The 230,686-nt window shown below is 47.2% G+C and carries 207 protein-coding genes, 1 pseudogene and 2 riboswitches (1 of these 210 cut by a window edge); of the genes and pseudogenes, 59 read left to right on the top strand and 149 right to left on the bottom strand.

Annotation, left to right across the window (positions count from 1 at the left end):
* The 4 genes from ABJ225_RS16090 to ABJ225_RS16075 all read left to right on the top strand — a co-directional run.
* Nucleotides 1-213, top strand: the end of a protein-coding gene (locus ABJ225_RS16090) for a sigma-54 interaction domain-containing protein (RefSeq protein ID WP_347321073.1). It extends 1,146 nt beyond the left edge of the window; the window shows 213 of its 1,359 coding nt (coding positions 1,147-1,359); the start codon falls outside the window, past its left edge; its stop codon occupies nucleotides 211-213.
* Between the two features lie 226 nt (nucleotides 214-439).
* Nucleotides 440-1,735: a CitMHS family transporter gene (locus ABJ225_RS16085; protein WP_347321072.1), complete on the top strand. Its 1,296-nt coding sequence runs from the start codon at nucleotides 440-442 to the stop codon at nucleotides 1,733-1,735.
* Nucleotides 1,736-1,752: 17 nt separating this feature from the next.
* Entirely contained in the window at nucleotides 1,753-3,084 is a 1,332-nt protein-coding gene (locus tag ABJ225_RS16080) for an acyclic terpene utilization AtuA family protein (RefSeq protein ID WP_347321071.1), read from the top strand.
* Nucleotides 3,066-3,383, top strand: a complete 318-nt coding sequence (locus ABJ225_RS16075; protein ID WP_079514440.1) for an AtuA-related protein — start codon at nucleotides 3,066-3,068, stop codon at nucleotides 3,381-3,383. Before ABJ225_RS16080 ends, ABJ225_RS16075 begins: the two co-directional genes overlap by 19 nt.
* A gap of 102 nt (nucleotides 3,384-3,485) precedes the next feature.
* Here ABJ225_RS16075 and ABJ225_RS16070 read toward each other — a convergent pair whose 3' ends face one another.
* Entirely contained in the window at nucleotides 3,486-3,893 is a 408-nt protein-coding gene (locus ABJ225_RS16070; RefSeq protein WP_079514438.1) for a hypothetical protein, read from the bottom strand.
* Nucleotides 3,894-4,330: 437 nt separating this feature from the next.
* Between ABJ225_RS16070 and ABJ225_RS16065 the strand changes: the two genes are divergently transcribed.
* From ABJ225_RS16065 to ABJ225_RS16055, 3 genes are all read left to right on the top strand, one after another.
* A complete protein-coding gene (locus ABJ225_RS16065) occupies nucleotides 4,331-5,200 on the top strand; it encodes an alpha/beta fold hydrolase (RefSeq protein WP_347321070.1) in 870 nt (289 codons plus the stop codon).
* A gap of 78 nt (nucleotides 5,201-5,278) precedes the next feature.
* Nucleotides 5,279-5,464 (top strand): hypothetical protein, encoded by a 186-nt coding sequence (locus ABJ225_RS16060; protein WP_347321069.1) that lies wholly within the window; start codon nucleotides 5,279-5,281, stop codon nucleotides 5,462-5,464.
* A gap of 201 nt (nucleotides 5,465-5,665) precedes the next feature.
* Nucleotides 5,666-5,911, top strand: a complete 246-nt coding sequence (locus ABJ225_RS16055; protein WP_056538853.1) for a hypothetical protein — start codon at nucleotides 5,666-5,668, stop codon at nucleotides 5,909-5,911.
* Between the two features lie 151 nt (nucleotides 5,912-6,062).
* Here the strand turns inward: ABJ225_RS16055 and ABJ225_RS16050 are convergent, their stop codons facing one another.
* Nucleotides 6,063-6,683 carry a hypothetical protein gene (locus tag ABJ225_RS16050; RefSeq protein WP_056538856.1) on the bottom strand — a complete coding sequence of 207 codons (621 nt, stop codon included), beginning with the start codon at nucleotides 6,681-6,683 and terminating at the stop codon, nucleotides 6,063-6,065.
* 220 nt (nucleotides 6,684-6,903) lie between these two features.
* Between ABJ225_RS16050 and ABJ225_RS16045 the strand changes: the two genes are divergently transcribed.
* Nucleotides 6,904-7,482 carry a hypothetical protein gene (locus tag ABJ225_RS16045; protein WP_148985784.1) on the top strand — a complete coding sequence of 193 codons (579 nt, stop codon included), beginning with the start codon at nucleotides 6,904-6,906 and terminating at the stop codon, nucleotides 7,480-7,482.
* Nucleotides 7,483-7,625: 143 nt separating this feature from the next.
* On the opposite strand, the gene ABJ225_RS16040 is transcribed toward ABJ225_RS16045, so the two are convergent.
* The 8 genes from ABJ225_RS16040 to ABJ225_RS16005 form a co-directional block, all read right to left on the bottom strand.
* Complete coding sequence (locus tag ABJ225_RS16040) at nucleotides 7,626-8,216, bottom strand: SMI1/KNR4 family protein (RefSeq protein WP_347321068.1); 591 nt, start codon at nucleotides 8,214-8,216, stop codon at nucleotides 7,626-7,628.
* Between the two features lie 347 nt (nucleotides 8,217-8,563).
* The gene (locus tag ABJ225_RS16035) at nucleotides 8,564-9,019 is read right to left on the bottom strand and encodes a DUF4274 domain-containing protein (protein WP_347321067.1); all 456 of its coding nucleotides are present in this window, start codon (nucleotides 9,017-9,019) and stop codon (nucleotides 8,564-8,566) included.
* Nucleotides 9,020-9,058: 39 nt separating this feature from the next.
* Nucleotides 9,059-9,394, bottom strand: coding sequence for a tRNA-Val4 (locus ABJ225_RS16030; RefSeq protein WP_347321093.1), 336 nt, complete (start codon nucleotides 9,392-9,394; stop codon nucleotides 9,059-9,061).
* 166 nt (nucleotides 9,395-9,560) lie between these two features.
* Entirely contained in the window at nucleotides 9,561-10,142 is a 582-nt protein-coding gene (locus ABJ225_RS16025; RefSeq protein WP_056538871.1) for a class D sortase, read from the bottom strand.
* Between the two features lie 23 nt (nucleotides 10,143-10,165).
* Complete coding sequence (locus ABJ225_RS16020) at nucleotides 10,166-16,396, bottom strand: SpaA isopeptide-forming pilin-related protein (RefSeq protein ID WP_347321066.1); 6,231 nt, start codon at nucleotides 16,394-16,396, stop codon at nucleotides 10,166-10,168.
* 656 nt (nucleotides 16,397-17,052) lie between these two features.
* Nucleotides 17,053-17,391 carry a hypothetical protein gene (locus ABJ225_RS16015; protein WP_347321065.1) on the bottom strand — a complete coding sequence of 113 codons (339 nt, stop codon included), beginning with the start codon at nucleotides 17,389-17,391 and terminating at the stop codon, nucleotides 17,053-17,055.
* Nucleotides 17,392-17,415: 24 nt separating this feature from the next.
* A complete protein-coding gene (locus ABJ225_RS16010; RefSeq protein ID WP_347321064.1) occupies nucleotides 17,416-18,615 on the bottom strand; it encodes a polymorphic toxin type 50 domain-containing protein in 1,200 nt (399 codons plus the stop codon).
* Complete coding sequence (locus tag ABJ225_RS16005; protein WP_347321063.1) at nucleotides 18,612-18,953, bottom strand: hypothetical protein; 342 nt, start codon at nucleotides 18,951-18,953, stop codon at nucleotides 18,612-18,614. The genes ABJ225_RS16010 and ABJ225_RS16005 overlap by 4 nt, the downstream gene beginning before the upstream one ends.
* Nucleotides 18,954-19,369: 416 nt before the next feature.
* Here ABJ225_RS16005 and ABJ225_RS16000 point away from each other — a divergent pair, with 416 nt between their 5' ends.
* Nucleotides 19,370-20,173, top strand: a complete 804-nt coding sequence (locus ABJ225_RS16000; RefSeq protein ID WP_347321062.1) for a polysaccharide deacetylase family protein — start codon at nucleotides 19,370-19,372, stop codon at nucleotides 20,171-20,173.
* Nucleotides 20,174-20,289: 116 nt separating this feature from the next.
* On the opposite strand, the gene ABJ225_RS15995 is transcribed toward ABJ225_RS16000, so the two are convergent.
* Nucleotides 20,290-20,691 (bottom strand): hypothetical protein, encoded by a 402-nt coding sequence (locus ABJ225_RS15995; protein ID WP_347321061.1) that lies wholly within the window; start codon nucleotides 20,689-20,691, stop codon nucleotides 20,290-20,292.
* A 357-nt stretch (nucleotides 20,692-21,048) separates the two neighbouring features.
* Here ABJ225_RS15995 and ABJ225_RS15990 point away from each other — a divergent pair, with 357 nt between their 5' ends.
* The 3 genes from ABJ225_RS15990 (at nucleotide 21,049) to ABJ225_RS15980 (ending at nucleotide 24,709) form a co-directional block, all read left to right on the top strand.
* Nucleotides 21,049-22,086: a LysM peptidoglycan-binding domain-containing protein gene (locus tag ABJ225_RS15990; RefSeq protein WP_347321060.1), complete on the top strand. Its 1,038-nt coding sequence runs from the start codon at nucleotides 21,049-21,051 to the stop codon at nucleotides 22,084-22,086.
* Between the two features lie 224 nt (nucleotides 22,087-22,310).
* A complete protein-coding gene (locus ABJ225_RS15985; protein ID WP_347321059.1) occupies nucleotides 22,311-23,864 on the top strand; it encodes a right-handed parallel beta-helix repeat-containing protein in 1,554 nt (517 codons plus the stop codon).
* A 173-nt stretch (nucleotides 23,865-24,037) separates the two neighbouring features.
* A complete protein-coding gene (locus ABJ225_RS15980) occupies nucleotides 24,038-24,709 on the top strand; it encodes a CDP-glycerol glycerophosphotransferase family protein (protein ID WP_347321092.1) in 672 nt (223 codons plus the stop codon).
* A 432-nt stretch (nucleotides 24,710-25,141) separates the two neighbouring features.
* On the opposite strand, the gene ABJ225_RS15975 is transcribed toward ABJ225_RS15980, so the two are convergent.
* From ABJ225_RS15975 to ABJ225_RS15915, 13 genes are all read right to left on the bottom strand, one after another.
* Complete coding sequence (locus ABJ225_RS15975) at nucleotides 25,142-26,176, bottom strand: acyltransferase (RefSeq protein ID WP_347321058.1); 1,035 nt, start codon at nucleotides 26,174-26,176, stop codon at nucleotides 25,142-25,144.
* 156 nt (nucleotides 26,177-26,332) lie between these two features.
* Nucleotides 26,333-27,421 carry a glycosyltransferase family 4 protein gene (locus ABJ225_RS15970; RefSeq protein ID WP_347321057.1) on the bottom strand — a complete coding sequence of 363 codons (1,089 nt, stop codon included), beginning with the start codon at nucleotides 27,419-27,421 and terminating at the stop codon, nucleotides 26,333-26,335.
* Nucleotides 27,414-28,940, bottom strand: coding sequence for a lipopolysaccharide biosynthesis protein (locus ABJ225_RS15965; protein WP_347321056.1), 1,527 nt, complete (start codon nucleotides 28,938-28,940; stop codon nucleotides 27,414-27,416). The genes ABJ225_RS15970 and ABJ225_RS15965 overlap by 8 nt, the downstream gene beginning before the upstream one ends.
* Nucleotides 28,927-30,243 carry a hypothetical protein gene (locus tag ABJ225_RS15960; RefSeq protein ID WP_347321055.1) on the bottom strand — a complete coding sequence of 439 codons (1,317 nt, stop codon included), beginning with the start codon at nucleotides 30,241-30,243 and terminating at the stop codon, nucleotides 28,927-28,929. Before ABJ225_RS15960 ends, ABJ225_RS15965 begins: the two co-directional genes overlap by 14 nt.
* A 9-nt stretch (nucleotides 30,244-30,252) precedes the next feature.
* Nucleotides 30,253-31,422, bottom strand: coding sequence for a CDP-glycerol glycerophosphotransferase family protein (locus ABJ225_RS15955; protein ID WP_347321054.1), 1,170 nt, complete (start codon nucleotides 31,420-31,422; stop codon nucleotides 30,253-30,255).
* Complete coding sequence (locus ABJ225_RS15950) at nucleotides 31,423-32,214, bottom strand: glycosyltransferase family 2 protein (protein ID WP_347321053.1); 792 nt, start codon at nucleotides 32,212-32,214, stop codon at nucleotides 31,423-31,425. It abuts the gene before it with no gap.
* Nucleotides 32,215-32,218: 4 nt separating this feature from the next.
* Nucleotides 32,219-33,130: a glycosyltransferase family 2 protein gene (locus ABJ225_RS15945; RefSeq protein ID WP_347321052.1), complete on the bottom strand. Its 912-nt coding sequence runs from the start codon at nucleotides 33,128-33,130 to the stop codon at nucleotides 32,219-32,221.
* A gap of 77 nt (nucleotides 33,131-33,207) precedes the next feature.
* Nucleotides 33,208-33,771 carry a sugar transferase gene (locus ABJ225_RS15940; protein ID WP_347321091.1) on the bottom strand — a complete coding sequence of 188 codons (564 nt, stop codon included), beginning with the start codon at nucleotides 33,769-33,771 and terminating at the stop codon, nucleotides 33,208-33,210.
* 63 nt (nucleotides 33,772-33,834) lie between these two features.
* The gene (gene galU / locus ABJ225_RS15935; RefSeq protein WP_347321051.1) at nucleotides 33,835-34,722 is read right to left on the bottom strand and encodes a UTP--glucose-1-phosphate uridylyltransferase GalU; all 888 of its coding nucleotides are present in this window, start codon (nucleotides 34,720-34,722) and stop codon (nucleotides 33,835-33,837) included.
* A gap of 15 nt (nucleotides 34,723-34,737) precedes the next feature.
* Nucleotides 34,738-36,558, bottom strand: a complete 1,821-nt coding sequence (locus tag ABJ225_RS15930; protein ID WP_347321050.1) for a polysaccharide biosynthesis protein — start codon at nucleotides 36,556-36,558, stop codon at nucleotides 34,738-34,740.
* 382 nt (nucleotides 36,559-36,940) lie between these two features.
* Entirely contained in the window at nucleotides 36,941-37,708 is a 768-nt protein-coding gene (locus ABJ225_RS15925) for a tyrosine-protein phosphatase (protein ID WP_347321049.1), read from the bottom strand.
* A gap of 92 nt (nucleotides 37,709-37,800) precedes the next feature.
* Nucleotides 37,801-38,511, bottom strand: a complete 711-nt coding sequence (locus ABJ225_RS15920) for a CpsD/CapB family tyrosine-protein kinase (protein ID WP_373921156.1) — start codon at nucleotides 38,509-38,511, stop codon at nucleotides 37,801-37,803.
* Entirely contained in the window at nucleotides 38,504-39,232 is a 729-nt protein-coding gene (locus ABJ225_RS15915) for a YveK family protein (protein ID WP_347321048.1), read from the bottom strand. Before ABJ225_RS15915 ends, ABJ225_RS15920 begins: the two co-directional genes overlap by 8 nt.
* A 204-nt stretch (nucleotides 39,233-39,436) precedes the next feature.
* Here ABJ225_RS15915 and ABJ225_RS15910 point away from each other — a divergent pair, with 204 nt between their 5' ends.
* Both ABJ225_RS15910 and ABJ225_RS15905 read left to right on the top strand, forming a co-directional pair.
* Nucleotides 39,437-40,219, top strand: a complete 783-nt coding sequence (locus ABJ225_RS15910; RefSeq protein ID WP_347321047.1) for an SGNH/GDSL hydrolase family protein — start codon at nucleotides 39,437-39,439, stop codon at nucleotides 40,217-40,219.
* Nucleotides 40,220-40,394: 175 nt separating this feature from the next.
* Nucleotides 40,395-41,357 (top strand): LCP family glycopolymer transferase, encoded by a 963-nt coding sequence (locus ABJ225_RS15905; RefSeq protein ID WP_347321046.1) that lies wholly within the window; start codon nucleotides 40,395-40,397, stop codon nucleotides 41,355-41,357.
* Between the two features lie 36 nt (nucleotides 41,358-41,393).
* Here ABJ225_RS15905 and ABJ225_RS15900 read toward each other — a convergent pair whose 3' ends face one another.
* The gene (locus tag ABJ225_RS15900) at nucleotides 41,394-42,749 is read right to left on the bottom strand and encodes a PTS transporter subunit EIIC (RefSeq protein WP_347321045.1); all 1,356 of its coding nucleotides are present in this window, start codon (nucleotides 42,747-42,749) and stop codon (nucleotides 41,394-41,396) included.
* A gap of 255 nt (nucleotides 42,750-43,004) precedes the next feature.
* Here ABJ225_RS15900 and ABJ225_RS15895 point away from each other — a divergent pair, with 255 nt between their 5' ends.
* Nucleotides 43,005-44,204, top strand: a complete 1,200-nt coding sequence (locus ABJ225_RS15895) for an enolase C-terminal domain-like protein (RefSeq protein WP_347321044.1) — start codon at nucleotides 43,005-43,007, stop codon at nucleotides 44,202-44,204.
* Nucleotides 44,205-44,221: 17 nt separating this feature from the next.
* Nucleotides 44,222-44,926 (top strand): GntR family transcriptional regulator, encoded by a 705-nt coding sequence (locus tag ABJ225_RS15890; protein ID WP_347321043.1) that lies wholly within the window; start codon nucleotides 44,222-44,224, stop codon nucleotides 44,924-44,926.
* 28 nt (nucleotides 44,927-44,954) lie between these two features.
* On the opposite strand, the gene ABJ225_RS15885 is transcribed toward ABJ225_RS15890, so the two are convergent.
* The 4 genes from ABJ225_RS15885 to ABJ225_RS15870 form a co-directional block, all read right to left on the bottom strand.
* On the bottom strand, nucleotides 44,955-45,137 hold the full coding sequence (locus tag ABJ225_RS15885) for a hypothetical protein (RefSeq protein WP_142129557.1): 183 nt from the start codon (nucleotides 45,135-45,137) through the stop codon (nucleotides 44,955-44,957).
* 19 nt (nucleotides 45,138-45,156) lie between these two features.
* Nucleotides 45,157-45,693 (bottom strand): DUF6241 domain-containing protein, encoded by a 537-nt coding sequence (locus ABJ225_RS15880; RefSeq protein ID WP_347321042.1) that lies wholly within the window; start codon nucleotides 45,691-45,693, stop codon nucleotides 45,157-45,159.
* A gap of 102 nt (nucleotides 45,694-45,795) precedes the next feature.
* On the bottom strand, nucleotides 45,796-47,340 hold the full coding sequence (locus tag ABJ225_RS15875; RefSeq protein ID WP_347321041.1) for a glycosyltransferase family 2 protein: 1,545 nt from the start codon (nucleotides 47,338-47,340) through the stop codon (nucleotides 45,796-45,798).
* 314 nt (nucleotides 47,341-47,654) lie between these two features.
* A complete protein-coding gene (locus ABJ225_RS15870; RefSeq protein ID WP_347321040.1) occupies nucleotides 47,655-48,638 on the bottom strand; it encodes a C40 family peptidase in 984 nt (327 codons plus the stop codon).
* Between the two features lie 338 nt (nucleotides 48,639-48,976).
* Between ABJ225_RS15870 and ABJ225_RS15865 the strand changes: the two genes are divergently transcribed.
* Nucleotides 48,977-49,438 carry a hypothetical protein gene (locus ABJ225_RS15865; protein WP_347321039.1) on the top strand — a complete coding sequence of 154 codons (462 nt, stop codon included), beginning with the start codon at nucleotides 48,977-48,979 and terminating at the stop codon, nucleotides 49,436-49,438.
* A 344-nt stretch (nucleotides 49,439-49,782) separates the two neighbouring features.
* Here ABJ225_RS15865 and ABJ225_RS15860 read toward each other — a convergent pair whose 3' ends face one another.
* The 3 genes from ABJ225_RS15860 to ABJ225_RS15850 form a co-directional block, all read right to left on the bottom strand.
* Nucleotides 49,783-51,219, bottom strand: a complete 1,437-nt coding sequence (locus ABJ225_RS15860) for a HAMP domain-containing sensor histidine kinase (RefSeq protein WP_347321038.1) — start codon at nucleotides 51,217-51,219, stop codon at nucleotides 49,783-49,785.
* Nucleotides 51,203-51,889 carry a response regulator transcription factor gene (locus tag ABJ225_RS15855; protein ID WP_252265280.1) on the bottom strand — a complete coding sequence of 229 codons (687 nt, stop codon included), beginning with the start codon at nucleotides 51,887-51,889 and terminating at the stop codon, nucleotides 51,203-51,205. The genes ABJ225_RS15860 and ABJ225_RS15855 overlap by 17 nt, the downstream gene beginning before the upstream one ends.
* 111 nt (nucleotides 51,890-52,000) lie before the next feature.
* On the bottom strand, nucleotides 52,001-52,768 hold the full coding sequence (locus ABJ225_RS15850) for a hypothetical protein (protein ID WP_347321037.1): 768 nt from the start codon (nucleotides 52,766-52,768) through the stop codon (nucleotides 52,001-52,003).
* A gap of 293 nt (nucleotides 52,769-53,061) precedes the next feature.
* On the opposite strand from ABJ225_RS15850, the gene treP reads away from it, so the two are divergent.
* Nucleotides 53,062-54,477 carry a PTS system trehalose-specific EIIBC component gene (gene treP, locus ABJ225_RS15845; RefSeq protein WP_218247543.1) on the top strand — a complete coding sequence of 472 codons (1,416 nt, stop codon included), beginning with the start codon at nucleotides 53,062-53,064 and terminating at the stop codon, nucleotides 54,475-54,477.
* 438 nt (nucleotides 54,478-54,915) lie between these two features.
* Entirely contained in the window at nucleotides 54,916-56,613 is a 1,698-nt protein-coding gene (treC, locus tag ABJ225_RS15840; protein ID WP_347321036.1) for an alpha,alpha-phosphotrehalase, read from the top strand.
* 51 nt (nucleotides 56,614-56,664) lie between these two features.
* On the opposite strand, the gene ABJ225_RS15835 is transcribed toward treC, so the two are convergent.
* Both ABJ225_RS15835 and ABJ225_RS15830 read right to left on the bottom strand, forming a co-directional pair.
* A complete protein-coding gene (locus ABJ225_RS15835) occupies nucleotides 56,665-57,096 on the bottom strand; it encodes an NUDIX hydrolase (RefSeq protein ID WP_481900633.1) in 432 nt (143 codons plus the stop codon).
* Between the two features lie 17 nt (nucleotides 57,097-57,113).
* Nucleotides 57,114-57,656, bottom strand: a complete 543-nt coding sequence (locus tag ABJ225_RS15830; protein WP_347321035.1) for a histidine phosphatase family protein — start codon at nucleotides 57,654-57,656, stop codon at nucleotides 57,114-57,116.
* Between the two features lie 253 nt (nucleotides 57,657-57,909).
* On the opposite strand from ABJ225_RS15830, the gene ABJ225_RS15825 reads away from it, so the two are divergent.
* The gene (locus ABJ225_RS15825; protein WP_197089375.1) at nucleotides 57,910-58,257 is read left to right on the top strand and encodes a YwqH-like family protein; all 348 of its coding nucleotides are present in this window, start codon (nucleotides 57,910-57,912) and stop codon (nucleotides 58,255-58,257) included.
* 27 nt (nucleotides 58,258-58,284) lie between these two features.
* On the top strand, nucleotides 58,285-58,875 hold the full coding sequence (locus ABJ225_RS15820; protein WP_218247441.1) for a hypothetical protein: 591 nt from the start codon (nucleotides 58,285-58,287) through the stop codon (nucleotides 58,873-58,875).
* Here the strand turns inward: ABJ225_RS15820 and ABJ225_RS15815 are convergent.
* Nucleotides 58,808-59,407 (bottom strand): YybH family protein, encoded by a 600-nt coding sequence (locus ABJ225_RS15815; protein ID WP_318341825.1) that lies wholly within the window; start codon nucleotides 59,405-59,407, stop codon nucleotides 58,808-58,810. The two genes, ABJ225_RS15820 and ABJ225_RS15815, sit on opposite strands and share 68 nt — an antisense overlap.
* Before the next feature lie 121 nt (nucleotides 59,408-59,528).
* Here ABJ225_RS15815 and treR point away from each other — a divergent pair, with 121 nt between their 5' ends.
* Complete coding sequence (gene treR / locus ABJ225_RS15810; RefSeq protein ID WP_347321034.1) at nucleotides 59,529-60,251, top strand: trehalose operon repressor; 723 nt, start codon at nucleotides 59,529-59,531, stop codon at nucleotides 60,249-60,251.
* Nucleotides 60,252-60,396: 145 nt separating this feature from the next.
* Complete coding sequence (locus ABJ225_RS15805; protein WP_079514350.1) at nucleotides 60,397-60,936, top strand: YcxB family protein; 540 nt, start codon at nucleotides 60,397-60,399, stop codon at nucleotides 60,934-60,936.
* A 44-nt stretch (nucleotides 60,937-60,980) separates the two neighbouring features.
* On the opposite strand, the gene ABJ225_RS15800 is transcribed toward ABJ225_RS15805, so the two are convergent.
* Nucleotides 60,981-61,661 (bottom strand): response regulator, encoded by a 681-nt coding sequence (locus tag ABJ225_RS15800; RefSeq protein WP_053429575.1) that lies wholly within the window; start codon nucleotides 61,659-61,661, stop codon nucleotides 60,981-60,983.
* Nucleotides 61,662-61,691: 30 nt separating this feature from the next.
* Nucleotides 61,692-62,834: a sensor histidine kinase gene (locus tag ABJ225_RS15795; protein ID WP_056539002.1), complete on the bottom strand. Its 1,143-nt coding sequence runs from the start codon at nucleotides 62,832-62,834 to the stop codon at nucleotides 61,692-61,694.
* Between the two features lie 458 nt (nucleotides 62,835-63,292).
* Here ABJ225_RS15795 and ABJ225_RS15790 point away from each other — a divergent pair, with 458 nt between their 5' ends.
* A complete protein-coding gene (locus ABJ225_RS15790; RefSeq protein WP_079514348.1) occupies nucleotides 63,293-63,925 on the top strand; it encodes a YigZ family protein in 633 nt (210 codons plus the stop codon).
* Between the two features lie 324 nt (nucleotides 63,926-64,249).
* Nucleotides 64,250-65,446 (top strand): LCP family protein, encoded by a 1,197-nt coding sequence (locus ABJ225_RS15785; protein ID WP_347321033.1) that lies wholly within the window; start codon nucleotides 64,250-64,252, stop codon nucleotides 65,444-65,446.
* Nucleotides 65,447-65,684: 238 nt separating this feature from the next.
* Here the strand turns inward: ABJ225_RS15785 and ABJ225_RS15780 are convergent, their stop codons facing one another.
* From ABJ225_RS15780 to ABJ225_RS15770, 3 genes are all read right to left on the bottom strand, one after another.
* Nucleotides 65,685-66,734, bottom strand: a complete 1,050-nt coding sequence (locus ABJ225_RS15780; protein ID WP_079514547.1) for a glycosyltransferase family 4 protein — start codon at nucleotides 66,732-66,734, stop codon at nucleotides 65,685-65,687.
* An 81-nt stretch (nucleotides 66,735-66,815) separates the two neighbouring features.
* Nucleotides 66,816-67,925, bottom strand: coding sequence for a glycosyltransferase family 4 protein (locus ABJ225_RS15775; protein WP_347321032.1), 1,110 nt, complete (start codon nucleotides 67,923-67,925; stop codon nucleotides 66,816-66,818).
* Between the two features lie 17 nt (nucleotides 67,926-67,942).
* Nucleotides 67,943-68,671, bottom strand: coding sequence for a WecB/TagA/CpsF family glycosyltransferase (locus tag ABJ225_RS15770; protein WP_347321031.1), 729 nt, complete (start codon nucleotides 68,669-68,671; stop codon nucleotides 67,943-67,945).
* Nucleotides 68,672-68,932: 261 nt separating this feature from the next.
* Between ABJ225_RS15770 and ABJ225_RS15765 the strand changes: the two genes are divergently transcribed.
* The 4 genes from ABJ225_RS15765 (at nucleotide 68,933) to ABJ225_RS15750 (ending at nucleotide 74,949) form a co-directional block, all read left to right on the top strand.
* Complete coding sequence (locus ABJ225_RS15765; protein ID WP_347321030.1) at nucleotides 68,933-70,393, top strand: O-antigen ligase family protein; 1,461 nt, start codon at nucleotides 68,933-68,935, stop codon at nucleotides 70,391-70,393.
* A 9-nt stretch (nucleotides 70,394-70,402) separates the two neighbouring features.
* Entirely contained in the window at nucleotides 70,403-71,923 is a 1,521-nt protein-coding gene (murJ, locus tag ABJ225_RS15760) for a murein biosynthesis integral membrane protein MurJ (RefSeq protein WP_347321029.1), read from the top strand.
* 2 nt (nucleotides 71,924-71,925) lie between these two features.
* A complete protein-coding gene (locus ABJ225_RS15755) occupies nucleotides 71,926-73,098 on the top strand; it encodes a glycosyltransferase family 4 protein (protein ID WP_347321028.1) in 1,173 nt (390 codons plus the stop codon).
* A gap of 87 nt (nucleotides 73,099-73,185) precedes the next feature.
* Nucleotides 73,186-74,949 (top strand): LTA synthase family protein, encoded by a 1,764-nt coding sequence (locus ABJ225_RS15750; RefSeq protein ID WP_347321027.1) that lies wholly within the window; start codon nucleotides 73,186-73,188, stop codon nucleotides 74,947-74,949.
* A gap of 72 nt (nucleotides 74,950-75,021) precedes the next feature.
* Here ABJ225_RS15750 and ABJ225_RS15745 read toward each other — a convergent pair whose 3' ends face one another.
* The 9 genes from ABJ225_RS15745 to tagD all read right to left on the bottom strand — a co-directional run bounded on the left by ABJ225_RS15745 (nucleotide 75,022) and on the right by tagD (nucleotide 89,882).
* Nucleotides 75,022-76,860, bottom strand: coding sequence for a glycosyltransferase family 2 protein (locus ABJ225_RS15745; RefSeq protein ID WP_347321026.1), 1,839 nt, complete (start codon nucleotides 76,858-76,860; stop codon nucleotides 75,022-75,024).
* Complete coding sequence (locus tag ABJ225_RS15740; RefSeq protein WP_347321025.1) at nucleotides 76,853-77,980, bottom strand: DegT/DnrJ/EryC1/StrS family aminotransferase; 1,128 nt, start codon at nucleotides 77,978-77,980, stop codon at nucleotides 76,853-76,855. Before ABJ225_RS15740 ends, ABJ225_RS15745 begins: the two co-directional genes overlap by 8 nt.
* Nucleotides 77,981-77,982: 2 nt before the next feature.
* Nucleotides 77,983-79,320, bottom strand: coding sequence for an ATP-grasp domain-containing protein (locus ABJ225_RS15735; RefSeq protein ID WP_347321024.1), 1,338 nt, complete (start codon nucleotides 79,318-79,320; stop codon nucleotides 77,983-77,985).
* Complete coding sequence (locus tag ABJ225_RS15730; protein ID WP_347321023.1) at nucleotides 79,301-81,298, bottom strand: CDP-glycerol glycerophosphotransferase family protein; 1,998 nt, start codon at nucleotides 81,296-81,298, stop codon at nucleotides 79,301-79,303. The genes ABJ225_RS15735 and ABJ225_RS15730 overlap by 20 nt, the downstream gene beginning before the upstream one ends.
* Nucleotides 81,299-81,385: 87 nt before the next feature.
* On the bottom strand, nucleotides 81,386-82,438 hold the full coding sequence (gene rfbB / locus ABJ225_RS15725; RefSeq protein WP_079514324.1) for a dTDP-glucose 4,6-dehydratase: 1,053 nt from the start codon (nucleotides 82,436-82,438) through the stop codon (nucleotides 81,386-81,388).
* 20 nt (nucleotides 82,439-82,458) lie between these two features.
* Nucleotides 82,459-83,328 (bottom strand): glucose-1-phosphate thymidylyltransferase RfbA, encoded by an 870-nt coding sequence (gene rfbA, locus ABJ225_RS15720; RefSeq protein ID WP_048004918.1) that lies wholly within the window; start codon nucleotides 83,326-83,328, stop codon nucleotides 82,459-82,461.
* A 181-nt stretch (nucleotides 83,329-83,509) separates the two neighbouring features.
* Nucleotides 83,510-88,030, bottom strand: coding sequence for a PA14 domain-containing protein (locus ABJ225_RS15715; RefSeq protein ID WP_347321022.1), 4,521 nt, complete (start codon nucleotides 88,028-88,030; stop codon nucleotides 83,510-83,512).
* 297 nt (nucleotides 88,031-88,327) lie between these two features.
* Complete coding sequence (locus ABJ225_RS15710) at nucleotides 88,328-89,491, bottom strand: CDP-glycerol glycerophosphotransferase family protein (protein WP_347321021.1); 1,164 nt, start codon at nucleotides 89,489-89,491, stop codon at nucleotides 88,328-88,330.
* Nucleotides 89,484-89,882, bottom strand: a complete 399-nt coding sequence (gene tagD, locus ABJ225_RS15705) for a glycerol-3-phosphate cytidylyltransferase (protein ID WP_048004916.1) — start codon at nucleotides 89,880-89,882, stop codon at nucleotides 89,484-89,486. Before tagD ends, ABJ225_RS15710 begins: the two co-directional genes overlap by 8 nt.
* A 505-nt stretch (nucleotides 89,883-90,387) precedes the next feature.
* Between tagD and ABJ225_RS15700 the strand changes: the two genes are divergently transcribed.
* The 5 genes from ABJ225_RS15700 to ABJ225_RS15680 all read left to right on the top strand — a co-directional run bounded on the left by ABJ225_RS15700 (nucleotide 90,388) and on the right by ABJ225_RS15680 (nucleotide 98,963).
* The gene (locus tag ABJ225_RS15700) at nucleotides 90,388-91,209 is read left to right on the top strand and encodes an ABC transporter permease (protein WP_347321020.1); all 822 of its coding nucleotides are present in this window, start codon (nucleotides 90,388-90,390) and stop codon (nucleotides 91,207-91,209) included.
* 18 nt (nucleotides 91,210-91,227) lie between these two features.
* Nucleotides 91,228-92,031: a teichoic acids export ABC transporter ATP-binding subunit TagH gene (tagH, locus tag ABJ225_RS15695; RefSeq protein ID WP_347321019.1), complete on the top strand. Its 804-nt coding sequence runs from the start codon at nucleotides 91,228-91,230 to the stop codon at nucleotides 92,029-92,031.
* 191 nt (nucleotides 92,032-92,222) lie between these two features.
* The gene (locus ABJ225_RS15690) at nucleotides 92,223-94,358 is read left to right on the top strand and encodes a CDP-glycerol glycerophosphotransferase family protein (RefSeq protein WP_347321018.1); all 2,136 of its coding nucleotides are present in this window, start codon (nucleotides 92,223-92,225) and stop codon (nucleotides 94,356-94,358) included.
* A 213-nt stretch (nucleotides 94,359-94,571) separates the two neighbouring features.
* Nucleotides 94,572-95,633 (top strand): C40 family peptidase, encoded by a 1,062-nt coding sequence (locus ABJ225_RS15685; RefSeq protein WP_347321017.1) that lies wholly within the window; start codon nucleotides 94,572-94,574, stop codon nucleotides 95,631-95,633.
* 210 nt (nucleotides 95,634-95,843) lie between these two features.
* Nucleotides 95,844-98,963, top strand: a complete 3,120-nt coding sequence (locus tag ABJ225_RS15680) for an Ig-like domain-containing protein (RefSeq protein WP_347321016.1) — start codon at nucleotides 95,844-95,846, stop codon at nucleotides 98,961-98,963.
* 80 nt (nucleotides 98,964-99,043) lie between these two features.
* On the opposite strand, the gene ABJ225_RS15675 is transcribed toward ABJ225_RS15680, so the two are convergent.
* Together ABJ225_RS15675 and ABJ225_RS15670 are read right to left on the bottom strand one after the other, a co-directional pair.
* Nucleotides 99,044-99,715, bottom strand: a complete 672-nt coding sequence (locus ABJ225_RS15675) for a hypothetical protein (protein WP_347321015.1) — start codon at nucleotides 99,713-99,715, stop codon at nucleotides 99,044-99,046.
* 31 nt (nucleotides 99,716-99,746) lie between these two features.
* Nucleotides 99,747-100,622, bottom strand: coding sequence for a helix-turn-helix domain-containing protein (locus tag ABJ225_RS15670; protein WP_347321014.1), 876 nt, complete (start codon nucleotides 100,620-100,622; stop codon nucleotides 99,747-99,749).
* A 537-nt stretch (nucleotides 100,623-101,159) separates the two neighbouring features.
* Between ABJ225_RS15670 and ABJ225_RS15665 the strand changes: the two genes are divergently transcribed.
* A complete protein-coding gene (locus ABJ225_RS15665; protein WP_347321013.1) occupies nucleotides 101,160-101,480 on the top strand; it encodes a hypothetical protein in 321 nt (106 codons plus the stop codon).
* A gap of 104 nt (nucleotides 101,481-101,584) precedes the next feature.
* Here the strand turns inward: ABJ225_RS15665 and ABJ225_RS15660 are convergent, their stop codons facing one another.
* The 8 genes from ABJ225_RS15660 to ABJ225_RS15625 all read right to left on the bottom strand — a co-directional run bounded on the left by ABJ225_RS15660 (nucleotide 101,585) and on the right by ABJ225_RS15625 (nucleotide 112,448).
* Nucleotides 101,585-102,838, bottom strand: a complete 1,254-nt coding sequence (locus ABJ225_RS15660; protein WP_347321012.1) for a CDP-glycerol glycerophosphotransferase family protein — start codon at nucleotides 102,836-102,838, stop codon at nucleotides 101,585-101,587.
* A 107-nt stretch (nucleotides 102,839-102,945) separates the two neighbouring features.
* On the bottom strand, nucleotides 102,946-103,875 hold the full coding sequence (gene hutG / locus ABJ225_RS15655) for a formimidoylglutamase (protein WP_347321011.1): 930 nt from the start codon (nucleotides 103,873-103,875) through the stop codon (nucleotides 102,946-102,948).
* Complete coding sequence (hutI, locus tag ABJ225_RS15650; RefSeq protein ID WP_347321010.1) at nucleotides 103,859-105,127, bottom strand: imidazolonepropionase; 1,269 nt, start codon at nucleotides 105,125-105,127, stop codon at nucleotides 103,859-103,861. The genes hutG and hutI overlap by 17 nt, the downstream gene beginning before the upstream one ends.
* Nucleotides 105,124-106,797 carry a urocanate hydratase gene (gene hutU / locus ABJ225_RS15645; protein ID WP_347321009.1) on the bottom strand — a complete coding sequence of 558 codons (1,674 nt, stop codon included), beginning with the start codon at nucleotides 106,795-106,797 and terminating at the stop codon, nucleotides 105,124-105,126. The genes hutI and hutU overlap by 4 nt, the downstream gene beginning before the upstream one ends.
* Nucleotides 106,790-108,319: a histidine ammonia-lyase gene (hutH, locus tag ABJ225_RS15640; RefSeq protein WP_347321008.1), complete on the bottom strand. Its 1,530-nt coding sequence runs from the start codon at nucleotides 108,317-108,319 to the stop codon at nucleotides 106,790-106,792. Before hutH ends, hutU begins: the two co-directional genes overlap by 8 nt.
* Before the next feature lie 109 nt (nucleotides 108,320-108,428).
* Nucleotides 108,429-108,875 carry a hut operon transcriptional regulator HutP gene (gene hutP / locus ABJ225_RS15635; protein ID WP_347321007.1) on the bottom strand — a complete coding sequence of 149 codons (447 nt, stop codon included), beginning with the start codon at nucleotides 108,873-108,875 and terminating at the stop codon, nucleotides 108,429-108,431.
* 135 nt (nucleotides 108,876-109,010) lie between these two features.
* Complete coding sequence (locus tag ABJ225_RS15630; protein WP_347321006.1) at nucleotides 109,011-109,484, bottom strand: hypothetical protein; 474 nt, start codon at nucleotides 109,482-109,484, stop codon at nucleotides 109,011-109,013.
* A gap of 474 nt (nucleotides 109,485-109,958) precedes the next feature.
* Nucleotides 109,959-112,448: a PIG-L family deacetylase gene (locus tag ABJ225_RS15625; RefSeq protein WP_347321005.1), complete on the bottom strand. Its 2,490-nt coding sequence runs from the start codon at nucleotides 112,446-112,448 to the stop codon at nucleotides 109,959-109,961.
* A gap of 415 nt (nucleotides 112,449-112,863) precedes the next feature.
* Here ABJ225_RS15625 and ABJ225_RS15620 point away from each other — a divergent pair, with 415 nt between their 5' ends.
* The 5 genes from ABJ225_RS15620 to argH are packed head-to-tail and all read left to right on the top strand — an operon-like array spanning nucleotide 112,864 to nucleotide 119,469.
* Entirely contained in the window at nucleotides 112,864-114,063 is a 1,200-nt protein-coding gene (locus tag ABJ225_RS15620) for an ROK family transcriptional regulator (protein ID WP_347321004.1), read from the top strand.
* Between the two features lie 16 nt (nucleotides 114,064-114,079).
* Nucleotides 114,080-115,162: an extracellular solute-binding protein gene (locus ABJ225_RS15615; protein WP_056539092.1), complete on the top strand. Its 1,083-nt coding sequence runs from the start codon at nucleotides 114,080-114,082 to the stop codon at nucleotides 115,160-115,162.
* A 15-nt stretch (nucleotides 115,163-115,177) separates the two neighbouring features.
* Nucleotides 115,178-116,287 carry an ABC transporter ATP-binding protein gene (locus ABJ225_RS15610; protein ID WP_347321003.1) on the top strand — a complete coding sequence of 370 codons (1,110 nt, stop codon included), beginning with the start codon at nucleotides 115,178-115,180 and terminating at the stop codon, nucleotides 116,285-116,287.
* Nucleotides 116,284-117,975, top strand: a complete 1,692-nt coding sequence (locus ABJ225_RS15605; protein ID WP_347321002.1) for an ABC transporter permease — start codon at nucleotides 116,284-116,286, stop codon at nucleotides 117,973-117,975. Before ABJ225_RS15610 ends, ABJ225_RS15605 begins: the two co-directional genes overlap by 4 nt.
* 12 nt (nucleotides 117,976-117,987) lie before the next feature.
* Nucleotides 117,988-119,469, top strand: coding sequence for an argininosuccinate lyase (argH, locus tag ABJ225_RS15600; RefSeq protein ID WP_347321001.1), 1,482 nt, complete (start codon nucleotides 117,988-117,990; stop codon nucleotides 119,467-119,469).
* A 156-nt stretch (nucleotides 119,470-119,625) separates the two neighbouring features.
* On the opposite strand, the gene ABJ225_RS15595 is transcribed toward argH, so the two are convergent.
* Complete coding sequence (locus ABJ225_RS15595) at nucleotides 119,626-119,775, bottom strand: YwzD family small protein (RefSeq protein WP_156450681.1); 150 nt, start codon at nucleotides 119,773-119,775, stop codon at nucleotides 119,626-119,628.
* A 263-nt stretch (nucleotides 119,776-120,038) separates the two neighbouring features.
* Nucleotides 120,039-120,113, top strand: a riboswitch (cyclic di-GMP riboswitch).
* 15 nt (nucleotides 120,114-120,128) lie between these two features.
* Between ABJ225_RS15595 and ABJ225_RS15590 the strand changes: the two genes are divergently transcribed.
* The 6 genes from ABJ225_RS15590 to ABJ225_RS15565 all read left to right on the top strand — a co-directional run bounded on the left by ABJ225_RS15590 (nucleotide 120,129) and on the right by ABJ225_RS15565 (nucleotide 128,809).
* Entirely contained in the window at nucleotides 120,129-120,257 is a 129-nt protein-coding gene (locus ABJ225_RS15590) for a hypothetical protein (RefSeq protein ID WP_347321000.1), read from the top strand.
* A gap of 165 nt (nucleotides 120,258-120,422) precedes the next feature.
* On the top strand, nucleotides 120,423-121,088 hold the full coding sequence (locus ABJ225_RS15585; protein ID WP_347320999.1) for a hypothetical protein: 666 nt from the start codon (nucleotides 120,423-120,425) through the stop codon (nucleotides 121,086-121,088).
* 12 nt (nucleotides 121,089-121,100) lie between these two features.
* Entirely contained in the window at nucleotides 121,101-122,324 is a 1,224-nt protein-coding gene (locus tag ABJ225_RS15580) for an efflux RND transporter periplasmic adaptor subunit (RefSeq protein WP_347320998.1), read from the top strand.
* Nucleotides 122,325-122,691: 367 nt separating this feature from the next.
* Entirely contained in the window at nucleotides 122,692-124,269 is a 1,578-nt protein-coding gene (locus ABJ225_RS15575) for an alkaline phosphatase (protein WP_347320997.1), read from the top strand.
* Between the two features lie 102 nt (nucleotides 124,270-124,371).
* Complete coding sequence (locus ABJ225_RS15570) at nucleotides 124,372-125,997, top strand: SWIM zinc finger family protein (RefSeq protein ID WP_347320996.1); 1,626 nt, start codon at nucleotides 124,372-124,374, stop codon at nucleotides 125,995-125,997.
* Nucleotides 125,990-128,809 (top strand): DEAD/DEAH box helicase, encoded by a 2,820-nt coding sequence (locus ABJ225_RS15565; protein WP_347320995.1) that lies wholly within the window; start codon nucleotides 125,990-125,992, stop codon nucleotides 128,807-128,809. Before ABJ225_RS15570 ends, ABJ225_RS15565 begins: the two co-directional genes overlap by 8 nt.
* A gap of 184 nt (nucleotides 128,810-128,993) precedes the next feature.
* Here the strand turns inward: ABJ225_RS15565 and ABJ225_RS15560 are convergent, their stop codons facing one another.
* Both ABJ225_RS15560 and ABJ225_RS15555 read right to left on the bottom strand, forming a co-directional pair.
* Nucleotides 128,994-129,158 carry a hypothetical protein gene (locus tag ABJ225_RS15560; RefSeq protein WP_156450683.1) on the bottom strand — a complete coding sequence of 55 codons (165 nt, stop codon included), beginning with the start codon at nucleotides 129,156-129,158 and terminating at the stop codon, nucleotides 128,994-128,996.
* Between the two features lie 18 nt (nucleotides 129,159-129,176).
* The gene (locus tag ABJ225_RS15555; RefSeq protein WP_048004891.1) at nucleotides 129,177-129,539 is read right to left on the bottom strand and encodes a single-stranded DNA-binding protein; all 363 of its coding nucleotides are present in this window, start codon (nucleotides 129,537-129,539) and stop codon (nucleotides 129,177-129,179) included.
* Nucleotides 129,540-129,800: 261 nt separating this feature from the next.
* Here ABJ225_RS15555 and ABJ225_RS15550 point away from each other — a divergent pair, with 261 nt between their 5' ends.
* Complete coding sequence (locus ABJ225_RS15550; protein ID WP_347320994.1) at nucleotides 129,801-130,241, top strand: YwpF-like family protein; 441 nt, start codon at nucleotides 129,801-129,803, stop codon at nucleotides 130,239-130,241.
* A gap of 97 nt (nucleotides 130,242-130,338) precedes the next feature.
* Entirely contained in the window at nucleotides 130,339-130,659 is a 321-nt protein-coding gene (locus ABJ225_RS15545; RefSeq protein ID WP_053429610.1) for a helix-turn-helix domain-containing protein, read from the top strand.
* A gap of 49 nt (nucleotides 130,660-130,708) precedes the next feature.
* On the opposite strand, the gene ABJ225_RS15540 is transcribed toward ABJ225_RS15545, so the two are convergent.
* Both ABJ225_RS15540 and ABJ225_RS15535 read right to left on the bottom strand, forming a co-directional pair.
* Nucleotides 130,709-130,861: an anti-repressor SinI family protein gene (locus ABJ225_RS15540; RefSeq protein ID WP_082347059.1), complete on the bottom strand. Its 153-nt coding sequence runs from the start codon at nucleotides 130,859-130,861 to the stop codon at nucleotides 130,709-130,711.
* Between the two features lie 31 nt (nucleotides 130,862-130,892).
* Nucleotides 130,893-131,015, bottom strand: a riboswitch (cyclic di-GMP riboswitch).
* Between the two features lie 315 nt (nucleotides 131,016-131,330).
* Nucleotides 131,331-131,990, bottom strand: a complete 660-nt coding sequence (locus ABJ225_RS15535; protein ID WP_056539117.1) for an LPXTG cell wall anchor domain-containing protein — start codon at nucleotides 131,988-131,990, stop codon at nucleotides 131,331-131,333.
* Between the two features lie 248 nt (nucleotides 131,991-132,238).
* On the opposite strand from ABJ225_RS15535, the gene ABJ225_RS15530 reads away from it, so the two are divergent.
* Both ABJ225_RS15530 and ABJ225_RS15525 read left to right on the top strand, forming a co-directional pair.
* Nucleotides 132,239-132,532, top strand: a complete 294-nt coding sequence (locus ABJ225_RS15530; RefSeq protein ID WP_347320993.1) for a helix-turn-helix domain-containing protein — start codon at nucleotides 132,239-132,241, stop codon at nucleotides 132,530-132,532.
* Nucleotides 132,523-133,092 (top strand): class D sortase, encoded by a 570-nt coding sequence (locus ABJ225_RS15525; RefSeq protein ID WP_347320992.1) that lies wholly within the window; start codon nucleotides 132,523-132,525, stop codon nucleotides 133,090-133,092. The genes ABJ225_RS15530 and ABJ225_RS15525 overlap by 10 nt, the downstream gene beginning before the upstream one ends.
* A 48-nt stretch (nucleotides 133,093-133,140) precedes the next feature.
* Here ABJ225_RS15525 and fabZ read toward each other — a convergent pair whose 3' ends face one another.
* The 9 genes from fabZ to spoIIQ form a co-directional block, all read right to left on the bottom strand.
* Nucleotides 133,141-133,575: a 3-hydroxyacyl-ACP dehydratase FabZ gene (gene fabZ / locus ABJ225_RS15520; RefSeq protein ID WP_053429614.1), complete on the bottom strand. Its 435-nt coding sequence runs from the start codon at nucleotides 133,573-133,575 to the stop codon at nucleotides 133,141-133,143.
* A 101-nt stretch (nucleotides 133,576-133,676) separates the two neighbouring features.
* The gene (locus ABJ225_RS15515; RefSeq protein WP_048004884.1) at nucleotides 133,677-133,934 is read right to left on the bottom strand and encodes a DNA-directed RNA polymerase subunit beta; all 258 of its coding nucleotides are present in this window, start codon (nucleotides 133,932-133,934) and stop codon (nucleotides 133,677-133,679) included.
* Between the two features lie 15 nt (nucleotides 133,935-133,949).
* Complete coding sequence (locus ABJ225_RS15510) at nucleotides 133,950-134,768, bottom strand: flagellar hook-basal body protein (RefSeq protein ID WP_347320991.1); 819 nt, start codon at nucleotides 134,766-134,768, stop codon at nucleotides 133,950-133,952.
* A 57-nt stretch (nucleotides 134,769-134,825) separates the two neighbouring features.
* Nucleotides 134,826-135,638: a flagellar hook-basal body protein gene (locus tag ABJ225_RS15505; RefSeq protein WP_238283143.1), complete on the bottom strand. Its 813-nt coding sequence runs from the start codon at nucleotides 135,636-135,638 to the stop codon at nucleotides 134,826-134,828.
* 66 nt (nucleotides 135,639-135,704) lie between these two features.
* Nucleotides 135,705-136,715 carry a rod shape-determining protein gene (mreB, locus tag ABJ225_RS15500; RefSeq protein ID WP_053429617.1) on the bottom strand — a complete coding sequence of 337 codons (1,011 nt, stop codon included), beginning with the start codon at nucleotides 136,713-136,715 and terminating at the stop codon, nucleotides 135,705-135,707.
* Between the two features lie 297 nt (nucleotides 136,716-137,012).
* Entirely contained in the window at nucleotides 137,013-137,273 is a 261-nt protein-coding gene (gene spoIIID, locus ABJ225_RS15495; protein ID WP_048004881.1) for a sporulation transcriptional regulator SpoIIID, read from the bottom strand.
* 347 nt (nucleotides 137,274-137,620) lie between these two features.
* A complete protein-coding gene (locus tag ABJ225_RS15490; protein WP_148985700.1) occupies nucleotides 137,621-139,288 on the bottom strand; it encodes a sodium:solute symporter family protein in 1,668 nt (555 codons plus the stop codon).
* A gap of 57 nt (nucleotides 139,289-139,345) precedes the next feature.
* Complete coding sequence (locus ABJ225_RS15485) at nucleotides 139,346-139,648, bottom strand: DUF4212 domain-containing protein (RefSeq protein ID WP_053429619.1); 303 nt, start codon at nucleotides 139,646-139,648, stop codon at nucleotides 139,346-139,348.
* A 485-nt stretch (nucleotides 139,649-140,133) separates the two neighbouring features.
* The gene (spoIIQ, locus tag ABJ225_RS15480; RefSeq protein WP_238283147.1) at nucleotides 140,134-140,967 is read right to left on the bottom strand and encodes a stage II sporulation protein SpoIIQ; all 834 of its coding nucleotides are present in this window, start codon (nucleotides 140,965-140,967) and stop codon (nucleotides 140,134-140,136) included.
* A gap of 240 nt (nucleotides 140,968-141,207) precedes the next feature.
* Here spoIIQ and ABJ225_RS15475 point away from each other — a divergent pair, with 240 nt between their 5' ends.
* Nucleotides 141,208-141,642 (top strand): VanZ family protein, encoded by a 435-nt coding sequence (locus tag ABJ225_RS15475; protein WP_056539133.1) that lies wholly within the window; start codon nucleotides 141,208-141,210, stop codon nucleotides 141,640-141,642.
* A gap of 41 nt (nucleotides 141,643-141,683) precedes the next feature.
* Here ABJ225_RS15475 and spoIID read toward each other — a convergent pair whose 3' ends face one another.
* The 24 genes from spoIID to ABJ225_RS15355 form a co-directional block, all read right to left on the bottom strand.
* A complete protein-coding gene (gene spoIID, locus ABJ225_RS15470) occupies nucleotides 141,684-142,697 on the bottom strand; it encodes a stage II sporulation protein D (protein WP_347320990.1) in 1,014 nt (337 codons plus the stop codon).
* Nucleotides 142,698-143,550: 853 nt separating this feature from the next.
* Nucleotides 143,551-144,855 carry a UDP-N-acetylglucosamine 1-carboxyvinyltransferase gene (murA, locus tag ABJ225_RS15465; protein WP_048004875.1) on the bottom strand — a complete coding sequence of 435 codons (1,305 nt, stop codon included), beginning with the start codon at nucleotides 144,853-144,855 and terminating at the stop codon, nucleotides 143,551-143,553.
* Between the two features lie 32 nt (nucleotides 144,856-144,887).
* Nucleotides 144,888-145,637 carry a YwmB family TATA-box binding protein gene (locus ABJ225_RS15460; protein ID WP_056539138.1) on the bottom strand — a complete coding sequence of 250 codons (750 nt, stop codon included), beginning with the start codon at nucleotides 145,635-145,637 and terminating at the stop codon, nucleotides 144,888-144,890.
* Between the two features lie 215 nt (nucleotides 145,638-145,852).
* A complete protein-coding gene (locus ABJ225_RS15455; protein WP_053429624.1) occupies nucleotides 145,853-146,089 on the bottom strand; it encodes a DUF1146 family protein in 237 nt (78 codons plus the stop codon).
* Nucleotides 146,090-146,362: 273 nt separating this feature from the next.
* A complete protein-coding gene (locus ABJ225_RS15450; RefSeq protein ID WP_056539144.1) occupies nucleotides 146,363-146,767 on the bottom strand; it encodes a F0F1 ATP synthase subunit epsilon in 405 nt (134 codons plus the stop codon).
* 22 nt (nucleotides 146,768-146,789) lie between these two features.
* Complete coding sequence (gene atpD / locus ABJ225_RS15445; RefSeq protein WP_053429625.1) at nucleotides 146,790-148,193, bottom strand: F0F1 ATP synthase subunit beta; 1,404 nt, start codon at nucleotides 148,191-148,193, stop codon at nucleotides 146,790-146,792.
* A 44-nt stretch (nucleotides 148,194-148,237) separates the two neighbouring features.
* On the bottom strand, nucleotides 148,238-149,098 hold the full coding sequence (locus ABJ225_RS15440; RefSeq protein ID WP_056539148.1) for a F0F1 ATP synthase subunit gamma: 861 nt from the start codon (nucleotides 149,096-149,098) through the stop codon (nucleotides 148,238-148,240).
* An 84-nt stretch (nucleotides 149,099-149,182) separates the two neighbouring features.
* A complete protein-coding gene (atpA, locus tag ABJ225_RS15435; RefSeq protein ID WP_056539151.1) occupies nucleotides 149,183-150,691 on the bottom strand; it encodes a F0F1 ATP synthase subunit alpha in 1,509 nt (502 codons plus the stop codon).
* A 27-nt stretch (nucleotides 150,692-150,718) separates the two neighbouring features.
* On the bottom strand, nucleotides 150,719-151,255 hold the full coding sequence (locus ABJ225_RS15430; RefSeq protein WP_053429628.1) for a F0F1 ATP synthase subunit delta: 537 nt from the start codon (nucleotides 151,253-151,255) through the stop codon (nucleotides 150,719-150,721).
* Nucleotides 151,252-151,770: a F0F1 ATP synthase subunit B gene (locus ABJ225_RS15425; RefSeq protein ID WP_053429629.1), complete on the bottom strand. Its 519-nt coding sequence runs from the start codon at nucleotides 151,768-151,770 to the stop codon at nucleotides 151,252-151,254. Before ABJ225_RS15425 ends, ABJ225_RS15430 begins: the two co-directional genes overlap by 4 nt.
* A gap of 183 nt (nucleotides 151,771-151,953) precedes the next feature.
* Entirely contained in the window at nucleotides 151,954-152,166 is a 213-nt protein-coding gene (gene atpE, locus ABJ225_RS15420; protein WP_048014184.1) for a F0F1 ATP synthase subunit C, read from the bottom strand.
* A gap of 71 nt (nucleotides 152,167-152,237) precedes the next feature.
* The gene (gene atpB, locus ABJ225_RS15415; protein WP_290031841.1) at nucleotides 152,238-152,951 is read right to left on the bottom strand and encodes a F0F1 ATP synthase subunit A; all 714 of its coding nucleotides are present in this window, start codon (nucleotides 152,949-152,951) and stop codon (nucleotides 152,238-152,240) included.
* A 22-nt stretch (nucleotides 152,952-152,973) separates the two neighbouring features.
* Nucleotides 152,974-153,348 (bottom strand): ATP synthase subunit I, encoded by a 375-nt coding sequence (locus tag ABJ225_RS15410; RefSeq protein ID WP_347320989.1) that lies wholly within the window; start codon nucleotides 153,346-153,348, stop codon nucleotides 152,974-152,976.
* A 5-nt stretch (nucleotides 153,349-153,353) separates the two neighbouring features.
* Nucleotides 153,354-153,575 (bottom strand): AtpZ/AtpI family protein, encoded by a 222-nt coding sequence (locus ABJ225_RS15405; RefSeq protein WP_347320988.1) that lies wholly within the window; start codon nucleotides 153,573-153,575, stop codon nucleotides 153,354-153,356.
* 445 nt (nucleotides 153,576-154,020) lie between these two features.
* Nucleotides 154,021-155,172, bottom strand: a complete 1,152-nt coding sequence (gene wecB / locus ABJ225_RS15400; protein WP_156450686.1) for a non-hydrolyzing UDP-N-acetylglucosamine 2-epimerase — start codon at nucleotides 155,170-155,172, stop codon at nucleotides 154,021-154,023.
* 17 nt (nucleotides 155,173-155,189) lie between these two features.
* Nucleotides 155,190-155,819, bottom strand: coding sequence for a uracil phosphoribosyltransferase (gene upp / locus ABJ225_RS15395; RefSeq protein WP_048004863.1), 630 nt, complete (start codon nucleotides 155,817-155,819; stop codon nucleotides 155,190-155,192).
* A 199-nt stretch (nucleotides 155,820-156,018) separates the two neighbouring features.
* Nucleotides 156,019-157,260 (bottom strand): serine hydroxymethyltransferase, encoded by a 1,242-nt coding sequence (locus ABJ225_RS15390; protein WP_056539158.1) that lies wholly within the window; start codon nucleotides 157,258-157,260, stop codon nucleotides 156,019-156,021.
* 186 nt (nucleotides 157,261-157,446) lie between these two features.
* A complete protein-coding gene (locus ABJ225_RS15385) occupies nucleotides 157,447-157,989 on the bottom strand; it encodes a TIGR01440 family protein (protein ID WP_056539161.1) in 543 nt (180 codons plus the stop codon).
* Nucleotides 157,990-158,001: 12 nt separating this feature from the next.
* Nucleotides 158,002-158,442, bottom strand: coding sequence for a ribose 5-phosphate isomerase B (gene rpiB, locus ABJ225_RS15380; RefSeq protein ID WP_056539164.1), 441 nt, complete (start codon nucleotides 158,440-158,442; stop codon nucleotides 158,002-158,004).
* A gap of 119 nt (nucleotides 158,443-158,561) precedes the next feature.
* Entirely contained in the window at nucleotides 158,562-159,851 is a 1,290-nt protein-coding gene (locus tag ABJ225_RS15375) for a methyl-accepting chemotaxis protein (protein ID WP_056539166.1), read from the bottom strand.
* 21 nt (nucleotides 159,852-159,872) lie between these two features.
* Nucleotides 159,873-160,316: a low molecular weight protein arginine phosphatase gene (locus tag ABJ225_RS15370; protein ID WP_148985691.1), complete on the bottom strand. Its 444-nt coding sequence runs from the start codon at nucleotides 160,314-160,316 to the stop codon at nucleotides 159,873-159,875.
* 1,070 nt (nucleotides 160,317-161,386) lie between these two features.
* A complete protein-coding gene (locus ABJ225_RS15365) occupies nucleotides 161,387-161,932 on the bottom strand; it encodes a manganese efflux pump MntP (protein ID WP_079514545.1) in 546 nt (181 codons plus the stop codon).
* A gap of 132 nt (nucleotides 161,933-162,064) precedes the next feature.
* A complete protein-coding gene (locus ABJ225_RS15360) occupies nucleotides 162,065-163,564 on the bottom strand; it encodes a tagaturonate reductase (RefSeq protein ID WP_347320987.1) in 1,500 nt (499 codons plus the stop codon).
* A 15-nt stretch (nucleotides 163,565-163,579) separates the two neighbouring features.
* Nucleotides 163,580-165,073: a UxaA family hydrolase gene (locus tag ABJ225_RS15355; protein ID WP_481900632.1), complete on the bottom strand. Its 1,494-nt coding sequence runs from the start codon at nucleotides 165,071-165,073 to the stop codon at nucleotides 163,580-163,582.
* Nucleotides 165,074-165,204: 131 nt separating this feature from the next.
* On the opposite strand from ABJ225_RS15355, the gene ABJ225_RS15350 reads away from it, so the two are divergent.
* Nucleotides 165,205-166,188, top strand: a complete 984-nt coding sequence (locus ABJ225_RS15350; RefSeq protein WP_347320985.1) for a LacI family DNA-binding transcriptional regulator — start codon at nucleotides 165,205-165,207, stop codon at nucleotides 166,186-166,188.
* Between the two features lie 11 nt (nucleotides 166,189-166,199).
* On the top strand, nucleotides 166,200-166,865 hold the full coding sequence (locus ABJ225_RS15345) for a rhamnogalacturonan acetylesterase (protein WP_347320984.1): 666 nt from the start codon (nucleotides 166,200-166,202) through the stop codon (nucleotides 166,863-166,865).
* Nucleotides 166,866-166,911: 46 nt separating this feature from the next.
* Here the strand turns inward: ABJ225_RS15345 and ABJ225_RS15340 are convergent, their stop codons facing one another.
* From ABJ225_RS15340 to ABJ225_RS15185, 32 genes are all read right to left on the bottom strand, one after another.
* Nucleotides 166,912-168,093 carry a GTP-binding protein gene (locus ABJ225_RS15340; RefSeq protein ID WP_079514271.1) on the bottom strand — a complete coding sequence of 394 codons (1,182 nt, stop codon included), beginning with the start codon at nucleotides 168,091-168,093 and terminating at the stop codon, nucleotides 166,912-166,914.
* Nucleotides 168,094-168,112: 19 nt separating this feature from the next.
* Entirely contained in the window at nucleotides 168,113-169,255 is a 1,143-nt protein-coding gene (locus tag ABJ225_RS15335) for a SidA/IucD/PvdA family monooxygenase (protein WP_347320983.1), read from the bottom strand.
* Between the two features lie 79 nt (nucleotides 169,256-169,334).
* The gene (locus ABJ225_RS15330; protein WP_347320982.1) at nucleotides 169,335-170,225 is read right to left on the bottom strand and encodes a TIGR03943 family putative permease subunit; all 891 of its coding nucleotides are present in this window, start codon (nucleotides 170,223-170,225) and stop codon (nucleotides 169,335-169,337) included.
* Between the two features lie 13 nt (nucleotides 170,226-170,238).
* A complete protein-coding gene (locus ABJ225_RS15325; RefSeq protein ID WP_063191970.1) occupies nucleotides 170,239-171,228 on the bottom strand; it encodes a permease in 990 nt (329 codons plus the stop codon).
* A gap of 227 nt (nucleotides 171,229-171,455) precedes the next feature.
* A complete protein-coding gene (locus tag ABJ225_RS15320) occupies nucleotides 171,456-172,091 on the bottom strand; it encodes a YesL family protein (RefSeq protein ID WP_347320981.1) in 636 nt (211 codons plus the stop codon).
* Between the two features lie 28 nt (nucleotides 172,092-172,119).
* The gene (locus ABJ225_RS15315; protein ID WP_063191971.1) at nucleotides 172,120-173,412 is read right to left on the bottom strand and encodes a Gfo/Idh/MocA family protein; all 1,293 of its coding nucleotides are present in this window, start codon (nucleotides 173,410-173,412) and stop codon (nucleotides 172,120-172,122) included.
* A gap of 33 nt (nucleotides 173,413-173,445) precedes the next feature.
* Nucleotides 173,446-174,561, bottom strand: coding sequence for a glycoside hydrolase family 88/105 protein (locus ABJ225_RS15310; RefSeq protein WP_347320980.1), 1,116 nt, complete (start codon nucleotides 174,559-174,561; stop codon nucleotides 173,446-173,448).
* A gap of 33 nt (nucleotides 174,562-174,594) precedes the next feature.
* Nucleotides 174,595-175,437 carry a carbohydrate ABC transporter permease gene (locus tag ABJ225_RS15305; protein WP_048004850.1) on the bottom strand — a complete coding sequence of 281 codons (843 nt, stop codon included), beginning with the start codon at nucleotides 175,435-175,437 and terminating at the stop codon, nucleotides 174,595-174,597.
* Between the two features lie 17 nt (nucleotides 175,438-175,454).
* The gene (locus ABJ225_RS15300) at nucleotides 175,455-176,375 is read right to left on the bottom strand and encodes a carbohydrate ABC transporter permease (RefSeq protein ID WP_142130386.1); all 921 of its coding nucleotides are present in this window, start codon (nucleotides 176,373-176,375) and stop codon (nucleotides 175,455-175,457) included.
* A 152-nt stretch (nucleotides 176,376-176,527) separates the two neighbouring features.
* Complete coding sequence (locus tag ABJ225_RS15295) at nucleotides 176,528-177,838, bottom strand: ABC transporter substrate-binding protein (protein ID WP_056539198.1); 1,311 nt, start codon at nucleotides 177,836-177,838, stop codon at nucleotides 176,528-176,530.
* A gap of 427 nt (nucleotides 177,839-178,265) precedes the next feature.
* A complete protein-coding gene (locus ABJ225_RS15290) occupies nucleotides 178,266-178,907 on the bottom strand; it encodes a hypothetical protein (protein ID WP_347320979.1) in 642 nt (213 codons plus the stop codon).
* Nucleotides 178,904-179,323 (bottom strand): permease prefix domain 1-containing protein, encoded by a 420-nt coding sequence (locus tag ABJ225_RS15285; protein ID WP_048004848.1) that lies wholly within the window; start codon nucleotides 179,321-179,323, stop codon nucleotides 178,904-178,906. The genes ABJ225_RS15290 and ABJ225_RS15285 overlap by 4 nt, the downstream gene beginning before the upstream one ends.
* Complete coding sequence (locus ABJ225_RS15280; protein ID WP_053429650.1) at nucleotides 179,320-179,649, bottom strand: PadR family transcriptional regulator; 330 nt, start codon at nucleotides 179,647-179,649, stop codon at nucleotides 179,320-179,322. The genes ABJ225_RS15285 and ABJ225_RS15280 overlap by 4 nt, the downstream gene beginning before the upstream one ends.
* 155 nt (nucleotides 179,650-179,804) lie before the next feature.
* Nucleotides 179,805-181,358: a response regulator gene (locus tag ABJ225_RS15275; RefSeq protein WP_148985680.1), complete on the bottom strand. Its 1,554-nt coding sequence runs from the start codon at nucleotides 181,356-181,358 to the stop codon at nucleotides 179,805-179,807.
* Complete coding sequence (locus ABJ225_RS15270; protein ID WP_079514257.1) at nucleotides 181,351-183,090, bottom strand: sensor histidine kinase; 1,740 nt, start codon at nucleotides 183,088-183,090, stop codon at nucleotides 181,351-181,353. The genes ABJ225_RS15275 and ABJ225_RS15270 overlap by 8 nt, the downstream gene beginning before the upstream one ends.
* Before the next feature lie 897 nt (nucleotides 183,091-183,987).
* Nucleotides 183,988-185,304, bottom strand: a complete 1,317-nt coding sequence (locus ABJ225_RS15265) for a hypothetical protein (protein WP_056539208.1) — start codon at nucleotides 185,302-185,304, stop codon at nucleotides 183,988-183,990.
* 14 nt (nucleotides 185,305-185,318) lie between these two features.
* Nucleotides 185,319-186,365, bottom strand: a complete 1,047-nt coding sequence (locus ABJ225_RS15260; protein WP_347320978.1) for a M24 family metallopeptidase — start codon at nucleotides 186,363-186,365, stop codon at nucleotides 185,319-185,321.
* 79 nt (nucleotides 186,366-186,444) lie between these two features.
* On the bottom strand, nucleotides 186,445-187,245 hold the full coding sequence (iolB, locus tag ABJ225_RS15255; RefSeq protein ID WP_218247374.1) for a 5-deoxy-glucuronate isomerase: 801 nt from the start codon (nucleotides 187,243-187,245) through the stop codon (nucleotides 186,445-186,447).
* Nucleotides 187,246-187,379: 134 nt separating this feature from the next.
* Nucleotides 187,380-188,429: an L-threonylcarbamoyladenylate synthase gene (locus tag ABJ225_RS15250; protein ID WP_347320977.1), complete on the bottom strand. Its 1,050-nt coding sequence runs from the start codon at nucleotides 188,427-188,429 to the stop codon at nucleotides 187,380-187,382.
* Between the two features lie 307 nt (nucleotides 188,430-188,736).
* Entirely contained in the window at nucleotides 188,737-189,171 is a 435-nt protein-coding gene (locus ABJ225_RS15245; RefSeq protein WP_056539220.1) for a GNAT family N-acetyltransferase, read from the bottom strand.
* A 98-nt stretch (nucleotides 189,172-189,269) separates the two neighbouring features.
* Entirely contained in the window at nucleotides 189,270-190,154 is an 885-nt protein-coding gene (gene spoIIR / locus ABJ225_RS15240; protein WP_347320976.1) for a stage II sporulation protein R, read from the bottom strand.
* 171 nt (nucleotides 190,155-190,325) lie between these two features.
* Nucleotides 190,326-191,186: a peptide chain release factor N(5)-glutamine methyltransferase gene (prmC, locus tag ABJ225_RS15235; protein WP_218247371.1), complete on the bottom strand. Its 861-nt coding sequence runs from the start codon at nucleotides 191,184-191,186 to the stop codon at nucleotides 190,326-190,328.
* Nucleotides 191,186-192,259: a peptide chain release factor 1 gene (prfA, locus tag ABJ225_RS15230; RefSeq protein ID WP_053429659.1), complete on the bottom strand. Its 1,074-nt coding sequence runs from the start codon at nucleotides 192,257-192,259 to the stop codon at nucleotides 191,186-191,188. Before prfA ends, prmC begins: the two co-directional genes overlap by 1 nt.
* 120 nt (nucleotides 192,260-192,379) lie before the next feature.
* Complete coding sequence (locus ABJ225_RS15225) at nucleotides 192,380-192,826, bottom strand: hypothetical protein (protein WP_053429660.1); 447 nt, start codon at nucleotides 192,824-192,826, stop codon at nucleotides 192,380-192,382.
* A 108-nt stretch (nucleotides 192,827-192,934) separates the two neighbouring features.
* Nucleotides 192,935-193,543, bottom strand: a complete 609-nt coding sequence (locus ABJ225_RS15220) for a thymidine kinase (protein ID WP_347320975.1) — start codon at nucleotides 193,541-193,543, stop codon at nucleotides 192,935-192,937.
* A gap of 223 nt (nucleotides 193,544-193,766) precedes the next feature.
* Nucleotides 193,767-193,976: a 50S ribosomal protein L31 gene (rpmE, locus tag ABJ225_RS15215; RefSeq protein ID WP_048004836.1), complete on the bottom strand. Its 210-nt coding sequence runs from the start codon at nucleotides 193,974-193,976 to the stop codon at nucleotides 193,767-193,769.
* A 168-nt stretch (nucleotides 193,977-194,144) separates the two neighbouring features.
* On the bottom strand, nucleotides 194,145-195,407 hold the full coding sequence (gene rho / locus ABJ225_RS15210) for a transcription termination factor Rho (RefSeq protein ID WP_048004835.1): 1,263 nt from the start codon (nucleotides 195,405-195,407) through the stop codon (nucleotides 194,145-194,147).
* A gap of 280 nt (nucleotides 195,408-195,687) precedes the next feature.
* Nucleotides 195,688-196,650, bottom strand: a complete 963-nt coding sequence (glpX, locus tag ABJ225_RS15205; protein ID WP_347320974.1) for a class II fructose-bisphosphatase — start codon at nucleotides 196,648-196,650, stop codon at nucleotides 195,688-195,690.
* Between the two features lie 137 nt (nucleotides 196,651-196,787).
* A complete protein-coding gene (locus tag ABJ225_RS15200; protein ID WP_347320973.1) occupies nucleotides 196,788-198,074 on the bottom strand; it encodes a UDP-N-acetylglucosamine 1-carboxyvinyltransferase in 1,287 nt (428 codons plus the stop codon).
* Nucleotides 198,075-198,239: 165 nt separating this feature from the next.
* Nucleotides 198,240-198,881: a fructose-6-phosphate aldolase gene (gene fsa / locus ABJ225_RS15195; RefSeq protein WP_053429663.1), complete on the bottom strand. Its 642-nt coding sequence runs from the start codon at nucleotides 198,879-198,881 to the stop codon at nucleotides 198,240-198,242.
* Between the two features lie 169 nt (nucleotides 198,882-199,050).
* Complete coding sequence (locus tag ABJ225_RS15190) at nucleotides 199,051-199,908, bottom strand: class II fructose-bisphosphate aldolase (protein ID WP_053429664.1); 858 nt, start codon at nucleotides 199,906-199,908, stop codon at nucleotides 199,051-199,053.
* A 178-nt stretch (nucleotides 199,909-200,086) separates the two neighbouring features.
* On the bottom strand, nucleotides 200,087-200,449 hold the full coding sequence (locus ABJ225_RS15185) for a response regulator (RefSeq protein ID WP_048004830.1): 363 nt from the start codon (nucleotides 200,447-200,449) through the stop codon (nucleotides 200,087-200,089).
* Nucleotides 200,450-200,637: 188 nt separating this feature from the next.
* Here ABJ225_RS15185 and ABJ225_RS15180 point away from each other — a divergent pair, with 188 nt between their 5' ends.
* Entirely contained in the window at nucleotides 200,638-201,162 is a 525-nt protein-coding gene (locus ABJ225_RS15180) for a DUF2529 domain-containing protein (RefSeq protein ID WP_218247369.1), read from the top strand.
* Nucleotides 201,163-201,304: 142 nt separating this feature from the next.
* Here the strand turns inward: ABJ225_RS15180 and ABJ225_RS15175 are convergent, their stop codons facing one another.
* The 10 genes from ABJ225_RS15175 to ABJ225_RS15130 form a co-directional block, all read right to left on the bottom strand.
* Nucleotides 201,305-201,541 (bottom strand): hypothetical protein, encoded by a 237-nt coding sequence (locus tag ABJ225_RS15175; RefSeq protein ID WP_218247368.1) that lies wholly within the window; start codon nucleotides 201,539-201,541, stop codon nucleotides 201,305-201,307.
* A 426-nt stretch (nucleotides 201,542-201,967) separates the two neighbouring features.
* A complete protein-coding gene (locus ABJ225_RS15170) occupies nucleotides 201,968-203,572 on the bottom strand; it encodes a CTP synthase (protein WP_053429666.1) in 1,605 nt (534 codons plus the stop codon).
* A gap of 370 nt (nucleotides 203,573-203,942) precedes the next feature.
* Complete coding sequence (gene rpoE, locus ABJ225_RS15165) at nucleotides 203,943-204,500, bottom strand: DNA-directed RNA polymerase subunit delta (RefSeq protein ID WP_056539238.1); 558 nt, start codon at nucleotides 204,498-204,500, stop codon at nucleotides 203,943-203,945.
* Between the two features lie 310 nt (nucleotides 204,501-204,810).
* Nucleotides 204,811-208,068 (bottom strand): fused isobutyryl-CoA mutase/GTPase IcmF, encoded by a 3,258-nt coding sequence (icmF, locus tag ABJ225_RS15160; protein WP_347320972.1) that lies wholly within the window; start codon nucleotides 208,066-208,068, stop codon nucleotides 204,811-204,813.
* Complete coding sequence (locus ABJ225_RS15155; protein ID WP_347320971.1) at nucleotides 208,065-208,718, bottom strand: TetR/AcrR family transcriptional regulator; 654 nt, start codon at nucleotides 208,716-208,718, stop codon at nucleotides 208,065-208,067. Before ABJ225_RS15155 ends, icmF begins: the two co-directional genes overlap by 4 nt.
* Nucleotides 208,719-208,771: 53 nt before the next feature.
* The gene (locus ABJ225_RS15150; RefSeq protein ID WP_053429670.1) at nucleotides 208,772-209,911 is read right to left on the bottom strand and encodes an acyl-CoA dehydrogenase; all 1,140 of its coding nucleotides are present in this window, start codon (nucleotides 209,909-209,911) and stop codon (nucleotides 208,772-208,774) included.
* Nucleotides 209,912-209,935: 24 nt separating this feature from the next.
* Complete coding sequence (locus ABJ225_RS15145) at nucleotides 209,936-211,072, bottom strand: acyl-CoA dehydrogenase (RefSeq protein WP_347320970.1); 1,137 nt, start codon at nucleotides 211,070-211,072, stop codon at nucleotides 209,936-209,938.
* A gap of 35 nt (nucleotides 211,073-211,107) precedes the next feature.
* Nucleotides 211,108-211,956: a 3-hydroxybutyryl-CoA dehydrogenase gene (locus tag ABJ225_RS15140; protein ID WP_056539250.1), complete on the bottom strand. Its 849-nt coding sequence runs from the start codon at nucleotides 211,954-211,956 to the stop codon at nucleotides 211,108-211,110.
* A 26-nt stretch (nucleotides 211,957-211,982) separates the two neighbouring features.
* Complete coding sequence (locus ABJ225_RS15135; RefSeq protein ID WP_347320969.1) at nucleotides 211,983-213,164, bottom strand: acetyl-CoA C-acetyltransferase; 1,182 nt, start codon at nucleotides 213,162-213,164, stop codon at nucleotides 211,983-211,985.
* A gap of 164 nt (nucleotides 213,165-213,328) precedes the next feature.
* Entirely contained in the window at nucleotides 213,329-215,443 is a 2,115-nt protein-coding gene (locus ABJ225_RS15130; RefSeq protein WP_238283194.1) for a (Fe-S)-binding protein, read from the bottom strand.
* Between the two features lie 269 nt (nucleotides 215,444-215,712).
* Here ABJ225_RS15130 and cls point away from each other — a divergent pair, with 269 nt between their 5' ends.
* The 3 genes and pseudogenes from cls to ABJ225_RS15115 all read left to right on the top strand — a co-directional run.
* Nucleotides 215,713-216,918: a cardiolipin synthase gene (cls, locus tag ABJ225_RS15125; protein WP_347320968.1), complete on the top strand. Its 1,206-nt coding sequence runs from the start codon at nucleotides 215,713-215,715 to the stop codon at nucleotides 216,916-216,918.
* Between the two features lie 13 nt (nucleotides 216,919-216,931).
* A complete protein-coding gene (gene uvsE, locus ABJ225_RS15120; protein ID WP_347320967.1) occupies nucleotides 216,932-217,885 on the top strand; it encodes a UV DNA damage repair endonuclease UvsE in 954 nt (317 codons plus the stop codon).
* A 25-nt stretch (nucleotides 217,886-217,910) separates the two neighbouring features.
* A pseudogene (locus ABJ225_RS15115) lies at nucleotides 217,911-218,492 on the top strand (Dph6-related ATP pyrophosphatase); the annotation flags it as partial.
* A gap of 148 nt (nucleotides 218,493-218,640) precedes the next feature.
* Here ABJ225_RS15115 and ABJ225_RS15110 read toward each other — a convergent pair.
* The 6 genes from ABJ225_RS15110 to speE form a co-directional block, all read right to left on the bottom strand.
* On the bottom strand, nucleotides 218,641-219,057 hold the full coding sequence (locus tag ABJ225_RS15110; RefSeq protein ID WP_347320965.1) for a hypothetical protein: 417 nt from the start codon (nucleotides 219,055-219,057) through the stop codon (nucleotides 218,641-218,643).
* Nucleotides 219,058-219,207: 150 nt separating this feature from the next.
* On the bottom strand, nucleotides 219,208-219,426 hold the full coding sequence (locus ABJ225_RS15105; protein ID WP_347320964.1) for a hypothetical protein: 219 nt from the start codon (nucleotides 219,424-219,426) through the stop codon (nucleotides 219,208-219,210).
* A 647-nt stretch (nucleotides 219,427-220,073) separates the two neighbouring features.
* Nucleotides 220,074-221,744: an arginine--tRNA ligase gene (argS, locus tag ABJ225_RS15100; RefSeq protein WP_347320963.1), complete on the bottom strand. Its 1,671-nt coding sequence runs from the start codon at nucleotides 221,742-221,744 to the stop codon at nucleotides 220,074-220,076.
* 4 nt (nucleotides 221,745-221,748) lie between these two features.
* Nucleotides 221,749-222,276: a YwiB family protein gene (locus ABJ225_RS15095; RefSeq protein ID WP_347320962.1), complete on the bottom strand. Its 528-nt coding sequence runs from the start codon at nucleotides 222,274-222,276 to the stop codon at nucleotides 221,749-221,751.
* Between the two features lie 150 nt (nucleotides 222,277-222,426).
* Nucleotides 222,427-223,296, bottom strand: a complete 870-nt coding sequence (gene speB, locus ABJ225_RS15090; protein ID WP_053429680.1) for an agmatinase — start codon at nucleotides 223,294-223,296, stop codon at nucleotides 222,427-222,429.
* A gap of 63 nt (nucleotides 223,297-223,359) precedes the next feature.
* The gene (gene speE, locus ABJ225_RS15085) at nucleotides 223,360-224,190 is read right to left on the bottom strand and encodes a spermidine synthase (protein ID WP_048014304.1); all 831 of its coding nucleotides are present in this window, start codon (nucleotides 224,188-224,190) and stop codon (nucleotides 223,360-223,362) included.
* A gap of 319 nt (nucleotides 224,191-224,509) precedes the next feature.
* On the opposite strand from speE, the gene ABJ225_RS15080 reads away from it, so the two are divergent.
* Nucleotides 224,510-226,579 carry a transglycosylase domain-containing protein gene (locus ABJ225_RS15080; protein WP_347320961.1) on the top strand — a complete coding sequence of 690 codons (2,070 nt, stop codon included), beginning with the start codon at nucleotides 224,510-224,512 and terminating at the stop codon, nucleotides 226,577-226,579.
* A gap of 156 nt (nucleotides 226,580-226,735) precedes the next feature.
* Here ABJ225_RS15080 and ABJ225_RS15075 read toward each other — a convergent pair whose 3' ends face one another.
* Together ABJ225_RS15075 and ABJ225_RS15070 are read right to left on the bottom strand one after the other, a co-directional pair.
* On the bottom strand, nucleotides 226,736-227,242 hold the full coding sequence (locus ABJ225_RS15075) for a YwhD family protein (RefSeq protein ID WP_079514228.1): 507 nt from the start codon (nucleotides 227,240-227,242) through the stop codon (nucleotides 226,736-226,738).
* 35 nt (nucleotides 227,243-227,277) lie between these two features.
* Entirely contained in the window at nucleotides 227,278-227,907 is a 630-nt protein-coding gene (locus tag ABJ225_RS15070; protein ID WP_056539972.1) for a site-2 protease family protein, read from the bottom strand.
* Nucleotides 227,908-228,136: 229 nt separating this feature from the next.
* Between ABJ225_RS15070 and ABJ225_RS15065 the strand changes: the two genes are divergently transcribed.
* Complete coding sequence (locus tag ABJ225_RS15065) at nucleotides 228,137-228,322, top strand: 2-hydroxymuconate tautomerase (RefSeq protein WP_056539285.1); 186 nt, start codon at nucleotides 228,137-228,139, stop codon at nucleotides 228,320-228,322.
* An 80-nt stretch (nucleotides 228,323-228,402) separates the two neighbouring features.
* Here ABJ225_RS15065 and ABJ225_RS15060 read toward each other — a convergent pair whose 3' ends face one another.
* Nucleotides 228,403-228,906 (bottom strand): YwgA family protein, encoded by a 504-nt coding sequence (locus ABJ225_RS15060; protein ID WP_056539288.1) that lies wholly within the window; start codon nucleotides 228,904-228,906, stop codon nucleotides 228,403-228,405.
* Nucleotides 228,907-228,954: 48 nt separating this feature from the next.
* Nucleotides 228,955-230,256, bottom strand: a complete 1,302-nt coding sequence (locus ABJ225_RS15055; protein WP_053429685.1) for an HD domain-containing protein — start codon at nucleotides 230,254-230,256, stop codon at nucleotides 228,955-228,957.
* Between the last annotated feature and the right edge of the window lie 430 nt (nucleotides 230,257-230,686).

Below are 230,686 nucleotides of genomic sequence, written 5' to 3'. Positions count from 1 at the left end.
CTTCCAGATACCATTCGCCCAACAGCAGGTCACCGTCAAATCGACAGCCACCGACTACTGGAAGACATTTTAAGAGACACAGAGAGAGAAGCGATTGTAAGCGCTTTAAACAAAACCGGTACCTCTGTCATCGGAAAGAAAGCCGCCGCCAAACAGCTTGGTATTTCCCTTGCTTCCCTTTATAACAAATTATCAAAACTGAATATTACTTGACTGTTCGCGCATAAACAGACAGTTTATGCGCTTTCCAGTTTCATAGAAACGCATTTCCAAGATGTTAGAATTCACTCCCCCCAATAGGTTTCTCCCCTTTTGCCTCGTTGTAATTCCAACCTTTTAGAAATCCACTTATCCGAATCCCTTATTCTCATGCGCTTTTTGTCTTGGCACGATTGTTGCGTGTATATTTGTAAGCGCTTTAAAAAGGAGGAATATACGTATGTTGGCTTTACTCGGTTTTTTAACCATAGCGGTCTTTCTTTACTTGATTCTTTCTAAAAGGGTATCGGTCATCGTCGCTCTCATCCTGGTTCCCATTGTGTTCGGCCTGTTCACGTCGTCCATTTCGGAACTTGGAGAAATGATTCTCGCAGGAATCTCTGGTGTGGCTCCAACCGGCATCATGCTGGCGTTCGCCATCCTGTTCTTCGGAATCATGAACCGGGCTGGACTGTTTGACCCGTTCATCTCAAACGTCCTGAAACTGGTCAAGGGCGATCCACTCAAGATTGTCATGGGGACAGCCCTCATTGCCATGGCCACCCATCTGGATGGTTCAGGGGCCTCAACCTTCCTCATTACAATCCCAGCTCTATTGCCGATCTATGATCGACTTGGCATGAGCCGACTCGTCCTTACAGGGGTCACCGCACTTAGCTGTGGCGTCATGAACATGGTTCCTTGGGGAGGACCGACAGCACGGGCTGCAAGTTCCCTAGGGGTCGATGTGTCGTTGATCTTCAACCCCCTTCTTCCTGCCATGGGAATTGGACTGATTTGGGTCTTGTTCGTCAGCTATATCATCGGGAAGAGAGAACGCAAGCGGGTTGGTATCAAGGAATTCAACTACGACTTCCACGCTGAACTGAGTGAAGAGGAGCGAACAACACGTCGGCCGAAGCTTATCGGGCTCAACCTATTGATTACGGTCATCACAATTGTTGCCCTGATCAAGATTTGGCTACCACTTCCAGTCATATTCATGGTGGCCTTTGCTGTCGCCCTCCTGATCAATTATCCAAAACCGAAAGATCAGCAGGACCGCATCACCGAGCAAGCTAACGGAATGGTCTCTGTCGTTTCCATCATCTTCGCTGCCGGTATCTTCACCGGCGTCCTGTCAGGATCGGGCATGATCGAAGCGATGGCGACCGCCATGGTAGGTGTCATACCAGAAAGCACCGGGTCCTTTATGGCGCTTTTCGTTGCCATTACCAGTATGCCACTGAGCCTGGTCTTCACCCCTGATGCGTATTATTTCGGGGTGTTGCCTGTCTTAAGTGAGACGGCAGCCGCTTACGGGATTGCTCCTGAAGTCATCGGCAGGGCCGCTATTTTGGGACAGATGACCACAGGATTTCCATTGAGCCCCCTTACGGCGGCGACATTCCTTCTCATCGGATTGGCCCGCGTCGAGCTCGGGGACCATCAGCGTTTCATCTTCCTGTGGGCATTCGGATCCACCATCGTGATGACGATTGCCGCATTCATTACCGGAGCCCTTTCATTCTCGTAAATTAAGGAGTGTTCATTATGCTAAAAATCGGAGCTGGAACTGGCTTTGCAGGTGATCGGATCGAACCTGCCCTTGCCCTTGTAGAGAACGGAAACATCGACTATCTGATCCTTGAAGGCTTGGCGGAACGGACCATCGCCCTTTCACAACGACAAAAACGGATGAATCCTGATCTTGGATTCAATGAGTATCTGGAAGAAAGAATTCGCCTTCTACTCCCTTCACTCCTCTCTCATAACGTTCGTCTGATTACCAATATGGGCGCGGCGAATCCTATGGCAGCGGCCAGAAAGATTCAAGAGGTAGCAAAGGAAATGGATCTGGATTGTAAGGTAGCGGCAGTCATTGGCGACGACGTTCTGTCCAAACTAAATCCTCATGCCATTGTGCATGAAACTCAAAAGCCTGTTGAAGAATACACACCTCTGATAAGCGCGAACGCTTATCTTGGTGCAGAGGCCATCCTTCCAGCCCTGGAATCAGGAGCAGACATCATTGTGACAGGCAGGGTCGCGGATCCTTCCCTGTTCCTTGCCCCTATGATCCATCATTACCAATGGGAGCAAAGCAATTATCAACTCCTCGGCCAGGGGACCCTGATCGGACACTTGTTGGAGTGTGCCGGACAGGTGACAGGAGGATATTTTGCGGATCCAATATATAAACCCGTCGATCGCCTCGATGATCTCGGCTTCCCTATCGCTTCCATCATGGAAGATGGGACGGCCATCCTGACCAAATTGCCGGGTACAGGGGGAGTGGTGAACGCCATGACTGTGAAGGAGCAACTTCTATATGAAGTGCATGACCCGACAAGCTACCTCACGCCTGATTGTGTGGCGGACTTCAGTACGGCAACCCTTGAAGAAATCGGACCCGATACCGTTAAAGTCCAAGGAGCGACGGGGCGAAAACGCCCGGATACATTAAAGGTTTCCCTCGGCTACCATGCGGGCTATCTGGGGGAAGCGGAAATCTCCTATGCAGGGTCCACTGCAACTGAGCGGGGTCAACTGGCCGCTGACATCCTCGAGAAACGGCTCGGTGGGATGGATGACCAATTCAAAATCGACTTGATTGGTTCGACTTCTCTCCATCATGGTGAACAGAAAGGATTTCGTCCATATGAGGTCCGACTACGCGTGGCTTCCCTATGCCCATTACGAAAAGAGGCCGTCAGGATAGGTCATGAAGTCGAAGCGCTTTATACAAACGGTCCAGCTGGTGGCGGCGGTGTACGCAAGCGGGTCGAAGAAGTAATCGGGGTGGTCTCCACCTTCATGGACCGCTCCCTGATCACGTCTCATTCTGAGCTATTGGAGGAATCCTCATGGCAACAATCAAACTGATCGAAGTGGCCCACAGCCGCACAGGAGATAAAGGAAATACGCTGAACTTCTCCCTCATTCCCTATAGGGAAGAAGATTACGATTTACTTAAAGCTGAGGCAACGGTTGAACGTTTTATTGAACATCTGCGGCACATCGTGAAAGGATCGATTACACGGTACGAACTACCCACTATCAAAGCATTGAACTTTGTATGCGAACAGGCCCTGCTCGGTGGTGTGACAACATCCATCGCTCTCGATACGCATGGAAAGAGCATCAGCAGCGCCGTCTTGGAAATGGAGATTGAGCGCCATTGAAACAACAAGGACCTCACCCGTCACAGGTGAGGTCCTTTTACATGCATGACGATTTCCACAGAAGGTTTCGCCTCGTCGTGGAGCTTTCGCATAAGGCGGCCTTTACATCATTTCATTCTCCTTATCAAAAGCCACTCTCTTTTCGTTTTCAAACGGGATCGTGGTCTCATCTTCCTTCGGCTTGATTTCACGGAATGCGACGGCACCCGCGGCGATATACAGTCCTGCCGGAATCAACATGGTGAAGATCGATGCCGGAAAGGTGAGAACACCGATACCGATCATGATTCCACCGAATACTTTATTGTTCATGCGATTGGCAAGGCATCCGACTACGAGCCCAGCTATTTGCACCAATAGGAAACCAATGGTCAAGAAAGTGAAGACCATTCCTGTTTCCGATTCACCTTCACTAAACATCGCCCATGACATGAAAAATCCGAAGAAGGACATACAGATCCCGATAAGCCCTCCAATCAATCCCAACAGAAACTCTGGTAGTCTCTTCATTTCCCTTCACCTCTCCGTCTTGTTAATCCATTCCACTTCATCTCTAATTTTCCCATTCTTCTACTCCTTCTAGTTGTTTTACGAGACATGATGCCATACAGTTCCTGGTCATTAATCCCTAATTATGTAAGTTTCTCATATCTTTACCCAGGTCGGTAGCTACTTAATCCCTAGGAGGAAATTCTTAGAACATTTTTTTGTCGTACTATTCTCTGTTGACTTCTTACGGGTCCTCGTTGAAAATCTGGAACTCCTCCAACTTAACGTCAGTTCCTAATACAGTATGTTTCCGTATTTATCTCCATTCTCCTCCCAACTCTTTCAAGTTCCACAGGACTTCCCTACCGATTCGGTAAACTGTAATGCGAGTTGGTTGATATCCGCATGGAAGAAGCGTAACCTTTCTCTCTGCTAAAACGTTTGAGAGGATGATCGAAATGTTGAAAGAAGGATTTGTAAACGTAAATGATGTCAATCTGCACTATGTAACAGAAGGCGAAGGAGAGCTCATGCTGTTCCTCCACGGATTCCCCTACTTCTGGTACAACTGGCATCATCAGCTTGAGGAGTTCTCGAAGGACTACCGCGTCGTGGCGGTGGATATGCGCGGATACAATCTGTCAGATAAACCCGAGGACATCGATTCGTATACCATGTCCACCCTCGTCGAAGATGTGAAACAGCTGATCGAGGCGTTCGGAGAGAAAGCCTGTACCCTTGTCGCCCATGACTGGGGCGGTGCCATTGCCTGGACATTCGCCTACACGCATCCTGAGTACGTGAAGAACCTGATCATGTTCGATGCGCCCCATCCGTACACGTTCCGCAGAGAGCTTGCCAATAATCCGGCACAGCGTGAAGCAAGCAGCTACATGGGCTTCTTCCAACAGGATGATTCCCATGAGATCCTGCTAGCCAATGACGCCGAGCGCCTCCGGAAGATGATGACGGAGCCTGGGAAGAAAAAAGGCTATCTAAGTAAAGCCGATGAGAACAAATACGTGGACGCCTGGACACAGCCGGATGCCATGAAATCCATGCTTCACTACTACCGTGCCATCTCCTTCTTCCCATTCGAAGACCATGTGCAAAAGCCCCTTGAGCTGAAGCATGACATGTTCAATGCACCGACGCTCATCCTTTGGGGAGACGCCGATCCCGCCTTTGAAAACAGCAATCTCGATGGCATCGGAGACTATGTGAGCGATCTGACCATCCACCGCTTCGAAGGCGTCGGACATGCGCCGCAGCACGAGAAGCCTGAAGAAGTGAATGCGTATATGAGGGCGTTCTTGAAGAAGGACTGAATTCAAAGGGCTGTTGCCACCAATTTGGAAATACGTTACAATTGACGTACAATTCAAACGACTGGAAGGAGTCACCTATTGGATAAACAAAGACTGAACCAAGTCCTGCTCTACGTAGCTGTCATGGTCATCGGTATGACCATCGGCCTTGTTGTATTTGCCCCCATATTCGATGATATGGTCCTACGGATTGTCATGGGCATCGCCCTCGGCGTCACGACTGGATGTTCCCTTCAGCCCCTTGCTCCCAAGATCAAGCTATAAACATGAAACGGCGGTGCCTGCACCGCCGTTTTATTTCATCTGCTTCAATAAACATAGCAATCTATCACCTCCGACTGAACCTTTATTGTTATCCCTCTTGAAAAAATACCCAGAATACGGTTAGATAATAGATAGGTATTTTATCATGCCATTATACATATCTATAAAAATCTGTCTGTACCAAGAAAGGAGCCATCTCATATGAGTGAACGCACAGTCGTTGCCGTCCCGCGTAAAAGCGTCGGCCTATCCCTCGTCCTCACCTTCTTCTTCGGATCCTTGGGAATGCTCTACTCCACCGTAGCAGGTGCCCTCATCATGATTGCCATCGAATTCGTGGTCGGATTCCTGACCTTCGGAATCGGCCTCTTCTTCACACATATCGTGTGCATGATCTGGGGAGCCGTTGCAGCGAGTAATTACAACACACGGGTGTTTGGGCATTAGGAATACGAAACGGTCACCGCGCTCTGTGCGGTGGCTTTTTTTCTGGATTTTCTCCTGCTTTGAAAACGTCGGGATCGCTATCAAACAAAAATACCCTGTAGGGAGACTTTTCAAGTCCTTTCTACAGGGTAGTGTTTAGGTACTACTATGATTATTCCTCCGTACCCGCTTCAGCTTCTTCTTTTAAATCATCCATCGCATCCGGATAAATGATTTCATCGAACTGCTTGCCTGTCGATTTATCCTCGACGGCCACTTTGATCTTGATTTTGTCACGGTCCTTCCCGTCGAATACCTGATACATCATCCCAGTCATTCCTACTGTGATGGAGGCAAATGCATCCATGCTGTTTTTGTAGGATTCCTCATCCGTTACGACCATGGTGAATTCAGTGAAGTCCTTATTGTACGTGATATCCTCGATCGACTCGAAACCGTTCTTAGCTTCATCAATCGACTCTTCCATACCCTTTGCCATTTCTTTCATCATCTTTTTATGATCGGCTTTGGACATGACGTACGTCAGGGAGCCATCATCGTTCTTTTTGACTTCCTTCACGCCTTCTTCCTTCGCCTGCTTAATCATATCATCAACATCTTGACCTTCTGTGAACTCAGCCGGTAATGTAATCTCCACGTTCAAAAGACCCTTTTTCACTACTTTTTCTTCCTTTTCATCTTTCTTTGTATCTGCTTTCCCGCTGCTGTCAGATGACGAGCACCCTGCCAACAATAGAGCGAGAACAAGCATGCCCACCGCTAATTTCTTCATATTCCTTCACTCCCTATTTTTGGTTGCATTTTACACACATTGACCATTCTAGAGATTCTGGATAGGTTTGTAAATAGGGACTTTGGGATGATTTCAGCGTTTCACTTCATCCTATATATCCCAAAATACCCTTCAAAAAGACGGAAGGGAAGGTTTCATCTATATAAGGACCGGGGAAAGGATACTAATTACTCTGTTCGTTTTTAAAGGAGGGGATTTTGTGAACAGGGAAGAAGCACTGGAAAGGCTGGAGGAAGTCGAGTACCTCCTGAAAGAAGTCGAGCACTGCGAGGCGATCATTGTAAAGAGGCGGCGCATGACCGGGATTCTGTTCTTGTTACTGTGGACAATCGGCATTCTGTCACTGTTTTATTTCGTTTTATTGCCTATGCTGGATATGCTCTGGACCTCCCTTCATGCGAGATTCTTCCATACAATGGACATCGCCCTCAGCTCGTATCCGTTCATCACCTTCACCATCGTCATCATCCCGACGATCTATAACGGACTGAAGATCTCAAGGGCCAATGAATCAGCCGTCCTGTCAGCGCAGGAAACCATCAACACCCATTTCTCACATGCTGCTGACCTGGTCCCCCTTCCGCCAGAGCTGCAGTACTCGGACGAAATCACCGTCCTAAAGGACTTTTTGTATCTTGAGCAGGCCGACACCATCGAGGAAGCCATCAACATGCGGATCAGTGCCCTTCCCCCTCCCTCAGAGGAGGAAAAAGAAATCACCGTACCCACCCTGATCGGGCAGTCCGCCCCACTGCCTGTCAGACAAAAGAATGAATGAAGGCCTCCCAATCTAGCGGAGGTCTTTTTTTGTTCCAGAGATAACGGGGGCTTCTATAAGGAGTCTTAAGATTAAGTCACGGAGATATAAAAAGCGTACCGATAGGTTTCATACCCATCGGATTTCTTTTTCACACTTTTACCCTAGTCATCAAGATCTCCCCCTCTCTTCTTCAAACCATTTTGTGGACTGAAGCGTCGAAGGAAAGCGTCCAATCCATTCTCAAGGGTGATTTCCACTATTTCAGCATTGGAAGTCTGCTCTTCCACTTTTGTAAAACCTAAAATGAATTCTCTGAACGAATCAAACACCTTAATCATTTTATTTCCTTCTCGGTCATGAAACCAAAAATAGACAGATCCTGTTTTCTTGTCCATACAAACTAAATCCCCACCTGGAAAATCTGCGATTGGGAAGACATGTTCCGGTATGATGCCTTGATGAGATTCGATCTGTTCAATTAGACTATTCTCATCAGGATATAAGCCAAAGATGGAATCAAGTTCAAATTCAAATTTATTAAAATCAGGCGGTGTTTCCTCCGGAATACATTTGTAACTCGGATCTAAATAGTCATTCCCATATTCTTTAAGATAAGAAATATAGTCCTCGGGAAAGTCGATCTGATATTTTCCCCCTAATGATAAGATTTCGTCTTTATGCAAAGCTGCTTTTTTTGCGGCCGTTGTATCAAAATCAATAATTTCATTCAATTTCACTTTTAATGGATCCACACATATTCCTCCCCTTTGGACAAATGAGTAGCAAGGAATGCTACTTGCATTCCCTTTATACCTACTGATTACCTCAGAATACTATGAAGTGGGCATATGTTTGTTTATAATCCACCAATTAAGCCAGTAGTTAAGCCAGTAGTTATTCTGTCAACCCTTGCCCAATCAAATAAACAAGAAATAGACCTTCCATTTGTTTTTAATTCTTTTTTGAATTTATGAAAATCCCTAGCTCGTATATTTCTTTATTATAGAAAAAGATTTGTTTTCATCTTATTCTACTAGTAAAAGGAGTTTAGACATTGATATACCCTCTTTGTATAGTCCAGAATTGAAGTCCGTTCAACTCAGAATTTATGCATTTTAATCTCACTTCCGGGAGACTTATTGATTAGAACGTCAGGAAGGTCTGGGTCATTCTTTTTCATCTTATATTTTTGGATTTTTGTTAATCCGGGGTCAAAGGAAATGCTTTGAGATTTAAAGTCAAGGCTTAGTAGTTTATTATAAATCTTCGCCATAAATTCTTGCCATTCCCCTAGTGAAGAATCGGAATTTTTTTCTGACTTTTCTAATAAACGATAGCCATCAGCATAATGAAACAGTAGTAAACCCGTCCCTAAATCACAAGCCTCATTATGTAAGATAACCGTTGGTACTTCAAACCCGCTATCCCAATGATAATTACCTGCAAAATGATGAAGGAATAAAGAGTCATCTACATTCTTTAATTGGCTTACTATATATTCTTTATCTGTATGATAAAGTAACTGTTCAAGGAAAATAAATTCTGTTTCATCCACAATACCCATCTCCTCGTTTTATTATCTTCTTATAAAAACTCAACTTTTGAATTTTTCCGCAACCTTCTCTTTCCATATTAGCAGTAACTCTATAAATTCTTCCGTTTCAATCTCATTTTCATAAGGTTCAGCCGTTCGATAATGATGCTCGGCCATGGTTACGTCTTTCCTGATCATCACACTTGTTGCGTTTAGTGTAATTTCAACGTTTTCATGCACCCCTTCAAGAACATTCTTGATGTAGCCTATATACTCATCGACTTCTTGTTCTGTAGAAATATCTTGAATGAAATCCGAAAAAACACTCAATTCTTCCGGTAACACAATCATCAGATCACCAAATGGATCCTCCCTGAATTCATATGAGTACTTCATACACATCCCCTTTTCAATAGTTGTAACGTGGAATAAATATACTCGCGCAATCCTTTGCCATTCCCATATATAAAGAGTATCTAAATTCCACTCCCTATTGTCCAATTTTTTCAGTAAAAAAAGCCCCCCTTCTACCAGGGAGCCATGATGAATTACCTTTCCCTCATCACCCAACCAAAGTACCCGTCAAAATAATCCGTTGGGTGCCGTCGAGGGTGCAGGTGACGAGGGTGATTTGGTTTTTGTTTGGTTGATCGTCCAGGACGTGGGTGTCGGTGGGATCGATGATGGTGGTGCTGTCGATGATGTATTCGTATGTGGTGCTGCCCTGGTGGAGGAGGACCTTTTCGCCGGCTTCGACTTCAGGTAGCTGGCGGAAGTGGCGGTCTCCCCTGTACCCCCTGTGCCCGGCGATGGTGAAGTTGCCTTTGCCGGGGGTTTGGTCCGATTTGATCTGGGTCAAGGCGATGCTGAGGTTTTCCTGGGTCGGTTCGGGCAGGACCTTTTCCTTCAGGTCGATGGCCGGGATCTCGAGTTCCAGGACATCCTTCAGCTGATCCTCTGACACCTTTAAGTTCCGGACGCTTGAGAGGTCGACCGGTTCTCCTTCTGCCCGTTCGATAAGGGAAAGGGCCTCTTCCAGGGCGGCTGCTTCTTTGTCCTTCTGCCATTCATACACGAATGGGATGGAGAGCAGGATGAGTCCGATCAGTACAAGGGACAGTCCTGCCTTTGTTTTTTTCTTCATGGGCTCATCCTCCACTAGTCAGATCACTCTTCGATTCCGCGTTTCCTTCTGGCCGTGATGACGATCGTTCCTGCCGAGATGAACAAGAGACCTGCGTACATGAGGTAGCGCATCCACTCTTCACCGGTGTACGGCAGGGTGTTGTTCGGTGTGCCGGATGGGGTTGAGTCCATCGGCGTTCCGCTTGCAGGATCGGATGGTCCGGATGGCTTAGTCGGTGTTGTCGGTTCGGATGGAGTAGTCGGTTTTTCCGGTTCTTCTGGCGGTTTTTCTTTGGCATCGTTTTTGACCACGATGGTGATCACGCCTTCTTGCCCTACTTCCACTGTGAATGGAATCGGCTCATTTGATGCGACATAGCCGTCCGGTGCTTTGGTTTCCACGAGGCTGTAGGTGCCTGGCACCAGTCCTTCGATATAGGCTTCACCCTCTTCATCCGTGGCGACGGACAGGAGGATTTCTCCGTTTTCATCGAGTATGTCGAACTCCGCTCCTTGCAGCTTGCGATCGGTTTGACTGTCGACTTTCAAGATTTTCAGGTTTCCAAGGATCAAGAGATTTTCGAAGACGATCTCAAGGGTTTCTTGCTGACCCTTCACGATTTCGAATGGAATCGGTTCGTCATCGAGCTCATATCCGTACGGTGCCTGTGTCTCGATCAGCTGGTAGTTGCCCGGCTTCAGCCCGTCGATGAAGAGTTCACCGGCTTCATCTGTCTCAAGATCCGTTGCCAAAACGTTCCCTTCCCCATCTGTCAGGTCGAACAGGGCGCCCTCAAGGAGGTAGCCTTCCTCATCGATTTTCGTCAAGAGGACCGAGCCTGTTGTCAGGTCATTGATGACCTCCACGTTCAGTGCGGTCTCTTGGCCAAGCTCGATCTCAAATGGGATCGGCTCAGATGGGAGGTCATAGCCCGCGAGCGTTTCCGTTTCCACGAACTGATAGCTGCCCGGCTTCAGGTCATCGACTTTGAGTACGCCATTCTCATCGGTGGTCAGGTTCTCTGCAATCAAAGTCCCATCGGTTCTCCACAGATCGAACTTCACGCCTTCAAGGGTGTTGCCCTCTTCCCCTTTTTTCGTCAGGATGACGGATCCCGTGGCACGTTCGTTTTCCATGGTGACCGTGACAGGGAGTTCTTGATCCGGGTCGAAGACCACTTCCACGTCCACCGGTTTGCCATCAAGTACGTGGCCGAACGGAGCCTTGGTTTCGATGAATTGGTAGTGACCAGGCTTCAAATTGTCGACGGTGATAGTGCCGTCTTCATCCGTGGTCAATCCCTTCCATTCTTCGCCTGTTTCTTTATTTCGGAGTGTGAATTCCGCTCCTTCCAGTGCTTCTTTCTCTTCCCCGACTTTTTGCAGCTGGACCGAGCCGGTCTTCAGCTCATTGACGGCCTTCACCTTAGTTGCCGTTTCCTGTCCAAGCTTGATTTCGAATGATATTGGGCCGGTTCCGAGAACATAGCCATCGATGCTTGCCGTCTCGATGAACTGATACTTACCTGGTTTCAGGCCATCGAATTGAATCTTTCCTTCGGCGTTGGTCTTCAATCCTGTTCCGCCTTGGACCGGTTCACCGTTCTCGCGGACAAGGTCGAAGGTGACACCCTCAAGCAGCTTGTCGTCTTCTCCCATTTTCTCCAGGACCACGGAGCTTGTGGAACGCTCATTTTCCTTGGTGATCTTCACCGGCTCCTTCGGATCGAATGGAATCGCAAAGGTCAGAGGGGTTTCGTCGAGTACATGCCCCTTAGGCGCTGCAGTTTCCACGAACGAATACGTACCCGGCAGCAGGTCGTTCACGGTGATGGTACCGGACTCATCGGTCTTCAGGTCGGTCTTCACCTCTTTGCCATCGGCATCAAGGAGCTTGAAGACGGCATCCGCGAGCTTTTCCTTGTCCTCACCCAGCTTGGTGAGTTCAACCGCCCCGCGTTTCAGATCGTTGGTGATGGTGATTTCAAGCGTTTTTTCCTGTCCAAGCTCGATGGTGAAAGGATGCACGGGATCTTTGCCCACGAGATACCCATCCAGTGTCTGCTTCTCCACGAGCTTGTAATTCCCTGGCTTCAGATCTTCCACGAGGAGGATGCCGTTTGCATCCGTGATGAGCCCTTTACGAAGCTCTTCTCCATTTTCTTTTTGCAGGTCGAAGGTGACGTCCTTAAGCTTCTTCCCATCTTCTCCTACTTTGAGGATCCGGACAGATCCCGTCGTCTGGTCATTTTCAAATGTCAGCTTCAGGTGCTCCGTTTGGCCTTTGACGATCTCGAATGTGAGCGGCTCGCTCTTAAGATCATGTCCTTCTGGTGCCTGTGTCTCAATCAGTTCATAGCTTCCCGGTCTAAGGTCCGTGATGACCAGCTTTCCATCCTCATCCGTTGTCAGATTATCTCTGCGCTCATCCACATCCACCCCGACGAGCTTGAAGACGGCATCCTTGAGTGTGGTCCCATCTTCACTCACCTTCGTCAGCTCGACGCCGCCTCTGATGATTTCATTGGTCACGGTGATGGTCGTGGATTCGGTTTGGTCTTTCTTGATGGTGACTTCATATTCCTTACCTGATCCTTTGTATCCGTCAGGCGCCTGTTTCTCAACGAATGTGTAGGTCCCCGGTTCAAGGTCCTTGACGACGATCTTACCAGATTCATCCGTTTTCAGGTCGGACCTGACCACTTCCCCTTTGCTGTTCTTCAGATCGAAGATAGCGCCTGGGAGGACGGACTTCGTTTCTTCATCGATCTTGGTCAATTCCACCTGCTGCTTGATCTTGGTATTATCTACGGTGATGGTATTCCCCGGCTTGGTATCATCTTTTGGATCATACGGCTGATCAATGGTCACCTCCTTGGACTCAAAGCCCTTCAGATAACCGTCTGGAGCTGATTCTTCCATGAGGGTATAGTCGCCATAGAGCAGTCGGTTGAATGTGGCGATCCCGTCTTTATCCGAGGTGGCAGTGGCAATGGTGACGCCGCTAACCGGATCTTTAAGGGAGAAGGTCGCGCCTTTCAACACATCCCCAGTCTCTTTGTCGACCTTCTTCACCTTAAGGCCACCGACTTCCCCGCTTCCGTCACCTTTTCCTCCGGTCCTCTGCACGATGATCGATGCTTCGCCTTTCTTCACATCTTCCCTGGCATTTTCACCTTTGAAGTCGACGGTGTTGCTGACTTTCCCACCGACCTTCTCCAGGATGAGTGATTGATACTCGAGGATGTAAGGGGTGGATACGTCTTCCTTGAAGTCGATCGTGAAGGAATCCGGGTCCTCCTTGAGCGTCAGGACGTAATCCTCGCCTTCCGTCAGTTCCTCCTTCTTCTTTACGTTCCCGTTCGCTTCCACGGTGGTGGAGTAGAGCTTGAAGGAATCCTTGATCAGCATCTGATTCGGACTCGGTGTATCAAGGATCCTTGCTTTTTGAACGGTGGACTGACCGAAGTTGATGTTGATCTTCCAGTCGATGACCTTGCCGTTCTGTTTCCCGGACTTGGCCGTATAGGTGTCTCCGTTCGGAATCGAAACGGAGGCATTGAGATCCGTTTCCTTCTTCTCTCCATTGTAGACCGTGGCCGTATTCTTGTAGGATGCCTGGACGAGGCTTACATCCTTCACACTGGTCTTGTAGGTGATCTTGTAGGGAGAGTCGACCGGTTTTTTGAAGATGATCTCGAAGCCTTGCTCCCCCTTGTCGTTATTGATCATTTTGACGGTATATTCGCTCGCCGGTACCCGTTCACCTTCCCTCGTGCCGTTGCCTCCACCCGTAAGATCCATCCGGTACACTGCGATGGAATCCTCCACGAGCTTCTGATTCCCCTGCATGTAATCGACCACGCGGAGCTGATCGAGCTGCTTCAGGTTATAGTTCACGCCGACATTCCAAGTCAGGAGCTTATCGACGGCATTATAGGACCCGTTCTTGAAGCCGTTGAACTGGGTATAGGAATCCGGGGTGAACCGGGAGATGGCCTGCAATGTCCGGTCTTTCCCCTGCTCATCCTTCCAGAAGAGCTCGGCTTTGTTCTCCAGATACTTTTTCCCAATATCCGCTCTCTTTTCGTAATCGAATGCGGTCGTATAGGTGATGCGGTGTGCGGTACTGATCTCCTTCAGGAAGACGATTTCGAAGCCATCCTCCACTTCTTCGAGGGTATAGTCCGTCCCTTCGACGAGGGTTTTCCCTTTGGTCTCGATCTTCAATGTATCCCGCTTGAACGTGAGACCTTTATTTGTGAAATCATCCTTGAGGACGACATTCTTCATAAGTTGCTCATCCAGGTTGAAGTTGATCGTCCATGGGATTGTTTTGTCTTTGTAATTCGGTGAGCCGTGGTGCTTGAATAGGATCTGCTGGCCGATCGTCTGGCCTGCATCCTTCCTGATTTCACCCGTCGTCACTTCATTGACGATGTTTTCATTTTCATAGACGCGGTCGATGGCTTTCGTTTGATAGGTGATCTTGTAGGCTGCGTCGATATCTTGGTTGAATTGAAGGGTGAACCCATTGCGGTTCCCATCGGATTTGTCCACGACGTCGTAGTTCGTGAACGGGGTGCTTCCTGCTTCATTTCCGTTCTCATTGATCGTGATTTCATTGACCGTCAGGGTGTCCTTGAGCAATTCCTGTGATCCATTGAAGAAATCTTCGAGGACGGCATCCTTTTGGGCGATGTTCTTTTGGTTATAGTTATACTGGACTTCCCACGTGATGAGCTGCTTGGCTGCATCATATCCGACGACACGCTTCTGAAGCGGCTGTCCCCTCTGGACCTTCACCGTGGCTTCTGCCGATTTCTCCCCGCCATCGGAGATCAAGGTCGCCTTATTCTTAAAGTCGGTTTGATCTTCATCCGTCACATTCGTTTCGTATACGAGGCGGTAAGCAAGATGGATATCATCATTGAAGTCAATGGCGAAATCCTGCCCGTTTGACGTCTTCCCGATCGTATAGTCACCCCGTGATACTTCTGATCCCAGGGTCGTTTCTCCGTTCAGCTTCGTCTCCAGATGATAGAGCTTGATCGAACCTTCCTTCAGCTCCTGACCTTCCTGGATCGGGTCTTCGAGTCTCGCATTCTTCAAATCTCCAAGATTCTTATTAAAATCAACCGTCCATTTGATTGTTTCGGCATTATAGGCGCGATTCGGCTCGCCTTTTTTGCTCACATCAGCGCCTTTTGATGGATAGTCGATTTCGATCGTAATGGATTCCTGACCCTCGATAGGCGTGATGACGATCGTCTTGTCTTCCGTCACGATCGTCTCTTTATCAAGCTCGGTCCATACTTCCAGCGTTCCTTTGATATTGGAGAACTGCTCGATGAAGTCCGTGAATTCGACGGTTGCTTCTCCCTGCTTGTTCACAGAGAAGTAGCCGACAATCTCATCGTTGAACCGTATTTCGGAACGGACGATTTCATCATAGATCTTCAGCTCCGGTGGCATGTTGAACTTGAACATGTCCCCACCCTTATAGCCATGACCATTCTTCAGGGCCCATTCGTACTTCACCGACACAAGGGAGTCGACGGTCGGCTTATCCTGTGGATTGCCTTGGCGGTCTTCGAAGGAAAGGGTCGCTTTGGTGAGGATGTTTTCTGTGATGATTCCATCCACGGCCGCGCTTTTCTTCACTTCTTCTATCTTTTCTTTCTCGTCCTCTTCCTTCACTTCCTCTTTGGCCGGTGCATCGGCTTCAGCGGTCTCGTCCTCGACCGTCTCCTCTTTCACCGCATCCTCTTCGGCAGGGGCCTCAGCTTCAGGCTCCTTCACCTCTTCGTTCCCAGGTGCCCCCGTTTCTTCTTCCACAGGAGGTTCCACTTCCTCTACCTCACTCACAACGGAAATGGAGATCTTCCCATTCGCTTCAGGATGGTCGGCTGCCGCTTCATTGAAGACCACCTTTAGCCCTTCCCCATCAGCCGTATATCGACCGATGGCCTCATCACCGGCAAGAAGCTCCCCTTCCTGAGCCACTTCCACCTTAAGAGGTTCCGGGATCTCCTTGTGATAAGGTTGATCGGCTGCAACCGTTGAACCCTCGAGGGTCCACTGGACGTTCATGCTGGTAATGTTCTGTGACCCATCGTTCTGTACGGTTTCTCCCTCATCGGTCACATATTCGACTGTTTGAAAAAGATCCTCTGCTGTTCCTTGTGCCTGCGCTCTCGGTGAAAAGATTCCTGTAGCCAATGTCTGGAGTATGAGCATGACAATCAGTGAAACGGATAAGCTTCTTTTCATCTTCCCCATCCTTTTTTTCTGTAATTTGCCTTCCTAGCCAACGACCTGAACGTGGACATCACCTGAGCGGATGAGCATTCAAACGAGTAAAAAAAAGGTTTGATCAGAGCATGGTTCTTCAGGAATATGTAATCGTGTTGACCGCATTTCCGAGAGCAGACAAGAGACACGGCAATATGATCCAAGCGAGTGATCAGTACGCACATCAGGAAACCACCATCCAAAAATCATCAACATCCATCTTACAAACGCCTTCAAAAACAAGTCAATGGACTCAACAAAAGCTATCAAAACGACTAAACAATCAACAAATACCGACGAATCACCCGACAAAATACGATAAAAAGAACATAAATCACCTCATTTTGTTCTTTATAAAGAATTAACTAGATGCTACCATCCGGTTATCCGTATTGTCAATGTTGTTTGTAGATTGATTTTGTTGGAATATAAATAGAAGTTACACATGAGGAAATGAGGGGTTTTCGAGGGTAGGGCTATAGGGAAGATCCTTACATCGATTCAGTAGGCAAATAAACCTCTCGTTACAGTGGGAAATACATTTAGATTTGGCGGTGAGTAGTACACATTACATAACCAATAAAAAAACCTCGAAAGGCAAAAGCCAATCAAGGTCTATATTTAAAGCAACGTTTTTATTTTTGAGTATCCCTTTTCCACACACTTTGTCCGTCAGTTAAAAACACTGCACTTGGTGGATCATCATATAGAGAAATTTCAACCAATGAACTTTTCTTTTGTCTCAACCAATTATAAACACTGCCTTCGCAATTAGTAGGATGGGATAAAATATTTTTCACTCTAAATACAGCTGCATCATATTCCGCATAATTTATATCATCGTCATCTAGTCCATTGTCTGTTTCAAAAACTGTATCTAATTCGCCAATAATCCTCAATTTACTTTCCCATTCTAGTATTATGTCTCTATCTTCATAATTTATTAATGCTCTAATTAAAGAATCATACCCCATATGCATCCTCTTTTCTTATGATTTCTAAGGTCTTGATGGAACTATATGAGCACCGTCTTTTCCATAATGAATCAATCCTTTAGTAGTCTCAAGGTATTCACCAGTATTGCGATCATAGTATTTCCCTATCGGTTCACCAAAGTCTACTCTTTCTCTACCGTTCTTTAATAGTTCGCCTTTCCCTGCAAACTTATCAAGCAATTCTTGTGCTGTTTTATTATTACCATAGAAGATACTCTTGTTTTTTCCATTTGCTATTTCTTGTTTATAATTTGGAGTATTAGGAATATGTTTCTCTTGAGCACCTGGCTTCACTTTAACTGGGTACCCATTTACTTCACGATAAGGTCCTTTTGGTACTGAATTCTTTCCATAATAAGGTGCACTATTACCCTTACCACCAAACCGAACAAGCGTCTCCTTAGCTTTCTCAATATTACTTAAAGCCTTGTCCTTAATCATCTCCATGATTTCTTTAGCGGACTTGTTTTTAGCGGTTTCTTCAATGATGTCGGGTCCTACTTTTTCTAATACCAGCAAATCCTCTACATTTCCCCCAAGGTACTTAAGGGTGTAGCCAATCTTCTTCATATCTTTGATGTGATCTTTCACACCTTGAGCTGTTTTAGCAATAGGACCTTTTTTGGTGGCAGTGAAGGCTCTTTTCCCCATTTCTTTCAGCACTTTAGGATTCATGACGTTTTTGGCTGAACGGATTAAATAAGCTCCCTCCCGGACAAGATAGGTCTTTACCCCTTTTATACCCATTTTAGCAGCGATCCCAAGAGCTTTGGCAGGAGGAGCCAGAGTTAACACTAGCATTAATAACGCTAAGTCCCTATCAAAATCAGAAAGTTTTTCGCCTGTTATAGGATCAAATTCATTTTCAGGATTTATTCGCTGAATATCATAATAGCTTACTAGCTCCAGTGCAAATACACCAAAATGTTCTGCCATGGAACGGTCGGCACTTTGTATGGCTGCACGGGCAATCATTACCGCTTCCTGGGTTTCATCCACCTTTTGACGGTATGTTTCAATGCTATGATTGAGTTCAGATTGTAGGTCCCTAATTCTTCCTGTGCTGCTTAGAGTCAGGGTAAGCATAAGCTCTGATGTATCCCACTTGAGTTCTTTTAACGTGTTTTCTGCTTCGTCTTCTGCCTGCTGATAAACATCTGCCAGTTTTTTGAGCTGTTCCGGATCTATTTTGATCTCGCTCATTCTAATTCCTTCACTTTCTGAGCTAGGTTGGAAATTTCTTTTTTGATCTCACTGATCAACTCTTTATGAATATCATAAACATTGTTTTCAATCATTTTCAACTCATCTACGAGGGAATCATAAGCGGATCGTGTTTCCCCAGTCCAATCACTAGCATAGGATTGATGGCCGTATCTGGTGTAGCCTACACTTTCATCAAACGCAGAGATTACCTTTTGCAGTTTTACTAGATGGTTTATAAGAGCAGTCATTTCAGTTGCATACTTTGCTTTCTTCGCCGTATTAATGACATCTAATATAGCAATCTCCTCCCTTTTACAGTATTCTTCCAATTCCACTCTACTGGAAAATCACTACCATTTGAATGGTTCATATGAACCAAATGTGATAGCTATAACATGTGAAGAACTCACTAAAATGTTGACATTCGTAGCGTTCAACGAGGTAAGGTCAAATGGACCATCTTGTATCACCTGTGTATTTAGAAGGAATATACTACACCCTCTAAATATCCAAAAATAGTCAAACCGCGCTCTCTCCTTGCCATAGACTAACCTCAATTCCTGCTGTCGAATTCAATTGAATCCCACCGAAAATTCAGTTTTTATTTTCCATAAAAGGTTTTATTCTGGTAATATTAGGTGAGAAACGAAGGAGGATGGCCCATTCAGCCCTCCCTTGTTGTGAAAGTAGTAGACAACCAGATGATTCTTGAGGATTTACATATATTTTTGAAAGCTTAGGAGGAAGTGCGATGACTCGGCGCAGACGATTGAATCGAAGGGGGAAGATTGCGGTGGGGCTTTTGGTTGCCTTGACTGCGGCTCTGTTCTTCTTCCTCGGGGGAAATGATAAGGATGAACAACGGAAGCCTGTGAAGTCGGCTTCCGCCGGTGTGGTGAGAGAGACTCCAACCGTTGAGAAAAGTGATCTTTACCTGACTTTTGACGACGGTCCGTCGAAGGAGTCGGGGCGTCTTCTTGACCTACTGAATGAATTCAATATAAAAGCCACCTTCTTCATGCTCGGGCCACATATGGAGAATGATTCCGATGTGGTCAAGCGGATGAAGGAGGAGGGATTCGGGCTTGCCCTCCACGGGACTTCCCATCAAACAGAGGACATCTACAGCGGACCTTTGGCGCCGCTTCATGAAATGGAGGATGCTCAAGCCATTCTTATAGAACAGACCGGGGTGAGGTCCTCACTCATCCGTCTGCCCTACGGGAGCGTTCCTTACCTGACGGTGGAAATGCGAGGGAATCTTGCTCAAAAAGGGTTCCGTATATGGGACTGGGACATCGACAGCCGTGACTGGGAGCTGAAGGATGAGCGATTTATTCAGTACACTATAGAAAGGATCGAGCATATGATAAATGCAGGGGAATCGCCCGTCGTCCTCCTCCATGACCGCCCCGAGCTCATCGACTACCTGCCTGAGCTCCTCCGTTTCATTGAAACCAAAGGATACAAGACAGGCGTGTTGACCGACGAGATGCAGCCGGTGACGTTTCATTGTGAGGGACGATGCCATTCTTTTGTAGCGAATGAGGGGTAGAGTGACCGGGAAAGCCGTATAGAGTCCATACGGCTTTTTTCATGGTTTTATTACAGGTTGAATTTTTGCTCTCTAGTTACACTCTCTTCAAGAGGAGCACCTTCCCTCATAACCATTTATTGCTTCCCCCTATCCCCCAACCCCAACTCGCGCATAAGACGAAGGATGGTCTTCGGATCGTGGCGGATTCCTTTCCTCATCAAATCTTCCGTTATCCTTCGGTAAGCATAAGGTCCTTTATATAAGCGGGCGACCAAAAGGATTTCTTTTTTCACTTCGGCATATTTATCCGGCCTGTTCAGACGCTTTTCCCAGTAGTAGTAGGTGCTCCGGGGCATGTCAGCGACTTCTACAAGGGAGAGGACATCATATTGATTCTTAAGCTCATAGATGACTTGAGCCTTTGTCTTGTTAGAGTAAGTCTCCTGATTGCCTGCTAGGGTAAATAACTGTTTTAAATAGGCTTCTTTCATTCCTTCTCTTGAGCGTTTGGATGATGGGGTACTTTGTGTAAACATCTTCTAATTACTCCTTAGTTATCAACAGAGGGAAATGTCATTCCTCTTCCATTTTTTGATTGTACCTTCATTCTTATATCGGTAGGTTTCTGAATACAATTAGAAGATTTCGGAAATTCACATAAAATTATATCCCATATTTATTAAACAGATAGAACATACAGGAGAGATCGAGAAAACTCCTGTAGACAGCTATTCGAAGATCTCCCTAAACTCATTTGCTTGGAATGAATATAAGCCACTGTCATTCATATAACCCGAATAGTTAATAGGTCTAGGTTGTATTTATTTAATCTTTTCCTCCTTTATATACAGACAGTCCCTTGACTGAATATCTGTAAAGGAAGGAATGGTTAGATGATTACCTTGTTCTCTACCACTTATATCGTAAAGACTGGAGATACGTTGTATGGTATTGCCCGGAACTTCAATGTGACGGTGGCCCAGCTGAAGGCGTGGAACGGCCTGACGACGGACACGATCCGGGTCGGACAGGTGCTCATTGTGAGCTCCTCCCCTGAATCGGATCGTCCCCTTATGACTTACACCGTAAAGGCTGGGGACACCCTCTACAGTATCGCAGGCCGGTTTGATATGACCCTGGATGAAATCATGAGTCTGAACAATATAACAGACCCGAGCCGCATTCATGTCGGGCAGGTACTCCAAGTGTATGAAATCAGCGGCGGTTCCACTCCAGACCTCACTACCTATGTCGTTCAATCCGGGGACACCCTCTATAGCATCTCCCGGCGCTTCGGGATGACCCTGGATGAAATCATGGTTCTCAATGGCATCACAGATCCTAGCCTTATCCAGATCGGACAGGTGCTTCAGGTGTATGCGAATGGGGGCAATGGCAACACACCAGTACGCGTGACGGCAAGTCAGCTGAACGCGATTGGATGGTCCTATGATTACCTCTCAGATGCCATCGTGGCCGATCTGAACCTCTGTCTGGAACGATTCCAGATCACGACCAAGTCCCGCTTATGCCACTTCCTGAGCCAATGCAGCCACGAATCCGGCGCCGGGCGGTACACGGCAGAGCTTGCCGATGGATGGGCGTATGAAGGAAGGCAGGATCTCGGGAATATCTACCCTGGTGACGGACCGAAGTTCAAAGGCGGAGGATATATCCAACTAACCGGACGCTACAACTACACCCTCTTCTCCGAGGCAGTCGGCGACCCTGAAATCATTAATCAGGGAGTCTATTATGTGGCCGAGCACTATCCATGGCAGAGCGCAGGCTTTTGGTGGGAACTGAACAATATGAATGCCCTTTGTGACACCAATCCGACGGTAAGACAGGTCACCCTCAAGGTTAATGGTGGTACAAGGGGACTTGATGAACGGACGAGATACTATGAGCGATGTGTAGCAATCTTCTAAGTAGAAGACATAGGAAAAAGAGCGGGCCAACAAACGTTGGCCCGCTCTTTTTCTATTAAATATGAAATAAGTACAGCATATCCTTAGAGGCCAGTTTCTTATGCATAAGAAAAAATCCCCACCCCGCTGTATAACATCATGTTTCTTTAGCATCGGGTTGTACTTCACCCTCTTCATGCTTCTTTCATTATAGGAGAACAAAAAACTTGAGAGGGGTACATTGAATGGATACTACACTACAATTAGTAAACATGAAGGAATTAGGGGCAAAAGGAGATGGTGTCACAGACGACTCTTCTGTGTTTCAAGGAGCACTGGATATGGCGAAACAACTAGATGGAATCAGGATCTTCATCCCGGCTGGTGATTACCGTCTAACAAAAGAATTGATCATTCACGAGAATACGGCCATCCTGGCAGATCCAAAGGCGAGGATGATTCGCGATCATTCCAACTACATCTTGATCAACGGGTACAAAAATAGTCAAACGGAACAACCACCCTCCACGTACACCCGCTATAACGGCGCTGGCCATATTACGATCAAAGGAGGCGTATGGGATGGGAACGGCACTAACCAGTCCCGAAAAGCGTCCATTTTTCATATTGGCCACAGCCATGACATCCGTATCAAGGGAGCCACCTTCAAAGACGTTTCAAACTCCCACCACATCGAGTTTAACGCTTGTCAGAACGTCTGGGTACAGGACTGCAGCTTCCTTGGATATGTCGGAACGGATAACTTCAATGAAGCCATACAGCTTGATCTGAGCAAGCGCAGAGTAACCATACTTGGCGTCGACGATGATACGCCGTGCAGAAACGTTTGGATCGAGAACTGTCACTTTGGAGATAGCAGGACGCCAGGAGCGAATCACATTGCCAGGGCGGTAGGCTCACATACTGCAACCATCGGGGTATACCATGAGAATATCTATATCCTCAACAATGTGGTCGAGAACTCCATCAGCTTTGCTTTTCGTGCTTATGCCTGGAAGAACGTCACCATCAGTCACAATCAGATGATCAACTGCGGTGCCGGCATCAACTGGAGAACCAACATGGTCAAGAACCCGCTTGACCACAACACGGAAAATACATCAGGCGTTCAGACTGGGAAATCACAGGTAGTGGAGAACGGAACCATCAGTGATAATAACTTCAGCGGTGGGATGGATAAAGGAAGGGCCATCGAAATCTATGGGGAATCTTCCGGCAGGGCCAAAGGCATCTCAGTGACAGGAAATAATGTTACCCTGTCTCCCAGCACCTCCATCAATGATGCCATTCTGTTGCACTACACCCAGGACTGTACCGTTACAGGAAACCGGGTATATGGAGCCGGGAAGAACGGGATTTCATGTCGGTATACGATCAGTGTGACCGTATCTGGGAATGTCATTGACACTGTAGGAGATCAAGGAATAGCCGTGTCTGGCAGCTCCGCTCATACCAATCTTTCCGGCAATCTGATTAAACGGACAGGAAAGAATGGGATTTACATCACAGAGGCGGATACTTGCACCATCTCCGGGAACACCACCGTTGGCGTAAACGGAGAGAGAAATGATTCCCTATACGCCCACCTACGCCTTACCAACAATGTAGACCGAATCACCATATCAGGGAATGCCTGCAGAAACTATGGTTCCAGTTATGTAGCAGCAAATGCTCTCACGATTACTTCAGGTACTAACATCGTTCGAGCTGGTAACAACTTTGCCGGATTTAATGTCAGTGGGGTATCGGGGATGGCTACAGGAGCGGACCTCCTATAAATAAATTATCCAAAGCGGACCATCCACTTATTGGTGGATGGTCCGCTTTTTCTCTTACTCATAGTCCATCTTTATAACATTTCGCTTTCCTGACCAGGTCATGTCGGTGATAACAGGAGGATGATCTTCTCAAGGAGAACGTCATCTTCTCCCTTGGATTTGACTACCGGTACATCGACAACTCGAAGTACTTCTTTGATTACATGATGAATCATACAGACAACAGTCACGAGCTCACCACCAGCAAAGAAGTCCCGTCGAAATACAGGGTCATTCCAAGAAGCCTGAAGTTCTATAAGATTTTGAACCAGGCTAGGATTGTCATTGGGGAGAGCTGGATCCCCCTCGATTTCTTGAAGAAAGAGGGACAGGAGTGGGTGCAGCTGTGGCACGGGACACCGTTCAAGAAGCTGTTCTTTGACAGCCACGAGCCGTTCATCACTACCTTCAACAAAAACCACAAACGGGATAAGCAGCGGGATATATCCAGATGGGACTACCTTCTTGCCGACTCAACCAAAGCAAAAGAACAATTCACCACAGCGTTCGCATACCCAGTGGAACGGATCTTGAACATCGGATACCCGAGGGTCCAATGGCTAAAGGACAACCGGTACAATCAGGAGTTAATCAAGGAACTCAAACAGTCCATGGAGATACCTGAAGACAAAAAAGTCATCCTGTACGTCCCCACCTGGAGGGATTACAACTACAAAAAATCGGTATTGGATCTGGACTATACCCTGGACATCAGCAGGATGCAGCAGCTATTGGATGAGGACTATGTCTTCTCAACAAGGACCACAGCAAGGGGCGCAACCAGTACAAATATGATCAATGTATAAAAAAGAAACGGCTTGCCTATTTTAAGGAGGCAGCCGTTTTGGACGTCTACAAACATATTCTCATATTCTTTTCATAAGCTTTACTACAAACAACTCTATATACGCTTTCAACTTCAACCAGCCGGCCTCCCATACTTCCCGACTTCCTTCATCCTTTTCAAATTATTAGGCAACTTCCCTGCCCCCATGATAAATAGGCACATTAGCGATTTCAATTTTTAAAAAACCTAACACAATTCCATTAACATGAAATAGAAATAGGGTGAGCCATTTGTACAGACTTCTGAACAACAACTAAGTACGGAGAATGAAGTCACTCAATGCATGAAAAAGATTCTTCTAGCATGAGGAAATAACGCTATCCTTGGTTATACAATATTGAAATAATCAAGCCTCCATCAAGCAAGATGGGGATTAAGGGTTCATCATTTATTAACTTTCTAGTTGTTTGCTGAAAGTATTTAGATACTCTTTAACGGACTTCTTTCCTTTATCCATTATTATTGAAATTAATAACGATATTGGTGTAACAATTAAAAATGCAGAAAATACAAACCATATTACCCCAAAATTAATTCCCAACTTTGTAATCAGCAACTTATAAAATTCTAAAACAAGCACGTGAGATAAATACATTCCATATGAGGCATTAGCAAGATATATGAAAATCGCTTTAAGGCTTTTAAAATTCCACTTTAAACCAATTGCTAAGAACATAAATGCTAAGGAAAATAATATTACGCTCGGCCTCATTGATGTTGTGGCCAATTCTACACTTTGATTTTGTAGATTAATATAGCATTCTAAAATTACAAAAATCAGTAGTATGAAGAATAAAGTTAACAGTAGCGAAACTTTTGTTTTAATAATTGCAACTTTGACTTTGAAATTTTCAGCAAACCATATACCAAATGAAAAGTAAAAGATCCAGTTGAAAATATTCAGAGGATTTGTTAAAACACTAATACCACTGTAGACACCATAATATTGACTTATTAAAGTGATCAGCAAAAAAAATATTAAGCCTATGTTGGTTCTTGATATATTGTAGATAATTGGATAAAAAATATATAGTATAAGAATTACTGGTACATAATACAAATGGTAGTAGCTAGTACCAAGTAAAATGCCTTTAGTTAAATTAATTAAATTTATATTCTGATTTGAAAAAGCAAAATATATTAAATTCCATACTAAATACATACCAAAAATTTTTGATATTTGACCTACTAAAAAATTCAAATATTTCTGACTGTATTTCTTGGTAATTGTAAGTCCCCAACCGGATAATATTATAAAAATAGGAACTGCAAACCTTGAAGCTTGATTAATAAACAAGATAATTCCATTAGAAAGGCCAGAATGGCTTTCTCCAAAAAAACTGGATGAAATATGTATAAGAATTACTGATAGGATAGCTACCCCTCTTAAGATGTCCATTTCTTCTATTCTTTTATTATGAATCATAACCGCCCCCTAAGTTCCACAAAAAACAGCCTATATAGCATTTCTAAGGCCGTTTAAATTAATTAAATAAAATGATGTTAGGTTGTTTTATTCTTTCCATGTTATTTGTATTTTTAAGCCATTCTTAAATAGCTACTTTTCTAAAAAACTATCACGCTATAAAGACTCCAATAATTCAGTCCACTTTCTCACTATATTGTCGATTTCAAATCTATCGAGTCCTAATAAAGAATTCTTCGCGAGCTTTTTTCTCACGTCTGCATTAACTATAAGGTGTTCTATTCTCTCTACCATTTCTTCAACATTAAAATCGGAAATCAAATAGCCATTTACATTTTGGTTAATAATTTCTGCAGGACCATTTTTACAATCGAAACTAATTACTGGAATTCCAGACTGAAGAGCTTCTATTAAAACCATCCCAAATGATTCTTTACGTGAGGTCATTACATAGAAAGAATATTCCTTATATCTACTATATATATCGATTACTTCTCCCTTTAAGTAGACATTATTTCTAAGATTCTTAGCATCAATAATCCCGTTCATTTCTTTTTGATAATTCCCACTCCCATATATATGCCACTCCCATTCCTTATGTTTGGCAAATACTCTTTCAGCAACCTCTAATAAGTAATCATAGCCTTTAACCTTCACAAGGCGCCCACAAGTAATAATTTTTTTTGAGTTTGAATTATAACTGAAATTCGCAATACTCTCATCAAGAGGATTGTATATTTGCTCAATTCTATTAATCTTTCTTACATTTTGAAGGTAGTCCGCTCTATCACGATTAGTTAAGACTACTATGCTATCATTATACTTTCCTGCTATTCTCCTCCCGAACCATGCTAATCCAAATACCTTTCCCCCATCTGCATAACTAGCATGTTCGACAGATACAGTCTTTATGTTAGGGAATTTTTTCAACACTCTCCATGTAAAACAATTAAAGCCTATTGCTTCAATTATTAAAAAATCGATTGAATTTTCATTTACATATCTCTTGAATTTTTTTTTGATATTAATAATATTTTTTCTTACGCTAAAAGGTTCGTCAAACAAATTTAAAATTTTAATTCTATTATCCAACGCGAACAACGGGGTTTCCGCTGTCTTAAATAGCGAAAGGATTGTAATTTCATAGTTTTCAGACGCAACTAGTTTGTTAGCCAATATACATACAGACCTAGTATCCCCGCCTTGATTATAAATGTTCTTAACTAAAAACGTAACTTTACTCATAAGAATTTCTCCTTATTTTTAGGAACTTTAATATTAAATGTGATAGATATTTAAACTCTTGAGTTTTACTAAAAGAAAATACAAAGATGAAATTTGGTATTATTAAACATATTAATACCTTGATGCAAAAACCGAACAAATCTTGCTGAGGTATAAGTTGAACTATAAACCACGCAAAAGATCCAACTATTATATTAACTATTGTGTAAAATAAAATCTTCAAATAATATTTACTAACCTTTTTATAAAAAATGTGCTTATATACTATAAAAGGCTCAATCCAGAAACTAGTTAATAACATACTAATTATTGTACCAACTAAAATACCGTTTATTCCCATGATTTTCACTAAAAGAATTGATAATACAATATTCAAGCTCCCTTCAATTAATGGCTTGTATTTATCTTGTCTAAACAATCCTGCAGCATTTTTAAACAATAGGGCAGTATTTCTAAAACAAAATAGATAGAAATTAATTACAATTAGTATTATAGTCGTAGAACTCAGCAAATACGTGTCTCCAAGCCATAGAGTAATAAAAGGATTAATTAAGATCAATAAATTGATAGAACAAAAACCTACAATCCAGAAATTAATAAATAATAAATTATTAAACACATTGTAATTTCTTTGTTTTTCTTCAGTGACTAATAAGTTTCCAACACTTGCAGTTATAGAATTATAAATTTGATTAAATATAGAAATTATTGCATTTATTATTAAAATATAATTTGAGTATAATCCAACCCAATATACTCCTAAATAAATTGAAATCACAATGTTATCGGTTCCTTGTAGAATTGCACCACCAATTTTATGTAACAAGATTGCTTTTACATTTTCAAATATACCAGATTTTTCATCTTTACTTATTTTAACTCTGTTTTTATTTCTTAAAAATGGAAACATATTGTTAGCAATCTTTGAAATAAACAAATTTTCTATAAGTGTTACTAATATTTGAATAACTAAGAATAAAATGAAGTTTTTAGTTGTTAACAATACCAATACTTGTAAAATATTCAAAGAAACTATCGATGTATAGTGAATAGTATTAATGATGTAATTCTTTTGATAAGCTATCACAATAGATCTTTTGTAAGCATAAAAATATGAGATAGTTGTATTTAATACAAATAGAAGAAAAATGAAATGGATATTTGGTATGGAGGTCGTAGAAGTAAATAATGATACAAATGGTAAGATTAATAAACCAAACACAAATACCACAATTCCAATAATTGTATAAGCTTGTTTATAAAAATTCATTAATCCCATAATTGCATTTTCATTTTTCTTGGCTAATGGGGCATATAAGCTATAAACTATAGCACTTCCTATGCCTAAATCAGCTAGTGATAGTATTGTCACAATATTAATAAAAAGACTATTTAAACCTAGATAGTCAATTCCAAGTGTCTTTATAAAGAAATACCTTGCAGGAAAAGCTATTAGCATTGCTATGATTTGACCTATAAATGAAACTGTTACATTCCTAAAGGAGTTATGAGTTCTCAAGTTTCAACCCCCCTCTAAAAATATTCACTTTTTTCTTCTCTAATTCATCCTTTCCTTCGTTTATATAAAACATAAAAATTATCCAAGTAGTGGAAACCAAAGTTCCTCCATAAATCGATATAATCAGTAAAATAACCACACTGATTTGCGAGAACCCTTGCGTATTCTTAAATAGATTTAAAAACATTAAAGCAAAAACTATGAACGTAATTATTCCTCCTGTGACTAATACGTATGCTACTGTGTTCATATATTCATAGTTATAGAGTCTTTGACCATTCGAGTTAATGCCATAAAGGTCATTCTCTGTTGTAATATTATTATCTAAAACATACGATGTTACATTACCATAGCCAGTCCCAACAAACTTATGGTAAATATCTAACTGTTCAAAAACTTGAAAACCTCTTATTACGCGGACACCTGTTGAATCATATGAAGTTCCCTCTACAAATCTACCGAGTGTGGCCTTATGTAAAGGTTCATTGTTAAATACTAAGATTACAAACGACAAACATACAAATACAACAAGAAATGAAATACCTACTTTTTTAGGGACACTTATACTTTTGCGTAATGAAAATAACCATAATGACCAAATTATTAAAGTAATAAAGATGGCTTGTGCTGAAAGTGTTGCAATTAAGGATATACTTATAAACAATGCAAATTTTACACTAATGTACTTTTTCTCTTGGTTAAATTTGAACAAGGAAAATAGTAGTGCAGGAAAAAGAAATTGAGCTAAAACACCTGGTTCTAAAAAGAAGGATTGCGGTCTAAACAACTGTGAATATACTGCATTAAAATCAATTAGACTGTAACTGGTATTATTATAAAGAGGCAGAAAATTCACAACTGAGGGAACTATTTTATGCAAAAAATAAAATGCGAAAACTTGAATAAAAAGAAAAACACATGCAATAGTTGCCAACCAACGATAGATGCGTATGGATAAATCTAAATTAAAATATAATTTCCTAATATAAACAATGATAATAAAATAAAAAAACAAGCGTGCAAATAATTTTATAGAATCATTTATATTATAGCTTCCAACTTGTGATAGTGCTGAAAGTAAACTTGTAAGTAATAAAAGATATAAAAACAAACCATAAGAAGAAAATGAAATATTCTCATTTTTTTTACTTATTTCAACTACACCTAGAACAGTAAAAAAAATTAAGCCGATTTCACCTAGCGTTATATTTGGAATTGGGGAAGCATACTGATGTAATATGGGCATAATACATACTAAAAAAGTGAAGACTTTCTCTCTACTTAATAAATATTTTTCTCTCATATTTTACCTCTATATTTTACTTATTTCCTCGTACGTTCTAGTACAATTTCTTTGATCATGTAACGGGAAAAAGTTTTTAATTCTTTCTGAATAATTTTTTGACAACCTAAAATTATCTTTGTGTCTAAGTTTAACTTCTTTTATTAAATCTTGTGAATTGTATAGTACAGGTCCAAAACCATCTCTTACGTAATTAAAATAGCCTTCTTTATAATGATTTTGTCGATATTTAGAGTCGTCAAAATGAAAATGTAAGATAGGCTTGTTCATATATGCAAAATCAAAGAAGACACTTGAATAATCTGTTATTAGTATGGCAGATTCCTTTAAAAGTTCTTGGACGTCAAATTCACTTTTCCTAGCTATAGTTATATTATTAGTTGATTCACCAAACAAATGAATATATTTTTGAATATTATCATGAGGATAGAAAACAATCTTTAGCTCATTTTCTTTTAGGTACTCATTTAAGTCTTTATCCCTAAGAAGTTTCAAATATTCTTGTAGATAATCAGACTTTTCAAATTCTTCTACTTCACTGTCCAACCAATGCCTCCACGTTGGCATTATTAAGATTTGGTTATTATTTACTTTTACATTATGTAAACCATCAAATCTACAAAGACCTATATATTTGACATGATTTTTTGGGTAACCAAATTCTTTTGCAACGTACTCATACTCGGGTGCTGCACCACATACAAAAAGATCTACTTTAGTATTTTTGTATAATGCAAAATTAAGCATGTCTTTTATTATTCCATGCTGAAGAAATACCTTTGTGTTCTTAATAACTCCCAATATTTCTAAATTTAAACACAGTTGCCCTCCAGGTTCTCCACTACCTATATGAGAACTTATATTTTTATTAGCAGCGAAATAATACAAAAAATGTCTAATACTACCAAAATTTATAGTGTTACCCAATATGGAAACTTTATTATAATCATTAGAGTCTTTATTTATTGCGTAATAAGCATTATCATTTGGATAATTTTCTCTAATATACTTAAAAAGATAATAGCCATTGTCTCTAGCATCATCAGGTCTTTCACTAATTAACCATATATCTTTTTTATAAAGTTTTAATAAATATGATAAGGGATATGCAGCCAATATTTTCAATAAACTATTTAAATCTTGTAACCTAATTTTCTTTAATTTGGTTATCCAGTACATCTAATTCACCTTTTTAAAATTATTCGCACCTTTAAGCATCATAGAAAGTGCGTTAGGCATAGTAATTTCATTTTTATATAATTTATATTTTCTAATCAAAAATTGTATTATTAATAAATACGCAAAGTTTTTTGAAAGTGCAGTAAAAAAAACACCTTTATCGTAGAAATATTTATCATTATAACCGTTAAACCATGATGATCCTTCTTGATCAACTATGGCAATTTCATCTGGATTTGTTTCTACTCTAAGACCTTTTTTCAAACATTCAAATAAAAATAAACTATCTTCTCCAGCACTAAACTTAGCCCCTCCTCCAAATAAGAGAGAAAAACTAATATTAGCGTTCCAGATACTATTTTTTCTAAATGCAACATTCACTGCACCGTACCTCATAAAATTATAGCTACGGACTCTTCTTATAGTTTTAATATTTGCAGTTGGCCTATTTTTATTAGTACTTGGAACATTGAATAGTATCACGTCAGCCTTAGGTTGTGAATTAAACGCTGCAAGGATATTTTCTTCGTATTTGGGGTTATAAACCATATCATCATCCGCAAGTAAACAAATATCCCCCTTAGCTCTCATTAAAGCATTGTTTCTGCTTAAACCTATACCCTTTTCTTTCATAGAGATTATTCTTATTTTAGAAGCATTTTTAATTAATTCTTTATATCCAAAATAATTGTTAGTTTGATTAATTATTAGTGTATCGGTTTGTAAATTCATTTTTTCAATAAAATTATCATTTTTTTGATTCATTGTTGATAATAAGACTTCAACCTTCACTATATCACCTATGTTTTCTGTTTTTTAATATTTTTATTAGCCCACTGGGACTGTAAATAAATGAGAAAGTAGAATTTTTAATAAAACCGAGATAATTTTTTCTTCTCAATTCTGTATAAGCCAACACAGCATAATGTCTCATTTTTATTACTTTTTTTTCGTTGAAATCTAACATGAAAAAATACTTTTTCTTTTGGTTAAACAGTTGGATTTCCCCAGCAATTTTCCCATCACCGCTTGATAAGCCAACCGTTTTTGAATGTTCATAGGCTTTTACATCACATTGTGGTAAGTATCCGAATAAACCGTTTCCATTTATAGCATTTAACATTAGGTAAAATTCATCCCCGATATCAATTTCAGGGAAGCATCCAATAAATTTAATATATTCCTTTTTAAACATTAGCGTATCGGTTCCTGTCAAATGATTCAATAAATGGTATTTCAAGAGTTTTGTTTTACTACCAATGATATCTTTTTCCAAGTCTAATCGCTTTCTATAGTCAACCAAGTCATTTTCTTCGTTATACAATTTTAGATCAGTAATGCAAAAATCGAGTTTGTTTTCCTGCATGAAAAGAACTTGTTTTTTTACTTTATCTTTCAAATATATATCATCATCATCTAGAAACGTTATATATACTCCATTTGCAGATGCAATCCCAACATTTCGAGATTTTGCCGACCCTAAATTTTGATTATTTACTTGGTGCTTGATATTAATAGTATTATGGTGCTCAACTTCAGATATTATATTCTTTACGCGTTGATTCCACGTTAGATCTGCATTATCATCAACTACTATTATCTCGAGGTCTTCGTAGGTCTGTATAGCTAATGAGTTTAATGCTTTAACTAAAGAGTGATCTCTTCTATATGTTGACACTATGACGCTGACTAATTTATCTGGATTCAAATTTACTACCACCAATTTTAGATTTCATTACACTCTTTTTTTGGTTCGATAATGCAACTTCTTCATCTGCACTAAGATTATTTTTGTCCTTCTAGATAACCCCTTCTATTCAATACGATTGATATAGTTCCGAAAAAACATTTTACGTCCATTGTAAGGCTTTGATTTTTCACATATTCTCCATCGAGTTTAGACTTCACATCAATTGGCAGTTCATCTCTTCCATTGATTTGCGCCCAACCAGTAAGACCAGGATACACATCGTTTGCACCATATTTATCTCTTTCCTCTATAAGGTCATACTGATTCCACAAAGCTGGCCTAGGACCTATGATACTCATATCTCCAACAAAGATGTTCCATAACTGTGGGAGTTCATCCATGCTGGATTTACGTAGGAATTTACCAATTTTTGTAATATATTGATCCGGATCATTCAATAAATGAGTTGGTGTATCACTCGGTGTATCAATACGCATCGTTCGAAACTTTAGAATATTGAAGGTTTCCTTATGGATTCCAATTCTCTTTTGCTTAAAAAGAATTGGTCCTTTAGAGGTGATCTTGATAGCTATAATGAAGACAAGAATGAATGGTGACGCTACAATCATACCTAACAATGAAAGTAGGATATCTAGCATTCGCTTGATCTTTAAGGTTTGATACAATTTCCTATCCCCTTTGAGTCAGAGGGAAACTCTGACTTAATTATTTACTTTTTCTGTTACTGTTTTCAGATAATCCATAACCTGGTCTCTAAGGTCTTCCCTTTCAAGTGCAAAATCTAGAGTAGCCTTGATGAACCCAAACTTATCTCCAACATCATGACGCTCGCCTTCAAACTCATAACCAACGACCATTTGCATCTCGTTCAACTTCTTGATCGCGTCAGTCAATTGGATTTCTCCACCTGCTCCAGGAGGAAGGTTTTCTAGAATATCAAAGATTTCTGGACGAAGTAGATAGCGACCCATGATGGCATAGTTGGATGGCGCATCCTCTGCCTTAGGTTTCTCCACAAGATCATTGAGGTGGTAGACACCGTCGTCAAAACGATTCTGATTATACGAGATAATCCCGTATTTCGAAACGTCTTGCTCTGGTACTTCCTTGACCCCGATTACAGAAGAATTGTATCGCTTGTAAACATCGATAAGTTGCTTCAAACAAGGGTATTCTGGAGAGTGAACAATATCATCTCCTAGTAGAACGGCAAACGGTTCATTTCCAATAAAGCGTCTGGCACATGAGATGGCATGTCCAAGACCTAGCGGTTCTTTTTGACGGATATAGTGAATATTAGCAAGTTTAGAGATACCTTGTACTTCTTCAAGCTGGTCGTACTTCTCTTTCTTAGCAAGCGTTTCTTCCAACTCATACGATTTGTCGAAGTGATCTTCAATGGCACGTTTTCCTCGACCGGTAACGATGATAATATCTTCAATGCCAGAAGCTACAGCTTCTTCGATAATGTATTGAATAGTCGGTTTATCGACAATTGGTAGCATTTCCTTCGGTTGTGCTTTTGTGGCTGGCAGGAAGCGGGTGCCAAGACCTGCTGCTGGGATAATGGCTTTTCTTACTTTTTGCATGGGTGACACTCCTTTTTAATTAGCACTTTTCATGAGAATGCCTTCATTCTTATTGGCAAGATCCAATACATAATTGGCAATGTACTCTTGGTTGAACCCATGGTGATTCTCAATTAGGTTACTTACGCGTTTAAAATCAAATTCCACTGTACTTCCAATGAAGATTTTAGGGAAGATTTCCTTACTATGGACCTCGTTCTCCCCGAGCAGCTCTTCATACATTTTTTCACCGGGTCGTATTCCTGCATAGCTGATGCCGATTTCTTCTAAGGTGTATCCGGATAAATTAATTAAATTTTTAGCAAGGTCGACAATCTTGACCGGTTCACCCATATCAAGGACGAAGACTTCTCCTCCACGGGCAAGGGCGCCTGCCTGCAGGACGAGCCTTGATGCTTCCGGGATGGTCATGAAGTAGCGTGTCATATCCGGATGGGTAACCGTAACCGGTCCACCAGCCTGTATCTGCTTCTTGAATAGGGGGATGACGCTTCCCCGGCTACCTAGTACGTTCCCGAATCGGACGGCAACAAAGTTGGTATCACTATCTTTGTTCAGGTTCTGAATGACCATTTCGGCTATTCGCTTCGTGGACCCCATCACATTTGTTGGGTTAACTGCTTTGTCAGAAGAGACAAGGACGAAGGTTTTCACACCGAATGTGTCGGCTGCTTCTGCAACGTTTTTCGTTCCGATGACGTTGTTCTTGACGGCTTCCCTTGGGTTATACTCCATCAGCGGTACATGCTTATGAGCCGCGGCATGGTATACAACATCCGGTGAATAGGATTCCATCACCTCAAAGATCCGGTCGCGGTCTTGGACGTCTGCGATAATCGGGATGATGTTGAAGTCATTTTTGTATTTAGTACGGAGCTCCATATCAATTCCATAAATGGAGTTTTCTCCGTGCCCAAGGAGCAACAGGGTGTCCGGATCAAACTTGCTTACCTGACGGCAGATTTCCGAGCCTATAGAACCGCCTGCACCTGTCACTAGAATGGTTTTTCCAGTCAGTTTTTCTGAAATGGTTTTTGTGTCGAGATCAACTGGATCCCTTCCAAGGAGATCTTCTACCTGCACTTCACGGAACTGATGGACCGACACCTTCCCGGATACAATGTCTTCAATCATTGGCATGATCTGCGTTTTAGCAGATGTCTTGCTGCATTCCTGATAGATGTTCTGAATATCATGCTTGCTCAGGGACGGTATGGCAATGATGATGTTATCGACATTGAGCTTTTCCACAATCTTGGGAATATCCTTTGTTTGGCCGAATACTTGAACCCCATAAATTTGAAGCTTGTATTTCTTTGGATTGTCATCTATAAAACCAACGGGAAGTAGATCGGTTTCGGAATTCTTTCTTAACTGCCTTACGAGCATAGAACCTGCAGACCCTGCCCCGATGATTAAGGCCCTCTTTTTCTCCTGCTTCGGTTTGATATAGTGGTCTCGGTACATTCTCCAGGAGAAACGGGATCCTCCGATCAGAAGAATATGTAGCATCCACGTGACGGCCATGACCCTTATGTAGACGTCCTGATTGACGAGTAATTGTATGATGGCTGTACTGGCAATGGAAAAGGTAATGGCTTTCACAATAGTGACCATTTCTCCGATACTCGCATATTCCCATGCCTTTTGGTATAAACGATAAATGAAGGCAAATACATGATGACTGATGAGCAGACAGATGGAGCTGAAGATAAGCGTTGGGATAGTGAAGACCTTTAACGTAGGATGAAGAATAAAGTAACCGGCGTAAATAGCGGTCAGGACAATGATGGAATCTAGCACCATCAAAAGCGAAATTCGCTTCGTATAGCTCAACTTGACTCCTCCTTTAAATTTTTTGACAAATTAAATACCTAAGGGAATCATATAGACTGCGCTACATTCTTCCCTTAGGCATTTAGTAGAGTATTCCACAAAAATTATTCATTCTACCTAAACCTAAATACATGAATAGATTTTACATTATTACGTAAATTTGATATCATGAAAAAAATGGGCATCAAACCCATCCTCACATCCCCCCATCGACGACTAGCATCTAAGGCTAGGAGTATTCTCCTGCCCACAGGGTGACCGAGTGCCTCCGATTATAATGGATAGGAGACATTCCCAAAATTCTACTGTTGTCATAACTCTTCATTAACCTGTAACTCCAACGACAATAGTACCTTAGGACCTTATCAAATATTCATATGAGTTAGAAGATTCCGAGGAATTTTTTCTTTTTGATCCGTTCGGGAATCTCTCTGTATATGTTCTTACCATCAATGAGAAGTTCAGCATTCTCTGTAAAGTAGTAGATCATGTCGATGCCGTATTGTTTCTCGATGGTATCCATGGCTTCTGCCATTTTAAAGGTGCGATTTTTGACGTTATGGGCATCTGATGCAATGAAATGAGTCAGGTTTGCTTCAATCATCTGCTTCGATAACCTTTGAATGTTCTTTCCGAAGTACCCAGTGAGGGAAGCTGCTGTCACTTGCGTGATGGCCCCATTCTTCACGAGCGTATATAACTTGTCCGGTCTTTCCATGATCTCAGCATTTCGCTCTGGGTGAACGATGACGGGTACAAGCCCTTCATTTTGAAGATCGTAGAATAGTCGCTCGGCGTAACCCGGTATAGCGTTTGATGGGAATTCCACGAATAGATAGTGGGATACTTGGTTAAGCGTCAGCAGCTCACCCTTACGGTAGTCCTCTACCATTTCCCCGTAAATTCTTGTCTCCTGACCAGGAAGGACCTTTAGATCCACCCGTTCCTCTTTCAGCGTCTTATTTAATTCATCTACACGGTGTAGAATGTCTGTCCGTACATTTTCATACTTCCCGTTTCGATGATGGGGTGTGGCAAGGATGGTGTGAATCCCTTCCGATACTGCTTTTTTCGCCAGGACGATGCTGTCTATGTAGCTCTGAGCTCCGTCATCAATCCCCGGTAGGATATGACTATGGATATCGATCAAAAAGACCCCTCCCCCTAAGGGTATTATCAAACCTCGTACCATTGTACTACATGTACAGAAAATGTAAATAGGTGAAATTTGTCGAAATCTAGTTATTTTTTACCGTAATAGTAATAATAGCTTGTATCCTTGATTTCACGGTTGTTTAGGATAACTCCAAGAAGCTTTCCTTTGGTTGTGTCGAGGAGGTCTTTCGCTTTCTTCGCACTTTCGATTTCCGTTGTACCGGAACTCAGTACAAGGACGGTGCCGTCGCACTGATTGGCGAGCACTTGAGCATCCGTGACAGCCAGAAGCGGAGGCGTGTCGAATACGACAAGATCGTAATCGCTATAGATGTCGACCAATAGTTCTTCCATGGACCTTGAACTTAGGAGTTCTGCCGGATTAGGCGGGACCGGTCCACATGTCAAAAGATCTAGATTTTTGATCTCGGTCTGCTGAACGACTTCACGAAGCGTCTTCTGTCGCGATAAAGCGGATGTCAGTCCAAAGGTATTGTTTACGTTAAAGGTGTAGTGGGAAGTAGGCTTCCTCATGTCTCCGTCTACAAGCAGCACATGCTTTCCTTCCTGGGCAAACACGACAGCCAGATTCGCAGCCGTTGTCGATTTCCCCTCTCCAGGTCCTGAAGACGTCACCATGATGGAACGGATTTCTTTGTCTACGGATGAGAAGTTAATGCTTGTTCGAACAGTTTTGTATTGCTCTGAAATCGGCGATTGGGGGTTGTCATGGGTGACAAGTTTACGCCTTGTCGACATCATGAGTTGTTTCAGCTTCTTGCTCTTTTTGCTACCCAATGCGCTCACCTCTTTCTTCTGTATTTCTGGATTTCTTCTCTGCTTTCGTTTCACCGATTTTTGCGATGGATCCGAGAACTGGTACACCCAATATTTTCTCGACGTCTTGTTCGGTCTTGATTGTATTATCAAGGAATTCTAGTAAGAACGAAATTCCGACTCCGATCATAAGCCCTACCACCATAGCGATGGCAATGTTTAGTAGAGGTTTAGGCTTCACTGGGGATTGCTTTTGGCCAACATCTGCTTTGGTCAGAATGGTTACGTTGTCCACATTCATGATATCGGGAATGTCTTTTTGGAAGACTTCTGCTGTTTTATTGGCAATTTGGGCAGCCTGTGCAGGATCCGTATCTTGAACGGCCAGTCTTACAACCTGTGAATCACTCTGATTCGATACGGTGATCTTGGATTGAATATCACCTGTACTCATTCCGAGATCTTCTGATACCTTATCGAGAATGACCGGACTGGTGATGATTTCCTTGTAGGTGTTGATAAGCTGGAGGTTGGTTTGGATTTGACCTGGGTTGTTATAGGCGGATTGATCGGATTTGGACTGGTTGACGAGCAGCTGGGTGGAAGATTCATAAACCGGGGTTAAAAGAAAAAAACTTACCCCTCCACTGACTATGATGGCTGTAAGGGTAATAAGGATAATCAGACTCATTCGCTTCCTGAGGGTTTGCATTAACTCACGTAAACTGATGGTTTCTTCCATGAAGTGCCTCCTGTAACTAGTGAAAAAATATGTAAGATTCTTTCAGATTTTGTTGTATTCCTGTGAAAATGTTGTCATAATTTTAAATAAAATGTAATATAAATGCCATTACTCTCTATTAAACTACAGATTTTTCTATTTGAAAAGGATATTTTCAACAATAGTAGATATTTCTTGCATGAATTCACTCAGGGGGAATGTACGATGAAACAATTCTTATTGGTGCTGTTGGCGATTGCCTGCGGTGCCGTGCTGGTCATGGGAAATCACTACTGGCAGGAACGCACCAATCAAAAAGCGGTAGCGAACGTTGAGCCAAAACCTGTTCCAGAGGAAGCACCAAAACAGGAAGAAGAGGAAAAGGATCCGGTAGCAAAAGACCTAACAGCCAACTGGCCGGACCCTGCACGTGAAACGTATCAGAAGAAAGTAAAAGAAGGATCTCCATTCAAGATTGTCATCATGGGTTCACCTGCCCTTGGAGCAAGCGAAGGAGGATGGGCCCCTCAACTGAAAGAATCTCTTCTATCAGATTACGGAGATACCATTGAAGTGAGTATCCTCGAATGGGATACAACATCAGTAGAATTTGTAAACAGCTCGGACGTGGATATTGCACTCGACGGTTCGCCCGACCTGGTTCTATGGGAACCATTCAATCTAGTGGACAACTCTAACCGTGTAGGTCCTGTACAGAATCACGAGAGTATCCTGATTTTTGACCGAAAGCTTCACGAAGTCAATGAAGAGGCGACTCTCATCCTTCAGCCCCCTCATCCGATCTTGAAGGCTACCTATTATCCGTCGAATATTGAGGACCTGAAGACATTTGCCGGAGATGAAGGAATCCCTTACCTCGATCATTGGGGCGAGTGGCCGGAAGAAGATACGTTGACCGACTACCTGGTTGAAGACCAGGATACACCGAACGCCAAAGGCTACACCCTATGGAAGGATTACTTGGTCGATTACTTTATTGCAGACTAGCCAATATGGCTGGTCTTTTTTTGAAACGTATATTATAGAAGAAAAACAGTAAGCGATTACATTTCAGTGCAAGTTTAGCCCTGTATGATAAAGGAATCAGTAGAAATATTTTCTACCCATATATGACAAAATCTGATATGTTAGTAACTAGGTAAAGGAAAAGGTAGGGAGCTAAATGAGATCAGACAAACGTAAAAAGAAACGCAAGTGGCCCAAGGTCGTCGGCATTATCCTCCTTCTTATGGTTCTCGGAGGCGGAGTTTATGCCTATACGATCTGGAACTCGTTGAATGACGCTGTCGGTGCCATGCACGACCCGGTAAAACGGGAGAAGTCAGAGAAACGGGCTGAGAAGGTCACGTTCAAGGAGAAGGATCCATTCTCTGTGCTCCTTCTTGGAACAGACGGATCATTTGAACGAAAAGGTGATGTGGGGCGATCCGATTCCATGATTGTGCTGACCGTCAATCCGAATGAGAAATCTGTGAAGATGCTGAGTATCCCACGTGATACGCGCACTGAAATCGTGGATAAAGGAACCGTTGACAAGATCAACCATGCCTACGCATTTGGTGCTGCCAAGGGCGGACCGTCTGAGGGCGCTGAGTGGTCGATGAACACGGTGGAAAATCTCCTCGACATCCCAATTGATTACTATGCAACGATCAATATGGATGGATTCAAAGACATTGTCGACGCTGTCGGTGGTGTGACAGTCAATAACGATATCGATTTCGTACAAGACGGATATACCTTCAACAAAGGCTCATTGAAACTGGACGGCAAGAAAGCACTCGCATTCTCCCGTATGCGTCATGAGGATCCCCGCGGGGACTTCGGACGTCAGTTACGCCAGCGTGAAATCATCCAAGGTGTTATCCGCGAAGGGGCAAGCCTCTCAAGCCTTTGGAACTTCGATGATATTTTCGATGCGCTAGGCAAGAACGTGAAAACCAACCTTTCCTTCAAGGAAATGGTCGACATTCAGAAAAACTACAAATCAGCTGCCGGCAATATCGAGCAGATTAAGATTGAGACTGGTGAAGGTACGAACATCGACGGAATCTACTATTATGTGATTCCTGATGCCGAGCTTGGTGAGATTCAATCCACCCTTAAAAAGCATCTGGAAATCTAAAAAACCGCTTGGGAATCAAATCCCAAGCGGTTTTTCTTATGCTTCTGCAGCTACTTCTTTCTTCTTAAGGGTAAAGAACGTGATGGCGAATCCGACACCAAGGGCGAGGAGGATCCCAATGATGGCATACGGGAAGTACGGTCCGATGTAGGCAACGAGGCTCACGATGCTGGACAGGATGTACCCATAGATGCGGACGCCCATGATGGCGAAGAATGCAGAACCGGCCATGCTGGCAAGGGTACAAGCGAGAAACGCCTTCTTATAGCGGATGAGGACACCGAATAGGGCTGGCTCCGTGATTCCGAGTAGCGCCGAGATGGCCGCTGATAGAATGATGGATTTCTCTTTCTTCCCTTTTGCCTTGAAGAAGACGGCGAATGTTGCTCCGGCGATGGCCATGTTGGTCATGAAGAACATCGGCATGAGCATGTCGAATCCATTGTCTGCGAAGTTCTGAAGGGCGATCGGCGTCATAGCGTGGTGCATGCCGAAGACGATGGCGATTGGGCGGATACCGCCGACGACGATTCCGGCTAATACCGGTGATAGTCCGAATAACATTTCAATGAAGGCAGCAAGCAGGCTTCCTACATAGGCACCCAGTGGCCCCGTTGCAATCAGGGCAAACGGGATGGTGATGAACAGGGTTAGCGTCGGGGTGAAGACGGTACGGAGGACGCTCGGCATGAACTTGTCTACGTACTTTTGGATATAGCTCATGGCCCAGATGGACAGGATGATCGGAATAACGGTGGCACTGTAGTTGATGACCGGTACAGGCAGACCGATAAAGGTGAACTGACTGACTTCTCCGAGCTTGGCGGCATCGAGCAAGGACGGATACATGAATCCTCCTGCTACGGCAAGGGCCAGGTACTGATTCGTCTTGAAGATATTCGCGGCCGATGCTGCCAGGAAGAATGGCAGGAAGTAGAACACGGCGCTTGCGACGAGATCCAGGATGATGACGGCGTCGCTTTCTTTATTGAGGACTTCGAGTGCAATAAGTCCGGCGAGGATCCCCTTGATCATTCCCGCTCCGGCGATGGCCGGTACGATCGGTCCGAACACGCCCGATACGATGTCGAGGAGTGCTCCGAAGAATCCTTTCTTTTTCCCCGGTGCCGCGCTTTTCACGTCTGTTGTCCCTAGCTCTGCGGTTAGTGCTTCGTGTACCTTCTGGACGTGGGTGCCGACTACGATCTGGTATTGATCGTTTGTGAGCTGATCCCCCATGATGCCTTCGAGCTCTTTAACTTTGGCACGGTCGATGGCGTCAAAGTCGTGGAGGTCGAAGCGCAGGCGGGTCATGCAGTGCCACACCTTCTTAATATTATCTTCTCCGCCGACAGCGGTGATGATCTGTTTGACCAATTGTTGATCTCCCATGTGAACCCCTTCTTTCTGTCTGTGGTGTTGTCGTTGATTAGCCATATCGTAGCACAGGGATTCAAAATTGAAAACGTTTTATAAAATACCAATCATAACACCTAAACCCTTGGTACATAAGGTTTTATCGTCTTTTACACTAAAATTGGTACGGTAAATACCTCCTATATCTTGTGAAAACATGACCAAATTGACCGCGGTGATTTGCCTGTGTTTTACTTGAGTCATCGTAAACGAAATGGAAGGTGTGTCCACATGGAACCGAATCTTATTACACATATAGAAGCTGTCGTCACGAACCCCCACCGTCATAACTTTGTTGTCGTGAAGGTGGAGACGAGCAGCGGCATCACCGGGTACGGCTGCGCGACGTTCCAGCAGCGTCCGCTCCCTGTCCAGATGGTGGTGGAAGAATACTTGAAGCCGATCCTCATCGGACGGAACGCTCACGATATTGAAGATCTTTGGCAGATGATGATGGTGAACTCCTACTGGCGGAACGGCCCGATCACCAATAATGCCATCGCCGGAGTCGACATGGCCCTGTGGGATATCAAGGCGAAGCTTGCCGATATGCCTCTCTATCAATTATTCGGAGGGAAATCGAAGAGCGCCATCGCCGCTTATGCCCACGCCGACGGTCTGACCCTGGATGAACTGTTCGAAGGTGTCGATGCCCTGGTAGAACGTGGATTCCGCCATATCCGCTGTCAGCTCGGGAAGTACGGTGGGAAGAATCACGCAATGCATCTCCCGGATCAGCTCATGGACGGGGAGTATTATGATCCCGATATCTACATGCGCGATGTCGTAAGGATGTTCAAGGCGCTGCGTGAGAAGTACGGATACGAACTCCACTTCCTTCATGACGTCCATGAGCGCCTGTCCCCGAATCAGGCAATCCGCCTTGCAAAAGAGCTCGAGCCGTATCAGCCGTATTTCCTTGAAGACGTCCTCCCTCCGGATCAAAATGAGTGGCTCGGGCAGCTGCGGAGTCAGACGACGACGCCGATTGCAACAGGCGAGCTCTTCAACAATCCGATGGAATGGAAGGAGCTCATCGTGAATCGCCGCATTGACTATATCCGCTGTCATGTTTCCCAAATCGGAGGCATCACGCCGGCCTTGAAGCTCGGCGCCCTTTGCGCGACGTTCGGCGTGCAGATCGCCTGGCATGGTCCGTCGGATATGACCCCGATCGGTGTTGCCGTTAATACGCACCTGAACATGTTCCTTCATAATGCGGCCATCCAGGAAGTCCAAGAGCCGGAAGACGTGATCCGCGAGATGTTCCCAGGTACCGTCGAGGTGAAGGAAGGCTATATTTACCCGATCGAACGGGCAGGAATCGGCGTCGACTTTGACGAAGACATGGCGAAGGGGTATCCTTGCGTGTACAGGAAGCACGAATGGACCCAGTCCCGCCTGCCGAACGGGACGATCCATACTCCTTAACGGAAGGAGAGGATGAGATGAAGAAGCGGGAATTCATCGCCGATGACCTGCTGAGTAAGATCTATCAGAATAAGTACCCACCTGGCGGCAAGCTCCCAACGGAACGGGAGCTTGCGGACCAGTATGGGGTGTCGCGCTATACAATCCGGGAAGCGTTGAAGAAGCTCCTCAACATCGGGAGCATCCACGTTGTACAGGGATCGGGGATTTTCGTCACCGATACGATCACCCAGAGCCCGTTGATCTCCAACTCCCTCCAGGAGAAGAAGTTCAAGGACATTGAATCAAAGGTCGTCTACTTGAAACGGGAGAAAGCGTCAGCGTCATCCCAGCGGATCTTCGACAGCCAGAGTGATGTCTGGTCCTTCAAGCGTGTGCGTCTCGTCGACTACCAGAAGGTGCAGATTGAAACGTCCCTTATTCCCGTAGAGCTCTTCCCGGATCTGGATGAAGGCGTGATTGCCCAGTCGGTTCATGAGTATGTACAGAAATGCGGATATGAGATCTCTCATTTTATCACGAGCTATAGCGCCGTGAATGTCTCGAAGGAAGATGCGGAGCTGTTGAACTGCAAGAAGGGGCTCGCCGCGATGAAGATCGTGAACCGCGGAATCCTGAAGGATGGTCAGGTGTTTGAATACAGCGAGCTGATCAATCTCGATTATTCGGTCTCCTACTTCACGCCGTTCAATACGAATAAGCATCAGTTCCGGAAGAAATGAAGAAGCGAGCCTCGTGGGCTCGCTTCTTCTATGTTCTCAAGGTAGTCAAAAAGTAGACCAGCACCGTCCCGCCCTGGATGATGGCGGGAACGAAGGCGTATTCGTTCGGCAGTACCCAATACAGAATCATGCTGACGATGAGGATCGGCATGACCGCGAACAGCCACAGCCTCACCTTCCGATTGGACAGATTGAATTCGAACCGTTCCATGCGTTCCCCTCCTTTTTCCTTATCGGGTTTCCCTGTCCTGCTCTTCAAGATACTCTTTCTCCTGTTTGGCGGATAGAAGGCCCTTTGCTTTCCCAATGTTGCCGCCCATGAGGCGCCAAACGGTGTTATGATCGCCGACGGCCTGTGAGAAGTCCCCTTTTTGCCATCGGGTGAGGATGTCCCGGTACTCTTCATCGTTCTTATATTTTTCTTCATCCAGCTGTTGCAGAAGGAAGGTGATCCGCTCATTGGTGATCTTAAAGAAGGACCATTTCTCCCCTGCCCTCACCTTCTGGTGGCTCATGGCATGGATATATTGCCGCATCAATTCTTCCGATATCGGGGTCTTGACGTCTCCTTCGAATGGATTGCCGTCCACTTTACCCGTCACAGTAGGCTTGTTCGATTTGACTTCCGCCGCCCGCGCGGCCCCTTCTTCCTGTCCTTCTTGAGCGGATTTATGATCAGGCTCGAGACTTTCAAGAGCCATATAGACACCAGCTACGGTCACTAAGAGAACCGTCCCCAGAATGATACTGATCCATTTTTTGCTCATACACGCCCTCCTCATTCCCTAATGGTATTTTATTTCTATAAAAAGGGAGTGGAATCCTCCTTATACTAAGTCAAAATAAAAAGAGCTCAGTCTGAGCCCTCCTTATTTCACCATAAGAGATAGGTTTCCTTTATTTGTTTGATAGAGGATAAACGTTCGATCGTTTCCTTCAATATGGTATTTCTCATCCGAGTCTTTCTCCACCATTACGCTTTCATAATCATCGTAACGCAAGGATAAAATATACTTACCCTTCTCCAGAAATGAGAGAGATTTTTTTGAGAAAGTCAGCGTGACCTCATTACCTGTTTGTTGAATATCCTCATCAATTATAAAGACATCCTCCAGGAAATCACGGTTCTGCAACTCGACGGCCTGAATTGTCGGATTAAGATGTCCTGAAAGATTGATGGTAAAGGAGACGTTTTTTCCAGATTGATTTTCGCTTAGTACTTTGGCTTGTACCGGGATTTCGATTGGGGTCAATGTTCCGTCCTGAAGCTTCGCAATGGTGTAGGGTAGACCATCCTTCTCTTCTACCCAGCTTTCCCCTCCTGAAGTAGCCCACTCTGCCAGTGCCGCTACGCGCTCGTACTCTTTGTTTTTCAACAGAGAATAATAGTGCTTATTCAACGGTTTCTTGATGGTCTCACCTAATGAGTAAGGGCGGTTATAGCTGGAGAAGACAGCAAGGGCCTCTTCGAATTTATCAAAATAGGCTTGACGATCTTCGCTTTTCACAAAGTGTTTCCGGTTGAACAAGCGGGTAATACTGTCGAATTCAACTAGACGATTGACGATCATCTTCTCTTCTTCAGGTGGGAGGTTCTTCTCCATCACATATTTCAACACCGTGATGTTCGTATCCATCTTCTCGATGATATCAGTCTGCCTGGTCAGGGAAACATTATCAGAGAAGCGATTGATATAATAGATCGGTGCCGTTGTGGTAGAGATGGTACCCACTTGGGTCAAGACATCAATAAAGAACTGCTTATCTTCAGCGTATTTCATCTCCGGGAAGCGAATGTGACGATCCTTCAGAAATGAGAGCCTCATCATCCTGGCTGTAGGGCCGAGGTGATAGAAGATATGGGGTATGGAATAGGGCGATACGCTTTTCCTTACCTTACATGACTCATACCGGCCAACAAGCTTTTCAGTTTTGGAGCTGACCTGGATTGTTTTCCCGACGGCATAATCTGTCTTCGCCTCTTCCATCAGTTCATATAGTTGGCGGATGGCATCGTGATCGAGCCAGTCATCAGCGTCCAAGAACATCAGGTACGTGGAATTTGCAAGATGTATCCCCAGGTTTCTCGGGAAGGCAGGTGTTCCGGTGTTTTCCTCTAGATACACGACTACAATATTCTGATATAAATCTGCAAATTTCTTCAGCATCGCCTTCGATTTGTCACCAGAACCATCATCGACGAGGATCACCGTGATCTGTGCAAACCCAAAGGTCTGGACAATGACCGAATCAATTGCTTTGATAAGATATTTTTCAGCATTATAAACAGGAATGACGATCGTTACTTTTGATTTCTTTTTTAATGCCTCATGGTTAAGAACGGTGTATGGAACTTTATCGAAGTACTTATCGTCCTTACCGGAAGCAAAAGGAAATATATTTTTCAATAGCATCATAATTCTCCTAAAGTACATAGTAGGTTTATCTTTACCATACCCACTTTTGAATGTGGCAACACGACTTTCTGCCGTGGAATATTCACCCATACAACATGGGCGTTAAGGAGAAGGAAAAGAGTCTTCCATGTATCTTGATTTTGGATAAGTACCTTCAGTTGGCTTTGTGAATAGACACACAAATCATTTTTCCAAGATACTATTCCCATCCTTTATTCTATCAAGCCTTCCCAAGTTCACAATATGAAATTGCACCCATGTCATAAAAAAAAGCTGTGCTGATGAGATCATCAGCACAGCGCTTGTACCTTTTAGAAACGTTTATATCCGACAAACTTCGGAGCCCAATACGTATTATTCAGCTTCGTCACCACTACGCCGCTGTCAGATGCATGGATGAATTCCCCGTTGCCGAGGTAGATTCCCATGTGGCTGATGCCGGCTTTGTAGGTGTTTTCGAAGAATACGAGGTCACCCGGTACCGGATTGGACACAGATTTCGCCTGGCTGTAGTAGCCTTCCGTGTTCGTACGGGAGATGGAGTAGCCCGCTTCGTTGAATACATAGTAGATGAATCCACTGCAGTCGAATCCGGATGGCGTTGTACCGGCCCATTTATACGGAGTGCCTAGGTACTTCTTCGCCACGTTAACGACTGTTGATGATGACGGTGTCTGTGTGCCCGTGCTTGCAGTGCTTACCGTTCCAGTCGAAGTGGAAGTCGAGGTCGAGCCGCTCACCTTAAGCTTCTGGCCGACATAGATCGTGTTCGACGTCAGCTTATTCCATGATTTCAATTGTGAAATGGTTACATCATATTTGTACGCGATGTAGGATAAAGAGTCACCGGATTTGACCGAATAGCTTCCGGATGTTGACGGTTTTGAAGCCGTCGTAGTCGAGGTCGAAGTGGACTTCGAGCTACCGGACACGATCAATTTTTGACCAGGATAAATCAGGTCACTCTTTAGATTGTTCCATTTCTTCAGATCCGCTACATACACATTGTACTTCTGGCCGATCTTCGACAGGTAGTCCCCTGACTTCACGGTGTATGTTGTAGTGGATGATGAGGTTGTTGTCGATTTCGACACTTCCAATACCTGATTCACATAGATTATATCGGTCTTCAGTTTGTTCATGGATTTCAGACTTGAGACACTTGTATTGTATTTAACGGCGATTCCAGAAAGCGTATCCCCAGACTTTACTTTATAAGAGGCAGCCTCAATCGAATCGACAGCCATAGATGACAGAACAGCAGCAGTTGTAAAAGCGATTATCGTTTTTTTCAAGATCTTTCTCCTTCGCAAATAATGTCGTTTTTGCACGCTTACCCATTATCTCCGAACTAGTCCGATAGGTTAATAGGCTTATTTTCTTATGTAAAGAAAAACATGGAAGAAAGCCCAGTATAATCACGTTTAGTAATTTGTGGTAATGATGGTAGTTTGGTTTGTTCATAGGTGGTTTGGGGTATTTATGGGGGCTGTTTCCTGAATTGGGGACAATATAAGGAAGTAATTAACATATTATTGGGATTTTAAGGTATAATACTAATCAGAACGGTTTACCGTATTTTGAAGCGGAATGGGGTGGGGTGTTGAAGAGGATTTTGCTTTTTTCTTCTATATTGTTTGTTGGGATTCTTGTGGGGGTTGTGGTGTGGGTACAGAACGAGGGTCAGACTGCTCCCCTGTCGATGAAGGAGAAGATCGAGGCCGCTGCTGAGGAGATTCATGTCCAGGACATTCTACAGAACCACTCGATTGATGATGGCCTAGAAGCGGTTTCATTCCTTCTGAAGGACGGCCGGATCGGATATGCCCTCGTAAAGGATGATGAAATTCACCACGTATTGTGGACGGATACAAAACAAACTTATGATCAGTATCAACATCATGTCATCTTGCTGGGGAAGAAGGAAGATCCTGCCCATACACGTCTGACCGCGACGATCATAAGGCCTCTTGACCAGCCGAAATACTATCGTACGGTAGAACTTGGAGAGGGCGAGTACTATCTGGCATCGTTTGAGATTCCGGAGGAGGATGGACAGGTACGGTTTGGGGAAGATGGATGGCGGTTTAAGTGATGTGGGCCCTGGGTGGGGCTTTTTTTGTGAAGTTGAGGTTTTTTTGAGGAATCGGGGCTTTTTTTCGCCGGGTGGGGGATTCATATGGCTTGGATTGAGACAAATGGAGTCGAACCGGTAGGCTGGCGGGGTGTTCGAGACCATGCGCCAGCCTTTTTCTACCGACTTTTGAAATTTTATTACCGACATTTTGAATTTTTCTACCGACATTGGAAAATTTATTACCAACTCTGTTCGGCGCAGTCCATTCCATTCCCAACTTGAATGACATTTCCCCAAGAAGAATGACTTATTCCCGACTACGGGTGGCTTATTACCAACTCTACCACCACATTCACAAGCTCCTATCTAATAGGAAACTCCACCACAAACATCGTCCCTTCAGATGAGCTGCGCTCCAGGCGAAGACTGCCTCCGTGGGCCTGGGCGAGCATCCGGGAAAACGGTAGGCCAAGTCCGAGACCGCGCGTCTTGAGCTTCTTCTCTTCCCCGCGGTAGAAGCGTTCAAAGATCAGTGCTTGTTCCGCTTCCGGAATCCCGCTCCCCGTGTCGCTGACCGATACGGTGCAAATATCCCCTGTCCGGTCGAGCTTCACACGTAGACTGCCATCTGCATCTGGGAGTGCCTGACGCGCATTGTTCAGGAGGTTGATGAGGATCTGTTCGACCCGCAATGGATCCACGTCTGCTTCCATATCTTCAGCGGGCGTCTCCACTTCCAACTGGAACGATTCCTTCACCTGGGTCTGCTTCCACTGATTCACGATATCCTCCACAAGGTCGTTCATGGAGACGGTCTCTTTCCGCACTGGGATGGCCCCTGATGAGAAGGAGTTGAAGTCAAGAAGGTCGCCGATCATCCGCTGCAGGCGGTCCACTTCCTTCAGGGAGATATCGAGGAATTCCTTCGCTTCGTCTTCTGTCACGACCTCGTCCTTCACCGCCTGGATGAGGCCGCTGATGGAGGTGACCGGTGTCTTCAGATCATGGGTGACGCCGGCAAGAAGCTCCGACCTGAGCTGTTCCAGGTGCTGGAGCTTCTCGGCCATCTGCTGGAAGGAGTCCACGAGCTCGTAGATTTCCTTCTCCTTCGCGGGTTCTTTCAAGCTGACGTTATAGTTCCCTTCGCTAACGACTCTCGCAGCTCTTGCCACTTCCGAGATCGGAGCCGACAGCTTCCGTGACAGATAATAGATGACGAGCCAGCCAAGCAGACCGAGGCTCACTAGGAGGATGGCGAGGAGCCGGTACTCCTGGTTCACTTTCCCGAGGTCCTTCTCGAGGTTCAGCATGACCACATAGCCAAGGACATCGTCTCCGTTTTTCACCGGCTGGCTGATGGCATACGCCTTCCCTTCTTCACCGAGATTGATCTCTACCTTTCTCTTCTCAAAGAACGTCGTCGAGATCTTTTGCGCCTGCGGTTGGGTGCCCGGTGGCCCTCCGCGGAAATGGTTTTTGTCTGAAAGGACGTTTCCTTCAGGATCGACGACAAAGGTGGACGGCGGCTCATCAAGGTTCAGGAGCTTGCTCCGCTCTTCGACGACATCCTTCAGGACGGGCGGGATGAGGATCTGTCCGTCTTCCGTCACGATCCGGTCGGCGAGCTCCTGGGCCATGACCTGGGTCAGGTTCAGGCGGTTATCGATCGTCGTCTTCCGGATCCAGATTGCCGAGATCAGGGCGATGACGAGGAGTCCGACGACAAGGGTGATGAGGTAGCGGGTCGTCCAGTAGCGGAGGAGCGTCTGACGGCCCGGCTCTTTAGCTTTCGTGAACACTGAACTGATACCCCAATCCCCTGAGCGTACGGATCTCCCCCTGCTCCTTCGGCCACTCCTCCAGTGACTTCCGGATCCGCTTCACGGCAAGATCCACGGCGCGATCGCTTCCTTCATAATCCATGCCCCACACCCGGTCGATGAGCTGCTCGCGTGTGAACGTCTGATTCGGATGGTCAGCAAGGAAAAGAAAGACGGAAAGATCCCGCGGCGTCAGGGTGATCTCCTCCCCTTTCAAGTGAACGGTATGGGACTGGCGGTTTATTTTCAGATCACCATAGAGCCTTACGCTTCCCGTATCGTACACGGGGCCGCTCCTCCTCAGGACGGCCTGGACGCGTGCGACGACTTCATCCCCGATGAACGGCTTCGCAATGTAATCATCGGCACCCGAAGTCAGACCCTTCAGGCGGTAGTCCACGTCGCCGAGGGCCGTGAGCATGATGACAGGCGTCGGCGCTAGAGTCCTGATTGACTCCAGGACCGACCAGCCATCGCCGTCCGGCAGCATGACATCGAGAAGCACAAGATCCGGCTGCACATCCCTATAATCCTTCATGGCCTCGCTGCCTGAGTATGATTGCACAACGTCAAAGCCGTTTTTCGTCAGGTACGCCTTCAGGACTCTGGATATGGTGATTTCATCTTCAACGATCTGTATGGTTTTCATATGAGAAATCCTCCTATAGAAGCATTATAAGGGAAAAACGGTTGGGGAAGAAATGCTTGGGGAAAAAGAAAGAGTGCCAGGGGGACGGCACTCTCATTTATAGGAAAGGGGTCAAAGGGTCACGCTGGTCTTGGATGCATCCAGATCGGTCTGGTCATCAGACTGACCGTCTTCCTTCAAGCTTGCAGATGGACCGTGATCACCGCCACCACGAGGTCCTTTAAACTTTACGCCGAGATCTTCAAGCTGATCATGCGCTTCTTCCCGGGTGATGGTCCCTTCGACCGCCTTCTTCAGGATGGCCTGGGTTTTTTTCTTCGTTGCTGCATCCAGATCGGCAAACGGATCCGGCATCTTATCGAGATCCAAGTCGACCTCAAGCTCATCCAGCTCCTTCTGCGCCTCTTCCTTCGTGATCATGCCGGCCATGTAGCGGTCGCGGATGTCATGGGTCTTCTGGTGAGTCTCCTCATCCATCCCGTCCGGTCGCTGCGGCATCTCGATACCGAGGTCAGCGATCTTTTCCTTCGCTTCTTCCTCCGTCAGATCACCCGACTTCACCTGATCCCGGATGTCATCCAGCTTCTGTCGCGTCTCATCATCAAGCTCCATGCCAGGCCCGCCGTGATGACCACCGCGCCCCGGAGGACGGATCCCCAACTCATCGAGCTTTTCTTTCGCCTCATCCCTTGTGATGGTACCATCCTCCACCTGGCCCTTGATTTCATCCAGCTTGGACTTTGTTTCCTCATCAAGTTGCTGCTTCTCCTCCACCTGCGGCTGCTCCGCCGTGTCCTGCGTCGTCGTATACGCAGCCGGCGCCAGGATTCCCAATGACAATGCACCCGCCACTACTTTTGCCGATAGTACATTCAACATCTTACCTACCTCCAATTCATTTTGAATTTGTAGATTTTAGCCTTGCAAGATTGATTGTAGAGGGTGAATGTGTCAGGAGGATGTCGGGGGAGAATTTTTTATAAAGCACACCAAAATGAAAACGCTCTACATTTTTATTGACAACATGTATATACAAGATTACAATTGAACTAGATCTTGTATATACAACACAGTATTTTGGAAGCGTTACCGATAGATTAGGAGTTTCTACTCATTCCATATGGGGAATGGTTGTTACAAATGTAAGCGAACACATTTCGGGAGGGATTCACATGAGCGTGGATAGACAATCGGTTAAACAGATCATCGAAGCCATCGGGGGAGCGGACAATATTTCGACCGCGACGCACTGCGTGACACGTCTTCGCCTTATTCTGAAGGATGAAGGAAAAGTCGATAAAGAGAAATTGGATGATATCGACATCGTAAAGGGATCTTTCTCTTCAAACGGACAGTTCCAGGTTGTCATCGGGCAGGGACTCGTTGATAAGGCCTATAAAATCCTTGCTGAGGAAACAGGCATCCAAGAAGTATCAAAGGAAGATGTAAAGAATGAAGCGTCCAAGAATTTGAATCCGCTTCAACGGGCCATCAAGACCCTGGCTGATATCTTCATCCCGATCCTGCCGGCCATCGTCATGGCGGGTCTGTTGATGGGGCTGAACAATATCCTTACGGGTCCTGGAATCTTTTTCGACGATAAGTCCGTCATCGACGTCTATCCACAATGGGCAGACCTCACCAATATTATTAATCTGATTGCCAACACGGCCTTCACCTTCCTGCCTGCACTCATCGGTTGGTCGGCCATGAAGCGTTTTGGCGGAAATCCACTGCTAGGGATCGTCCTTGGATTGATCCTCGTCCACCCGGACCTTCTCAATGCGTGGGCCTACGGATCTGCTGAAAAGATCCCGACGTGGAACATCTTCGGTCTTGAAATCGATAAAATCGGGTATCAGGGACAAGTCCTCCCGATCCTCGTTGCCTCTTATGTATTAGCGAAAATCGAGCGTTTCTTAGATAAACATGTTCATGATTCCATCAAGCTGTTGGTCGTAGCACCTGTAGCGTTGCTCGTCACTGGATTGCTTTCCTTCATCGTCATCGGTCCGATCACATTCTTCATCGGTAACCAACTGACAGACGGCGTCATCTGGATCTTCAGTCACTTCGGCTGGCTCGGTGGTCTACTTTACGGTGGATTGTACGCAGTCATGGTCATCACCGGGATGCATCACACGTTCCTGGCCGTCGACCTGCAGCTCGTATCCAACACAGGCGGAACATTCCTATGGCCGATTCTGGCACTATCCAACATCGCACAGGGATCTGCCGCACTCGCCATGATGTTCCTTGCGAAGAAACAAAACCAAAAACTGAGCGGCCTGGCCGGTACCTCCGCCCTATCCGCTTATCTCGGAGTGACTGAACCTGCCATGTTCGGGGTCAACCTGCGCTACAAATTCCCGTTCATCGCAGCCATCATCGGTTCCGCCATCGGAGGAGTCCTGCTCGCCACAACAGGCACCGAAGCCTTCTCCATCGGCGTAGGAGGAATCCCAGGAATCTTCTCCTTCAAACCGCAATACTACCTAACATTCGCCATCGGAATGGTCATCTGTATCATCATCCCATTCCTGCTCACCATCCTATTTGCCAAATTCAGCAAAAACAAAATCAGCTAAAACAGTTGAACCAACTTGTATATACAAGTTAAAATGAGGGAGCGACAAGGACAAACAGTCCCGCTCCCTTTTTACTAATCAAAAAGAAAGCAACCTGGATAGGTCACTACACTCTTTGGAGATAATCAGGAGTAGAGCCAGAGCGCGACTTCCAAACCCACATATAATTGCACTACTTATTACGAAGTAGAGAGGGTTTTCCACACCCATTAAATAGATGTGGAACAAATCATCCTACCTACCACCACAAAGTGCCTTGCAGCGAAGGCCACCTGACTCCTACGGGAATAGAGGCAAGGTTGAGACCCTGCAGGCGCAGCCGAAGCGGCTCAACTGACTCCCCGAGGAAAGCGGACGACCGCAGCGGAAAGGCACGAACCAATCAAATAGTCCATGAACCACACCCTAAAAAACCAAACCAAAAGGAAGGTGTCCCAAATGACCCAACAACAACCACAACCATGGTGGAAAAAAGCAGCCGTCTACCAGATCTACCCCAAAAGCTTCAACGACACAACAGGTAACGGAGTCGGAGACATTCAAGGCATCACCCAAAAACTCGACTACCTCAACAAACTCGGCGTCGACGTCATCTGGCTCACCCCCATCTACGAAAGCCCGCAGCGCGACAACGGCTACGACATCAGCGACTACTTCTCCATCCACGCCGAATACGGCACTATGGAAGACTTCGAGAACCTCCTGAGCGAAGCACACGCCCGCGGCATCAAAGTCATCCTCGACATCGTCATCAACCACACCTCCACAGAGAACCAGTGGTTCATCGAGTCACGTCAGTCAAAAGACAGCGAATACCGTGACTTCTACATCTGGCGCGACGGCAAGCCCGACGGATCCGAGCCGACGAACTGGCAGTCCAAATTCGGAGGAAATGCCTGGAAGTATGACGAAGCGACCGGTCAATACTACCTTCATCTCTTCGACGTCACACAGGCAGACCTCAACTGGGAAAATGATGCTGTCCGCCGTAAGCTGTACGACATGATGCTCTTCTGGCTCGACAAGGGCGTCGACGGCTTCCGTCTTGACGTCATCAACCTGATTTCAAAAGACCAGCGCTTCCCTGATGACGACGGTTCCACCGCTCCTGGAGACGGACGCAAGTTTTACACGGACGGTCCTAATGTTCATGATTACATGCAGGAGATGAACCGTGAAGTCTTCTCGAAACACGACATCATGACCGTCGGGGAGATGTCGTCTACGACGATCGATAACTGCATCAAATACTCGCGTCCCGACAGGAACGAACTCAGCATGACGTTCAACTTCCACCACTTGAAGGTGGATTACCCCGGCGGTGAGAAATGGACGGTCGCCGACTTTGACTTCCAGCAGCTCAAGGACATCCTCTCCACCTGGCAGAAGGAAATGCACGACGGCGGAGGATGGAACGCCCTCTTCTGGTGTAACCACGACCAGCCAAGGATCGTGAGCCGCTACGGAAATGACGGAGAGTTCCATAAGGAATCAGCGAAAATGCTCGCCACGACCATCCACATGATGCAGGGGACGCCTTATATTTACCAAGGGGAAGAATTCGGGATGACGAATCCGAAGTTCACGAGCATTGATGAGTATCGGGACGTGGAGTCGATCAATATGTTCAACATCATGAAGGAACAAGGGAAATCGGAAGACGAAATCCTTGAGATCCTAAGACATAAATCCCGCGATAACTCCCGTACGCCTGTTCAGTGGGATGGAAGTGAAAACGCAGGATTCACTACAGGACAGCCCTGGATCCCTGTTGCAAAGAACTTCCGGGAGTTCAACGCTGAAGCCGCAATGGATGATCCATCATCTGTGTTCTATCATTATCAAAAGCTGATCAAGCTAAGGAAAGAGTACGACGTGATCACGGATGGTGATTACCAGCTCATCCTCGAAGACGATCCACACCTGTTCGCCTATGTGCGCAACGGAGAGGACGAGAAACTGCTGGTGGTGAATAATTTCTACGGAACAGACGCCACATTCACCCTGCCTGAAGAAGTGAACGTGAATGGGTGGACGAGTGACATCCTGCTCTCCAACTATGAAGATACCGCCAATGTTTTTACCCATATGAACCTTCGACCTTATGAATCCGTCGTGTTCCGCTTGACGAAATGATGATGCAAAAACCGGGCAGCCCCTCCAGGCCGCCCGGTTTTTTTATGGTGTTTACATCCATTCTGGACTCAATTCGTTGACGATCCTCCTGGCTTTCGGTACCAGTGGGGATGGCAGGTCATCAAGCGGGAAGTACCTTAGCTCCCTGGATTCTCTTGTGATTTCAAGCGTACCCGTGGTCGTTCTGGCCAGGTACACCGCTGTGACACCGTAGATTTGATCACCGTTCGGATACGTGTGGCATTCCTCCTGTCCCGAAAGGACCCGAATGAACTGCAATTCCCCTGCGAGGAGTCCCGTTTCTTCATGGAGTTCACGGGCTGCCGTCTCTTCAAGGCTTTCACCATACTCCATCACACCACCGGGAATCCCCCATATATCGGCATCCGATCGGTACTGAAGGAGCAGTTCTTTTCTCTCATTTATGCATAGGACAGTGGCTCCCGCTACCATCAAGGGCTGGGTCCCTATCAACCTTCTCATTTCCTTGATATAATCGCTCATTTCCATACCCTTTTGATGACCGGGGCCTCTACCGAAAAATCCAGTCGGTAGATATCCGGATTCGATAGGGTCTTCCACTGTGTGAAACCGAATGTGTCATCGAATCGTTTCAGTAAAAGAGCCATGAGGTTCCCATGGGTGGCAATGACGGTGACGGGGTGTTGGCGTTGCAGCACGTCATCGATTACCTCCATCCCCCTCTCCATCGCCTGCCGACTGGACTCTCCGCCTGGATACGAGAGCTCCAGATCCGTGAAGGTCCTCTCCAGCATGGACAGCCACTCGGGCTGATCCTGCCCTGCCAGGACCCTTTCCGAAAGGCGTGTCTCTTCTTCAAGAGGGATCCCATGCTCCTCTGCCAGTCCCCTGACTGTATCGACCGCTCTAAGGTAAGGACTGGTCAGGATGGAGTCCACGCTGATCCCTTCGAAAAAGGCTGTGACACGATCTGCCTGTTCTTCTCCTTCTCTGGTCAATCGGGCATCAGGCGCCTGCCCTTCTGCCTTGCAGTGCCTGACAAGATAAATGGTTTTGTTCATACTCTATTCCCCCTATGTCACTCTTTGTCTATTTCATTATTCTTCTCGTGATGAATGATACCCTTTTTTGTAAAATGTTAGATTATATTTCTTGAATATGGGTATATAGTAACCTGTACCGCCTTTCCTCTCAACTACCTCCTTTTTTGGTATCTTAGACCTATTTATCTTAAATGTTTCCATTTGATACCATAACATAGGTATATACAACACATTTTTGAAGGGGCTGAATCCTTTGTCCTACCTATCATTCATGGTCACACAGATCGGGGAAAAGCGTAAGCAGCTTGAACGTCTGAGGACCTCCAAAACCAACATGAATCAACTCCAAGGTGAATTTAATCAGTATACTCAAAAAGTAAAGCAGCCCGAGCTCAGTGCAACGACCTGGCAGGGAACCCGCGCCAACGAGTTTGAAGAAGTCCGTGAACAGTTCAACGAAGCCTATCGGGATATCTCCCAAAGTCAGATGGACTCTGCCATCACATCCATCGAATCGAAGATTTCCTCTCTCGAAGCGGAGATCGCTGCCCTCGAAGTGAGTATGGACAAAGAGGTCAAGCGTCTCGAAGAAGAGAATAAGAAGGATCCGATCATGTAACGAACCTTTTTAGAAGGGATTTAATCCATGACCCCAGAACAACATTTCAAGCGGAATACATACCGCATTATTCTGCTCGCATTCGGAATTCTTGGCCTGATAGTGGGAATCATACCACTGATCACTGCCTTGAGTATGATCAGCAAGCATCCTCTTACGGATTATCTTGCCTTCTTGATCGCCGGGGGTGTGAATATCCTTGTTGTTGGCATCATCTTTTGGATACGCGCACGCTTCTTTCCAAAGGTGTCCGCGTCCGAGGTTCAGCCTTCAACGCCCGGTCCACCTGAAGAACTGACGCCACTGAAGAAGTTTTTGAGAATCGCTATTCTCGTTTATGCACTCTTCATCGTGATCGCGTCGACGATTTCTTCCGGCACTTTGTTCATCGTCTCTCTCATCCACGGCGAGCTCACTTGGAGGAATGTCGCCGGACTCGCATTCGTGCTTGTCTTATCATACGGATTTGCCGGAATCATCCTGTGGATCCGTTCGATTTTTAAGAAAGCCCGTGTAAAAAGGACTGCCCCATCAGGAGCAGTCCTCTTTCTCATTCTTCGTCATCGCTCGCCTGGAAGAAGATCGCTACAACCTTCCATCCATCGTCCTGCTTGTTGAATACCGTCACCTGACGCCCGGAGCGCGTCACTTCTTTCCCGCTGTCAGGATCCTTGGTTGTTGCGCTGATTTCAGCGTATACATCTGACTTCACTTCATTGTAGTTGATGATCTTGACGTTTTCTGCCGTACGTTTTGAATCGACTGAATCAAAGATCTGCTTCACATACTTTTCTTCATCTTCATATTTGAAGTTGATCGGTTGCTTCGAGATGAGATTCATATACGCATCATAGTCCTTCTCATTGAAGGTCTTGATATATTGATCAAACGTCTGGGTCAACTCTTCTTTATCTTCTGCAGGGATTCCTTCTGCTTCCTCCAGCTTCTGGGCCCGTTCGACAATTTTGTCATTTTCGGAGGTCGGGAGCTCTTGCTGAACTTGTTCCTCGCTCTTTTTGTTTTCATCCGCCTTGGATTCTTCGGATGTTTTTTTGTCTTCCTTCTTCTCTTCGTCTGCACTGCATGCCCCGAGAAGCAGCGTACTGATGCCTATACCCAACATGATTTTTTTCCAATGCTGTTTCGACAATGCTCTTCACCCTTATTCATTAGATTTGCACTATCTCCATTCTATTGAAAATATTCGCAACACTCAAGTCGATTCTCAATTCTTTGTGACAGATATGGTAAAATGAGAGCAGGTGATCATAATGACAAAACGGAATAAATATTATCAGATCTATACCGATTTATCGGACCATATACAGAACGGTACCTACGCACCCGACACGATCCTCCCTTCGGAGAATGAACTGTCCGACATGTACGATACCTCCCGGGAAACGATCCGCAAGGCGCTTACGATGCTTGCGCAGAACGGATACATCCAGAAGCTGCGCGGAAAGGGATCCCTAGTCCTGGACGTATCCCGTATGAACTTCCCCGTCTCGGGACTCGTGAGCTTCAAAGAACTGCAGCAGTCCATGGGCCGCGAATCGATCAAGACACACGTTCACCGTTTCGGTCTCATCCTGGCTGATGATCAGCTCGCCTCCCTCCTCCAGACCACCGTCGGCGATGAAGTATGGGAGGTGGCCCGCTCACGTGAAATCGGCGGGGAACGGATCATCCTCGATAAGTCGTACTTCATGAAGTCCCGCGTCCCCCTCCTCACCCAGGAAATCTGCGAGAACTCAATTTATGAGCATCTCGAAGGCACCCTCGGACTTCCCATCGATTTTGCCAAAAAGGAAATCGTCGTGGAGCCCTGTACGAAAGAGGACGAGAAGCTCTTGGATCTGAAAGGATATGACCATGTGGTCGTTGTGCGGAACATGGTCCACTTGAAGGACGCCGTCCGTTTTGAGTACACAGAATCACGTCACAGGCTGGATATGTTCCGGTTTGTGGATTTTGCGAGGCGGAAGCATTGATAGAGGAAGAGCCATGGTGGATGCCGTGGCTTTTTTCTTGCTTTACGTCTTGAATTCAACGTCCTTTCTATGATTAAGTAGAGATAATGACCTAAAAATACATAAAAAGGGCAATTAAGGGATTTTTACTCAGGGGGAGTTAAACTTGCTGACAGAGAAGAGGTTGACGGTTAATGGAACCGTCACAAAAGAAGAATTCACTACATTCGGGTTGTATCATTTCAAGAAGTTTCATACCATTACGTTCTATTTTCTATTGGTGGTGGTATTCCTTATCTTCGCAATCCCAACGAGTACAATGGTTGAACTCGATGTCTATATCTATTTTATTGGACTCTACGGAGTTATTTCACTGGTGAGTTCGTTGCTTGTGTTACTGATCGGAAGAACTGCCGTGAAGGTAAGGACTTCAAAAGAGTATAAAAGTGACCCGCTAATTCAGAATAAAATAACCTATACGTTTTCCGAGAACGAAATCCAACAAACGTTCGGCCGATCCGCAGGGTACTTTGAGTGGAGTAACCTCCGCTCAGTACATGAGAACAAGGATATGTTCCGGCTATATGTATCAAAATCGAAAGCGATTATCCTCCCTAAACGTTTTTTTGATTCTAGTTCAGAAATAGACCAATTCAAGAAGTTGTTAAGGGATCAAGTCGACGAGCGTAAAGTGAAGTTTATGTAAGCAAAAAGAAGGCAGCCAGAATGGCTGCCTTCTCATAATCCGTATTATCGTACTTCCACCCAACCATTTTTAATGGCTGTGACAACTGCTTGCGTTCGGTCGTTCACATTCATCTTCTGAAGGATGTTACTGACGTGGTTCTTGACGGTTTTCTCACTGATGTAGAGGGCTTCACCGATCCCACGGTTGCTCTTCCCATCTGCAAGCATCTGCAGAACTTCACACTCACGGCGCGTGAGGAGGTGAAGCGGGCGGCGAACTTCGGATTGCTGGAATCCGCCTGAATTGGATGCATTGGCCAGGCGACGGTATTCAGCCACCAGGTTGTGCGTCACTTTAGGATGGATGTATGATCCACCTTCAGCCACGATTTTGACTGCGTCCACAAGGGCATCGGAATCCATTTCCTTAAGCAGGTAGCCAAGGGCACCTGTTTTCAAAGCATGGTTTACGTAGTTCTCATCATCGTGGATGGAGAGGATGATGACTTTTGTCTCCGGATATTTATCCATGAGCTCGCGCGTTGCCTCGACGCCGTTGATTTCAGGCATATTGATGTCCATGAGGACGACATCCGGCTCGTGCTCTGCCACAAGGCCTGAGGCATCTGCTCCGTCATCCCCTTCTGCTACTACGTTGAATGAAGGTTCGAATTCCAAAATCCGTTTTACCCCTTCACGAAATAGCTGATGATCATCGATGATAACGATATTAGTTGTTGCCATGTCATTCGCCTCCCTAAACCTTAGAAAAATTTACATATTCAGAGGTACGCGGATCAGTATGACTGTCCCGCCTCCTACTTTTGAGTCGATCGTGATGTCTCCTTCCAGAAGGTCGACACGCTCTTTCATCCCCATGATGCCAAAGGATCCCGTTTTTTGTGTATGTAGATCGAATCCCTTGCCGTTGTCTTTGATGACGACGGTTATATTGTCTTTCTTTACTTCCACTTTTACTTGAATGTGAGTGGCCTCGGCATGCTTGAGCGAGTTCTGGACGCTTTCCTGCACCATTCTGAAGAGGGCGACTTCGAACTTCGGCGGGAGCCGGATATCGAGACCCATATTGATGAACTGGATGCTCGTCTTATCGTTGTATTCTTCAATGGTACTCAAGTATTTCTTGAGCGTCGGCACGAGTCCCAGATCATCAAGTGCCATGGGACGCAGGTCGTAAATGATTCGACGGACCTCATAGAGTGCCGAGCGGACCATGCGTTTCAGATCGCGGATTTCTTTGATCGCATCATCGGTGGTCTTCTCACGGAAGACCCGTTCGATGAGATCGGAACGGATGAGGACGTTTGCCATCATCTGGGCCGGTCCATCATGGATTTCTCTGGAGACACGCTTACGCTCATCTTCCTGGGCTTCAATGATCTGGAGGCCGAAATCCTGACGCTGCTTCGCGTCTTCAAGGGCTTCATTCACTTCACGTAAATCACTGTTCAAATAATTGAGAACCACGGAAATCTGCGAGCAGAGATTCTCTGCCTTATCGATCGTCTCCCCCAATGACCTCATGCGTCGTTCGAGTTCATCGCGGCGGTCGCGCAGCTGTTTTTCCTGCTGTCGGTTCATAAGAAGTTTCATTTGGAAATCGTGGGCTTTTTCATAGGCGTCCCTGACCTGGTCTTCCGAGTAGGTCTGAAAATGCTTGCTCACTTCAGAAAGCCTGAGGCGTGCGAGCCTTGACCTCTTGTGGAGCTCATCCCCCTCGTCGATGACCTTCAGGACCTTATTCTTAACATCTAATAGTTCTTGCATTAAGTCTTGGTAATCATTCCGGCATTGCTCACCGATCTGAAAGATTTCACCCTTGCTCTCATCGACCGTGTCGATCATCTTCTCAAGGATTCCATCCAGGATCTTGGTGTCGATTTTTTTCAGTGACACGGTACACCCCTCTTTTGTTCCACGATAATCATGGACTTCGATTAGAGTTGGAAACGCTATACTTCTATACTAAGTACACATCCAACAATGTTCAACACGTTTCGGTCGAAAAGATAGTGACCTAAGTCCCAATCAGCATTGAAACATCGCATTCTCTAACCATTTCCATAGGGATAGTTGAAACTCCTTTATTCATCTAGGCATATTCCTACATCCTTTACATACCCAAGGAAGGCATTGGCAAAAACCTGTACCTTTCCAGGAGGTAGAAAGTATGACTATCAGCGTCCATTATACCATGACGCCTATAGGAGGAGATTAAAGTTTCATTACATTGTATTACCATTATTTCATGTAATACCAACTATTCCCTCGAATAAAGTCTTTCCCTTGTGCATTATGATTCATTTTTTTATATAGTAGGAATAGAGTATTCACGCCGTTAGGAGGTAAGCGAATTGCTTCATAAATATTATACTGTAAAAGGACCCGGCGAGAACGAGATCGTCATCGAACGCTCCCGCTTCATCGCCCATGTAGCCCGTGTCGAAACAGAAGAAGAGGCACAGGCCTTCATCGCTGATATTAAGAAGCAGCATTGGAGCGCAAATCATAACTGCTCAGCTTATATGATCGGGGAAAACAACCTCATACAGAAGGCCAATGACGACGGAGAACCTAGCGGAACGGCTGGCGTCCCTATGCTTGAAGTGTTGAAGAAGCGCGACTTGAAGGATACCGTCGTGGTCGTCACCCGCTACTTCGGCGGCATCAAACTCGGTGCAGGCGGCCTCATCCGCGCGTACGGTAAGAGCACGTCTGAAGGCTTGAATACAACAGGTATCGTCGAACGGAAGCTCATGCGCATCATGAAGACAAAAATCGACTACACCTGGCTCGGGAAGGTGGAGAATGAAGTCCGCTCCTCCCACTACGAGCTCAAGGAGATCCACTATCTCGATGCTGTCGAAGTCGAAGTCTATGTTGAAGAAGCTGCCAAGGATGGCTTCACTTCCTGGATGATCGAACTCACCAATGGACAAGGTGAAATCAGTGAAGGCGAAGTGGAATATTTGGAGACGCTTATATAAACACTAAGGAGGCAGATTCCACGGAATCTGTCTTTTTTCATCATAAGGTGTAGGATGAATGAAAAACGGGTATAGAACGATGTTAAGGAATATCAAAATCGGCTCTAACGAGTACCTACTATCTTGAGGATTGCAGCGGCGGGGTCTGTCCCGCTTTTTTTGTAAGTGTACTGTAATAAAAATTTCATTTTACGGTGGTTATGTAACATAGTACAATTGAGCTTAGGTAAAAAACGCGAATATTCTTAGATATTGTAGGTATTACTCGAAAAAAGGAGCTTCTTAAATATGTCGCATAACGGAATATATCGAGATGATCAGATCATGAAAAAGAAGAAACGCCGCAGAAGAATCTTCTTCTTCCTCATCATCCCCCTTCTCATCGTCACCTTTTCAGCCGCCGCATTCGGTGCAGTCGTTCTTAAAAAAGCAGAAAACGTATTCAATAAATCGTACGATAACATCGACGGCCGCGAAAAATCCAACCTCCGCGAAACCGCAGTAAACCCCGACGTTGATAATGTATCCATTTTGTTCATCGGTGTTGATGGCAGTGACGTACGTGGAAACACGAAAGATCGCTCAGATGCCTTGATGCTTGCCACCTTGAACGAAAAAGATAAATCGGTGAAGCTGGTCAGCATCCCACGTGACTCATATGTCTATTTGGAAGACGCAGGCTATAAAACGAAAATCAACCATGCTCACGCCTACGGAGGACCGAAAGCCTCCATCGAAGCAGTGGAACAGCTGATGAACATCCCGGTTGACTACTACGTGAAAATGAACTTCAACGCCTTCATCGATGTGGTCGATGCCCTTGAAGGAATTGATGTCGACGTACCATATGAATTAAAAGAGCAGAACTCCAAAGATAAAGCAGAAGCCATCCACCTGATGCCGGGCGAGCAGACCCTGGACGGGGAACAAGCTCTTGCACTGGCAAGGACGCGACACTACGATAACGACATCGAACGCGGTAAGCGCCAGCAGATGATCCTCCAGGGAATCGTGAAGAAAGCTGCTTCGGGCAACGCCATCACGAAGTATGACGACATCCTTGAAGCGATCGGAAACAACATGGCCACCAACATGACGTTCGACGAAATGAAAGCTTTCTCAAGCTACGGATTAACCAAGAAGCTATCCATCGAGAACATCACCCTTGAAGGGGAAGACACTTACATCGACGGCGTCTACTACTGGCTCCTCGATGATACAAGCGTCGCCAACACCAGCCTGGAGCTAAGAAACCATCTGGGACTGTCCCAATCGCAGACAGCGGATAACATTAACACCGAAGAAAACGGTGAAGAAACCGACCCTTATGGCACTGAAGATGATGCTACGACTACTGAAGAAGAAAGCGACCCCTACAGCGAGTCTACCGATGAATCCGGAACGTACGATGATACTTCGGACGACACTGGAACCTATGATGAAACCGGAGAAGATACGGGCCCTGCACTGGAAGAGATTCCTCATGCAGAAACCGAATCGGATCCTTATGCAGAACAGTGATGGAAGAGCACCCGCCTGGTTGGCGGGTGTTTTTTTGTTGGATGCGGTGGTGCCAGGCACCTTTTACCGTTTTTGTGCCTGGCACCATTCCCCCTTTTGTACCTGGCACCATTTCCCCTTTTTGTACCTGGCACCATATCGCCATTTGGTGCCAGGTACAAAAAATCCTCCCCTCACCACACCTAACGCAAAAAAGCAGCCAACCCGATGAGGTTGGCTGCTTTTTGCAACAATCATCTTATTTCCTACTCGTCCGTGCCTTTACGAACTTGATCAGCGGTTGGTAGTTGGAGTTGACCAAACCGATGCTCTCGATGAACCATTCGATGGCGAAGAGCAGGATAGTGAGGAGGATGAGGCCTCCCCAGACGGTGGACATGGAGAAGATGATGGCGGCTAGGCTGAACATGGCGGCCATGGCGTAGATGATGATGACCGTTTGTTTGTGACTGAAGCCCGCCCTCAGCAAGCAGTGATGCAGGTGGGATTTGTCCGGTGCGGACAATGGGCTTTTGTTCTTGTACCTTCTGAGTATGGCGAAGAAGGTATCTGAGATCGGTACTCCAAGGATGATGAACGGGATGACGAGTGAGACCATCGTGACGTTCTTGAATCCGAGGAGGGCCAGTACGGATATGATGTATCCGAGGAAGAGGGATCCGGTGTCCCCCATGAAAATCTTGGCCGGATGGAAATTGTAGTACAGGAAGCCAAGGGAGCTTACCAGTACGATCATGGCGAGCGTCATGACGAAGATATCGCCTTTCAGCATGGCCATGAAGCCGATGGTGGCAAGTCCGATGGTGCAGACACCTGCTGCCAATCCGTCGAGGCCATCAATGAAGTTGATGGCGTTTGTGATCCCGACGATCCAAAGGATGGTGATCGGGATACTGAGCAATCCGAACTTCAACTCTGTGTCGAAGAACGGCACGTTGATGAAGTTGATTTTCACACCGCCTAGGACGACGATGAGGGCCGCAGCAATTTGTCCGACGAACTTCCATTTTGCCGATAGCTGGAAGATGTCATCTGCCATCCCCGTAAGGAGGATCACGCCGCTTCCGATGATGATCGGAAGGGCATATTGATCTTCTGGACGGAGGATGAGATATCCCGTGATGAATCCGATATAAATAGCCAGTCCGCCAAGGCGGGGCATGATTTTGCTGTGCACCTTGCGATCCTCCGGTTTGTCGGTCGCGCCCACTGCGAACGCAAACCGCTTAACAAGGGGTGTGATCGCGATGGTGAGGGCAAAGCATATGAGTAATGTCAGAATTAACATTGGCATTGTCATTGTACACCTCTTAATCGTTAATCTACCCGGTTGGTCGATTGATGAATACAGGTAATTCTTAGATGCGGCTTATCCGAGCAGCCTCAAATATACATTATAAACGTTCTTGGCGAAATGCTCTACTGAAAAATTGTCCCTGCTGTGCATTCTTAACTTTTGTCCTATTTCACGGAGTCGTTCATTCCGCTTCAGCTCAATGGCAGCGAGGAGCTTTTCCGTCAGGCTCTTCTCATCATCGATGGGGACGATCCATCCGTAGTCATCTGAGGGGATCAGTAGGTCGACCCCTCCGACGTCCGTGGTGATCACGGGGACGTTGGATCGTGCGGCTTCCAACAGGACAAGGGGAAAGCTCTCGCTGTAGGATGTAAGGAGCACAAGGTCCGATAGAGGGTACAATCGCTCTACATCATTACGGTGACCGAGGAACCCTACGCAGGATGAAAGTCCATTAGCCTTGACGAAGGATTCAAGTCCTTCCCGTTCCGATCCGTCACCGGCGATGAGGAGCTTGATTCCGGTCTGGTGGTGGTGTTGAATCAGGTTTCGAAGGGCAGTGAGCGCCAGCTTATGGTTCTTCACCGCTTCGAGCCTGGCCACCATCAGCATAACGAAGTCTCCTTCTTTTACCCCTATTTCTTCTCTTTCAAACGGTTTCGACAGCGGTTTGTCGAAGTCGATCCCGTTCAGGATGACGGTGATCTTCTCTGACGGGATGCCGAGATCCATCAGGATGGTCTTGAACCGCTCCGAGATGGCAAGGAAGTGGTCTGCCTGTTTGAGGGCATTCAGGTTCGTCCTGGTGAAGACTTTCCCGGTAATCCCTTGGCCCATGAAGTCATCTCGGGGATCACTATGTACGGTCACCACCCACTTCACGCCCGTCCTTTTCCGGATGAAGGGCGCATAGCAGTTCGCTCTTGCTCCGTGGGTGTGAATCATGTCGATTCCATGCTTTTCTATAAAGGTACCAATTTTTCTGACAATCGTAAAGTCGAATCTTGACTTTTGGTTGAAATTTACCAGTTGGATATTCTGCTCAACCCCGCGCTTATACATTTCCCCTTCTTCAAAAACGCCGAGAAAAAATTCTTCCCGGCTCAGTTCATTTAATAAGGACAGGATGTGAAACATGCCTCCGCCGCTTTCGTTGCCGGCATTCAGGTGCAGGATCTTCACGATGGGACCTCCCAGCGTTATTCTTTGGATTTCATGACGGTGATGATGAATTGTGGCAGCACGAGCATCCTCCTCCAGCGTGAAGGCTGCTTCAGGAGACGGTAGAACCACTCCAGGTGCACTTTTTGGAAAAAGACCGGGGCTCTCTTTACATGGCCTGCCAGGACATCGATGCTTCCGCCGACTCCCATGAAGACCCCTTTTTCTACCTTGGGCAGATTGGCCGCAATCCATTTCTCTTGGCGCGGGAAGCCAAGGGCGACCAGGATGACATCGGGTTTGGTACGCTGGATGTCTTCAAGGATGGTTTCATCGTCATCTTGGAAGTACCCATGATGATGACCTGACAGGTGAAGATTCGGATATGTGGTGTGTAGGTTCTGAACGGCTTCTTCAAGGATCTCAGGCTTTGCTCCCACTATATAGAAGGAAATGGGGTTTTCATTCCCAAGGGCAAGCAAGTCCTCCATCAGTTCGAAACCAGGCACCCGCTCCATCAGGGGCGTCTTCTTCATCTTGGACGCGATGATCACACCGATGCCGTCGGGGACGATGATGTCGGCTGTCTTAAGGATGGCGTGGTATTCCCGGTCTTCCCTCGCCTGCATGACGATTTCAGGATTGGCCGTGACCACAAGAGCTTTCTTTTCTTCTTTTATATACTGTTGATAGAGGTCTTTTACGACCTCGGATTTACGTTGATTCACAAAAGGTACGTCGAGTATGGTGATGGTTTGGTTTGTCATTTCGTGTCTACCTCTCTTGTCGATTCTCCCCTTTATTCTATCCCAGCCGCCCCGTTACTGAAACAGTTATTGTGTTACAACTCCATGACGTTGGAGGAATTTCCGATTCGATTCTATAATAAGATAGATTGTCGGCGGATGGTTCCATGTCATCAATTTTTTACCATCCCTTTAGGAATCTTTACAAAATGTTAAATAAAACAATAAATTCGTTTATTAAGCTTATACTAGGAAATAACCTCTCAGAAGGGTGGTCATGTTTTGTTGTCGAAGCTTCAGCATCTGGTATTGCTTGCGGTCATTGCGCTAGTGGTACCTTCCGTATTTACACATCCGGTGGTTGCCTATCTCTCCACCCTCCTTAGCTTATTCTTCATCGCATGGAATAAGAAGAACGGATTGTTGCTCTTATTCATATACTTCCCAATCCGGCCGTTCTTACTAGAATTGAATCCGGGCTTCAAGCTCATGGGCGACTGTCTGTTGATCGTCTTGTTCCTTGCCGCCCTTTACGGGTTCATCCGGGACCGGGGATCATGGAAGACGTATGCCTTCACGGGCTTCATCCTGCTGTTCTGCCTCGTCGGGACGATTGCAGCCTTTCAGACGGGCGTCGGCCTGTCTGCCATTATCTTTCAGAATCGCGCCTATTTCATCACCTTCCTGATCCTCTTCATCGTCGGTCAGTGGAAGATGAATAAAGAAGATATCGGATATTTCCTCCAACTCTCTATCGTGATGGGGTCAATCCTGTCTGTACACGGAATCATCGAGTACCTCTTTTCTAGGACATTTCTTGTTCCGGAGGCATGGACGAACTGGAATCTGTCCTCTGTAAATGAGATGAGGGTGTACGGCCTGACGGCGAATCCGAACGTACTTGGTACATATTTATCCATCTGTCTCTTTATCACCCTTTATGTCCTGTCCGTTGCGAAGCGATGGCGGATCCTTTACGTCCTTGCCTCCATCCTGATGCTCGGCACCCTCTGCCTCACCTACTCCAGGGGTTCGATTCTGGCCTTCGGGGTTGCCTTCATCGTGTATGTGCTCTGGAAAAGGGCTTGGAAAATGGGAGCGGGACTGATTCTATCCATTGTATTGGGGCTCTTCCTGATCTATTACCCTGCCGGTATTGCACGGGAGGAGATCGACGCCCATACGATCAGCGATGGGCATATGCCCGATGTTCCACAGGAAGATGTTGAGCCTGACAGCGCACCGCCGCCGAATGAACGGTCATCCGCATTCTCCAATCGCTTCAAAGAAATTTTCTCTGACGACATCATTGAGAAAAGCAGTCAGTGGGGCAGGCTGTATGTGGTCTTCAAGGGAATTGATATCTATCTCATGAATCCTGTGATCGGGACGGGATTCGGGACGTTCGGGGATTCGGCGACGCTGAGCTACGGGACACCGATCGCCGAGAGGTATCAGCTGCCGGACAGGATGTACTCGGATAATCAATACATCCAGCTCCTCGTGCAGACCGGGACACTGGGGACAGTGAGCGTCCTCGCATTTGTGGTGGCGGTCTTCATCATCACGTGGAAGAGGAGAAAAGACCCCGTTGCTCCGGTGCTTTTCTGCCTGATCCTGGCGACATTGCTCACGGCCCTGTTCTATAATGTACTGGAGGAGAAGATTCTTACGCTGTACTTCTACTCCCTACTGGGCTATTTCCTTACGAAAGAAAGGACGCCCCATTCTCTTAAAAAATGAGGAATTCATATGAAATCGCTCATCAAAGCCGTCGGGCTTGTCACGATCATCTCCGGTCTCGGAAAACTGCTCGGATTCGCAAGGGAGAGTATCATTGCCGCGTACTTCGGCACATCTGACGTAGCAGACGTGTTCTTCGTCTCGAGTCTTGTCCCGACCCTGCTCTTCACAGCGATCGGGACGGCGATCCAGGCCGGGACGATTCCGCTCTTCATGGAAGCACGTGAGAGAAGTAAGAAGGAATCACGGGAGCTCATGAGCCTACTAGGCACGTTTTTCCTTGTCATTTCCCTCGCCTTCATCGCTGTTACGCTCCTCTTCACGGAGCCGCTCATGAAGATGATGGCACCGGGCTTCACCCCGGGTCAGCTCGATCTTGCCGTGGAACTGACGCGCATCATGATCCCGAGTATGATCTTCCTGACGTTGACCGCGATCTCCACAGGAGTGCTGAACGCGAACAAGCAGTTCGTCCTCCCGGCGTTCACGTCGACGGTGCAGAATGTGGTCATCATCCTGGCGACCGTCCTCCTTACGAATACATACGGTGTGTACGGGCTCGCTACCGGTGTCCTCATGGGTGCTGCCGGACAGTTCTTCCTCCAGTATCCTTCGTTCAGGAAAGAAGGAATCGGATTCAATTTCGCCTTCAAGGAAAACAAGGAGCAGATCAAACGGATCATGATCCTGTTCTATCCGATCATCATCGCGGCGATTTCCATCCAGTTGAACAGCCTGGTGGACCGCATGGTTTCATCGGGACTCGAAACGGGAAGCGTCTCGGCTCTGAATTACGGGAACCGGCTTCTCTGGCTCCCCCTCAGCGTGATCCTGACGCCGCTCATCACGGTACTCTATCCGTCACTCGTAGAAGGGGCACTCGAGGGCTACAAGCGATTTTTCACCATCATACATAAAGGGACGGCAATCATCCTGTTTGCCGGACTACCCTTCACGGTGCTCCTTGCCGTGAGCGGGGATGACCTGATCCGTCTCGCCTTCGAGCGGGGAAGCTTCGATGCAGGCGCGACCTCCATCACCTTCCAGGCCCTCTTCTTCTACGGGATCGGCCTTGTCTTTTTCGCCCTCAGGGACTTCCTGATGAACGGGTTCTATGCCCTGAAGAAGACGAAGATCGCCATGTACTCCTGTCTCGGTGCCGTCGCGGCCAACGTGATCCTGAGCATCATCCTGGCACGGTTCATGGGTGTCGGGGGGATCGCCCTCGCATCGAGCATCTCCATGCTCATCCAGTGCATCGTGCTCTTCAGCTATTTGCTGAAGGGCTTCGAAGAAAAGAAAACCTACTCAAAACGACTCGGTAAAGAATCGGGCAAGCTGATCCTGGCCACGGCAGGAGCCGTAGCAGGAGCGCTTGTGACAAAGTCCTTGCTCGCAAATGACTTGAACATCATCATCCATACGGCGATCATGACCGCCGTCATCTTCATCATCTATTGTATGCTGGCCTTGCTCTTCAAGGTACAGGCCGTATCACCGCTCACCCAAAAGCTGAAAAGGAGCCGATAACCATGAAGATCCTTTTATCCACCATATTCGAATACCCCCATGAAGGCGGCCTCTCCACCCATGTAGCGACCCTGAAGAATGGTCTTGAGGCCCTCGGCCACCAAGTGGATGTCCTCTCCTTCACCGATCTGAATCCACTCGTGCGAAAAGCATACGCCCAGGCACCGGGATTCATCGCTAGCAAAATCAAACCGGGATCCGGCCAGCTCATGAACGATCAAAACCGGATGACGCTGATCCACAAGGAATTGATCAAGCTCAAGGGCAATTACGACGTCGTGAACACCCAGGATGTTTATGCCACATTAGCAGCAGAAGGAACCGGAATCCCCGTCGTGGAGACGGTACACGGCTACTATTCTTTCGAAGCCATCAGCCGCGGGGCAATCGCAGAGGGAAGCAAGGAAGACATCACTGTCCGCGAGCGCGAAAAAAGGGCCTACACCCTAGCCGACGAAGTGGTCACCGTCGATCAGCGGATCAAGGATTATGTAAAATCCATGTCTGGTGTTGAAGCGACAGCCATCAAAAATTTCATCGACGTAGAAGACTTCGACCCGGGAAAACTTGATCTATCGGGCATACGGGAGGAATTTGGTATACCCAGAGATAAGAAGATGCTCTTCGTCCCAAGAAGGATGACGGAGAAAAACGGGGTCATCTATCCGACCCTCGCCCTCAGGAAGGTCCTCGACCGCCATCCCGATACCGTCCTCGTCTATGCCGGGACTGGTGAACAGATGCCTGCCATCAAGAAGGAAGTCGAACAGCAGGGCCTTGAGGGTGATGTCCTCTTCCTTGGCACGGTGCCTCATGAAAAGATGAAATACCTGTACGGGACGTCGGATGTCGTCCTTGTGCCGAGCGTCCATTCCTACGGTGTCGAAGAGGCGACCTCGATTTCCGCCCTGGAAGCGATGGGTTCAAGATCCCCTGTCATCGCAGGCGCCGTCGGCGGTCTGAAGGAAATCATCGAGCACGAGAAGGACGGTCTCCTCGTGACGGAGAAGGATGTGGACGGCCTTTCCGAAGCAATCCTGAAGGTATTGGACTCCCCCACATTCGCCGAACAGCTCGCCCGGAACGCCCGGACGAAGATCGAGCAGATGTACTCCCACCACTCCGCCGCCGCACGGTTCGAAGAGATTTATATGAAAGCCGCCAACAAGGCTTGAGCCCACCGCTCAAGCCTTTTCTTATGGCGTATAATCCCACAGAGGGAATCATACACTAATTCCTATACTCTACTAGGATGTGACTGTATGCATACGCTTCGAAACCCACTCACGTACATAAATGAACTCCTTTATATCCTGCTCTTCTTCAAAGTGATCCTGTTTCACTCGTTCACCGATACCCCCTTATCAAGCGGAGTCTTTTCCACCTCCATCGGCTTCCTTCTTGCCTGCTACGGCCTGTCCTTTCTGTTCAGCGGAAAATGGCGACTTGCATTCAGTGGACTGATTTCCCTTCTTGTATCCCTTGTCTTCCTTTCGAATGCCGTATATCTCGATTATTACAGTTCCCCCATCACCCTATCGATCTTCGGACAGATGGCCAATCTCGGTGGACTCGGAGATAGCATCACGTATCTGTTCAAGCTCCGGTACCTACTCTTTGTAGTCGACCTGGTCGTTCTGCCTTTCTTTCTATGGAGCAAGTTTCCATACACGAAAAAAAGATCCATGGTGAAGGGCGTCATCCCCTTCCTCACACTCGGTCTCCTCTTCCTGGTCATGAAGCCCGCAAAGCTCATGTTCGTTGACGACATGGAGAACCCTGTCCAGGCCTACGATTCTCTGGATCACGTTGTCCAATACGGCCTCATCGGCCATCACATGCTGGATTCGTATTCCTACATCAGGGACCGGAACTACAAACTGAGCGATGATGACAGGAAGCGGATCGGAACGGCCTTCGCTGCTGAACGGGACCCGGCCGATCACCCTTATAAGACCTATGGAAAAGGCAAGAATCTCATCATGATCCAGGTGGAGTCCCTCCAAAGCTTCGTCCTGAACGAAGAGATCGGGGGCAAAGAAATCACCCCGACCATGAACCGGATGATGAAGCACAGCCTGTCCTTCCCGCACTTTTACGCCCAGACGATCGCAGGGAACAGCTCTGACGCCGAATTCCTGACGCAAACCGCTCTATACCCTTTAAAGTCCGGATCGGTCTTCTTCCGCTATCCGTCAAATACGTACCACAGCATCGGAAACTCACTCAAAGAGGACGGGTATTCGACCCTCGGAGTCCACGCAGACGAGAAGACATTCTGGAACCGTCATTTGATGTATCCATCACTCGGCTTTGAGAACTACAAGACCATTGAGCAGTTCCCCCAAAAAGAACTCGTCGGAATGGGCGTCGGCGATAAAGAAATGTTCACGGAGACAGCGGGCACATTGAAGGAGCAGCCCTCCCCCTTCTACTCCCTGATCGTTACCCTGACCAATCACATGCCGTATGACCTTCCTGTGGAGAAACAGTCCCTCTCCCTCCCCAAAGAAGTGAGCGGCACCCTGCTCGGTGATTATCTCCAGACCGTGCGCTACACCGACGAAGCCATAGGGTTGTTTTTAAAGGAACTGGCATCCGATGGACTGCTCGAAGACTCCATCATCGTACTGTACGGCGACCACAACGGGATCTTTGAACGCGACAAGTCCCTGATCGAGAAATGGAAGGGCAAATCGATCTCTACCGAGGAATGGTACCGGGAATACGCCACTGTGCCGTTCATGATCTACAACCCAGGGATAAAAGGAAAGGAAATCGATGCGTATGGCGGCCAGGTGGATGTGTACCCGACGATTGCCTCCATCGTGGGGACATCCTATACATCGGGGCTCGGTGAAAACCTTCTTGCTTCACCGTCCGGGACCGTCGTGATCCCGAGCGGCGGGTATGTGACGAAGTCTTTGATGATCGGGAAGGACGGGATTGTTGAAGGACTGGGAGCGGAGAAACAGGAAATGCTGAACACTTCGGAGCTGATTATCAAAGGGGATTATTTGAAATGAGATATATGTATTTTTAGACAAAATAAAAAGACAGACTGATTTAGATAAGGGCAGTCTGTCTTTTTTACGAGGTTACACTCTGTTTTTCTTTTTTCTGATTCCAATGATTTTACGTTTGAACGTGCCAGATTCGATAGATACATTATTCTTATCCGTACGATATAATTTGGCAGACGTGTCATCCCAATCAAAGATCTTCTCTTGAAGCTCTGCAATTCGCCCTGCGGATAACCTGAACTTATGGCCGTGTATTTCATAATAGAGATTATACGTAGCGTTTTCATCCAAGAAATGAATCCAATTCAAGCTGAACGCACTTTCTTCTGTTTTGAAGTACACCTTGCTTTTTGAAACACGGTTTTGGACGAATAGCTCAAGTGATCTATTCGCAGGGTATTGATCCACACCTACATGAATTTTCTCTTCATCTGCTCTCAACACATTAAAATGAATGCTTCTACCCAATAAAGATAAGTTATTTTTCTTCGTGAAAAATAGTTTGAACCATTCATTAGTAATGTTTTTGACTACATTTGTGAACATTCTTGAAGTAATCCTGAACATATCCACACTTTTATCATAATGAACAGTCAAATAGATATCGTAAACATCTGTATTGTCAAAGTCGCTAAGATTAATATTTACAGAAGGGTCTTTCAGATTAATATCATATATCTTTGTTTCTTCGATGTTCATACGAGACCGAACATGCAATTCAAGTTTTTTAATCTCAAAGGCATCTGGGATTGTAAGATTCACCAGTTCAAAACTGGTATCATTCATCTTCACATCATCAAATTGAATCAATTGTGGTAGCAATTTTCTCAACTTAAAGAGATCGTCCGGGATGTTAAATTGATTGTTCCTGAACGAAGGAAGCGCCCAGTAGTAGCATCCTTTCTCTTCTAGGATACTTCCCTTAGGCTCGACCTGAAGAAACTCGATCAATTCATCTGACATCCCATTCAATATCATATAAATGTAAAGATTTTTGATGGTTCCAAGATCATTATCATATATATCATCGACCATAGAGAAAATCCGCTCGACTTCTTTGAAATACACCTTTTTGAACTTTTCACTCTCGATTACGCCGGTGATTGGGAATAAGAAACGATCTAAATTCCTTTTTAAGAATTCATTCTTCACGTAATCATTTCCGAAAGAGTTAAAGTAGTTCAACTGATAATCGTATGATTCAATTCGGTCAAGGAAGTTTTTAATGTCACTATTGGTTTGAGATATGGATTTATGAACGGCTTCTGAACCCCTCTTTCTCCATAGATACACCAGATCAGTGATGATGGCTATACGTTTTGCATATAAGAACGCTTTATGGACCATTGGTCTATCTGCATATAACATGCCTGGTGGCATCAGTGAATCCGTTTCTAATAGGAACTCCCTCTTAAAGATCTTATTCCAATAGAAAGCATCATAAAAGATATCCAAGTAATCTTCTATATTCTCGATTACCCTATTTTCTTTCCACACTTCTCGTTCTTTTTTATAGAGTATTTCCTTCTGCAAACCATCCATCAATATATTTGCTTTACCGATAACAATTTCAGAAGAAGTTCTTTCAGCTTCATTATAGAGCTTTTCATAGGCATCAAGGGGGACAATATCATCAGAATCTACAATGGCAACGTACTTCCCTTTTGCCGTTCTGACTCCCTTATTACCCGCAACCGCACCACCGCTGTTTTTCTGATTAATGATTGTCAGGTTTTCGTATTTCTCTTGGTACTCTTCCAATATTAATAGACTGTTATCGGGACTCTCGTCGTTCACTGTAATAATCTCAATACCTTTAAGTGTTTGGTTCACAAGAGAATCCAAACAGTCTCTAAGGTATTCTTCTGTATTATAAACAAGTACGACTACACTAAGTTTTATTTCTTCACTCACTGATATCACCTAATTCGAATTGAATGATGTCGCAAATTTGATTTGTTTCTTCAACGGTTAAGTTTGCATGCATTGGAAGACAAAGGATTCTTGTGCTCACCGTATGAGCTACCGGAGTTTCATCGGCATTAAAATCATAACAGTTAAATTCATTACAAAGGGGATAGAAATATTTTCTGGCAATCACATTATACTCTTTTAATTTCTCAGCTAACTGATCTCTTACCTTTTCACTTTTCAGCAAGATCGGGAAGTATGAATAATTCCCTTTCACACCTAGTGGAATCGTCGTTGTTTGAAGACCCTCAATTCCTGACAGATGCTCTAAGTATGTTTCATAAGCAGCCTTACGAATCTCGATATTCTGATCGACTATCTCCAGGTTGCTCAAACCCATAGCTGCTTGAAATTCGTTCATCTTTGCATTCGTCCCTACGTAATCCACCTGATCGGGGGACGCCATACCAAAATTTTTCATTGCCATAAGTTTAGTTGAAAGGGCTGCATCACGGTAAGATAACATTCCCCCTTCAATAGAATGGAATACTTTTGTCGCATGGAAGCTAAACATGGAAACATCCCCAAAATTCGATATGCCCTCTCCGTCAATTTCCACACCAAAAGCATGCGCTGCGTCGTAGATGACTTTTAACCCGTGCTTATTAGCAAGTTTTTCTATTGCTTGGACATCACAAGGAATTCCAAACACATGGACCGCAACGATCGCTTTCGTATTAGGGGTAATATATTTCTCAATCTTATTGACATCAATGTTATAAGATTCCCGATCTATGTCGCAAAATACGGGTTCAAAACCGCTATTGACGATTGCATGTACGGTAGAAGCAAATGTAAACGGAGTGGTGATGATCTCCCCTTTTTCTTCTATAGCTGTTTTCAGTGCAATTTCCAGGGCGAGATGGCCATTGGTAAATAACTCAACATTTTGGGTACCCAAGTAATATTCCAGCTTACGCTTAAACTCATCGTGTAGAGGGCCATTGTTTGTCAACCATTTCCGCTCCCAAATATCGTTCACATATGAAAGGTACGTGTCCTTATCAGGGAGCGTTGGTTGGGTAACCGTAATTGGGGTATTAAATTTCAATTCCGATTTCATGCTCAATACCTCCAATCTATCAGGGATTCAACTGCATCCAGGTCAAACACTGGGATATTATGAGTTTCATGGATTTGCTTACGCTCATTGTAAGAATCGTCTATGAATATTGACGACTTATCCATCTTGAAATATTTATGTTTAATATCCGATTGTGAAATATGGAAGATTTCGTCAAAGATGTTCCTATCGATTTTGAGTTTACTCAAAGTTTCTTCGATTTTGTGAATATGCTTTGTAACCAGAATCATTTCTTTTTCTTTTGAAAGACACTGGTAGATAAACATCATGACAAATGGATTGACCTTGTCCCCATGGGTCACTGTATCATCGAAATCGATATAAACACGTTCATACTCCATATCAAGAGTGAAACGGTTGGTCAATGCCCGATCTACCTCTACTGAATAATCATTTTCAATGATAGAGATGTCATACCCCATCCGATCAAAGATTGTCAGTAGTGGGAAGTTTACTCCTTTATTTCGATACAGGTTCATAGTTCCTGCAATTCTCGGCGCAATTTCTAATAATTTATAAGAGCCATTTGCATCCTCTTTTACTTGGAAGAACCACATTCCACGGAAAGGGAGTTTTTCATTGATTATCTTTGCAATCTCTTTTACGTCTTCTTCAATTTTTATAGTTTGTGAGTTTACACTGATTCCGCTCTTGATTCGCCTACGCTCCCGCATTCCAGTGAAACGCAGCTTCCCTTCTTTATCCGTAAAACAATCAATCGTGTATTCCTTACCCGGTAGATACTCAAGAATCAAAAGATCTGCATTTTTATCAAGATGGTATTCTGCTTCTTCCTTTGAATTGGCAAGAGCAACCCCTTTTGACCCTTGACCCACATTTGGTTTTAAAAACACGGGATATTCTCTCACCTGTTCAAGACTTGAATACATCTCGGGATTAAATGACTCTCCATTGAACAATTCATACGTACTTTTCTTTGAACGGCTGATTTCACATGTATAAGCGGATGATGTTAGAACTTCTGCAGGTATTTCTTGTTGATGCTGTGCTAGCTTTAAGACAACACTATCGTGAGCAGGGAAAATATAGTCAATGCCCTCTTCAGAAATAACTTTATTTAAATAGGTGATAAAATCATCGTCATCTATGTTTGGGAATCCATCCACATATTCTTTATACACAAATTTCCCGTGATCCTTCACACTGGATCCTCCGACAAGGGTTACACCTTTGACGAACTTAAGGGCATTGTTAATTTCTAACCCTATTTCTGATCCACAAGGAAATACCAATACCTTTTTATTCATTCCTACCTCATCCTTACCTGATTGATATAAGTTATTTAAATACTTTTTCAACTACCTTATCGGCCGCTTTTCCATCTTCTAATCCGCAGAACTTCTCATAGAATTGATCGTATTTGGTCGCATAATCCCTTTTAATTGAATCAATTGAACGCACGGCTTTCACTAACTCTTCGCTATCTTTCAAGATGGGACCTGGTAGGTCTTTCTCCATATCCAAATAGAAACCACGAATTTCGTCTTTATATTTTTCAAAGTCATAGGCGTAGAAAAGAATCGGTTTCTTGGAATTAGCATAATCGAAAAATACAGATGAATAATCTGTAATGAGAAGATCGGCTTCCAAGTAAAGTTCTTGTATATCGTCATACTTTGAACAGTCATATACAAAGGATTGATATTTATCGTCAATCTCCAGTGAGTCACTCACAAGATGGTGCATCCTTAATATCAACACATACTCATCTTTAAAGTTTTGATAAAAATCTTCAAGGTCGAATTTTAATTCAAATGAATGATTCCATGATCCAACCATTTCATCATCTCTCCATGTTGGAGCATAGAGAATGACCTTTTTGTCTGCTGGAATCCCTAACTTGGCTTTTAACTCGACATTTTTTTTGTCGTCGCTGTGGAAGACATCATTTGCAGGATAACCATATTCCAGTACTTCTTTTTCAAATTTAAACGCTCTTTTGAAAATCTCTGATGAGTATGGGTTTGCTGAAATTAAATAATCCCAATTCCTTGACTCAGTATAAAAGTTTTCTCTCGCCAAGGTTTCCGGACCTTCAATTTCAATATCGTACCCAAGCTTTTTCAATGGCGTCCCATGCCATGTTTGAAGATACACATTTCCTTCACGTTTATGATGCACCGGAAAGACAATATTACTGACCCAATACTTTGCCTTTGCAAGGTATTCATAATATTCTCCAGATTGTCTGTCTACAATAATTGGAGAACCTGGAATAACCGAAGCCTCCTGACCTGTATAGGACCATACAAATGTAAAATCCTTGTAGGCTGGGTTTTTCAGCATGGCTTCATATACATACTTAGGATTTCCTGAATAATTCTTACCAAAGAAGCTTTCAAAGAATACCATCTTGCTATTTAATGGCTGAGATTCAGACACTTGATTAAAAATGGTTTTACCTTTTGCTATATTATATGTCCTCGCGAATTGAGCAGTATCTGTGTACCAAAGAGCCAAGCTGTTTAACCCCATTGTTGCATATGCAGCTGTGAGGTACTCTTCCGTGTTATTAACATTTACAAGATAGCGATCTTCTTCTCTGTCAAAACTAGAATAACTCTGTAAATTAAGAGGTCTGCGGAAGATAACATCTCTTGTGATGTTTCGTAATTGAATCAAGGCATCCCATCTGGAATTAACAACCATGTGCTCTTTGAATCGATCTAGGTAAATCAATCCGCTGTAATCGTAAATTCCAGGGGAGTGTTCTTTCAATTCTAAGTTAAATCCTATGAACTTGTTGTTATCTCTCCGCTTAAAAATCAGCTCCGCTTGAACAGGCTTCTGGTTGTTAAGATCTTCTATCGTCCCAGCGATGTAAAAATTCTTTCCAATGCCTTTAATTTCTTTTGTATCTTGTTTAAAAGATGTCTTAAGAACATTTGTCGTTAAATTGTTTTTTGTGGTTTTCACTACTTTAAATTCTGTTTTTGAATTGTCGTCAATAAAATGAATTTGCTTCAAGTTTGAGTTGAACCCAATTCGTCTATGAATCCTTCTTTTCCCTATTTTTCCGATGAGATAAAAGTCCAGTTTTCCGTCTGAAGTAAGATCAGAAAGATGATCTAAAGAAAATGTTGTAGTTCCTTCTACTATTTCACTCAACAACCTTCGTCCAGACTTTCTGTCTTTCACCATGACCAATTTTTTAAGAAGTACTCCCATATTCGTTAATGTTAGCTTTAACTGCCGACTTTCTTCGTCAATTTCTACACTCTTGACGTTATGTTTGAGTGAAACATTCTTGAATACTGCTTTCACTTTAGTTTTCATTGTCTTCTCCTTGTACTGTGGATTTAATGGAAATCCTTAAAAGGGTATAAAGGGTTTGCGCAAGCAAACCCTTTATACCAATTCCGATTACTTATACATGTTTGTATAGTAATCTTTATACTCACCTGAAGTAATGTTTTGAGTCCACTCTCTATTCTCCAAATACCAATCAATCGTTTTAATGATTCCCTCTTCAAACGCAGTATCTGGAAGCCAGCCCAATTCATCTGAAATCTTCTGTGGATCAATCCCATAACGACGGTCATGGCCTTTTCGATCTTTCACGTAGGTTATTAAATCTTCTGTAATGGATGCATCGACTTTTTCATTCAGGTGTTTAATGATGGTTTTAATGATGTCTATATTCGTTCTTTCGTTATGTCCTCCGATATTATAGACTTCCCCTTGTTCTCCATCATTGATTACCATGTCGATTGCCTTACAGTGATCTTCAACATAGAGCCAATCACGTATATTCAGGCCGTCACCATAAACAGGAAGACTTTCTTTGTTCAGGCAATTATTAATGACTAAAGGAATCAGTTTCTCTGGGAACTGATAAGGGCCGTAATTGTTTGAGCACCTTGTAATGTTCACAGGGAATTTATACGTGTCAGCATATGCTTTCACCATCAGATCACCGGAAGCCTTACTCGCTGAGTATGGGCTGTGTGGGTCTAATGGGGTAGATTCAGTGAAATATCCTGTATCTCCTAATGAACCATATACTTCATCCGTGGATACTTGAATATACTTTTTACCAGGCTTGTATTGATCTTCCCCGATAGTCCAATATTTTTTTGCAACGTTTAGTAGATTCAATGTGCCATTTACATTTGTTTCTACAAATACAGATGGATTTTCGATGCTGCGATCCACATGTGATTCCGCTGCAAAATTGACAACATAATCAATATCATTGTTCTCGAATAGCTCACTGATTTTCTTCTCATCCCGGATATCAGTTTGAACAAAAGTATAGTTTGGATGCCCCTCTACTTCTTTCAAATTCTCCAGATTACCTGCATATGTAAGGGAATCAATATTGATTAGTTTGATTGCATCGTATTTCTTCAGCATGTAAAGCACAAAGTTTGAGCCGATGAATCCCGCTCCACCAGTTACCAAGTATGTCTTCATTGAATATATCAACCTTTCAATTATCTAGTTTCAGCAATTTGAACCAAATATTTTCCGTAATCTGTTTTTAACAACGGCTCCGCCAAAGATAGTAATTTTTCTTTTGTAATGAACCCTTTCCTATAGGCGATTTCCTCGACACATGAAATGTATAGCCCCTGCCTGTTTTGCACGACTTCTACAAAGTTGCTGGCTTCCAGGAGGTTGGCATGCGTCCCCGTGTCAAGCCAGGCCATTCCCCTTCCAAGCGTTTCAACTTTAAGGGTTCCCCGCTTCAAGTATGCATCGTTGATTGAGGTGATTTCAAGCTCTCCTCTATGAGAAGGTTGAACGTTCTTTGCAATCTCAACCACATCATTGTCATAAAAATAAAGACCGGGCACTGCATATTTTGATTTAGGCTGTTCAGGCTTCTCTTCAATACTGATCACATTTCCTTCGGCATCGAATTCCACTACGCCGTATGCTTGAGGATTGCTGACATAGTATCCAAAGATGACAGCTCCCTCTTCTAAAGTTACCGCCCGCTGTAACGCTTCCATGAACCCTTGGCCATAGAAAATATTATCCCCAAGTACAAGAGCTACATTGTCATCGCCGATGAAGTCTTCACCCAATATGAACGCTTCCGCTAACCCACGGGGCTCTTCTTGAACCTGGTATGAAATCTCGATACCAAGATCTTCTCCGGTTCCTAATAACCTCTCGAATTGGGGTAAATCATTTGGTGTAGAGATAATAAGAATTTCTTTGATTCCTGCAAGCATTAATACCGATAAAGGGTAATAAATCATTGGCTTATCGTAAATCGGGACCAATTGCTTTGAAATGGCTTTTGTAATCGGATATAACCTGGTGCCGGACCCTCCGGCGAGTATAATTCCTTTCACTTCTGAACACCTCTATGCTTTTTACATTCTAGTTATTTTGTCCTAACGCTTCCAAATTTCATGAAACTACTCATCTTATATATACTAAAGAAAATATTAACATAATTCAACATATTCTTATATACGTCGACAGATAATTACAATCAAAAAAGCGGATGAGAATTCACTCATCCGCCATTGCTTAATTAATGACTTTCACGTAATCACCGGATAGCCAGCCTGTACTTGTAGAGTTAGGGAGATAAACTTGATACCAACCATTCTGCTGAACCGGTTTTCCGGATTTCACTACCAATTTTAATGTAGTTCCTGAATTGACTGAAGTGATGATGCCATAGGTGGTTGCAGGACCTTGCCTGATTCTCAGACCGTCCTCCGTCACCATGACCATCGGTTCTTTCGTTTCACCTGAATTTCCGAAGTCAAGATACGCTCCGCTCATCCATACACTCTTGCCATTTACTTTCACACGATACCAGCTGCCGCGAACATCCGTATTGTAACCCAACACCTCTACTTTTGCGCCTTTGTTCAGCGTTCCGAGTATCGTTGATGAACTTTCGTACGGAATGGAACGATAGTTAGTATTGTTTGTAAGGACCGCCTGCTTGGAAGGTGAATAATCTATGAAGATATTCGATGGGTAAGGTTGCCCACTTGGTATATCCCTTCCATAGGTCGGTGGCGTCGCAGGTACCTTGGTCGATGGATTCAGACGATCATAATACGCGGCATCAAATGGCTTTATGGACTCCATCAGGTTGGCGATTCCATTCTTCCAATTCTGATCCGTTGCATATCTGACGTTCATCCCGTCCAAGTTTGGCCCGTTGTAGTATCTACCACCAGGGGTAAGGTAATCGGTCTTTACCTGATACGCAACAAAACTAATACTGTCGTCCCCTGTAGGGAAGTAGAATGCACATGTGACCGGACAAGAATCATAAGCTCCGTAGCCAAAGAAATTACGCTTATACTTAGCGATTGCTGAATCTCCCCAGCCCGTTTCCCAAATGGCGTGGGCAACTAGATACTGAGCATTTACCCCCGTCTTATTCTGGACGTTGATAAAGTCTTGCGCGTATTGTTTCAGCGTGCTATCAGGACGTTTTTTATTGAAGAAGTTAACTATATCCTGTGCTGTAATATTAGACGGCTTCCTTAAGTCTAAATCTCTATACGATATTGCTGAAACTTTTTTGATATCGAATTGAAGCTTGGCACCCAACGTTCCTTCATGGTATTCAATTTCAATATCATGAACACCTGAACTGATATTAGGGACTGTTACTTGACGTTTTCCACCAGCAACATAGCTCCAAGAGTCGATAACTGTCTTCCCATCCATTTTAAGGCGAAGACCATCATCTGCATATACTGTAATAACGTAATCACCCGACTCATTAAGTTCGAGTTTTTTCGTCAATCTTGCACTGAAATGATCAACTGGAAGTAACGGTGAAGGTGAACCTTGGCCCCAGTTGAAGTTCACTTCATTTAAAGGTACCAGAGCACCCTTTCCACCCATGATGACAGATGGCCCCGAGAGACTCTCATTACTGAAGAATTCCGCGAACCAACCGTCATTCTTTGTAATCGACTTTGCTTCATTATATGGTTGAAGGACAAAGTCAACCTTACTTGCGTCAGTGGATTCTTTGTAACGAACTTCAATCCAGTGTACGTTTCGTTCAGAGGCTGGGGCACCTGCCCTGTCCTTGATGTTGACTTTAACTGCGTCTTCACGGTATGCACCGTTCGTAAATCGGTCGAGTACCATCTCTCCATCAATCAGGACTTGAATGCCATCATCTGCCCCACCACGAACAATATATTCTCCAGCAGGAACACGTTTAGCAGTTACATACTTTGCAGAGAAGTGATCAACTGGCACAACACCCGGCATAGGACTGCCGTACCCATTATTCTCACTTAAAGCACCATATGCTCCGGATCCTTTAATGACTTTAGAGCCCGCTGGCGAACCTGAGACTGTCTCATTTGTGTAGTAATAGGCCAACCAGTCATTGAAAGGAACAACATGAGAGAATAAATAGGCTGTTTTAACCCCTTCTCTATAGTTCGTCATAATGGAATGATCCCCGGCCGAAACACCTGTCAGGAGGGCACGGTCAATGAGAGAATCATAAGAATAATTCCATCGATCGATGATCCGTTTTCCATCAAAATCAACCTTTACTCCATCGTCAGCCATTGTCTGGAAGAAATAATCTCCTGCTGCTAGATATTGACTCTGGTTGAATAACGCAGTGAAATTATCAGGTTGGACTTCCACGGAAGGACTTGAGAGTCCCCAGTTATAACTTACCTGTTTTTCTACTGCTTCATAATACGTTTTTCCTTTTTCAAGTTCAAACTTAAGTCTTGCCCCTTTAACCTTGTCAAAATGCTCAACGATGATTTCATGTTCACCTTTTGTCAATTCAATGCCTGCTTGACGCAGATGATTGGATTGGTAACCCCATGAATCTATCATTTTCTTCCCATCAACGTACACTCTTACACCATCATCGGCCCAGGCGTTTAAAACATAATAACCTGGATCTGAGATGTTGACTTTCCGTTTAAATCTCGTAGAAAAATAATCATTCGGAATGAGTGGGCTTGGGGAGCCTTGACCCCAGTTGTAATCTAGATTTTCAATCTTTTTGGAAGACGATTTTCCTCCAAGGATGATCGGTGTTCCATTAAAGTCCATCGTAGGATAGACCTCACCAACCCAGCCATCTCCTACTGCAGGATCTGTCACTTCTTTATAAGGCTGCACTTGGACATTAACCCTGCTGGATAAAATACCTTCTCGGTACTTCACTTCCACCCAGTGAACGTCTTTGTCAGTACCCGTGCCATTGTCCGAAACCGAAAACTTAATATCATCTTCCCGGTATCCCACGGGGGTAAAACGAGCCAGCACCAACTTACCGTCTATGTAGACTTGCAAACCATCATCGGCACCTGTTCTTAGTACATAATCGCCGGCTTCCAGTTTCATAGCAGATGTGTAGAGTGCAGAGAAGTGGTCAACTGGTACTACTCCAGGGACCGGACTACCTTGTCCATTTACCTCATTTAGTTTATTACCGCTCCCTTGGCCTTGTATAACCTTTGATGTTAACGGAGCCCCGCTGAAGTTCTCATTTCCATAATAATAGGCAAGCCAATCTCCATAAGGAACGATATTGGAGAAGATCGACGCACTCTTAGTCCCTTCATTATAGAGGGTGGTTATTGAGTGTTTACCTCCATTCATCCCAGGCAACAATGCTCTGTCGATGTATTTAGGAGAGTATTTCCAACGATCAATGATTGTCTTCCCATCTACTTCCATGATCAACCCATCATCGGCATATGTCTGAACGAAGTAGTTACCTGCCTTAAGATCCTGACTCTGATCGAATTTGGCTGTGAAATGGTCATACTTATCTTTGATCGGCCCTTTTAATCCCCAATTGTACTTAAGAGAAGGACTTTTCGCTGTATAGTCTGCTTTTTCCTTTTCAAATTCAACCTTAATCCTAGCATTTTTTATCTTTTCCAAATATTCAACACGTACATCATGAATTCCTTTGGTCATGGGAAGTGTTACGGTCCTATTCCCACCGACAACGTACTTCCATGAATCTATGACCTTTTCTCCGTCCACATATACCCTGACTCCATCATCGGCACTTACATTAATTGAATACAGGTCCGTGGAAGCCACGTCCCATTTCTTATAAAACTTAGCCGTGAAATTATCATTAGGAATCCATGGATGAGGAGAGCCGCTGCCCCAATTCAGATTAAGCTCTTTTAAGGGCTTCAATGCATTCTTTCCGCCAAGAATAATGGACTTTCCTTTGAAATCTTCCCCGGAATAAACCTCACCGACCCAGCCATCTGAGGGGCTGATGTCCATGACTTCCTTATATGGTTGGATTTGAACATCCATTTTTGAATTACCAGATACATGTTTATATCTGACCTCGATCCAATGTGTACGATCTCCATTGGTTCCATTCTTGACATTAACCTTAACGGCTTCGTCTTTTATTGCTGAAGTTCCAAAACTGTTGATAACCGTTTTTCCATCAAGAAGCACCTGCACTCCACTATCAGAGCCGACTCGGATGATGTAGTCTCCAGGATCCAGATTCTTCGCTGTTACATACCTGGCGGAAAATCCATCTGCAGGGACTTTAGTGGCCGGGCTGCCTTTGCCGAAATCAGCGACAAATCGTCCATCACTTTTTTCAGACATGATCTTGGCTGCCTCCGGAGATCCACCGGTGGTTTGATTTGAATAAAAGTAACCTAACCAGTCATCAAATGGAACAACGTGGGAGAAGACATAGGCTGTCTTTACCCCTTCACGGTAAGAAGTCTGGATATCGTTAAGACCCTTTTGCGTATTTTTCAGTACTGCCCTATCTATAAGAGAAGTATGAGAATAAGAGAGCCTATTGATCACATCAGTACCATTCACTGATACTTTTATTCCATCATCCGCCAACGTTTGGATGAAATAGTCCCCTCCATCCAAGTTTTGGGATTGATCGAAGTGAGCTGTGAAATTGTCTACCAAACCGTTGGGCCCGCCAAGCCCCCAATTGTATTCCACCTGAGGTGTTTTCTCTGTATAATCAGCGTTTTCTTCCGCTGAAATACCTTTGCTAAAACCGAAGAATAACAACAAAGCCATACTAGAAGCTATAAGTTTATTAATTGCTTTCGCTCCTCCTTTAGTAGTGATTATTTTGTCCTGCTTGTAACATTAAAGTTACATTGTAATACTATCATAAAATAATTGGATAATAGAAGAATATTAAACAAAATACTCCATAATACCCTATAATTTCTGATACTTCACGAACATTCGCCATTCGTATTAAATGTTCATAATCCTTTTTTCGACAGGAATCCCACTTCACTTAATAGGTATTTATAACTATTTGAATAACAAAAATAAGCCGAGTGCTGATTGCACCCGACTTAACGTTCATAGTTTTTCTTTCAAGAATTTCACAAGATTTTCGCTGGAATATCCTTTTGAAAATTCATTCCATTTGTCAGAGAAACGTTGAATCTTATTTAAATCAAAATGACCGTTTTTTATAATTTTTATAATTTCATCTGTCTCATACGCAATAGGTCCAGGTATATCCTCTAGGAACTCTTCCCAAATACCCGGTTTTTGATTGTATAAGTGGTAATCATAAAAATAAAAAATCATTGGTTTTCCTAATATGGAGTACTCGAATGGAATAGAAGAATAATCTGTAATTAAAATATCCGTCACGAACAAAATATCATTTAAATTATGGTGAGAGGATACATTAATGACGCCTTCATTGCCTACTCCCATGTTTAGTGACTGCCTGACCGCAGGATGAAGTTTGATCATTAAACGATAATCATCACCCAGTTCGCTCATCACCTTGCTCACATCTAATCTCAAGGATTGTTCAGTCAATTCATGATCTCTGTAAGTAGGTGCATAAAGAATTACCTTTTTACCTATTATTTCGGGATAACGCTTATATAGCTTTTCTTTTGAAATGCCTTCATTCCTATGCGAAAAGAAAGGATCTGTCCGGGGAATTCCGGTAAACAAAAATTTCTCAGAAGAAATATGAAATGCTTTTTGAAAGATATCGGCCATTTTTCTCGACCCTACAGCTATCCTGCTAAATCGAGCATATACTTGACGGAAACGTCGTATAGCCCTATTCCCTCTGATTTGGTTGGAGGAATCTCCAAGCCCGAACTTTTTTGTAGCACCATTAGCATGCCACAGTTGTATGCACTCTACACCTTCACGAAAATCCGAAGCAGATAAGAAACCATAATAATTATCCACGAATATAATTTTCGAAGTAGCCAAATGATAAATAGAACATAGAAATTCATAGGGCCTTTTCACGTGAAAAAGAAAGGTATCACTGCCGTCCAATTTCGAGAATATAGGGTACATTTTTTCAGTCGTTAAAAAAAGAGTACGACAAGAAAGATCTTGTCGTAACATCTCTTCGTATACTTTTTTATTGTTTTCACTAAATGACACTACAAAAACAACCTTGGATTTTAAAGGGAAAAGCTTAAACAACGTAAATATGGTCTTAAAGAAAAGCAGATATGCCGTTATGGCAATCTCTCTAGCCATTATTAACTGTAAAAAGGTCGTTTTTAATTTTCGAAGTAGAAATTCCGATGGTTCTTGGAAGATAAACAACTTCGCAATGTTCCTTCAGGAAATCAAATTTTCCTTCCCAATCGTCACCCATTACAAAAACGTCAATATCACGATCGATTACATCACTTACTTTTTGCTCCCAATCATTTTCCGCAATGACTTCATCCACGTAACGAATGGATTCAAGGATCATTTTTCTATTTTCAAAACTATGGTATGACTTTTTATTTTTTAATTCATTAAACTCGTCCGAAGAAATGGCTACAGTCAAATGATCACCAAGTTGTTTCGCGCGTTTTAATAAGTTTATGTGGCCCCAGTGAAGCAAATCAAACGTACCATAAGTAATTACTTTCTTCATTACTGATTCCTCCCGGATATATAACTTTATAGATTAATTTATGATGACAGTGAAACCCTGTAAAATTTCGAACAATATAATCGTATTATACACGTGCTAGTTTACAAGAAGTTTATAAGGAATTTACAATTGTGTAATATGCGGATGATGTAAAAGATTGTAATATGTTATACCTAACCATTCTATAGTAGTCCATGGTACTATTTCAATAGCGGACATGTGAATTTTAATTGAACGTTAACAAACCAATACCCTTAAACTAATACAGTTAACCCACATTTACAATTATAATTTATTCCCAGTCTCTTGGGTTTAGCGGCCCTATTCAGCTTGAACTATGCCTTCAGGTTGTGACTACTGTGAAAGTGGGTATACTTCTGGATATGAACGACCTTAATATATCTATTGAACAATATTCATTTTTATTGCAGAATAGTCTTGTCCCAAATAAGGAGTATAGAAATTTCTTTTATAAATTCGAGATGGCTCTAAGAAAGGAAAACCTATGAAATCTGCTCTTACCGTTTTTAAGGAACAAATTACAAATTTCTATTTAATACAAAGACTTTCATTGTATGAAATAAAAAGCAATAATAAAAATAATTACCTTGGCATGCTCTGGGAGATTTTGAATCCCGGCATTCAAATCGCCATCTATTGGTTTGTATTCGGGTACGGAATTAGAACTGGCGGCGAAGGTAGAGGGGCCGTCGGCGACGTTCCCTTCATTGTCTGGCTCCTTGCCGGGATGGTTGTCTGGTTCTTTATCAGTCCGGCCATTACACAGTCCTCCAAGTCAGTGTACACACGGATAAGGATGCTCTCTAAGATGAGTTTTCCAATGAGTGCCATTCCTTCCTATGTAATCATGTCTAAGTTTTACCCTCATTTATATTTAACAGGTATCACAATTGTAATTTTTCAATTCATGGGGTATACCATTAACATTCACTATTTGCAGCTACCCTATTTTATGCTTGCCGTTCTCGCATTATTATTCGCATTGTCCTTGATTACCTCAACACTCTCCACAATGGTGCGAGACGTACAGATGGTGGTGCAATCCATTATGAGGATGCTTCTATACCTCTCACCTATTCTGTGGAATATGGAAGGAATGCTTAACGATAAGCTGGTAACCATAATGAAATTAAATCCTTTTTATTACATTGTAGAAGGATATAGAAGTTCTCTAATTGGCGACAGCTGGTATTTTATTGATCATTACCAGTATACACTTTACTTCTGGGGTCTTGTCTTGGTGTTGTTCTTGTTCGGCTCCTTTATACACGTGAAATTCAGGAGACACTTCGTTGATTTCTTATAATAGAAAGTAGAGGATGAAATGTCAAAATCAGTTATTGTCAGTAATGTAACGAAAAAATACAAGCTTTATTCCAAGCAATCAGAACGAATCTTAGATATGATTACCCCCAAAAGCTTCGGTGAAGATTTTTATGGTTTGCGAAATGTCAGTTTCGAAGCTGACAAAGGGGATATTATTGGATTTGTCGGTGTAAATGGTTCAGGGAAATCAACACTCGCCAACATAATCGCCGGGATCATCCCTGAAACGTCCGGTGAAGTCGAAGTCCGAGGGAAAACTGCTTTGATTGCTGTTTCAGCGGGTCTTAACGGTCAACTTACAGGTCGTGAAAATATTGAGTTAAAGATGCTGATGTTAGGATTTAAGAAAAGCAAAATCAAGGAATTAGAACCTGAAGTCATTGAATTCTCGGAGTTAGGGAAGTTTATTGATCAACCAGTGAAATCATACTCAAGCGGGATGAAATCACGTCTTGGATTTGCAATATCCGTCCATATCGATCCCGATATTTTGATTATAGACGAAGCACTCTCTGTGGGTGATAAAGCCTTTGCTGAAAAAAGCTTAGAAAAGATGTATGAGTTTAAAGAAAACGGTAAGACCATGTTCTTTGTCAGTCACTCCATTGGTCAAATGAAAAAGTTCTGCGAAAAAATTCTTTGGCTAGAGTACGGAGAAGTTAGGGAATTCGGTCCTGTTGAAGACGTCATACCGAAGTACGAAAAATTCTTTAAAGATTACAAAGCAATGAGTAAAGCTCAGAAAAAGAAATTCAGAGAAGATGCCATGAAAAAACAGAGTGGGATTTCCTTAACTACTTAATTTAAACCTGCATATTCTGCAGGTTTTTTTAATCTTTATACTGAATGGGTATACTATTCTTAACTTGCTGATTCATATCTTTCTTTACAATTGGAATAGGATTATATTACAACTTTTTATTCATCCAAAACATCATATATAATACCTTTTAGAACAATTTGTTCTTATTTAGAGAGGAGCAGAGGACGTTAATGAATGACCATGATTTTCACCACAGGCAGATTACACTATTATCGATTAAAGAGACCTCCAAAGGTCGGTATCTGTCTTTTGAAGCGAGCTTTTTAAAGACTTTTTTAGATTCCTACACACGTTTCCATTTTTGCATCCTGGAAAGAGGAACAGAACACCCGATCCGACTCTCTGCAAAGAGGAAGCATTGTGAAGATGAATCAATGGATTTACTGGAAGGTGACTTCCCTCTGGAACCGCACTTAAAAGAGCTTAAACCTGGGGTCTTTTGGGACCTTTACTTGGTTGGGATCATAAATGATGAAGAGGAGTACAAATATACAAGGATAAAAGCTGGTATGGAGGATATAAGGCTTCACTCTTTCCTTTACCAGGACCATTTGTTTATTCCTTACCGAACTAAAAAAGGAAATGTCTCCTTCAAATTATCTCCTTCAGCTCCCATCGCAATGATTGAAGATCTTAAGCTGACTGATAATGGAATAATTAAACTTAACGGCTATGCCGTTTATATACCTGAAGCGCAGGGCAATGTTGAGGTTGTATCCAAAAGACTTGTGATCACGAATAATTTGAATGAAGAAGAGACCTTTATACCTCTTCAAAATGAAATTCGTCATGACCTTACTGAACGATATGCTGCAGGGGGAGAAGATTACTCTTCAAGTGGATTTTATGGCGAGTATAAACCTGATTCCCTTCCTATAGGTTCAAGTAATAATTATTATAAATTCTATATTGAGGTTTCAATCCCCACTTCTGAAGGGGTCCAACATATTCGTAGCCAGCGTCTGAAATTCCAACCTAGAAATGCAACTTCCCGCTATCAGGAATGCACATTGAGGTTAAAGAACAGCACATGGAAAATGCGTTTAAAACCAACAAAAAAATCCAACTTTCTTTCAGTGCGGATCTATCAGTACAAACCATTTCGCCAGTTAGCTGGAAAAGCTAAAAGATTTATTCTGCGTGTAAAACAAGGCAAAACGGTTAAAAAGGCTTATAAATCTGCCTTCATCCTCTTTGGAAAACTTCCTGCCAAGAAAAAACAGGTTGTGTTTGAAAGTTTTCTTGGGAAACAATACAGTTGTAACCCTCGGGCAATATACGAGTATATGCTAGAACATTATCCAGAATACGATATGTATTGGAGCATCGATCCTCGAAGCGCCGGGGTATTTAAAGGAAAAGGGTTGAAAACCATCAACCGTTTCTCGATCCCTTGGTTGTTTAAGATGGCCCGCTCAAAGTATTGGGTTTCCAACAGTCGTTTACCGCTTTGGATCCCAAAACCAAAACATACGACATATCTTCAGACTTGGCATGGAACTCCCTTAAAACGTCTTGCAGCTGATATGGATCAAGTGCTAATGCCGGGGACGAATACGGAGAAATACAAAAGGAACTTCTTAAATGAATCAAGCCGCTGGGATTATCTAATCTCTCCGAACCGTTATTCTTCTGAAATCTTCGCCAGGGCATTCGGCTTTGAGAAGGATATGATCGAATCCGGTTATCCGCGGAATGATTTCCTTCATAATGCGAATAATGCTGAAACGATGAATTCGTTGAAAGAACGCCTTGATCTTCCGTTGGATAAAAAGGTGATTCTCTATGCACCTACGTGGCGCGATAATGAGTTCTATGCAAGAGGTAAATACAAGTTCAATCTCAAGCTGGAGCTTGATAAGATGCAGGAAGAGCTTGGCGATGAGTACATCGTGCTTCTCCGCATGCACTATCTGATTGCCGAGAACCTGGATATCACTCCGTTTGCCGGATTTGCGTACGATGTATCGCATCATACGGATATCAGCGAGCTGTACCTCATCTCTGATCTTTTGATTACCGATTATTCGTCTGTGTTCTTCGATTATGCAAATCTCGGTCGACCGATGATCTTCTATGTGTACGATATCGAGAATTATCGCGACACGCTTCGCGGGTTCTACTTTGACTTTGAAGCACAGGCACCAGGTCCACTGGTAAAGACCACCGAAGACGTGATCCGCCATATCCAGCATCCGGATCCAGCATCCCAAGCGAACTTTGACGCATTTTATCAGAAGTTCTGTTACCTCGAAGATGGAGAGGCAAGCAAACGAGTTGTCGAAAAAGTGTTTAAAACGAAATAAATCTGGGTAAAGGACGCAGGTGATCCCTGCGTCCTTTTTTGTCGATTTTTCCCGTTCCCCTCCCAATTGCTCTTCCGTCATTCGGCACGTTGTGATAACACAGTCCAAAGTACTATTTCTTTTTACATTTTTGGTGATTTTACTCCCTTTTTTCTATTAATTTATGGTAAAATGACAAAAAACTATCAATCTATACATAGAAGGAGAAACCCATTGAAAAAAACGATTGTAACATTTGCTGCTACCGCCGTTCTGTCTTCTACCTATGCATCTGCTGCCGCGGCAAGTTCGCACAAAGTAGAATCAGGAGACTCCCTATGGAATATTGCCCGTAAGTATAATACGTCTGTGTCGAACTTGAAATCGCTTAACAATCTGAAATCAGACATGATTTTCCCGAATCAGGTCCTGAAGGTGACGGCAAAAGCCTCCACTGCACCGTCTAAACCTTCAGCGCCAGCGCCGGCTCCGTCTTCGCCAGCTAAAACGTATACGGTCAAATCTGGGGATACGCTGATTGCCATTGCCAACCGCCACTCCATTTCACTCGGCGAACTGCAGAAATGGAACGGGATCTCAAGTCATCTGATCTACCCAGGACAAAAACTATCGGTTTCATCCGGTGGATCCGGCTCTTCTTCTCCGGCACCAGCTCCTTCAAAGCCTGCACCGGCACCAGGTAACAGCGCAACAGGCTCTTACAAGGTTGTATCAGGGGATACGCTTTCCCACATCAGTCTCCGCTATAGCATGAGCGTGAGCGAGCTTAAGAAACTCAACGGACTGTCCGGGAATATGATTTATGTCGGTCAGACACTTAAGGTCAACGGAGGTTCTTCTTCCTCTCCGGCACCAGCACCTTCCAAGCCTTCACCATCTGCTCCTAAAGAAGATACGGTTACTTCCTTTGACGTCAATCGCCTTCTATCAGCGGCAAAAGGACAGATCGGTAAACCTTACGTATGGGGTGGATCCACCACTGCAGGCTTCGATTGCAGCGGATTCATTTATTATGCCTTCAACCAGGCAGGCGTAAGTATGTCCAGAACGTCTTCAGAAGGATACTACAGCCGCTCGTACTATGTCGACAAACCAGCAATCGGCGATATCGTATTCTTCTCGAATACATACAAAAAAGGCATTTCTCACCTAGGAATCTATGTCGGCAACAATCAGTTCATCCACGCGGGTGACAACGGGGTAGAAATCTCCAGCCTGAACAATTCTTATTGGAAATCAAAATTCGACAGCTTCAAACGCTTCTACAGTCTTTAAACACTACCCGGTACTATGTTCCCAACAGGGATGGAAATGTACTACTCGGCAGTGCAAACCGGTTGCCCCCTTGGCAGCCGGTTTTTTCGTGTGCGAAGGTGTCAGTATTTGCCGAATAATATTTCGCTTTTGCGTCAAGAAATATATTCCAATTAAGAGAGTTATGTGGTTTAATTAATTGATTTTACTAATAGGATATTGGAGGATACTATGAGGAAAAAGTTGATCAAGAGTTTACTAGCTTTGATTGTGATTTTCAGTGTTTGCCTGCCACAGCTCCCTCAAGCAAACGCCACAACGGTGATTGAAGAATTACCGCTTGCCATGTCGGAATTAACAGAAGGGAGTTTTACTGGTGATGATCATGTTCAGTGGTATAAAATCACCCCTGGAAATGATACTGTCGAACAGTTCACTCATCTGAGAATCAAGCTTGAATCTCAATCTGAGGTGAACATGAGTGTTTACTCAAGCCTCGAAAATGCCACCGATGACAATACGTTCGAACAATATAGAGGCTATTCCTATAATCAGGAAACCGCGTCCATCGACTTCCCGATCTCGTGGGTCGGTCCTTACTATATCAAACTCGAAAGCTATGTAGAAGAGGATGAAGACGGCAATCTGCTGCCTAACCCTTATAAAATCAGCTACGACGGCGTATCACTCCCACCTTCTAATGGGGCCGTAGGAGAAGAATGCCCTGCAGAGCTCAGCGTCGAGAAAAAGAAAAATGGAAAAATGATTTTATCCGACCTTCGTTCGATCCGTGAGAACCTTCTTTCTAAAACAGATAATGGAAAAGAACTGACGGCCGTTTATTATAAGTCCGCTCCATTCATCACGTCCAAAATGCTGTTTGATAAAAACCTGCGTGAAGACGTGTATGCAAACCTATCCACCTTGAAAAATCTTTTGAGTGATACCGCGAAGAACGGCGGATCAAGTGCGTACGCAATCTCTGACAAAGAGCAGGAAGCCATCAGCAACCTGTATACAATCGCCCATGATACCGTACCGGGTCCTTTGAAGACACAGCTTGAAAACTCCGTTAAAAATGTTGATCTTTCGAAGTTAACCGGCACATCCGTTTCACAGGTAGTCTCAAAAGCCGGACTTAGCACGTCAAGTTCAACCGCTGATCCTTCCCGCCTGATCGTGAAAGTAAAGGACGGTCAGCCAACAAGCCGCGTAAAATCCAAAGTAGAGACTTACGGAATCAAATCCGTGGACGACCTGTCCAAAAAAGAGTTGAAATCAAATCGCTTCCTTGTCGTGGAAGTAAAGAATAATGGTAAAGGGTTCTCGGCTAGTTCGAAAACAACGGCCAATCAAATCGCCAAACTACCTGAAGTCGAATTCGTAGAGCCGGTACAGACCTACAAGGCTCTATCCGCAGACGTTCAGTATGAACATCAATGGTCGTTAAATAACGGCGAGAAAAAAGGCAGCGATATCGGGTTTGAAGCCCTTGAGAAACTGTTGAAAAATAAGAAACTAGACAAAACTGTGATTGCCGTTGCTGATACTGGTGTCGATCACACCCTTGCAGACCTTTCAGGTAATGTCCTTGTAGATAAAGGATACAATTTTGTGGATCGTAACGATGATGCCATGGATGACAATGGCCACGGGACACATGTATCTTCCATCATTGCAGCAAAGTCCGATAATCATTACTCCATGGCCGGGATCAATCCATATGCTGAAATCCTGCCAATCAAGGTCCTTGATTCATCTGGTGGCGGGGATACCGAACAGATCGCTGCCGGGATCATGTATGCGGCCGATAATGGAGCCAAGGTGCTGAACCTTAGCCTTGGAGGCGGATACAGTCGTACGATTGAATATGCCCTGCGTTATGCAAGTGACAAAGGCGTGACCATCGTAGCCGCAAGCGGTAATGACGGGATGGAGGAACTAAACTACCCTGGTTCTTCTAAATATGTAATCGCAGTCGGTTCTACCAGCAAATTTGATATCGTTTCTGATTTCTCGAATTACGGAAAAGGGTTGGATCTTGTAGCGCCAGGCTCGGACATCCCTGCCCTCCTTCCAGACGGGAACGTCACCTACATGAGCGGAACATCCATGGCGACACCGCATGTTGCCGCAGTAGCCGGTCTGCTCCTATCTCAGAAACCAACGATGAAGACTTCTGAAGTGCAAGCACTCTTAAACAAAACAGCGGTCGATGTCGCTTTCGACGAACAGGATAACCCGTATACTGGAGAAGAAGACTATTGGGATGAAGAAGTAGATGGTCCATACCCTGTCGAGGTCTTACCGCCTGGATACGATCACGTATCTGGATATGGACGCTTGGATGCGTTCAGTGCCGTCAGTACACTTGACCTGGGGGCAACCATCAATCCGATCCTTAATAACTCAAAAGCCGTTACAGGGAAAGCCAAGAACGGATCTACAGTAGAAGTATGGAACGGGAAAAAGTCACTTGGCAAGGGAACCGTCAAATCCGGCTCCTACAGCGTGGCCATCCCGGTACAAAAAACCGATCAGATCCTGACCGTAGTCATTACAAATGGCAATGCTAAGACTTCTGTAAAACAAGTCGTAGAAAAAGCACCGAATAAACCAAAAGTGAAAAAAGTAACCAATAAAGATACCACCCTGTCAGGTACGGCCCAGGCAAACCTGAAAGTGAATATTAAAAATGCTTCCCGCAAAGTCATCGCAACAGGGAAAGTCGATAAAAACGGTTCATTCAAAGTGAAGATTCCTAAACAAAAAGAGAACGCGGTCCTCTACGTAACCGTACAGGATGGCTATAAAGAAAGCTCTGAAACAAAAGTGACCGTCATCGACGTCATCCCACCGGCTGCTCCAAAAGCAATAGCAATCAGCGATAAGAGTACTTCCATCACCGGCACAACCGAAGCAAAAGCCCAGGTCGTCGCCAAGGTGAAGGGTAAACAGATCGCGAAAGCCAAAGCGGATGCAAAAGGGAAATTCACCCTAAAGATCAAAAAGCAAAAAGCAGGTACCACTGTAGTCGTGACCGCGACCGATGCCGCAGGCAACACGAGCAAAGGCACAAACTTGAAAGTAGCAGACAAAACACCACCTTCTGCACCAAAGGTGAACAGCGTCAACAACAAAAGCACTTCCGTCAAAGGTAAGACTGAAGCCGGTGCCACTGTCACCGTCAAAGTGAAGAACAAAAAACTCGGTGAAGCCAAAGCCAACAAAAAAGGCGAATTCACCGTCAAAATCAAGAAACAAAAAGCAAAGACCATCCTATCTGTCACAGCCAAAGACAAAGCAGGCAACGTAAGCAAGGCGAAAAACGTGACTGTGAAGAAGAAATAATGAGAAAAACCGCTCCGGGAGTCATACCCCGGAGCGGTTTTTTGCATAAAAAAAAGACACCGGACCTTCTTCCTCCGATGTCATGCTGCTTCGTATTTCTTTGTTCTCTCCCGTTTTCGTAAACGAAGACCTACAAATAGTGAAACTAAGCCGGCAAATGCTGTTGAAATCAAGGTCAACACCGGATGGTCTTGGTATGGAAGACTGGTGTGGTAGCCTATTTTATCTTCTGTCAGCCCGCGAATCCACTGGGTCTCGAGCTTGGAATTCTCCCCCGACGGGAAGGTCGACTTTTTCACGACACCATTTTCATTGATCCGGAACGTCTGGAACTTCTGATCCCCTTCTTCCATCACTCCTGGCTTCAAACTCAGGGCGGCAATGAACCACTCTTCCCCCGTTTCCTTTTCCTTCATCACCTTGTACTGGACAATGCCCTCGAACGCCTTCATGTCGCTCTTTTCATCTGTTTGGACTCCTGGCACCTTCACCTTGGCCCGCTCCTCTTCCTGAAGCTCCAGGAGCACCTCAGGACCATCCCGGTACGTCTGCACCTTCACCCCGTGGAATACCTGAACCGTTTCCGTATCCTCAGGTGACTGGAACGAATAGTGCTTTTCTATTCCATTCTGATACAAAAGTTCCCTAACTGACTGCACGGTGAAATAAAGGACGATGGTGAGCAGGACGGCTCCTGCAGCGAGTAGTAAGACTGAGATGAGTTTTGATAGATTGAAGGGTTTGTTTGGCATTGGGATCACTCAGATCTGATTTAGAATATCCTTACTCTGATAATTCCTCTATTTTGTTCTTAATTAACGGGGAAAATACATGGTCATTTTGCAGTTCAAAAACCACGAGTGCCTTTTGCATATACTTCCTTGCTTCTTCGTTATTACCTAATAGTTCATGATTATATCCAATTTGATAGTGAAGCTGCCCTAGAAGATACAATGAGTCTTTTTCAAGACACCACTTAATCCCTTTCTCACAATAAGCACTCGACTCTTTTAGTTGGTTTAGTCTAGTGAGCACTCTAGAGTAGTTATATAAATGCCTGGTCTTAATAGTGTAGTCGTTGAAATGTGGTAAATGTTTTAGACGCTCACTTATTTCTTCAAAAACAAGTAAAGCCTTTTCCAAGTTTTCTTTTCCAAGTATTGCGCCTATTGAAAGCAGGATCTCAATCTCTCTTTCAGTATACACTTTGGTGACTGAATGATTAATATCAATTGCTTGTTCCATAGTCTTAATAGCCTTATTAACATCTTTTTCTACTTCATAAAAGTAAATCCCTTTATGCCATAGTAAATTTTGAGAATTTTTTGTGTTTTGTACGAATAAAGGGTTTTCTTCCTCAGCCTTAACGATATCCATCATTTCGATAAAACGATGTTCTCTTCTAGCTATCTTCAACTGCTTTTCAACCTCTTGAACATAATCCAATCGAGGTGTCATACCAATATCGAAAAAATAATTAACATCGACACCAAGTTTTTGTGAAATAAGGTATAATGTGGAGGCATACGGAAAAACAATTCCCTTTTCAATTTTACTGATTTGAGCTTGGGTACAGATCCCTTCAGACAGTTCTTCTTGGGATAGGCCTATATTTTTTCTCAACTCTTTTATTTTTTTTCCCACCGCTGAAAAATCCATGACATTATTCTCCCCTAATATTATTCCTAAAGTTATATTTTTAAAGAATTCTTATGAAATGATGTCTGAAAGCGACTAAAAATAGGCTATAAGACCTCTCAATCGAAATGTTTTTTTTTTTATAATATGCTTTAATAATAATAACACTTATATAATTATCATAGCCAAAAAAATTCTATTTACGAAAGGGATGAAAGACCCATGAAGAAACATTTGTTCGTATTTTTAACCGCTTCCATCTTGGTATTTAGTTTTGCAGGGCTTACTTCTAGTCCGGATACCGCTCCAACTTTTCAACGCGAACTTCCAATTAGCTACTAACTATAAGGATAAACCCTTCTGCTTCCTTTGTGGAAGTTTTTTCTTTTCTAAAAGGGATTAATTTGTAAATATGCCCAAAGTTATATATTTACTCAAAAACAGAACATATTTACCCAAAATCAAAGATGCATCCATTATATACCTTACTGAGCCAAAATCCCCTTGTTTTTAAGGTATGGTAGTATAAAAGTACAATAAAAGAAAGGGGGCTTCATGATGAATAGCATAAGCATGAAAGTAAATCCTCTATATTCTGAAATTGATTTGTCGATTCAGTTCCATTTTGAGTTCTTGCAAGGTGATTGCAAGGTCGGGGAGGCACTCGCATCCACGTATCCGATCGAGAATCATCAGCAAGCCCTCAAGCCTAAGCATTTGTCGTTTCCAAAGGTAGAAAAATGTGCAGTCATTGATTTGTTTGATGTCGTTGGGGATTTGGAGAAGGGCTGTCTGAATAAGCTCCACCACTTCCTGAAGGTAATCGGAATGAAAGAAGTCCATGCAGGTTATGACATACAGCAAGGAAGCATGATTTAACAAGCAATACTAAAAAAGAGTGACTGGATTATCAGTCACTCTTTTTTATGTTCTTTATTTTTCAAAGTCATCCCCGCCTTTTTGTACAAACGGGGATACCCATATTACCTACTCAGTAGATAATCAATCACCTTGTCCGTTGCTTGGCCGTCATGCATAGCACAGAACTTTGAATAAAAACCACTATGCGATGTTTTCTTATCAGGAAGGGTTTCTTTAAGTGCTTGATGCAACTCTTGTTCCGTTTTGCAGATAGCTCCAGCGTTGTGTTCTGAAAGATCGAAATAAGAACCTCTCAATGGGCCAACATAATGCTCATAATCTGGGACATAGTAAATGACCGGTTTCCTACTACAGTACCAATCGAACACGATTGAAGAATAATCAGTGATCAAAACATCTGATGCACACATAAGTTCTACAGCATCATCATAACCACTGACATCAATCACTCTTCCCTTAAGTTTAGAAAGCTCTTGATCCGAGCTGCTCATATGATGAGACCTGACGAGCAGGACAGCATTATCCGGTGCTTTATTTAGAAACTCTGCAGGATCGAAAAGCAAGTTGAATTCAAACATGGCATTCCCTATATGCTTTCCGTCTCTCCATGTAGGTGCATAAAGATAAACAGGGGTCTTTTCGTCGGTAACTCCAATTTTTTCACGAATTGAAGAACGTACTTTCTGATAGCGGGATTCATCGTAGAAAATGTCATTGGCAGGATATCCTGATTCAATTATCTCTCCCTTGTATCTGAATGCCGTCCTGAACTTTTCAGTTGAATACGGATTTGGGGAAAGTAACGCATCCCATTTAGAGGATTTGGCATAGAAGTCAGGTGTCGACCTTTTGTGCAGGGGACGAGAAGTCATATCCCAATGCAATTTTTTAAATGGTGTCCCGTGCCAGGTTTGTAGATAGAAGGTTTCTTCCCTGTGGTACCACAATGGGAAAGTCGTGTTGTTAATAATATATCTGGATTGTGCCAAAAGACGATAATACTCCTCAGATCCCCTTTTAACTATTAATGGATTGCCGGGGATGACTGCTTCTCCTTGATAACACCAAACGTACGTATAGTCAGGATAGCGTTCAATCATTCTTTCATAGAGATACCTAGGGTTGCCTGTGTATTGCTTTCCAAGGTTGCTCTCGAAAAAGATCATCTTATCGTTAACGTTGCTGGCTTCGGATTCTCTCTTGTATTGCCACTGGATACCATAACCTCTGAACTCCGCTATAGCATTAAACAAGTCAGGGAACTTAGGGAAAATTTCATCCTGCAGTTGCTGTTGTGAGTATTCTTCAAAGTAATCATTTATTGATGATTGTAGCTCTTTATAATCTTTTTTCATAGCTTCATTGCCTCCAAGACTTTTAGAAGTCGCGCTAATATTAGCGTAATTTGATTATACTATAGCGACTTCTCACATAAAAGAAATATGTGGAAATGGAGCGTATCCTATCCTATACTCTCCACCACGAGTAGCGCCGCGATCCGGCTCGTCATATCCCTGAAATCAAGTGTAGGGTCAATCTCCACGATATCCATGGCCATGACACCAGGATGCTTCAGAGCCTCGTGGAGGCCTTCCAGAAGCTCTTCTGGGCTCATGCCTCCTGGACTGATGGCAGGGCAGCCCGGGGCGTAGGATTGATCGAGGACGTCCATGTCTACGGACAGGTAGATGATGTCGACCCGGTCCTTCAGCATCGCGATTCCCTGGCGGACAAGTTCTGCCGTCCCCCTCTCCCTCACGTCCTTCATCGTATGGACCGTGACACCTTGTTCGAGGGCATAATCATGATAGGCTTTTGCATTGCTGTAGTTGCGGATTCCGATCTGGATTAGGTTCTCTCCCTTGATGATCCCTTCCTGTAGCAGCCTTCTGAACGGGGTGCCGTTGGTGGGTCCACCATCTTCTGTGTTCCGGAGGTCGTGGTGGGCATCGAATTGGATGATCCCCACCGTCCCTTTTTCTTCACAGAAGGCTTTGACTGCGGATGTGGTGATGGAATGATCCCCTCCGAGCAGGATCGTGAACGGTGCCGCTTCCTGAGTCAGTACATGACGGACGGCCGTGGAGATCCGTTCATGGCAGTCAGTGATGGAGGTCGGGTGCATGACGACATCGCCGAAATCGACGAGGGGGGAAGCGAGATCTTGCCCGCTCTCGATCTGGTAGGTCGTGAATCCATTCAGTGCGTTCCGGATCGCACCAGGTGCGAAGCTCGCCCCTGAATGGGAAATGGACGGCTTGGATAAGGGGACGCCCAGGATGGCGACCGCTCCCCTTTCCCCTTCTTCCCACGGCTTCAAGAGCTCGGCGACCTTCGTCGTATAGCGGTCCTTGAATACCGCCTGACCTGCCGGTTTAATAGGCATATTCATGATCGATTCTCCTGCGGTACACGACTCGACCCGATTTCACGACGGCAGCCGTGTGATTGACTCCGTAATGGTACGGGATGTAGTGGTGATTCGGCGCATCCCATAGGACGATATCCGCCTTCCTGCCGACGGCAATCTTCCCTGCCATGTCTCCTCGATTGATGGCATAGGCCGCGTTGACGGTGACAGCATTCCAGATCTCTTCAGGCGTCATCTTCAGCTGCAGGGAAGCGAGATTCATAATGAGCTGCAGATTTTCCGTCGGTGAGCTTCCCGGGTTGAAATCCGTTGAAAGCGTGACGGCGGCCCCTGCCTCGATCATGCCTCTTGCATTGGCGTATTTCCCTTTGTTCAGATAGAACGACGTGCCCGGCAACAGGACAGCAATCGTATTCCCTTCCCCGAGGGCCTTGATGCCTTCAGGGGATGCCCCGACGAGGTGATCACCGCTGACGGCACCGATTCCGACGGCCATTTCCGTACCGCTTAGAGGATCGATTTCATCTGCATGGATTTTCACGGAGAATCCCTTCTCCTTTGCTTTCAGAAGGAATGCCCTGGACTGCTCCACGGAGAATACCCCCGTCTCACAGAAGATGTCGACGAATTCAGCAAGCTCGTCTTTTTCGATGTCCTCCAAAAGATGAAGCATGACATCCAAAAATGCCTCTGGACGCCCTTTGTATTCAGGCGGGATCGCGTGGGCTCCGAGGAACGTCGAGACGATTTCGACTGGATGCTCATGGTTGAGCTGTTTGGCGACCCTGAGCTGCTTCAGCTCGGTTTCCTTATCCAGGCCATAGCCTGATTTTGCTTCAACGGTGGTGACACCATGGGAGAGCATCCGGTCGAGATGGAATTTGGCCTTAGATAGGAGTTCTTCTTCCGTCGCCTGCCGAGTGGCTCCGACGGTGGAAAGGATGCCTCCTCCCTGCTTAAGGATTTCTAGGTAAGGGACTCCCTGCTGCTTCAGGGCCATTTCGTGCTCCCTCGATCCGCCGAATACGAGATGTGTATGGGGATCGACGAGTCCTGGCGATACGAGCTTCCCTCCTGCGTCCAGCCGCTCTTTTGCATGAAGGCCTGCTGCCTCTTCCTGTGTCCCGACCCAAGCAACGAGGCCGCCCTTGATGGCAATGGCTGCATTCTTTCTCAGTGGGAGATGCTTCATGTCTTCTCCCCTGACCGGCCCCTCTCCATGGTCCATGGTGAGGAGCTCGCCAATATGTTCGATGATCAGATCGTATGTCATTCTTCATTCCCCCTCTTCATCGGGATATGGATCCCGTGCTTTTCCGCGGTCTCGTTGGCGATGTCATACCCTGCATCTGCGTGACGGATGACGCCCATCCCTGGATCCGAGGTGAGCACCCGCTCCAGCCGTTCCTTCGCGAGGTCCGTGCCGTCTGCGACGGCAACCATTCCCGCGTGCAGGGAGTAGCCCATCCCGACTCCTCCGCCGTGATGGAAGGAAATCCATGAACCACCTGCTGCCGTGTTGATGAGGGCATTCAGGATTGCCCAGTCACCGACGGCGTCGCTTCCATCCATCATGCTTTCGGTTTCCCGGTTCGGTGAAGCGACGGACCCACAGTCGAGATGGTCCCGTCCGATAACGATCGGCGCTTTCAGCTCCCCGTTCTTCACCAGCTCATTAATGGCAAGGCCCATCTTCACGCGTTCTCCGTATCCGAGCCAACAGATCCTTGACGGGAGGCCCTGGAATGCCACCTTCTCCTGGGCCATATCGATCCAGCGATTGAGGGCCTCATTCTCTGGGAAGAGCTCCTTGATCAGGCGGTCCGTCCGGTGGATGTCTGCAGGGTCACCTGAGAGGGCTGCCCAGCGGAACGGTCCTTTCCCTTCGCAGAAGAGCGGACGGATATAGGCTGGGACGAAGCCCGGGAATGCGAAGGCATCCTCGACTCCTTCATCCTTCGCGACCTGGCGGATGTTATTGCCGTAATCGAATACGATGCTGCCGCGCTTCTGGAACTCGAGCATCGCCTCCACATGCTTCGCCATGCTTTTCTTGGAAAGATCCGTATAGCGTTTGGGATCGGAACTCCGCAGCTCTGCTGCTTCCTTGAGGCTGTAGCCTTCCGGGACATACCCGTTCAGCGGATCATGGGCCGACGTCTGATCGGTGACGATATCGATCTTCACGCCGCGGCGGAGCAGTTCATGATGGACTTCTGCGGCATTACCGAGAAGGCCGATGGAGAGTGCTTCCCCTTTGTCGCGGGCTTCATGGGCCATGAGGAGGGCTTCATCGATGGAATCTGTCTTCACATCGCAGTACCGGGTATCCAGACGCTTATCGATCCGTTCCTCATCCACATCGACAGCGATGACGACCCCTCCGTTCATGGTGACGGCAAGGGGCTGAGCCCCGCCCATCCCGCCGAGCCCGGCCGTCAGGGTGATGGTCCCTTTGAGGGATCCGTTGTAATGCTTTTTGGCAAGGGCAGCGAACGTCTCGTATGTTCCCTGAAGGATTCCCTGTGTCCCGATGTAGATCCAGCTTCCCGCTGTCATCTGGCCGTACATGATGAGCCCCTTCTTGTCGAGCTCGTGGAAATGATCCCAGTCCGCCCATTTCGGTACGAGGACGGAGTTGGACAGGAGCACCCTCGGGGCTGCTGTGTGGGTCCTGAATTTCCCGACAGGCTTCCCGGACTGGATCAGGAGGGTTTCATCATTCTCCAGTTCCCGCAAGGAACGGACGATGGCATCGAAGGATTCCCAGTTCCGTGCAGCCTTCCCGATCCCTCCGTATACGACGAGCTCCTCAGGGATTTCCGCCACTTCTGGGTCAAGATTGTTGTAGAGCATGCGGAGGACCGCTTCCTGCTCCCACCCTTTGCATTCGATCTCCGATCCTTTTTTCACACGTACGATTCGTTTATCCGCTTTAACCATTGGTCGTTTCCTCCTTCGTCCCTGTCGAAATGATGGTGTGCAATTGAATGGATTGTAGCCATGAAGCTGCGGCTTCGATATCTTTCGAGAATATACGGTCCTTTGTGATGCTCGGGATGATTTTGCGTGCTTCATCGTAGAATCGCCTCGTGCTCGGAGCCATGAGGGCCACTCCCCGGTACTCCACTGCCTGAAGGCTGCAGACGAGCTCGATGGCCACGACACGCCGCGTATTCTGAAGGATCTGATAGGCGTGGCGGGAGCCGATGGTCCCCATGCTCACATGATCTTCCTGATTGGCCGACGACGGGATGGAATCGACGCTCGCCGGATGGGCCAGGGTTTTATTTTCCGATACAAGGGAGGCGGCACAGTACTGCATGATCATCGCTCCCGACTGAAGACCGGGCTCGGGACTGAGGAACGGCGGCAGGTCGTTCAGCTGCGGGTTGACGAGGCGCTCGACCCTCCGCTCAGAGATATTGGCAAGCTCAGCGACGGCGATTTTCATGAAGTCCATGGCAAAGGCGATCGGCTGACCGTGGAAGTTTCCTCCCGAGATGATTTTCTCCCCGTCCTCAAAGATCAGTGGATTATCCGTGGCTGCGTTCATTTCGATCTCGAGTTTTTCCTTCACATAGTCGAGGGCCTGCCACGAAGCGCCGTGCACCTGGGGGATGCAGCGAAGGGAATAAGCATCCTGGACCCTTAGCTCTCCCTGTCTCGTCGTGAGTTTGCTTCCCGTGAGGTAGCCGCGGATCCGCGAGGCAGTGTCGACCTGCTGCGTGTAGCCCCTGGCGAGATGGACATCTTCATCGAAGGCATCAGTGATCCCCCTCAGTCCCTCCATCGTGAGGCTTGCGATCAGCTCGCTCTGATGGGCGAGTTCTTCTGCTTCCAGATAGCCGATGACCCCCATGGCCGTCATGGCTTGGGTGCCATTGATCAAGGCAAGGCCCTCTTTTGCCTGGAGCTGGATCGGGAAAATGTTCTCTTTTGAAAGGACGGTCAGGGTGTCATGGATCTCGCCGCGATAGTGCACCTGCCCTTCTCCCATGAGGGCGAGGGCGAGATGGGAAAGCGGGGCCAGATCCCCACTTGCACCGAGTGATCCTTGCTGTGGTACGACGGGGTGGATCTCTTTATTGAGGAACTCCACCAATCGCTCAACGATGACGGGCCGCACGCCCGAGTATCCTTTCAGCAAGGCGTTCGCCCTCAAGAGGAGCATCGCCCTCGAGACGTTTTCAGGGAACGGATCCCCCACTCCGCATGCGTGGGAGTGGATGAGATTCAGCTGGAGTTCTTCCACATCCTCAGGGTCGATGAGCACATCGCTGAACTTCCCGAATCCTGTGTTGATACCGTAGACGACCCGCTTTTCTTTCACGATCCGCTCAACCTCTTCCCGGCTCTTCTTTACCCTGTCCATGCTTTCCTGCGAGAGGGTGACGAACACCTTCTCATCGATCACCTGCTTCGCCTGAGCCAAGGTCAGGGAGCGTCCTGTCAATTCCACCATCATGATCACCTCGTTATAATTGTTTGTCCACATGAAAAGGAGGCTCGGTCAAAGACAGAATCCTGTCCTTGACCGAGCCTCCTTTTGACTGATTTCTATAGGCTCTTATTTACATATGATTGATTCCGAGACCGATCGTCTCATGTTCAAGTCCCTTCACCGGAGCACCGATGGTCCCGTAAAGAGCGACGGCGATCCACTCGCCTTCCTCTTCCTGGGGATAGGGCGTTCCCCTTACGACCGAAAAGCTCAGCCCCACTGTCCTGAGGATCTCCCCCAACTGGGTATGACCCCTTGTGACGCCCGTGAGTGCTTCCATGATGGCATGGTAAAGAGAATGCATCTCGCGGTACAGGTCTTCACGGACGATATCGCTTCGCTTTGCAGCGGTCTCGATGGCCGCGACGATCTTTTGGCTGTCCATCGATCCGATCCTGCCGGTGCAATAGCTCCAGTTCAGTTCGTTGAAATGGCGATTCCAGTCCTCTTCAGACCTCTCGGTGAGGAGAAGGAGCATAGCATTCTTGCCGATCCGGTTATTCCCTGCTGTTTTCATGGAGTCATCACCTTGAGAGAAAATTCTAAACATACTAATAACTATCTTCATTGTATGTAGGATATCGGCCTGGGTCAACGGAAATCATCAGGATTTTAGAAACTTAGAGAGGTAGTTCGGTAGCAGAATAAAGCCTTATTCCCCTACGCTTTTGCCCCTTTTATACACATTGGGCTTCCATTGGAAGGTGACCGTTCTGGCATCGGTCTTCAAACTGAAGAATGAGAGTATATCACTTTTCATGTCGTCATCGAGGGGTTCTTCATGCGGGTGGGAAGGCAGGATATTCAACCGGGTCATCGTATGCGTTTTCTCCAAGATAAGCTTGCACGTGATGATCGTGTTTGCGTCGATATCCACACATTTGAATGAAAGGGAGCTTCCTTCAGCGATCGGGAGGGCATACAGGGTGCAGCCCATCGTTTCCATCACGAAGTTTGAGTATAGGATCCCTTTAAGAGGATGTGAAAATCCGGGAGGCCGGCAGATAGCGACAATCCCTTCTTTGTAGTGCTTTCCTTCAAAGAGAAGCAGGTGCTTATTTTTCCAATCGGCTTTGCGTCTCGTCAGGTCATACTCTTCGAAAACAATCAGATATTCTCTTGCCATTGTATCCTCCTTTATAACTAGTAATATTTTACTACTTTTGGTTTATTCTACATATTATGCGTTTTTTCCTCCTGCTTTTACAAACATACTAGTATTTTTTTACTTTATAATGCTATTTTCGCGACCAAATATGAAAAATGAATTGGGAATAAAACATAAAGGGGACATTTCATGGCGAACATGATCCTTATAGATTCTTTATACCACTCATAATTCCCTTGCAGACTCTGCTTCCCGCGGGTAGCCCGTGAGCTTCCTCGGCAGGCCTTCTCACATCAACTACTCTTCCTGAAGGAACCGTCGTCATGCACTCCAATCAACCGCTGGACACAATGAAATCGTAGTGTTCATGAAACGAATGAAAAACCCGAATTCTTTGCCTTACCGTAGGCAATTGAATTCGGGTTTTACCATGACTAAAACACTCTTGTCATAGCTTCATTTTATCACGTGTACCTCAGTCAGATGCTCTCATCATTCCCCTTGACCATAACTCAGGAGATTGGTAAAGATGCGATAGCCTCCGGGAACCTGACCTTGTATCTGACGGTAGAAGACCAGATTGGTATAAAGATAGGTACCTTCTCCGTAAGGCGCCATGAGGATCCCTCCATCAAATGATTCTTCCCCTGGATCGTTCATGCGGACGAATGTCTCATACCGATCATCCCAGTCCATCGGGTAGTAGAGACCCCTTTCCTGTACCCAGTTGTCCCAGTCGTTCTCAGAAAGGGCATTCGGATAAGAGAAGAGACTGGATTCAGGCTTCAGGATCTCGACGTCTGCGTTTTCATCCGTCACCCTCCAGCGAATGGATGGATTACCGATCGTGAGCGGGTATGGTGCCGTTGTAGCTGCATCCCATCTATCATTCGGTTTGTGATACTGAACGACAAGATGTCCCCCTTCCTCCACATATGTCTTCAACCGGTCATTATTCTCGTTGAGTGCATCGCGGGAGAGATAAGCCCTGATCCCTGTGACGATCGTATCAAATTGGGATAGATCGCCGGAAACGAGATCCTCATCCGTCAATTTCGTTATCTCCATTCCGACATTGGACAAGTAGTCAGCCACCTGATCGAAGCCGCTCTCGATATACCCCACCTTCATGCCTTCAGGGGTCAGGAGCTCGAACGAAACCCCGTTGATTGCTGCGTCATACAGATAGTAAAACGTACCGATATGACTATAGTTGATTTCCTGGACAGTGGTTCCGAACGTTTTCCCGTCGACGTTTGCATGTGCCTCTACCTTGAAATCTCCCTCTTCGATTTCTGTAGGAGGGTGAAGGACAAAGTCGGCTGATTTTTTCTCTTTATGATCCGTTAAATGGATATCTACTGATGAAGGCGTGACCGTCCAGCCTTCAGGGACGTCTAGGGATACCCCGGCAGTTGATTTGCCCTGCTTGTAGTTTGTGACTTCGACACTCACCGGTACGTCTGTCTTCACATCCGCCGTGTTCACGACAAGGTCTTCCGGGCTCATGGTGAGACCGACATCGGGAAGGACGGCGATGGTCCCGTTCAATTCTTCTTTTTTCACCGTTTCCACTGAACCGGAACGGAATTTTACCAATGCCTGAATGACCGGCTCTTCGTATGGATGGTATGTTTCCGCTTCTTCAGGCACATCCACTTTGAAGGTGAACGTTCGTTCTTCACCCGGTTTCAGGTTCTTTTTCTTTGTTTTTTTGGAGAAGTGGAAAGGCGTGTCCAGGGTGACGTCTGCATTCTTCAGAACATGCTTGCCACCATTTTTCACGTTCACCTCCACTTTCACTTGCTGCCCGCCTGTCAGCACGTCAGATTCCGACGTTGCCTGGACGTCAAGGTCAGAAGACAAGTAGCTTACATTCATGAGCTGTTCTTCCTTCAGGGACAGCTTATGAAGGAGGTCTTCCTTCAACCCTGAATCCAACTTGGCCTTCTTTGTCATCTTGGTGGCCTTTTCTACTAGCTTCAAGGACTTCTGAGCCTCCTGGAATGCTTTAGAACGATCCGGATAGCTGGAAATCGTCCGTTCAAGCTGACTTTGAAGCTGACGGTATCCCTTTACAAGTGACTTTTCTTTTTGAGGAAGCTTTACAGCCCATTCGTTGAAATCATAAGGAATCCCTTTAAAGAGCTGGTCCGTCCCGGAGGACGAATCACGAGATTTCACCAGTTCAAGGTGTACCTGTCTTGGGGCCACAGGGATCTCACTCCCCATCCCCTGGCTTTTATGGAGAAAACGGGATTCTTCTCCGATCTGAGGATATGATTTCCCGTAGATGTCATCGAGCATGCCGATTTCAATCGATGATGTGGCGCTCTCTTTCGATTCTGCTGGTAAGTATAGTTTTTTGATTTTCCAAGGGGACAGACCTTCTTCAAGGTGTTCTGGGTAAACTTTAGGATCAGCTGCATCCTCGAATGCGCGCTGGGTCAAGATCGATATCGCCCTGTGATGTCCATGCTGGGAATCGACATCACGGAAAGAGGGCATCACGATATCAGGCTGATAGGTACGGATGAAGCGGATCAACCGCTCGTAGGTAAGCCCTTCCCCCCATTTGGAGAGGGTTTCGTTTGGAGTCTTCGAAAATCCGAAGTCATAGATGGGATCAGAGGTGGTTTCACTGAGGTGGTATGCTTTTACGCCTGTCACTTTTGCTGCTTCAATCATTTCCCTCGAGCGGATGATGCCAAGGGCATTGTCGAGCTCTTGACCGATTTCATTTTGACCGCCTTCACCCCGGTTGGCAATGAGGCTGGATGTCTTCACGCCCAGACCCCTGGAGAGATAGGCTAGGAAATCACTCCGTTCATCGTCGGGATGCGCTCCCGTATTCAGGAAGGTCACAGTGGTTTCAAGTGGTTTGAGGGCACTCCAAAGGTCTGGATCCTCATTTTCGCGGGCCATGGGATTCATCGGAAGGACGAGTAAGAAGGCGATTAGGAGGCAAATCAGTTTCTTCATGTTCATGCTCCTCTCAAATTGGATTACCGTGTTCGAACTGCACCCCTCCTTGTGGTTAGTTTGTTTATCTTTTTAACGAACTGAAGGTCGTTTTTCCCGTTCTTTTCATTAGTAGCACAGGCATATATTTCCTGTAAATGGGTCATTGACCCGATTGGAAAAACGCTTACATGTCATAAGGAGGAAAAATTCGACAAAATCGTTGCAGACCATACTCCATCCCAGTAGCTCGGTAAACAGCTTCACGTGTTGATATGACGGGGTTTTCAACGATTTCTATCTAATAGGTACAAAGTATGTTGTTTTATCTGTGTATTCTGAATAATAAAAATATTAATTGTGAGGTAAACGGAACTACTGTATATTTTTAGTTGATTAGTTAGGTTCACTAACAAAATACGAAAGCCGTGATGCAATGAATCAACGTGTGCAGCAGTCGAAAGTGATCAACAAAAAACGAGTATTGCAATGCATTCAGCAAGAATCCCCCATCTCCAGAGCCGATATCGCCGCAAAAATCCATCTCAGTAAACCGACCGTCTCCCTTCTCGTCGATGAGCTCCTTCAGGAAAACAAAGTGTATGAAAAGGGAATCGGACCGTCCTCTTCTCAGGGGGGAAGAAAGCCCATCCACTTATATTTCAATGAGCGGGCAGCCTACGTCATCGGGACGGACATCGGTGGCACAAAAGTCAAAACCATCCTCTCAGACCTTAATGGCACCATCCTCCACACCAAGAGCTTTTCTACTGCCAGCCACCTTAGAACCGGTTTATTTGAACAACTATCGAGGGATGTCTCCTCCATGTTATCTGCTGAAGGAATCGATGTGACAAATGTCCTCGGCATGGGCATCGGCGTACCCGGAATCACGAAGAACGGAGTGGTCATCGATGCCCCGAGTCTCGACTGGGTCCGCTATCCCATTCAAACAGAAGCCGAGCGACATTTCCCCTTCCCCGTTTACGTGGAAAACGACGTGAATGTAGCTGTCCTAGGGGAACAGTGGATCGGAAATGCCCGGAATAAACGGCATGTGCTTTTCATCGCTATCGGAACCGGGATCGGCAGCGGGATCATCATCCATGACCGGTTATACAGAGGGGGCGCCCATGCTTCAGGAGAAATGGGTTATATGGTGACGGACAGACGCGACTTCGAGGGTGACTTCCAGCCGATCTTCCATCGATATGGCTATCTCGAGAGTGTGGCCGGAGGAAAGGCGATCGGGGCAACATTCACCCGTTCCGTCGTTCTCGATCCTGGCCACCCTGCATACCAAGCGGCCCTGACAGGTGAGCTGTCAGGTGAACTCGCCTTTCGGTACGCCTCTGAAGGCGATGCTGTTGCCATGGCGATCGTGAATGATGCCATTACGCAACTGGGGTACGGCATCATCAATGCTGCAAGTGTTTTGAATCCCGAGGTCATCATTTTAGGGGGTGGTGTCTTGAAATCGGCAGATTATATCTTGCCGAAGCTTGAGCGGATGGTCAATGAATATTTGCCCATTCCAATCGAGCTGAAAGTGTCTGAATTAGGGTCGAATGCCGGTGTGATCGGGGCCGTTTCTTTATTCCTACGAGAGCATGAAGGCACGGGCCACTTATTATGATCAGGGGGAATGAATAATGGGATCAAAGAAGAAACAATCGGCTTTTGCGGTGTTATCACTATCAGCGATGCTTGTCCTTTCCGCATGCGGCGGATCAGAAAAAGGTTCAGGAAGCGAAAATAAAGAGGGCAAGGACTTCGAGGATAAAATCGTCGTCTACTCACCTCACGGGAAAGATATCCTCTCGAAGTTCGAGCAACAGTTCGAAGAAAAGTACAACATCGACGTGGAATGGCTGGATATGGGCTCCCAGGAGATCCTTGACCGGGTCCGCTCTGAAAAGAATAATCCTCAAGCCGATGTATGGTGGGGTGCCCCATCAACGAACTTCGACCAAGCCAAGGACGAAGGACTGTTGACGCCCTATGAACCGACCTATGCAGACAGTCTGGCAGACGGCTTCCATGATCCAGACTGGAACTGGTCCGGCACAAGCCAGACGCCTGAAGTGATCATGTACAACAGCAAGAAGGTCTCTGCTGATGAAGCACCGAAGGATTGGGATGAACTCCTTGATTCCAAATGGAAGGATGAAATCATCATCCGCTACCCGCTCGCCTCTGGAACCATGAGGACGATCTTCTCTGCCATGATCTACCGCGACTTCAAGGATTCCAAAGATCCAGCCAAGGGCTATGAGTGGCTCGAGAAGCTGGATGCCAATACGAAGGAATACTCAGCCAACCCTGAAATGATGTACAACAAGGTGGCCAAAGGCGAAGGGACCATCTCCGTCTGGGCCATGCCGGATGTCGTCATGCTGAAGGAAAATAAAAATTACCCATTTGAATTCATCATTCCTGAAAGTGGGACACCTGTATTGACTGAAGGGATCGCCCTCGTCAAAGATGGTCCGCATCCGAAAGCAGCTGAAGCCTTCTATGAATTCGTCAACACACCGGAAGCCGCTAAGCTTTTGGCTGAAGAATTCTACCGTATCCCGACCCGGGACGACGTAGATGGACTTCCTTCATGGATCACGGATACCGAAATCAAAAGCATGGATATCGATTGGAAGGTATTCCAGGAAAACAGCGATGAATGGATGAAGCATTGGGATGAAAACATTAAAAACGGGGACAAAGAAATCAAAGAATAGGAAGTGTAAGCGAAAATGGCGTCCATACAAATAGATAGCGTCCAAAAGACCTTCGGAAAAGTCACAGCAGTCGATCACCTGGATCTCGCCATCAAGGATGGAGAGTTCTTCACCTTCCTCGGACCGAGTGGCTGCGGGAAAACGACAACCCTGAGAATGATCGCGGGATTCTACTATCCTACTAAAGGGGTCGTTCGATTCGGGGACAAAGATATGACGCGGGTGCCACCTGAAAAGCGGAACACGGGCATGGTTTTCCAAAACTATGCCCTGTTCCCTCATATGACGGTCTTCGAAAACGTGGCATTCGGCCTCAGGGTCCGAAAGCTGAACATCAAGGAAGTGAAGGCTCGGGTGAAGAATGTGTTGGAGAAAGTCCGGCTAGACCAATATGGCGAGCGCCAGGTCAGCCAGCTCAGCGGAGGCCAGCAGCAGCGGGTCGCCCTCGCCCGTGCCCTTGTCATCGAGCCTGAGATCCTCCTCCTTGATGAACCGCTCAGTAATCTGGATGCAAAACTCAGGGACGAGATGCGGAGCGAGATCCTCCGGTTACAGAAAGAGTACAACATCACGACCATCTATGTTACCCATGACCAAGCGGAAGCCCTTTCCATGAGCGACCGGATCGCCGTCTTCAATTACGGTGTTTGTCATCAGGTAGGAACGCCTGCTGAGATATACAATGAGCCTGCAAACGATTTTGTAGCTAGTTTCATAGGGGAAATCAATCTATTGCCGGCCTCCATCGAGGAGCGTGAAGGGGGGATGGCGCACGCAACGGTGCTGAACGGGGCCCTCCCCCGCCCCATTTTGGTGCGAGGGAATAACATCGTCACTGGCGATTCTGCAGGCCAAGGCACAGCACTTTCGATCCGGCCTGAAGCAATCAATCTTGTTGATTCTTCAAGAAGTGAGGATGAGAACGTATTTCAGGGCATCATCAAGGAAATCCACTTCTTCGGATCCGTTATCAATGTGATGGTAGAAGTGGACAACCAACTCATCCGCGTGCACACGCTGAATGGCGAAGTGTCACGCTCGTTGCATGCGGGCTCCCCGGTTTTCGTCGAACTTCCTAAGGAGCATATCCGGGTGATTCCCATAGTGAGCGGTGATCCATCATGATAAAGAACCGCGATCATCGTCTCACCCTATGGCTGCTCATACCAGTCCTGCTCGTCTTGATCGCCTATGTTCTCTACCCGTCGCTCCGGACATTCCTTGAGAGCATGAACACAAAAGAAGGAGTCGGCCTCGGGAACTACGGGGATTTCTTCACCCAGGAATCCAAGACGAATCTGGAGGCATTATGGAATTCTGTGTACATTTCCCTATTGAGCGTCCTTGCAAGTGCCATCATCGGGGTGCCCCTTGCCTTCATCTTCAATCGGTATGACTTTCCCGGCCGGGGGTTCTTCTCGACGGCAGCCATCATGCCCATCGTCCTTCCTTCCCTGGTCGGGGTCATGGCATTCATGTTCCTTTACGGGGAAACCGGCCTTATTCCGAATGCCATCAAGGATTTATTCCATCTTGATGAAGTTCCTTTCAAGATCGGAGGCGTCTCCGGCATTCTCATCGTCCATGCCTATACGATGTATGTGTACTTTTATATGACCGTGTCTGCGGCTATCAATAAAATCGACCCTTCCCTCGAGGAAGCAGCCCATAACCTTGGAGCCAGTCGATTCAGCGTGTTCTGGAAGGTCACCTTCCCATTGCTCACACCTGCCATTGTGGCCGCTTCCCTCTTGGTGTTCATGATCTCCATGGCATCATTCAGTGCCCCTTTCCTTCTTGCAGGAGGATTCAGGGTGCTCAGCCTGCAAATCTATTTTTCTAAGATCAATGGCGATATGGAGGTCGCAGCGACTCAGTCTGTTATTCTGTCCATCGTTTCGATCAGCTTCCTCCTGTTCATGAGGTGGTATCAGAACCGTAAGGACTACCGTATGGCCTCAAAGGGTATCGGCGCTCACCGGAGCGAAGTGAAGAATCCCTTCATGAAATGGGTGCTGGTGGCGACCGGGATCATCGGGGTCCTCATCCTGCTGCTCCCTCATTTCACGATCCTTCTGCTCTCCCTTGTGCCTGATGGTACATGGACCTGGCAGACCTATCCGTCCGTATTCAACGTCGAAAACTACCGGCTCCTCTTCGAAGACCCAAATATCTTCAAGCCGCTGAAAAACAGCTTGATTCTATCATTTATTGCCACGGCGGGGAATCTGGTTTTCGGGGTCCTGACTTCCTACCTTCTCGTGAAGCGAAGATTCATAGGGAAGGGATTCGTCGACGTTCTTGTCATGATTCCCTGGGCGCTTCCGGCAACAGTCATCGGGATGAATTTGATCTTTGCATTCAATGAACCTTCCATTTTTTCTTTCGGGAACATCCTGGTCGGGACGTTTTGGATCCTGCCTCTTGCCTATTTCGTCAGACATATACCGCTTGTGGTGCGCTCGACAAATGCCGCACTTGAACAGCTCGATGATTCCATTGAAGAAGCAGCCAGGAGCCTCGGGGCAAAATGGTTCTATACGTTCCGCAAGGTGATTCTTCCCATCATCATGCCCGGTGTCCTTGCGGGGACATTGCTCGCCTTTGTCGAATCAGTAGGGGAATTCCCGACATCGGTGTTGCTATACACCATTTCCAACCGGCCCATATCCATTGAAATCATGAATCAGCTCCGTATGTTCAACATGGGTCAGGCGGCCGCCTACGGGATGATTCAGATCTCCTTGATCGCCGTCGTCCTCTTGATCTCGAATAAGGTATTCGGAGTAAAAGCTGAGAAATCTTTATCCTAGGAGTTGATCAATATGAGGAATATACAAGAATTCATCCAGAATGAGGGGGATGCGTTTCCGGGAAAAACGTATGTAGAAGAATTGTTGAAGCCCGTTTTCAACGATCAGCGGGACTATCTGTTCCATGTGATGTTCGATATCCACCGGGCCCACTGTATCATGCTCATGGAGCAGGGCATCATTCCAAAAGAAGACGCTGCATCGATGCTGAAGGGCATTGATGCCGTCTCCAAAACCGATATCGGAAGCCTGGCCTATGAGCCACAGTTTGAAGATTTATTCTTTATGATGGAGGCAAGGATCGGTGAAGAGATCGGGAGCGAGCTTGCCGGGAAGCTGCATATCGCAAGGAGCCGGAATGATATGGGGGTGGCCATGTACCGCCTCGTCCTCCGTGGGCATCTCCTACAAACGATTGATGCCGCCATGGATCTAGGAGATATCCTTCTGCGCCAGGCAGCTGCCCACAAGGACACGGTCATGACGGCATACACCCACACCCAGCCTGCCCAGCCTACCACTCTGGGTCATTACCTTCTTGCCGTCCATGATGTACTTCAGCGTGACATCATTCGGCTAAAAGCCGCTTTCGACACGGTGAACCGCTCTCCTATGGGCGCTGCAGCCCTGACGACAACGGGCTTCCCTATCAATCGGGAGCGGGTGGCGGAGCTACTGGGTTTCGAAGGCCTTGTGGAAAATTCCTATGACGCAATCGGCGGGGCAGATTACCTTCTTGAGACAGGAACTGCCCTCATGACCTGCATGGTGAATACGGGCAGATGGATTCAGGACTTCCTCCAGCATGTCACAAGGGAATTCGGGACATTCAAGGTTGCTGATCCCTATGTACAGATCAGCAGCATCATGCCCCAGAAGCGGAACCCGGTTTCCATCGAACATTCACGATCGATTGCAAGCAGCGCCTACGGAGATGCCCTTGCGGCTGTCAATATGATCCACAACACGCCGTTCGGTGACATCGTGGACACCGAAGATGATCTCCAGCCCCATCTCTACCGTGCATTCCACAATGCCAATCGGGTATTGAAGCTCATGTACGCCGTCATCGCCACCATCTCAGTCGATAAGGAGCATGCCAAATCCATGGCGAAGAAATCGAGCATCACCATCACGGAACTTGCCGACACCCTTTCCCGGGATTACGGAGTCCCATTCAGGAAGGCACATGGCATCGCAAGCACCATCGCTAAGCGCTCGATTGCGGAAAGAAAAGAACTTTATGAATGGAAGGTTGCCGACATTAATAATCTGATCGATGAGATCCAATTGTCGGAGAAGGATTGGCAGAGGATCATTTCACCTGATTACTTCGTGGAGATCCGCTCGGTCCGTGGAGGCCCGAATGGTACGGAGGTAGGAAGGATGATCGAGGATCGCATGGAGAGGATGAAAGAATGCAGAAGCGCGTGGGCTGAGAAAAGGACATTCGTCGAAGAGACGCATGAGGCCCTTCACGCGTTTATAATATGATGATGCGCCGCTGAACGACTTCCCCGTCGTTCAGCTTTTTTATGGAGCATTATGATTGGAAATTGTCCTGTGATTCCATATATAATGATCTCACTCCCATCTTTTAATAATGGGTACCTCATATGAAAGGAGGGCCGTAACAGAGCCACGCTTCCCTTACAGTGTTTTCCCCCGTTGATTGATTCCCGATTGAAGCTCCTGCTGAAGCCACTGAATCATTTTCGTCGTATCCATATCCCCCTGCTGGCCCTTGTCGAATGCCTTCTGCAAAACAGAAAGAACATGTTCCCTGGATTTATTCTCCATTTATATTCCCACCTTCTTTTTTGTCATTTCCCGAAAACCTAATAACCACATGCTACCAAAATACTGTATCATTTGATAGATTTTTTAACATATTTACACAAAAAACACATACTTATGCTTTATTTACAGTCTGATTCTTAAAAAGATTAGCGAATATTGTCGAAATGTTATATCATTTTAGATAGTTAAAAATAGTGTCGAAAAATAGTTCGTTTTTACTATTACAGTTTACAGTAAACAAACCGATAATGAATATGTGTCGATTTGTCTAATAGCAAAATCATCGAAAGGTGATGACGCAAAGCTACAGGGGCTAACCATGCCAGCCAGCTGCCAAATCAGGAGGGATTGTAATGTCGTTTTTAACACCTGAAGAAATGATTTTAAAGAAAAGGGCCAAAAAGAAGCTCATGTATGCTACCCTTTTCATCTTCACCATTGCTATCATTGCAGGGACCACCGTTCTTGCATACAACATGTAAAAAGTGTCCTCAACGGGCACTTTTTTATTTGCCCTCTGTTCCTTACCCTAAATTCTGATTCAATAGTCCACTCTTCACCAAATGCCTTCGACAATTTATGGTAATATTTCAGAAATTTCGATAGAATAAGAGAAGGATTATCACTATGTTGGAGGCTACTTGTCTATGCACACAGAAGCAAAGCTCATTAAGGGGCTTACATCCCCATCCACCTTTTTTTATCGCCTCGGTGAAGCCGAGATCGTGCCGCGTTTTGCAAAGCAGATGACCTGGCTATTTGTTCTTTCCGCATTGGTTTTCGGATTTGTGGCATTCTTCGGGATCGGAATGGATTCCCTCGCGAAAGAAGCGACTTCCCTTACCCCTTTGGAGTATGAACTGGAAAAGACCATGTTCTTCTTTGGACGTCTGATTGCGGGTCTTCTTTACGCCGCTTTGATCCTTTTCTTTTCATCCCTGGTGTTTTGGACGATCTCCGATCACGGCGAATACCGCAAGATTGTGATGGTGCAGGGATTGACGCTTTTGATCCTGCTCCTGGAGAAACTCACATTCGTGCCGCTATCCTTATTCTTTTCTATTGAATGGTATTCATCCCCCCTATCTCTAGGAGTCATCGCCCAGGCCATTACCTCAAACTCTTATGTGGTGTACCTGCTTGGCGCCATCTCCCTATTCAAGGTGTGGATGATCTACCTTCAGTATCGTGGGATCAAGTATTTGACACGGCAGAAGAACTGGCTCATCTGGCTTGTGATCGTACTCGTCAACGTGCTTTTCTGGGCATTGAATGCCCTGCTTGCTTATCTTGATCTTTCAACGTTAATTTAAAGGTGATGAATGATGAAGAAACTTATTCGCTACAGCATCGTAACCGTGAGCCTGGTTTTCGTAGGCGTGAATACATATCTAATTGAAAAAGCCGACAGCCGGGTCGACCGGGAAGTCCGCATCAACCACTGGGAACTGAGCCGTCAGGAAACCCTCAGGGACATGCTCTACAAGCCTGGAGTGGTCATTCCAGAGGAGGATCAGTATCTCTACTTCAATGATGAGTCTGCCACCTTCAAAAAGTTCCTAATAAAAGAAGGGGAACAGGTCAAATCAGGAACACCCCTATATGAATATGAGGTCACCGATCAGTATCAACAACGCGACGTGCTGAAATCGGAAGTGGAGAAGCTGGAAGAAGATGCTTCCAACATTAAAGATGCCATTAGCGAACTATCCAAGCTGGTCACTTCCCTTCCATCCCCATCCTCCGATGAAAAAGATGCTCCCATCGAAGCAGGGGCCTTACAATCAGAGTATGATATCAAGCGTGAAATGGTTTCTAAACAGCTTGAAGCCGAGCAACTTGAGAGCCAGATCAAGAGCCTCGAAAAGCAGATCGCCGCTATCGATTCATATGAGACGACCCTTACAGTGGAGAGCAGCGTGAGCGGGACGGTCAAAAGTCTGTCACACGAAATCCTGAATCCCCTCGTCACGATCGCTTCGGATTCCACTGTCGTCACGACCGATCTGACAGAGCAAGAAGTCGATGAGGTGGAGGAAAACTTGAATGTCCGGGTGAAGCATGACGGGAAGAAATCCCTTGATGGGGTCATCACCAAAGTGGACCGCCTGCCGAAAGCCGACCCCCATCTGAAGACCGAAAGCCTTTATCCTGCGGAGGTACAAGTGCAGGAAGCGCAGTGGAGACCCGGTCAGCACGTGTCCCTTTCCATCATCATGGAGGAAGCGAAAGATGTCGTGACGGTCCCTGTCTCCGCCATTGAGAAGATGGACGACCAGGCGTACCTCTGGATTATGACGAAAAACGGCACCGTCAAAAAGCGCAAGATCGAGACGGGTCTTGAAGTCGACGGGCGTCAGGCCATCACCTCAGGCGTAAAAGCCGGAGAAATGTATGTGGAGGAACCGGAAGAGATTACAGCCCTGAAGGATCAGACAAGATTCATCACGGCCCTTGACTGGCGCCGGTTGAAAATCCGTGATTTCAAGAATCTTGACCGCGCTGATGTGTACACTAACCTGATGCTTGGAATACTGGAGCGAAAATAAATTGACTCGAGAGACTGGGACAAAAATGTTTCAGTCATAGTAGAACCCGAATTCATTTGCCTAAGATCAGGCTAATGAATTCGGGTTTTCACTTTGTTTCATGGCTATTTTCCAACGGTTGATTGGATTGCAAGACGAAGCATCCAGCGGGAAGAGTAGTTGATGCGAGACCCGCTTGCCGATGAGGCTCACAGGCTACCCGCGGAAAGCGAAGTCTTGCACGGAAATCATGAGGGGTGTGATGAATATACACGGTTTGTGTTCTTGATTACTCTCTTTCGTTTTGCCTCAACCTCTTTTTATCCCTCATTATCAGCCCATCCTTTGTTCATACTAAGATCAACGATGAACAAAGGAGACGTCTACTATGAACGGATTGAAAAAGATCGCCTGCATCCTGCTTCCCCTTGTCCTTCTGGCATTCACGGCGCCCACTGCGTGCCTTCATGCCGCTGCCCCCAAAAAGAATGTCATCTTCATGATCATGGATGGCACGAATTCAGATGCCGTCACCCTTTCACGATGGTATAAGGGGTCACCTCTCCACCTGGATGGCATCCTCACGGGCGGGGTGAGGACCTACTCCGCCGAATCGGCCATCACGGACTCTGCCGCAGCCGGGACGGCCATGGCGACAGGGGTGAAGACAAAAGCCGATTACATCGGCATGGACCCCGAAGGCCGCCCACTCATCACGGTACTTGAAACCGCTAAGCTGAACGGATATGCAACAGGGATCGTCGCCACATCCCCCGTTCAACATGCCACACCCGCCGCCTTTACTTCCCATGCCATCACACGGGAGGAGTTCAGCTCCATCGGCGAACAGCAGGTATATCAGGATCTCGATGTTGTCCTTGGAGGAGGTTCCGCATGGCTTGCACCGAAGGAAAAGAATCTTCCCCAGGATGACGGTATGCTGAAGACCGACGAGGTCACCCGCAAGGATGGAGAGGATTTAAAAAAACCTCTTCGAGACGCTGGATATGCCTACATAGATACCAGGAAGGAACTGCTCTTGGAGCCTTCTGCCGGAAAGCTGTGGGGAGCGTTTGCTTCAGAGGACCTTTCCTACGATCTGGACCGGAGCGAGCTGAAGCCGGATGAGCCCACCCTGAGCGAGATGACCCGGACGGCCATCTCCCACCTGTCCAAGGAAAAGACCGGCTTCTTCCTCATGGTTGAAGGAAGCAAGGTCGATTGGGCCGCTCATCAACATGATCCCGTAGGTATGATCAGTGAAATCCTGAGCTTCGACCGTGCCGTCGGCGAGGCCTTGACGTTTGCAAAAAAAGATGGGAACACAATGGTCGTCGCCGTGACAGACCATGGCAACAGCGGGCTTACAATCGGAAATACTGACCTTGACGGATCGTATAAGCACCAGTCCATGAAACGCTTCATCGATCCTCTGAAGAAAGCGAGACTCACCGTCGAAGGCGCTACCTCCCTTCTTGAAGGAAAAGATGCCACGGATGCCCTCGGTGCATACGGCCTGGACTCTCAATCATGCCGATGGAGCCCTTCCAAGAAGGAATTGAAAGCACAGATGACCTCCTCCCTTTCACAAAAAGCTGGACTCGGATTCACCACCCATGGACATACAGGTGAAGATGTCTTCCTTTATGCATTCGGTCCCGGTAAGCCTTCGGGACTTCATGAAAACACCGATCTCCCCGGGATCATGGCTGACTTCCTCGGCTTTTCCCTGGACACCTATCGCTCCTGGTATGTAGATGGAAGAGATTCCCTTGAAAAACAGGGATACGAGGTCACGTTGAAAACAGGGACAGCCAACCCCGAATTGCTGGCCAAGAAAGGGAAAACGATCCTCCGATTCCCTGAAAACAAGAACTACTACATGTCGAATGGTGACAAAATCCCATTGAAAAGCGTCACGGTTTTCAACGGGAAGACCTTCTATATCCACTTGGATTCCATGTAGGGCACTTCGACAAAAAATACAGCGGCCCCTCTTCCCTCCTCTTCGCACCCGATTTGCGTTATAATAAAAGAATGCGATTTTATAGATTGGAGAGGTTAGCTGATGTCGATTCGTATTGAGGAACTGAAGGAACAACTTTATCACGTGAGCGAATCCCTCGAGGAAGTACTTGACCCTAAACGTGAAGCGGACCGCAATATCGTTTCCAAAGGGCTCATGCTCTTCAGGCAGAATTCGGTCTCACAGGTGAAGGTGCGCGATGAAGAAGTGATGGCCCAGGTCCAGGATGTGACGCCTGTCTCCGTGGAGCTGAACTTCACCTTCCCCCTCATCTCTTCCTGTTCTTGCCCTCAGGACGTGTTCTGCCGCCATCAGCTGGCCGTATTTTTGTTCTTATTGAATAAGACGGGCAGCGTCAGCGAGTGGGTCGGCAACTGGCGGAGCGGAAAACCCGATACAGCCGGCGGACTTGAAGACCTGATGAAGAAGCACGGGGGCTTGAAGAAAGCGAGCGACCTGCTCAAAGAGCGGAAAACACGGGGAAACACCCCTGAGGAGTGGTGGGATTACTTCCATACCCTCCTGAAGCCGGATGACTTTGAGCTTCTGCAGAGGCAGCCTTATATCATGGATGTGCTCGTACAGAATATCATGAAGCGTTTCATGAAGGAGTCACCCTTCGAGCGTGAATGGAAGCCCCTTTACAAGCTGTATGCCACGCTCTACCTGACGATCCATCTCGACCGCTTCCTTCAGGAAAAAGGCGTGAAGGCCGGTACGGAGCAATACAGCATGTATGATTATCTCCTTGGTGAAATGGAGGATGCATTGGAGAAGATGTCTGTGCATGCCATGCCGTTCAGCTTCGATCCATATATTGCTTTCTTGAAGGAAAAAACCGTGTGGCTCAGTGACTCCACCAAAAACAGCACCTTGATCAAGGCCGAAGTGTATCGTTTCCTCTGGTACTTCCTCTTTAAACAGAAGGCTTGGAGACAGGAGGAAATCAAACGGATCTCTGAGTCGGGTGAAGACCTTGAAACGTTCGGTCACCTTGCCCTCCTGCACCACTATCTGATGCTTGAAGAATTCGACAAAGCCGATAGAGTGGCAAAGGGACTAGGAAGTGAACTGGTTTCGTTCTCTGAATTCTGGCTGCGCAAGTTCTTCACCGGCAGACGGTACGAAGCGGGACTTTTCCTTGTCAGGCACCTCCTTGAGCGACTCCCGGAACATGTCGGATACCTCGATCAGTTCGAAGCGTCCCGTTTCGTCCGCTGGTTCATCCGCATCATGCCCATGGACTGGCTCACGGAAAAAGATCCGCTGCTCGTCAAGGAACTTCTCCTTGCCATGCTTCCGTACAGCTTCTTCCATTACAATGAATATCTGATCAATGTAAAGGAGTACAAGGAATGGGTGGAGCTGCAGCGTTATATGAACTACAGCATTCCTGAAATGGAAGGGATGGGACTGAAGGATCTCACGAAGGAACAACCGGAACTCGCCCTCCCCCTTTATTTCAGCGGGGTCATGAACGCAATCGAGCAGAAGAACCGTGATAGCTACAGGCAGGCGGTCCGCTACATGAAAAAAATCCGGACCATCTACCGGAAGCTGAAGCAGACGGATAAGTGGGACCAATTCCTGTCCTATATCCTAGATAGATTCAAACGCCTCCGGGCTTTCCAAGAAGAATGCAGAAAGGGTAAGTTAATCGATGCTTAAATTGTCTTCCGTCAAGATTAATGTTGAACCATCTGAATATGGCGAACGCTTTGTGCTGACCGCACAGAATGAAAACGGGGAATGGATTCACCCTGTTGAATGGAAGAGCCAGCTTTTCCTCTGGCATGAAGAGAGCTACTACGGGACCCTCATCGAAGAAGATGGGATGAGTGTATCTGCAGGGCACTGGGATTTCCTCACCTTATTGGCAGGTGAACGATTCAGCTCCCTTGTAAGCTGGGACTGGAATGAATCCGGGCAAGCCTATCTTGCTGTCGCACCGGTCCTCCTCGGAGCAATCGAAGCGGGAAAATGGCTTCCCCGCTTCGATGAATGGCAGGAGCAGGGGCTCCAGTTCCACGTTCCCGATGAAGTCTGGGATAATTTCAACAGCGAATTCTGGGACGAAACCCTACCAGATGGCAGGAACGTGAAGGAACTGACGGATGGGTGGTTCCAAACCTCCCTACAGGACGCCATGAACGCCGGAGGGTCGGGTGCCATGAAGCGGATCCGGAAGCTGAAGGAAAGCACCCTGACGCCTGAAGAGCTTGCCGCCTATTTCGACGAGCAACGATGGAGCGAGTGGGTCAGCGGCGAAGAACAGGATCTCCCCTTCACCATCGGTCTCCGCATCACAGAGCCACTGGATGAAGAAGACACATGGGAGCTCGAAACGATCCTACGGGACAAAAAGCGGACCAGCCGCGTGATTTCCCTGTTGGAGGATACGGTACCCGCCACTTGGAAGCCTCATCTGAAGGAAGTCAGCGCCGAACAGGAGCGCTGGGGGAATATGCTCCCGATCTTGAAGGATGAAGACGGGAAGCTCCGCAAGAGCCTCGGTGAACACGATGCCTGGGACTTCCTTTCGATCCTCAGTGAGAAGCTCATCGATCTGAATATCGAGATCCTCCTTCCGTCGTGGTGGGAAGCGATGAAGGATGCACAGGTACTCGTGAAAGCAAAATTGAAGAATACTGATACGACCTATCGTCCGTCCTTCGTGGGACTGAATGCCATGCTCGACTTCGACTGGCGTCTGTCCATGAACGGGGTCAATCTGTCTGAAGAGGATTTCAACCAGCTCGTGGAAGACCAGCGCCGCCTCGTCAAGATCCGCGGACAGTGGATGAAGCTCGATCCCGCCATGATCAGGCGCATCCAGCAGATGATGACCAAAGCAAAGGAAGAAGGAATCTCGATTCAGGATATGCTCGAGCAGGAGCTTGTCCCTGATGACGGGGAAGGCGGCATGACCGAAGAAGGGGAAGATGAAGACGGGACAAAGTATGCCCGCATCCAGCTTGAACTGAACCGTTCCATGAAGAAGATGATCCATCAGCTGACGAACGTATCCACCATCCCGATCACGCCTACGCCCGATGACTTCATCGGTGAGCTCCGGCCTTACCAGGAGCTCGGGATGAGCTGGATGCTATTTCTGAGGAAGTTCGGGTTCGGTGCCTGTCTTGCCGACGATATGGGACTCGGAAAGACCGTACAGCTCATCACCTATCTCCTTCATGTGAAGGAGCATGAAAAGGCAGATTCCCCTGCCTTGATCATTGCCCCAACATCGGTCCTTGGGAACTGGCAGCGAGAACTGGAGAAATTCGCCCCATCCTTGAATGTACGACTCCATTACGGGCAAGTCCGGGCAAAAGGCGAAGAGTTTCAAAAGACCATCGAAGGAGTTGATGTGCTCCTCACCTCGTACGGATTGTCCCATCTGGATTTCGAGGAGCTGTCAGAGGTGACTTGGAGCTCCATCTCACTGGATGAAGCCCAGAACATCAAGAACTCCAACACGAAACAATCCCGTGCCATCCGGAAGCTTAAAGGGAATCATCATATCGCCCTGACCGGCACGCCGATGGAGAACCGCCTGTCGGAGCTGTGGGCGATCTTCGACTTCCTCAATCAGGGGTATCTTGGTGGATTCACCTATTATCAGAAGCACTATATTGCCCCGATTGAAAAGGATGAAGACGAAGAAAGGGTCAAAGCCCTCCAAGCCAAGATCAAACCATTCCTCCTGAGACGGACGAAGAAGGATCCAGAGGTCGAGCTCAATCTCCCTGAAAAACTCGAGCAGAAGGAATACTGCGCCCTCACGGCTGAACAGGCGGCCCTATATGAGCAGCTCGTTAAGGATACCCTGGCCAAAGTCGAAACCCTGAGCGGCTTCGAGCGCAAAGGATTGATCCTGCAGATGCTCAATCAACTCAAACAATTGTGCAACCACCCTGCCCTCTATCTGAAGGAGCCGGATCCCAAGTCGATCCTGAGCCGTTCGGAGAAGATGCAGAAGTTGAGGAGCATCGTGGAAACGGCACTCGATTCAGGAGAAGCATGCCTTATCTTCACCCAGTATCTCTCCATGGGGGAAATGATTCAGGACATGATGAAAGAAGAATTTAATGTCGACGCGCCTTTCCTTAATGGCAGCATGGCGAAAGCCAAACGGGACGAACTCGTCGATCGCTTCCAGAACGGGGAATTTCCCGTCTTCCTTCTCTCGTTGAAAGCAGGAGGCACCGGGTTGAACCTGACCGCCGCCAACCATGTGGTCCATTATGACCGCTGGTGGAACCCGGCAGTCGAGAATCAGGCGACAGACAGGGCTTACCGGATCGGGCAAAAACGATTCGTCCACGTCCACAAACTCGTCGCTTCCGGAACCCTCGAAGAAAAGATCGATGCCATGCTTACGAAAAAGCAAGCGCTCAACGATGAAATCATCCGCAGCGACCAGTGGGTCACGGAGCTATCCGACCAGGATCTCCAATCCCTGCTCGTATTGGAATAACATCAGGCCATCTGGAAACACCGGATGGCCAGTTTTGCGCATAAAAAATCCGGTCTTCGTGGAAGACCGGTCAATAGTAGGAGAAATTGAGGGGTTCATTGATTCTATATAAGAAGCTTTACAGAGGTTGGTGGTGCGAGGTTCAAGCGTATAGGTTGGTGGTACGTAAAAGTCTTAGGGATTCTTAGGATGAGGGGATCAAGGAAGGGCCTGCATATTCATAACCCTGTTCAAGGGCGGTAATTCGTTGGGATAGATAAAAGTTCTCTACATTGGTGCGGGCCACTTTCTTGATGAGGTCTTCGTTCAATTGCTCCAAGCGATCGATTCGTGTTTCCAGCTCTTTCATACCTTCTTCTCCTCTTCATCAAAATGGGATCTCGATCGCTTCCTTCCTCGTTTCTTCGGGAGGCTTGCTGTCGAGGAAACGGACGTTCTCGGCTACCACTTCCGTCACATACGTACGCTTTCCCGTTTCATTTTCGTAGGATCTCGTCTGGATCCTTCCAGTCACTCCGATGACGGACCCCTTCCGGCAGTATTTTTCCGTGTTATCCGCCGCCCTGTTCCACAGCGTGCAGAGGACAAAATCCGTATCGATCTGCCCCTGCTGATTCTTGAATTGCCGGTTCACGGCCACAGTCACATTGAGGACCGATTTTCCTTCAAGGGTTTTCCTGGACTCGGGGTCCTTCGTCAGCCTGCCAACAAGCGTCACTTGATTGATCACTTTTTTTAACTCCTTTCTTCTGAAATTGTTATCATCATAGCCCCTCCCTGCACACTTGTAAAATCGTCAATTCATCAAATTCATAGGGGCATGAAAGAGAATAACAGGAGTTTCTCCTAGGGAAACTTCCTTTTTACCGGTGAAATCCACCTTAAAAATGCAAAATTCACCTCTAGCGTGATTTTTCTCGTTGGCGAATTGAGCTAGGGGTGTGCCTCTTCATATGATATAATTTTTAAAAACCCTTAAGGAGGTTCGGTGATGAAAACATTCAAGGTGGTTTCACTGCAGGTAGTTCAAAACGACGAACTCGTGGATGTTGATATCGTGGATGGACTGATCATCAATAAAGAAGATGGCAAGAAGACATGGCTCGTAGAAACCCTCCTGACCAATGATCATATTGAATTCTTCCAAAAGGCCCAACAAAAAAGCAAGGACCTTGAGATCCAGGTGGTGATCTCCCACAAAGGGAACGATCCTGCCGCCTTCATGACGTCGATCCGATGCATCAAAGAGCTCGGTGCAAATATCAGCATCATGTTTGAAGGAAAGCTGAAAAAGCAGAAGAATGAATACGCCGAACTCCTGTTGGACGACTTGATTCAAAAAGGGATGTCTGGGGAAGAACTGTTGCAGGCATTCAGAGATAAAATGGTGGAAAAACCGAGGATTCCTGCCAGCTCAAAGGCCGGTACTTGATAAACATACACAATTATGTAAAAACAAATAGAGCCTTTCTCTGTATTTTGCTATACTAATAACAACGAGAACGAAAATCCTCAGGCAGGTGAGCTCATTGATCGGAGAACGAGTAAAGAAATACCGTACGGAAAAAAAGATGTCCATGACGGAGCTGGCTGACCGGGCAGGCGTCGCCAAGTCCTATCTAAGCTCCATTGAGCGAAACCTTCAACAGAATCCGTCCGTTCAATTCCTTGAAAAAGTATCGGCAGCACTAGGAATTTCCATGGATGCCCTTCTCCATGATGCTCCGGAAGAAACACCACTGGACTATGAATGGATGAAAATCACCGAAGAAGCCATGGATTCCGGTATCACCAAAGATCAATTTCGGGAATTCATCGAATTCAATAAATGGAAGCTTGGACAAAAATAAAGTCTTGAGAATCATCTATTCTCAAGACTTTTTCCATCGGAAGGACTCTTCAGAGGACTGATCCGATGCTCTCATACTTTTTATGCGAACGCTCTGTTTGTGGTTCTTCAAGAAATTCCTTGACCTCCCTCAGCGTTATCCCGGCTGTTTTTGCCTCTTTCATCAACTCTACCCATTCTTGATCCAATTCACGATTGCCCATTTAATCTCCTCCCAAAATACATGACTGTATTTCAGGCAATCCAGCCATCCTAGTGTTCGATACGCTCCTGCTGACGGGAATCATTGCGCATATGTCCAACCTTAGACCTGTGACTTTGCGTCCCTGCCTTTCAGCAGGTTTGCCTTTATCTGATTACCTGACTGTGGATTTAATTCCATTATAATCCTCATCTGCGGAAGAAGATGTTGGATTTTGTCGGCTCAGTAAAAATTCTTTACCCTAAATTCCATCATAATAACCAATTATTACACACTATTCAGAAAATTCTTGATTCTATTGTTTTTCCTTGTCGAATCAGCGGTCTGAGAAATCTCCCTGAAACTTACAGGAGGTTTGACCGGAAGTGCCGTGAGGTCATATCCGCACGCTGGACAGATCCACTCCCCGCTCTCGGCACTGCTGAAAGATGGACGCATACATCGGCTGCAATCTTTTTTGAACATTCCCTTCACCCCGCACTTTCAGATTTTCGTTTCATCAGGACGTTACATGCTAGGACGATGATCCCCGTCGTCATAAGGAGGCCGCCGATCAACAGCCAGCGATAAAGATCCGTTCCCGTGTTCGGCAGGAAACCTGTCGGTGAGGGGCCGCCTCCCGCAGGGATCACCTGCCCACCGTTCGTCCCCTCAACATCCTTCACTCCCTTGTCAGGAGCGAATAAGGAGGAGGCCTGAACCTGGATCTCGAATCGTGCCACGGTTCCCTGGAACTCGTTGCCAAGCTCATAGGGCATTTTAACGATGAGGAGCAGTTCATCTCCTGAGCCCTTCGCAAGCTCCCTTGCTTTGAAGGAAGATGCATCCTTCAATTTCCCATCGAACAGGATGGTGTTGCCATGAAGCAGCGTCATATCCAATTCGTTGTATAGAATATCCGTCTCCGATAGATTTCTCACAGTAAGAGTGTAAGCAAGGTCTTCATCGCCTTCGTTATGGACGGTAAGCGAACGTTCGACCCAATCTCCGGGTTTGGCATTCTTGATATCGAACAGATAGGGTCCGTTAGGCTCAATCGTCATCCCTGGACCTTCCCCATGAGCCGTCGAGAGAGAAAAGAAACCGAACAGGAGGGGAAAAAGAATATAAGAGAGCATCCGATGCTTCATCATGTTCATTCCTTTATATCTCAAATGTAATCTCTATCAAACATATTGTTCGTTTTAATGAACACCTATCTTTAGTATACGGTTTAAAGGAAACCTCTCAAAACATCATATGAAGCGATTTAGGATATATATTCCATCCGTTTCTCCCTTATCCTCATTCCGCCTCTCGTTTTCTGAATGTTTTGTACTTTATAAAAGAAATTCTGTTCATTATAATGAAATCACTCAATCAAAAAGGAGAGCGACCTATGCTAGGAAGCAGATTAAAGGAAATTCGTGAGAAGAAAAACATAACCATCAACGAACTATCCCAGCGATCATCGGTTTCCAAATCATATATCAGTTCAATCGAGAGGGGCTTGCAGCAAAACCCTTCCTTGGAAATCATCCAGAAGCTGAGCAGTGCCCTCGACGTTTCGTTGGATGCAGTACTTTTGGAAGGAGATGAGGAGCTCGCAGAGTGGATCGCCCCGCTCAAGCAGGCGATTGAAGGCGGACTTACAAAGAAGGATTTCCTTGGGTTTCTCAAAGGATGGCGATGAATAAATGGATCTCAGTCATTGGGATTTTACTGATTTGTACAGGCCTTGTGTATGTGGGTGCCTCCCTCTTCGGCATTCAGGAGCAGAAGCACGCTCGTGATGAATCAATGGCTTCCGCCCAAAAGGCCATCAGTGCGGGTGCCGGGACTCCCTCAGAGGATCGGGAGAACGGGGAAGCTATCGGGATTCTGCGCATCCCGGCTCTTGACAGGGAGGTACCCATCGTGACCGGGGCTGATGAGGATGATTTGGAGAAGGGGGTCGGTCATGTGCCCTCTACTGCACTTCCAGGCGAAGGAGAACGGATTTTCCTTGCAGGCCACCGTGATACAGTATTCACACGGATGGGTGAACTGAAGCCGGGAGATGTACTGGAGATCCGCCTAGCTGAAGGGACGTTCACCTATCGGATCACAGACAGTGTGATCGTGGATCAGGACGATCTGTCAGTGATGGAGCCAGCGGGGGAAGAGATGCTGACATTATCAACCTGTTATCCCTTCGAGTACCTCTCCAGTACCGATCAGCGCTACATCATCCATGCGCGCCCCGTCCATTGATCCCTTCCCATGAAAAAAGCCGATCCATATGCGGATCGGCTTTTTGCTTTATTCGCTTTTTTCTCCAAGGGCAAACATCATCTCAAGTTCGCAGGCTACTTCCCCGTCAACGGTGGCAACGCCCTTCCCTTTTCCGATGGCACCTTTGAAGCGGACCATTTCGACTTCAAGTCTGAGCTGATCCCCTGGTTTCACCTGACGCTTGAAGCGGCACTTATCAATTCCGGTAAAGAAAGCAAGTCTTCCTCTGTTGTCTTCCTTCTTCAGCATGGCAACAGCTCCTACCTGAGCAAGGGCCTCGACGATGAGCACGCCCGGCATGACCGGGTAGTCCGGGAAGTGACCGTTGAAGAATTCTTCATTGGCTGTGACGTTCTTGATGCCGATCGCGCTTTTCCCTTCTTCTACTTCGAGGATGCGATCCACAAGAAGAAAAGGATAGCGATGCGGGATGATGTCTTTGATTTCATTGATATCTAACATGAGTGGTCCTCCTACAGTGGTATGTCCCCTTTATTGTACAGAATTGAAGGGGAGAATGGAATAGAACGAAGAAAAGGCCTTGAGCTTCAGAGGCCTTTTCGTTATTTTGCTTTTTTCACAATGTCTGCAATATGCTGCCATGTTTCGGCTTTGAACACATCAGAGGCTTTTCCGTCACCGATGACGGCATATCCAAAAACGGCTCCAAGGGCAAGAAACCCGGCGAACAGCACGAGGAATAAAAGGACGCGGAGCCAGATCGGGAAAAGGCGTACCCGTACCCATCTGGGTGCAGCCTGTTCCTCGGCTGTCTTCGTTTCTTCAGTTGGTTGCTCCTGCAACAGTTCTTTTTCGCTCATCTGTTCAAAACTCCTTTAGCGTATACCGTTGACCAATCCCATCATCTGATCGGCCATGGTGATGGATCGTGTCTGGAACTGATAGGAACGCTGGACATTCAGCAGGTCCGTCATCTCCTTGCCCATATCCACGTTCGATGCTTCCAGGGACTCTTGGCTGATGGAAATGCCCGTTCGCCCGGCACCGATCAGATTCGTCAAGACTTCGTTCCGGGTCACACCTAGATCGGTCCTGAGTCCGATCAGATTACCGCCGAGTTGTTCGAGGAACTGGGGACGGGCGATCGTCACAATGCCGAGGTCTACGTTCTCGGTCCCCTCTGGCCCTATGATGCTCAGCACGCCATTATCGCCAAGCTCGAAGGTGGAAGCTTCATCCGAGAACGTGATCGGATCATCATTCTCATCCAGGATCGGGAATCCCGAAGCATTCACGAGCATGGACCGGCCATTTTCCATGGGAGTGGAGTAGAAGGCACCGTCTCTCGTATAGCGTACATCGGTTCCATCATCCACTTTGAAGAACTGACGCTCATCCTTCAGGGCAAAGTCCAGGGACCTCCCCGTAGCCTTCAGGGTGCCCTGTGTGAGGTTCAAAGCAGTTTTGGATAGTCGTGCCCCGCTTCCTTCCCTGACGCCAAGAGGAGTGAGCCTGCCGCCTTCAAAGCGGTCCACGCGCTGGTTGTTCACCTGTTGGACCAGTAGATCGGAAAACGTAGCTTCCCTCTTTTTGTAGCCGGTGGTATCGGCATTCGATAGGTTGTTCCCGATCAAGTCCATCTGCTTTTGAAGCTGACCAAGTGTGTTTGTGGCTGTCACCATCATCCGGTTCATGATTTTGTCCCCTTTATTATAAGGTAACTCCTGTCGAATTTCATTGACAATCTTTTACTACCCATTCACACGCCCGATTTCATTCGCCGCTTTGTCCATGCTGCGATCATAGGCCTGAAGGACCTTCTGATTCGCTTCGAACGCACGGTAAGAAGAAAGCATATCAGTCATGCTCCTGGACGCATCGACGTTCGATCGTTCAAGCTGACCCTGGACCATGGTGAAGGTGCCTGCCTGAGCAGGGGTCAGAGCTGTTTCAGAAGAGAAAAGACCGTCCCCTTCTTTCACCAGGTCTTGTGCATTTCCTGTGTAGGCGATGCCAAGTGAAGACTCCTGTGCTCCGTTCACCAGAATCTCCCCATTGTCGCCAAGGCTGAATTCGTCGGAATCAAGCTGGATCCGCTCCCCGTTCCCATCAAGGACATAGTGCCCGCTATTGGTAGTGAGGAATCCGTTGCCGTTGACTGTGAAATTCCCATTTCTTGTGTATCGCTCTTCCCCGCCATCTCCTTCAACGGTGAACAGGACGGCTCCCCCCTCATCTGGAAGGGTTCCCGTAATCAAGGCGATATCCGTGGCATTGCCCGTTTCCTGCAGGTCACCTTGGGTAAAGGTCGGGATGGTTTCCTGCATATAGACACCCGTATTCAAGCTCCCGATACTCCGGTGAAGAGGAAGGGACAGTCGATTGTCGGTCGGGACGGTCGTCGAGTCCATGCGTTGCATGAGCATTTCAGGGAAAGCCCGCATCGCAGCCGTGTCCGCTTTATAGCCCGGCGTGTTGGCATTGGAGATATTATTGGTCAGCATTTCGGTTTTCCGCTGCTGTGACAGCATGCCGGATGCCACCGTATAGAATCCTCGGAACATAACGTCCACCTCATTTCTTTTTGTCTCTTCTCTTACATCGGAACCTCACCCGACTATTTCAGTCGATCAGCCGATTTTACGGCGTGAAATTTTATCGATATTCTCAAGCATCAGACCCGTTCCGACCGCTACACAGTCCATCGGGTTCTCAGCTACGAGTACAGGTACTTTCAATTCTTCCGCAAGAAGCGTGTCCATACCGTGAAGAAGCGCTCCCCCTCCTGTCAGGATCACACCACGGTCGATGATATCCGCTGATAGTTCTGGCGGAGTCTTCTCCAGGACGTTCTTGGCTGCCTGGACGATGACAGCGACTGATTCACGAAGGGCCCCTTCAATTTCTTTTGCCGTCACGGTAAGGGTACGTGGAAGACCTGATACCATGTCACGTCCGCGGATGTCCATCTCATTCATCTCGCCTTCGCGATTTTCGGAGAAGACCGTACCGATCTTGATCTTGATGTCTTCCGCTGTACGTTCACCGATGAGGAGCTTGTACTCGCGTTTGATGTAATTCAGGATTTCATAATCGAATTTATCCCCTGCCATCTTGATCGACTGACTTGTGACGATATCGCCCATGGAAAGGACCGCTACATCCGTGGTTCCCCCTCCGATATCCACGACCATATTCCCGGTCGGGTTGAAAATGTCCATGCCTGCTCCGATGGCTGCGACTTTAGGCTCTTCTTCAAGGTAGATCTTCTTGCCGCCACTCTTCTCGGCTGCTTCCTTGATGGCTTTTTGTTCGACGCTCGTGATGTTTGTCGGGCAGCAGATCAAGATGCGCGGCTTCGACATGAATCCTTTCACGTTCAGCTTATTGATGAAATGCTTCAGCATCGCTTCTGTTACATCGAAGTCTGCTATGACCCCATCTTTAAGCGGGCGGATCGCGACAATATTCCCAGGCGTCCGGCCAACCATGCGGCGCGCCTCTTCTCCTACTGCCAATACTTTATTCGTATTCTTGTCCAACGCGACGACGGAAGGCTCGTTAAGGACGATCCCCTTCCCCTTTACATGAATCAATACATTTGCTGTACCTAAATCGATACCGATATCTTTCGCGAACATTTATTGTGACTCCCTTCTTCTCATTCAATTGATCTATGGTTTATTTCCTATGTAGTTACGTTTTAACGTTAAGGTAAAATCTTCACCTAATTAATTATATTACCATAAACGTGTCGAAAGCAGGAGTTGTTTGTCAAAAAAATGAATTTTATTTAAATCGCCTTCTATTGCCTTTCGGAGCAGGCTGAATGACTCGAATTCAACCTCTTTCCATTCATTTGAGGACCCTCCACCTCGCTGCTGTAAACGTAAAAATACGCCATCCGCCCTTCTTCCTGCGGGCGTGGCGCATCGGTTTCAGCTGTGGAGTTCTTCTTTCCTATATTTTTGCTTCGTGGCTTCTCCTCCTCTTAAGTGTCGGATCGATTTATGATAATCCAGTATTGTCTTTACTTCGTTTGCAAGCTCCGGATTGATTTCAGGCAGCCGTTCCGTTAAATCTTTGTGGACCGTACTTTTGGACACGCCAAACTCCTTCGCAATGACGCGAACGGTTTTCTTTGTCTCCACGATATACTTGCCAATCTTGATTGTTCTCTCTTTGATGTAATCGTGCACACCACTCGACCTCCCCAAATTGGATGTGAGAAGTGTGAAATGAGACTCGCTTCGCATGAGTGATTAGTATAAGTTACGTTGCCGTTATGGCCCGTGGTTTACAACGTATAAACATATATGTGACTGATTCGCTATGGGATATGGACGATTCCTCACCTCAAACACTCTCTGTATTGATAGGTTTGTTTCATTTTATTAGCATTTGTCCCCATATATGCACACTTTACCGAATAAGGACAAGATAACGTTTGAATTTTCAGAATACCATTCGGACCATACGACATTCTTTGATCTATTTCCTGAGAAATAAGTCGAAAACGCCCCTTGAAATCAGGAGCGTTCTCTCTTCATCCTTTAAAATCTACATCTTCATCGATCCATACCTCTCCGTCCTTATAGGTCATCTGCTCTGGATACCTGAGGTTCTCCACTTCATCCTGAAGTTTCTGAGACGGCGCAGGGGTGAGGAGTGAAACGGTGATATTGGCAATGATCGCTGCAGTGGCCCCGAAGACGCCGGCACCCGTGTCAATGATCCCCAAGATCGTATAGCCCTCCCTCGCGAGAAAGATATAGAGCAAGGTGACTCCCAGGCCGACAAGCATGCCTGTCACTACTCCGTGGGCGTTGGAGCGCTTCCACCAGACCCCGAGCAGGAGTGCAGGGAAGAATGTTCCCGACGCAAGGGCAAATGCCCATGCGACAATCTGGGTGATGACACCAGGTGGATTCAGTGCCACGAGACCTGCAAGGAGCGTGGCAACCACAATCGTCCAACGGGCCACGGCCAAGCGATTTGCATCTGATGCCCCCGGTTTCATGACCCTATAGTAAATGTCATGGGCAAAGGAAGACGAGATGGCGATGAGAAGTCCGCCTGCAGTGGAGAGGGCCGCTGCCATGGCTCCCGCTGCCACAAGACCGATGACGAATACACCCAGGTTGGCAATCTCCGGAGTCGCCATGACGACAATATCATTGGAGATGATGATCTCCTGCCACTGAAGGATGCCGTCACCATTCGTATCCGCCACTTGAAGCTTCCCTGTATCGACCCACGACTTTGTCCATGCAGGGAGCTCACTGATCTTACTTCCGGCTACTTTCGTCATGAGGATGAACCTCGAGAATGCTGCATAGGCAGGTGCTGATAAATACAGGATCCCGATAAAGAGAAGCGCCCATGCCCCAGACCAGCGAGCTGCCTTCATCGTGGAGACCGTATAGAACCGGACAATAACATGTGGAAGCCCTGCGGTTCCCGCCATGAGGGTGAACATAAGGGCGATGAACTGCCATTTTGATCCGTTCGTGAAAGGTGCAAAATACTCTGACACACCGAGTTGCCGGTCCAGTTCACCGATCTCCTCGACGACCCTCCCGTACGACAGCCAAGGAGCCGGATTTCCTGTCAGTTGCAGGGACATGAAAATGACAGGGATCAGATAGGCAATGATCAGAACAAGGTATTGCGCCACCTGCGTCCAGGTGATTCCCTTCATTCCCCCAAAGGCCGCGTAGAATGCAATGAGCACGACCCCGATCATCGTCCCGATCTTCGCATCGATTTCGAATAACCGACCGATGACGACCCCCGACCCGGAAAGCTGTCCGATAGAATAGGTGAAGCTGATGATGATGGTACAGATCGCCGCCGTGATCCGTGCCGGATGGCTGTTGAATCTATCTCCGATGAATTCCGGAACGGTGTAACGTCCGTATTTCCGGAGCTGAGGAGCCAGAAGGAACGTGAGAAGGAGATATCCCCCTGTCCACCCCATTATATAGGCCAGGCCGTCATACCCGAGAATCATGACCGTTCCAGCCATACCAATGAATGATGCGGCGCTCATCCAATCAGCACCGATGGCCATCCCGTTGAAGATCGGCGGGACCCCGCGACCAGCCACATAGAAATCCGATGTTTCTTTTGCTTTGTTGTATACAGCGATACCAATGTATAAGGCAAATGTCACCAAAATGATGATCGTCGATACTAACAGCTGAGAATCCATCTATCCGTTTCCCCCTACACTCTGTCTTTTTTCTTCATCCCAATTTCTCTTGTCTCTTTAATGATCCAGTGTCTTCCCGTAGCTGAGTGCTTCATTCTTCTTCGCATCGATTCCGTACTTCCGGTCGATTTTGTCACTTACGACTGCGTTGACAAACAGCAGTAAGATGAAGGTGACGACCGCTCCTTGCGCCCCCATGAAGTAATGGAAAGGAAAACCGCCAATCGTATAGGAAGACAGTGGTTCCGCAATCAGCACTACACCGAATGACGCGATGAACCAAATGACCAGATACACACCCATATAGATGTTTTTCTCTCTGAAATACCGATCGGCTTTCACCTTTTCGATTTTTTTCATTCCGTTCCCCCCTTTTTTCACACTACCTCAAACTGAAAATGAACTTCACCGTTTCGAAAAATGGAGCCGGCACCATGGCGATCTGAATGATCAGAAATGCAAAGAGTGCCACGAATGGGATGGCCAGATAAAAGACCTTCTTTTTCCTTATGGTGAAAAAGATGCAAAAGCCCGTGAGCGCTATAAAGATGAAAAAGTAAATGGATGTCACCTCCTTATGTAAGCGTTTTCTTAAATGAACAGATTTCTCCTCCCTGAATACTTATTCATCATTATGTATAGGGTGCTGGACAGGGTCAATGAAAAAAAGTCGACAGAAATCTCATCACCTATGACGTTGTTTTTTTACAATAGCAAGATGGCGCCCTGCAGAACCGGAAGACCGTCTGTTTTATTTTCCTGCCAAACTAACATCCTGTCGAATGGCCTCGCAGGTTATTGACGCAAAAAAAGAACCAGCCGCAATGGGCCGGTTCCGTATGGGATCATTCTTCGTCTTTAGTATCAGCTGCGTCCGGGGTAGTGCTGGACTCATCGGACTCTTTCTTCTCCGCGCCTTGTTTAGGCTTGGCTTGTCCTTCGTTTCCTTCAGACTCTTTCTTTTCTTCAGCAGCATCTTTCTTCTCTTCTGTACCTTTGTCTTCAGAAGCTTGCTCTGTGGATACTTGTTGATCCAAGTCAGCTTCTTGAAGGGTGGCAAGGGACTTATTGAAGTACTCAAGTGGATTCACAGCTAAGCTGTCTTTGCGGATTTCAAAGTGTACGTGTACACCAGCTTCTTCGTTCAGACTGCTCTTGCCTGCTTTGGCAATTTCTTGACCTTGCTTGACTGTGTCACCAACAGCAACCTTGAAATCTTTGACCGATTGGTAACGTGTGACGACACCTTTGGAATGCTCGATTTCAATCGTGTTCCCAAGTAGGGCATCTTCCTGAACCTTTGTGACTTCTCCACTCATGGCAGCAAGGACATTGAAGTTCTTGCCTTCTTTCGAGATGTCGAGCCCTTGGTTCGGGTAGTACTCATTTCCGTGGACGATGAGCGCTGCTTCCTGTTCTTCGGCCGTGGCATTAGCATCATAGAATTCTTTCTCAATGACGGTTTCATCCGGCTTGGCGACTGGCATTACGAAGTTTTCGAGTGAACGGTTGACTTCTTCTGCAGGTTGATCAAATTGATTTTCGGTAGGAACTCCATCATAGCTGTAATCCTTTGCTTTCTCGTTCACATCATTCGATGCTTGGTACCACAAAATCCCTGTGATCACGACTGCTGCACTTGCCAAGTAGATTGCTGGATAGGCCCAGCGCCTTTTCAAAAATTTTGGAGAAGTATGTTTCTTTTCTTCCTCTCTCATTTTCATCACCTCAGCAATCATTCTGAACAGAATTCAGAAAATATATACACGAGGTGAAAAAATTTTTAAAATCTTATCTTTCGACAAAACGAATCGTTCTATGCACGATTTTTTACATCTCTTTGAACTTTTATTCTGATGGGAGAAAAGGAGGGCTCCCCGTGCTACAATGAAAGGATGAAACGAAAGGACGATGTCTGAATGAAATCTGTATTGAAAATCGGGCTGACCGCAGCCCCTTTCTTATATATGCTCTTGATCTGGTATCTTTCGAGTAATCCCGATGATAAGGTCCTAAGCCTCCCGGAGCGGGATCTTGACCGATTCATCAAGGAATCCCTCCACCTGATCGAGTTCGGGATCCTTTATGCTCTATTTGTCCTTGCCCTTCTTGCTCATGGAAAACTCACTTATGCTGTCAATACCGTCGCCGCCCTGATTGCCATTTTCTATGGCTTCACGGATGAAATCCATCAGGCCTTTGTGCCGGCCCGTTCTGCCACCATGATCGACGCTGCCAAGGATCTCATCGGCGTGACCATCCTCTATTGGCTCGTCAATCACACCTACTTCCGCTCACCGGAACGTCCACTGGGCCGTTGGTTGAAATCAGTTGAGAAGTATTTTACAGCGTAAACGAAGAAGCGCCAGGTCCGGAAAGTGGACCTGGCGCTTTTTCAGCGCTGTGCGGTGACTTTTTTCAACAACGTATCTGCCTGGGTGATCTTCACGTCCTTATAATAGTGCTGGACGATCTGCTTATAGTCCTTTCCTTCTTCCGCCATTCCGTTAGCACCGTATTGACTCATGCCGACGCCATGACCGAAGCCTTTCGTTGAAATGACGATATGATCGCCCTTCAGCGACCAGGTGAAGTCGGACGATTTCAGATTCAGCTTATCCCGTATTTCCCGCCCGGTAAACTTCTTGCCGTCGATCTCCACGTTGGCAACCCGTTTCCCTTCTGTGCGGCCGGTGATCGTACCTACGCTTCCATCCTTCGGCAAGGTGACCCCCAGTTTCTTTTGAAAGTCGCTTGTCTTGATGACGACTTGATCTTCAAATTTCGGGGATTTGGAATCCCAAGGGCTCTCGACACTCCTCAGGTAAGGAAGCTCATTCTCCCAATAGGATTCTGAGTTCTCTGTGTAGCCGTTGCTTGTCGAGAAAAAGGCAGCTGTGATCGGTTTATCATTGTACGTCAGGACTTTGCCCATCGTCCCGTGTACGGCATCTTTGATTTTTTTGATTTTCCATTCATAGTCCGCGCCCCATAGCTTGGCGAGCTCTTTTTCATTCTTGTATACCTGATGTGCGACGGTATCGGTCACATCGGCACCTTTAGGGACGTTGGAGTCATCTACAAGAAGCTGATTCACAATATACGTTCTGGCAGCCAGCGCCTGGGCCTTCAAGGCTTCAGGTTCAAAGTCGGCAGGCATTTCACCAGCTACGACTCCCACAACGTACTGCTCGAGGGGCAGTTTTTCGATGAGGTCGTCGTTTGAACGATAGACGGCTACCTGCATGGATTGGTCCATGTCTTTGTTGGCGGTTTGTTTGGCTTTGGCTTCGTCCAGGTTGGCTGTTTCTTTTCCTGATGAGAAGGGGAGTACCAGCAGGGCGGGAATCGTGATGATGATGATGATAAAGAGTGAGAAGGTGAGTAGTACGGGTTTCCATTGCTTCATGTGCGCTGCCTCCATATAAAGTGAAATAGGAGATGGTGGTGCGTTTCTCCTCTTTTCAAATGTATGGGAGTGGACAGGCTTTTATGAATGATTTTGTTGGATTGATTGGTGTTCATTTTATAAGTGGGGGTGGGTTGTTTCTAATTGGGATGTTCCGTTTCGCTGCGGCCACCCGCTTTCCATGGGGTGTGCGGTGAGCCGCTTCGGCGTTGCCTGCAGGGTCTCACCTTGCCCGCTTTTCCCATAGGAGTCGGGTGGCCTCCGCTTCACTTCACTTTTGGTGGTATATAGATCCTACCCTTACTAGTTCCTACACATATAGTAAGAATCTAGATCCTATTTTCGTAGTGTTTCTTTGATGTAAATGATATTGCTTACTTCATATAGGGATGGGCTAAGTCACTCCCGATTTCTTTAGGCTTTTGTGAATTCTGAAGGGGACGTTTCGTTCCGCTGCGGGTGGCCGCTTTCCGGCGGGGAGGGAGTTGAGCCGCTTCGGCTGCGCCTCCAGGGTCTCAACCTTCCCTCTTTTCCCGCAGGAGTCGGCCTCCCTCCGCTGCTCTTCACTTTTGGTTATATGGATGCTAGCTTTCTTTATAAGTGATCGTCCTTATTTTGAAGGTCACTGAATTTGTAGCATGTTCTATGTAAACCTTAATGATTGCATAAGTAATCAAGATCAAACCCCATAAATCATCGGTGAGGAGGAAGGTTCGCGTACATCTGATATTTGTATTTTAGATGCCACGACCACTATTTTTTCACCAAATCTTTGACTTCTAAGTGGATTTTATCCCGTACACAAATAAAAACGGACCTCCTGTTGTAAGGAGGTCCGTTTTATTGGATACGCTTATGCGTCTTTGATCATGGTTTCTTCTGTTGCTGGTGTTTCGTCGGCTTCGTTGACGCGTTCGATGTCTGCACCTAGAGCTGCGAGCTTTTGGTGGAAGTTGACATAGCCACGGTCAAGGTGTTTTAGTTCCGTGACTCTTGTGTAGCCGTCTGCTACGAGTCCTGCGATGGATAGGGCTGCGGCTGCTCGAAGATCGGTTGCAGCAACTTCTGCACCTTGAAGGGCAGTTGGTCCATCCATGATGACAGAACGGCCTTCGATTTTGATTTCGGCGCCCATGCGGCGGAATTCTTCCGCGTGCATGAAGCGGTTTTCAAATACCGTTTCCGTGATGACGCTTGTTCCATCTGCTGCAAGGAGCAATGCCATCATTTGGGATTGCATGTCTGTCGGGAATCCAGGGTGTGGCATCGTTTTGATGTCGACGGATTTCAATGAATCCGGACCGATGACACGAACACCTTCCCCTTCATCGATGATCTTGACGCCCATCTCCTCCATTTTGGCAATAAGAGAAGACAAATGTTCAGGGATTGCACCTTTTACAAGAACATCACCTTTAGTAATGGCAGCAGCTACCATGAATGTTCCGGCTTCAATACGGTCCGGGATGATGCTGTGCTCCACTCCATAAAGGCGATCGACACCCTCGATGCGGATTGTTCCGGTTCCGGCACCTACTACGTTTCCTCCCATTTTGTTCAGGAAGTTCGCAAGGTCCACGATTTCCGGTTCTTTTGCAACATTTTCAAGGATTGTTGTTCCTTCTGCAAGAACGGCAGCCATCATGATGTTCTCAGTGGCACCTACGCTTGGGAAGTCGAGATAGACTTTGGCACCATGCAAGCGACCGTCAACTTCAGCTTCGATGAAGCCGTTACCGACTTTCACTTTTGCACCCATTGCTTCGAATCCTTTAAGATGCTGATCAATTGGTCTTGAACCGATTGCACATCCACCAGGAAGGGCTACACGGGCTTTACCTGTACGTCCAAGAAGTGAACCCATCACTAGGACGGATGCACGCATTTTACGTACATATTCAAAAGGCGCCTCTACAAATAACTCCCTTGACGCATTGACGGTTACTTCACCGTTCGCGAATTCTACATCTGTATTTAAATGACGTATAACTTCATTGATCGTATATACATCGGAGAGTGGTGGTACGTTTTTGATGATGCTTTTTCCTTCACTTGCTAATAATGTAGCAGCGATGACTGGTAAAACGGCATTCTTTGCTCCTTCAACTTGCACTGTACCGCTTAAACGCTGACCGCCGCGGACGATAATTTTTTCCAAGAGTATTCCCCTCCGCGTCCAATTTCTCTATATTAATATTCAATAATCAGGATGGGTGTGCCAATGACAAAGGTTGTCTCAGCGCCCATTCCACTTTTCCGTAAACCAAGTTGAATGTTCATATCTTGATGCTGTTTGGTTTGAATGGTCCGTGACAATTGTTCCGAGTAGGCTGAAATTGAATGAAACTCTTCCTCTTTTAAGGATTCCAATTCGTTTGCGTCCAATGTGTCCATCATTTCGACGGCTTGATTCGACAAAACTTCCTCAAGCGTATCACTGAATTTGCCTTTAATACAAGAGAATATCAAGGGTTTATCCGTGAAAATTTCATCCATGTTTGGGATATATTCACTTTTGATATATGCCTTGGCGCTCTCTCCCCAAGTGGTCTGACTTCCGCGCAGCTCATACATAGTATACGATTGTGATTGCCCGTTTGTGAGGGTATGTAAAATCTTAATGGTTTCTGTTCCATGAGACGTCTTGCGAAGTCCCGTCACCACTGTTTCTTCCTTTGATTTTTTTGTTACCCACTTGAATCCGGAAAATTTCTCCTGAATCAACTCACTGTGTTTGGCAAACCCTTCTTGTGTGAAGCTAGATGCGTTTTCTCTTGCATACAGAGACCATTCATTGACCTTCCCACCAGCTCGTTCGACGGCAAGATCAAGTTTTTCTATATCGGTGAAACGCTTCGCTTCGATAGTGTTGTTCCCATTACTGACATAAAGAAAACCAATTATAATGAAAAAAATTACGAAAATGTAAAAGTTACGCACGATTATTCCTCCCCTTTAGTAAAAGTCTTTCCGTCAGGGTGAGGAACATACTTGCAACTTATCGTCATCTTTTTACAAATCTGTCTTCTTATAGTCATGTGATCGTTTTCATAATGAAACTTTTTCACAAAGGGCGTAAACACAAAATTAATCTTACTCAAAACAAGTTCCTTTGAGAACATGCAGGAAGACCTATTTTTTGTAAGGATTTGACCCTATTCGAAAAGGGTCGGCAGCTGCTGGGTCCATAGGTAGTAATCCAACAAGAACCTGCTGACGGCAGAACCAATGGCAATGGTCAGTAGGATGTACAAGAGCCTCCCTTGGGCGACCCTGTTTTTTTTAAGGAGCTTATCCAATTGGATTGATTGAAGAGCCCAGAATGTAACTGCGAACACCACCAAGTGAATCAGCATGCTGATCAGCGCCTGCTGGCCAAATGTTACGTCCATTCCTTCTCACTCCAAAAAAAAATTTAGACACACATAGACTATTTTAACATATTACCTTTGCACTACAATAGTTATTTTTGTAAATGTCAGGTTTTTTTGAAACTCTGTCTTTTAGTCTCTACGTGTATGTCCCACGTTCCATTTTACTCCCTTTGTATAGGTAAAGCCAATTGGAGCGTGCAGGATTTTTTCATATTTTTTTGTCTCTTCATTATATATACAAAAATCCACCCGTGAGGAATGAGAGCCTCAGGGTGGATTTTCAAGATCGTATTAGAAGTTACGCTCTGACACGTTGATTCTGTTCATGGCACGTTTCAAGGATAGTTCAGCACGGCGGAAGTCGACGTCATCCCTGCTTCCTTGAAGGCGTCCTTCTGCACGTCCTTTGGCTTCCTTGGCACGTTCGATGTTGATCGCTTCTGCCGTCTCGGCAGATTGTGCAAGAATTGTCACCTGTTCAGGTCGGACTTCAAGGAAGCCGCCGCTGACAGCTACAAGCTCAGTGTCGCCACCTTTTTTCAGGCGAACTGCACCGATTTGTAGTGGAGCAACCATCGGAATGTGTCCAGGCAAGATCCCAAGCTCACCGCTTTGAGCTTTCGTACTTACCATGTCCACTTCTGAATCGTACACTGGGCCATCGGGAGTGACAATATTGACTTTTAATGTCTTCATTTTGTTCCCTCCTGGTCCGCGATTATACCTCTACGCCCATTTCTTTAGCTGCAGCCAGTACGTCCTCGATCGGACCTACCAGACGGAATGCATCTTCAGGAATGTGATCGTATTTGCCCTCAAGGATATCCTTGAATGCTTTAACTGTATCTTTCACTTCTACGTATGAACCTTTTTGTCCTGTGAACTGCTCGGCCACGTGGAAGTTCTGTGAAAGGAAGAATTGTACACGACGCGCACGGTGAACGGTCAGTTTGTCATCATCAGAAAGCTCATCCATACCGAGGATCGCAATGATGTCCTGAAGTTCTTTGTAGCGCTGAAGCGTCTGCTGTACGTTACGTGCTACGCTGTAATGCTCTTCTCCAACGATTTCAGGAGACAGGGCGCGTGAAGTGGAAGCAAGTGGATCCACGGCAGGGTAAATACCCATTTCCGAAAGCTTACGCTCAAGGTTCGTCGTCGCGTCAAGGTGGGCGAACGTCGTTGCCGGAGCTGGATCCGTATAGTCATCCGCCGGTACATAGATCGCTTGGATCGATGTAACGGAACCGACATTCGTCGATGTGATACGCTCTTGTAATTGACCCATTTCGGTCGCAAGTGTCGGCTGGTAACCAACGGCAGATGGCATACGTCCAAGAAGGGCGGATACTTCTGAACCTGCTTGCGTGAAACGGAAGATGTTGTCAATGAACAATAGAACATCCTGACCTTGCTCATCACGGAAGTACTCAGCCATTGTCAGACCCGTCAAGGCAACACGCATACGTGCTCCTGGCGGCTCATTCATCTGACCGAATACCATCGCTGTCTTCTTGATAACACCAGAATCGCTCATCTCGTGGTAAAGGTCATTCCCTTCACGAGTACGCTCCCCTACACCGGCGAATACTGAGATCCCACCGTGCTCCTGGGCGATGTTGTTGATCAATTCCTGGATCAAAACGGTTTTACCTACACCGGCTCCACCGAACAGACCGATCTTACCACCCTTGATATAAGGCGCTAGCAAGTCGACTACTTTGATTCCTGTTTCAAGAATTTCCACCTCTGTGGAAAGCTGATCGAATGTTGGTGCTTGTCTGTGAATCGGGTCACGACGGATTCCCTGCTGAAGAGGCTCGTCCAGGTCGATTGAATCACCCAGTACGTTGAATACACGTCCAAGCGTGATGTCACCTACCGGTACAGAAATCGGTGCTCCAGAATCGAGTACTGTCGCTCCACGCTGTAGCCCGTCTGTAGAGGCCATGGCGATTGTGCGCACAGAGTCATCCCCAAGGTGAAGGGCAACCTCCAGTGTAAGTTCGCCTCGGTCTGCGATTTGGACCTTCAATGAGTTGTAGATATCCGGTAGCTGCCCGCTAGAGAACTTGACATCGACAACCGGACCCATTACTTGAAGAACATGTCCTGTGTTCATCTCTTTCCCTCCTAACTGGCTTTTGACGATTGATACGTCTCTTTCTATTCGAGTGCTGCCGCCCCACCGACGATCTCAGTGATTTCCTGAGTGATCGCAGCCTGACGTGCACGGTTATAAGACAATGTAAGATCACCGATGAGTTCCTTCGCGTTGTCCGTCGCACTTCGCATGGCCGTCATACGTGCCGCATGCTCACTGGCTTTACCATCGAGCAGTGCACCGAAGATGAGGCTCTCTGCGTATTGCGGAAGAAGGACTTCAAGGATCTCTTCAGCACTTGGTTCAAATTCATAGGAAGTAAGCTTGGTAGAAGTAGATTCAAGATCCGTCAACGGCAGAACCTTCTTCTGCGTTACATCCTGCTGGATTGCACTAACGTAGTGATTGTAGAACATATAGAGCTCGTCATACGCCCCGTCCGAGAACATGGTGACCGTTTTATTGGCGATATCCTTGATATCGGCAAAATTCGGCTGATCCGGCAGTCCTACGACCCCATCAAGGACATGATCTCCGCGTTTCAAGAAGAAATCGCGGCCCATACGCCCCAGCGCAATGATCGTGTATTCATCCTTGGAGCTGTGACGCTCCTGGATTGTATTACTGACAGCACGCAGCACACTGCTGTTATATGCCCCCGCCAAACCGCGGTCAGACGTAATGACCAAGTAGCCGGTTTTCTTTACGGGGCGGGAGACTAGCATTGGATGCGTTACGTCGGTGCTTCCGAGGGAAATGGAGGTGACGACTTCCTGGATCTTTTCCATGTAAGGGACGAATGATTTCGCATTCATCTCGGCACGGTTCAGCTTGGAAGCAGAAACCATCTCCATTGCCTTCGTAATCTGACTTGTTTTCTTCGTAGACGTAATACGAGTTTTAATGTCGCGTAACGATGCCACTGGTTCTCACCACCCTTTTTTGAAAATGTTAGACCTTGTCCTTTAAACCCAAGGTGGAAGGTGCCCCTTAGGACACCACCCACATTATACGGATTTCGCGAACGTCTTTTTGAATCCATCGATGGCTGCTGCCATAGCGCTGTCTTCAGGAAGACCTTTCGTTGTGCGGATTTGATCCAACAATTCTTTATGGTTGTGGTCGAGCCAGCTTAGCATTTCACCTTCGAAGCGACGGATATCCGCAACCGGAATATCATCAAGATGACCCCTTGTAAGCGCGTAGAAGATCATGACTTGTTTTTCAACCGTCAATGGCTTGTTCAAGTCCTGTTTCAATACTTCTACTGTACGCGCTCCACGGTTCAACTTCGCCTGTGTCGCTTTATCAAGGTCGGAACCGAACTGAGAGAATGCTTCAAGCTCACGGAACGCTGCAAGGTCAAGACGCAGGGTACCGGATACTTTCTTCATTGCTTTGATCTGTGCGGATCCACCTACACGTGATACGGAAAGACCTGCGTTGATCGCCGGACGTACACCGGAGAAGAATAGGTCGGATTGCAAGAAAATCTGTCCATCAGTGATGGAAATAACGTTAGTCGGGATATAAGCGGAGATATCTCCTGCTTGCGTTTCAACGAATGGTAATGCCGTGATGGAACCTCCACCTTTTGCATCGCTGAGCTTCGCTGCACGCTCCAACAAACGGGAGTGCAAGTAGAATACGTCACCAGGGAATGCTTCACGACCTGGAGGACGGCGAAGGAGCAAGGAAAGCTCACGGTATGCCGATGCTTGTTTAGACAAGTCATCATATACAACAAGTACATGCTTACCATTATGCATGAACTCTTCACCCATCGTGATTCCACAATAAGGCGCAAGGAATAGCATCGGTGCCGGTTGTGATGCAGATGCCGTCACGACGATTGTATAGTCGAGGGCACCATGCTTACGCAGTGTTTCTACGGCATTACGAACCGTTGATTCCTTTTGTCCGATTGCCACATAAATACAGATCATGTCTTGATCTTTTTGATTAAGGATTGAGTCGATGGCTACAGACGTCTTACCTGTCTGACGGTCACCGATGATCAATTCACGCTGTCCGCGTCCGATCGGCACGAGTGCATCGATCGCCTTGATTCCCGTTTGAAGCGGCTCATGTACGGATTTACGATCCATTACACCAGGAGCTGCGCCTTCAATCGGGCGTGTTTTCGTTGTAGGAATCGGTCCAAGACCATCGACTGGTTGACCCAGTGAGTTTACAACACGACCTACAAGTTCCGGTCCAACCGGTACTTCCATGATCCGTCCGGTACGACGAACCTCATCGCCTTCACGAATGTCTTTATAAGGCCCAAGAATAACGATACCTACGTTGTTTTCTTCTAAGTTCTGTGCCATACCCATGACACCAGTAGAAAATTCAACAAGCTCTCCAGCCATGACATTGTCGAGGCCATGAGCACGAGCGATACCATCCCCGATTTGGATGACAGTACCTACATCGCTTACCTTCATCTCAGACTGATAGTTCTCAATTTGCTTCTTTATCAGCGCGCTGATTTCTTCCGCCTTGATGCTCATGAATTTCACCCCTCATTTATACGAAAGTTAACGAACCAGTTCACGTTCCAGACGATTCAACTTACCGGCAAGCGTACCATCGAAGATCCTGTTCCCAATACGGATCTTCAAGCCTCCGAGGATGTTGTTGTCTATCACATTCTCGATTCTAAGTGATTGTTTACCTACTTTTTTAGCAAAAGATGTGGAAACGGCTGTTTTCTCATCTTCAGACAGTGGACGTACAGAGTACACGATGGCATCCGCGATTCCGCGTGCTTCGTTGGAAAGATCGATGAATGCATCGACCACTGCCACGACCTGATCTTCACGATGACGATCGGTCAGGAGTAATAATGTATTCAGGACAGGTGCAGAGACCCCCGCAAACGATTCCTGGATCAAGGTTTTCTTCTTGACCGCCGTAAGCTTCGGATTCTCAAGCAGACTGTTCAATTCTTTGTTTTCTGTAAAAACGGTTTTCACTGCGCGGAGCTCTTCTTCGATCGCTTCAAGTTTCAGTTGCTCCTGGGCGATTTGAAAGAGGGCAAGTGCATAGCGTTTTGCGACTGTGGAGCTGCTCATCGCTGATCTCCTGCCTCTTTGATGTAGTCGTTGATCAATTGTTCCTGATCTTCAACCGAAAGCTCCTTCTCGATAACCTTCGACGCGATCATGACAGATAGGGATGCCACTTGCTCACGCAGGGCAGCCATCGCTTGATCTTTCTGCGTCTCGATTTCGCGCTTCGCTGATTCTTTCAGGCGTTCTGATTCCTGGCGGGCTTCAAGGATGATCTGACTGCGTTGGTCATCCCCTTGCTTCTTCGCGCTCTCGATCAGGGTCAGGGCTTCCTGACGTGCCTCTTTCAATAGCTCACGCTGTTCTTCGAGGTACTTGCTTGCTTCCGTACGGCTCTTTTCTGCCGCATCGATCTCCCCTGCTATATGGTTCTCACGTTCTTGCATGATGCCCATCAACGGGCCCCAGGCAAACTTTTTCAATAACGCAAGAAGGACTAGAAACAGGACTAGCTGTACTATAATATCTCCACCTGTGAAGCCTCCTCCGGCTCCAAGGACAAATGCGTTTGATAGCACGCGGTTTCACTCCCTTCAAGAGTCAATGCCTTATATGGTACTGCCTTATTTAATGGCCGTGACGCCCCCATCCCCTGAGAGGTCAAAGGACCGCCCGACCTTTCATTCCAAGTCAGGATGTTACTTTACATAAAGGAATGGCGAAGGTTCTCATCGAATGATCTTCGCCATCTGAAACTATTATTATCGACCCAATACCATGAACGCGATAACTGTCGCAATGATAGGAATCGCCTCAACCAATGCAACCCCGATGAACATTGTTGTTTGAAGCATACCGCGGGCTTCCGGTTGACGAGCGATTCCCTCTACTGTACGTGACACGATAAGACCGTTACCAATACCTGCACCTAGTGCTGCTAATCCGATTGCAATTGCTGCTGCTAAAAGACCCATTCTAATTTTCCTCCTTTAATGTATAAAAATCTAAATTTGATTTGTTTTGTTCAATAAGAACAGGGTATATATTAATGGTCATGACTAACTTTATGAGACATATAGACCATCGTTAACATAACGAAAATGAATGACTGGATGGATCCGACGAAAACCGAGAATCCTTGCCAGGCAAGCGTCGGGATGATGGCTCCGATAAAGCCGCCGATTCCCTGGTGAGCGAGTCCTGTGATCAATAGTGAAAGCAGGATCTCACCGGCGTAGATGTTACCGTAAAGACGAAGACCTAATGTGAGGGTGTTCGCAAATTCTTCAATGATCTTAAGCGGGAATAAGAAACCCATCGGTCTGAAGAAGTCTTTACCATACTCACTGAAGCCTTTCATCTTGATGGCGTAGTAGTGAGTCAACACAACAACCATTACGGCCAGTGTCATCGTGACGATCGGATCGGCTGTTGGAGATTTCCACCAGAGTTCATGGTCGATCACGATTGAAAACGGAAGGCCAAGCATATTTGATACAAAAATGTACATGAGCAGAGTAAGACCCAACAGATGGAAGCGACCTCCAGTCTTCCAATCCATATTACTCTTCACGATGTTCTTCACAAAATCCATAACCCATTCCATGAAGTTCTGGGCGCCCGTTGGCTTTAACGCCAGTCTGCGGGTACACAACACGGCGATCAGGAACACGATCACGGTCGCCACCGTCATCATCAATACGTTCGCCAGGTTGAATGTAAGGCCCAAAAATTCAGCTGTAGGATTTTCATGTTGCAATGAAATTCACCTCTCTTCCCCGCTATTTATGTGGCTGTAGCTGCTGAATAAAATAATCTATCATAATAACAATATAAATTGTCATTAATCCAATGACCGCGCTCAAGAAATGGAAATATTCAGGATACTTAATCGCGATGATCGCCACGAATGCAGCACCCGCCATCCTTGAGAATGTACCTAATGACCGGACCTTATGACCTGCCACGACGGCATCTCCGAAGCGCAACGTTCTCCTCATGATCAGCCAGTGGCTGAACAGACTTACGCTTGTCCCTAAGATGAGCCCAAGGAAAATAGACTGATAGGAAGTGAAACCCCAACCGAGGACGTAAAAGGAAAGGAGGAAAAGTATGTACTTCCGATGCCTGTTAAAGAGCTCTTGAAGTTCTGGCATTAACATTAATCTCCCGAAAAGAAATGTTGGACTGTACGAAGCATAGTGTAGATTCCTGTTGTTAACCCGAGAAGCAGTCCAATGATTAAGAATAGTGGTTTGGTGTCCCATAATCCATCCAACCATCTCCCCCCGAAGATTCCGATTAACATGGAACCAACCAGCTGAGACAGAATGGCAGAATACAAGGCCATCGCTTGATACGGGCGTCGATTTGGTTGACGCATAGTGTCATCCCCACACAGGAATTATAGTGGAAAAATATAGATATAAAACCGTTTTCATTCTGTGGAAGTTTTTGTGAAAACCTTACCATTCTATATCCTTTGTAAGCATACAATAGGGTAAAATCAATGTCAATGCGTACAAAGTAAAAAGTCCACAACCTATCCTAGTGTTCCAATATTGTTCACATTTTAAACACAAAATAAGAAAAGAGGAAGGAGCTTGTTCTGATGCGATTCACAACAACATAAATCATTCACTATGTATTCATTTATCCTACTTAACTATTCATTCCACTCAACATTGCTCACCACTGAGCAAACTACCCGAGCATTAAGATACCACAGATTTCGGTAAGACAAAAGAGGAAACTACTGGTTTGTGCCTATTTTTTTGCGAAAAAGAAAAAAGGTACACGCATGCAAGCGTGTACCTTCTATATTATATTCATTCATTTGGAGAGAATGAGTCTGGTCGATCTTCAAGATGACCGAAGTGATAGCGGATCGCCTGGGCAATCCTGTATGAAGCCAGTCCGTCTCCGTACGGGTTGGCCGCTTTTGACATGGAGCTGTGGGCTTCAGGATCGGTGAGAAGTTCATTGGCTAGCTTGTAAATGTTCTCTTCTTCATTTCCTGCAAGCTTCAGCGTACCTGCTTCGATTCCTTCCGGGCGCTCCGTCGTATCACGAAGCACAAGGACGGGCACTCCAAGGGATGGCGCTTCCTCTTGAACCCCGCCGGAATCGGTGAGGATCAAGTGGGCCCTGGAGGCAAAGTTGTGGAAGTCGATGACATCAAGTGGTTCGATCAAATGAATGCGGGGATCCCGGCCCAACACTTCATCCGCCACTTCACGTACAGCAGGATTCAAGTGCACCGGATATACCACTTGGATATCTTCCTGTTCTTCCACCAGGCGCTTGATGGCACGGAACATATTCCTCATCGGCTGTCCGAGGTTTTCCCGACGATGCGCCGTCAACAATACTAGGCGATCTGATCCGATTCGATCGAGGACTTCATGGTGATAATCTTCTTTGACCGTCGTCTTCAAAGCATCGATGGCCGTATTCCCTGTTATGAAGATGCTCTCTTCCTTCTTGTTCTCTTCCAGAAGGTTACGCGCCGATTTGTCTGTAGGAGAGAAGTGAAGATCAGCCATGACACCAGTCAGCTGGCGATTCATCTCTTCCGGGAATGGCGAGTACTTGTTCCAGGTACGAAGGCCGGCTTCGACATGACCGACGGCAATCTGATTATAATAGGCTGCCAAACTCGCCACGAAGGTGGTCGTCGTATCCCCATGCACAAGAACGATATCGGGCTTGGCTTCCTTCATGACACGATCCAGCCCTTCGAGACCACGGGTCGTGACATCAATCAATGTTTGCCGGTCCTTCATGATGTTCAGGTCGTGATCAGGATTGATATCGAAGATGGACATGACCTGATCCAGCATTTGACGATGCTGGGCGGTAACCGTCACGATTGTTTCAAAGCTTTCCGGATACTTCTTCAGTTCAAGGACAAGGGGTGCCATCTTGATGGCTTCCGGCCTTGTCCCAAAAATGGTCATCACCTTGATCGGATTGGCCAATGATTTCATCACCCTTCTTATTTCGTTCCGTATAGACGGTCTCCTGCGTCACCAAGACCAGGTACGATATAGCCTTTTTCGTTGAGCTTTTCATCTAGGGCCGCAATGTAGATATCCACATCAGGATGCGCTTCTTTAATGGCTTCGACACCTTCAGGACATGCAACAAGACACATGAAACGAATGCTTTGGGCACCGCGCTTCTTAAGGGAATTGATTGCCTCGACGGCAGACCCCCCAGTTGCAAGCATCGGATCGACGAGGATGAAATCGCGCTCTTCTACGTCACTTGGGAGTTTTACATAGTATTCAATCGGTTTGAGGGTTTCCGGGTCGCGGTAAAGGCCGACGTGACCTACTTTGGCTGCAGGGATCAGCTTCAGGATCCCGTCAACCATGCCCAGTCCTGCACGCAGGATCGGTACGATCCCCAGTTTCTTTCCTGCAAGGGTCTTTGCCTGTGCAGGGCTTACCGGCGTTTGAACCTCGATATCTTCAAGGGGCAGGTCGCGTGTGATTTCGAATGCCATGAGTGTGGCAACCTCATCCACCAGCTCGCGGAATTCCTTTGTACCCGTTTCTTTATCACGGATGAATGTTAACTTATGTTGGATCAATGGATGATCAAATACGTATACTTTTCCCACTCGACTCTCTCCTTTAAGTTTGATTTATGTAAATAAGCGGTAGACTTCCTTTACACCTCTGATAATTGTACATAAAAGCGTTTTGAAGAGCAACACGGGATTCAGGGTGTAATCGAATCGTTACATATTCTACATGTTCTATGATTCTATCAGTCCAGCAAAAAGCCCCTTGACCGTTAAGATCAAAGGGGCTTGCACATTATTGCTCAGGATACAATTCGAATCGGCTGGTAAGATCCGTTACACGCTTGCGTGCTTCTTCCAGTTTGGTTTCATCCTCATGGTTTTTCAGTGTAAGGGCGATGATCGACGCGATCTCGTCCATCTCTCCTGCACTGAAGCCCCTGGATGTAACGGCTGCTGTACCGATACGGATACCACTTGTAACGAACGGGCTTTCCGGATCGAACGGGATGGTATTCTTATTCACGGTGATGCCGATCTCATCAAGGACTTTCTCAGCCACTTTTCCTGTCAGGCTCAATGAGCGCAGGTCGATCAGCAATAGATGGTTGTCAGATCCTCCGGAAACAAGGTTGATTCCTTCTTTCGTAAGGCCTTCTCCAAGACGGGCTGCGTTATCAATGATGTTTTGAGCGTACTCTTTGAACGAATCCTGCAGTGCCTCACCGAATGCCACAGCTTTTGCCGCGATGACGTGCATCAATGGACCCCCTTGGATACCAGGGAAAATGGATTTGTCAATTTTCTTGGCAAACTCTTCTTTGCATAGGATCATGCCGCCACGTGGTCCGCGAAGCGTTTTATGTGTGGTTGTCGTAACGAAATCGGAATATGGTACAGGATTCTGGTGAAGTCCTGCAGCCACAAGGCCCGCGATGTGAGCCATATCCACCATGAGGTAGGCACCTACTTCATCGGCGATTTCACGGAACTTGGCGAAATCGATTTTGCGTGGGTATGCACTGGCTCCAGCAACGATGAGCTTCGGCTTATGCTCAAGTGCTTTCTGACGTACATCTTCATAATTTATCAATTGATTCTCTTCATCTACGCCGTACTCCACGAAGTTGTATTGAACCCCACTGAAGTTCACCGGACTGCCGTGAGTGAGGTGACCCCCATGGGACAAGTTCATACCAAGGACTGTGTCTCCCTGTTCGAGGATGGTAAAGTAAACTGCCATGTTGGCCTGGGCACCCGAGTGAGGCTGAACATTGACGTGTTCTGCGCCGAAGAGTTCTTTTGCACGGTCGCGGGCGAAGTTTTCAGCCACATCGACATGCTCGCACCCACCATAATAGCGACGGCCGGGATATCCTTCTGCGTACTTATTCGTCAACACGGAGCCCTGGGCTTCCATGACTGCTTCACTGACAAAGTTCTCTGACGCGATCAACTCGATCTTTGTACGCTGACGTTCCAATTCTTCCTGAATCGATGCATAAAGTTCCGGATCTTGCTTGGCAATCTTACTCATACGTATCCTCCTTCAATTCATGGACCCGGCTCTACCGGGCTTTGATTCATTCAATCACATTCTAACATGATTGAGCTAAAAGCGAAATAAAAAGAAGCATTTATTAAAAATGTTCGGTTTTACACAAAATCCCTTCTGAGAAAAAAGGTGTGTTCACATAAAAAAACACCCGAAAAAGGGTGCTTTTCACTCATAGACCGCACGGTTCCCACCGATCAGTTTAGGTCGGGTCCTCGCAAGGGTCACGTGGGCGTGTCCGAGACTGCGCACGCTGACCCGGACCGGAACGGCCACGTGCTTCAAATGCATACCGATGAAGGTATCACCGATGTCGATGCCCGCATCGGCCTTGATATGCTCAACGATGACGGGATCCTGAAAGCGATGATAAGCATGAGTGGCCATGGCGCCACCCGCTTTCCTCACGGGTACGACCGTGACTTCGTCAAGATTTTTCGTCTCAGCCGTTTCTCGTTCGATGACAATCGCCCGGTTCAAGTGTTCACAGCATTGAAAGGCAAGGGATACGCCTGATTTATCCGCGTACTCTTTTAGCTCTTCATAGATCAATTCAGCCGTATCGATGGTCCCTGCCGTACCGATCTTTTCCCCCATCACCTCGGAGGTAGAGCAGCCGATGACGAGGACCTGTCCTCTTCTGAGTGGAACCTGATCATGAAACTCCTGAAGAATAGTCTGAAACGCTTGCTTCAGTTGGGTGTGATCCATGATGACCTCTCCTCACTTCTCTTCGTAGCTTGTGATCTTTCCAATGCGGTTTGAGTGCCTGCCACCCTGAAATTCAGTCTGGAGCCAAGTTTTAGCGATTTCACGTGCAAGTCCCGGTCCGATGACGCGCTCACCCATGGCAAGGATATTGCTGTCATTATGTTCACGTGTTGCTTTGGCACTGAACACGTCGTGTACAAGGGCACAGCGGATCCCTTTTACTTTATTCGCAGAAATACTCATTCCGATGCCGGTTCCGCAGATGAGGATCCCTCGATCGAATTCACCATTGGCCACTTTTTCGGCAACCGGCAGTGCATAATCCGGATAATCCACGGATGTGCCGCATTCGCAACCGAAGTCTTCATACTGAAGGCCAAGCTCATCCATCAATGATTTTATTTCTTCACGGATATTCACACCGCCGTGATCGGATGCAATTGCGATCTTCATCTGTTCTCCCCCAATTCATTCTTTCCTTCTATTTTGCCACAGGCACCCCATTATATAAAGGAATTGAATTGTTTTTTTCGTTATATAGGAAAAGCACGGGAACCCCCGTGCTTTTTGGATCAAAGATGGAATTTTGTAATAGTTCCTTTGAGTGACTCCGCCTGTGATTTCAATTGATGGGCGAGCTCTTCCACGTTCTTCATGACGCCTGCCTGCTCATTCGTTGCTTCAGACACTTCTTCCGCTCCGGCGGATGTTTCCTCTGCAATCGCCGCTACTTCCTGAGATTGATTGGACGTGAGCTGGATGCTCTTCATCTGATCATCCACGAGGACAGAGATCGTCTTGACGGAATCGACGACTTCATGGATGCTTTTGGTCATATTCTGGATGACCCGATTGGTCTGTTCACCTTTATCCGCTTCCTTATTGGCGGTGGTCACTTGATCTGTAATCTTACCGACTACCAGTCCGACCTCGGTCTGGATGTTTTGGATCAATCCTGAAATGCCCTGCACTGCTTTTCCGCTCTCATCAGCCAGGTTACGTACTTCCTCCGCAACAACCGCAAATCCCTTACCGTGCTCCCCGGCCCTTGCCGCCTCGATGGATGCATTCAGAGCAAGCAGATTGGTCTGGTTGGCAATGTCCCCCACAAGCTGGATGATCTGCTCGACTTCCCGGGCGTGGCCCTCGAGTCGCTTCACAGCTTCAAGGGACGATTCATTCCCTGAAGCCAATCGGTTGATTCCTTCTACAAGTGAATGGATGACATCCTTACTCTCATTCAATTCTGCCACCATGGTTGCCGACAGCTTCTCAGATGATTTGGAATGATCCTGTACTTCCTGCGCAATGCGGATGACATCTTCAACGGATTCCGCCGTTGTCTGGATGGCCGCTGCTGAACTTTCTGCACCTGCAGAGATTTCGCTGATCGTCCTGGATACGGAATTGGCTTGAGTGGAGGCAAGTTCGGATGCGTCGGAAAGCTCCTGTACATACGTATTGGTCTTGCTGAAATTCTCGTCGATGCTCGCCACCATTTCCCGCAGATTATGCAGCATCTTGTTATACGCCATCCCGAGGGAGCGGATCTCGTCATCGGATTTCGACAGTTCCACTTCTGTAGAAATGTCCCCATCCGCCGCTTTCAAAGCCGCTTGTTCCAATCGTTGCAGAGGCTTATCGATATACCCTGCTGCAAGATACGCAAGGAACCCCGACCAGAAAATCCCCATTCCAAGAGTAGCGAGGGTAAACCAGAAATCACTTACATCAGATGCAAATGTCGGTTTAATGAAATAAATGAACGCGGCACTCGTCGTATACGTGATGATTGCCAGAAGTGTGGTGAATAGTACAATCTTCTTCCTGAGACCTTTCTTGGAGCCTTTCCCTTTAGCCATCCTTCTCTCTCCCTGTCTGCTTCACTCACGCTCCAGTTTGTCCATTAACTGACCGATCAAGGAATCCAGTTCGTTGTATGTATGCCGGTAGATTTCAACGCTGCCTCCATACGGATCGGAAACATCAAGGTTTTCCGGGTCCTCAAGGACGTATTCCTTCAGCGTGAAGATCTTATCGGCTATATGGGGATATTGATCTACGATCGCCCATTTATGGCCCTGTGTCATGGTGAAAATATATGAAGCCCAGTCCAGTTTTTCACGTGTGATGGAGCTGGATTGGTGCTTATGTATTATATCGTTCTCTTTTAGCACTTCTTTAGCTTGAATTGAGGCATCTGCTCCGTCCATGGCAAATACGCCTGCGGATTTCACTTGGATTCCTTCGTGGTTGTTATGCTTCAGGATTGCTTCAGCCATAGGGCTTCGGCAGGTGTTTCCTGTGCAGATAAATAGAATATTCATTGGATCATCCTCCTTGTTACCTATTATAAATTAATTTCCAATTTGGACAAAGAGCATTCATGCTTATTCGGTTGGAGCGTTTCATGGCGGAGGTGGAAATGTAGTTTTTCTTCATGGGATTGTTTGATCTAGGATAAGACATGGATAGCATGGATGTTGGCCTTTGCAAGTTTGGATGGCTCCCTTTGGTCTCAGCTGGATGAATCTGCATGATTCTCTTCCTCATGACGGCCGCAGACTGGACGTTCCGTTTCGCTGCGGCCGCCTGCTTTCCACGGGGAGGAAGTCGAGCCTCCTCATTCTTGCGGGGTCTCGACCTTTCCTCTTTTCCCGCTGGAGTCAGGCGGCCTCCGCTTCACTTCACTCTTGGTAGAGAGTGGACTTAAATTCTTCACGAGAATTGTATAAAATTTTTGATGCGTTTGGAAGCCAACTACTTTGCTCTTATTTAGAAAGAGGTTAAGACTCCAAGGATGGATTTTACTCTTTGAATAAAGATTTAAAATGGAATCTCACTTCAACCTTAAAATGATGATAAGCTATTGACGCTAATACCCTCCAAAGAGTGTAGTGAAGTGGAGGGCGACCGACTCCAGCGTGGATCAGAGGCAAGGTTGAGACCCTGCAGGCGTCAGCCGAAGCGGCTCAACTGCCTCCCCGCAGGAAAGCGGTCGACCGAAGCGAAATGAACCACTCCAGCATCCACACACTCTGATACCATCTAGAGATTCACCTCTATGCCTTGAAAATATAAATCTACTTCCAGCCAGTCCTTTCCCCCTCTCCCTCCAGAACTTTAAGCTTATATCCTCCAAAGAGTGTAATGAAGCGGAGGGCGGCAGACTCCAGCGTGGATCAGAGGCAAGGTTGAGACCCTGCAGGCGTCAGCCGAAGCGGCTCAACTGCCTCCCCGCAGGAAAGCGGCCGCCCGCAGCGAAATGAAACGAACCACTCCAGCATCCACACACTCTGATACCATCTATAGATCCCCCTACCTGCAATGAAGTGGTCGCCCGCAGCGGCATACATTTTATCAAGCTACCAACAAGAAAAAGCCCCACACAGGGACTTCAAAAAGGAAGAAGCAACTTGATGCCGAATAAGAACAGTATGCTTCCGCCAAGTGCTTCGCTGTAGGTGCCGAGGACCCCTTGGAATCGCCTCCCAATGAGAAGTCCTGCCCATGTAAGGACAGTGGCGGCGAAACCGAAACAGGCGACGGCGGCAACGGTTCTTGCTCCAAAGATCCCAAGGCTCAGTCCGACAGAGAAGCTGTCGAGACTGACGCTCAGTGCAAATAGGACGAGGCCGAATCCCACGGGTGAAACGAGCGTGGTCTCCTCCTCCTTGAAGCTCGAAAGGAACATCTGGATCCCAAGAACAATTAAGAGGATCCCTCCTGCATATGTAGCAAATGTCCCGAACGTGTTGGAAAGGAACTTCCCCGTCATCATCCCGAGCAGCGGCATCCACACGTGGAATATGCCGACCACGATACCGATATATAGGATCTGCCTAAGCCTAAGCTGGAACATCCCCATCCCGATGCCGATCGAGAATGCATCCATCCCAAGCGCAAAGGCCATCAGCATAAGTGTCACCAATTCTCCGATCATTGTCATTCTCACAATTCCTCCCCCGGACATGCCTATAGAGAAATGTATGCGTGTCCCGGAAGAATTAGACGAGCGTGTTTTGTCCAAACATGAAAAGACGCCCAGCAAATGAGCGTCTTTTCCTATAGCATTCTATGATTTTACCGAACCGCTCCCAACTACTTTTTTAACGGCAGCGGCCATTCCTTCGATCAGGATCGTTTCGATATGAGCAGCCACCCGTTCTGCGAGCCCATTCATTGCGTCAAGATCTTCTCCCCAGATGTCCTCACGGCTGAGGATGGAACGGACAGCAGCAAGGATGGTGATCCTACCTTCCTCAATGGCCTGCCACGTGTCAAGAAGGAGGGTGTTTACTACCGGGTTTTCCCGCGTCTCATACTCTTCCTCGCCTCTTTCAGCTATCAGCCCTTTTTCAGTGGTGCGAATCGGCTTGTAGTATACGAGCAGGGCAGCGAGGGCGAGAACCAATGTTTCAGGAAGTTCCCCACGAACGGCATGGGTCTTCAATCGGGGCAAAAGCCTCGATGTGTACTTAAAAAATGAGTTCATGCCGATATCGAGGAGGAAATGCTTATTATAAGGGTTCAAGAAGCGGTCCACGACTCCTGACGTAAACTCCTTCTTGACTTCTTCTTTCATTGGAAGGGCCTCCTGGATGTCCAGGAATCCCTGCTCAACGAAGGAGCGAAGGGAAGGGGTGGTCATCACATCCAGGACTGTGTCAGCCCCCGCCAGATATCCGACGGGTGTCATGAGGGTATGGGGACCGTTGAGGAGTCCCACCTTCAAGTCCCGCTGTTCCTGGACTCCGCCCCACTTCACATTGAGGCCGGCTTTGTGGAGGGGGAAGATTTCCTTGAATCGTTCATCGGCATCGATGGCGAACAGGTGATATGGTTCGCCTACTGTGATGAGCTCATCATCATAGCCGAGACGTTCTCGGTATTCGGCTTCCTGCCCCCGGGGGAAACCGGTGACGATCCGGTCGACGAGCGTGTCGCAGAATACATTCGAGTGGTCAAGCCATTCAAAGAAGGCCTCTGAATATCCCCAGTCTTCCGCTACCCTATGCACGATGGATTTGAGCTTCTTTCCATTCTCCTCGATCAATTCACACGGCAGGATGTATAACCCTTTATCCCCTGCTCCCTCGTAATGCGTGAACCGGTGGTGCAGGAGGGCAGCAAGTTTTCCGGGATACGAAAGGGGCGAAACATCACCTTCATACGGCTCCTCTTGGTAGACGATGCCGGCTTCCGTCGTATTGGACACGATGATCTGGAGGTCGGCAGATTCCACCGCCCGCTTCATGGCAGGCCAGTCTGAATAGGGGTTGATGCCCCCGCTGATGGATGAGATGACTTCATGATAATCGACGGTCTCTCCATTCTTACGGCCCCTCAAGACCGCCGTGTACAGATAATCCTGTGCGGCGAGCTTCGGCAGCACCTTTCCGTGGGGCGTCGGCTGCACGGCGATGACGGATCCGTTGAAAACGCCCTGTTTGTTCATTTCCTGGATCATCCAATCGATGAATCCCCTGAGGAAATTCCCTTCCCCGATCTGCAGGACCTTGGCCGGAAGATGCTGATAGGATGAGCTGTTGGGTACTTCTTTACTAAGCTTCATACAAAATCCTCCCTCTCACAGCGTGACGCCGTCTTTGAAAATGGAAATCTCCTTGAATCCCAGTCGTTCATTATGGGTGCGCGCTTCCCCTGATGCGAGAATCGTGATGTAATCAAAGAACTCGTCGGCGAGCTCTTCCTTTCCCCTGCCTTCGATGAGCTGTCCCGCATTGAAATCGATCCAATTCGTCTTCTTCTGGGCAAGGGCTGAGTTGGTGGAGATCTTCACTGTCGGTACAGGACCTCCGAACGGGGTTCCCCGTCCCGTGGTGAACAGGACGATATGAGCACCTGCAGCCGTGAGGGCGGTGACGGAAACGAGGTCATTTCCCGGTCCTTGGACGAGATGAAGGCCTTCACCATTTGTGCGGTCCCCGTAGGCAACGACATCGGCAATCTCCCCGAACCCGCCTTTTTGGATATTTCCGAGGGACTTTTCTTCAAGGGTCGTGATTCCGCCTTTTTTATTCCCTGGAGATGGATTCTCATAGACGTTCTGTCCATGCTTCAGGAAGTATTCCTTGAAGTCATTGACGAGGTCGACGATCTTTTCGAACACCCCTCCATTTTTGGCCCGGCTCATGAGGATCTCTTCCGCCCCGAACATCTCGGGTACTTCCGTCAGGATGGTGGTTCCTCCTTCCGAGATGAGCCTGTCGGAAAATGCTCCGACGAGCGGGTTCCCGGTAATGCCGGAGAAGCCGTCCGATCCGCCGCACTTCAATCCTACTTTCAACTTTGAAAGGGGTACTTCCTGACGTTTGAATGTCTTCGCATAGTCGGCAAGCTCTTCGATGAGTTCAAGAGATTCGGAGATTTCATCATCGGCACTCTGGACTTCGATGAACTTCACCCTCCGTGGGTCATAATCGCCAATCACCTTCTTGAATTCTTCAATGTAATTATTCTCGCAGCCGAGACCCATGACGAGAATGCCCGCAGCATTTGGGTGGTGGACGAGGCCGCTCAGGATCTTCTGGGTATTATGAAGATCGTCCCCAAGCTGGGAACACCCGAAGAGATGAGAGAAGCTGTGCACCCCGTCGATGCCTTCGAATTGATCACCGGCCATCTTTGCCACCATTTCCGCAGTCTTATTGATGCAGCCCACCGTGTTGATGATCCAGATTTCATTGCGGATCCCGACTTCCCCGTTTTCCCTGATATATCCTTGAAAGGTTTTGGTCGACGGCTTCGGTACGATTTTGTCATCTGTGGGCTTGTAGTCATACTGCAGCGTCCCTTTGAGGTTGGTCACCACATTGTGGGTGTGAATCCAATCTCCGCGGTCGATCGGCTCTGACGCCCTCCCGATCGGCATACCGAACTTGATAACGTTTTCATTTTTCTGGATCGGTTCCCTTGCAATTTTATGTCCGGCCGGTACGGCTTCCCTCAGGACGACTTCCCTGTCGCCATCCACCACGCGTTCCCCTGCTTCAAAATCCCTCAGTGCAATCAGGACATTGTCCCGTTCATGAATGACGATCGTTGAACTGTTCAATCCCATTCTCCCCCTCTTGTTGACAAAATAACAACGTTGTTATTATCATAGTATCATTCCTTTTTTCTGTCAATGAAGAGTTGTATCGACAACCGACAGAGAGATATAATGAAAACATCATAGTGCTGGAGGTTACCATGGGAGTCACAATCAAAGATATAGCAAAAGCGGCGGGGGTGAGCTTTTCCACCGTATCAAAAGCATTGCGGGACAGCCCACTTGTCAAGGAACCGACGAAAAAGCGGATCACCGAAATCGCCATGGAGCTCGGATATCAACCGAACGCAGCGGCGAGGAGCCTGGTCTCGAAGAAGTCCCATACAATCGGGATCATCTGGCCGACCATCGAAGGGACCGCCCACTCTTCCCTCATCACCCGCTTGAATACACAGCTGGAGCAGCTCTCGTATACGACCCTGATCTCCATCAACGATAAAGAATTCGCCATCAATCTTTTCAACCGCTATCAGGTGGATGCCATCCTTTGTTTTGATGACAATCCGGAGCTCCAAGCTGATACACCATCGGCGGTTCCCGTCGTCTCATACGGGATTGCCGATAAAGGAAGCGCATCGCCGACGGTAGACGTCCAGCGGAAAAAGGCCGTCTATATGGCGACCAATTATCTTTCCTCCATTGGTCACCGGTTCATCAGCTATATCGGGGTCCTGGATAAACCGATTCAGGATGAAAAAGCGAAGGGCTTCAAACTGGCAGCGGAAGGACTGGGACTCCCCGGTTTCGCACACCAGATCGTGGACGTTCCGAAGCTTGAACCGTATGATGGGTACGTCGCGGCCAAGGAGGTCCTCCAAAGCGTTGAACGTCCCACGGCAATCATCAGCGGGAGTCATGATCTTTCCAAGGGGATCCTGAGGGCTGCAGCAGAGTGCGGAATCAAGGTCCCGGAAGACCTTTCCATCATCAGCTACGACAACCTTCCAGATGAAAACGATACCCCCATCCCCCTCTCGACGGTCGGGGTCCCACTGGATCACATCACGTTACGCTTGACAGATGTCCTGATGGATGTCATCAATGAAGATGATATAGAAAAGGTCCTATTCCTGGAACCTGAGCTCAAAGTGACGGATTCTTGCCGTCCACCATCCAACCATTAGGAGGAGAAACCATGTCATTTTCCATTTTTCTTGCAGGTGATTCAACTGTAGCGGATTACCCTGAAACTTCTGCTCCACAAGCCGGTTGGGGGCAACAATTCCCGGCCTTTCTGGATTCGAGCATCTCGGTCCGGAATCATGCCGCTAACGGACGCAGCTCCAAAAGCTTCATCGATGAAGGAAGACTGGATGTGATCGAAAATGAAATCGCTGAAGGGGATTATCTCTTCATCCAGTTCGGTCACAATGACAGCAAGCAGGATGGACGATTCACGGATCCTTTCACCACCTATAAGGAGTATCTGCTCCGCTATATCGAAACCGCAAAAGAAAAGAAAGCGCATCCGGTCCTCATAACGCCCGTGGCGAGAAGTAAATTCGGAAGCGACGGTACTGTGCTGGACACCCACGGGGATTACCCTGCAGCGATGAAGGAGCTTGCACGGGAACAATCCGTCCCTGTCATCGATCTTCACAAGAAGAGCTTGAAGCTCCTGGATACGTTGGGTCCGATCCGGTCCAAAGCGCTCTATATGTGGATAGACCCGCATCCCAATTTTCCAGACGGCGCCATGGATAACACGCATTTTAATAAAGACGGAGCGCGGGAAATCGCCGCTATTGTAAAGAAAGAACTTGAAGGGGTCGTGCCAGAACTGACTCCAACAATAAAATAAATCAACAGAAGCCTGATCCTTTTAATGGGATCAGGCTTTTCTTCATTCAGTATTGAATAACGAAGGAAGGAATTGGATCGTTGAACTGCATCCAGTCCATTCCCATCTCATCATCTGTGAGAAGGCAACGATCCAAGGAACCCTCGATTTGGTGACGGTCCATATCCATACCGATCATGACGAGCTCGGTCATACGATCCCCGTATTCTGGATCCCACTTTTCCTTGAGCTCGGTTTCCTCTTCAAGAAGCTCGCGGATTTCACCTTCTGGATAGGTCGCAATCCATGGGCCAGCCCCTTGGATCATGATGGATGGACCCGCTTGTGAAAGAAGGCCGGCAGTATCGTTGCGGCTTGCAAGCCAGAAGAAGCCCTTTGCCCTTACAACCTCTTCCGGCCACCCTTCAAGCCATTCCATGAAGCGACCAGGGTGGAACGGCCTCACCCGCCTATAGACAAAGGACGAGATGTTGTATTCATCCGTTTCAGGGACATGCTCTTCCTGTAGCTCCTTGATCCATCCTGCACTTTGGCTGGCGGACTCGAATTGGAATGAATGTGTGTTCAACACCTCTTCAAGGTCGACCCTTGCATGGCTGGATTCGATGATTCTGGCATCTGCATTGAGCTTCCTCAGGACCGCCCTTAGCTCATTGACAGACTCCTCCGCAACCAGATCGGTTTTGTTCAAGAGGATGACGTTGGCAAACTCGATTTGGTCGATCAGCAGGTCGACGATTTCCCTTTCATCGGTCTCGTCTGCTGCCTGACTTCGATCGAGCAGCGTCTCCCCACTGGCAAAGTCGTGCCAGAAACGGTTGGCATCAACCACCGTCACCATCGTATCCAGCCTTGTTTTCCCGATCAGATCGACACCGGTCGCTTCATCGGCATACGTGAAGGTCTGGGCGACAGGCACCGGCTCGGAGATACCCGAAGACTCAATGACGATATAGTCAATGTCCCCTTGTTCCACAAGGCGATCGACTTCAATAAGCAGGTCTTCGCGCAACGTGCAACAGATGCATCCATTCTGAAGCTCCACAAGTTTTTCATCGGTCCGGGTGAAGCCCTCTTTCTTCACAAGGGACGCATCAATATTCACCTCGCTCATATCATTGACGATGACGGCGATCTTCCTACCCTCCCTGTTGTGGAGAATATGGTTCAATAACGTCGTTTTTCCTGATCCTAAATAGCCGCTCAATACAGTTACTGGTATTCTCAATGGTCTCTCTCCTTTTCATTTACATACTTCCGATGATTCGTTCCGCTGCTTTCCTCGCTCCTGCAATATTCCTGGCGACGGGACCGATCTCCAGTTCGGCCAGTGGTCCGGATACATAAAGGTGATCGCACCATTCCAAGTGCTCGTTGACGATAGGGAATCCGCATTGTGCACATACCAGCCCTTCCTTCCTGACCAGTTCACGGACCCACTCCGTTTCCATTATCTTTGGGCAAAATCCCGTTGCCAGCAACAGTGTTTTCCCTTCCCACCGGGAGTGCTTCAAGGAAAGCGAAAGGGTCGATCCATCCACCCCGCTTCCTTTCACTTCATCCTCGATGAATCGGTACTCACCACGGTCCTCCAGCCTCCTTAACCTGTGCCTGAGCTCGCTTGTCACTGACCCGCGATGGCGTGCATCGTGAATGGCTTGCCTCCTTTTTTTGTACGAAGGGAGTGAGTGGAATCCTCTCAAACACTTCGGACCGAGCCAGCCCGGATCACTGTCGAAATCATGGACCCGATAGGGATGCCTGCTGATTTGAACCACTCTCCCAGGATGTTCCCGAGCAAGCTTGATCACTAGATGGGCTGCTGTGATTCCGCCTCCCACAACGGCGATGTCAGGAGTGACCACCGGGAGCTTCTCTTGAAAGATATGCCCTACTTGGGTCGGTCGACTCGATCGCAACTCCTCGGCCCACTCGGGCACACTGAGCCTTTCATTCATCCCGGTGGCAATCACCAGATTCTTGCCTTCCACTGATCCCGAATCGGTTTCCACCACCCAGTGGTTCCCCGATTTTGTGACCCCTTGTACCCTCCCTTGCTGCCATCTCTCTTGCAAGCCGATGCTGGAGAAAATGGCTTTACTGTGACGATTGAAGAAATCAAGACCCGGCCTTTTGTATTTCCCGTAAAAGACGTCGGATCCCCCATCATTGAAGTAATGGAGGCTGAACGGATGAATATCACAATGATGGACGGATGGAGATCTTAAAAACGGCATGGAAATCCTTGATGTGAGGTCCTTCCACTTTTCGATGGGCCCCTTATGAGGATCTATGATACAGATTTGACTCGCAGGAATTCCTTTGCCCTTAATCAGATAGGTTGCGATGGTGCACCCGTGGATGCCGCCCCCTGCAATGATCCATTCCACCTTACCCACTCCTTTTTCGTAATAATTACGATTTATAAGTCATTTGATACCCCGACCTCCCATCAAGGTCGGGATACCATCATTCGACTTTGATATAAAATTCTTCCACATACGGGTTTTCAGGCGGTTCCACCTTTTTAAAGACGGGATGCTTGATGACAGGCATCGCCATCCCATTGAATTCTGCCTTATCCAAGATCCCGCTCACTTGCACCCATGTGTCGGGTTCGAGGGCTGCGAGATCCTCACTTCTTGAAAGGATCCCGTAAACTGAAGCATCCGCGACACAGCACGTCACCGTGAAACGTGATATGACCACTTCATTCTTTGAAAATCCTTCGTCCTTGTAAATGAAGCCCGTAAGCTGGATCTCTTTCCCTATCGAGGAGTCGAGCTGTTCATCGACGACGCTGAGCGTCTGTATATATTGTTCATCCCTTACAATGATTTTTTCCTTCTGTTTGATCACGTCTTTCAATTTCTCATAATCTTTCTCCAGGGGAAACGTCCCGACGGGATCCAAACTCGCTTCTCCTCCGTGGACCGCTTCGACCGCTTTTCCACTCGATCTTTCTCCTTTATGAGGAGTCAACGTGAATAACCCATTCCCGACCTTCACTCCTCGCTTGGCAGCCACGGACCCATCCAGAAGTTGATCGGGAAGCAGGAAACCTGTGACCAACGGGAGAACAAACAGTGAGTTCACCACGAAGGGGCGCACCAACCCCCTTGGCACCTCATGGGCTTCACAGCCGCATTGACCCTTGGCATGGAATCCTGAGGTTCCCCGGATGATTTGAACCGCACCCAGAAGGAAGAAGACGCCTAACGCAAAATATAAATACCCATGCATCTTCGGTGCGACGAAGTTTTGAAGGTTGAATGTCAGAAGCAGCTTCAATAGGAGCAAGGCATAGCCGATCAATATCACCCCACGGATGTATGTATGGAACTGTTGGGTCGATTTCATGGTTCCCCCTCCTTCACGTCAAGATTCCAATCAGCATGGCACATGCATAGACCACGACGGTGACAATGAGAATGAACGCCACGACATATCTCTTCTTGAAATACGACAGCATCAGTAACGTGTTCTTAAAGTCGATCATCGGCCCATAAACAAGGAAAGCCAAAAGCGATGAAGCGGTGAACAAGCTGCCGAAAGAGGATGCGACAAACGCGTCTGCTTCCGAACAAAGAGAAATTACATAAGCGAAGATCATCATCACGGCAGGACCGATCAGGGCGTGTGACCCGATCCCCACCAGCAGCTCACGATCTAAGAACGTTTGAAAAATGGCTGCCACAAGGGCACCGATGATCAGAAATTTTCCCATATCGAAGAATTCATCACTCGCATGGGTCAACGTCAGCATGAGTTTGCTTCCTTGCTCATGATGATGTTGGTGAGGCCCGGTTCCTTTCAGCAGAGGATCCCTATTGTTGAATAACCGGTACCAAGCCCCGCCGATCACTACGGCAGCCACGAAACCGATCACCATCCTCCCCCACACGATCGTCCAGTCCGGCTGGAATGCATAATAGGTCGAAGCAAACACAATCGGATTCAAAATCGGGGCCGTCACCATGATGACAAGGGCCAGATGGGGCGGGACACCTTTTCGCATCAGCCTTCTCGCCACCGGCACAATGGCACACTCACAAACCGGAAGGATGGCCCCGACTATGGCGGCCGGGAAGATGGCCAGGTACGGGAATCGCTTCGGTATCAGCCTTTGCAATGTCTTCTCCGATACGAATACCTGGATCAGAGCCGAAGCAAATACACCGATCAGAATGAACGGGATGGCTTCCAATAGGATGCTAAGGAAGATCGTCGTGACATTCGCCAACCCGGAAGACAGGAGACTTGACGGAATTTCTATGAACTCACCGGCAAGGAATAGGATAACGAGACCGACAAACAACAAAAGTCCAGTCAGATCTTGTCCGATTGTTTTGAGTGTACCCACCTTTTCTCCCCCCTTTTTACAAATCGTAATAATTACGTTTTATATTATAATCTATGTAGCCATAAAAAAACTATGTTTCATTTTTCCTGTTCTCATTTTTCTTGATCTTCCTATTTCATTTCTATGCAGCAGCCTATAAAATCTTTCATTTTTTCTCGAAATGATAGACTATCAAATTACTTTTGGCATTTAAAAAGGATGCTAGCAAGCTAGCATCCTTTTTTCTATCAACTGTGGATAATCTCGTTTTTAAACTTAATATCGTCTATTGCACTGAAGCCTTTATACGCAAGCCACATATTCAAATGAACGAATAATGTGAACCCGAAAAGCGGGATGAAACCGGGAAATGAGATGAAAAAGTAATAGGTCGACAGTGTCGCAATGATCATGAGTACGAGATTCCCCGGCTGTAGGAAACCGATGAACAGCGCCTGCTTGAAGGTCTGGAAGAACTTCAGGTCGTAATGGACATAGACCGGTAGAATATACGTGAGCAGGATGATCAGGACGAATCCCATGAGCATGAGCAGGTACTGGATGATTGTATAGATCGTCCCTTCCATCTGACGGAAGAAGTGAAGGTCGACGTACCAGAGCAGTGCGAAGCCCGCCAATGAAAAGAACAGTCCGTTGGCACGGAAGAATTCTTTCCTGTAGGTACGCCAAAAGCTCCTGATGAGCGGAAGGTCTTCTACCCCCATGACCGCTTTACGGGTGACGGCATACATCGCCACTGTACTCGGACCTATCCCGAAAACCACTCCTCCAAGGAGGGTACAGCCGATCCAGAGCAGGTTCAAGATGGCAAAGTGCGTGATCCATCTGCAGAAGTTCAACACCCCATTGATCAATCGTCCCATTTCCATGGTATCCCTCTTTTCCGTTCCATTATTGGTGCATCGGTTCTTTCTTCATCAGTTCTTCAATCGTGACGGGACGGTGCTCCTTGACGGATCTCCATACTGCCTCACCCGTCATGACCGCATAGGCACCGTCCTCGCTTCCAGATAGGATCTTATACGGGCGGAGCGGATCTTCCCCGAGGAAAAGATCTTCCTGGATCAGGGGATCTCCCCCGCCGTGGCCGCCCTGATTCTTCACGACATGGATCACTTCCTTCGATCCGAAGAGCGGAAAATAGTCAATGGTCTGTTCCGGAACGGGGAAGGGCACCCTGGACGGCGCATGGAATTCCGTTGTTTCCAGACGGCCCTTTGTTCCGTTGATGGCCAGTCGATATCCTTCGTATGGCAGGGAGAAATTGATGGAATAGCTTAAAAGGCTTCCCCTGTCATACTTGACGGTGGCGGTATACGTATCTTCAATGGCAATCTCCGAATCGAAGATGCATTGATCGGGACGGTATCCGGTATACGTTTCCTTTCGCTTCTCGTCAGAAGTGATATGGTCGTCTTCTACCGTGATGCTGTTGCTCCTGGAGTTCCATCTGGAATAGTAGGAGCAATCCCGCTTCACCTCGCAGGTATGGCAGTGACGCCCGTCGACCTGGTCAGGATTGTATTCACTCTCATTCCCGTAGTAGTTCAGATCTCCGTACGCAAAGACTTCCACCGGTTTCTGGTCGAGCCACCAGTTGATGAGGTCGAAGTGGTGACTTGACTTGTGGATGGACAGTCCCCCGGAATGATCCCGGTTACGGTTCCAGCGTTGGAAATAACTCGATCCGTGATACGTATCGATATACCAATTCAAGTCGACGGACGTGATCCGCCCGAGCTTCCCGGACAGGATAGTCTCCTTGATCTTGGTGTGATACGGGCTGTACCGGTAATTAAAGGTGACTGTGACCTTTCCCTTGCTCTTTTTCTCCGCCTCCATTACCCTGCGGCTGTCGGCGGCGTTTGTGGTCATCGGCTTTTCTGAAATTACATCAAGATCATGATTAAGCGCTTTCTCAATATACGTGATATGAGTGTCATCGCGGCCTGCGACAATGATGACGTCAGGTCTCGTTTCTTCCACCATCCGTTCGAACTCATCTTCCTTATACTCAGGTACTCCCTGGGTGGACGGATGGTCCTGTTTACATACGGCAAACCGCTTCGGATCTTTATCCAGCAAGGCTACAAGTCTTGCCTGCTGGGTGAAGTTGTTCAGCATTGGCTGGATGAACATGGTGATTGCCCGGTTACTTACGCCGCATACGGCATATTTCTTCATTATGCATTCCTCCCCTTTGTTCATTATTCCATTCTATAGCTCTGGAAGGATATCCTGCATTTCAAGACTGCAAAGCACGAAAGAGCCGACGCCATGAAGATCATTTTCAATGACCGGCCGTTCCACGTAGTGTGTGTAGTCCCCCACCCCGGTGCCGATGCAGATTTCCGGCATGATGAAGAGACCGTTCTCGTCAAATTTCATCCGCTTCACAAGGGCGCGGTATCCTTTGATGGCAAACTCTTTGTAGCTTTCATCAAGGACGCCTGATTTCACGGCTCTTGCAATCGTGTAGATGAAAAGAGCCGAGCAGGACGTTTCGATCCAGTTTTTCGGATCATCGGCTTTGTCGACCACCTGATACCACAGATGCTTTTCAGGATGCTGATAGGAAATCAGACTTTTGGAAAGATCCCTGAGGGCACCTGAGATTTCTTCTGTCGCATGATGTCCTTCCGGGAGGAAATCGAGGATTTCGTTAAAGGTGATCCCGTACCATCCGATGGCCCTCCCCCAGAATTCAGGCGATCTGCCCGTTTCGGGGTCTGCCCATGGCTGCACCTTCTGTTCATCCCATGCATGATGGTAAAGACCGGTCTTCTCATCAAGCGTGTGCTTCCTCATGAGACGCTCCTGTTCAAGGACCATTTCGAGGAGGGATGGATCACCATATTCCTTCCCATAGTTCATGGCGAACACACCGCCCATATAGAGGCCGTCCAGCCACATCTGGTAAGGGTAGCGGTCTTTATGCCAGTAGCCCCCGTCAGACGTGCGGTTGAGTGTCGGGAACATATTCAATAGTTTCGTAGCGGCGATTTTATATCTCGGGTCATCCGTTTCCCGGTCAAGGGTGAAGAGAAGGAGGCCAGCCTGGATGGCATCCAATTCCCTGCGGCTCCAGAGGAAGTTTCCGTTCTCATCGATATTGTGATCGACATATTCCTTCACATAATCAAAGAACGCATCTCCCCCTATCTTTTCCCGAAGCTGGAGCATGCTCACCAAGAATACTCCCTGATGATAATGCCATTTTCCGTCAGGCGGCAGTTCACTCGCCTTGTAGGCTGACATGAGGGATTCACAGGCTGCCTTCCCCCATGCAAGCGGTGATGTCAATTCATTCTTCCGATTGAGTGCTGTTTCCATTCCACGTTCACTCCCGTTTAAAGTTTTTTCATATTATCCTTTCAATCCGCTCGTACTGATTCCATCCACGATGTAACGTTGGAAGAAGAAGAAAATGACGAAGATCGGAATGATACTGAGCGTCGACATGGCGAACATCGCTCCCCAGTTGGTGACGGAGTTCGGGTCAGAGAATAGCTTCAGGGCAAGGGATACCGGATACTTCTCCGGGGTGGACAAGTAAATGAGCGGACCCATGAAATCATCCCATCTCCAATAGAAGGAGAAGATGGCTGAAGTCATCATGGCCGGTACGACAAGTGGCACAATGACCCTGAAGAAGATACCGAACGTGCTGCATCCGTCGATCTTCGCTGCCTCATCAAGCTCCACCGGGATGGTCCGGATGAACTGCATGATCAGGAAGATGAAGAACGGGATCCCGAAGAAGGTCGGGAGGATGAGCGGCAGATACGTATCGATCCAGCCGAATTTGTTGAACATGATATACTGCGGGATCATGACCATCTCGAACGGCAGCATCATGGTAAGCATCATACAGATGAACCAGATGCTTTTACCCCTGAACTTGATCCGTGCAAATCCATAGGCAATGATCGTGGAGGATATGATGCTTCCCACCGTGGCGACGACGGCAATGATGGCCGAGTTGATGAAGAAGGTCTTGAAAGTGATACCGGCGAACCCTTCCCACCCTGTGATATAGTTCTCAAAATGGAGTTCATCAGGTATCAGTGAATAGGCGTTGACGAAAACGCTGGAGCTCTCTTTCAATGAGCTGCTGACCATCCAGACGAGGGGATAGATCATGATGAGGGTGAACACAATCAACAGCGTGTGCTGGACGATTTTGAACGTGCGTTTCTTATTCTGCATATGCGCTTCCTCCTTCCCTATTTGTTATCGGATTCATAGTGAACCCAGTGCTTGGATGTTTTGAAGATCAGACCTGTCAGGACGGCGATGATGATGAGCATGAACCAAGCCATGGCGGATGCATACCCCATATCGAAGTATTCAAATGCCCTTCTATACATATACAGGACGTACAAGAGCGTACTGTTCACCGGACCGCCGTTGGTGACGACGAAGCTCGGCGTGAAGGCCATGAAGCCCTGGATGATCTGCATGATCATATTGAACAGGATGACCGGTGTCAGAAGCGGCAGGGTGATGATGAAGAACTGCTTGATCGGAGAAGCCCCGTCCACACTTGATGCTTCATAATAGGTTTTCGGGATGTTCCGCAGCCCTGCAAGGAAGATCAGCATGGAAGAACCGAACTGCCATCCGTACAGGACGATCAGCGTCCAGATCGCCGTCTTCGGATCACCTAGCCATGAATGGGTCGGAATTCCGAGAAGGGCAAGGATGGAGTTGAATGCCCCGTCGTTCCCGAAAAGCTGCCTCCACATGATCGAAACCGCGATGCTTCCACCGACGACGGATGGAAGGTAGAGGAGAGTACGATACAATCCCGCCATTTCGACCACCTTATTGAGGGCGAGTGCTACAAGGAGGGCGAAGATGAGTCGGAACGGAACGGCGACACCTGCGTACATGAGGGTGACTTTGAACGATTGCCAGAACGTTTCATCCCCTGTGAACATCCGTACGTAGTTGTCAAGGCCGATCCAGTTCGGCTCACTCATCAGATCATAGTCTGTAAATGATAGATACAGTGAATAGAGGATAGGATATAAGGTCAATAGGAAGAACCCAAGAAGGAATGGCGAAATGAACAAGTATCCTGTCACATTCTGATAGTCGGATTTTTTCTTCCGTTTCGGACCGGTGGGCTTCAATTCGGTGATAGGCTTTGGATCAACGGCAGTCTCTCTCAGTACCGGAATCGGATCATCTGATTTATTCGGCAGCACGAAGGTCCACCCCTTTCTTCAATATGATGGAATAATGGCGGCCCGGTCAGGTTCGCCGGGCCGTAACAAATGCTATGGGGATAAGCTTACCTGCCCAGGATGCTTTCTGCTTTCTTGCGGAATTCTTTTGCTCCGTCTTTTGGTGACAGCTGACCGTACATGACAAGCTCATCCACTTCCTGCAGGGCACCTAGTACTTCTGACGCCTGTTGAGGATAGTTGGAATCGATCGGAGAACTGTTGTCGGTCACCATTTCGATATAATCGAATACTTTTTTGTCCGTCTCGCTCAGTGTACTGGCCATTTCATTACGGATCTCTTCTTTGATCGGCACTCCACGGTCGGAACCACCGATTTCATACACTTCAATATTATTCGTAAAGAAGTCGATGAAGCGCGCTGCCTCTTCCTTATGCTTGGAGTTTTCACTGACTGACCAGAGCATGGCAGGTTTCAAGAACATCCCTTCCCTGTTGTTGTCACCCGGCAGAAGGGTCATGGCAAGCTCCTGTTCACTTGCACTGTCAAGGGCCGTAGCCTGGTTGGACCAACGGAAATCAAATGGCGCTTTGCCGTGAACGATGAGCTCATCTTCCACCCCTTTGATCTGTTGGATTGTGTCGTAACCAGGTGCTACTCCCTCGTCGACCATCTTCTTGTTCATTTCAAAGTAATCGCTCAGCAGCTTATCATCTTTATAGCCAAGAGCCGTTCCGTCTTCGCTGAAGAGCTTCTGACCTTTTTCCCTCAAATAATATTCGAATAGGTTCTTAGGTTCCATGAGTCTGGTTCCAAATTCACCGGTCTTTTCATGGACTTTTTTAGCGATATCCATATACTCATCCCAAGACCAGTTGCCATCCAAGTTCTCTACTCCGACTTCCTTCAGCATGTCGACATTGTAGAATGCGGTGAGGGCGTTGGTCCCTGTCGGAATTCCAAGAACCTTATCTCCCTGCTTCCCGGAATCCATGATGATGTCGCTTACGCCATCTACGTTGATGGTGCCGTCTTCCACATATTCAGAGAGGTCTGCGAGAAGGTTCTTATCGGCGTACTGATTGAGATACTCCCCGAAGTTCTGCTGCATGATATCAGGCAGGTTGTTCCCGGCTGCCTGAGCGGCCATCTTCTCGAAGTATCCGTCAAAGCCTGTGAATTCAGAAGTGATCTTGATATCCGGATTTTCTTCTTCGAATTTCTTGATGATCTCCTGTGTCTGGTCATGACGGCTTTGAGAGCCCCACCATGTCATTCTCAGTTCTACTTTGCCGTCCTTCGTCTTGCCGTCCTTGCTGTCTGAAGAACTCCCTGTTGAAGATGAACATCCTGCGAGGAACGTCGTCAACACCAATCCAAGTGCCATGGTTTTCATTACTTTCGGTTTCCATCTCATCCCTTTGAACCTCCCTTTATATTGAAAGCGTTTTCTTATGTCTTGTTTTATCTTAATGGATTAGGATAATTGATTAAATAAAATTTTCAGATATCTTTGTATAAAAAACAGACTTTGTTTTTTCCTTGGGACGTTTTTCTACTACCTAATACCGCTGTTGATTTCCGCGAACTTGTAGGGATCGATCCCTAAAGCGGTCCGTTCCTTTCCGCTACAGGCACTTGCTTTCCGCGGGGAGGAAGTCGAGCCTCCTCAGCTGCGCTTCCGGGGTCTCGAGCTTTCCTCCTTCCCGCAGGAGTCAAGTGCCTTCCGCTCCAATCCACTCTGAAGGATCAATCGTATCGTGCCTATAAAAAAACCCCATTGATAGAGAATAGACCTCTACAATGGAGCCTAAAATAAGCACTATTTTATACCTCTTGATCCATCACTCAACATTCCTCTTATAATAGTAAAAGTACATGCTGAGCGGCCACCAGGTGATGGCGAAGATTGGGTAGATGGCCCAGATTTCGTGGGGGGTGGTGATGGTGTTGACGGTGATGAAGAATGCACTGATGTAGATGGAGGCGATGATGGAGAATTCGAGGTGCCTCTTCGTTTTTGCATAGTACATGGACAATGGCCACCATAGGAAGACGAAGGCCGGGTAGACGGCCCATGGATGGGCCGGTTCGAGGAACAGGTTGAGTCCCGTATAGTACAGGATGGCGACGGCGCTGCCGATCCACGAGGCTGCATAGGTCCTTGCCCATCTGCCGAGTACGGTAAAGACGGACCAGCCGATGATGGGGAAAACGGCATAAAGGGCCCACGGATAATGAGGCGTGGTCCTCATGTTCTCGATGACCAGATACAGGACAAGGATGAAGCTGACGAGGTACGAAAACACCTTGTATCTCCCTTTTCGGGTAAAAAAAACAGAGACGGGCCAGAGGATCATGGCGTATGCCGGGTAAAGGGTCCAGGTGAGGTCGGGATGCCGGAGTACAAAGATGTTCGTCAACGTCAGGAAGATGACGATGAGCGCACCTCCCCCACTGGCATACGCGATATGCTGCTTTTTCATTTACGCCCACCTTTTTTCCTCAGCCTGTAATAATACATGGAGAGTGGCCACCAAAGGATGGCAAATGTCGGATAGACGAACCAGATGGTCTTCGGGGTATAGTAGAAATTGATGAACACGAAGAGGGCGATGATCAAGGCGCTTCCCCAAATGGAAAAGCCGAGATTGATCTTCGTCATATCCTTTTTGGCTGTGGGCAGGGTCTCCCCTACACCGAGCTCCCGCTTCAGATCCTTGATATCGCCGAAATCGACGATGGCTTTGTTGATGGCATCTTCTTCTTCCTTGCCCTCTGCCATCAGGTCATAGACCTTTTCCTCAAGGTTCTGGATGATTTCCAGTTTCAACGCTTCTGTTCTCTCACTGTAGGGCACATCGTCAAACAAGTCCTCTACATGATGCTGAATCTTCCTCAATTTAACCCCTCCATGAACACATCTATGATTTCTTTCGTCTGCTTCCATTCTGCTGCCGCTTCCCTTAAATAGGCCCTGCCCAATGTGGTGATGCGGTAATATTTCCGCTTTCCTCCATGAGAGACATCACCGAAATAGGATTCAATGAGGTCTTTTTTCTCGAGGCGCTGGAAGACCGCATACAGGGTCGCCTCCTTGATCTGGAAGCGATCGTCGGTCCGTTCGCTGATCTGCTTTGAAATTTCATATCCATACTGATCCTCTTCAAAGATCAGACGCAGGATGATGGAGTCCAGATGACCCCGGATACTGTCGCTTCGAATGATCGTTCACTCCGTTCAGAAAAGGGTTCTACTATAGAAGCTCCTTTACATTGGTATATCTCATAGAGTAATTTTACGATTTATTACTCTATGTGTCAAAGTAATTTTTCATGTAAAAAGGAGGCAACCTCAAATGGATCACCCCCCTCTCTTCATAATCAAACCTGTTCCCTGTTTAAATACTCCTTTGGTGTCACCCCGACATACTTCTTGAACACCTGTCCGAAATACCTCGGGTTATTACCGAAGCCCACCGCCTCGGCGACTTCGAAGACCTTGATCTCCCCGCTGCGTTCCATGAGGTCTACCGCTTTTTGGATTCTTTTATCCAACAGGTAGTTGGAGAATTTCTCTCCTTTTTCCTTTTTGAACAGCTTGCCGATATAGTCTGAGTTCATATAGAGGACGTCGTTGGCCACCTGAGAGAGGGAGAGGTCGGGATCAGATAGATGCTCATCCACGTAGTCCATCATGCGCTGGATGATGCTGCTCTGTGAGACCTTATTCCGCTGAAACCGCTCGCCTGCAATGTCACGTGCTGCATTTTCGATGAAACTCCTCAATTCTTCGAAGGAATCCAGGTTGCTGACGATCATCACGTCTTTGAGGAGATCATCCATCCTTTGTGACTGACGAATCATGAGCATGAACAGCTCAATGCAGTGGGATTTCAATACATTGACGGGATAGCGCTTCTCGTCGATCTCGATAAAAAAATGCCTCAGATGGCACTCGGCCTCTTCCACGTTTCCACTTTTCAGCATATAGAGGAACTCATCGTGATCAAAAAGGAGGGTATCATTGCTGACGGCCTCATCCCTTACGTCCCTTGTCGTCAGGATACTGTTATTCCCCAGATAAAAACTTTGGGACAAGCAGGAGATCGTCTCCCCGTATGCTTCTTTCAGTCCTTCCGGCGTGCTCGGTTCACTTAAAGCCGTGGTAAACGTTTTACGATAATATGTGGAATACTCTTTCCTGAACTCCTTGATATGTTCGATGAGCTCCCGTTCTCCGGCGGCTTCTCCTTCAATGAGGAGCAGGATGCGCTCTCCGGTGATAGTGGACAGGATGATGTGGTGATGCTTCAACAGCTCGTTCGTCAGTGCTTCCTTCAAAACGAAGCGCTCATCGATGTCATGATCATCATCAAGATGGAATACAAGAATCCGGTACGTCTCTTCCCTGAGATCAAAGAGCTTCCCGTAGTGCTCCCAGTCTTCCGGCCAATAGGTCTTTCCCGTAAGGTAATCCTTGAGGAACTGTTCCTTAGCGATGGGAAGGACCCTGTACAGACTTTGCTGGATTTCCTGATAGACCTCCTGCTTCTGCTTTTCTTCATCAAGCCCCTCTACGATTTGTTGAAGGGCCTCCTCTATCTTCTCTTCGTTGCTCGGCTTCAGAAGATAATGCTTGACGTTATACTCCATGACCCCTTTTGCATATTCAAACTCATCATAACCCGAGAGGACGATGAACCGGATATGGGGATGGATAGCGTGAACCTTCTGGATGAGCTCCACCCCGTTCATCCCTGGCATCTTGATATCAGTAATGACGATATCGACGGGGTTTTCCCGGATCCACTCGTAGGCCATCACCCCATTATGCGCCTTGTACGTCAATTCCGTTCCGCACTCTCCCCAGCGCACGAGGGCTGCGATCCCCTCCAGGATATTCAGCTCATCATCTGCAATCAACACGCTATACATGTCCTTCACCTCCGCTATAAGGTATGATGATCTTCACTTTTGTCCCGACACCCGGGGTCGACTCGATCCTGACCCCGTATTCCTCACCGAACATGAGCTTGATCCGTTCAATGATATTCTTCAGTCCTATGCCTGAGCTTTTGGAGTGGATCTCTCCCCTGTAGATCGCCTGGATGCGTTCCTCGCTCATCCCCGGACCGTTATCCTCGACAACGATCTCGATCTCCCTGCCCTTCGGATATATATAAACATTGATTTCGCACTGGGAGGTCATCTCCTCGAGACCATGGGCCATGGCATTTTCGACGATTGGCTGGATACTGAGCTTCGGGATCAAGTGGCTCTCCAAATCCAATAAGCTGTGGGATGAGAATTTCAATCGATTTTCAAACCGATATTCCTGGATGGTGACGTAATGCTTCACGATTTCCATCTCATCCTTCAGGGTCACAAGGGCTTCTTTCTTACTGATGATATTTCTCATCATATTACCCAGGGCCTCCACCATGACGGAAATCTTCTTTTGTTGGCTGATCCTCGCCATCCAGTTGATGGAATCAAGGGTGTTGTAGAGGAAATGTGGATTGATCTGCGCCTGCAGCGCCTTATACTCGGTTTCTTTGATCATAAGCTGCTTTGTATAGTTTTCCTTGATCAGCTCATTGATCTTATCGATCATGATGCGGAAGTTGGAGTGAAGGAGACCGATCTCGTCTTCATTTTCTGTCTCTGTCCGCTCAAGGCCGTGTTCAAAGTTCCCCGATTGCACTTCTTTCATATTCCTCGACAAATTCTCGAGTGGCTTCGAGATGAATTCTGCCGCCTTCCTGCTTACGATGATGGAGAGGATGAACATGGAGATGAAGGTGAAGATCATGATACTCTTCACGACGGCATTCTGCTGGGTGATATCACTGAACGGAAGGAAATGATAATAGGTAAGATCGGAAAAGCGCGAATGCACATAGGTGGTCATATAATCTTTTCCATTGACGCGCTCATTCTCATACCCGTTCCCTTTTTCCTCATCTGGCGTTCGGATGGGCCCGATTTCACTATCCGGATTCTGATAGAAGATCTCATCCCCATTGGTGATGATGAAGTTTTTGTTCGGGGAAAAATTAAGGGCTTCCTCGATCAGTTTGTTCATATCAACGGATATGATCAAATAGCCCATTTTCTTGAGCTCGAGATTCTCCTTTGAACGGATGAGACGCGCAGAGGAAATGATGTTTTCCTCTTCTTTATTCTTCGACCATACATTGGACCCTTTGGAGGCAGCGACGATGGGGAGAATTTCTTTCTTATCAAGTTCTACCTTGGTATTGAATCCGTACGTGTATTTTGAGCCTGTACTGTCGATGACCTGGATGGCGGCGATGTAGGGTTCTGAGGTGGCAAAGTAAAGGAGCCGTTCCTGAAGGCGGACTTTCGCCTGATAGATGTCAATATTGACGTCGCTATCCTGGATGATGCGGAGATCTTTCTGGACCTGGTCGTCCGTGATGACCTGGAAGGATAGATCTTCAACGCCTGCCAGTTCTTCGTCGAGGACGGTGGAGGAAAGTTGGAGCATGGCAGCCGATTCCTCCGAGATCCTGTCTTCGTACATGCTGGTGAAGAATTGGTAGCTGATGATTCCCAAGAGGCCGAATATGGTGAGGAGGAGGAGGGAGACTGCAAATATTTTGTTGCGGATTTTCAAGTTTCGGAATATAGGTTTGATCTGCATGCCCTGGCTCCTCCGATCGTTTCCGTCTATTATATCATCGCTTCCTGATCGTGAGAACGCTTACTTTTTTGGGCGGATCTGCTAGCTTGCTAGGATTACGATGATTTAGGAGACGAAAGAATGGTGTTCAAATCTCATGGTTCACCCATGTATTTGCTTTGAGTGAGATAATATGGGGAGCGTTCCGTTTCGCTGCGGGTGGCCGCTTTCCGCGGGGCCGGTGGTGAGCCGCTTCGGCTACGTCTGCAGGGTCTCACCTACCTGCCTTTTCCGCAGGAGTCCGCCACCCTCCGCTTCACTTCACTCTTTGATGCTGAAAGTAGAGTTTTGATTAATTAGTAATACTAAAAGGGCTAGATTAAAATGACCGGGTTGCACAAAAGTTGTCTTTAGACTGGATTGCACGTTCTACTCAGAAGGGTTTGACAAGGGGGTTCCCTATCAACCTTTCATCCAGAAGCAAGGAGGTCATTGAAGCGAAAAAGGAACCGGGCATCATTCTACAAATTGTTTTTTGAAACCGGTCTACCTTACCGCTCTCTCATTCAAAACCAAAGAGTGCATTGAAGCGGAAGGCGCTTGACTCCCTCGGAAAAGGAGGTGCGGGGAGACCCCGCAGGCACGAGGAGGCTCACCGCCCTCCCCGCTGGAAAGCAAGCGCCTGTAGCGGAAAGGAACGATCTCTTCCCAACTCTCACTTTTCTAAAAGAATTCTAGTGTTCCCCAGAGGGAGGCAAGGCCTACACCCACTACTTCTCTAATAAAATTCACCGGTCCATTCTAAATGAGATGAATTTCGATACCAGTCCACCCCACCACGATTCCTATCGAAAATCAAAGAGTACATGGAAGCCAAGAGGAACGGTCTCCTTCAAAAACCCAAAAAGAAGAAAGCCCTCAAGCTTCCTTCTTAAGACCAGCCTCTTCGCCCAGGGCCCCTGATGCTTTACGGACAATATATATCACAGCGAAAAGACCGACCAATTCCCCAATCGAAACGGCAATGGCCCCGTTTGTACCATTCCACTGCGGAACCATATAAACAAGCAGGGTGAGACATACAACAGCAGCCACGATATTCATCACCTGAGCCATGAGCATTTTCTTCGTCAACCGCTTCAGCATCAGGAAGCCATTCAAAAAGTCCACCCAAGGGAAAACAAGCGTTTTGAAGAGAAAGAACTGCATGACATAGAGTGTAGTCTTGGATAGTTCTGGATCCGCCCCCATCACCGAGCTCATGAAGACATCTCCAATCGGCGTATAGCAGAGAATGATCAGAAGAAAAGAAGGCAATAGGCTCACAAAGGAGAAAAATCTGATCACCTTTTTCTTGTTCTTATCATACAGCTGCAGAACGAGCTGATGCGTGTACATAAAAAAGCTTAAGAGTAAGTTCACGATACTATAGGCAAGGGCAAAGGAAGCGATACTCATTTCAATATTTTGAGACTGAGAAAGGAAGATATAAATAATCGGGATCAAAAAGGTCTGAATGACGAAATAGAAGACAAGGGGTGTGTAGAATTGCGAGATCTCCTTAATAGTCAGACCCGGACCTTTTGCGGGGTAATAGGTTTTCAAAAGACCGTTTCCCTTCCAAACACTGATGGCACATTCCACCATCATACCGATGAGAAAGATCATGGCACCCGCCATACTCGTTACATGATCAAATGCAACAAACAAATAGGCGGCCAAAAACATGAGGAACAGCCGAACAACGACCATGATCGAAAGCCACTTGGTTTCAAGCTGACTAATAATGATCCCCTGATAGATTCCTCTTATCCCGGAAAATATGATAACAAGGAAGATTACTTTAAACGTGTCCGAAATGGTCGAGACCATATTGAGATCGGCATTAAAAAGGGTCACATATACCCAATCCCCTACAGAGGTATAAGCCAATAGCAGACTGAATCCTGCAAGCAGGGCAATCACAATAAGCATGAACATATTTAATTTCTTAAATCCAGGACGGTCCTTCACAAGGGTCGAGCACGTCTGCCGGAACACAATGATCGGCCGTTCTACGATACCGAATAGCGAAAGGGCCACGGCGTAGCAGGCAATAATGAACGCCGCATTCTCCCCCCTGCTCAGCGTGCCATTGATAATGATGTGTGTGAGAGACGTCAAGCTCGCGGAAAAGCCGAGCGGAATGAAGAATGCTGCAAGTTTCCCATAGGTGAATCGTGTGGATTGGTCCACTTTACCCCTTCTTTCTAAAGTCTGCGCCTCACCAGGATGGCGGGCCGCTCTTGTTGTGCTCCATCCAGCTGAACCGTTTCCACAGGGAAGTCACCCGTGAAAGTGAGAATCTTTGGTTCATCTTCCACTAGAATGGTATCTTCTGATTTTACTCCTGCTATACTTGGGTTCCAAGCATAAATCTGATCATTTTTCACATGTTTTGCGGAAAGTCCGGGAAGAAGGAGCTGCTCACGGGAAGCGAATCCGCTTAATCCACCCTGATGATGGAACGTCCATTCATCAGGAAATCCTGTATCTTCATAAGCTTGTTTCATTTCGCTGAAAAGATGCGCGTAATCAACACCGGGACGGGTGGCATTGATCATGCGCGCATCAATGGTGGTGACAGCTTCATGTCTCCTCGTGAGATCTCCGCCCGGACTGCCGAAATGGACCAAGCGCGAGACAGACATGAACCTTCCATTCCTTCGGCCACACAGGACAAGCATAACGTACTCGTCAATCCCTGTATTCGTCGGCAGTGGATGCCTTCTTGTAAACACCCGGCGATCTGCAGCCACCAGGTTCACCACCGGTTCTATCCCCCTTTCCCAGCAGGCTTTCGCCATGAGTCCGGCCACTTCGAACTCTGTCATCCCCCTTGTAAGATGGAAGGCTGTACTCTCGGTGGCCGCACCCGTTTCTTTCCCGAACGTTTTCACCTCTTCCTTCTCACCAGGAAGGACGGTGGTCCGCAGGGGCTGCAGGATTCCCTCCAGCTCCTGATCTGTCGTATAGCCCTCCATGGAAAGGGGCTCATACCAGGGAAACTCCCGAACGTCATCGAAATGTGAGCCGAACTCCTCCTCGATCAGTCTCTTGCTCTCTATATTGTTCACAAACAAGGTAACGTCTTCCCCTGTCAGGAGGATGGAGGCCACTGCCCTTTCTGTTGCCGGGTTGACATGACTCCTCCCACCTGTCAGCCATGATACATTTTTTTGCTGTGTGAGGAGGACCGCTTTTGTATGGCTTTCTGCGAGAGCCTTCCTGAGCGCTTTCACTTTCTGTTGAAACAAATTCATTTGGCCACTTCCATTCTTTTCGTGATTTTCGTGAAAAAAGGCCCTGCACATTTCGGTGCAGAACCGTTGGATCTTATTTGTCGTGAAGCCATTTATGATCTGGGTCTTCATATGGATTGAGCTTGCGTCCGGTTTCTCCGGCCATGAACCATAGGTAATACACTCTATAACCGCCGGCGCTTCCGACGGGATGGTAGCCTACATCAATGGCAAAGCTGTCCCCGTGGCGAATCGGATAGGCGGTGTCGATGGATCCGTCTTTTGTATAGTGGTGCTGGACACCGAAGCCTTGTTCGGGATCAACCTGATAATGATAGATTTCTTCGAGATTCGGTTCTTCGGGAGCGAATTCCCCGTCATGTTTGTGAGGTGGATAACCTGACCACTGACCTTCATCATTGATCGTTTCCCCGAGGACGATGCGGTCTACCTTGCCATCTGCATTGTCAGCAAGAATGTCATAGACGGTCCTGTTCCACTGCTTTTCCCCGCGCTTATGAACCGTGACTTGATCCGGACCGACGACGAACGGTGCAAATTTATTTTCGGCCTTCACCTTGCAGACGGCAATCTTGACGTCTGATTCCGCCTTCACGCTGAAAGAAGACTGAATCGGCACATACACGGTCGTCGCCTGGCCTTCAAACACGGAAGAACGACCGCCGAGATCTGTCCATTCTTCTCCGTCTGCCCCAATGCTAGCCTTACCGGTCAATATGACAAGAGCATGCTCATAGTCGCCTGTCTGCCCTGAAAATTCCTCTCCTTCATCAAGTTGGAGCTTTCCGAATGAAAGGAATTCGAGATGTTCATAGTCTTCTCCGAAGATATCCTGGTAGCCTTTTTGATCACTTGCTTTGATGAATCGTGTCATCATGCCATCCTCCTTAAAATAACAACGTTGTTATTTTGAAGTATACGTGATTAGTCAGAATGTTTCAACTCATAAATGAACAGAAGTGAAAAAAGATGATCCCGGATTTCGAACAAACCGGGATCATCTTCTCATCAAGGACGGAGAATGCGGTGGCCGGCTGCTTTTTGCAGACGGTTCATGACCGCGAGACCGACGCCCTCTTCCGGGAACACTTCGGAATAAATGATATCAAGTTCATATTTGTTGAACGCTCTCAGCGTGTCATACAAATGATGAGCGACGCTGAGCAGGTCGCTCCTGGATCCCGCTGTCAAGATGACCTCGGCTTCATAAAGAGAAGCAGATTCCTCCGTGGTTAGGACTCCCACTCTCAATCCTTCCCGCCTCCTGGCATCAACAAGCTTCTGGATGTCTTCACGGGTTCCCTCTACAAGGTAGACAGGGGCGTCCGGTGCATAATGGGTATACTTCATTCCCGGGGACTTCGGCGCACCTTTCCCTTCCTTCAATGAAGGATCCACGTCTACCCGGCCCACTACTTCTTCAAGCTGCTCCCTCGTGACGCCTCCCGGACGGAGGACCACAGGGATAGCCGACGTGCAATCCACAACCGTCGACTCCACCCCGACGCCCGTTTCACCAGCATCGACGACACCGGCGATCTTCCCATCAAGATCTTCAATGACATGATGGGCCGTTGTCGGACTCGGCCTGCCGGACCGGTTGGCACTCGGCGCAGCGATTGGAAGTCCGCTTTCTTCGATAAGGGAAAGGGCAACAGGATGGTCAGGCATCCTGATTCCCACTGAATCCAAACCGGCGGTTACACGTTTAGAGAAAACGCCTGGTTTATTTTTAAAGATCAAGGTGAGGGGACCCGGCCAGTATGCATCCATGAGCAGATGCGCCTTATCCGGGATCTCCTCGACCAGTTCATTCAGCTGTTGTTTGTTCGCAATGTGGACAATGAGTGGATTATCCGATGGCCTGCCCTTGGCAAGGAAGATTTTCTCCACAGCTTCATCAGAGGTAGCATTTGCTCCAAGGCCATAGACGGTCTCTGTCGGAAAAGCTACTGTTTCATTTTTACGTAAATGGGCAGCCGCATCCACAATCTGTGGATAACTTTTTTGGTTACCCACATCTTTTTCCACATTCCAAATTTTCATCATCGTGTTCATCCACCTTTTTCATTCGCTCGGCCACTTATTCACTGGATGGTGATAAACCCTTCATAAATAAGCTTTCTTTGCGATTGCTCTTTTGAAAGTATAAAAGAAAAAAGTGAATTTCTCAAGTGCTATCCACAATCCGTGAACAATTGACCATTGACTGTGGATAACCCTGTGGATGAGTGTGCATAATTTCTGAAAACATCAATTGTTTCGTCATTATTTTTTTCTCTTGCGGTTAGAAAGTCGCCCCATCAGGGGTAAAACGGTCCCTACTTTAACTCTTATTAGTCTCAGTTCATTATAAAGAACAATTTCACATATCCAGCTTCATGACCATACAGTTATCCACAGTGGATAACTTCTGCGCGTGGACGAATCCAGCTAAATCATCCACGAAGGAACTTTCACTGAATCCTAGGAGGTGAAAGAAGCGCAGGGAAGCCTGCCGGTTCGTGATGAGATAGAGCCGTTCTATTTCCTTTTCTTTGGCGAGTTTCAAGCTTTCCTGGAAAAGGGCAAATAACTCTTCGGTGCTGAATGACGGCGTGACGACGAGGGAACGCAGCAGCCCCACTTTACCGCGGGTCTCGATTCCCAATGTACCGATAATGTCTCCTTCTTCATTCTCTACGACAAGGAAGCGGTCGATGCTTCCGTATACGCCTTCCGTGCTTAAGTCCGCTTGCTTTAAAAAGGCAATGATCGGCAGTGCGTCGGCGATCACAGCCTGACGAATGGTCTTCGACATAGTGATTGTCCTCCCTTTTCTATCATCCTTACTGTAAGTGTATGAGTAGCTAGAGAAAGTAGAACATAAAAAGAGAGCCATATCGGCTCTCTTCAGGCTTATTGGAATAATCCTTTGACCATATCGACGATGAAGAAACGGACTTCGACTTCCTCCTCTTCGGCAAATACCGGTTGATTCTGAGTTTCCTCTGCATCAGATACGTTCACCTGTGCATCATCCGATTGAATTTCCTCGGTTAGGGGCTTCTCCGCTTTGACGGCTGGTTCTTCCACGATGGCATCTTTTTCGCCATTCGGTGTTGCCTTTTCCTCTGGTTCACTTGTAGGAGAGTCTTCCTGCTCATCTGATTGAGCGTCCGCTTCAGGCATTGTATCTTGCTTTACTTCTGGGTCTGCCATCACACGGTCATCCGCTGTTGTGACTTCCTTTCCGCTCGCTTCCACTTTCGTTTCAAATCCTTGGCTGCTGACGGCATTCCCAGTAGAGAAATCCAGGAAGCATAGGGGCGGATACAGGACGCACCACCAGTTCGCTCCTTCTCCTTTGCCGAGGGTGATCAGGACGGCTTCATATTCACCTGCAGGATAGAGGAACTGACCGTAAAGCTTGGTCGGAAAATCGACCTTACCGAATTCGATGGCTACACTCTGGCTTACTCCTTCTTCCTTCAACACGTCCTGGGCGATTTCCTTCAATTGCGGTAGTCTTTCCTTGATGACGCTCTTGGCTTCTTCCTTATCCTGAAGCTCGGATACCCAGCTGGTGATCTCCTTGTTGACCTCATCGCGGACGAGACGCTTGACGTTTTGATCTTCATCCCGGTCGCTATTGGCCAAAATCCTTAGCCTGATCGCATCCTCCGGGATCATGACGGTTTCCTGCGCACTTGTTACGGCTTCTTGCTTCGGAATATATAAACTCAAGATCGTGCCTACTGATAGAATGAGTAAGTAGCTTAATACCAATTGTTTTGTTTTCATGTTTCTCTCCACCTTCCCTTAGTCACATTGTGGACAAGGTGGGGACATCTTAAACTAGTAAAATGATTTTTTCTTTTCTTTCCGCTTACAGGTCAGATACTACCAGTCTTTCAATCTATCAGCTGGCTAAAACAAAAGCGCCCCTGCCTTCTCAGAAGACAGGGACGCTTGCTATGCTTGCTCACAGAAAACCATCCGGTCCTTTCCGTTGATGTCCATGACGACTTCAACGGACGATCGTGGAAATGCTTGTGTAAGCATTTCAGCCACTGTCTCTCCTTGTCCAGCACCGACCTCGAAGCCGATGAGGAATCGTTCGTTCATGATGCGAGGCAAGCCTTCCATGAACCGGCGATACAGGTCATATCCGTCTTCTCCACCAAAAAGGGCCAGGGACGGTTCATGATCCACTACCACCTCCGACAATGTTTCACGGTCGGAAAGGGGGATATATGGAGGGTTCGAAAGCAACACGTCGAGGGCGACTCCTTCTTCCATCAACGGCTGAAGCAGGTCACCATGATAGAATGTCACATCCGCCTCCAGGCGCTCTGCATTTCCTTTGGCCACCTCCAGGGCATCCGCTGAAACATCCACTGCCCTTACGTTCACATCTCCATCGTGCTCAAGAGCAAGGGAAATCGCGATGGCACCGCTCCCCGTTCCGATATCGGCGGCCTGAATGGTATGGGAGCCGTTGAACAGCCTTTTCATCCGCTCAAGGCTGTAATACACAAGCTCTTCGGTCTCAGGCCGCGGGATCAACACGTGACGGTTCACCGTGAAAGAACGTCCATAGAATTCCTCGCTACCAATCAAATGCTGGATCGGAATCCCGGATACGTGGGCATCCATGCCACTCCGGAACTCCTCCCATAATGAGTCTTCCAAGACCGTTTTCTGCTCAGCAAACAGCCTTGCCCGTGACATATCCAACAGATGACGGAGATAGAGCTCGCCCGCATTCTCATCCCGTCCGTGCTCCTTTAAAAAAGAAGAAGCCCATCTCAGGGCTTCGAATACCGACGGCATCAGACTTCTTCCATCCGTTCAAGAAGCTTGGATTGGTCTTCAATGATCAGGGCATCGATCACATCATCCATCTTGCCTTCCAGGATCTGATCGAGCTTCTGGATCGTCAAGCCGATGCGGTGATCGGTTACGCGGTTTTGAGGGAAATTGTACGTACGGATACGCTCCGATCGGTCTCCCGTACCGACTGCGGACTTACGTGTGGCATCATATTCAGCCTGTGCTTCGCGCTGGAATTTATCATACACACGTGCGCGCAGGACCTTCATGGCCTTTTCTTTGTTCTTGATCTGGGACTTTTCATCCTGACAGGATACAACGACACCGGTTGGCAAGTGAGTCAGGCGCACGGCCGACATGGTCGTGTTGACACTCTGCCCTCCAGGTCCGCTGGATGCAAAGGTATCGACGCGGATATCTTTATCATGGATATCGACTTCGACTTCTTCTGCTTCCGGCAGGCACGCGACGGTGGCTGTGGACGTATGGATCCTGCCCCCTGATTCCGTTTCAGGTACGCGCTGTACACGATGGGCTCCGTTCTCATACTTCATTTTGGAATAAGCGCCATTCCCATTGATCATGAAGATGATCTCCTTGTATCCGCCCACACCGGTGGAATTCGCTTCCATCACTTCGATCTTCCAGCCCTGGCTTTCAGCGAAACGGCTGTACATGCGATAAAGATCACCTGCAAATAGTGCGGCTTCATCTCCACCTGCTGCACCCCTTACCTCCATGATAACGTTCTTGTCATCATTCGGGTCTTTAGGGATGAGGAGGATCTTAAGGCGCTCTTCAAGGGCTGTGATCTGCTCCTCGAGTTCCGATACTTCTTCCTTCACCATTTCTCGCATATCGGCGTCCAATTTGTCCTCGAGCATGGCTTTGGCGTCCTTGTACTGTTGATTCAATTCTTTATATTCACGATAAGCTTCCACTGTTGCCTGGATATCAGATTGTTCTTTTGAATATTCTCTTAGCTTCTTAGGGTCATTCACAATTTCCGGATCACTCAGCAATTCGTTCAGCTTGTCATAGCGATCTTCCACTGCTTGTAAACGATCATACACAGCTATTCACCTCAATTTTAGTCCATAACAGTCTAATTATATTATACCGATTAGGTAAACACAAGATGGTTCACAATTGGAAGAAGACAAGCAGGACCTGCTCCTGCTTGTCGAAATAGGCTATTGTTCCGTGATCTTGACGTTCATATGAAAACGGGGCAGCGCCCTCTCAAGCTCCTCTTTGAGCATGGCTTCGTTTTTATCCAATTCCGAATGGCCCATCCGCTTCCGGGTGTGGGCCGTGACCCACATCTGATCGCCGTTGATCCATACTTCATCCGGTTCGAAGGATGACTCATCCGCCACCACTTGACGCGCTTTATCGACATACTGACCCATGGATGATGACGTAGCACCCGGCTGACTGGACAGGTTGGGAAAGTTCGGATTCCCATTCGACATATCCTGGACGTTACGATCAGATTGTTTCAGCCCATTCTTGTGGTTGTTCACGAATCGGGTACCGTTTTGATCTTCGTTCGTTCCAAATCCGGATTCCTGATTCACCCCACAGCCCGCTGTAAAGAGGACCACACCGCTACATAGACAAAAGATGATGTTCTTCATCTTCCAAACACCTCCTGATGGTTAGGTTTTCCCTATTCACTCGAGGTATACAGTCACAGGATTCATGGAAAAATATGCGCATAAAAAAACCGCCTCGGACAGAGACGGTCAGTTCTTCAGCATATCCGGAGTCACACTGACTCCAGTCGGGACTTCATGATGATGGCGGCATCTCGGCTCGTAAGCTTCCGATGCGCCTACAAGGATGATGGGATCATCATAGCATGCAGGTTCACCGTTTATGAGACGCTGAGTTCTGCTTGCCGGCGATCCACAGACGGCACAGACGGCTTGCAGCTTCGTCACTTGCTCGGCAATGGACAGGAGTTCCGGCATCGGTCCGAATGTCTCCCCCCGGAAATCTTGATCCAGCCCTGCCAGGATAACGCGATACCCACTGTTGGCAAGCTTCTGGGCTACTCCGACAATGGCATCGTCAAAGAACTGTACTTCGTCGATGGCGACGACGTCCACCTTCGGATTTAGATCTTCCAAGATGCTACTTGCATTCTCCATGGCTTTGGCAATCACGGATGTTCCATTATGGGATACCACGGATTCCTCACTATAGCGGTTATCCAACTTTGGTTTGTATACGGCAATTTCCTGTTTGGCAAATTGAGTGCGTCTGACCCGGCGGATCAGCTCTTCCGATTTACCCGAAAACATACTGCCGCAAATGACTTCAACCCAACCGGTCTGTTTCATGACATACACGAAAGCGTCGCTCCTTTCCCTGTTTCATCCTTATGTTAAGCATGCCTATATGTAAACGAATCATTCAGGTGATTTTTCCAGAAAAAAAGAGGCACGAAACGCTCCATGCCCGACTTTTGTCCTGTTAATCCGCCCGAAATCGTAAAATGGGCTAATAAAAAACAGGCAAGCATGAACATCCTTGCCTGTTCTGGAATAGAAGGGACGACGCCCTTCCATTTCATTATTGGTTAGATTTAAGACCGTATTTTTTGTTGAAACGGTCAACACGTCCACCAGCATCCGCGAATTTCTGACGGCCAGTGTAGAATGGATGGCATTCAGAACAAACCTCAACGCGCATTTCTTCTGCTACTGAACCAGTTTCAAATTCGTTACCGCATGCACATTTCACAGTGATTGTGTTGTACTTTGGATGAATTCCTTGTTTCATTACGTTCATCTCCTTCCGCCCTGAATCATCTGAGACAGAGTAATTTATTTACGAAGATAAATATGTGATATGAGCATAAGCCGTTAAAAAGCCAGCCCCTTACCACATCCAGTTATTCAAAACACATTGATTATATTATAACAAGGTCGTCCCTATCTTGCAACCCCGTTATCTTTTTTTCGCTTCATCAGCCAACACGTTGAAGAACTCTTCGTTCGTCTTCGTCTGTTTGATTTTACGCATGAGTTTCTCGGCAAAATCAGGCTGATCCGACATGGCTTTACGGATGGCCCACAGTTTATCAAGATGATCTGGCTGAATAAGGAGTTCTTCCTTACGGGTACCCGAGCGACGGATATCGATGGCCGGGAAGATGCGTCGTTCAGCGAGTGAACGATCAAGGTGAAGCTCCATGTTACCCGTTCCTTTGAACTCTTCATAGATGACATCATCCATACGGGATCCCGTATCAACAAGAGCCGTGGCAAGCACCGTGAGGCTACCGCCTTCTTCAATATTACGCGCCGCACCGAAGAAGCGCTTCGGACGGTGGAATGCCGCCGGGTCGATCCCTCCTGAAAGGGTACGTCCGCTTGGTGGAATAACGAGATTATAGGCACGTGCCAGACGGGTGATGCTGTCCATGAGAATGATGACATCGCGCTTATGCTCAACGAGACGCATTGCACGTTCAAGGACAAGCTCTGCCACCTTGATGTGATTCTCAGGCACTTCATCGAAGGTCGAGCTGACCACTTCCGCTTCAACGGAACGCTCGATGTCTGTCACTTCCTCAGGACGTTCGTCGATGAGGAGGATGATCAGCTCCGCTTCCGGATGATTCGTGGTGATGGAATTGGCGATCTCCTTGATGAGCATCGTTTTACCCGCTTTAGGCGGGGCAACGACCAATCCACGCTGACCGAAACCGACAGGCGCCATCAGATCCATGATGCGCGTCGAGATTTTGTTCGGCGTGGTTTCTAACTTGATTTGGCGATCAGGATATAAAGGAGTAAGACCCGGGAAATGAACGCGTTCCTTCGCTGCATTCGGTTCTTCCCCGTTGACCATCTCTACTTGAAGCAGTCCGAAATAACGCTCGTTCTCTTTTGGAGGACGCACTTTACCAGACACTTTATCCCCATTCCTCAGGTCGAAGCGTCTGATCTGTGAAGCAGAGATATAAATATCCTCAGAACTTGGTGAATAGTTGATCGGTCGAAGGAATCCGAAGCCTTCCGACTGGATGATCTCGAGTACTCCTTCCATGAAGAAGAAGCCTTCCTGTTCCGCCCTCACCTTGAGGATGGCAAAAATAAGCTCTTTTTTCGTTAATTTACTATAATATGAAACTTTGTATTGTTTGGCCAGCTCATAAAGCTCTTTCAGCTTCATATTTTCCAAGCTGGAAATCGTTAATTCTTCCATAATGACACCACGCTTTATTAATTTGTCCTTCTAAAGGGCATAGGTTTTGAGGAAATGACTGAAGAAATGATGAATGAAGCAGTTAAAATGAGTTCTAGCTGAAGTGAAAACCTTAATCATTGTACCTATACTCATCCATTTACGCAAGATGCCGTTTCGGCCGGATGGACGATCTGTACAGGGGAATGAAGGAAGGAAAATGGTGAAGAAAGAGCATGCGGCAACACACAGAAGTAATGAAGGGCAGAACCACTTCTGCCCTTCATACTGTATGAGACTCTTATTTCATGACGAGATTCGGTTTCTTTTGGAGGCTGTGCCTTCCATCGATGAATCGTACGGTTCCGGATTTGGCACGCATGACGACCGAGTGGGTCAACCCGTAGGCACCTTTCAGCTGGACACCTTTCAGGAGCTCCCCATCGGTGACACCCGTAGCCGCGAAGATGGCGTCATCTCCGCATACAAGGTCCTCCATGCGAAGGATCTTGTCGACATCTAGGCCCATACCGATGCATCGTTGCTGTTCGGCATCATTTTGAGGAAGCAGCTTTCCTTGGATCTCTCCTCCAAGGCACTTCAATGCAACAGCAGCGAGTACCCCTTCAGGAGCTCCGCCCGATCCGAAGAGAATGTCCACACCCGTATGGTCAAAGGCCGTGTTCATGGCACCTGCAACATCCCCATCATTGATGAGTTTGATCCGGCATCCGACGTCCCTGAGCTGCTGGATGATATGCTGATGACGTTCACGGTTCAGGACCGTTGCCACTACATCCTCGATGTCTTTGTTCTTTGCCTTGGCGACAGCTTTCAGGTTATCCAGGATGGACGCATTGATATCGATCTGCCCGACGGCTTCTGGCCCGACGGCGATTTTGTCCATGTACATATCAGGAGCATTCAACAGATTGCCATCATCGGCAACAGCCAGGACCGCAAGTGCGTTCCATCCACCGGAAGCGACGATATTCGTCCCTTCCAAGGGATCGACGGCTACATCCACGCGCGGACCATAGCCTGTCCCGAGCTTTTCTCCGATATACAGCATAGGCGCTTCGTCCATCTCGCCTTCACCGATGACGACCGTTCCCTTCATCGGTACCGTATCGAATACATCCCTCATGGCAGATGTTGCAGCGTCGTCTGCTTCATCCTTCAAACCGCGTCCCATCCAGCGAGCTGATGCAAGCGCGGCGCCTTCCGTCACTCGTACAAGTTCCATCGATAAACTTCTCTCCATGAATAAAAGCCTCCCATTCCCGTTTATGTGAGCCTTCCGCCTATGAAGCGAAACAGCTTAAATTGTATAACCTAATGACAGATTTATTGTATCACATTCAAACGGGAGCGAGAGTCATTTTTCCGAAATAATTGTTTTTACGATTTTAGTTGTTCCAATTCTTCCTCGGTCATCTTCTCTCTCCAGATGGTTGCACCCAATCCTTCGAGCTTTTCGACGAGGTCGCTGTAACCGCGATCGATATGTTCCAACCCTGTGACTTCCGTGACGCCTTCCCCCATGAGTCCGGCAATGACAAGAGCCGCACCAGCGCGAAGGTCACTTGCCTTCACCTTGGCTCCCTGCAGTTGTACAGGTCCATTGACGATGGCGGAACGCCCCTCGACCTTGATCGTTACATTCATCCTTCTGAGCTCGTCAATATGCTTGAATCGCGCAGAATAGATCGTATCAGTCACCACAGCTGAACCTTCCGCCCTATTCAGGAGGGTCGTGAACGGCTGCTGGAGGTCTGTCGGGAAACCAGGGTAGACGAGGGTCTTCACGTCGACGGCTTTGAGCTTGTCCGCCCTGCCGATGAAGATCTGATCATCGTTCGTCTCGACAGGTACACCCATTTCCCTGAGCTTGGCGATGACGGATTCCATATGGAGAGGAATGACATTATCGACCAATACGCCTTTGCCGACGGCAGCAGCCAGAATCATGAATGTCCCGGCTTCGATCCGATCAGGGATGATCGTGTGGCGGCATCCGTGAAGTTCATCGACTCCATCGATCCGGATCACGTCAGTGCCCGCCCCTTTGATCTTCGCACCCATATTCGATAGAAGCGTAGCCACATCGATGATTTCCGGTTCTTTGGCCGCGTTTTCGATGACCGTACGGCCTTTTGCCCGGACGGCAGCAAGCATGATGTTGATGGTGGCTCCTACGCTCACCACATCAAGATAGATCCTGGCGCCTCTAAGTTCATCAGCACGGAGATAGATGGCTCCCTGCTCATTCGTCACTTCGGCCCCCAAGGCCTCAAAGCCTTTGATATGCTGGTCGATGGGACGGGGTCCAAGGTGGCACCCCCCAGGCAGGCCAATGACGGCTTTCTTGAAGCGTCCAAGCATGGCACCCATCAAATAGTAGGAAGCACGAAGTTTTTTCACTTTTCCACTCGGCAGAGGCATGGACACCATGCTGGATGGATCGACATTCATTTCTCCATCATCACCAAGACTGACCGTACCCCCGATTTCTTCGAGGAGGTCTTTGAGCGTCCGTACATCCGAGATATCCGGAAGCCCTTCAATCGTCACAGGGGAATCGGCCAGAATGGTAGCCGGGATCAGGGCGACGGCGCTGTTTTTCGCCCCGCTTACCTTGATGGTCCCCTCAAGCGGATAACCGCCTGCAATTTTAAGCTTTTCCATAGTTAAACTCCCTTCCTTGCTGCACAGGTTTCAGCCTGCTAGCCAAAAGGATTAATTTTCCATAAGCGAACCGTCTAAGAAGTATTGTCTACTAGTGTATACATCTTTCGTCAAATCATGTATGATTTGCTCGAAAAAAATTCCACTCTTTACTATAACGCAGAGTCAGCGGTTGTTCCAGTCTGCCAGAAACGCTTCAATCCCTTTATCCGTCAGTGGATGATGGAACAGCTGCTTGAGCACTTTGAGAGGGACAGTGGCAATATGTGCCCCCCGGAGCGCCGCTTCCGTAATATGCTGCGGATGGCGGGTGGACGCCGCGATAATCTCTGTTTCAAGACCGTGGATGGCAAAGATTTCAGCAATCTTCGATACCAGTTCAAGACCGTCATGCCCGATATCATCTAGTCTTCCTAAAAAAGGCGAAACGTAGGTAGCACCTGCACGGGCGGCAAGGAGTGCTTGGTTCGCACTGAAGATTAGCGTCACATTGGTCTTGATTCCTTCTTTAGCAAAAGTAGATGCTGCCGTTAGCCCATCCGGGGTCATCGGCAATTTGATCGTAATATTCGGAGCGATCTTGGCCAGTTCCAGCCCTTCCTTGATCATTCCTTCAGCATCTAGCGCAATGACTTCTGCGCTGACAGATCCCGGTACGAGCTCTGTGATTTCCTTGAGGCGTTCTTCAAAGGTCACCCCTTTTTCCTTTGCCACCAAAGATGGATTCGTCGTCACACCAGACACGATCCCCCAGTTGTACGCTTCTCTGATTTCGTCCATGTTCGCTGTATCAATAAAAAATTTCATTTCCCTCTCCCCCAGGTTTCGACAAAATTTTCAATCAACTTAAATGAACGGAAAGGACTGGACCAGTCGTTTCCACTGGTGCCAGTCCCATCCATCTGCATTCTATACATACCACAAAAGGGAAAAGACTAACCTGACGGCACGCTTTTCCTACTTTTGACCTTATTGATTACGCTTGGTTAGAAGAACCGAATTCACGCATTTTACCGATTACTGTCGCTTTGATTGCTTCACGAGCAGGTCCGAGGTATTTACGTGGATCGTATACTTCAGAATCAGCAGCAAGTACTTCGCGTACTTTCTTAGCTGAAGCGATTTGGTTTTCAGTGTTCACGTTGATTTTAGCAGTTCCGTAAGAGATCGCTTTTTGGATATCTTTTGTCGGAATTCCAGTACCACCGTGAAGAACTAGAGGAACGCCAGTAGCTGCTCCGATTTCTTCCATTTCTTTGAAGCCTAGGTTTGGTTCACCTTTGTAAGGACCGTGAACAGAACCAAGAGCTGGAGCAAGTGTATCAATACCAGTACGTTCTACTAGTTCTTGACACTCTTTAGGGTCAGCATAGATTACGCCATCAGCGATGACATCATCTTCTTGACCGCCCACTGTTCCAAGTTCAGCTTCAACAGAAACACCTTTTGAGTGAGCATATTCAACCACTTTGGAAGTGATTTCGATATTTTCTTCGAAAGGACCGTGTGAAGCATCGATCATAACAGATGTGAAGCCAGCGTCGATCGCTTCTTTACATTTATCGAAGCTTGAACCGTGGTCCAAGTGGATCGCAACAGGTACAGTGATGTTCAAGTCTTCCATAAGACCTTCAACAATCTTCACGACTGTTTTGAATCCGCTCATGTAACGTGCCGCACCTTCAGAAACACCTAGAATGACAGGTGATTTCTCTTCTTCTGCAGCTTGCAGGATCGCTTGAGTGAACTCAAGATTGTTCAGGTTGAACTGACCAACTGCATAGTTTTTTTCTTTTGCTTGAATAAGCATGTCTTTCATAGACACTAAAGGCATGACTGTTTCCTCCTTTTATCCGTCAGTATACCATCCTGTCTGGAGATGGCGGTGTTAGTTATAGCACCACGTGACATTGTTTACAATTTCACTTGTATCATACCAAAACAGAATAGATTTTACCAACAGAGAAGACGAAATGCTAAAAATACTACTATTTTTATTTTTCTAACAAATTTTAGGCAGGGATATACTGTTTGACGGCCCGGCGGATATCGTCGATATCAAACGGCTTAGCGAAATGTGTTAGAGCCCCAAGGTCTTTCGCCTCCTGGATCATATCGAGCTCACCGTATGCCGTCATGATGATGACCCTGATCCCATCGTCCTTTTGCTTCATCCTCTTCAGGATTTCAATCCCATCCATTCCAGGTATTTTCATATCAAGGAGGACAAGATCGGGGGAATGCTGATCGACAATTTCCAGTGCCTGTATCCCGTTCGCGGCCTGGAATGTTTGATATCCTTCCTTTTGAAGTACCTCATTCAATAGAATCCTGATACCAAATTGATCATCCACGATTAGTATTTTCTCGTTCATAAAGCCCTATCCCCTCCGTTTATGGTGTCGTTATGTAAAAACGTTCCTGCACTGATGCCAACTTTTATTATAAGTAATTCTCTGCCAAAGGGGAATATCCTTCTCTTCCACAACATTTTACTTCTCCACACGTCCCATTTATAATGACGTATAGTCCATTACTCGAAAATAAGGAGAATCCACATATTATGATCAAGATGTTCACGACTCAGCTGACCGGTCTCTTTCAGCGGATTTCCGGCAAGCAGGAATTCGAAATCGAAGACTCCTCCCGCCTGCTAGCCCAGGCTGCCATAGGAGAGGGAACGATTTATATACAAGCATTCGGTGAAATGGAAGGCGTGGCTGCGGAGGCCATTTCCGGCGCCGAGCCCCTACCTTCAGCTGCAAGGTATCACGAAGACGCCGAGCTGACGGAAGCAGACCGCGTCTTGATCGTCACCAGGTTTTCCACTGATGAAGAAGCCGTGACCTTCGCCCGCGGTCTCGCAGAAAAAGGCATCCCGACCGTAGGGATTTCCGGTATGGTGCCCGGAGATGGAAGTCTCGAGGAGATCTGTGACTTCCACGTTGATACGAAAGTCATCAAAGGACTACTTCCCGGGGAAGAAATTGGGGAAAGGGTCAGCTTCCCTTCTAGCATGGCTGCCCTCTATATTTATTTTGCCCTATCGTTCCTGATCAAAGAGATTCTATCAGAATATGAAGAATGAAATCGTCCCGCCTGATGATGGCGGGACGATTTTTTTTGTGTGCTTTGAAGGTTCCTGGCGTGGATATAGGTGACTGCTAGCACAAGCACCAGCACGCTCCCCTTGATGATTTCAAACGCATAGTAGGGAAGATTTATCATGATTAGACCGATGAGGGCTGCCCCGAAGAAGGTACGCTGTAGATCGAATAGCCTCCTGTATGGGTCCGGTCGAAGCAGGTAATGATATTTATCGTCCTCAGGGTGGCCAGGAGTTCGGGAATCCCGATCTTCACGATGAGAAGGGAGTTGATAGACGGACAAGTCCCGACGGCAATCGGAAGCAGAATGACCAGCCACAGAGGCGCCTCATACCATACCATCAGGGAGAACGTGATCACGGTGGATAGAGTAAGTGGTTTTCATAAAGAAATATGGGATTTTGACCGCCGTTTTTGTCGAGTGGGTGTAATGGGGCTACAGTTAGGCTCTATCAACCCTCAATTTATCGTAAATTTAACTGTTTTTCAGCATTTCAGGCATTTTTTTTCGATCCTCACTCACGTTTATTACCGACTTTTTCAATTTTATTTTCAACTTTCCGATTTTTTCTATCGACTTTTAACTTTTTATTTCCAACTCTCGTTTTTTCATTGAACCATACTGCCAACTTAGGCAGTTTATTTTCAACTTAGAGACTTTATGATCAACTACCGATGTTTATTACCAACTTCCCCCTGCCCTTCTCTTCCAAAGCAGAGGATTTAACGTTTCAATCCAAAAAAACCGCCGGCAATAAGCCCCGGCGGCGTTCATTCATAGTGATTTCAGTTTTCTCCGTAAGCAAGCGTCGCTTCGATGAAATCTCTGAAGAGAGGTTGCGGACGTGTCGGGCGGGATGTGAATTCCGGGTGGAACTGGGACGCGACGAACCATGGGTGGTCGCTAAGCTCGATGACTTCCACAAGGCGTCCATCCGGGCTTGTTCCAGAGAAGACAAATCCTGCTTTCTCCATTTGCTCACGATAGTGATTGTTGAATTCGAAGCGGTGGCGGTGACGCTCATAAACCACTTCTCCATCATAGGCTGCATAGGCTTTTGATCCTTCAGTCAACTTACAAGGGTAAAGTCCAAGGCGCAGCGTACCACCAAGATCTTCGATGTCCTTTTGCTCAGGAAGAAGGTCGATGATCGGATGCGGTGTATCAGGATTCAACTCTGCAGAATGTGCTCCTTCGAGCCCAAGGACGTTTCGAGCGTATTCTACGGATGCAAGCTGCATACCGAGGCAGATTCCAAGGAACGGAACCTTGTTCTCACGTGCATACTGGGTTGCCACGATCTTCCCTTCGACACCACGGTCTCCGAATCCACCAGGGACAAGGATCCCATCGGCATCAGCCAATTGTTCTTGAACGTTCTCTTTATTGATGAGCTCTGAATTCAACCATTTCACTTGGATGTCGCTGTCGAAATGGTACCCGGCATGGCGGAGTGCTTCCACAACGGAAATGTACGCATCTTGAAGCTCTACATATTTACCGACAAGGGCGATTGTCGTTTTACGCGATAGATTGCGGACGCGTTCAACGAGCTCTGTCCATTCCGTCATATCAGGCTCATGGCAGTCGAGCTTGAGGTGCTGACAAGTAAGTTCATCCAGCTTTTGATCCTGCAGGGAAAGCGGAATGGAGTAAAGGGTATCGGCATCTGTCGCTTCGATGACCGCATGCTTGTCGATGTCACAGAACAAGGCAATCTTGTCTTTCATGTCTTGAGTCATCGGCATTTCTGCACGGACGACAATGACATTCGGCTGGATTCCCAGGCTGCGAAGTTCTTTTACGCTGTGTTGCGTCGGTTTTGTTTTCATTTCACCCGCTGCTTTGATGTAAGGAACAAGCGTACAGTGGATGTACATGACGTTGTCGCGACCTACATCACTCTTGATTTGACGGATGGCTTCCAAGAATGGAAGGGATTCGATATCCCCTACCGTTCCACCGATTTCCGTGATGACTACATCGGAATTCGTTTCACGGCCGGCACGGTATACGCGCTCTTTGATTTCATTCGTGATGTGAGGGATGACCTGAACCGTCCCTCCAAGATAATCGCCTCGACGCTCTTTTTTCAGGACCGTAGAGTAGATTTTACCTGTTGTCACAGAGCTGTATTTCGTCAGATTGATGTCGACGAAGCGCTCATAGTGACCAAGGTCAAGATCCGTTTCCGCGCCATCATCGGTAACGAATACTTCTCCGTGCTGATACGGGCTCATCGTTCCCGGATCCACGTTGATGTATGGATCGAATTTTTGGATCGTGACGCTGATGCCACGATTTTTTAACAATCTGCCAAGGGACGCTGCTGTGATCCCTTTCCCTAGTGACGACACTACGCCGCCTGTTACGAAAATATACTTAGTCATGTATATGTCCCCCTTCAAGAATATAGTTTGTTCAAAAAAAGTAGAGGGTGTCTCTTATGTACGCACGCCATGGTTTTATCATGTTCAAAGTACGGGAAGTCCATTCTTTGAATTATTCCATGGCATCATCGTTAAAAAGACAGCCTCTTTTTTTCGTTATACATGAGATTATAAGGGGTGAAGCGAAATCCGCCCCGATACGCCCGTCTTCCGGGATTTTTCCCGGAAAAAAATAAAAAACGCCCCGCTTACAAATCGTAAGGGGAGCGTTGATATACTCGATCAGTCCTCTTTTGAGGAGCCCAAATAAAATACTACCTTCCTCAAAGGAAGAAGTCAAGCATAGAATTCAGGACATGGAATGGAGAGATTATTTGCTCTCTTCTTCCTCGTCTTCGTCGAGATCTTCTTCGTCTTCATCCTCTTCATCGAACTCATCGATATCGAGATCTTCTTCTTCCTCTAGATCTTCAACGTCGTCAGCATCTTCTTCATCCAGATCCTCATCGTCAGTAAGATCGTCCTCTTCCGTATCATCAAGGTCTTCGAAATCAAGGTCTTCATCTTCAAGATCCTCGAATTCATCCAGATCAAGATCGTCTTCATCGGTTTTCTTCGCTTTTTTCTTTTTGGCAGATGATTTCATCGTAGGAACGGTTTCTTCCTCGATTTGATCGACTGGATACCATTCACGAAGTCCCCAGCGGTTATCACCAAGGGCCAGGAACTGACCGTCGATGTTGAGGTCTGTATAGAACTGGGCAAGTCTTGATTTGACTTCTTCTTTTGAGGCACCTGTCAGACTAGTGATTTCATCAAGAATTTCCTGGAAACCAAGGGCCTGCTTTTTTTCTTTCAAGATGGCGTGGGCAAGCTCGATAAATGCTGTTTGACGCAATTCTTCTTTGGATAATTGCTTTAAACTCAATGTACGCACTTCCTTTCTCTATTTAAACAATCTACTAGGTAGAATAAAAAAGGGCAAAAATTGTCCATTATCAGGTTTAGACCATATTCACCATTATAAACAAATTACAAGTCTTTATGCTAGAATTATCTAGATTTTACCGAACATTTTCTTATAAGGCTCCGGACTGTCCGCTTCATGGACCCATTCATGGGAATACGCTCATCTTATAGTTTCTAAAGAAAGATGGCAAGCACTCATTCCCCAAAGGATAAAAAAACCGAACTCTGCGCCTGGATGAAAGGGGCGCAGCCGTTCGGATTCATACGTTTTACATATTGCGTCTATATTGCCCTCCGACTTCATAAAGGGCCCTTGTGATCTGACCGAGACTCGCCACTCTGACCGTCTCCATCAGCTCTTCGAAAATATTCCCACCTTCGACAGCAGACTGCTTCAAGCGCTTGAGTGCTTCTTCCGTTTTGTCGCCGTGGCCCTGCTGGAACGCTTTGAGATTGTGAATCTGGGTTTCTTTCTCTTCCTTGGTTGCCCGGGCAAGTTCCATCCCGTCCACGTCTTCTTCAGAAGGAGGATTCGGATTAAGATACGTGTTCACTCCGACGATCGGAAGCTCTCCGGAATGCTTCTTCATTTCATAGAACATGGACTCTTCCTGGATCTTGCCGCGCTGATACTGGGTTTCCATGGCTCCGAGGACGCCTCCGCGATCATTGATGCGGTCGAATTCTGCAAGGACCATTTCCTCCACCAGATCCGTCAGCTCCTCCACGATGAAGGCTCCCTGAAGCGGATTCTCATTCTTCGAGAGGCCGTGCTCCTTGGTTATGATCATTTGGATTGCCATGGCCCGGCGGACCGATTCTTCCGTAGGTGTCGTGATGGCTTCATCATAGGCATTGGTGTGAAGGGAGTTACAGTTATCCTGGAGGGCCATGAGCGCCTGCAGGGTGGTGCGGATGTCATTGAAGTCGATCTCCTGGGCGTGAAGGGATCTTCCCGACGTCTGAATGTGATACTTCAGCTTCTGACTCCGCTCGTTCGCTCCGTACTTATCCCTCATGACCGTTGACCAGATCCGCCTTGCCACACGGCCGATGACCGTATACTCAGGATCGAGTCCATTGGAGAAGAAGAAGGAAAGATTCGGTGCAAATGCGTTGATGTCCATTCCCCTGCTGAGGTAGTACTCAACATACGTGAATCCATTCGCGAGGGTGAAGGCAAGCTGGGAAATCGGATTCGCTCCCGCTTCGGCAATATGATAACCGGAGATGGAGACAGAATAATAGTTCCTTACCTTATGATCAATGAAGTACTGCTGGATATCCCCCATCATCCTGAGGGCGAACTCCGTGGAGAATATACACGTATTCTGCCCCTGGTCTTCCTTCAGGATATCCGCCTGGACAGTGCCGCGCACAACGCTCAGGGTTTCTTCCCGGACTTTTGCATACTCTTCGACGGTGAGGATGCGCCCAAGTTCTTCTTCCTTGATCTTGATCTGCTGATCGATGGCCGTATTCATATACATGGCGAGGATGATCGGAGCCGGACCGTTGATCGTCATGGAGACCGACGTGGACGGTGCACAAAGATCGAATCCCTCATACAGCTTCTTCATATCTTCGAGGGTACAGATGCTGACCCCGCTCTCTCCTACTTTACCGTAGATATCGGGGCGGTGATCGGGATCTTCCCCGTAAAGGGTCACGGAATCGAATGCCGTACTGAGACGCTTGGCATCATCATCTTTGGACAGGTAGTGAAAACGGCGGTTCGTCCGTTCAGGGGTCCCTTCCCCTGCAAATTGTCGCTTAGGATCTTCCCCTTTTCGCTTGAACGGGAATACACCCGCCGTGTACGGGAATGAGCCCGGCACATTTTCTTTATATACCCATTCAAGGATTTGCCCGTAATCTTTATATCTCGGAAGGGCGACCTTCGGGATACTCAAGCCGGATAAGCTTTTGGTTTTAAGCTCTGTCACAATTTCACGGTCGCGGACCTTCGTGACGAATGAATCCTTGCTGTAAGTTTCCTTGAGGTTCTCCCATCCCCCCAGAATCTCCTTCGATTGCTCCGTCAGTTTCTTTTCCACTTCGTCTTTCAACGTGGTAAGGGAGTCCGTGACATCCCCTTGTTCCCCGACGGCTACGATGGCCCCTTCGAGCTGGAAGAGACGGCGGGCAAGATCGGACTGTTCTTCTGCTTTTCGGTGGTAATTCCGGACCGTTTCAGCGATTTCCCTCAAATAGTAACGGCGGTCGTTCGGGATGATGACGTTTTGCTTTTCCACGTCCACATTCTTCGAAAATCCTGTTTCCCATCCGAGGTTCATCTTACCGTTTACGGTATCGACGACAGCGGCAAACAGGGCGTTTGTGCCGGGATCATTGAACTGACTTGCAATCGTTCCGTATACCGGCATTTCATCGAGATCTTGATCGAATAATAGATGGCTTCGCTGATACTGCTTTTGCACCTGTCTCCGCGCATCTTCTGATCCTTTGCGCTCAAACTTATTGATGACGATGAGATCAGCGTAATCGATCATATCGATCTTTTCCAGCTGTGATGGTGCACCGAACTCGCTTGTCATCACATACATGGACAGATCACAGATCTCAGCGATTTCCGCATCCCCCTGACCGATACCGCTCGTTTCCACCACGACAAGATCATACCCTGCCGCTTTCACGACATTGATGGCGTCCTGGATGGCGAGGGAAAGCTCGGTCCTGGATCCGCGCGTGGCAAGACTTCTCATGTACACTCTCGGGTTGAAGATGGCGTTCATCCGGATCCTGTCACCGAGGAGTGCCCCGCCTGTCTTCTGTTTCGTCGGATCGATGGACAAAACCGCAATCCTCTTCTCTGGCAGTTCGTTCAGGAAGCGGCGGATCAGTTCATCCGTGAGGGAGCTTTTTCCCGCTCCCCCCGTTCCCGTGATTCCAAGGACCGGTACTTTGCTTGCGAGACCTTTGATTTCCGTGAAGACCGATTGAGCGGCGGCTGCCACTTCCTCCTTGGCACCGACCTGGTACTCAGCGAGTGAAATCAACCTGGAGATCGCATTGACGCTCCCACCTGCGAGATTTTCCACTTCCTTGCTTTCCGTCCCTTTGATCGTCGGGTAGTCGCATTCGTCAATCATCCGGTTGATCATCCCTTGAAGGCCCTGTGTCCTTCCGTCTTCCGGAGAGAAGATCCGGGCGATTCCGTATTCATGAAGCTCCTTGATCTCCTTCGGGATGATGACGCCGCCACCGCCTCCGTAGATGCGGATATGACCTGCGCCCCTCTCGTTTAAAAGGTCGTACATGTATTTGAAATATTCGACGTGTCCACCCTGGTAAGAGGAGATCGCGATACCCTGAACATCTTCTTGGATGGCAGCATTGACGACTTCTTCTACTGACCGGTTATGTCCAAGATGGATGACTTCCGCCCCGCTTGCCTGGATGATCCTCCGCATTATATTGATCGACGCATCATGCCCGTCGAACAGGCTCGATGCCGTGACGAAGCGGACATGGTGCTTTGGTTTATAAATCTCTACCGTGCTCATATGACTCCCCCTGTTCTCCCATGTGTCTCATATCCTATGACTCCTGCAAACAGTAGATCGATTTGAAGATTCATATAGTCTTGAAGTGAAAAGCGCTTTTGGAGCGCCCAGCGGCGGAATCCCCACATCTGCCCCTGGACGAAGACATTCTGTGCAAGGAGATGAATCCGCTCTGAATCAAGATCCAGCCTCCCCCTATCCACACAGCTTTGGATGAGCCCTTCCACCATGCCGACCATTTCCATCTCTTTTTTCAACACGTACGGCAGGGCGTCCTTCGACAGCGACTTCGCTTCCTGATACATGACGAGCACCTCATCCTGCATCCGGTCCATCACCTGGAAGTAATGGGCGATGCCTAGCTTCAGGCTCTCCATCGTCCCTTCTCCCACATCCAATTCTTCCAGCTCCAATCGTACTTGTTCATAGATCCTGTCGCAGACAAGATAGAGCACATCTTCCTTTGTTCGTATATATTCATAGAGCGTTCCGATACTGAATCCGGCGGCCTTTGCAATCTCTCTTGTCGTGGTGCGATGAAACCCCTTTTGTTTAAATAGTGAGACAGCCCCTTTGATCATTTGATCCCGCCTCTTCTCTACCAAACGTTCATCCTTGACCGACGCATGCACTTCTCTTTTGTCTTTCACTACAATCGACCGCCTTTCCGTGCGTAATGACCCCTTATCCCCTTTGTTTCTCTTTATTTCGTAACCATCCGTGAGATGACGAGGCGTTGGATTTCCTGCGTCCCCTCATAGATTTGCGTGATTTTCGCATCCCTCATGAACCGTTCCACCGGGTAGTCTTTCGTATAGCCGTATCCACCGAAGATCTGGACAGCTTCTGTCGTCACCTTCATGGCCGTATCCCCTGCCATCAATTTCGACATGGCCGATTCTTTACCATACGGAAGACCTTCCGACTCGAGCCATGCTGCTTGATAAGTCAGGAGCCTGGATGCTTCGATGCTGGTCGCCATATCGGCAATCTTGAAGGAAATCCCTTGATTCGCAGCAATCGGCTTCCCGAACTGCTCCCGTTCCTTGGCGTAATCAACAGACGCATCGAGGGCACCCTGGGCAATCCCCACTGCCTGGGCAGCGATGCCGTTCCTGCCTCCATCAAGGGTCATCATGGCGATCTTGAATCCTTCCCCTTCTTTCCCAAGAAGGTTTTCCTTCGGTACTTTACAGTCTTCAAAGATGATTTCAGTCGTCGGTGAAGATCGGATTCCTAGCTTCTTCTCTTTTTTCCCTACTGAGAAACCTGGGAAATCCTTTTCGACGATGAAGGCACTCGTCCCGCGCTGACGCTGTGATGGATCGGTCAGGGCGAATACGACGTAGGTGTCGGCGATGCCGCCATTCGTGATGAAGATCTTCGAGCCGTTCAGCACGTAGTGGTCCCCTTCAAGGCGTGCAGTCGTCTTCATGCCGCCCGCATCAGATCCCGATGCCGGCTCCGTGAGACCATAAGCCCCGATTTTCTCCCCTTGTGCCATCGGACGGAGATATTTCTGCTTTTGTTCTTCCGTACCGAATTTATAAACCGGCCACCCGGCAAGGGACGTATGGGCAGACAGCGTCACACCGATCGATGCGCACACCCTTGAGAGCTCTTCTACTGCGATGCAATAGGCAAGGAAGTCACTTCCGATACCGCCGTATTCCTCCGGCCAGGGAATGCCCGTCAGTCCGAGTTCGGCCATCTTATGGAAAAGCTCCATATCGAAGCGCTCTTCTTCATCTCTCTCAGCAGCCGTCGGCGCCACTTCATTCCTGGCAAAATCGCGGACCATCTTCCGGATCATTTCATGCTCTTCGGATAATTTGAAATTCATCTTCGTTCCCCCATCTCATGATTGTTAAACAAGCAGGTGCTTCCCGATCACCATCCGCTGGATCTCGCTCGTACCTTCATAGATTTCCGTCACTTTGGCATCCCTGAAAAGCCTCTCCACGGGATATTCCTTCGTATAGCCGTACCCTCCGTAAACCTGGATGGCTTCCGTTGAAACATCAACGGCGGCTTTTGAAGCGAATAATTTGGCCATGCTCGCTTCCTTGCCGCAGGAGACTCCCCGCGAACGGAAATCTGCCGCCCGGTATACAAGAAGCTTCGATGCTTCCACGGACGTTGCCATATCGGCAAGCTTAAAGCCGATGCCCTGTTGGGCGGCAATCGGCTTCCCGAACTGCGCGCGCTCTTTAGCATAAGCCGTTGAAAATTCGAATGCGGCTTCAGCGATCCCGAGAGCCTGGGCCGCGATTCCGATGCGGCCGACATCCAGATTGTTCATGGCGATCCTGAATCCGTCTCCGCGCTTACCGAGAAGATTTCCGGCAGGTACCTTCATGTCTTCAAACGTCAGCTGGACCGTACGTGATCCGTGGAGCCCCATCTTATGTTCGTCCTTTCCGATCACGAGTCCTTCCGTCCCTTTCTCGACGATGAAGGCCGAGACGCCGCGGCTACCCATATCGGGATCCGTCACGGCGAACACGATGTAGGTATCCGCCTCCCCACCATTCGTGATGAAGACCTTTGAACCGTTCAACACATAATGGTCACCCCGGTCTTCCGCCTTCGTTTTCAAGCTCTTTGCATCAGATCCCGCACTCGGTTCCGTCAGGCAGAATGCCCCAAGGTATTCGCCGCTTGCAAGCTTCGGAATATAGGTTTGTTTCTGTTCTTCCGTACCGAAATAAAGGATCGGATTCGTGCCGACCGACGTATGGACCGACAGGATGACCCCGATGGTGGCGCTCACCCTCGACAGCTCATGGATGGCAATGATGTAGGAAGTGAAATCCATTCCTGCTCCTCCATACTCTTCAGGAATCGTGATTCCCATCAATCCGAGCTCTGCCATCTTGTTCAGGATCTCCCTGGGAAATTCCCCATCTTCCATCCTCTCAATGAATGGACTGATCTCAGAGTCAGCAAAGCCCCGTACCATCTTCCTCATCATCTTCTGCTCTTCTGTGAAACGAAGTTCCATGCTTCATTCCTCCCTGTTGTATGGCCTCATGGAACTCAATATTCGTAGAAGCCTCTGCCTGTCTTGCGTCCAAGCCAGCCTGCCTTGACATATTTCCTGAGGAGCGGACATGGGCGGTACTTGTCGTCGCCGAACCCTTCATGGAGTGTTTCCATGATGTATAGGCATGTATCGAGTCCGATGAAATCTGCCAGCGTTAGCGGGCCCATCGGGTGATTCATCCCAAGCTTCATCACACTATCGATGTCTTCCTTGCTTGCGACCCCTTCATACAAGGTGTAGACCGCCTCATTGATCATCGGCATGAGGATCCGGTTTGCCACGAATCCCGGGAAGTCCTCCACTTCGACCGGTGTCTTATGGAGCTTGTTCGTCATGTCTTCGATGGATGCATACACTTCATCTGTCGTGGCCAGCCCCCTTATGATCTCAACGAGCTTCATGACCGGCACGGGATTCATGAAGTGCATCCCGATCACCTGTTGAGGACGATTGGTCGCCGCTGCAATCTCGGTGATGGGCAGGGATGATGTATTCGTCGCAAGGATCGTATGCTCCGGCGCGATTTCATCGAGCTGGGCGAAGATCGTCTTCTTGATGTCCATGTTCTCAACCGCCGCTTCGATCACAAGGTCCACCCCTTTGGCATCCTGAAGGTCAGTGGATGAACTCAACCTTCCTGTCACCTGATCTTTTTCATCTGCAGACATCCTGCCCTTCTCTACGGCGCGTGCAAGATTCTTTCCAATGGATGATAGGCCCCTCTCGACGAATTCCCCTTTCAAATCGTTCAGTGTCACGTCATATCCTGCCTGGGCACATACCTGGGCAATTCCTGATCCCATCTGACCCGCTCCGATTACCATTACCTTTTGTATCGACACATTCATTTCCCCCTTTGTGGATTCCCTCACTTCTTCGGTACCTCAATCATGACGGCATCTCCCTGGCCGCCTCCGCTGCAGATGGAAGCGATCCCGATGCCTCCTCCACGTCTTCTCAGTTCATATGCGAGGGTCAGGATGATCCTTGCTCCGCTTGCTCCGATCGGGTGACCAAGGGCTACCGCACCCCCATTGACGTTCACTTTTTCTTTATCAAGACCGGCAATCTTGGCGCTGGTCAATGCCACTGCCGCAAATGCTTCATTGATTTCAAACAGATCGATTTCTTCCAGTGTCTTCCCCGTTTTCTCTAGCAGTCCGTTGATGACGAGTCCCGGAGTTTGAGGGAAATCCTTTGCCTCCACGGCTACGGCATGGGAGCCGATAATCGTGGCAAGGGGTTCCTTCCCTTCTTTCCCTGCCCGCTCTTCGCTCATCAGGACCATGGCACATGCTCCGTCGTTGACTCCCGGCGCATTTCCTGCCGTGATGGTCCCACCGTGATCAAACACTGGTGACAGCTTCGATAGCGCCTCGAGGGACGTACTCTTTCTCGGTGCTTCATCCTGAGAGATCACCACTGGCTCTCCCCTTCTCTGCGGAACGGAAACCGGTACGATTTCTTCCCCAAGATACGCTGAAGCTTCCACTGCACGCTGATGACTGCGCAGCGCCCACTCATCTTGTTCTTCCCTTGAAAGATCGAATTCCTTTGCGGTGGAATTGCCGTAGGTGCCCATGTGGACCCCATTGAAGCTGCAGGTCAGACCGTCATGGACCATGAGATCCTTCACGCTCGAGTCCCCCATCTTATAGCCCCAGCGTGCTTTCGGGAGAAGGTAGGGAGCGTTGGACATGGACTCCATCCCGCCTGCGACGATGACTTCCCCGTCCCCGGCACGGATAATCTGGTCACCGAAGGTCACACTCCTCATTCCGGATGCACACACCTTATTGATCGTCTCGGTCCTGACCTCCCAAGGCAGTCCAGCATGTCTCGCCGCCTGTCGGGAAGGGATCTGACCCTGCCCTCCTTGGAGGACGCTGCCGAGGATGAGTTCTTCAACGTCTGCCGGACTGACGCCGGAGCGCTCCAATGCTTCCTTGACTGCCAATCCACCGAGTTCCGAAGCCGTAAAACCGCTCAATCCGCCTCCGAATTTACCGAATGGGGTCCTTGCCCCTTCCACTATGACTGTTCTGCCCATCTCCATCGCTCCCTCTCTTTTGTATACGCTTACAATAATGTTGAAATAAAAAAGCTGACGACTGAACGCTCGCTCACCAACTGATCAAATGAAGAGGGACTAAAAACGTCCCTCAACATTCATTGTACTTGAAATTACTTCCTTTTCAAACCTTTTTTACTAGATTAAGAGGCGGCTTGATCCGGACCACTTCCACATACGGCTTTCTCAAGCAGTTCTGCTACATCCAGGGTCGAGACCGTTTCTTCCACTTCCTTTGCCTTTGTCCCATCAGACAGCATCGTGAGGCAATAAGGACAACCCGATGAGATGACAGAAGGGGCAACTGCAAGCGCCTGCTCTGTACGCGATACGTTTACGCGGTGCCCTGCATCTTCTTCCATCCACATGAGTCCGCCACCTGCCCCGCAGCACATGCCTTTTTCTCGGTTCCGGTCCATCTCAACCAGTTTTACACCGGAAATGGCCTTGAGGATCTCACGCGGAGGATCGTAGACTTCATTGTAACGGCCAAGGTAACAGGAATCATGGAAGGTGATCGTTTCCCTTACCTCATAAGTCGGCTTCAGCCTGCCGTCCCTCACCAGTTCATACAGGAGTTCTGTGTGGTGATAGACTTCCGCTTCGAGTCCGAAGTCCGTGTACTCATTCTTGAAAATGTTGTATGCATGAGGATCGATGGTGACGATCTTCTTCACGTCATTCTTCTCGAACTCTGCGATATTCTGACCTGCTAGCTCTTGGAACAGGAATTCATTCCCGAGTCGGCGAGGCGTGTCACCGGAGTTCTTCTCCTTGTTCCCGAGGATGGCGAATTTCACACCCGCTTCATTCATCAGTTTGGCGAAGGAAAGGGCAATCTTTTGACTGCGGTTATCGAATGATCCCATGCTTCCAACCCAGAAGAGGAATTCGAACTCTTCGCCGGCCTTCTTCAGTTCCTTGACCGTCGGGATGTGAACATCTTCGCGGGCTTCACGCCAGTTCTCTCGTTCCTTCCGGTTAAGACCCCACGGATTTCCCTGACGCTCGATGTTCTGCATCGCACGCTGGGCGTCGGCATCCATCTTTCCTTCCGTCAGTACAAGATAGCGGCGCAGGTCGATGATCTTATCGACGTGCTCATTCATGACCGGACATTGATCTTCACAGTTACGACAGGTCGTACATGCCCAAATCTCTTCTTCCGTGATGACATCGCCGATGAGGCTCGGGCTGTAGGCAGCTGCTGAAGCCGCTTCTTCTGCGGCAGCAGTCGCCCCTGCCATGGCCAGCTGATTCCCCTTCGTATGATTGAAGGCAAATGTCGGGACCCACGGTTTTTTCTGAGTGACGGCAGCCCCGTGGTTCGTCAGGTTGTCACGCAGCTTCACGATGAGATCCATCGGAGAAAGCATCTTCCCTGTACCGGTCGCCGGACACATATTCGTACATCGTCCACACTCCACGCATGCATAGAAATCGATCATTTGCGTTTGGGTGAACTCTTCAATCTTCCCTACGCCATAGCTTTCGACCGTTTCATCTTCAAAATCGATGGCTTTCAGCTTGCCGGGAGGATCGAGACGGTTGAAGTATACATTGGCCGGTCCAGCAATCAAGTGAGCATGCTTGGACTGAGGCACATACACAAGGAATGCAAGAAGGAATAAGAGGTGTATCCACCAGGCTACGTAGAAGATCGCGACAGAGGCCGTTTCACCGATTCCACCAAGCGCTCCTCCAATTATAGACGCAATCGGCTCCGTCCATGAAAGCTCTTCAGCATGCCAGATCAGGCTCATTCCGTTCCCGACAAGGACAGAAAGCATGAGTCCTCCGATGAACAGGAGCACGAGACCGGACTTGAATCCTCGCTTCAATCGCACAAGCTTCTCCACATATCGGCGATGGAAGGCCCATACGACGGCGACCAGGATCATCAGCGTGACGATTTCCTGGAAGAAGGTAAAGCCGGGATACAATGGACCAAGCGGCAGATGACTGCCTGGTGCAAGGCCCTTCACGATGAAATCAATGGCTCCGAATTGCACGAGGATGAAGCCATAAAAGAACATTACATGGATAATCCCGCTCTTTTTATCCTTTAGAAGCTTTTTCTGACCGAATACATTTACCAGTATCTTCTGGAAACGCTCTTTGAAGCGTTGATCGAACTCTACTTTCTTACCGAGCTTGATGAATTCTATCCTTGTTTTCACCACATAGACAAACAAACTGAGTGCGTAGACAGTCACAAGGACAAATGCAATCCAGTTCACGATCAATAATCCGTTCATGGAACAAACCCTCCCCCTTCTTTGGTCCAGTTCCGCGCGAACTTTTCAAACCAAATAAATATTCTGAATAATCCTTACCTCCATTATATAATGAATGAGCATTCAGTCAATGGTTTTTCTTTATTTTTGAAAACCTTTTCATTTTGATTGCTACTGGATTCATCCCCTCCAGGTTTCCACCGTCCTGCGAAAGGGAAAAGAAGAAAGGATGCAAAGGAAAGACATTGTACGGACATACTAATAAGAACTCGAATGAGAGAGTGATGTAGATGTGGTGGATCATAATCATTGGAATACTGATCATTGCGGCTGCCTGGGTGGCAGTCGATTTTAAACTGGGGAGACAACATTTCATCCGGACGCGCATGAAGCGTGATTACCCCGTGCGCGAGAGCGATATTCAGCTTTTTTCAAGGGGACCGGATCTTTTTGACACGATGTTTAAAGAAATGAAGATGGCGACCTCGTCGATCCATGTGCTTTTCTATATCGTACAGGATGATCATTTCGGCTTCCGTTTCATGGATCTGCTCATGGAAAAGGCCAGGGAGGGCCTTGAAGTCCGGCTCCTCATGGACCAACTCGGCAGCTTCAGCGTATCCAAAGCGAAGGTCCGTGAATTGAAGGACGCAGGTGTGGAGGTTGCCTTCACTCAGAAAGTCAGGCTTCCCTACCTTTTCTTCTCCTCCCAACAGCGGAACCACCGGAAGATCACCGTCATAGACGGGGTCATCGCCTATATGGGTGGCTACAACGTCGGGAAAGAGTACATCGATGAAAACGACAAGCCGGAGCTTTCCCCTTGGAGGGATTATCATTTGAGGATCGAAGGTGAGGGCGTGCATGATCTGCAGACGGAGTTCACGATCGATTGGTATCGGGGTTCCCGAAAGCAGATCGAGGATGATCCGAAATACTTCCCTGCACCGGAAAAGGGTCTGATCAAGCATCGGATCTTCCCCACAGAAGGGGTCAATATCGAAGATTTCTTCCGGGAATTCATCGATGAAGCCAAGGAAGAGATCATCATCGGGACTCCTTACTTCATTCCCACCCCTGTCTTGATGGATGCCCTTTGCCGTGCCCTGGACCGTGGTGTCGATGTCTCCATCATCGTCCCGGACAATGCCGACCATATAATTGTCAAAGAGACGGCCTTCCCTTATTTCAGGAAGCTTCTTCCGAAAGGCGCAAAGGTCTATCAGTTCCTGAATGGCTTTTATCATGCTAAGCTCCTTGTCATCGATAATCACTTCTGCGATATCGGAACAGCTAACTTTGATCAGCGGAGCTTTTTCATCAATTTGGAACTGAACAACCTGATTTACGACAAGGCCTTTATCGGGACGCTTAAAAAAGAGATTGCGAAGGATATGATGGAATCTGACCTTCTTTCTTCTGAGGATCTAGCAAACGTATCCGTCATGACCAGGATCAAGGAAAAGATCGGCGGAGCCATATCAATTCTACTCTAGGAGGGATCGCCTGATGAAGATTCGCTTCGGATTCGTGGCCAACTCCCTCAGTCTGTGGGATGCAAGTCCAGCCAAAACGATGACATTCAAACGCTATACGGAGCTCCCGGCTTCCGAACGAATGGATAAATTGAAAGAAGTGACCGCACTCAACCTGTACCATACGAAGCGGATCCTCTACTTCTGTGCAGCCCATGAAATCGAAGTATACCGGCTCTCGAGCTCCCTCGTGCCCCTCGCCACCCATCCAGAGGTGGAGTGGGACTTCCATTCCCCGTTCAAAAAAGAATGGGCAGAACTCGGAGATCTGATCCGGCAATTCGGGATCCGAGCAAGCTTTCATCCGAACCAATATACCCTCTTCACCAGCCCTCGGGACCATGTAACAGAAAACGCGGTGAAGGATATGATGTATCACTACCGGATGCTCGAACTCATGGGCATTGAGGATCAAGGCGTCATCAACATCCATATCGGAGGGACCTACGGGGATAAAGAAAAGACACTGGAACGTTTCCATGAAAATCTTAAAACGCTCCCAGATGAAGCGCGGAAGGTCATGACCCTCGAGAATGATGACAAGACCTATGATGCAGGGGAAACATTGGCTGCGTGCCAACAAACCACCACTCCCATGGTCCTCGATATCCATCACCACGAGGCGAACCGTTGTGAACAGCCGCTCGAAGATCTTTTACCGGATATCTTCAACACCTGGCAACACCGAGACCTTGTACCGAAAATCCACGTCTCTTCGCCAAAATCGGAGAAGGCGTTCCGCTCCCATGCCGATCTCGTCGACTCGACCTTCGTCGAAGGCTTCATGAAACAGGTGAAAGAGCTCGATCAGGACATCGACATCATGGTGGAAGCAAAGCACAAAGATCTCGCCATGCTGAAGCTCGTGGAAGACCTTTCCTCCATCAGGGGTGTCAAACGCTTATCCGGAGCCTCCCTTACCTGGTGAGTTTGATATACTGGGAAGAAAAAGGATGATTCCCATGAACAAAGTATGCCTGTCCTGGAGCGGGGGACGTGACAGCATGATGATGCTGGACAAAATCGGAACCGCTCATGGTTTACTGACCACGTTCCAAAAGGCCTCTTCCACGATGATGATGCACGAGGTCCCCCTGGAGCTTGTAAAGATCCAGGCTGAAGCCCTGGGAATCCCCCTCTATCCTGTTTCATTTGAAGACACGCCGACCAATAAACAATACGAAGAGACCATGGGCACAGCCGTCCATGGGCTTTTGCACGAGGGCTTCACCGAGATGGCATTCGGTGACCTCTTCTTAGAAGAGATCCGGAACTATAGAGAAAAGCAACTGGAGTCGTCAGGACTGAAGCCCATTTTCCCTCTCTGGGGGGAGGACACAAAAAGCTTATCAGAGCGCTTCATCCGACGCGGCTACCGGGCCATCATTGTCTGCGTGGATGAAGAACAGCTTGATTCTTCGTTTTTAGGCAGGGAGTATGATGAATCTTTCCTCCAAGACCTGCCTGAACACGTAGATCCCTGTGGAGAGAATGGGGAATTTCACTCCTTTGTCTTCGACGGCCCCCGATTTGCATTCCCAGTGCGTTTTTCAGTTGTGGGGACATTTCGTAAGTGGCATCGGTTTGAGTATGTGCAGTTGAAAAGAGATACGCAAAGCACCTCCTCTTTCTGACCATGTGTCGGGCGGTCTGTGACTCACCATAGACTGCCCCTCACACTAGTTAGGGTCGTGATCCAATTGTTTTGATAGATAGAGAATATAACGCGTCACCTTCTGGCCATTCTGCTCTAATGACATACAAGACGTCACTCTTTTCATTCGGTAGGATAATGGTGTTGCCTGCAAGTTGTTTAAAAACCACCTCTTCATCCTTCCAAACGCCAACCTCAATCAAATCCGGCTCCTGAGCAAAATCAATCGATACAGTCTCCCCTGCTTCCACATCATTTGTCACATCGACATGGTCAACAAGAGAAGGAGCATCAGACGCAACCGACCTTTTATTTTCCGACCAAGTAAACGTACCCAACGTATAAGACAAGTCCTCTTCCCCCGCCGAAATAGTCAAATCAGGCGGCTTCAAATCCTCCCAAGCCGTCACCCCGCACCCCGTCAAAAAACACAAGACAGCAAACACACATAGATACTTCCTCACCATCATCCCCCCGTCTCTTTGAGTCATCATAACAGGAAGATTATTACATAACAAAGAAAACCTACTCACTCTCGAGGAAAGTAGACGGCCGTAGCGGAATGGAACGGACCTTGATTCCACCAAGATCCTCATCTAAAGCAGAAAGTAGCCTTCACAACCTCCCCCATCACCACAGAGTGCAATGCAGCGGAGACCGGCCGACTCCTTCGGGAATAGAGGCAAGATTGAGACCCTGCAGGCGCAGCCGAAGCGGCTCAACTGACTCCCCGAGGAAAGCGGACGGTCGCAGCGGAATGAAACGGTCCTGATGGCACCACGATCTTCATCAAAAGCAGGAAGCTGCCTTCTCAACCTCCTCCACCACCACAAAGTGCAATGCAGCAAAGGCCGACTGACTCCTTCGGGAATAGAGGGATGCTCGAGACCCCGGAAGCGCAGCTGAGGAGGCTCGACTCACTCCCCGAGGAAAGCAGGCGGCCGCAGCGGAATGAAACAAACTTCATTCCCCACTGATCTTCATCTAAAGTAGAAAGGCGTCTTTTCAACCTCCTCCACCACCACAGAGTGCAATGCAGAAGAGGCCTGCCGACTCCTTCGGGAATAGAGTGAAGTTCGAGACCCCGGAAGCGCAGCTGAGGAGGCTCGACTCACTCCCCGAGGAAAGCAGGCGGCCGCAGCGGATTGGAACGGGCTTGATTTCAACTTAATTTTCATCTAAACCAGAAGGGGATTTTCCCAACTATCTCTTCCTTCACCGCAGAGTGCAATGCAGCGGAGACCGGCCGACTCCTTCGGGAATAGAGGCAAGGTTGAGACCCTGCAGGCGCAGCCGAAGCGGCTCAACTGACTCCCCGAGGAAAGCGGCCGGTCGTAGCGGAATGGAACGGCCCCTGTTCCCACATCCCCATTTATACAAATTTGGCTCCCACGTCTATCTATGTCCACAGCAAAAAAACGAGCACGCCCCCAAAAGGAAGCGTACTCGCTAAACAAAAACCTTACATTTTCTCCGGTGCAGAAACCCCAATCAATGCCAACGCATTCTGAAGCGTAATCCGTACCGTCTTTACAAGCGCCAGACGGGCCGTAGTCAACTCACGGTTCTCCCCATCAAGAACTTTATTCGCATTATAGAAGCTATGGAACGCCGAAGCCAAATCATTGATGTAATTGGCCATGCGGTGAGGCGTGCGTTTCTCCGCTGCATCTGCAATGACCTGCGGGAATTCACCCAGCTTCTTCAACAGATCGATCTCTTTCTCCGTTCCGATCAGGCTCAGGTCAATCTTGTCTTCAGATGCAAGTCCCTGCTCATCTGCCTGACGAAGGATGCTGCAAATCCGTGCATGAGCATACTGCGCATAATAAACCGGATTCTCATTCGACTGGGAAACGGCAAGATCCAGATCGAAGTCCATATGTGTATCCGCACTTCTCATTGCAAAGAAATAACGAACGGCATCAAGGCCGACTTCCTCGACCAGTTCACGAAGCGTCACGGCTTTACCGGTACGCTTGCTCATCTTCATCTTCTCGCCGTCCTTGTACAGATGGACAAGTTGGATGATTTCCACTTCAAGCTTGTCACGGTTGAAACCAAGCGCCTCGACAGCTGCCTTCATACGAGGGATGTAGCCGTGGTGATCCGCTCCCCAGATGTTGATAAGGACATCGTGTCCGCGGTCGAACTTGTCTTTATGATAGGAAATGTCAGGAGTCAAGTACGTGTACGTACCGTCATTTTTGATCAACACGCGGTCTTTATCGTCACCGAGTTCAGACGATTGGAACCAGGTCGCCCCGTCTTTTTCGTATACATGGCCATTGTCTTTGAGCGTTTGAAGGGCGGCATCGATCTTCCCGTTGTTGTAAAGGGATGTTTCAGAGTACCAGACGTTGAATGGTACGCGGAACATTTCAAGGTCCTTTTGAAGCTTCGCCATTTCGGTCTTCAAACCGTATTCACGGAAGAACGCATAGCGGTCCTCTTCACTCGCTTCTGCGTATGTGCGTCCGTGCTCGTCAGCAATATCCTTCCCGATCTGGATGATATCGGCACCGTGGTATCCGTCTTCTGGCATGGTTTTATCTTCGCCGAGGGCCTGGAAGTAACGGGCTTCTACTGACACAGCAAGGTTGTGGATCTGGTTTCCTGCATCATTGATGTAATACTCACGTGTGACTTCATAGCCTGCCTTCTCGAGGACGTTGCACAGGGAATCACCGACAGCGGCTCCACGGGCATGACCAAGGTGAAGGTCTCCGGTAGGATTGGCAGATACGAATTCCACGTTCACTCGCTCTCCGTTTCCGGCATTGGACTGTCCATAGTCATGGCCTTCATCAAGGATGACAGGAATCAAGTCGTTGAGGTAGGCGTTGTCCATGAAAAAGTTGATGAAGCCCGGTCCTGCGATGTCCAGCTTCTCGATGGACGCTTTGGATTGATCAAAGTGGTTGATCAGCTCTTCTGCAATCATGCGCGGAGCTTTTTTTGCCACGCGCGCGAGCTGCATCGCCATATTTGTGGAATAATCCCCGTGGGTTTTATCCTTCGGAGTCTCCAGGATCACATCAGGGATCTGATCTTCAGTGGCAAGTCCCGCTTTAATGACAGCGTCCTTGATTTCAGCTTTCAGTTTTTCTTGCACGTTTTCAACAATATTCATGGGTCTACGCTTCCTCCTTGTAATAAATGGACATGATATACTCTCCAACCGGATTGCCTTGCATCTTCAGTTGATAGGTGAGATTGAAATCCCCTTCAAGGGATGTATCCATCTGGGTGTGGGATAGGGAATGGGTCTTGGTGGTCAATAACAGTGTCCCCAACTGACTTTCATACGAGCCATTCTGTTCCTCCTCTTCGTTGAAGGCCATCCTCATCTTGACGGCTCCGCTGCGGAGGATCAGGGCCTGACGGTCGGTCAGCTTGACGATCGTATTGGTGGTACCCTCTTCTTGTACCTCATCGTATTTCAGGAAAACGGCTCCTGCTTTCTCATAATATCGGCCAAACGAGATCAATTCATATGAATCGCTCTCTTCCCCGATGGTGATCTTTGTTTTCAAGTGAATTTTGACAGGGGTCGAATCGGTCGGTGAAGCTGTCAAACCACTCACATCCTTTTTAGTATGCTGTATTGCTGCTATGGGTAATGGATCAGATCGGTGATCTGAACCACTGAATCGTCTCTTCATTGGACATGGCTGCCTGTAGGAGCCTGTCCTCTAACTTATTAATTATAAGAACTATCCTGATAAAATGCAATGGAAGGGACGGGATTTCAGGGAGGATATAAGGAAAAAGCCCCTTGGACCGGAGGCTCAAGGGGCTTAGGAAAGGATTGATTACATCCAGCCGAGAAGCATTTCACGGATCAGCTTGCTCGCGGTGTTGGCCGTTTGTTCGGATGGATCATAGATCGGCGCAACCTCCACAAGATCTGCACCGACGACGTTCACTTCAGAACGGGCGATTTCGTGAATGGACGCAAGAAGTTCTTTGGACGTGATGCCTCCAGCATCCACTGTACCCGTGCCTGGAGCATGGGCCGGGTCAAGGACATCGATGTCGATGGTGACATAGACCGGGCGTCCTGCTAGCGTCGGCAGGATTTCCTTAAGGGGCTCAAGGACTTCGAATTTCGAGATATGCATCCCATTTTCCTTCGCCCATTGGAATTCTTCCCTCATGCCGGAACGAATCCCGAAGGAGTACACATTTTCGGGTCCGATGTGCTCAGCAATCTTACGGATCGGCGTCGAGTGGGAAAGGGGCTCTCCTTCATACTCTTCACGCAGATCGGTATGTGCATCCATGTGGATGATGGCAAGATCCGGATGCTTTTTCGCTACGGCTTTCATGACGGGCCACGATACAAGATGCTCTCCCCCCATGCCGAATGGTGTCTTCCCATCTGCCAGCAGACCGTCGATGTAGTCTTCGATCATATCAAGACTGCGCTGGGCGTTCCCGAATGGAAGGGGGATATCCCCTGCGTCGTAGTATTTTACTTCTTCCAGCTCACGATCCAGGTAGGCGCTGTATTCTTCAAGCCCGATGGACACCTCGCGGATACGGGTCGGACCGAAACGTGAACCCGGGCGGTAGCTGACGGTCCAATCCATCGGCATGCCGTACAGGACGACTGAACTTTCTTCGTATGAAGGATGACTCTTAATAAATACATTGCCTGAATAGGCTTCATCAAAGCGCATGGTATACTTCCTCTCTTCAAGAAGGACGGACCCTGATTCGAAGGTCCGTCCTTTTCATTTGTTTTATTCTGTCAGGTCTTTCACGAATTTAGGCAGGACGAACGCTGCGTTGTGAAGCTCTTTCGTGTAATACTTCGTTTCGATTTCGTGGAAACGCTCTGCCGGCACATCAGTCGGATCGTATTTCTTTGAACCGATCGTGAAGGCCCACATGCCGCTTGGATAGGTCGGGATGTTCGCTGTGTAAAGACGTGTGATCGGGAAGATCTCTTTCACGTCTTTTTGTACTTGGCGGATCAGATCCGCTTTGAACCATGGGTTATCACACTGAGCGACGAAGATCCCGTCTTCTTTCAGCGCTTTGGAGATCCCAGCATAGAAGCCTTTTGTGAAGAGGTTCACGGCAGGCCCTACAGGTTCGGTTGAATCGACCATGATGACGTCGTATTCATTTTCACTTTTGGCGATATGCATGAATCCGTCACCGACTTGAACATCGACACGTTCGTTTTCAAGTTCTCCTGCAATCTCAGGAAGATACTTCTTGGAATACTCGATGACCTTCCCGTCGATATCAACCAATACGGCCTTCTTCACGCTTGGGTGCTTCAATACTTCACGGATGACACCGCCATCGCCTCCACCGACGACCAGGACGTTTTCAGGGTTGGGATGGGTGAAAAGGGGTACGTGTGCGACCATTTCGTGATAAACGAATTCGTCTTTCTGACTTGTCATGACCATTCCGTCAAGGAAAAGCATGTTCCCCCATTCTTCCGTTTCGGCCATTTCAAGATATTGAAAATCCGTTTGCTCCGTATGTAAGGTCTTCTTGATCTTCATCGTGATCCCGAAGTTATCCGTTTGTTTCTCTGTATACCAAAGTCCGCTCATTTGTTCTACTTCCTTTCCATGTATGGTATGGCTGCAGTAAAGGTGTGCTGCAGCAAGCTCTATTGTTCAGTCCCTCGACCGGTTGTCTTCATTGTCCAACATTATCCTTCCCTTTCAGGATAAATACAAACATGAGAAAAAGTATAGTGGAAACTCGCAAAAATTCAAGTGAAATTTTCAGGAACATTCCACACTCCTCCATAAGGAAGTGAATATTCGGCTGATCATGTTTAAAACCCCTCAAATTATCTCATACTACTAAATAAGAAAGGCAGGTCTGATAGATTCTGCTTACGAACGACAGAAAGAGGGGGAAGGAATGGAGACGATGGTCAAACAATTGGGTAAGTCGAAAAAATATATCAGGCTGGCAGCCGCAGCGTGCCTTGCCATAGTGGTACTCCTCCTATTGATGCTCCTTGCCGTGCTCATTTACGCAAAAGTAAAAGGTCCGCCCCCGCTCGCCGTCCCCCAGGCAAGTCTCCTTTACGGGGAAGACGGATCGGTGATCGGAGAAACGAATACAGGAGAAAAGCGATACTGGGTCGACCTTGATGACATTTCTCCCTATCTGATCGAAGCGACGATCTCTGTCGAGGATAAACGGTTCTATGAGCACTATGGGTTCGATTTCAAACGGATGGGAGGCGCAGCACTTGCCGACTTGAAGGCGATGAGCAAGGTACAGGGGGCAAGCACCATCTCCCAGCAGTACGCTCGGAACCTCTTCCTCTCCCACGACAAAACGTGGAAACGGAAAATCTCCGAAGCGCTGTACACCGTACGAATCGAGATGAATTACTCCAAGAAAGAAATCCTGGAAGGCTATGTGAATACGATCTATTATGGCCACGGCGCTTATGGAATCCAAGCAGCGAGCCAGTTCTACTTCGGAAAAGACGCGAAGGATCTCACCCTTGAAGAAGCGGCGGTTCTTGCCGGGGTTCCGAAGGCCCCAGTCTACTACTCACCGATCAGCCATCCAGACAACGCTGGGAAAAGACAGGCTCTCATCCTGGATTCCATGGCGGAAGATCGGCGCATCACGCAAGAAGAGGCCGACTCTGCCAAAAACAATAAGCTCGCCATTACGGGTACCCATCCGAATCAGACGGCGAATGTCGCACCCTATTTCCAGGATGTCGTCAAAAGCGTACTTCATTCAGAACTCGGGATCGATGAGCGTACCATCGAAATGGGTGGGCTGAAAGTCTATACGACCTTGAACCCCCATCACCAGAAAATTGCCGAGAAAGTCGTAGCTGAACAGATCCCGCAGGATTCCGACCTTCAGCTTGCACTCGTCTCGATGGATCCTTCTTCCGGGTACGTATCGGCCATGGTAGGGGGCAGGAATTATGAGCAGAGCCCTTTCAACCGTGCCGTCCAGGCCATCAGACAGCCCGGATCCACGATCAAGCCGCTCCTTTACTATGCAGCTCTGAAAGAAGGCTACACGCCGTCGACAAGGATGAAGAGCGAGCCCACCTCCTTCACATTCAATGACGGGGAGTCGACGTATGAACCCCATAATTATAATAATCAGTACCCGAACGGGGACATTACGCTGGCACAGGCCATCGCCCTTTCCGATAATATCTATGCAGTCAAGACCCATCTGTTCATTGGCCAGGACACGCTGCCGAAAACGGCCAAAGAACAGTTCGGGATCACGACGGATATCAAAAAGTATCCGTCCTCTGCCCTCGGAACATCCGGCGCCAGGGTCATCGATATGGTGAACGCCTATAATATGTTTGCCAACGGTGGATACAAAGTGAAGCCCGTCTTCATCACCAAGGTGGTGGACTACTCAGGGAAAACAATCTACGAGCATGCGTCCAAAAAGGAACCTGTCCTTGACCATGACCTTGCTTTCGTCATGACCCATATGCTGACGGGGATCTTTGATCCGAAGCTGAACGGCTATGCCAATGTGACCGGCACCCAGATCATTGGGGACGCCACCCGTCCCTATGCTGGGAAATCGGGCACAACAGACACGGATAACTGGATGATCGGGTTCACCCCTCAACTGACGGCAGGGGTATGGACGGGATTCGATAAAGGAGAGGAAGTCAACCTCGCCAACGATAAGTATTATGCTAAGAAAATCTGGGTGAACTTCATGGAACAGGCCCTGAAGGATGAACCGATCAAAAGCTTCAAACCGACGAAGAATGTGATCGGAGTGGCAGTGGATCCACAGAGCGGCAAACTTGCCACCAAGGACTGTCCAGTCCAACGGTTCACTTATTTTGTGAAAGGAACAGAACCGACCGACTACTGCCAGACCCATCTCCGTGAAGGGAATCATGGCAGTGACCACCACTCACCTTCCAAGAAGCGGAAGCCATGGCTTGATCGGTTCAGGGACTGGATCTTCTAGACACAAAAAAGAAAGACCCGGATCTGTGCGTGATCCGGGTCTTTCCGTGTCCTAGTTTATGTGCAAACTGTGCTTTCATTTTACTTTTATTCTCAACAAAGCACAAGATAGGAAAGTCACACAAAGGAAATGTTCACAGTTTGTTCACAAACGCTTTCATTCGCTTAACAATGCGCTTTTCAGCTCATCTTTCGAACGATCCCACATTCCCTGATCATGATTCTTCAGGAATGCTGCGAGGATCCCCTTGGACTTTTCATCCATCTGTTCGACGATGATATAGCGTTTGATCGACTTATCCATGTGATTCACATGCTCCGGCATGGACTTATAGCCCCTTCTCTTTTCCCTATTCACTACAAGTTCACATGCTGTCACACCTGCATAATAGGGACCGTCTTCCATCCGGTCAATCGTCACCCAGATCAGCCAGTAATTTTTCCCGCCTGCCGAATCTTCCCTGTTATTCGTGAACTTGATACCTTTTTCAATGGGGCTCCGTGCGTGCATGGCGCCGACTTCGATGGTGGCTTCTCCTGCTTCCACGTCGATCATGACGGGTGATACATTATCCAGACTGAGGGCGCCGACACCATATCCTCCATGCCCATCAGTCGGGTCATTTTTGATGATGTTGAATCCGATATTTTTCTTCTTCTCCATCCTGTCTCACTCCTCTATATTTCAATTGATTTTGACTACGAAAATAGTGAATAGATTGCCGTGAAAATGCTGTTGAATGTCTGATTCACTGCTGCGATTCCGTTGAAAAGCAACGGTCTAATCGTATAGTTCCCCAATGGGGTGATGACGAGTACGATGAAAATCAGTGCACCGTACTGCTCATACTGGCTCATCTTTGAACGTACATGGGGCGGTACCAGATCCTCGATCACCCTGTATCCGTCCAGCGGCGGAACCGGTATCAGATTGAAGACGAACAGTAGGACATTCAGGTACACCATCATCTGAAGAAGATTCACAATGAACGATGGGACCGTGAATCCGCTGACGCCAATGAAGAAAAAGAACAGGGCATACGCGATGAAGGCGACTAAAAAGTTGCTGAGCGGGCCGGCAAGGGACACTAGGATCCCGGCAAGCTTTGGATTTTTAAAACGCGAGCGCTGGACCGGTACCGGTCTTGCCCAACCGAAACCTGCGATCAGAAGCAGAAGCGTCCCGATCGGATCAAGATGCTGAGCCGGATTCAGTGTCAAGCGCCCTTGATCCTTCGCCGTGTTGTCGCCGAAGCGGTATGCCACATACGCGTGGGCAAACTCATGGACCGTGAACCCCACGACGAGGGAAATGATGACAAACGGCATCTCGTTCAGCCGAAAAATGGAAATGGCTTCAAAAAGCTGACGGAATGTTTCCAAGATATGTACTCCTTTATCTGTTTCATATATTTTCTTATTCCCCAGTATACAGGAAAAGTCCTGCATCCGTAGGCTGAATATGTCTTGCCTGTCCAAGCGTTACCCGATACAGTTAAGGTATAGGCAAAAGCCTATCACAGATTGTATCAAATTCAAAAGCAGGGAGCGAATGTAAATGCCTTATGTGACCGTGAAGATGCTGGAAGGACGCACTGATGATCAAAAGCGCGCACTCGTTGAGAAAGTGACGGAAGCCGTCAGCGAAACGACTGGAGCACCCGAAGAGAAAGTCGTCGTCTTTATCGAGGAAATGACCAAGAACCACTACGCGTCAGGCGGCAAGCGCCTAAGCGACCAATGATCCATGACGGCCCCATATTGCGGCCGTTTTTTCTTTGCCCAACATAAAAAAGGACCGCTTCAAGCGCAGTCCCCTCCATCCTAGTGAATGACCTTTTTCAAGCTTTCGATGTAGGCATAGGCCTCATCCACTTCTTCATTCGTATACTTTTGTTTGCTCTTTAAGGTGAAGACCTTTTCCGCCACTTCTTCTTTCGGAAGGGTATCAAAGTAAAGGACAGTCGATACGAGCTCAAGGAAACGGGCCGATTGACCGTTCATATCCGTTAAGCAATCCTCGAGGAACGGCATGTCCTTTTCATAGATCTTCAAAAAGTCCTCTCCTTCTTCTGTGACGGAGTAGCGGTATTGATAGTAGCCACCCTTCTTCTCCTTCACTTCCGAGATGAACCCCATATTGCATAATTCTTCCACCCTGAGAGTCAGTTCCTCTGAATAGGGACCATAGAAATGAAATTCAAAGCGCTCCTGAAACGGGAAGGCCAGCTTCTTCGCGATGAAGATCATCTTCTGAAGCTTTTTCCTCCCGATCACTTCGCCCGATGCCATGAAGGCGCTCATCAATTTTGCGTGTTCTTTCAACAATGTACGTCATCTCCTACTCCTAGTATTGCATGTCTAGCCACCGTGTCGTCATGTGAGTTCTAAGATGCTGCGAATCTGTCTTTTTATATTCTTCTTCGTGGATTCGTCATAGAGAAGATCCACTGGATAGTATAGTTTATGGTCTGTCCGGCGTTTCCCGGAGATGGAATCGACGATATCCGACTGCCTTGAAAGCTCCCTCAGCTCATCGTTCTTCATCAGAAGATGAATCGGAAGACGTTCCTCCTCTTCACCGGGACGATAAAAATCGTACGGCAGATCGGAGGAAGAATCGACAACAAGATAGTAGTCGGGATCGATGCCTGCTTTTTTGAAGAGTGCTTCGAGTTCACTATGCTTCTTATATTCCTTAGCCGGGTCGAATTCGACGTATTTGAACAGATTGCGATTCATGAACCGCTCGCACAGGTCGCGGAGGATCGGATCTTCTTCTTCCTGCCAAATCTGAAAATAGTACGTGATGACCCCTTCATCAAGCTTCAGGTAATCTTCAAGGGAAACATCCCCCTGGAACAGTGAATAAAAGTGTACCGGTTCCTGTTTGAAGGAGTAGGAATCCTCGTAAAGCTCCTTCGCCCTATGTAAGATCTTCGTCAGGATCACTTCCGCACTCCGTGTGACCGGGTGGAAATAAACCTGCCAATACATTTGATAGCGGCTCATGATGTAGTCCTCGACGGCGTGCATCCCGCTCTGCTTGATGACGACCTGATCTTCCCGCGGTCTCATGACACGAAGGATTCGCTCCATATCGAAGTGGCCGTAGCTTACTCCTGTGAAATAGGCGTCCCTTTGCAGATAATCCATGCGATCGGCGTCGATCTGACTGGATATGAGACTGACGACAAGCTTGTTCTTATAGGTTTTGGCAATGACTTCCGCTACATGTTTTGGGAAGTTTTTTGCCACTTTTCTCAGTACTTGGTTGACCTCGGTGTCCCCAAGGATGATTGCCTGGGTGAAGTGCTCGTGATCCATATGGAAGACTTTTTCGAATGAGTGGGAGAACGGTCCATGCCCCAGGTCGTGCAGCAGGGCGGCACAAAGGGATAAGAGGCGCTCATCATCGCTCCATTCAGGTCTTCCCTCGAATACATCGTCGATGATCCGGCGGATGATTTCATAGACTCCAAGGGAATGGTTGAAACGGCTGTGTTCCGCACCGTGGAAGGTCAAGTAGGTAGTTCCCAGCTGACGGATCCTGCGAAGGCGTTGAAACTCTTTTGTTCCAATCAAATCCCAGATCACCCGGTCCTTTACATGAACGTATCGATGAACAGGGTCTTTAAATACTTTTTCTTCATGTAATTTCTGCTTGGCATACTCCATCTTTTACCCTCTTCCTAACTAGCATCTTTCTATTATAGCGGCTTTTTACCCACGATTCATCTCGAATTGTGTCGAAAAAAATAGGTAATTGTCTTGGAGGCTTTTCATTCCTGATGTTTTGGGGAATGAAATTTTTTTGTGTTTCTGTCCCCTCTTGACAGGTGTGGAGAGCCGCTGGTTTTTGAATAGTTCTGCATTGTTCCTATATTTCCTTTTTCTGTTTGGGGCAAACCTGTTTGTTGGATTTATAGTGGTTCATAGTTATTCTGGATGGGACGTTCCATTCCGCTGCGGGACCGGCTTTCCTCGGGAGGGCGCCCGAGCCTCCCTCATGAAAATTCAGTAGTTCTTAGTATTCCTCGGGTTTTCTCAAGTTTTCGTGGGGGTTCAAAAGAGGCGACATGGCACAATCAAACATATTCATCCATAT

The organism is Rossellomorea sp. RS05 (assembly GCF_039822645.1).
In the GTDB taxonomy this organism is placed as follows: Bacteria; Bacillota; Bacilli; order Bacillales; family Bacillaceae_B; genus Rossellomorea; species Rossellomorea marisflavi_B.
The sequence above is the reverse complement of the archived record's forward strand: the minus strand, read 5'-3'. Positions and strand labels throughout refer to the sequence as shown.

What these genes read in the sequence shown, in the direction of transcription:
- tagD (WP_048004916.1), bottom strand. Translation starts at nt 89,882, where the DNA reads ATGAAGAAAGTAATTACTTATGGTACGTTTGATTTGCTTCACTGGGGC.
- fabZ (WP_053429614.1), bottom strand. Translation starts at nt 133,575, where the DNA reads ATGTTAGATATCAATGAAATCAAAGACATCATCCCGCATCGCTATCCT.
- ABJ225_RS15315 (WP_063191971.1), bottom strand. Translation starts at nt 173,412, where the DNA reads ATGAAGAAATATGCCGTATGCGGCGTAAGTAACCGGGCAATCACCATG.
- ABJ225_RS15455 (WP_053429624.1), bottom strand. Translation starts at nt 146,089, where the DNA reads ATGGACGTAACATTTGGCCAGCAGGCGCTGATCAGCATGCTGATTCAC.
- ABJ225_RS15665 (WP_347321013.1), top strand. Translation starts at nt 101,160, where the DNA reads ATGAATAGCATAAGCATGAAAGTAAATCCTCTATATTCTGAAATTGAT.
- ABJ225_RS15620 (WP_347321004.1), top strand. Translation starts at nt 112,864, where the DNA reads ATGAATCAACGTGTGCAGCAGTCGAAAGTGATCAACAAAAAACGAGTA.
- ABJ225_RS15080 (WP_347320961.1), top strand. Translation starts at nt 224,510, where the DNA reads ATGGAGACGATGGTCAAACAATTGGGTAAGTCGAAAAAATATATCAGG.
- ABJ225_RS15940 (WP_347321091.1), bottom strand. Translation starts at nt 33,771, where the DNA reads ATGCTAGATATCCTACTTTCATTGTTAGGTATGATTGTAGCGTCACCA.
- ABJ225_RS15820 (WP_218247441.1), top strand. Translation starts at nt 58,285, where the DNA reads ATGACCCCAGAACAACATTTCAAGCGGAATACATACCGCATTATTCTG.
- ABJ225_RS15170 (WP_053429666.1), bottom strand. Translation starts at nt 203,572, where the DNA reads ATGACTAAGTATATTTTCGTAACAGGCGGCGTAGTGTCGTCACTAGGG.
- treR (WP_347321034.1), top strand. Translation starts at nt 59,529, where the DNA reads ATGACAAAACGGAATAAATATTATCAGATCTATACCGATTTATCGGAC.
- ABJ225_RS16055 (WP_056538853.1), top strand. Translation starts at nt 5,666, where the DNA reads ATGAGTGAACGCACAGTCGTTGCCGTCCCGCGTAAAAGCGTCGGCCTA.
- iolB (WP_218247374.1), bottom strand. Translation starts at nt 187,245, where the DNA reads ATGACACGATTCATCAAAGCAAGTGATCAAAAAGGCTACCAGGATATC.
- hutG (WP_347321011.1), bottom strand. Translation starts at nt 103,875, where the DNA reads ATGAATATGCCTATTAAACCGGCAGGTCAGGCGGTATTCAAGGACCGC.
- ABJ225_RS15550 (WP_347320994.1), top strand. Translation starts at nt 129,801, where the DNA reads ATGAAAACATTCAAGGTGGTTTCACTGCAGGTAGTTCAAAACGACGAA.
- ABJ225_RS15800 (WP_053429575.1), bottom strand. Translation starts at nt 61,661, where the DNA reads ATGGCAACAACTAATATCGTTATCATCGATGATCATCAGCTATTTCGT.
- ABJ225_RS15700 (WP_347321020.1), top strand. Translation starts at nt 90,388, where the DNA reads ATGAAATCTGCTCTTACCGTTTTTAAGGAACAAATTACAAATTTCTAT.
- galU (WP_347321051.1), bottom strand. Translation starts at nt 34,722, where the DNA reads ATGCAAAAAGTAAGAAAAGCCATTATCCCAGCAGCAGGTCTTGGCACC.
- spoIIR (WP_347320976.1), bottom strand. Translation starts at nt 190,154, where the DNA reads ATGAAAACAAAACAATTGGTATTAAGCTACTTACTCATTCTATCAGTA.
- ABJ225_RS15615 (WP_056539092.1), top strand. Translation starts at nt 114,080, where the DNA reads ATGGGATCAAAGAAGAAACAATCGGCTTTTGCGGTGTTATCACTATCA.
- ABJ225_RS15530 (WP_347320993.1), top strand. Translation starts at nt 132,239, where the DNA reads ATGCTAGGAAGCAGATTAAAGGAAATTCGTGAGAAGAAAAACATAACC.
- ABJ225_RS15875 (WP_347321041.1), bottom strand. Translation starts at nt 47,340, where the DNA reads ATGCTATTGAAAAATATATTTCCTTTTGCTTCCGGTAAGGACGATAAG.
- ABJ225_RS15690 (WP_347321018.1), top strand. Translation starts at nt 92,223, where the DNA reads ATGAATGACCATGATTTTCACCACAGGCAGATTACACTATTATCGATT.
- ABJ225_RS15275 (WP_148985680.1), bottom strand. Translation starts at nt 181,358, where the DNA reads ATGTATAGCGTGTTGATTGCAGATGATGAGCTGAATATCCTGGAGGGG.
- ABJ225_RS15610 (WP_347321003.1), top strand. Translation starts at nt 115,178, where the DNA reads ATGGCGTCCATACAAATAGATAGCGTCCAAAAGACCTTCGGAAAAGTC.
- ABJ225_RS15145 (WP_347320970.1), bottom strand. Translation starts at nt 211,072, where the DNA reads ATGGAACTTCGTTTCACAGAAGAGCAGAAGATGATGAGGAAGATGGTA.
- argS (WP_347320963.1), bottom strand. Translation starts at nt 221,744, where the DNA reads ATGAATATTGTTGAAAACGTGCAAGAAAAACTGAAAGCTGAAATCAAG.
- ABJ225_RS15850 (WP_347321037.1), bottom strand. Translation starts at nt 52,768, where the DNA reads ATGTTGAATGTACTATCGGCAAAAGTAGTGGCGGGTGCATTGTCATTG.
- murJ (WP_347321029.1), top strand. Translation starts at nt 70,403, where the DNA reads ATGAAATCGCTCATCAAAGCCGTCGGGCTTGTCACGATCATCTCCGGT.
- ABJ225_RS15535 (WP_056539117.1), bottom strand. Translation starts at nt 131,990, where the DNA reads ATGAAGCATCGGATGCTCTCTTATATTCTTTTTCCCCTCCTGTTCGGT.
- ABJ225_RS15630 (WP_347321006.1), bottom strand. Translation starts at nt 109,484, where the DNA reads ATGGCAAGAGAATATCTGATTGTTTTCGAAGAGTATGACCTGACGAGA.
- ABJ225_RS15755 (WP_347321028.1), top strand. Translation starts at nt 71,926, where the DNA reads ATGAAGATCCTTTTATCCACCATATTCGAATACCCCCATGAAGGCGGC.
- ABJ225_RS15075 (WP_079514228.1), bottom strand. Translation starts at nt 227,242, where the DNA reads ATGGAGAAGAAGAAAAATATCGGATTCAACATCATCAAAAATGACCCG.
- ABJ225_RS15405 (WP_347320988.1), bottom strand. Translation starts at nt 153,575, where the DNA reads ATGCGTCAACCAAATCGACGCCCGTATCAAGCGATGGCCTTGTATTCT.
- ABJ225_RS15200 (WP_347320973.1), bottom strand. Translation starts at nt 198,074, where the DNA reads ATGGAAAAGCTTAAAATTGCAGGCGGTTATCCGCTTGAGGGGACCATC.
- ABJ225_RS15885 (WP_142129557.1), bottom strand. Translation starts at nt 45,137, where the DNA reads ATGGAACGGTTCGAATTCAATCTGTCCAATCGGAAGGTGAGGCTGTGG.
- ABJ225_RS15540 (WP_082347059.1), bottom strand. Translation starts at nt 130,861, where the DNA reads ATGGGCAATCGTGAATTGGATCAAGAATGGGTAGAGTTGATGAAAGAG.
- ABJ225_RS16030 (WP_347321093.1), bottom strand. Translation starts at nt 9,394, where the DNA reads ATGAAGTACTCATATGAATTCAGGGAGGATCCATTTGGTGATCTGATG.
- ABJ225_RS15605 (WP_347321002.1), top strand. Translation starts at nt 116,284, where the DNA reads ATGATAAAGAACCGCGATCATCGTCTCACCCTATGGCTGCTCATACCA.
- ABJ225_RS15320 (WP_347320981.1), bottom strand. Translation starts at nt 172,091, where the DNA reads ATGGGACGATTGATCAATGGGGTGTTGAACTTCTGCAGATGGATCACG.
- ABJ225_RS15960 (WP_347321055.1), bottom strand. Translation starts at nt 30,243, where the DNA reads ATGAGAGAAAAATATTTATTAAGTAGAGAGAAAGTCTTCACTTTTTTA.
- ABJ225_RS15675 (WP_347321015.1), bottom strand. Translation starts at nt 99,715, where the DNA reads ATGCCAAACAAACCCTTCAATCTATCAAAACTCATCTCAGTCTTACTA.
- ABJ225_RS15970 (WP_347321057.1), bottom strand. Translation starts at nt 27,421, where the DNA reads ATGAGTAAAGTTACGTTTTTAGTTAAGAACATTTATAATCAAGGCGGG.
- hutU (WP_347321009.1), bottom strand. Translation starts at nt 106,797, where the DNA reads ATGGTTAAAGCGGATAAACGAATCGTACGTGTGAAAAAAGGATCGGAG.
- spoIID (WP_347320990.1), bottom strand. Translation starts at nt 142,697, where the DNA reads ATGAAGCAATGGAAACCCGTACTACTCACCTTCTCACTCTTTATCATC.
- ABJ225_RS15565 (WP_347320995.1), top strand. Translation starts at nt 125,990, where the DNA reads ATGCTTAAATTGTCTTCCGTCAAGATTAATGTTGAACCATCTGAATAT.
- ABJ225_RS15370 (WP_148985691.1), bottom strand. Translation starts at nt 160,316, where the DNA reads ATGAATATTCTATTTATCTGCACAGGAAACACCTGCCGAAGCCCTATG.
- ABJ225_RS15190 (WP_053429664.1), bottom strand. Translation starts at nt 199,908, where the DNA reads ATGCCTTTAGTGTCTATGAAAGACATGCTTATTCAAGCAAAAGAAAAA.
- ABJ225_RS15915 (WP_347321048.1), bottom strand. Translation starts at nt 39,232, where the DNA reads ATGGAAGAAACCATCAGTTTACGTGAGTTAATGCAAACCCTCAGGAAG.
- ABJ225_RS15855 (WP_252265280.1), bottom strand. Translation starts at nt 51,889, where the DNA reads ATGAAAACCATACAGATCGTTGAAGATGAAATCACCATATCCAGAGTC.
- ABJ225_RS15345 (WP_347320984.1), top strand. Translation starts at nt 166,200, where the DNA reads ATGTCATTTTCCATTTTTCTTGCAGGTGATTCAACTGTAGCGGATTAC.
- ABJ225_RS15180 (WP_218247369.1), top strand. Translation starts at nt 200,638, where the DNA reads ATGATCAAGATGTTCACGACTCAGCTGACCGGTCTCTTTCAGCGGATT.
- ABJ225_RS15375 (WP_056539166.1), bottom strand. Translation starts at nt 159,851, where the DNA reads ATGGCTAAAGGGAAAGGCTCCAAGAAAGGTCTCAGGAAGAAGATTGTA.
- mreB (WP_053429617.1), bottom strand. Translation starts at nt 136,715, where the DNA reads ATGTTCGCGAAAGATATCGGTATCGATTTAGGTACAGCAAATGTATTG.
- ABJ225_RS15900 (WP_347321045.1), bottom strand. Translation starts at nt 42,749, where the DNA reads ATGGGAGATCAACAATTGGTCAAACAGATCATCACCGCTGTCGGCGGA.
- ABJ225_RS15410 (WP_347320989.1), bottom strand. Translation starts at nt 153,348, where the DNA reads ATGCCAGAACTTCAAGAGCTCTTTAACAGGCATCGGAAGTACATACTT.
- rpmE (WP_048004836.1), bottom strand. Translation starts at nt 193,976, where the DNA reads ATGAAACAAGGAATTCATCCAAAGTACAACACAATCACTGTGAAATGT.
- ABJ225_RS16070 (WP_079514438.1), bottom strand. Translation starts at nt 3,893, where the DNA reads ATGAAGAGACTACCAGAGTTTCTGTTGGGATTGATTGGAGGGCTTATC.
- atpA (WP_056539151.1), bottom strand. Translation starts at nt 150,691, where the DNA reads ATGAGCATCAAGGCGGAAGAAATCAGCGCGCTGATAAAGAAGCAAATT.
- ABJ225_RS15910 (WP_347321047.1), top strand. Translation starts at nt 39,437, where the DNA reads ATGAAACAATTCTTATTGGTGCTGTTGGCGATTGCCTGCGGTGCCGTG.
- ABJ225_RS15975 (WP_347321058.1), bottom strand. Translation starts at nt 26,176, where the DNA reads ATGATTCATAATAAAAGAATAGAAGAAATGGACATCTTAAGAGGGGTA.
- ABJ225_RS15245 (WP_056539220.1), bottom strand. Translation starts at nt 189,171, where the DNA reads ATGTCGAAGACCATTCGTCAGGCTGTGATCGCCGACGCACTGCCGATC.
- ABJ225_RS15780 (WP_079514547.1), bottom strand. Translation starts at nt 66,734, where the DNA reads ATGTTAATTCTGACATTACTCATATGCTTTGCCCTCACCATCGCGATC.
- ABJ225_RS15785 (WP_347321033.1), top strand. Translation starts at nt 64,250, where the DNA reads ATGAAAAAGAAGAAACGCCGCAGAAGAATCTTCTTCTTCCTCATCATC.
- ABJ225_RS15095 (WP_347320962.1), bottom strand. Translation starts at nt 222,276, where the DNA reads ATGAAGAGACGATTCAGTGGTTCAGATCACCGATCTGATCCATTACCC.
- ABJ225_RS16010 (WP_347321064.1), bottom strand. Translation starts at nt 18,615, where the DNA reads ATGAGCGAGATCAAAATAGATCCGGAACAGCTCAAAAAACTGGCAGAT.
- ABJ225_RS15990 (WP_347321060.1), top strand. Translation starts at nt 21,049, where the DNA reads ATGATTACCTTGTTCTCTACCACTTATATCGTAAAGACTGGAGATACG.
- treC (WP_347321036.1), top strand. Translation starts at nt 54,916, where the DNA reads ATGACCCAACAACAACCACAACCATGGTGGAAAAAAGCAGCCGTCTAC.
- ABJ225_RS15055 (WP_053429685.1), bottom strand. Translation starts at nt 230,256, where the DNA reads ATGGAGTATGCCAAGCAGAAATTACATGAAGAAAAAGTATTTAAAGAC.
- prmC (WP_218247371.1), bottom strand. Translation starts at nt 191,186, where the DNA reads ATGCCGTCGGTATTCGAAGCCCTGAGATGGGCTTCTTCTTTTTTAAAG.
- ABJ225_RS15150 (WP_053429670.1), bottom strand. Translation starts at nt 209,911, where the DNA reads ATGAATTTCAAATTATCCGAAGAGCATGAAATGATCCGGAAGATGGTC.
- ABJ225_RS15710 (WP_347321021.1), bottom strand. Translation starts at nt 89,491, where the DNA reads ATGGCTAGAGAGATTGCCATAACGGCATATCTGCTTTTCTTTAAGACC.
- ABJ225_RS15485 (WP_053429619.1), bottom strand. Translation starts at nt 139,648, where the DNA reads ATGAAAAAAATCGAAAAGGTGAAAGCCGATCGGTATTTCAGAGAGAAA.
- ABJ225_RS16085 (WP_347321072.1), top strand. Translation starts at nt 440, where the DNA reads ATGTTGGCTTTACTCGGTTTTTTAACCATAGCGGTCTTTCTTTACTTG.
- uvsE (WP_347320967.1), top strand. Translation starts at nt 216,932, where the DNA reads ATGAAGATTCGCTTCGGATTCGTGGCCAACTCCCTCAGTCTGTGGGAT.
- ABJ225_RS15270 (WP_079514257.1), bottom strand. Translation starts at nt 183,090, where the DNA reads ATGCAGATCAAACCTATATTCCGAAACTTGAAAATCCGCAACAAAATA.
- ABJ225_RS15355 (WP_481900632.1), bottom strand. Translation starts at nt 165,073, where the DNA reads ATGGGATTGAACAGTTCAACGATCGTCATTCATGAACGGGACAATGTC.
- ABJ225_RS15890 (WP_347321043.1), top strand. Translation starts at nt 44,222, where the DNA reads ATGAAGAAGCGGGAATTCATCGCCGATGACCTGCTGAGTAAGATCTAT.
- atpD (WP_053429625.1), bottom strand. Translation starts at nt 148,193, where the DNA reads ATGAACACAGGACATGTTCTTCAAGTAATGGGTCCGGTTGTCGATGTC.
- ABJ225_RS15770 (WP_347321031.1), bottom strand. Translation starts at nt 68,671, where the DNA reads ATGACAAACCAAACCATCACCATACTCGACGTACCTTTTGTGAATCAA.
- ABJ225_RS16050 (WP_056538856.1), bottom strand. Translation starts at nt 6,683, where the DNA reads ATGAAGAAATTAGCGGTGGGCATGCTTGTTCTCGCTCTATTGTTGGCA.
- ABJ225_RS15985 (WP_347321059.1), top strand. Translation starts at nt 22,311, where the DNA reads ATGGATACTACACTACAATTAGTAAACATGAAGGAATTAGGGGCAAAA.
- atpE (WP_048014184.1), bottom strand. Translation starts at nt 152,166, where the DNA reads ATGGGTCTTTTAGCAGCAGCAATTGCAATCGGATTAGCAGCACTAGGT.
- ABJ225_RS15070 (WP_056539972.1), bottom strand. Translation starts at nt 227,907, where the DNA reads ATGCCGTTTGTCATCATTTCCCTCGTCGTGGGGTTCACGGTCCATGAG.
- ABJ225_RS15475 (WP_056539133.1), top strand. Translation starts at nt 141,208, where the DNA reads ATGAAATCTGTATTGAAAATCGGGCTGACCGCAGCCCCTTTCTTATAT.
- ABJ225_RS16000 (WP_347321062.1), top strand. Translation starts at nt 19,370, where the DNA reads ATGACTCGGCGCAGACGATTGAATCGAAGGGGGAAGATTGCGGTGGGG.
- ABJ225_RS15450 (WP_056539144.1), bottom strand. Translation starts at nt 146,767, where the DNA reads ATGAAGACATTAAAAGTCAATATTGTCACTCCCGATGGCCCAGTGTAC.
- ABJ225_RS15130 (WP_238283194.1), bottom strand. Translation starts at nt 215,443, where the DNA reads ATGAACGGATTATTGATCGTGAACTGGATTGCATTTGTCCTTGTGACT.
- ABJ225_RS15385 (WP_056539161.1), bottom strand. Translation starts at nt 157,989, where the DNA reads ATGGATCACACCCAACTGAAGCAAGCGTTTCAGACTATTCTTCAGGAG.
- ABJ225_RS15365 (WP_079514545.1), bottom strand. Translation starts at nt 161,932, where the DNA reads ATGATCGGAGAATTGGTGACACTTATGCTGATGGCCTTTGCGCTTGGG.
- ABJ225_RS15625 (WP_347321005.1), bottom strand. Translation starts at nt 112,448, where the DNA reads ATGAAGAAACTGATTTGCCTCCTAATCGCCTTCTTACTCGTCCTTCCG.
- ABJ225_RS15185 (WP_048004830.1), bottom strand. Translation starts at nt 200,449, where the DNA reads ATGAACGAGAAAATACTAATCGTGGATGATCAATTTGGTATCAGGATT.
- ABJ225_RS15510 (WP_347320991.1), bottom strand. Translation starts at nt 134,768, where the DNA reads ATGAACCGGATGATGGTGACAGCCACAAACACACTTGGTCAGCTTCAA.
- ABJ225_RS15430 (WP_053429628.1), bottom strand. Translation starts at nt 151,255, where the DNA reads ATGAGCAGCTCCACAGTCGCAAAACGCTATGCACTTGCCCTCTTTCAA.
- ABJ225_RS16015 (WP_347321065.1), bottom strand. Translation starts at nt 17,391, where the DNA reads ATGGGGTATGATTCTTTAATTAGAGCATTAATAAATTATGAAGATAGA.
- tagH (WP_347321019.1), top strand. Translation starts at nt 91,228, where the DNA reads ATGTCAAAATCAGTTATTGTCAGTAATGTAACGAAAAAATACAAGCTT.
- ABJ225_RS15895 (WP_347321044.1), top strand. Translation starts at nt 43,005, where the DNA reads ATGGAACCGAATCTTATTACACATATAGAAGCTGTCGTCACGAACCCC.
- ABJ225_RS15660 (WP_347321012.1), bottom strand. Translation starts at nt 102,838, where the DNA reads ATGAAAAAAGATTATAAAGAGCTACAATCATCAATAAATGATTACTTT.
- ABJ225_RS15490 (WP_148985700.1), bottom strand. Translation starts at nt 139,288, where the DNA reads ATGGATTCTCAGCTGTTAGTATCGACGATCATCATTTTGGTGACATTT.
- ABJ225_RS15680 (WP_347321016.1), top strand. Translation starts at nt 95,844, where the DNA reads ATGAGGAAAAAGTTGATCAAGAGTTTACTAGCTTTGATTGTGATTTTC.
- ABJ225_RS15360 (WP_347320987.1), bottom strand. Translation starts at nt 163,564, where the DNA reads ATGAAGCTTAGTAAAGAAGTACCCAACAGCTCATCCTATCAGCATCTT.
- ABJ225_RS16020 (WP_347321066.1), bottom strand. Translation starts at nt 16,396, where the DNA reads ATGAAAAGAAGCTTATCCGTTTCACTGATTGTCATGCTCATACTCCAG.
- ABJ225_RS15730 (WP_347321023.1), bottom strand. Translation starts at nt 81,298, where the DNA reads ATGAAAACTAAAGTGAAAGCAGTATTCAAGAATGTTTCACTCAAACAT.
- ABJ225_RS15505 (WP_238283143.1), bottom strand. Translation starts at nt 135,638, where the DNA reads ATGTTCCGAGGATTCTATACGGTGGCATCCGGCATGCTGTCACAGCAG.
- ABJ225_RS15585 (WP_347320999.1), top strand. Translation starts at nt 120,423, where the DNA reads ATGCACACAGAAGCAAAGCTCATTAAGGGGCTTACATCCCCATCCACC.
- cls (WP_347320968.1), top strand. Translation starts at nt 215,713, where the DNA reads ATGTGGTGGATCATAATCATTGGAATACTGATCATTGCGGCTGCCTGG.
- ABJ225_RS15560 (WP_156450683.1), bottom strand. Translation starts at nt 129,158, where the DNA reads ATGAAAGAGCTGGAAACACGAATCGATCGCTTGGAGCAATTGAACGAA.
- ABJ225_RS15580 (WP_347320998.1), top strand. Translation starts at nt 121,101, where the DNA reads ATGAAGAAACTTATTCGCTACAGCATCGTAACCGTGAGCCTGGTTTTC.
- rho (WP_048004835.1), bottom strand. Translation starts at nt 195,407, where the DNA reads ATGGAAGAATTAACGATTTCCAGCTTGGAAAATATGAAGCTGAAAGAG.
- ABJ225_RS15955 (WP_347321054.1), bottom strand. Translation starts at nt 31,422, where the DNA reads ATGTACTGGATAACCAAATTAAAGAAAATTAGGTTACAAGATTTAAAT.
- ABJ225_RS15715 (WP_347321022.1), bottom strand. Translation starts at nt 88,030, where the DNA reads ATGGCTTTGTTGTTATTCTTCGGTTTTAGCAAAGGTATTTCAGCGGAA.
- ABJ225_RS15350 (WP_347320985.1), top strand. Translation starts at nt 165,205, where the DNA reads ATGGGAGTCACAATCAAAGATATAGCAAAAGCGGCGGGGGTGAGCTTT.
- ABJ225_RS15250 (WP_347320977.1), bottom strand. Translation starts at nt 188,429, where the DNA reads ATGAACACGATGATGAAAATTTGGAATGTGGAAAAAGATGTGGGTAAC.
- ABJ225_RS15835 (WP_481900633.1), bottom strand. Translation starts at nt 57,096, where the DNA reads ATGAGAAGGTTGATAGGGACCCAGCCCTTGATGGTAGCGGGAGCCACT.
- ABJ225_RS15135 (WP_347320969.1), bottom strand. Translation starts at nt 213,164, where the DNA reads ATGGGCAGAACAGTCATAGTGGAAGGGGCAAGGACCCCATTCGGTAAA.
- ABJ225_RS15390 (WP_056539158.1), bottom strand. Translation starts at nt 157,260, where the DNA reads ATGAGTAAGATTGCCAAGCAAGATCCGGAACTTTATGCATCGATTCAG.
- ABJ225_RS15825 (WP_197089375.1), top strand. Translation starts at nt 57,910, where the DNA reads ATGGTCACACAGATCGGGGAAAAGCGTAAGCAGCTTGAACGTCTGAGG.
- ABJ225_RS15305 (WP_048004850.1), bottom strand. Translation starts at nt 175,437, where the DNA reads ATGCAGAATAAGAAACGCACGTTCAAAATCGTCCAGCACACGCTGTTG.
- ABJ225_RS15830 (WP_347321035.1), bottom strand. Translation starts at nt 57,656, where the DNA reads ATGAACAAAACCATTTATCTTGTCAGGCACTGCAAGGCAGAAGGGCAG.
- ABJ225_RS15515 (WP_048004884.1), bottom strand. Translation starts at nt 133,934, where the DNA reads ATGAGCGAAAAAGAACTGTTGCAGGAGCAACCAACTGAAGAAACGAAG.
- ABJ225_RS15995 (WP_347321061.1), bottom strand. Translation starts at nt 20,691, where the DNA reads ATGTTTACACAAAGTACCCCATCATCCAAACGCTCAAGAGAAGGAATG.
- ABJ225_RS16075 (WP_079514440.1), top strand. Translation starts at nt 3,066, where the DNA reads ATGGCAACAATCAAACTGATCGAAGTGGCCCACAGCCGCACAGGAGAT.
- ABJ225_RS15290 (WP_347320979.1), bottom strand. Translation starts at nt 178,907, where the DNA reads ATGAAAAAGCAGCATATCGCGTATGCCAGTGGGGGAGGTGCGCTCATC.
- ABJ225_RS16025 (WP_056538871.1), bottom strand. Translation starts at nt 10,142, where the DNA reads ATGAAGAAAAAAACAAAGGCAGGACTGTCCCTTGTACTGATCGGACTC.
- ABJ225_RS15590 (WP_347321000.1), top strand. Translation starts at nt 120,129, where the DNA reads ATGTCGTTTTTAACACCTGAAGAAATGATTTTAAAGAAAAGGGCCAAA.
- speB (WP_053429680.1), bottom strand. Translation starts at nt 223,296, where the DNA reads ATGCGCTTTGATGAAGCCTATTCAGGCAATGTATTTATTAAGAGTCAT.
- ABJ225_RS15880 (WP_347321042.1), bottom strand. Translation starts at nt 45,693, where the DNA reads ATGAGCAAAAAATGGATCAGTATCATTCTGGGGACGGTTCTCTTAGTG.
- ABJ225_RS15065 (WP_056539285.1), top strand. Translation starts at nt 228,137, where the DNA reads ATGCCTTATGTGACCGTGAAGATGCTGGAAGGACGCACTGATGATCAA.
- ABJ225_RS15310 (WP_347320980.1), bottom strand. Translation starts at nt 174,561, where the DNA reads ATGGAAACAGCACTCAATCGGAAGAATGAATTGACATCACCGCTTGCA.
- ABJ225_RS15740 (WP_347321025.1), bottom strand. Translation starts at nt 77,980, where the DNA reads ATGAAATCGGAATTGAAATTTAATACCCCAATTACGGTTACCCAACCA.
- speE (WP_048014304.1), bottom strand. Translation starts at nt 224,190, where the DNA reads ATGAGCGGACTTTGGTATACAGAGAAACAAACGGATAACTTCGGGATC.
- icmF (WP_347320972.1), bottom strand. Translation starts at nt 208,068, where the DNA reads ATGAGCACGGTAGAGATTTATAAACCAAAGCACCATGTCCGCTTCGTC.
- ABJ225_RS16080 (WP_347321071.1), top strand. Translation starts at nt 1,753, where the DNA reads ATGCTAAAAATCGGAGCTGGAACTGGCTTTGCAGGTGATCGGATCGAA.
- ABJ225_RS15750 (WP_347321027.1), top strand. Translation starts at nt 73,186, where the DNA reads ATGCATACGCTTCGAAACCCACTCACGTACATAAATGAACTCCTTTAT.
- argH (WP_347321001.1), top strand. Translation starts at nt 117,988, where the DNA reads ATGAGGAATATACAAGAATTCATCCAGAATGAGGGGGATGCGTTTCCG.
- ABJ225_RS15295 (WP_056539198.1), bottom strand. Translation starts at nt 177,838, where the DNA reads ATGAGATGGAAACCGAAAGTAATGAAAACCATGGCACTTGGATTGGTG.
- ABJ225_RS16065 (WP_347321070.1), top strand. Translation starts at nt 4,331, where the DNA reads ATGTTGAAAGAAGGATTTGTAAACGTAAATGATGTCAATCTGCACTAT.
- ABJ225_RS15525 (WP_347320992.1), top strand. Translation starts at nt 132,523, where the DNA reads ATGGCGATGAATAAATGGATCTCAGTCATTGGGATTTTACTGATTTGT.
- ABJ225_RS15330 (WP_347320982.1), bottom strand. Translation starts at nt 170,225, where the DNA reads ATGAAATCGACCCAACAGTTCCATACATACATCCGTGGGGTGATATTG.
- hutI (WP_347321010.1), bottom strand. Translation starts at nt 105,127, where the DNA reads ATGACATACGATCTGATCATCGAACATATTGGCGAGCTCCTCACCATG.
- fsa (WP_053429663.1), bottom strand. Translation starts at nt 198,881, where the DNA reads ATGAAATTTTTTATTGATACAGCGAACATGGACGAAATCAGAGAAGCG.
- ABJ225_RS15905 (WP_347321046.1), top strand. Translation starts at nt 40,395, where the DNA reads ATGAGATCAGACAAACGTAAAAAGAAACGCAAGTGGCCCAAGGTCGTC.
- glpX (WP_347320974.1), bottom strand. Translation starts at nt 196,650, where the DNA reads ATGGAGAGAAGTTTATCGATGGAACTTGTACGAGTGACGGAAGGCGCC.
- ABJ225_RS15595 (WP_156450681.1), bottom strand. Translation starts at nt 119,775, where the DNA reads ATGGAGAATAAATCCAGGGAACATGTTCTTTCTGTTTTGCAGAAGGCA.
- hutP (WP_347321007.1), bottom strand. Translation starts at nt 108,875, where the DNA reads ATGAAAACAGCAGGGAATAACCGGATCGGCAAGAATGCTATGCTCCTT.
- hutH (WP_347321008.1), bottom strand. Translation starts at nt 108,319, where the DNA reads ATGGTGGAATTGACAGGACGCTCCCTGACCTTGGCTCAGGCGAAGCAG.
- ABJ225_RS15670 (WP_347321014.1), bottom strand. Translation starts at nt 100,622, where the DNA reads ATGGATTTTTCAGCGGTGGGAAAAAAAATAAAAGAGTTGAGAAAAAAT.
- rfbB (WP_079514324.1), bottom strand. Translation starts at nt 82,438, where the DNA reads ATGAAGACATACTTGGTAACTGGTGGAGCGGGATTCATCGGCTCAAAC.
- ABJ225_RS15575 (WP_347320997.1), top strand. Translation starts at nt 122,692, where the DNA reads ATGAACGGATTGAAAAAGATCGCCTGCATCCTGCTTCCCCTTGTCCTT.
- rpiB (WP_056539164.1), bottom strand. Translation starts at nt 158,442, where the DNA reads ATGAAGATCGCAATTGCATCCGATCACGGCGGTGTGAATATCCGTGAA.
- treP (WP_218247543.1), top strand. Translation starts at nt 53,062, where the DNA reads ATGAGCGTGGATAGACAATCGGTTAAACAGATCATCGAAGCCATCGGG.
- ABJ225_RS15225 (WP_053429660.1), bottom strand. Translation starts at nt 192,826, where the DNA reads ATGAAGAACATCATCTTTTGTCTATGTAGCGGTGTGGTCCTCTTTACA.
- ABJ225_RS15570 (WP_347320996.1), top strand. Translation starts at nt 124,372, where the DNA reads ATGTCGATTCGTATTGAGGAACTGAAGGAACAACTTTATCACGTGAGC.